We start from the raw sequence: 230686 nt of genomic DNA, 5'->3' as shown, positions 1-230686 counted from the left end.
ACCGGCAGATACGATCCATCACATTCACGGCTTCCATTGGGAACGCCCCGGCAGCCGTTTCACCGGAAAGCATAACGGCATCGGTTCCATCCAAAACAGCATTGGCTACATCAGAGCTTTCAGCACGGGTCGGACGTGGATTTGTGATCATGGAATCCAGCATCTGCGTAGCGGTGATGACAGGTTTCCCTGCAGATCTGCATTTTTCAATGATCATTTTTTGAACTACCGGAACCTGTTCGGTAGGGATCTCAATTCCGAGATCACCGCGAGCCACCATGATCCCATCGGCCTCCTCAATGATCTCATCGATCACGTCCAATGCCTCAGGTTTTTCTATTTTAGCGATGATAGCAGCCTGACTGCCTGCTGCCCTTACCCTTGAAATGATATCCCTGACATCTTTTGCAGTTCTTACGAAGGAAAGCGCAATAATATCAACATCCTGCTTTATGCCAAAAGCAAGGTCATCTATATCTTTTTCAGTCATAGAAGGCACTGAGATCTTTACATTCGGAAGGTTTACGCCCTTCCTTGATTTCAGAATACCGCCTACCACCACCTTCGCCTCAAGCGAGTCGGGTAATTGAGAAGTGACTTTAAACTCCAACAGGCCGTCATCCAATAATATGGTATTTCCTTTTTCAGCCTCCCGTATCAGGCCTTTGTAATCAATCGGGATCACATCACTGGTTCCCTCAACATCTTCAGCCGTGATCCTAACAGTAGAACCTGTTTTAAGCTCCTGTGCACCATCTTTCATCTGTCCGACACGGATCTTTGGTCCCTGAAGGTCCATCAAAACCGGCACACTGTATTTATATTTTTTAGCTGCCTTTCTTATATGTTTAATGACCTTTGCATGATCATCGTGAGTACCGTGCGAGAAGTTTACCCGGGCTACGTTCATTCCATGCAAAAGCAGGTCTTCTATCTTTTCCTGTGTATTACAGCTTGGACCTATGGTGCAGACAATTTTTGTTCGTCTCCTTGCAGAAATCATAAAGAGTGATTATTTAAGTGAGTGAGTACAATTAAATGGTTAGCTAAAGATAGGTTAAATGTGGCAATCATTGTGAATTGATTTTACAAAAGGTGAGGAGGCTTTAGTTAAATAAAAACGAACTATAATAAATAGAAAGCCCCTTTGTTTATAGTTACATTAATGCAAAAGAATTAAAATACTTGATCATGACTGATAAAAATCATCTACTCATTGCAGGCCTTTTACTTAGCGCATTCCTGATCTTATCCGCTTGTTCCAACTCGTATGTGGATGATATTGATCGTGGTGATTCTTATAAATACCGTCCCGGCTTCCCGGAACTCAGGATGGCCTCCACAGTTTATATCAACAATGACAACAAACCTATACTTAATATTACAGGTGAGTTAGTAAAAGGAAGCCTTATCTATGCCAATGAAAATGATAATTACCTTGCCCGTTTCACTGTAGAGATCACTATAAAAGAAAATTCAGATACCGGTAATATACTCATAAGAGAAAGTTTCACTGATGAGATCAGCAGTGAAACCAATGATATTGTAAACAGTCAGGCTATATATCTGTTTGAGGATGAATTTGAGGTGTCTCCCGGTGAGTTACTGGTAACGGTAAGCCTTACAGACAATCAGTCATCCAAACAAACACTAAGACAAAGTACAGTGACAGTGCCCTCCCCCGGCACCAATACTTCAGCTATAACAAATGTAAGTCTTCTTACTAAAAACTCTGATCTTGAAAATGAGGAATTCAATCAGGCTACCACTTACGATATTCCTTCAAGGATGGATTCTTTAAGGTTCAGGTTCCAGGCAATAAACAGGGATCAGGAAACCGGATTGAATGTTGAGATGCGGCTTATGAAGTTTGAATCCGATACCAGTATTGCCCGGCCTATGAACTACAGTGATTATTCTCCGGCCAGTATTCAGCGTATCGGTATCGATTACGATGAATATGACGTTGTGCAATCGTCGGTTCGTAACCTGACTCAGCCGGGCAATGTGATCATTGAATACAATTTCCATGAACTGGAAAGGGGCAACTACAGGCTTGAAGTCAGTTCCGGAGAAGGTGAAGATCAAATTTATAAAGCCATTGAATTCGGAATTAAAAGCCCGAATTATCCTTCAATTAAAACTCCGAAAGAATTAGCACGCCCGTTGGCCTACCTGATGACCGAAAAGGAGTATGAAGAGTTAATGTCGATTGAGGATCCTGCTGCCCTGAAAAATGCCATCGATCGTTTTTGGCTGTCTAACGTTCAAAATTCAAATAAAGCCCGCGAAGTGATCTCTCTTTACTACGAGCGGGTTGAAGAAGCTAACAAACAATTTTCTAATTTCAAGGAAGGCTGGAAAACGGATACCGGCATGATGTATATCCTATTCGGGCCTCCTATGTATGTAAACACCTACACCACCCAAATGGTGTGGTCGTATTCCTATAACCGTGAGGATCCGGAATCCAATTTTGTGTTTGACCGCCCAAAACTTAAAACAAAGTTTTATCCCTTCGATAATTTTATTCTTCGAAGAAATAATTTTTACTACAATGTTCAGCGCAGACAGATCCAAAGATGGTTGTCAGGCAGTATTTTAAGCAGGCCTTTTTAGTTTAGGACCTTGATAGGTACAGGATAATCCTCAGTTGTTTCCAATCTAATCAGAGATGAATCTGTTTTTTGAAGTACCAATTTGCCTGTCACAGATAACACACCCTGATTGCCAAAACGATATTTTCCTTCGTCTTGGGATAATTCCTCTCGATTAATGAATTGTAAATATCTTACCAAATAAATACCAATATTTCGAGGACTTAGCGGAGTACCGTAGGTTCTTTCAGAAGTAGAATCAACAACTATATATGTACTTGGAAGTGAATATTGTAATGAATCTCCCTCTTTCATTGTTCTAACATGTGTGAATTTGCGACCATCAATTTTTATCCAGTTACCGGCATTTACTTCTTCGACTTTAGCATAATCAAATTCTATTGAGTGACCTTCGTAAGTTTTTGAACTATTACATCCTACAATAAAAATGAGTAATAGTAACAGTGCTGAAATTGATTTATTCGACATTTTATAAAATTATTAGTTTTCAATATTACCTGTTAGCCACTTTTGGACTATAAGATATTCGTTGTTATTTAATTCGTTGTTAGACCTGTCAAGTAAATAAACTGTAAAAGGAAACTCACGGGTTGGTCTTCTTTCTTTATTAAAGAAATAATTATATCGATCTGAATACCTGTCAGTCGAATAGGACCAATGAATAAAATTAAATGTTGTTCTGCTAAACATTGGTGGGCCAAATAGGATGTAAATCATACCTTGATCTGTTTTCCAACCCTCCTTATAAGATGTAAATCTTTTATTGGCTTCTTCTACTCTTTGATAGTAGATCTCAATCGTTTTCTCTGCTTTGTCAATGTTTTGAATATTTCTCAGCCAAAAATCATCTACTGCCTTTTTTAATGAATCCATATTAGCTATACTCATGATATCCTCATATTCATCTTCGTTCATGAGGTAAACCAATGATTCAGCTAGTTGTTCAGGTGTTCTAACATAAGGAAATTCTTCGCTTTTTACGCCAAAATCAAAAGCGCGTGTCAGTTCTTCCCCATTCTCATTTTTAACTTGTATCAAATATCTATAGTTACCGATATCTGGTGTTTCAAAACCAATTTTATAAGATAGCACCTCGTCATTTAATTTAATCACTCTTCTTTGTTCTGAAAGTATTTCCTCATTATTGTATTGAATTCCATTTCTATCCAAAACTGTAACTGAAAATGAAGGAGCACCTAGTTTCTTAGCAGGATCAAGATCAGATTCAAATTTTATTAGTTTTGAATAGACAGTAATTGAATCAAATTCTACATCATTTGATATATTATTTTCAAATTCTATATAATTTTTATCAGCATTTATATTATATCCGGTAACGATAGAAAATCCATCTTCTTTTTCCATCTTTTGTTTCATCAAAGTATTAGAAAGACCTAATACTTTAGCATCAGGGTCGGGTATTATCACTCGCGAATTTATGATTTCTCTTTTCCCGGAAACCAGATCAATAATCGAGATAATTACATTGTATGTACCCGGTGATTCAATTTCAAACTCTTCGGTAAACTTAAACAAATCCTCACTTTGTCTTCTCTCATCCCTGTCAATTGTTAACTCTTTTTTTACATTTCTTGAAGCAATTATTGAGTCGGAGGTTTCACTATTTATTTCAAATTCAACAAATACTCCTACTGCTTCAGTACCAGACTCAATTGAATCATTTGCAACTGATATTAAACTCGATGGTAGAATTGATGTGGTAACCAATATCTTAATTTGATCTCCGTCAACTGTACCAAAAGATGAAACTGTAAAATTTGGTGTGCCTGATACATAGGAGATTTGCTCGTTAGAATTAATTGTATCCGGTCTGCTTGTAGAACAGGCAATATTTACCATTCCTAAAACGAAAAGAAAAATCCAAAGTTTGTTGAATATCATCATATAAGTGGTAAGTATAGCACAATACGTTAACTAAAATACATTATATAAAATTTAAATAAAAAAGGCCCGCTCTAAAGCAGGCCTTTTTCCTTAAGTTTTCAAAATGGAATTAAATGTTATTCAATTCCTCTTGTTCTGCCATCACCTGCAACTTTAGAAGTATTATTAACTCTTACATTAAAGTTAACATCTTCTCTGGTTCCAGGTACTATAATATCACTGGCATTAAATTTTGCAGCATTTGCTTTGAGCTGAGCACCAAGATCTTTCCAGCTGTTAGCTCCTGAAGCTGCTCCATCTTGTCCTGCGTTTGCCGCACCACCAAAGGTGTATGGAGTGATACCGGTAATTTCCAACTCATTTGCAGGAATTGGATAATGCAAAGGAGTACCTGCTTGCAGCATATCCCATCTTCTCATGAAATACCACTGAATACCAATTCCACCCAAGTTAGATATCTCAACAGAATACTCTCTAAGAAGTGCATACTGGAATTCTGCATCGGAATTCACTGCAGTAAGCAAATCATTTCCACCTGAAAAGCCATCAGCAGGTATGTAACCTAAAGTAACTGCTGGCAAGTCCGGTGTAATATCCGTTACCCCATTGCCGTAAGGACTGTCGTCTAAGATAAGTCCGGCTGTTACTTTGTCGCCGGCTCTTAGATGAGCTTCTGCTCTTAGATAGTCAGTTTCAGCTGCAATGTAATAAGGTATTGGGTCACCTGTGCCTCCCCAATTATTTTCTGCCCATTCCCGCAAGAAAAAGTAATTGGTAAATAGATCAGCATTACGTGCTGCACTTATAAAACCGCCATCATTTGTAAACCCATAATAATCTATTCTTGGGTCATTAGTTTGAACTTCGTTTGCGGTTACGTTTGCCGGATCGCCTGGGTGCTCAGTATAATAATTTGAATCAAGCGTCCAAATGATCTTGATGTCTGGTGGTAAATAACCTGCCGGACCACTTAATAAATAAGTGTGCCAATCAAGAAGATTATTATAGAATACGTAAGACCCAACAGCAGTCGCTGTAAAGTCTTCCATTGTTGCAGCAGCATCAGGACCACCTACAGCACGGTTCGCAAAGTAAAGTACTCCACCGGGATTGGCACTCCAGTCCAGGGCATCAGCTTCTGAAGCTGTTCTTGGCGAATTAGCTAAAATACGTGCTGCCAATGAATGTGCTATTGTATTGAACTCAGCCTGACTCCATGAATCCTGAGTAGGTATCAGGTCCCAGGTAAATCCGGGTGTTGCATCTGATATGGATACTGCATTAACAATATCAGCAATACCATTTTCAATTAAAGTTGTATAAGGCACTAACTCTAAGTTTGAAAGATCAGTATCAGGATATATGTCGTAGCCTTGATCATAGATCAATCCAAGGTAACCTTTAGATACTCCACGAAGGAAATAGGCACTGGCTAACATTTTATCTGTAATATCAGCCTCATCTACCACGATGGTTTCTCCATCCACTTCGATTAATTCGATGATGGTATTTGCGGTTTGCACACCGGCATTGAATGAACTCCAGATTCCGGAATTCACTGCCAGATCTGCAAAACCGGGAAAGTTTGGCATTTCACGTCTTGGTTCATCCGTAAATACCCACCAGCTGAAAACCATATTTGTGGTCGTCATCTGGTCAGAATATGCATTCATGTTGGAGCCCCAGAGATTGGTAATCTCAAAAAAGACATCCCCTGTAGATCCTTGTAATAGACTTACAAGGTCAGCGTCGTTTGCCAAGGCACTCTCACGATTGGGATCGTTCGTATTTTCTACTGAAAGATCTGCACAGCTACTGACAACGAAAAGTGTTGCGAGCAGTAGCACAGAGCCTTTAAAGAAGTTTATGTTTTTCATAATAATGAGTGTTTTTTAAATATTTTTAAATAGGTTATTTCATCTTTCATTAGAAACGTACCTGAATGGCACCCGTGAAAGTTCTGAAATTAGGATAAGAATACTCGTCTAAACGGAAGTTAGTAGAGTTAGTTCTTAGAGCCACCTCTGGATCAAAACCTGTATAATCAGTAAACGTTAACAGATTACGTCCGGTTACTGACAGTCTGATCTCTTCCACATAGTTTCCAACAGATCCAAGTTGTTTCTGACCCATTGTATAGGATAATGCAACTTCTCTAAGTTTCAGGAAGCTCGCATCCTCCACAAAATAAGATGAGGCATTAGCACCATTGTAGATTTCTGATGAACTGTTAGAATAGGCTACATCATAACCTGCTGCACCATGCTCTTGCTGGATCTTATGACGATTGTTAAATATTAACAACTGCTTGGTGTAGTTATACACATCTCCGCCTTGGTTCCAGTCTAACAGTAGATATAGTCCAATACCTTTATAATTAAAGGAGTTTGAAAAACCAACTGTGAAGTCCGGATTTGTATTACCAATGGCTGTAACTGATGTAGATCCATCTTCGTCAACCATATATGTGATCTGCTCATCCGGTGTGCCGTGAGTACCCGCAGGAACTACGTAACCTTCATCGTTTATCTCAAAATCATCAACTGTCAAAGTTCCATTGCCATCAGTATCAATACCATTGTTTAGAACTTCACCGTTAACTACGGTTAATTGATCCAGTGATGTCAAAGCTTTGTTACCATACATAGTTCCGTAAGGCACGCCAGCTTCAAATCGGAAAAGGTCAATTGCCCCCCCTGCAGATCTGGTGAATGGAGGGATACCACCTAAGCTTGTAACTTCCTGAGTAATTTTACTCCAGGTTAGGCTTGAACTCCAGGATAAGTTTCTGTTGTCCACTATTTGGCCTGATAACATGAATTCCAGAGCCGAACTTTCAATTTCACCTACGTTTTGCCACTGAGCAGAGAATCCTGCAGTACTTGATAATGGCACTAGTAAGTAGTCATTCTCAACATTTGTGATAGCGTAGTTTGCCTCAAAGTTGTATCTGTCAAGGAAGGTAATATTGGTACCAAACTCGAACTCGGCCACAGTTGATGGCTTGATTTCGTTGTTACCAAGAATACCCGGTGAAATACCACTCGAAGAGGCACTATAGGTCTCATACTGTGCGGAAAATGGTGGTCGCTGACCTGAAGTACCGTAAGAGGCCCTTACTTTCCATTCGTTAACACCATCTATATCGAAATCTTCAGTAATTCGGTAAGCAAGTGACCCTCTGTAATAGGTTTGCCATCTTTCTTCAGAACCAAATCCTGATGACCCGTCACGTCTAACCAAACCAGATACTATGATCTTATCTAAATAGTCAACGTCAACATTAAGGAAGAAGTTCTCCGCCCTAACTATTTGACTGTATGAACCAATATTATAGGTGTCACTATCTGTACTACCAATACTGCGAATATTAGGAACCGGATAATCACTACCTGAAAGTGAAACTTGATCAGTCTCCCGATCTTCGTAGAGATATTTAAGTGTGGTATTCAGGTTAAAGTCATCAAATTCCTGATTGTACTCAAACCATAACTCACTTATAGCGGTTGTAAACTCAGAACGAGCTCTTGAATCAAAACCATTATTCAAAGTCGGGCTTGGTGTTGGTGTTTGATACCCTTTAGGATAATAGGTTTCATTATTTCTGAATTCCTTATCCAAAGATTGGCGACCATTAATGCTAAGATTATTTGTAATAGCATAATTAATGGTCAATCCGGCAATAACTCTATCTCTTTGGAAGGCCGTAGTTCTTTGTTCAGCTACATAAAGTGGGTTCTGAAAGTTAGAACTTTGAACATCATAACCTGTTAGTCCTTCATTCTTAAATGTGCCATCTGCATTTTTTTCATTGAAATTAATGAATGGCTCAGCAGTAAGGGCGGAGTAAAAATAGTTAGAACCCTGACCCTGCTCTGGAATAGTTGGCGCTTCAACATTTATGTAAGAAGCACTTACGCTGGCATCTAACTTATCGTTAGGTGTGAAATTAGCGTTAAACCTTACAGAATTTCTTGTATAATCTTCTACAGGTTCAATAACACCACCTTGTACAAAATTATCATACGAAACGCGGTAATTATAAAGCTCACCTGAATTCGCTAAAGCAACTGAGTTGTTGCTGTATGGATTACCGGTAAAAATAGCTTCCACATTATCTCTTAATGGAACCGGATAATCATTATCAAAGCGGCGATCGGCATCATAGTTGTCATAACCGTCCCATGTAACGATATATTCACCAGTGGAATCCAATACTAAATTGTTGCTAAGATCCCATGGGTGCTTGGTTGCAGAAGGATAGTCAGACGCAATTTCAGAATAACCATATTCGCTTCTGATTGTTAATTCAGGTTCCCGAACTTTATTCGCATTTCTTTTGGTAATAACCTGAATAACACCGTTACCGGCAAGTGAACCATATAAAGAAGCTGCAGCAGCACCTTTAACGACCTCAATTGACTGAACGTCATTCATGTTAATATCACCCAAACTACCTGAAGTGATCACTCCATCAACGATTATAAGTGGAGACTGATTACCATTTATCGAAGTAGATCCACGCAAACGAATGTCAGGAGCCGAAGATGGGTCACCTGAAGCTCGTACGATTGTAACTCCGGATACCTTACCACGAAGTGCAGATGCCGGATCTGCTGCAGGTACTTCAGAAAGTTGTTGTTCACTCACCTTTCCTACAGAAAAGCCAAGTTTTGTTGTTTGTGTACCTTGTCCTACACCGGTCACAACAACGTCTTCAAGACCGAAGTAATCTGGTTCAAGGTCAAAATCTACAACTACATCCGAATTACCAACCTGAACGGTTGTTTCCGATTTCTTGTATCCAAGAAAGGATGCGGTTACAGTATATGTACCACTTGGTACGTTACTAATTGTGTATTCACCATCTACGTTTGTAGCAGCTCCACGTGATAATTCTGCAATTACAACGTTTGCTCCCGGCATAGTTTCGCCGGTAGTAGCATCTGTTACAACACCTGAGATTGAACCCTGAGCAAACAGGATCACAGGCACTAGCATAATGAATGCTGTTGAAAGTAGCTTTCTAAGCATAAGTGTCCTCAATTTTAATTTTTATTCTGATTTTAGAATTTATCTCTTAAGTCAGAGATGTTAGATGATATCGTAATGGGATAGTCTTTTTCATTACGATGCCATAGAATAACAAAATTTGTTTTAAATACAAATATTAACAATTCGATAATCTTTAATACACAATATCTTCAAAAAATAAAAGTAGTAACTCAAAATATCTTAGTTTCGATAATGAGTATTGGCTTATCTGGTTGTGTACCTTTTAATACTACTGGCTTAAAAATCAAAAAATAGATAATGCCTTCATTAAAAAAGATTTAATCGCAGTTACATCCTTTAGAAATTGAAATTAAAATTTCTTTTTGAAGTGTAATAATTCTGCATTCAGCGTATCGGTATAGATTACGATGAATATGAGGTTGTGCAATCGTCGGTTCGTAACCTGACTCAACCGGGCAATGTGATCATTGAATACAATTTCCATGAACTGGAAAGGGGCAACTACAGGCTTGAGGTAAGCTCAGGTGAAGATGAAGACCAAATATATAAGGCTATTGAATTCGGAATTAAAAGCCCGAATTATCCTTCAATTAAAACTCCGAAAGAATTAGCCCGCCCGTTGGCCTACCTGATGACCGAAAAGGAGTATGAAAAATTAATGTCGATCGAAGATCCTGAAGCACTAAAAAAAGCAATAGATCGCTTTTGGCTGTCTAACGTTCAAAATTCAAATAAAGCCCGCGAAGTGATCTCTCTTTACTACGAGCGGGTTGAGGAAGCCAACAAACAATTTTCCAATTTCAAGGAAGGCTGGAAAACGGATACCGGCATGATGTACATCCTATTCGGACCTCCTATGTATGTAAACACCTACACCAGCCAAATGGTGTGGTCGTATTCCTATAACCGCGAGGATCCGGAAACCAATTTCGTGTTTGACCGCCCAAAACTTAAAACAAAATTTTATCCCTTCGATAATTTTATTCTTCGCAGAAATAATTATTACTACAATGTTCAGCGGAGACAGATCCAAAGATGGTTGTCCGGCAGTATTTTAAGCAGGCCTTTTTAAAAAGAATCTTAATCAAAATTCAATATTTATTTGAGAAGAAATTAACTCAGATTCTTTAAATGCAATTTATAAGCCATAGGCAACTTAAACTGATCAGACTGTTAGTGCTATTATAATCTTAACATTTTGGTCACAATTCAATAAACATATCTTCTCCTTTCTTCTTTTTTAAAAAGCTCCTTATTAAGCTGTGTCCAAAAAAATTCATATAAAAAAAGCCCTTACCTAAATGAGGTAAGGGCTTTTATGTTTTACAATAACTTATAATTAGTCAAAGAATGGATTTTGTTCCATACTTGAGTTTGCATCCAACTCATTTTGTGGTATTGGTAATACAAAAATTTGATTACCATATGGGATAGGACCATTCGTAATAAAGTTGATTCCTCTTCCAGGTACATTCACGAATGGAATGTCAAGTTGATGTCTTGCTAAGTCAAATAATCTATGACCCTCAAAAGCAAGTTCCAATCTTCTTTCTGCAAGTACATCAGCAATAACCTGCGCTTGTGTTCCTACGGTATAAATTGTGGAACTTCCACGGGCAGTAGAAAGCGTATTGATCATGTCAATGGCATCTACTAAGTCGCCTGCATTACCTCTTCGCGCCAAAGCTTCAGCTTTATTGAGCCAAACTTCAGCAAAACGAATAACGCGGGTGTTATCTGAGCCTAACTCATCAACATATTTACCGTTTACACGAATAGTATCTCCTTGAACACTAAACAAGCCTAAACGGGCATCATTTGCATCATAGGCATCATAAAGATCCTGAGTTGCCTCTACATCTCCATAATTTGTGTCGCGATAAATCCTGGCAAGGTTATTATTTCCAACGTTATTAGTTGATGTAAAACCCATTTCAAAGATGGAATTAGGCCCTGAACCTGAAGCCCAAGCAGCGACCAGGTTGCCTGCTGCCACAGGTGTATAACCGGTTAATATTGCATCTGCTGCAGCAATAGCATTATCGAATTCTGCAGTAAACAAATAATACCGTGACTGAAGTGCTTTAACAGCTGTAGTATTCATGAATACAGGGCTTCCTGCATCCATAGATGCGTCCATTAAACTGGCAGCTGTTGTAAAGTCCTCACCAATTTTAGTCCATACATTACTAACCGGTTCGCGTGCCGGGAGGAGGTTGCCTTCATTGTATGTAGTAATGTAAGGAATGCCAAGTGTTCCACCGGAAAACTGTTGGCCAAAGTTCAATAACAATTGCATGTGTGCAAATGCTCTTAAAGCGTAAGCTTGACCTTTAGCGTAATCAACAGCCATTGATGGCTCAATGTCAGCGTTTATAGCAATATTAGCCGCAGCTATTGACTCGTACAAGCCATCCCATAATCCAAGAGGGTATCCACTGTCTTCAGTATAATCCCACTCTGATTGAACTACGAATCGTCCAGAGTTTTGGTTGGAAAATGCATTGTCCGACATTGTTTCGGGGCCGGCAACGATATCCCTACCATATAATCCAGTTGTATTTAATTCATTGTGAATTCCTAATACAACTGAATTTAGGTCGTCAATTGATTGGACCGCAGTTTCAGTAGGTTTGTTTTGATCTACTGACGGTTCCAAAAAGTTTTCACAACCAATATTAATTCCTGCAATAAAAAGCAGTGCAAGTGTAATTTTAAAAATCTTCTTCATTTTCATTTTTCCTAAAAGTTAACTTTAATGCCAAAAGTTACAGACTTAAGTGGAGCTGCTTGTAAACTTGTAAAACCACTAGCTTGAACTTCAGGATCATATTTTAATCTATCATCAAATACATGAGTCCATAAATTTTGTCCTACAAAGTATAACTGTGCTGATTTCAGCCCAACTTCCTGTAGGTATTTAACTGGTATGTTATAACCAATGTTGACCGTTTTAAGTCTTAAATAATCCCCATCATATAGGAATCGAGAAGAAGCACTGTTTGAGTTAAGGTTGCCTGTTCCATAGATAGGACGAGGATTTTCAGCATCGGTATTATCAGATGTCCAATAATCCGACTGTCTTCCGTACTGTCCAAATGAACCTGCGAATCGACCATCTGATCTCATGTAGAATGCCCAGTTATCATAAACTTTATTTCCGAAGGAATAGTAAAGGTTAGCAGTGGCATAGAAGTTCTTAACATCAATGCGTGTGTTTATACCACCAAATTTATCAGGTAAAGCGTTAGCTCCCTGGTAGTATCGTTCAGCTGCATTATAATCATTAGTAGTAGCAGATTCTGTTTCGTCAGTATACCAAAGTGGATCACCATTATTCGGGTCAACACCGGCCCATCCGCGAAGGTACCATGCATTTACTTCATAGCCTTCTACAGCTATATATCGAGTTCCGGTGGTAACTTCAATATCTTCTCCGTTCCCATCAACAGGCAACTTAGTAACCTCATTTTTAAGGGCACTAAAGTTTCCACCAAGATTCCATTTGAAATCTCTGGTACGTATCACATCAAAATTGGCTTCGATCTCTATACCTTTATTATAGAGTTCACCAATATTTTGTGTTTGTGAATTATGACCTGTGGTTCTTGAAAGAGGAACATTAAATAGAAGATCTTTACTGTCTTTTCTAAAGACGGTAACGCCTCCGGATACTTTCTCAAATAATTCGAATTCAACTCCGATATCCAGAGAATTTGCGGTTTCCCAGGTTAGACTCCTGTTGCCAAGATTAGAAGGCTGAATAGTTGCTATGTCATAATAGCTTCCAAAACCTACTGTGGCCTGATAGTTGTTTAAGCCCACAGAAGAGTTACCTGTTTTCCCGTATGAAGCACGGAATTTCAGAAAATCCAAGAATTCATAATCCTCCATAAACTCTTCTTCAGTCATAACATATCCTAGCCCAAGCGACCAAAAAGTTCCCCATCTCTGATCTTCAGCAAAACGGGAACTACCTTCATGTCGAAGACTAGCATCGGCGTAAAATTTACCCTGATAACCGTAGTTCACAAGTCCTGTAAACGACTGTATAGCCCAATCGGTCGTTGAAGATCCTACGAACTGAGGAGAGGCAGTAGTGTTCAGGTTATAAAGCCCTGGGGCTGCAATCCCCTCACCGTAACCTTGTAAATAAAAGTTGTAATTGCGTTGGCTTTCAGAAATCCCTTTAAATGTAAAATTATGATCGGAATTAGGAACCCAAATATAATTCAACACATTTTGCCAAACATAGTTGAAATTACGTGTGCTTATATCACTGACAGATCCTCCTTCATCATCAGAGTCTCCGTAAAAAATATTATTATAATATTTTTCTTCGGTCTCTACGTAATCCGCCGAAAATCGAGTCGTAAACATTAAATTTTCAATAATATTTACATCAATCTTCGTGTTATTTCGGATTCTGTAATTTCTTTTACGATCGATATCATTGGCCTGTATATAAACAGGATTAAAAATATTAGTATTGAGATCGTCAATATTTGCTGTACCATCTTGATTATATGCTCGATCAATAGGCAACATAAAATATTCAGCTAAAACAGGACTTCCGAAATAACCCGATCCCTCAAGAATACCATCTTGCTCTACCATAGAACCATTAAAGCTGTTTTGGATACGAACTCTTTCGTCCATTTTATGAGCTATATCAAGACTACCGCTTATTCGGTCTAAACTTGATCCAATCACTTGGCCTTCCTGTCCAAATATCCCTGCAGATGCATAGAAATTCGTAATATCGTTACCTCCACGGGCCGATATGTTATATGATTCCTGAACTGCATTATCATTTTGAACAACATCACCCCAATCAGTATTGGTTTCACCGTCCCATAAGTTTCCAAAAGCAGCACCGGCAAGTGAGTAAGCGGTTCCGAAACGATTTAGAGTTGCATCTTGAACAAGCTGATCATAAGCAAAAGCATCCATTGGCACTTCACCTTCAACAGCGCGACTGTTTACGCCTCGTTGAGCTGAAACTGAATAAGTTGTTGAACCTGAGCGGCCTGACTTGGTAGTAATTACAACTACACCATTAGTACCCCTTGCACCATACGGAGCAGTAGATGCAGCATCTTTAAGTATTGTAATAGATTCTATATCCTCTGAACTTATATTAGAAAGAATACCTAATGAACTTGTAGCTCCGGATGCAGCATTATTTCCATTAACGACGGGAACGCCATCAATTACAAATAGGGGTGCAGTACCAGCGTTAACTGAACTAAGTCCGCGAATCCGAATTTGTTGAACAGCACCAGGTGTACCTGTGGAAGAAGTAACAACAACACCTGCAGCGTTACCTTGCAAAGCCTGACTTACATCAGAAACTGGTACGCTTTCAAGATTTTCGGAAGATACCGTAGATACAGTACCTGTAAAAGCTTGTCTGTCGATGGTACCAAAACCCGTTACCACAACTTCGTCCATACCAACAAGATCGACATTAAGCTGAACGTCCAGGGTTGTTGTTCCTGAACTTATTTCTACACGATCCTTAAAACCTTCGTAACCAACATAGGAAATAAGAATAGCGTAGTTACCCACAGGTATATTTGTGAGTGTATACTCACCATCAATATTTGTTTGGGTTCCTCTTTGTATAGATTCGATATAAACAGTAGCGCCAATTAATGGCTCTCCTGTTTCTGCATCGGTGACCTCACCTGTTAGTGTGCCGGTTTGTGCAAAAGCACTGGCGGACAAGAACAAAGCAAGCATCGTAAATAGTAGCTTTTTAAACATAGTAGCTTTGATTTGATTATATGTTAAGTTATTAGTCAATTGATTGAAGAGTAAGACTTGCTCTTTACAACGAACAAGTTCTAAAATGAAGAGTTTATGATATAAAAACAACTTAAATGATAACTAAATATTAACAAGTCTAAAACCTATTGGCTTAAATATATAATGGAACCATCTATCCAAGACTGGATCTGTTTATATTGCAAACCAAAAAAGTCTGCTGATCGCTTCAACTGAAAATTATTAAAGGGAAATTTAATATTACCATATCTTGGGTCTTTAAAATAAAAACCCTGATTTTCAGTACCTGTGTCAAAATCATAAAACCAAGACATTTCTCCAAAACCTTCATCTACATAAGACGGAGGACCAAAAAGTATATATATCATACCAGGATCAGTTTTCCAACCTTCTTTGAAATTGCTAAACTGTTGATTAGCCTGTACAACTCTTTCGTAATACATCTTTATAATTTCCTTAGCTTCGGCAGAATTATTCAAATTGCTAAGCCAAAATTCGTCAACTGCTGCTTTTAATGAATCAGGATCTGAGATTGCAAGTATTTCATTATACTCCTTTTCATTTAATAAATAGTACAATGGTCTTGCCAGTTCAATAGGAGATTTTATATTGGGGTAATTTTGGCTTTTAACTGCAAAATCACGCACCTCATACATATTATTTTTCTCATTGTGTTTAACAATCACTTCAAAACGGTAATTACCACGTGGCAGTCTGGTAAAAAAATTCTCTACAGTTACACTTCCCTTATTATCTAACGTTCGTTTGGTGGACCGGATAACTTCATAATTTGTATAGTCGAGTCCTTTCCTTTCCAATGAAGAAGATCTGTGCTGACGACCACTCATAGAACGGGCGGGTTTTAGATCCGCTTTAAACCGCAAAAGCCTGGATTCTATCTCTACTGAGTTTTTGGGTTTACCATTAAAAAGCTGAAATGAAAATTTAAGTGAATCATAATCCATATTTACATCATAGCCATTAACCGCAACAAAAGGTTCGTCCTCAGCGGTTTTTTTGTAAAACCGAATTTGACTGATATTAATTTGGCTAGATAAAGGATCAGGTATTGTTATTTCTTGCTGTCTTGTAGTTTTTTTACCAGAGTGAAGATCAGTTATGGTAACTTTTACTCTATGATTACCCGGTGGAACATTGTAGGTGATTTTCAGGTATTTAGTCTTTTGGTCATAATATTTATTGTCTGAACTTTTGCCCAACAAAAATTGGTACTGATCGCTTAAGATTGGTTTATTTTCATTTGATGATATTTCAGTACGAAGTTCAACTCTACTCACTAAAGAATCTTGCTGGTTTTTATAGATCAGGCTGCTTTCCTCTATTGATAAAAATAAAAAAGCTTGCGTTTGCTGGCTCTCAGTAATATTGGATGAGACATTGAGTGTAACAAATGGCAGCCCGGGTACTATAATTTCATTAGAGCCAATATCAGCTTTACCCTTATACATTGATGAACAGGACAAACATAGAAGACCGCAAATTAAATATGTAAAAAAGCGAATTTGTTTAATTATTTTGTTTGATCTGTAACGCATGGTAAATGAAATAGCCTGAAATGCATATCGAATTATATTTTGTGTAGAATCCTACTAATCACCCATCATTTATGAATGATAGGTAATATTGATAGGTATTCGTATTAATGAAATCAAACTCATATATCTTCTTAAGATAAAATAGAAGGAATCACTGTAAGGACAGTTGAAAGTCTGTGATAGCATGATTTATTCTTCATAGACTTTAAGTGAAAATTTCACCATTCTTAAGAAATTAAGGACTCTATCTCTTAACAGACTTCTTTGAAACATCAGGCCATTTAGAAGCACTGAATTACGTTTTTAAAACTTTGATACACAGATTAAACACTACAATCAAAATATGTCACATTTGCTAGATTAAATCTAATCTATGTCAGATGTAATAGCATTATCAATATATGTCATTAATTTTACCAGATCTTTTTCCGAACGATTGTCCAAATCGTTATCTCTCATAAATTGTCTAAACTTGCGCTGATTATCTCCGTCAAATGCATTAATAATATCCTTGGATCGTAATTTTCGTAATTTTTCAATTTCACCATTGTGCTTTTGAAGAAAATATTCCAGACTGTTTATATATCTTTCGGTTTCTTTTCCGGTAAATGGATCTTTTCTATTACTTCTCATCAGGTTTGTTTCATGTAAAGCAAGCAACTTTAAGCCTGTACCTTGATCATATAAAACTTGAACCGGTGTAGGTTCCTTGAATCCAAATTCTGGATGATTGATTTTAAAACTAAAAACCTCCTGAATTTTATTTGATTCATCCAGATTTGTAGATTTTTCAAACAAAAAACCTTTTACACCAGTCGTGTTAAGTACCATTATCTTATTATCCTTAATAAACAGTACCTGATTTTTGTAAGAGTCATAATTGATTGGCAGAACTTCACTTGCTTTACCAGATTCAAATAAAATACGTCCGTTTTCAAATGACTCCTTCAAAAGAGGACTACCTATTACATCTTTCGTATTCTCTGCATAAATAGTTGTCCCGGCTTCATTGGTAATTTGAACCGTTTGATAATCTATTTCATCTGCATTTTGCGCAAGTGTTTGCTTACTGTCAATAATGGCCAGTAAAAATATTAGGAATATAGTAACATTTAATACTTTCATAACTGTGTTAGCTCTTTATACAGGTTCTTATTTTAGACACGTGTACCAATTCTAAATTCATCTTAGAAATTCAGAGATATTTAAAGTGTACACATTTCCTCAGCTTCTTAAACTAAACAAATAAAATTTTTATCTAACTTAATGTAATAAATAACCTTTCCATTATTTTTTTATTGTCTTAAATAACGTTAATAAGGTGGAACCTTTGTTTTCCCATTTAAGCTTGTACCTATTTTAATTCTCAAAAGAAAAAAGGGTATCCTTGATGATTTCCACACATTCCATCAGCTGCTCTTCAGTCATCACCAAAGGCGGGGCAAAACGAATGATGTTACCGTGCGTTGGCTTGGCAAGTAGTCCAGTGTCCTTCAGAGCCACACAAAATCTCCAGGCGGTATCACTGTCGGAGGTGTCGTTGATGATCACCGCATTCAGGAGTCCGCGACCTCTTACTTTTACGAAAAGATCATGCTCATCAACCAGCTTCTGCATTTCTGACCGGAAGATCTCCCCAAGTTTTCGTGCATTTTGAGACAGGTTCTCATCTTTTACTACTTCAAGGGCAGATATAGCTACTTTGCATGCCAACGGGTTACCACCATAGGTTGAACCGTGCTGTCCCGGTTTGATGACTTCCATAATGTGATTGTCAGCCAGTACAGCAGACACCGGGTAGGCACCCCCTGAAAGGGCTTTACCTAGAATCAAAATATCAGGTTTGGTATATGTATTTTGTTGTTCGCAATGGCCCTGACAGTCACAATTTCCGCAAACAGCGAGCAGGCTTCCGGTTCTGGCAATTCCTGTCTGAATCTCATCTGCCATAAACAGCACATTATTTTCGCGGCAGATTTCACCCATTTTTGAGATATAACCTTCATCAGGTACAACCACACCGGCCTCTCCCTGTATCGGTTCAGCCAAAACACCGGCAATATTAGGTTGGTCGAGTGCTTCCTTGAGGGCATCGAGATCATTATAGGGTATTTTGATAAAACCCGGTGTATAAGGACCAAAATTCTTTCTGGCATCCGGATCATTGGAAAAAGATATCACAGTGGTTGTGCGGCCATGGAAGTTATTTTCGAGAACGATGATCTGGGCTTCCTCCTCGGCAATACCTTTTTTCTCATAGGCCCATTTACGGCAGATCTTAATAGCTGTCTCAACTCCTTCTGCACCGGTATTCATCGGTAGAACCTTATCAAAGCCAAAATATTCGGTCACGTATTTCTCATACTCACCGAGTATATTATTATAGAAAGCTCTTGAGGTTAGACACAGTGTAGAAGCCTGATCTGTCAAAGCTTTAGTGATCTTTGGATGGCAATGGCCTTGATTAACGGCCGAGTAGGCGGACAAAAAATCATAGTATTTGTTGCCTTCAGGATCCCAGACATGCACCCCCTCGCCTCTTGATAATACTACAGGCAGCGGGTGATAATTGTGAGCACCATATTTGTCTTCCAGTTCAATTGCTTGCTTTGATGTGATCATAAAATAAGTTCTGTTAATTTTTTGCGGAAAATAGGAAAAGCATCACTGAAAGAAGAACAAAAATATTTCAAATATCCCTTGATATCGATAGGTAATTAGCCGTATATTTAAGTCTTCACATCGCGGGGTGGAGCAGCTGGTAGCTCGTCGGGCTCATAACCCGAAGGTCGTAGGTTCGAATCCTACCCCCGCCACTAGCAAAAGCCTTCTGATTAAGTTCAGAAGGCTTTTTTTATATTTGAGAGAAAACCGGGGAATTTATGTTTACCGTTTACGCTCTTTACTCGCCTTCTCATCAAAAGATCTATATTGGCTACACCTCAGATCTCGAGCAACGCCTGCTTTCCCATAATTCATTAGGTAAAAAAGGGTGGACTATAAAGTACCGCCCCTGGAAATTAGCCTATACTGAAGAACAGCAAACAAAGAAAGACGCTATGCGCAGAGAAAAACAGCTTAAATCAGCCAAAGGACGTGAGTTTATTTGGGACATTGTAAACAAAAAATTTAATTAAGCTTGACGGGCTCTTATCCGCCGGCTGGCGGACGTAGGTTCGAATCCGACTAACATCCGACCCTCGGCGGACCCGCCACTACTTAGAGCCTTCTGATCAATTTCAGAAGGCTTTTTTTATATTCAAGAGAAAACCGGGGAATTTATGTTTACCGTTTACGCTCTTTACTCGCCTTCTCATCAAAAGATCTATATTGGCTACACCTCAGATCTCGAGCAACGCCTGCTTTCCCATAATTCATTAGGTAAAAAAGGGTGGACTATAAAGTACCGCCCCTGGAAATTAGCCTATACTGAAGAACAGGATACAAAGAAAGAAGCCATTCATAGAAAAAAGCAGCTCAAATCAGCCAAAGGACGTGAGTTTATATGGGAAGTAATTACCGATAAATTTAATTAAGCTCATCGGCCTCGAATCCGCCGGCTGGCGGATATAGGTTCTTCTAGGGCGATATCATGCATTGCAATATTTTTGTTTTTAACCCAAGGCTATTCATATAGTCTTATAAGCTCTTTCTTCTGTAATTCTAAGCCGCATATGTTTTGTTGTCATTATTATCAATTTATAAATTATAATGTTGATATAAATAGCAACAAATTATATATTATGTTGTTAAATCTAACAACGCGTAGAGATAGAATGCTGTTAAAAATAGCAACAAGTGCAGTTAATAACTACGAAAAGGCATAATTATGAACTACTGGGATAAAAAGCTTATACGTAAACAGCTAAATATGAAATTGGAGAAACTAAAACCCCTCCTGAAAATGACCATGCCTACGGGTGGATGGATAAAGGCGATCCGTGAAGGACTCGGCCTTACTTTAGAAGAATTAGGTAATCGTGTTGACCTTGACCGGTCACGAGTCTATCGCATCGAACAAGCTGAAGTTAATGGCAATGTCAAACTCTCAACGTTGAAGAAAATGGCTGAAGGCTTAGGGGTTAAATTTGTCTATGGTTTTGTACCCGAACAAGACCTTGAGGAAATAGTTCGTCAACAAGCCAGAAAGATCGCTAAAAAACGATTGAGCCGTATAGATCATTCTATGAAGTTAGAACGTCAGGGAGTATCTAATGAAGAGCAGCAAGAAGCCCTTAATGATCTGACAGATAAAATCCTGGTCGAAGAACCAAAGAATTTTTGGAATCAGTAGATGTTTAATTACCCAGCAGGAGCAACACCGGTTGATGAGAATGAGAAGGAAGGTCTACTCATTCTACATATTAGCACTCGGGAAGAACTCAACGAATGGGAGCAAAGAAATATCACCGACGCTTACAGCTGGTTAGACCGAACCCGGCGAAACGATTTTCTTGATGAAGATTTCATTCGAACGCTTCATGAAAAAATATTCGGCAAGGTTTGGGATTGGGCTGGTAAATATCGCGATCCGATAAAAATATCGGTGTAGATTGGGCACAAATTCCCATGCATTTTCGGCAAATGTTAGATGATGTGCGGTATTGGATAGATAACGATACCTATCCACCTGATGAAATCGCTACTCGCTTTCATCACAGGCTGGTACAAATTCATCTGTTCCCGAATGGTAATGGTCGCCATGCACGGGTCATGACCGATATCTTGCTTGAGAAAGTGTTTGACCGTGAACCATTTAGTTGGGGGTCAGGAGATCTAATTGAAGAAGGTGATATTAGAGCCATTTACATACACGCTCTTAGATCAGCGGATGCATATGATTATCAACCCTTACTTGAATTCGTAAGGAGTTGAATTATCAGTTGTAACTATTGGACATAGAATTTGATTTTAGATTGCTGAAAATGGCCTGGTCACTCAATATCTTCAAGAGCACTATTTTAGAGCCCCAGATTAGGATACTGAATATGTCTCAAAAAAATTCCTATCCTCCCCGCTCTCACAACACACCAAAAAAACTCGTTTCTAACTTTAGTTAATTTAAACGCTATTGAGGCCTTTTGATGCTTTTGGTAGATTTATAGCAATCAATTCATCCAAAGGAGTCAGGAATGCAAGACAGTTTAAATATCAATCCGGATAACGTTCGCAAAGTTTTAGATAAGCATCTTCTCACCGATGGCTATGATATGGTTCTCGATCTTAAAAAGAGTGAGGGAGCTTACCTCCTTGATTCCAAGTCAGGAAAGAGATACCTCGATTTCTTCACCTTCTTTGCATCCAATCCTTTGGGCATGAATCACCCCAAATTGGCCGGAGATGATGATTTTGTTCAGCGTCTGGCTCAGGTTGCCATCAACAAGCCTTCGAACTCTGATATTTATACTGAAGACATGGCCCGGTTCCTGGCTACCTTCGACCGCGTGGGAATTCCAGATTACATGCCCTACTCCTTTTTTATATCCGGTGGAGCACTGGCCGTTGAAAATGCAATGAAGGTTGCTTTCGACTGGAAAGTGCAAAAGAACTTTGAGAAGGGTTACCGGCAGGAAAAAGGCCATAAGATCCTTCACTTTGAGAAAGCCTTTCATGGACGATCAGGCTATACCCTCTCCGTCACTAACACCGTTCCCAACAAAGTTAAGTACTTCCCGAAATTCGACTGGCCGCGAGTGCTCAGCCCGGCCATGACTTACCCTGCCACTAAAGAGAATATTGAAGCAACGGCAGCACAGGAGCAAATGGCCATCGCTCAGGCAGAACGCTACTTCGAGATCTATAAGGATGATATCGCCGGTATCCTGATCGAGCCGATACAGGGTGAAGGCGGTGACCGCCATTTCCGCCCGGAATTCCATCAGGCCTTGCGTGACCTGGCCGACAAGCACGAGGCTCTTCTAATGTATGATGAAGTTCAAACCGGAGTTGGAATGACCGGTAAATTCTGGGCTCATGAGCATTATGTTAAACCTGATATCCTGGCTTTTGGTAAAAAAGCTCAGGTTTGTGGTATCCTGGCTAACAAACGCGTGGATGATATTGAAACCAACTGCTTCCATGTTTCTTCCCGAATCAACTCAACCTGGGGCGGCAACCTCGTTGATATGGTACGTTTCGGACGAATTCTGGAGGTCATTGAGGAAGATAATCTGGTTGACAATGCAGCCACGGTTGGTGAGCATCTCAAATCCAAACTTGAGCACCTGGCTGAACAGCATGAATACCTTTCAAACCCAAGAGGTAAAGGCTTATTCTGCGCTATTGACCTGCCAAATACCCATGCCCGCGACCATGTGATCAAAGAGTGCGTGGCAAATGGCCTGATGATCCTCGCATGCGGACCTAATACGGTACGTTTCCGACCACCTCTGACTATCACAAAAGATCAAATTGACGAGGGTCTCGATATTCTTGAAAAAGCTTATCGCACCAAAGTGGATGAATGCCCGGTTGTTGATTAATGGTTAATTCGTTAATGGTAACTTGGTTAAATATTTTTTCTAATGAATCCCCAAATGATTTTCAAATTAACGAATAACCTTTCAACCAAGAACTAATTTAATCGGCAGTGAGGTAATCTAAAGATAAAAACTCACTTCACTTAATTAGTGATAGAAACACTAACTTAACGATGGTATTTTAACAGCCGACTCAATTTTAATACAACAGAGACACAGGCGCTTGAAAACCATCCTCAACTACCTTCCATTTTCTGAACATGAATTTAAAAATGTGATCGCCACCATGATCACATTTTTACTTTTAGGTTTATTGATCCGTGTGTATGAGGTCGTTTTGGTTTCCCAGAACTTCACCCTGCCTGAAGGATCTTTCATGATATATCTGAAAGCCCTTGTCCCCGATCTTTTCTTATTTTCATTCTGGGCGGTTGTACTGATCCTATTTTGGGCTTTACTAACTAAAGTGATTCCGAATTATGCCTCAAAGAATATCAAGGCACTCATTGTACTTTTCATCATAATCTACATTACCCTGATACAGTATTTTGGCGAGGTATTGGTACTTTTAGGTGCTGACTTCTGGGCTTATGAGTTCACTGAGATCTCTGATACAGTCAGTACCTCGGTAAGCTTTGGATTTAATGAGATCGCCCCGCTCATCTTTTTTCCACTGATGTTTATTTACGGTACAAAAAGCTTGAGAAAGCTGCAGCTCAGCGACTTTTTCCAAAACATGTTCCTGATCGTAATTGCCATTTGCGGCCTGTTAAGTTTTTTGACCTATCCATCAAAAGATGATCATGAACTTGAGTTAACCTATGCCCTGTCAGTGAATAAGGCGTCGTATTTTTTCGGTGAAACAGCAAGCCACTTACTTTCCAAGCTAACCAATGAAGAGTATACCGGGGCCGAATATCCTTTTATGAAGGAACCGGATACAGAAGATGTTCTAGGTCCTCTGTTGAATAAACCTGACAACCCGCCAAATTTTGTTTTTATAATAGTTGAAGGCCTGGGAGGGACCGTCGTGAACCCAAATGCCTCCTACGGAGGATTTACACCATTTCTTGATTCACTGTCTTCTGAAAGTCTTTACTGGACCCATTTCCTGGCAACAAGTGGGCGTTCTTTCAATGCACAGCCATCTATTTTCGGTTCCCTTCCTTATGGCAACAGCGGATTCATGGATCTTGGCTATCGCATGCCTGAACATCATTCACTCATTTCCATTCTGGATGATAGTGGATACCAGACCAGTTATTTTGGCGGATACGATACAACCTTCGATAACCTGGATCTCTTCCTGGAGCGACAAGGGATAGACCTTTTGGTCAATTCATCCCGTTTTCCGGATACCTATCAGCGAATGGATGAGATCGAAGGTGGTTTTAGCTGGGGATATTCTGATCATGATCTTTACGATTTTGCCTTCACCTTTTTAGATGATTTCAGCAACAATGAGCCACGCCTCGATATCTTCTTTTCTCTAAATTTTCATGAGCCGTTCATCATTCCAAACACTGATAGATTTGACCGCCTTTATGAGCAGCGGCTTCAACGTCTGAAACTATCTGAAGAAGACATGCAAACGTATCGTGATCACCCTGAGCTTTTTAAGGCATTACTCTATACGGACGACTCCATTCGACAGCTTATTGAAGGGTACAAACAGCGGCAAGATTTTGACAACACTATCTTCATCATAACCGGAGATCATAGAATGGTCCCCATTCCACATCGGGATCGTATTGACCGTTATTACGTTCCATTTATGATCTACTCCCCATTGCTCAAAGAAAGCAAGCAGTTCAAAGGAGTGTCTTCTCATCTTGATGTTGCACCGACTCTGACGGCTTATCTTTCAGCCAATTTTGAAAATGAAATTAATATACCTGATCAGGTCCATTGGCTCGGAAGTGAACTAAGCACCAGCGAGGAGTTTGTTTCTAATAAGAAAATTCCATTTATGAGGACAAAGAACAACATGGCCGATTATTTATCAGGAGAGTATTTTGTTTCTGACAACCGTCTGTATAAACTATTTGAAGGTATGTTGCTCGGTGAGATCAATGATCCCAATCTTAAAGATCGGATCTATCAAGAATTTGAAGCTTTCAAACGAACCAATAGGTATGTAACTACTGAAAACAAGCTTATTGAATTGAATGAAACTCAAGAACGAGAATTCCTGCAACTTAACAACGAGATACAGTTTCTAAGAGATAAAAACCTTACAGAGCTCAACAATTCAGAGTTGTTTTACATAGCACGGGATTCAGCTTTCAATTCTAATTATGAGTATGCCCAGATACTACTAAGGCATGTTTTGAGGCGGTCACCTAACTTTCATGATGCCAGGCTCCTTCATGGAAGAACCATGGCCTGGAGCGGAGATTATGATAATGCCATTTCACAGTTTAAAGAAGTCATGAAGAGAGCACCTGATTATCAGGACACTTACAGCGCCCTGAGTGATGTCTTTTATTGGCAGGGAATGCAGGAAAAAAGCCTTGAGCATGCCGAAATTGGATTGGCCATAGATAACACCTACCTACCTTTGATCTATAGAAAAGCAAGATCCTTCTACATGCTTGGCAGAAAGGACAGTGCAAAATTCTGGATAAATAAAGGGCTCAACCTCGATCCTGATAATACCAACCTGCGCGACCTGCAGGTTCAGCTTTCAGAGAATTAGAATTTATAGACTACTCCCCCATTCAGGGTGATTACATTAATAAAATTGTCAGGGTCAAAAGCAAGTTCCTGTCGGGTCAGATCCAGTGAGAGAAATGCTGAAAGGTTATATCGAAGTTCTTTGTACGCATCGATGCCAACAAACTGCGACTCTGTAAAAAATACATCACCCGAAACATCCTGAAAGCGTCGCTCTTCAGGATAAAATCCAAAACCACCGCGAAAAGTGACATAATTTTCGGGTCCGGCCAGATATTTCCGAGCAAGAAAACTAAGAGACCGTGATACCCCAACAGAATTAGGGGTAATGTACGGCCTCACTGTAAACAACCAATTTCCCTGATATTTTGAAACGGTTCCGGTAAAGATCCAGACATCACTGCTGAAGTTAAGATATCTGAATCCGGCAGAAACTTCGAAAGCGCCGGGCAGACTCTTAAACAACTCAGCACCGGATCTGAATTCAGGAAACAGTGAACTTGATGAATACCCGGCACTCACGTACCCGTACCAACCCTCTGCAATAGATGGATAAAAATCGAGTTCGGCCTGTAAGCCATCAATAGAAAACCTGCGCTGATAGTTTATTCGGCCAATAACCGACCCATAATTGGTGCGACGCGACAATTGAACGTATCCTTTGTGAATATCATCAAATACATCCTCATAAGTGTCATAGGTGTAAGCTGTGGTCAGCGTATAATCCTGACCGGAAATGTTGATACTCTTTCTTAACTGTTGAGCCTCTACATTTGATTTATCGATCTGTTCAAGCTGATTGAGGACCTGCAGAGCCTCTTTATCCTTACCTGCCGAATTCAACGATTCAGCGCGCTTCAAGAGTACATCCTTATCAACGGAATGATGTTTAACTGCCTGTTTTGAGTAATTCAGCATAGCCTCTTCATTCCCGGCCCATCGCTCATTATCAATAGCAGCGAAGAGAGCATCTTTATGATCCGGGTGGCGTTCCAGCACGTAATTCAATTCTTTACGCGCTTTGTCATAACTGCCATCCCAGGCATAGGTTCGGGCGATTAAAATTCGCACACCATGATAATCAGGAGATCGCTCCAAAATAGCGTAGGCTAATTTTCTTGCTTCCTCACGCTGACCGTCAAATGCCAATTCACGGGCTTCCTTAAAAGCCATATCTACATTTTCAACAGTTTGGCCAACGGCTGTTTGTGCTGAAAACATCAGCATGAGTATCATTATTAACTTTTTAAACAAGCTGAACGTACTGTTACTTTTTCTCTGACAATTTCTTTTTTGATGGTTCATAATATTCAACATTACCTCAGTTTTCATCAAATTCCAAGTTCTGACCTGATCATCGAATACACATCAGGAATAATTCCGTTATCGATCAGCACATGCAGGATCAGAACTATAACAATTAACGTGACGCCGTAAACGACTACCCAATATTTTAGCGAACCCAATAAATTTGAAACCGACTCTTTGATCCTTTTAAGTCCCTTGTTCACATTGGTTTTTGAAGTCAGGCCGGTTCGTGTCATAACCCCCCATCCCTTATCCCCTTTCACATAGTCGACCAAACCCTTAAATCTCCACCATGTGTGGATCTGTCGATATCCAACATTCTCCAAAAAAGCATACAGAGTTAAGTTAGCTATATTTCCCAAGGTAGGATAGCGTCTGAAAGAAAGTTCTTCACACAGTACGGAAGTCACCGAAAGTACCATCCCAAGGAAAACAGAAGCCGTCAGAAACAGCAGCACAAATGTTGAGTTGAATCCTCCCAAAAAAAGAGCGATCAGGAAATAAGCAAAACCAAACAGCTCCACCACCGGACCCAGCATTTCTATAAAGAAGAAATAAGGCATAGCCAGCATTCCCAATCTGCCATACTTCGGATTCAGCAGCATTTTTTTATGACGCATCATAGTGTCAGCAAGTCCGCGCTGCCAGCGGTTCCTCTGCCTTCCCAAAACCGACCAGCTTTCAGGCACTTCGGTCCAGCAGACCGGTTCCGGTAGAAATCGCACGCTGTACTTTTCACCTCTTTCCTTAAAATAGCGATGCAGACGTACAACCAGCTCCATATCTTCTCCCACCGTATCATCTAAATAGCCACCTACCTCAACCACTGCTTTTTTATCGAACACACCAAAAGCTCCCGAAATAATCAACAAACTGTCGAGATAATCCCAACCGACCCGCCCAAATAGGAATGACCTCAGATATTCCACGGTTTGGATCCGACCAAGATAGCTTTTCGGAAGATCCACTTTCTTTACAATATTGTCTTCTATCGTGCATCCGTTAGCGATTCTGACAATTCCACCAACGGCAACCACGTTCTCTTCTTCCATAAAAGCTTTTAGCAGTTTGAGGAGCACATCGGGTTCCAGAATTGAGTCTGCATCAATGGAACATACCAGGTCTTTTGAAGCAACGTTGATCCCTGTATTTAAAGCATCTGCTTTTCCACCATTCTCTTTATCCACTACTTTGAGTTCCGGATAGATCGCTGATCGATAGACCTTTTTGATCGGTTTGTGTTCAATAGGAAGATCTACCGGCTTATCGATCTCGTAGAGCTCAAAATAGTCGAGCAGAAGCTTTAGTGTGCTATCGGTGCTTCCATCATTTATTACCACCACTTCAAAATCAGAGAAATGCAGCTGAAGCAGGGCTTCAACGGAAGCGATAATGTTGACCTCTTCATTATAAGCGGGCGACAGAATGCTGACCGGTTTGTAGAGGTTTGAATTGAATAAACCTTTTAAATTGAATACCTGATAATAATTTTGCTGTTGCCGTATATAGAAAAATGAAATGATAACCAGCATGATGTAAGTCAAATTCACTACAAGAAAATACCCTATGAAAACCCACTCTGCAGGGTCCATAAAGTTCACGAATTGTTGCAGTATTTCTTTGATCTCAGCCATTAAGGACGTTTCCTGTCACGGTTTTCATTCATATACATCATCACGTATTTAGTGATCGACTCCATATCACCTTCTGGAACTTCGTGCACTATTTCTGTCTCTTTCACATTATTTTTAAGCAAGGCGTACACAGCAGCTTTTTTTACTTTGTTGTCGCTATGCTCCAACAAATACTTAAAATATGGCAGATCCTCTTCACTGCCATAATCACTTAACTCACTCACTGCTGCAGAAACTACTTCGGGTGATTCATGATCAAGATACTTGCGCATCACCTTTATGCTTTTGATGTTGTTGAACTCACTTTGTGCTTTTATATTGGCCACCAATATCTCCGGATGATCCCAATCTTTAGCTGGTTCTTTCAAATGTTCCAGCAAGTAGTCTACAAGGTTATAATATCCGATCTCAGTGATTCCCTTTATGAACAAAGCTCGGTTCTCAGGAGTAATATCCTGATTTTCCAATACGATTTTAAGAGCTTCTCCTTCAATTTCATTTTGATCCTCCTCATCAGAGTGAAATTTATGGAACAGCTCGATCAGAGCCATGTTAGAAATGGCATTTTTCTTAGCTACGCTGCAAAGTGCCTCAACCCGGAGGTGTACATCCTCACTTCCCATCAACGCAGTAGCAGCAGAAAACACCAGCATTTGGTTCGGTGAATTTAAGTACCCCTTCAGTTTTTTGATAACTTTAGAGTTTTCCAACTGAACATTACTGAAATAGTTGCAAGCTTTAACCCTGTCAACGTCATCTTTTGAAGTAAGTAATTTGTAGTGATGATCATATATTGGATCAAGAAATAACAGTTTTTTCAATTTATCAGCATCGTTGCCTTCTACCTGAGACAACATCTCAGTCACTATCTTTTCGAAAGCGTAATATTCAAGTTTTGCGCCTGTAAACTGCTCTTCTACTTCTTTTTCATTTCCTTCTTCCAGAAAATTGAGCACATGCGGAAGCATTTTTTTTCGATATCGATCGATCTCTGTAGCCCATTTTCGATGTCTCAGACGAATGAACACGGCACTCAGAAATAATAACAAGGTTAGTCCCAACAGGATAAGAGAAACAATAACAAGCAAATAAATGGATATATCCATGTTCGGGAAGATTTAGATAAGCATTAACTTCCCAGGACTTCCTCTATCCTAAGCATGAGTATATTTGGTTTGAAAGGTTTTTCAATATACCGTTCTGCTCCAAGTTTATGGCCCTTCATAATATCTTCTTCCCGGTTCTTGCTCGTTAGCATGATCACCTTGATATCTTTGATTTTCGGATCTTCCTTGATATTTCTGAGTACTTCAAACCCATTCATGCTCGGCAGCATAATGTCAAGTAATACCAGATCAGGCTTAAGTTCTTTTACGGCATCCAGACCTTCTTTACCATTCGCACGATGCTCTACCCGATAACCGCTTTTTTTGAGCTTATATAGTAAAAGTTCATAAATAACTTCGGTATCCTCGATAACAAGGATCAACGGGCTTTCGTCACTCACTTTAAACCTTCCTTTCTTTGTTTAGTGCCGTCTAATGATAAAAAACGAATATACGGGCAACAAATATTAAAAGTGGATACTATTTAACATGTAAATAGGTACAATTAAGTGAAGACCTGATAAAGTTAGAAGGTTAATTAAACCAGCTGATGGCTCTGAGGCTGTATCACCATTTCGTTAAGAACAGAACCGGAAGGTTGATCAACTGCGTAGAACACTGCATCAGCTACTTCTTCTGTTGTAAGCATCATCTCTTTTTTGACACGCATGCTTATTCGTTTATCATCCCAGAATGGAGTATCCACTCCACCTAGATAAAGAAGTGAGAATTTAGTTTTTCCTCTTCGCTGTTCCTCGATGAGTGCTTTTGTAAAGCCCTGAATCGCAAATTTAGAAGCGGCATAAACGGAGGCATTTTTCATAACAAACTTCCCCATGGTACCCGGAAACATGACCACTGAGGTGGGCTCATCTTCTTTCATATGTTTCATGACCGTTTGAGTTACAAGAAAAGTCCCGTATACATTTACCTCTATAACTTCTTTGGCGTCGGCCGGATCAATATCCATGAATGGTTGTATGATACCCTGTCCAAATGCGTTGATAAGAACGTCAATTTTACCAAGCTGATTCTCGACTTCAGTAGCCATTTTATCAACGGCACTGGGATCAGTCGCATCTGTTTCTATTGCAAAAGCTTCCCCACCAGAGTCATTAATTTCTTTAGCTACTTCTTCAGCCTTTGACTTATTACGGGCAGCTAGTACTACTTTTGAGCCGGCCTGACCAAATTTCTTAGCTGTTGCACTTCCGATTCCGCCGGATCCCCCGACGATCAAAACGATCTTGTCTTTCATTCTATAACGTCATTCTTGATTAATAGTCACATCAATAAATACCAGTGAAGGACATTTCGTTCCGTTAGTCCATTTATTTGTAGGTGATTTCCCAGTTCAGATCACAGCTCTTCCCGCCATCCGTTGAGGATTCCCAATCCCATTTCAGAGAATCTTGCGAGATGTCATAAAACACCATCCGCTGTGTAAATAGACTTCCGTCTTTCCTCTCTCTCTGGATTCTGGCTAAAGCCAAATTCTGTCTCTCGCTGAAGAGAGACAAGTTCTTGGTAGATCAGGCAGTGTGAACTTGATTACGCTTTTTACTGTAGCGCTATACTTCTGTGCCTTTGGAGGGACTAGAAGAACAGCTTGCTGTTTCTTACGGGTAGGAAAGTGATTGCACCGACCTCCCGTCAACAAAATTACCCCGCCATAGCCTTTGGCAACACACCCTCGTATATCTCTTCGGATTCCGAAACATCAATGGAGATCAGATCTTTGATCGAGAGTTTATTTCCTTTCACAACGCCCAATTCATAGAGTGGAACACCGGCTTCATCAAAGTGATGTTTCACTGTTTGAAGCTCAGGTGCCGGAATAGTGATAACAACCCCGGATTGGGCTTCGCTGTAAAGGACTTCATGGGTTGAACCGCCCAATGTTTCAACTGACAGTTCAGCTCCTTTTTTACCAAATATGGCCATTTCAGCCAAGGTTGTCGCAAGGCCCCCATCCGACAGATCATGAGCAGCATTAACAAGTCCCAGTTTGATCGCTATTAACAATGCTTCCTGTAGTTTAACCTCAAAATCGAGATCGATCTCGGGGGCGTCACCGGTTGTCAATCCGTGGATAGTCTTAAGGTATTCACTTCCACCCAATCCTTTTCTGTCAGCTCCGAGGTACAGCACAATATCTCCCTCATGTTTGAATGCAGGTGTGGTTCGGTGTTTTTCAACATCTTCTATAACGCCCAGCATGCCAATGATCGGGGAGGGGAAGATCGCACTCTTTGGATTTTCATTGTAGAAACTGACATTTCCACCTGTTACCGGAGTGTTCAAGGCGCGGCATGCATCGCTCATTCCCCCAAGAGCTTCCTTGAATGTCCAATACACTTCAGGTTTGTACGGATTGCCAAAATTCAGACAATTGGTGATAGCCATAGGCTTAGCCCCTGAACAGACAACATTTCGTGCCGATTCAGCTACAGCGATCTGACCTCCTTTACGAGGATTCAAATACACATACCGGCCGTTACAATCTGTTTTGGCTACCAACCCTTTTTTAGTTCCCTTAATGCGGATCACACCGGAATCTGATGCGCCAGGGCCTGTAACGGTATTGGTTCTGACCATAGTATCATATTGCTCGTGCACCCATTTCTTTGAGGCGATATTCGGTGAGCCCAATAGTTTCTTCACGATTCCGTCGTGGTCGTCTGAATGTTCAAGGGAATCTGAATCAAAATTCTGAACTTCGTCCAGGTAACTCGGCTTTTTAGTTTCTCTTACATACTGTGGAGCACCCCCACCCAGAACCAAATGCTCGGCCGGGATCTCAGCTTTGATCTCATCTTCCTTCCAATAGGTAACTTTATCACCTTCCACAACTTCACCGATAACCACACCGTGCAGATCCCATTTTTCATACACATCGATCACTTCCTGCTCTCGTCCTTTCTCGGCTACGATCAGCATGCGCTCTTGACTTTCGGAAAGCAGTAATTCATAAGCAGTCATACCATCTTCACGTGCCGGAACTTTATCAAGATCGATCTTCATCCCCTGTCCGCCTTTGGCTGTCATCTCAGAAGTGGAGCATGCAATTCCGGCTGCCCCCATATCCTGCATACCTATTACTGCACCGGTTTTAAGAACTTCCAGGCTCGCCTCAAGTAATAATTTTTCAGTGAAAGGATCACCCACCTGAACACTCGGTCGCTTGGATTCGCTTTCCTCACTGATCTCTTCTGAGGCAAAGGTCGCACCATGAATACCATCACGCCCCGTACTGGCTCCTACAATGATCACCGGGTTTCCAATTCCTTTTGAAATAGCAGAGGCCGTCTCCCCCTCCTTCACCAATCCAATACTCATTGCATTTACAAGGGGGTTTCCTTCATAACTTTCATCAAAAACCACTTCTCCGGCTATCACAGGCACACCGAATGAGTTTCCGTAATCACCGATACCTCTTACTACGCCATCCAAAAGATACCTCACCCGCGGATTTTCCATGGAACCGAATCGAAGGGAATTCAAACTTGCTACAGGTCGCGCACCCATTGTAAAAATATCACGATGGATACCGCCGACACCCGTTGCTGCCCCCTGATAGGGTTCAATTGCTGAGGGATGATTATGGCTTTCGATCTTAAAAGCACAACCGAGGCCGTCACCCAGATCAACCAGACCGGCATTCTCTTCACCGGCTGCAACTAAAAGGTTTTCGCCTTCAGAAGGAAGTTTTTTTAACTCGATGATGGAGTTCTTGTATGAGCAATGTTCACTCCACATCACAGAATAAACGCCAAGCTCTGTAAAGGTTGGAAAACGACCAAGTCGGGTTTTGATCATTTCAAATTCTTCTTCAGTAAGACCGTGTTCAATAGCGAGCCCAAGAGTAACTTCCGGGTTTGGAGTGAGATTGGCGGACATTTTTTAAACTTGTGATTTGAGATTGTCTTTTTTAGACTACTTAATATAGTCATCTGAGACGTTGAAGGTACGAACATTTAAGAAAAGCCTCTAACCGGTCTACTTAATTATAACGAACAATTTCCTGCTATTTATTGACTCAACTTAAACTCCGGTTCTTTAGCATGTTAAATAATTTCTCACCTCATAAACGGAACAGTATTTACATCGCTCTGTTAGTAGGCGTATTTTGGATGCTATCCTCATTTTCACCTATGCCTCAGATGTTTGTTCTATAGCTTCTGGAAGGGACCCTGGAATCATTAGGTATAGAAGCTGCAACCACTAAAAATGTCATTTATTTAGCAGCTGCAGGAATTCTAGCGATCTTGTTTAACATAAGCCGATCCAATATCGGAATGTTATTATTGGCTATTGGTGTCACATTTTTCATGACACCCCCATTTGCCTATTATGATAATATCATTCCTCAGGAGCCCTTTTTCATGCCGGTATTCTTATCTGGAATCTGCGTAACTTTGATTTTATACCTTTCAGGACTTCTTAAAAAGAACCAAAAAGCCGAATCCTGATTGCATTTGATTTACTTCCCAAATCGGTCATATAGTGACTCACTCAATTCTTCTCTGTGGTCCGGATGAGCGATATTCACCAATGCTTCCGCTCGCTGACCCATGTTTTTTCCATACAGGTTAGCGATACCGTATTCAGTTACCACATAATGTACGTGAGCCCTGGTTGTAACCACACCCGCTCCCTGTTTTAGATGGGGAACGATCCGACTGATACCTTTTCGTGTAACTGATGGTAGTGCGATGATAGGTTTTCCGCCCGGTGAGAGGGATGCTCCCCGAATAAAGTCCATTTGTCCGCCAACGCCTGAGTACTGATAGGTTCCGATTGAATCCGCACAGATCTGTCCGGTTAAGTCCACTTCTACAGCACTGTTAATGGCCGTAACTTTAGGGTTTCTTCGAATTACTGCGGTATCATTTATATAGGCAATATCCAGCATAGCTACTGCCGGATTATCATCTATAAAGTCATAAGTTTTTCGTGTACCCATCACAAAACCACTGACGATCTTACCCGGGTGAATTTTCTTTTTCTTACCGGTTATTACCCCATTCTCAACCAACTCGATAACTCCGTCGGAGAACATTTCAGTGTGGATCCCCAGGTTCTTATGGCCGGTCAGGCTTTTCAGTACCGCATTTGGAATGGCTCCGATACCCATTTGCAGCGTGGCACCATCATCGATCAGCTCAGCACAAAACTGACCTATACGCAGCTCGGCTTCATCAGGCTCCGGTGCCGTTTGTTCGGGAAGTGCGTCATTAACTTCTATCAGAGCGTCGATCTGTTTGATATGGATCAACCCGTCGCCATGGGTCCTTGGCATATTTGGGTTCACCTGAGCAACCACATATTTTGCTGTCTGAACCGCTGCTACCGTTGCATCAACTGAAACCCCCAAGGAACAATATCCGTGCTTATCCGGCGGGGAAACATGGATAAGAGCCACATCTAGTGGCATGATCTTATTCCGAAAGAGATTCGGTACTTCACTTAGGAATACAGGTACATAATCACCCCTTCCCTCGTTTATAGCCTTCCTAACGTTTGCCCCTACAAAAAGGGCATTCACAAAAAAGCTATCTTTATACTTAGGATCAGCATAGGGCGCCGGACCCTCTGTATGGAGATGCACAACCTCAACCTTCTTAAGTTCGTTGTGTCTGCGGGTCATAGCTTCTATTAACTGAACCGGTGTTGCAGAGACACCATGCACAAAAACCCTGTCACCTGATTTAATGATCTTTACCGCCTCATCTGCCGTTCTGTATTTGCTCATTACTCTGTTGATTGAATTATAATTTTGAACAGATGATAAACAACCATTGTGAATTTTTCTTTAAGGAGTATCAACCGATTATATGTAAACACTTGCCAAGCAAAGGATCACAAGACTGATTTCAGAAGAAAAAATATCCTTCAAATGATTGCTTCTGCAGAACATTATTCTTAAAATCTAATATCTGTATTAGAATTTAACTATCTGATTTATTTTCATCCTATGAGGCTAATATCCCAAGGCTCTCAATATGCCATATCGGCAATTATTGCGATATCAAAACAGTCCGGAGACGGAGCTGTTTCTGCTTCCAGTTTGTCCAAATCACTGAACTGCCCAACCGCCTACCTATCTCAGGTACTTGCTAAGCTAAAAGAACCGGGTATTTTAAAGTCTCAGCGTGGACTCAATGGCGGTGTTTATTTAGCTAAACCGATCGATCAAATAACGATGATGGATGTGATTTCCGCCATCGACGGTACCGAATTTTTTGATAAATGCTTTATGGGAATTGAAGGGTGTGGACATGTTGAACCCTGCCCTTTTCATGAGTTCTGGTCTGCTGAAAGAAAGAAAATTGAAAACTGGCTACGGAAAACTACATTTGCTCAGGTTGATGAAAAAATGACACAGGCCTGGTTCGATCTGCGCTTGCAATTTTCAAGCGGGGTTCCTTCATTAAGCTAATGCAGCCAACTGTTGAAACCATATCATCTGAGATCTGTTACCATTGTGGCGAGGACTGCGCTGATGAGACTATTCATTATGACGAGAAACCTTTTTGCTGTAATGGCTGCCGTTCAGCTTATCAGCTTTTAGATGAAAGTGGTCTTTGTTCTTACTACGACCTTGATGCCAATCCGGGCATAAATTTAAAGAATACCAAGCACCGCCCTCGTTTCGATTATCTTGAAGATGAAGAAGTCATCGAACGTATTTCAGAATTTCGTGATGAGAACAAACTTTCACTTAGTCTCTACATTCCCAATATACACTGCACATCCTGTGTATGGTTACTTGAAAATCTTCAGAAACTAGACCCGGGTGTGCTGCAAAGCAGCGTTAATTTTCTGAAACGGGAATTGTCTCTTCTTATTGACACTGAAGCCACTTCCCTACGTAATGTAGTTGAGCAATTAGTAACCATTGGTTACGAACCTGAAATCCGGCTTGATAAACTTGATTCTAAAAAAGATAGTTCTCATCAAAACCGCTCCCTTTGGCTGAAGATGGGTGTGGCTGGATTTGCATTCGGAAATATTATGCTCTTCAGTTTTCCGGATTACCTGGATACAACCGGAAGCGGATTGGGCGGAAATTTTCACATTTTCTTTGGTGCCTTGAATATCATACTTGCTATACCGGTATTGGTTTACAGCAGCAGTGATTATTTACGATCCGCCTTTGCCGCCATCAAACAGGGAGGTATTAACCTGGATGTTCCGATAACTATAGGTATTCTGGCCCTGTTCAGCCGTAGTGTTTACGAGATAGTTACAATGACAGGAACCGGATATATGGATTCGTTTACCGGCCTCATATTCTTCCTCTTGATCGGAAAACTGGTTCAGCAAAAAACCTTTCACCGTTTATCTTTTGACAGGGATTACCGATCCTATCTGCCAATTGCTGTAAATGTCATGGATGAACAAGGCCGGGAATACTCTCTTTCTCTTGATAAACTTGAGCCGGGCAGCAAGATTCAACTTCGTAATCAAGAACTTGCCCCCTGCGACTCAACCCTTCAAAATGACCAGGCTTATTTTGATTACAGTTTTATTACAGGGGAATCTGAACCGGTTTCAGTAAATAGAGGTGAGCGGGTTTTCGCCGGAGGACGATTGATCGGCAGTACTGCTCAATTATTGACCGAAGAACAGGTTGCCAACAGTTACCTCACTAAACTTTGGAATCATGAGGCTTTTCAGAACAACGAAAAGGAGCTGAAGCTTACTACTTTTGCTGACAAGATCAGCCCCTATTTTACCATGACCGTGTTGGGCATCGCCTTTATATCCGGATTTTACTGGCTACAAATATCAGGAATGGATGGTGCCTTGTCAGTCTTCACTGCTGTACTGATCATTGCCTGCCCGTGTGCGCTGGCACTTTCTACACCCTTTACTCTTGGTTCAGCTTTGAACGTGCTATCTTTGAACGGACTTTTTGTTAAGAACCACCTATTGATCGAGAATTTGTCAAAAGCATCCGCTGTCGTTTTTGACAAAACCGGAACACTCACAAACTCTGAGGCCTCCAATGCTCATTTTTTCGGCTCAGATCTTACACGCAAAGAAGAAATTTGGGTAAAGTCGGCCTGTAAAAACTCCATTCATCCATTGAGCCGAAAAGTAACAAACTATCTATCGACTGTCATTGCGAGGGATTCGGTGACCGAAGGGAGCAAATCCCGTGGCAATTTGCCTTCAATGACAACCGGGCTTCATCAGGGAGATCGCCTCGTCAAAATGCAATCGAATTTAGTATCAATACTTAAGACTTCTACTGATCACGAGCCTGAGATCAGAGCTTATAAAGAACAACCGGGCAAAGGTATCTTCGCGGATGTGGATGGGGCACTGATCTGCCTAGGTTCCAAAGCTTTTCTGGCTGAACAATCCGGGATTCAAGTTGAAAATATACCGGATCCAAATTTCAGCGGATCGACTGTACATCTTTCTATAAATGGTTTGTATAGGGGATACTTTGGCATAAAAGCCGGATTGAGAATTGGTATTTCTGACCTATTAAACAAACTCAAAGAACAGGTCCGCTTATTTCTCATCTCCGGAGATAATGAAGGTCAGCGTCAGGAATTTGAGAATTATTTCAGTGATAGCGGTTCTCTGCTGTTCAACCAAAAACCGGAAGAGAAATTAGAGTTTATCACATCATTACAAAATGAAGGACATTCTGTTGTCATGGTGGGCGATGGTTTGAATGATGCCGGAGCTCTTAAAAAATCAAATTTTGGGATTGCTTTGGCAGATGATGTCAGCTCTTTTGCGCCTGCATGTGACGCTATAATGGAAGCTGGTTCACTTAACAAACTTCAAAGTTTTATCGATTTTTCGAAAAGCAGCATGAAAATCATCATCGCAAGCTTTATACTTTCACTGCTTTATAACACCATTGGTTTGGGATTTGCTATCACCGGTCACTTGTCACCTTTAATAGCCGCAATTCTAATGCCACTGAGTTCTATAAGCGTAATGGTATTCACCTTTTTAACCACACGATATTTTGCTCGTAAAGGAGGACTGACAATATGGAAGTGATCTATATGCTGATCGGTTTCAGTCTGCTGGTAGCCCTGATCTTTCTAGGCCTGTTTTTCTGGGCGGTTCGGTCAGGACAATTCGATGACCAATATACCCCTTCTATGCGTGTGCTCTTTGATAAAAAATCTTCAGATAAAAAAACCAATAACCAAAAACATCGGGATGAGTAAATGTCATCATCAACGCTAGAAACCTTTCATTACGATAACGATATTGTCCGAAAATTCGGAGTTGCCTCGCTGGCGTGGGGCCTCATCGGCTTTATTGTTGGGCTAACAATTGCCCTGAAATTGATCTGGCCGGATTTTCTCGGCTTTATACCTGAACTGAGCTACGGTCGGCTTCGACCGCTTCACACCAATGCAGTGATCTTTGCCTTTGCCGGTAATGCTATCTTTTATGGTGTGTATTACTCGTTGCCACGGCTCACCAAAACTCCAATGTGGAGCCAAAAACTCAGTCAGATCCATTTTTGGGGCTGGCAGGCTATCATCGTATCTGCCGTTTTAACGCTTCCTTTTGGTTTCACCACCAGTAAAGAATACGCTGAACTTGAATGGCCAATTGATATTGCTATCACCATTATTTGGGTGATCTTTGGTATCAACATGATCATGACCATCATGAAGCGCCGCGAAAAGCATTTATATGTAGCCATCTGGTTCTACATCGCAACCTTTGTTACAGTAGCAGTGCTTCACGTAGTGAACTCGTTTGAAGTTCCTGCAACATTACTTAAGAGTTACCCAATCTACGCAGGTGTACAGGATGCCCTGGTACAATGGTGGTACGGACACAATGCGGTGGCATTTTTCCTCACTACCCCATTCCTGGGGATCATGTATTACTTTATCCCGAAAGCGGCGAACCGGCCGATCTTTTCGTACCGGTTATCTATTGTCCACTTTTGGTCCCTGATCTTTATTTACATCTGGGCCGGTCCTCACCACTTGCTTTATACAGCACTTCCGGGTTGGGCCCAGGCTTTAGGTACAGTTTTCAGTTTGATGCTTATTGCACCAAGTTGGGGAGGTATGCTTAACGGTCTGCTTACCCTCCGTGGTGCATGGGATCGTGTTCGTGAAGACCCGGTACTTAAATTCCTTGTTGTTGGAGTAACCGCATACGGTATGGTAACTTTTGAAGGCCCGATGCTTTCAATTGCTAACGTAAACGCTATCGCTCACTACTCAGATTACATTATTGGTCACGTACACAACGGTGCCCTGCTCTGGAATGGCGGTCTGACCTTTGCAATGTTATACTACATCACTCCGCGTATTTACAAGACCAAGCTTTACTCTGTGAAGCTGGCTAACATCCACTTTTGGTTTGCCACAATGGGAGCCATTTTCTACGTGATCCCCATGTACTGGGGCGGTATCACTCAAAGTCTGATGTGGAAAGAATTCACAACTGAAGGCCTTCTTCAGTATCCAAACTTCCTTGAGACTGTAACTCAGATCATGCCTATGTATGGATTGCGTGCCATTGGCGGTACTTTGTTCATCATCGGTGCATCTTTTGGTTCTTACAACCTTTGGAAAACAGCCCGTCAGGGTTCTTTTGAAGCTCAGGAGGTAGACGAGGCACAAGGCATCATCGACCCGGCTGCCGGAACTAATGAAAAATGGCATCGTCGTCTGGAAGGGCGTCCTTTACAATTCACAGCTCTTACTTTAGGTGTGATCCTTATCGGTGGTATCATCGAGTATGTGCCTACTGCACTGGTTGATTCCAACGTTCCTACCATTGCCAGTGTAAAACCATATACCCCCCTTGAGATCGAAGGAAGGGATATTTACATCGCCGAAGGCTGTAATAATTGTCACTCTCAAATGATCCGTCCCTTCCGTTCAGAGACCGAACGTTATGGCGAGTACTCCAAGGCCGGTGAGTTTGTGTACGATCACCCATTCCTGTGGGGATCCAAGCGAACAGGGCCCGATCTGCATCGCATCGGTGGAAAATATCCGGATAGCTGGCACGTGCGGCATATGTACGATCCCACATCTACCTCACCCGGGTCAATCATGCCGGCTTACCCGTGGATGTTCACTCAAAAAGCGGACCTTGAAAGTATAACAAACCGCATCTCAGCATTAAGAACTGTTGGTGTTCCATATGCTGAAGGTTACGAGGAACTGGCTATGCGCGATTATATGGCTCAGGCTGATGCCATCGTAAATGGGTTGAAGCAAAATGGATTTGGTGAGATCGAAGGAATCGAAATAACCTCCGACTCCAAGATCGTTGCTATGATCGCTTATCTGCAGCGTATGGGTATTGATATCAAGGGCAATAAAAATCCCTGGGAAAACCTGCCTTCAAATGAACGCCTGCAAGCTAACTTTAAACCTCAGGTTGAGGACTGATCGTCATGTATAAAAACGTACTCCGTGCAATGGAAGACATCGGTATCTACCCAAGTATTTCTCTGATCATATTCTTCGGATTTTTTGTAGGATTAATAATATATCTGATCGTAAAAGGGAAAAAACACTGGGAAGATGCCGCTAACCTTCCTCTTGAAGATGACGATAATATGAACACTAAAAACTCTGAACAATGAAAGTATTTGACGACGAAAAAGATCTGTTGATGGATCACGAATATGATGGAATCCGTGAACTGGATAATCATATGCCTACTTGGTGGCTGTGGCTGTTTTACTTTACAATCGCGTGGGGCGTAGGATACATGGTATATTATTATATGCTCGGCGGACCTACTCAGGAAGAATTGTATGAGCAGGAAATGGCGGCCGCGGCCGAACAATATGGCCTGGAACCTCAGGGTGAAGAGGGTGCGGCCCCTGTCCAGTTTACATGGGAGTATCTTGAGGATCAGGAACGCATCGAAGAAGGCCGTGAGATCTATATGAGCAATAATAATTTGTGCTACACATGCCATGGTGAAAACGGACAGGGTCTGGTAGGCCCCAACCTCACAGACAACCTTTGGATCCATGGATGCAGCGCTGAAGACGTAGCAAAAAGCATCATTGAGGGCTACCCTGACCGCGGTATGATCGCATACGGTAGCGGAGCACGGATGACAAATGAACAGGTTCAAAGCGTGATCAGTTACATCGCTTCCATTCAGGGAACCGAACCCGCTGACCCAAAGGCTCCGGATCCAAGAGCCACTGAATGTAGTTTGTAGTATTTGAAAAGTGGCGGGGTAAGGATCATATAACTCCGTCACTTTTTATTTAAAATTCATAATTTCATCAAGAACGAAAAGTATTTTAAAAAGAGAGTTAGAGTTTATAACAAGCAAAAGTTATAACCCTATTTTAGTATTTTCAGTATGAGGTAAATAAATGGCTAAACAACAAGATGAGCGCCGCATAGATCAACAAAGTTTCCGTGATCACCTTTCTACGGTTAATGAAGAGGGAAAGCGAAATTGGATCTATCCCAAAAAACCAAGTGGTAGATTTTATACCGCAAGAAATATTGTAGCTGTTTTACTCCTGGCTTTCTTTTTCAGTGGCCCATTTATCACCATAAATGGCAATCCTCTTCTTTTACTGAATATACTTGAGCGTAAGTTTGTGATCTTTGGTGTGACATTCTGGCCACAGGACCTGCACCTCCTCCTTTTTGGCATGCTAACCTTTATACTCTTTATTGTACTCTTTACCGCCGTGTTTGGCAGGCTTTTCTGCGGATGGGCATGTCCCCAGACCATATTTATGGAAATGGTTTTCAGGCGCATCGAATATTGGATAGAAGGAGATTCCGTAGCGCAGATCCGCCTCAATAAGCAGGATTGGAACTTTGAGAAGATACGTAAAAAGGTAAGTAAACACGCTGTTTTCTTTGGTCTTGCCTTTTTGATATCTAATATGTTTTTGGCTTATATAATCGGAAAAGACCAGTTATTCGAGATTATTACAGACCCACCATCAGAACATGCCGGTGGGTTGGCAGCCATGATCATCTTTAGTACAGTATTCTATGGAGTCTTTGCCTTTATGCGTGAACAGGTTTGTCACTTTGTGTGTCCCTATGGCCGCATGCAATCAGTGATGCTCGACAATAACTCCATCAACGTCATGTACGATTATGTTCGGGGGGAAGAACGAGCCACCGTCAGAGACCGATATCAGTTGGAAAACAGAAAAGCTACGCTTGAGGATCTTGGATTCAGCGCCGATTCTGAGTTTGGAGACTGCATTGATTGTTATCAATGTGTTAAAGTCTGCCCGATGGGAATTGATATTCGAAATGGGACACAGCTTGAGTGTGTGCACTGTACCGCTTGTATTGATGCCTGTGATTCTGTTATGGATAAGATCGATAAACCAAGAGGCCTGATCAGGTATTCATCAGAGAATGCGATCCGTGAAGGCAATCAAAAAGTACTAACGCCTCGTGTTGCCGGTTATTCCGGTATTTTGTTGGTACTTTTAACCACATTTATCACCTTACTGACTTTGCGACCCGATACCGAAACAACCATATTGCGTGAACCGGGAACTTTATATCAGGAATTGCCCGGTGATCGCTACAGTAATATTTATAATGTCAAAGTATTGAATAAGACATTTGAAGATATTCCTGTTGACATAAGGTTAGTTGCACCGGAAGGAAATATTGTTTCGTTGGGATCCGTTGATATGGTCGAATCTCAAAACTCTGCAGAAGGCCGCTTCATGGTTCAATTATCAGCTGAAGAACTGACCGGGCCCCAAACTGAACTAACCTTCGAGGTTTATTCAGGTGATGAAAAGCTGGAAACTGTAACATCCGGATTCTTAGGTCCGGCTAATATTTACAATGAATAATTTTATGAAAGAGAAATTTAACTGGGGATCCGGAATAACCATTGCCATCGTAGTTTTTGTATTGGCAACCCTTAGTACCGTAAGTTATTTAATCAGTCTTGATTTTTACCTGGTTTCAGAGAATCATTATGAGGAAGGCGTTCAGTATCAGGAAACCATTGATGGTATTCAGAGAGCTAAAAATCTTGACACGCCAGTTCTTATTTTATTTGATGAGCCGACCGTTTCCATCAAGATCATTTTTCCGCAGCCCTTAATTACGGATTCACTGTCAGGACACGTTACTTTCTACAGACCTAATGATTCCGAACAGGATCAGCGATTCAAACTTCAGCTAGATGAGGATGGAAGACAATCCATACCGGTTTCTGATCTCGAGGACGGTCGCTGGAAACTTACCCTGGAGTGGAAATCTGACTCTCTGACCTACATCGACGAAAAGAATATTTTCATCTAATAATGTTACATCTAATCGATATTCAGTGATTTCAGAAGATCATTGAAGTCATCGAATATCAAACTTGCCAGCTTATAACCCTGTTCAACAGGATTTTGTGTATACCAGGCAACTTTCCAGTTCGCTTTTGCTCCGCCAACCACATCAGAGGCAAACGAATCGCCCACGTATAAAATATCCTCCCGATTCACCCCGGCCAATTCCGTGGCATGATCAAACACTTTAGGATGGGGCTTCATCTCTCCTACTTCTTCCGAAATGACAATATTTCTAGTGGTTTCCCTCAATTTGAATTGATCAATCTTCAGTTTCTGGGTTTCAGAAAATCCATTGGTTATGATCCCAACATCAAAATTATCAGAGATCTTTTGATATGATTTCTCGGCTCCATCTAGCCATTCCCAGTGATTACGATAATAGTTCATATACACCTTCCCTGCTTCTTCATGCATCTTTTCATCTAACCCAAGATCCCGAAATGTTTCCTGAAATCTGCGCCTATGAAGTTCATGACGATCAATTTGCCCACGGCCGTATTCACCCCACAAACCTTTATTGATATGATGATAAGTGTCTAGCAGCTGAACATCTGATATTCCATTGAACATCTCGAAGTGCTTATGTACGTCCCGAAGTCCCGCCTCCTCTGCCTTTTTGTGATCAAGAAGAGTATCGTCTAAGTCAAAATAAATGAATTTAGGATTGAGTTGTGACAATGGAATAGTTTTTGATTATTGTTAACTGTATTAAAATTCAGATAAATTTATTTAACAGTTACTTAAAACAATTAATTTATCTGTTCGTATAGGGGCAACAAATAAACCACAAATTAAATACTCATGAAAGCAAAATTTTGGATCATTATCGGAGTGCTTGCACTCCTTGTTTTTTACGGAATCAGTGTTAATAATAACTTGGTAACAGCTGAGGAAAATGTAAACGCAGCTTGGGCTCAGGTTGAGAATCAATATCAGCGCAGAGCCGACCTGATACCTAATCTTGTGAATACGGTGAGAGGTGCAGCTGATTTCGAATCAGAAACCTTACAAGAAGTGATTGAGGCACGCAGCAGGGCCACATCCGTAAATATTGATGCCAACGATCTCAACAATCCACAAGCCTTCCAGCAATTTCAGGAGGCACAGGGCCAACTGAGCGGGGCTTTATCACGACTGCTGGTAACAGTAGAACGATATCCTGAACTTCAGGCCAATCAAAATTTCAGGGACTTACAAGCTCAACTGGAAGGAACAGAAAACCGGATCTCAACTGAACGCATGAGATTTAATCAGGCTGCACAGGAATTCAATACTGAAATTCGTCAGTTCCCAAAAAGTATGTTTGCTTCCATTTTAGGTTTCGAACAAAAAGAATATTTCCAAGCTGATGTAGGAGCCGAACAAGCTCCTGAAGTAGATTTCAGTAATTAAAATAATCGACAAAAAATGAAAGACATGAGATTTTAAATACTAAAGATCGGTCTTTCATCTTAGGTCAAAAATCTTACGTCTCATATAAAACGTATGGCAAAATTTCTATCACCGGAACAGGAAGAACACATTGTTGAAGCTATTCAAGAAGCAGAAGAAGCTACATCAGGTGAGATTCGTGTTCATATCGAAAAAAAATGCAAAGCAGATGACCCCATCGAACGAGCCAAGCAAGTTTTTGCTGAACTCAAGATGCATGAAACAGAATTCCGAAATGGAGTGATCGTTTATGTAGCCTGGAAAGATCACAAAGTTGCCATTTGGGGAGACAAAGGAATTCACTCTAAAGTGGGACAATCATTTTGGGACGAAGAACTGGAACTGATCCTTAAATACTTTAAAGCCGGCGATTATCAAACCGGACTTACAGAAGTAGTGCTTCAGATCGGCCAAAAATTGAAAGAGAGCTTTCCTTTTGAGCAAAAAGGTGAAGTTAATGAACTATCCAATACCATCAGCTACGACAAAAATGAAGGAGAAACGGATGCGTAAGCTCCTATACCTTATACTTTTTGCAGGAATATCCTTATCAGCGTCAGCACAGGATTTCTTACCTGAACGCCCTGTCGGGATGGTAAATGATTTTGCGGACATGCTAACTTCATCTGAAGAAGATCGGCTAGAGAAAAAGTTGAGCAACTATAGAGATTCAACTACTAATGTGATTGCCATTGCAACACTTGAGAGCCTTAGAGGATATTCAGAAGAAGAAATTGCAACTACACTGTTCAATAACTGGCGTATGTGGGAAGGTGAACGCTATAATGGCGTTTTGATCTTAGTTTCTGAGCAAGACCGGCGTATGCAGATCGAAGTTGGCTACGGTCTTGAAGGGGCCATTCCTGATGCTATGGCTAACCGTGTCTATGCCGATATTCTGGTTCCCAGTTTTAAGGCCGGTAATTTCTATAGCGGACTGGATCAGGCGACAAACGTTTTGATCGATCTGGCGGCCGGAGAATTCAAAGGATTCCCGAAAAGTCAGAAAGAATCTTCCGGAGATGGCTTTCCTATTGACGTGCTCATCATTTTTATCATTATCATCTTTATCTTACTCACACGCGGTAAAGGAGGAAAAGGTGGACGCAAGCATTCTATTGGTTCCAGCGGCATCATCTTTTATGGTGGTGGCTTTGGAGGCCGTGGTGGCGGTGGAAGTGGAGGTGGCGGTTTCGGAGGCTTTTCAGGCGGAGGCGGATTTGGTTCAGGCGGTGGCGGCGCCGGCGGTGGCTGGTAACCTTGAGATTATGAGTTTTGAATGTTGAATTTTGAACCAGTTTACCAATTCAACATTCATCTTTTACTCATTAAGAATTACCCATAGCTTGTTCGAGGTCGGCAATGATGTCTTCAACGCCTTCAATACCAACAGATATACGAACTAATCCATCAGTAATTCCCGCGGCTTTTTTGATCTCCTCATCCACAATTGAATGAGTCATAGAAGCCGGGTGCTGAATAAGGGTATCTACAGCTCCCAAACTTACTGCAAGGGTGCATAATTCCACCTTATTCATGAGTGACACACCTGCCTCAAAACCTCCCTTCAACTCAAAAGTGATCATTCCTCCAAAACCATTATTCATTATGCTTTTTGCAAGTTCATGCTGAGGATGTGATTTGAGTCCAGGATAAAACACATGCTCAACTTTTGGATGAGCTTCCAGCCATTTTGCGATCTTCATTGCATTTTCGTTATGCTGCTTCATACGAATTGGCAACGTTTTAATTCCGTTAGTTGTTAACCAAGCATCCATTGGTCCGGCTATTCCACCAAGATTTTTGCGAAATAGAAAAGTATTGGATTCCTCAAACAATTCTACTTTAGCCACCATTGCACCACCGATCAAAGTTCCATGACCTCCCAGATATTTGGTAGTCGAGTGAACCACGATATCTGCACCTAAATCAAGCGGTTGCATATGATATGGGGTTGCAAATGTGTTGTCCACCATAAGAAGTGCATTGTAAGATTCAGCAAGCTGTGAGATCGCTTTGATGTCAGAGATCCTTAGCGTTGGATTTGCAATGCTTTCCAGATAGATCAACCTGGTATCAGAATGTTCTTTAAGCAGCTTTTCAATATTCCTAACATCCGAGGTATCTGTAAAAGAAACGGTGATACCCATGCCCGGGACTTCTTCTTTTAAAAATTGTGAAGTACATCCGTATAAATCGTTTTGAGCAATAATATGCCCCCCAAATGCAAAACTTATGATACCTGTTGAGATGGCTGCCATCCCGCTCCCAAATGCCATACCCATATAACTTTCCGGATCATTCAAACTGTAAGTCTCTAAAGCACAGATAGTACGTTCAAGCTCTTCCACTGTCGGATTTCCCAGCCTGGAATAAACGTGACTCGCTCCACCCTCTTCGTGGCGAAATGCTTTTGCACCAGATTCTACATCATCAAACATATATGTGGAGGTTTGATAGATCGGTGAAGTATGGGCTCCATACTGATCCTTATTTCCTTTTCCGCCATGAATGGCTGCTGATGCAAACGTTGGTTTAACTGTTGTCTTCATGATAAACTGGGATTGGAGATTGATCTTTGATGGTATTCAGTACAATGCTGGTATGAAGCCGCTCCACATCGGGTAGAGTGGTCAGCTTGTTTCGCATCAGTTGCTCATAATCCTTAGTGTCTTTTGCTACAACATGCAGCAGAAAGTCACCGTCTCCTGTTGTATGATAACAGGCTAGGATCTCAGGAATTTCCCGTATCGCCGACGTAAATTCTTCCATCAGGTTCAATTGATGAACCTTTAGTGTTACTTTTACAAATGCAGTGAACCCCCTGCCTACTGCATCTTTATTTACTTTTGCCGAGTAGCCGTCTATAACACCTTCACGCTCAAGTCGCCTTACCCGTTCAAGAGTTGGCGTTGTAGTCAGGCCAACTCTTTTTGCCAACTCATTATTGGGGATTCTTCCCTCCTGCTGAAGGATCTGGATGATCTGTTTGTCAATCTGATCTAATTTTAGATGGGCCATAGCAGAATAATTACTTAATTATACACTATAATTGTAACCAATTATTCTACCAATATCTATATATGGAGATTATTTGCCCTATAAAATACCATTAACAGATATTAATTCTAATTTTTTACCTAATACAGGATTTTATCCTTTAATTATGAAGAGCTTACCAAAACAACTTGTAGATCCATGGCGTTTTTTCCGGTTCTACCGGTTTTGATATGTGTCCATTTGGTTGTGAAATTCATAGGAATTGTATGCCTGAAGGAAATCTTCAGGCTCCAACTTCTGCTTTCTTGCTTTCAAAGTAGTCATAGAATTAACAATTGCACCGGCAGAATCTGTTGGCCCGTCGATTCCATCCGTAGCCAGACTCATGACAGAAATTGGATGTTGCCCTTCGATAGTTAAAGCTGCCATAAGAGCTAAATGCTGATTCCTTCCTCCTTTGCCATCTCCTTTTACATTTACAGTACTTTCACCAAAATAGATCAAAGCAGCCGGTGATTTGATGTTCCCTCTTTTACCTAAAACGGAGATGGCTTCACTGCAGATCTTTTTGGATAATTTTGAGATCTCCATGTCGTACGCTTTAGGTGAGATCTCAATGTTAAAACCCGCCTTCTCAAGCCTTTCACCAACATCCATTGCCAGCAATTTAGCAGCAGAAATAACCTCAAGTTTATGCTTCCTCCATTTTTTACGTGATGGCTTGGGTGTTTCCTCTGCATCTCCGTGCATACCTTTAGAGATATGTATTCTTACAGAGTGAGGTAACCTTGGCCAAATCTTATATTTCTTAACGATGGCAAAACACTCCTTGAACGTAGTTGGATCAGGAACCGTAGGTCCGCTTCCGATCACTGAAGGATCATCTCCCGGAACGTCCGATATTATTACAGAAAGTAACTTGTGCTCAGAAAGAAGCTTACCCAACCTGCCTCCTGATGTCTCACTCAAGTGTTTTCGAACTATATTGATCTCATGAATTGAAGCTCCGGAATTCAGTAACAATTTGTAGGTTTTACTTAAATCCTCTATTTCTATCTCACCGGCAGGTATACAAAATAAGGAAGACGCTCCACCTGACAGACAAAACAGAACCTGATCAGTTTCCGGTATCTTAGATGCAAAATCCATCAGTTCGTAGGAAGCAGAAACAGAATCATCATTTGGATAGGGGTGTGAACCTGTAAACGCTTGAATATATCTTAATTTATCAGGATTTGAATCTGTGATGATCAATCCGTCTTTGATTCCGTCTCCAAAATAATCCTCCGCCTGCCGAGCCATAATCATTGAAGCTTTTCCAGCTCCCAGTAACCAGATCGGTCTATCATTATCGATCTTTGAAAAAATCTCTTTTAGTTTAAATACATCACCGCCATCACCTGAAATTGTATTTGCGAGTTCACTAAGGATCTCCGATTGCAACTTCAAATTCTCTTTCATAAAATATTTATTCCTTTCTTTTTCTCATGTAAGACAAATTTAACAGCACCGGTGCACATCAACTGCAGAAAACAACAGATCATAAAGAAGATGCCACATCACAAGGAAACCCAGAGCCTTGCCAATAAACTTGACTACAGGAGAGTTCATTTTAGTGCTTTAATTATTTGTTTCTTAACTTACTACATTCATTGTTATTATAGCATATCGTACCTAAACTATCTAATTTCAAAATCTTTCGATACTGAATGCGACAAATTAAATACTTTGTTTTCGGTTTACTGTTTTCGATTTTATCCCTTCCCCTGCTGGCGCAGGATGTAGGAATCGACTTTCAGAATATTAAAGTTGATCAACTGAGTGACTCACAAATAAGCCAATTGTACCAACGCATGCAAGATCGTGGCTTGAGTATTTCCGAGGTTGAACAGCTTGCGTTGACGCGAGGAATGGACCCTGCAGAGGTCAGCAAGCTTCGCAGAAGAATTAATGATATAAGGTCAGGTTCAGGTGATTCTGACCAAACATCAGGTGAGGAAAGTGGCAGAATCCAAATGGGGCAACCGCAAGGGCAGCTCCCTCCGGGTATACAACCGCCATATGAAAGCGTTCGTGTTGACACCATGGATATGCTCCTTGACAGACAAGTTCAGGATTCTTCTACTGTGTTTGGAGCTAACATATTTACAAATCAGTACCTAACTTTTGAACCTTCTGTAAACATCCCCACTCCTGCTAATTACGTCTTGGGGCCCGGTGATGAGATTGTCATTGATATCTGGGGAGCTTCGGAAAATACGTATCAGCTTCCTGTAAGTCCGGAAGGTGCCGTTCGTATTAGTAGTCTTGGGCCTGTTTATGTAAGTGGGTTAACTATTGAGGAAGCTCGTGCACGTTTAACAAATAAACTTTCAGAGATTTATTCCGGTTTGAAAGGGGAAGATAAGAACACTTATGTGCAGATCTCACTTGGTGATGTCAGAAGTATCAAGGTAAACCTTATTGGCGATGTGAATGTACCAGGAACATATACACTTTCATCACTTTCAACGGTATTCAATGCCCTTTACGCAGCCGGTGGTCCCAATAAAGATGGAACTTACAGATCGATCAAAGTTCTGCGAGATGGTTCTGTTCACAAAGAAATAGACCTTTACGATTTTTTAATTAGTGGCGATCTATCCTCGAACATCACCCTTCGCGATCAAGATATTATTAAAATTGACCCATACATCAATCGAATTCAAGTGAAGGGAGAATTCAAGCAGAACGGGTTATTTGAAACATTGGATGGAGAAACATTTGAGGATTTACTCAGCTACGTAAGTGGATTCAATCAGTATGCCTATACCAAGCGCGTAAAGGTTGAGAGAAATACTGACACAGAGAAACGCGTACTTGATATCGCCTATCCGGATCAAGCCAATACGGTACTGCAATCAGGCGATATTGTTACCGCTCAGCGCATACTTGACAGATATGAGAATAGGATCGAGATCGAAGGGCCTGTTTTTCGCCCAGGTGAATATCAACTTGAAAAAAACCCAACGCTGCTTACACTCATCAATAATGCCGAAGGTCTTATGGGTGACACATTCATGGAAAGGGCCATTATATATAGAACACAACCTGACTACTCCATTGAGGCAATTCCCGTAAATCTAAATAACCTTTTAGCCGATTCTGCATCGCACGATATTGAACTGATCAAAGATGATCGCATCAAAATATCCTCAATTTTTGACCTTAGAGAATTTCAGACTGTGAAGATATCGGGTTCTGTGTTAAGTCCCGGAAGCTATCCCTTTGTGGATAACAGCTCCTTAAAAGATTTGATCTTTGAAGCAGACGGATTCAAGGATGAGGCAGCCCCATATAATATTGAAATAGCACGTAGAATAGACGGTGATCGTTCTGCTACCATCCATAACGAAATTGCGGAAATTATTAGCGTAAATATTGAAAATGGCCTTACCTATTCATCTCAGTTGGAGGAAATAGAACTCAAACCTTTTGACCAGGTCTTTGTACGAAAATCTCCGTCCTACGAAACCCAGCAAACCGTCAGAATAACTGGTGAAGTATTATTTCCTGGTGAATATGCAATACCATCCCGTGATTTTAGGTTAGCAGATCTGATAGAAAAAAGCGGTGGTCTCACTGAATTTGCTTATGCTGAAGGAGCTTCATTAACAAGAGATATTGAAGATGAAGTTGATCAAAGAGAAGTTAATTTAGCTGATTCAGTTCTTGATCAAAGAGTTCAATCTCTATCAAAAGTTGGTATTCGATTGCAAGATGCTTTGGGTAACCGAAACTCAAATTATAACCTGCTATTGCAACCTGGAGATGAGCTCAAAATACCAAAACGACTTGAGACGGTTCAGGTAAGAGGAGAAGTTCTTTATCCTATCAATGTCAGATTCGAAAACTCTAAGTCTTTTAAGAGCTATATTGGTTCTGCAGGTGGATTTACTGAGCAAGCTAATACCAAAAGGGCTTATGTTGTCTATGCAAATGGAGAAGTAGACAGAACTAAAAAGTTTCTCTTCTTTAGAAACTATCCTGATATACAACCTGGGTCAACCGTTATAATCCCTCCAAAAGAAGAAACACAAAAACTAAGTACAGCAGAACGTATCACCGTTCTTTCTACCATCGTATCTCTTGCAGCTATTGTAACAAACACGATATTCCAGATACGAAGAAACTAAACATCAAAAGAAAGGGGACCCAAAACGGGTCACCTTTTTTCTATTATTCTTAATTACGATACTATTTCAGACTTTTTCCCTTCACCTGCCGGCCTGGTAGGTGTTTCATTAAGGTATTCTTCCAGTGTGAATTCATCCACCTGAATAGCATCATTTCTGGCGATCTCAGTTTTCTTAACCAATTCAGCTTCATCCTCGGTGATAACTCCTTTTTTTGCAGCTAAGTCTGCTATTTCAAGATAAGGCTCTTTAGGCAACTCTTTTGCTTTGATAGCTTTATAAAGCTTTTTAAAGACAGGCCATGCTTCTTCATTAAGCCGCATCGTATATTCATATCGGCCCAGTGCTGATTCATTATCTTTGGGCAAGAACATTCCTCTTGTAATATGATCACGATCTTCACCTCTTACTTGCATGGCTTGCGCTACTTTGTGTCCCAATTTATCTGAAGGATAAGTTCCGATTGTGTTCAAACGCCCCCAAACTCCAACTATTCGGAATAACCAGCTTAGACCAGGAACTTTGATCTCTCTCAAAATACCTTCAAAAGCCTGCTGTATCTTAAAGAAACTGTACTCCATTGCCCACTCAAAGTAAGCTCTGTCAGCTTCTCTTCTGCCTTCAGCTTCAAATCGTTTCAGCGTCGCGGATGCCAGATAAAGGTAACTGAGAATATCTGCGTAGCGACCGGCGATCTTCTCTTTCATTTTAAGGGCCCCTCCATATGAACCCAACGCAAGATCTGTAAAGAAAGCAAAAGAAGCGGATGCCCATGATAGCTTCTTAACATATTTTGAAGCCGGGCCGCTAACGGGTGAACCGGCAAGCTTTCCTCTCGTTATACTGAGTAATACAGATCTGAACATGTTTGTTATCACATGAGCAATATGCTTCCAGAAGTTATCGTCAAATTTTTTAACGTCCATATTCATTAAGGCATCGATCTCATTATAGGCGTAAGGGTGACATCTTATAGCACCTTGACCGAATATCATAAGGGTTCTCGTAAGTATATTGGCGCCCTCTACCGTAATGGCAATTGGAAGAGCTGTATACGTGCTTGCAAATATGTTACGAGGACCTCTGGAAATTCCTGCCCCTCCAACAATATCCATTGCATCGTTTGCGATCTCTCTTCCAAGTTCAGTAAAATTATATTTAGCAATAGCTGTGACAACCGCCGGCTTTTGGCCTCTGTCGAGTCCCCCGGTAGTATAGCGCCTTGCAGCTTCAAGCATATAAGTGTAGCCTCCAATTCTAGCCATAGGTTCTTCAACGCCCTCAAATTTACCAATATTGAGTCCGAATTGTTTTCGAATGGCTGCATAAGCCCCGATGGCTCTTGTCGCTACTTTGGATCCACCAGCACTTTGAGCCGGAAGTGAAATACCACGCCCTACAGCCAGTGATTCCATCAACATTCTCCAGCCATTACCGGCCCCATCTACTCCACCGATAATAGAATCAACCGGTATAACGACATCTTTTCCATCGATCGGGCAGTTATAGAATGGGATACCCAGCGGATCGTGCCTTCTGCCAAGTTCAACACCTTCAGTATCAGAAGGGATCAGCGCACACGTAATACCTCTGTTTTCTTCATCTCCGATCAGGTGATCAGGATCTTTCAGATTAAAGGCAAGGCCGATCACAGTTGATATGGCGGCAAGGGTAATATATCTCTTCTCAAAATTCATCCGGAGATAGAGATTGCCATCCTCTCCCTTAAATATAACACCTTCTGATCGCATACTTCCAGCATCAGAACCTGCATTTGCCTCAGTAAGACCAAAGCAGGGCATTTCTTCCCCGGTTGCCAAGCGTGGCAGGTAGTGATCTTTTTGCTCCTCGGTCCCATAATGTAAAAGCAGCTCTGCCGGACCTAAGGAATTTGGAACCATGACGGTTGTTGCCAGGGGGCCGCATCTTGAGGCCAATTTAGCTACAATGGCACTATGAGCGGTAGCTGAAAATTCAAGACCACCATATTTTTTAGGGACGATGAGTCCAAAAAATTTCTCTTTTCGCATAAACTCCCAAACCTCATCCGTAAATCCTTTGCGAACCATAACGTCCCAATCGGTAACCATTTCACAAAGCTGCTCAACAGGTCCATCCATATATGCCTGCTCCTCTTCGGTTAGCTCTGGATAATCTTCATCCAGAATACGTTTCATATTAGGCTTACCGGAAAAAAGCTCGCCTTCAACCCAAACATTACCGGCTTCAATAGCTGTTTGTTCAGTTTCTGAGATCTTTGGTAAAAAGTTTATGGCATCCAGCAGTTTCATGAGCGGACCACTTAACACCAATCTTCGAAGTGCTTTCACATTGAATACCACGACAAGCACTGTGTAGGTTATGAACAGCCATGCAGGGGCATTTAAACCTGCCAAGCCTGCGTATCCGGCAATGGCCCACAGCCATAACGGTGCACCCGTAAAACCCAGCACCAGGAAGATCAATACCGTTGAACTTATCGAAGCCCATAAGGGCACTTCTGTGAAAAAACCTAATAATTCAGTAATAGCATCCATTTCTTTCTCCTTTTTTAAGTGACCGCAGCACGGACCAAAAATCCCTGTATCACGTGTTCGATCGAGTCTTCAATAAATTTTTCTTTGTTTATGCGACTGTCTAAGCGGCCATTCAATACCACTGATACGATGCCGTGCAATTGAGCCCATATTGAATATGCAGCCACCAGAGGTTCGTCAACATCCATCTGACCTTTCTCTACGCTTTCTTCGATAGTTTTAACCAACAATTCATAAGCCCGTCTTGCTTTGCGGAATTTCTCCTTAGGGTATCGTGCCATTGAATTGGGTCCCACTTTATAAATGATCTCATATTTTTCAGGAAATTTTAAACCAAATTCAACATAGCCATTTATGATGGTCTTAAAACGATCGATACAGCTGCCGGATGGCAGGGCTTTGTCCTCAATGTATCGGCTAAGGTCTTCCACTGATTCTTCTATCAGAGTGTGCAACAGATGGTCCTTATTCTCGAAATAGAGATAAATACTTGTGGCCGACACTCCAGCACGTTTAGCGATCTTTCGCATGGATAATGACTTATAGCCGTCCTTAAATAGCATAGAACGACTGATATCTAATATTTGATCTCGCAGCGGATTTTCTTCGCTCATTAACTTATTTAGGTTAACAGTGTTAACTAATCTAATTTAACCAATCCAAAGCGAAAATCAAGAGTAGCTCAAAATTATATATTTAGAGATCTAATAACCTTTTGCAAGATCCTTCAAAGTTTGAACGAAAGGTATTTGATGGTCTTCCCATTTTCGATATGTATATTCTCGTAATAGGTTCTAATGGATAACTTCGGATCTTCCGGAAGATTTTTATGGACATCAGGTTCGTCTGTGATAAGCTCAAGATCCTCTTTCTGTATGATCTCTTTGGTGTATTCATAAAGCACGTCACTGTCAGTTTTAAGGTGAATGACAGAACCGGGCTTCATGACTTTTCTATATAATTTAAGAAATTTCGGGTGGGTAAGTCTTTTCCTCTTTTTCTTGAGATAGGGATCTGAAAATACGATCCATGCTTCGTCTACCTCGTTTTCTCCAAAGTAAAGATCCAGATGATCTATATAACTACGAAAGTATCTGACATTTTCAAGCCCCTTTTCCAAAGCCTCCTTGGCACCAACCCAAAGACGGTTTCCCTTTACATCAACACCTACATAATTTTTATCCGGCTCTATTTCGGCTAAACCAATAGAATACTCACCCTTGCCACAAGCCAATTCCAATACGATAGGCTGTTCCTTATCAAAAACTTCGGTATTCCATTTACCCCTTGGTGGCGGATTTTCTTTACTGAACTCAGTGTAAACTAACGTATTATTCAGCTTTGGCAACTCTTCCATCCGTTGCTCTTTGATCTTAGGCATAGGTAATTTAGAACGGTTAGATTAGAATTAGATCGATTTCTAAATTAAGGGGATAATCGTTTGATATCCCACTTATCCCCAACCTTTTCAAATTTGATGCGGTCATGAAGTCGGCTTCTCCTGCCCTGCCAAAATTCAAGGACTTGAGGCTTGATCTTGTATCCTCCCCAGGATTCCGGTTTTGGCACATCTCCTTCCGGATATTTTTCTTTAAGCTCTTGAAATCGCTTTTCAAGAAATTCTCTGTTTGGCACAACTGAACTTTGATTTGAAGCTAATGCACCGATCTGACTTTGATACGGCCGGATTCTAAAGTAATCCTCACTTTCTTCTTGAGAAAGCTTTTCAGCCGTTCCCTCTATACGAACTTGTCGTTCCAACTCCAACCATAGGAAGCATAATGCAACGTTCGGATTCTGTTCCAGTTCATCACCCTTATCACTTTGGTGGTTGGTGTAAAAAACGAACTCCCCCTCTTCTACTCCTTTTAAAAGTACAACTCTGGAATGTGGCTTATTTCCTGCATCTACTGTTGAAAGGGTCATAGCATTCGGTTCAGGAACCTCTGCCTTCATGGCTTCCATCATCCAGGATTCAAATTGCATGATGGGATCCGCACTTACTTCAGACTCATCAAGTGAATGCTTGCTATAGTCTTCTCTTAGCTTTTGAAGCTTTTCTTTGTTCATTCTTTATTAACCAAAATATTCGGGTTCATTACCCGGTTTCCATTTTATGTTACACCCTATACTTGGGATTTGCTCCTCTTCGGGTATCTTCCACCCTTTTAATACAGCTTCCAGTGCATTACGCAGATCCTTGCCTGTTATAGGTTTATCATTCTTAGGCCGGCTGTCATCAAACTGTCCACGATAGACCAATTTTTTATTTTCATCAAACACAAAGAAATCAGGAGTGCATGCTGCCTTATATTTTTTAGCGACTTCCTGCGTCTCATCGTACAGGTAAGGAAACGGATAGCCTTTTTCTGCCATTTTCTCGGGAGAATCCTGTGGATATTTTTCCACATCATTGGAACTGATGGCTATAAACCCAACTCCTTTTGAAATATATTCGTTAGCTACATTTACAAGCTCATCTTCAATATGTAATACATAAGGACAGTGGTTACAGATAAACATGATCACAAACCCTTTACTTTGATTTGTGTAAGTAAGCGATAAATCCCCTCCGTTTACACTCTCAAGATTAAAATCAGGAGCCTTAGTTCCAAGTTCCAGCATGGTTGATGGCGTAGCAGACATTGTATTACTGAATTTTGCTGTGTAATGATTATAACTTCAAAAACATCAATACCAATGCAAAGATATTGAATGATAGAGACAAAATTATATTTGATATAATTTTAGACCTTCACATTTATACTCACTAACAAGATACGGGTTATCTTAATTCGTAAATGGCAGATGGTTTAATATTTTTACCACCCATCATACCATTAATTCATGAAGTTATTTTGAAGCAAAAACCCGTCCAGAAATTTTACCGAACGGGAATTATTTTAGTGAGATATGTTAGTTTAAACTCAATACATCCGGTCCCTGTTCAAAGGTGATATCTACCGGAATATTCTGTTCTGATAATTTTTGCAAAGATGATCTAAGCCGCTCGGTTTCAACCGCATACTTTTTAACGAAATTATCTACTGCATTGTAGTCACCATCTCCCTGAAGTGTCAGGATCTTCTCTGACAAAGAAGCCACAGCTTCATCAACCCTATCAAAATTTATGCGGTAGGTTTCTGTTTCCTCATCAAAATCGAACGCTCCCATTTCCTGGAAGTAATTGAATCGAATGAGATTTGCACGGCCATGCGCACTTGATGATCCAAACCTGATAGATCGAAAAATACTGGCCAAAAATGTTACATAATCTTCTTCAGCACTCCCGTCCTCGATCATGCCTTTTTCCCGAAGGGCATCAACCATATAAAGTCCGAGTACATCTGCTTTACCCTCTTCAAGGGCAGATGCATGGTTTCGCAGAGCTTCACGCACAGTTCCACTTCCATCAACGGTATTCTTGATACCCAAACCATGAGCCACTTCATGGAACATGGTATTACCAAAAAAAGCATCAAAGCTAATATACTGCCTTTGATCTTCCGCGATCAATACCTCAGATATCGGGATAAGGATCTTATCATACTTTGCCCGCATTGAATTCTTTAGTTGCAAGCGGCGTGTCCCCTTAGCCAACTGAACTTCTTCATCATTAGGTAAATTGATGGCGATGGTCTTTGAACCTGCATTGGCATCACCGGCATAATAGATGGCATCATAGGCATTCAGATCTGAATCACTTCCCGGGGTCTCTGACTTATAGTCCTCAGGAACCGGAAGTCCTCGCTGCAGTTCCGGTAGAACAGCAGCATATTTAGAAAGCCGATCACTCCAGGCTTTGTCTTTGATAAGTACAAATGCCTCGTGAGCCGCTTTGTAACCAAAAAGCTGATCTTCATAGGTTTCAATAGGGCCGATAACCAGTTCGATGGTATTATCTTTCATATCCATCCAGGCCAGATCACTTTCTTGATATTCATCATTAAGAAGTGCTTCTGCTCTCAGTTCAAGATAATTTTTAAATCCGGCATCTTCTGCAAGTTCGGCGGCCTGTTTCAGTAACTCAGCTGCTCTTTCATGTTCTGCCGCAAAAGCCTGGAAATAAGGAATAGTTACCAGATTTCCATCACCATCCCGGCGTACCAAAGTGTAAAGATCATCTTTAGTTTCCGAATCCCATGCTTCAAACTCCGCCGTAAGCATATCATCAGGATAGAAATTAGCACCTGCCGGTTTACTTCCAACACCCGGAATAAACGGTTCATTGCCATTCAATCGATCCCATGGACCGTAATTGATCTGAGCAAATCGACGTTCTTTCTCACCAAGACCGGATAGCAATTCCTCTTTATCGCCATAAGCTTGCAGCCAAAATACTTTCTCCATTTCTTTTGCGGCTTCAATAAGCAGTGGGAGAATCTGCTTTTGATTATCCGTCAGCTCAGACAAGTCAGCCTCTAAGGTAAATTCAGTATACTGCGCAAGTCTGTCATCAATATCCATGGAGGCATCGGCTTTTTGTGTGATGCATCCCGATAATACCATTACGATTATAACTGCGATCGGGAGTGTTACTAGCTTTGTCATTTTAACGTAGATTGTAGATTAATTTTCTGAATGAATTCGCAATTCATCCTTTAGGATGTTTCTTTTTTGGAGTTCTGTAAGTATCAGTTCAGTTACGTCACTTTGAAACGGAAACTCGTATCTGATATCCAGAACGTACGCCTTAACTTTTACCTTCAGAATAAATCGCCGTTGATGCATCTCATTCTCCGTCATAATGCTGATCGGCTTTTTCATGAAAACGAATCTTGATGAAATAACCGCTTTGTACGCGATCTGTTTGACCTCTTCTACTGGGCAATCGGCCGGTAAGTAAATATTAGTGACAACCAAACAATCCAAAGCGCCGGTATTTGCGTTTGAAACCGCTGTTCGGATCAACTCACCATTAGGGATCGTGACTACAGAATCACCGGGAGTTACAATTCGAGCTGAGCGTAAACCGATCTGCAATACCTCACCATAATAATCCTGAAACTGTATCTTATCCCCGACCTGAAATGGCCGGTCCAGGATCAGCATAATCCCACCAAAGAGATTTTTAAGTACATCCTGTGAAGCCAGGCCTACTGCAATACCCACAGATGCCATAACTGTGATAATGGTTGCATATGGGGGCTGTATAATACCAGCAATGGCAATGTAGATAGCTATCGTCCAGATAAGTACACGAGCTATCGGTACCATCCGTTTGATCTTCAAGCGATACTTGGAGGTTCGCTCCGAAAAATTATCCAGGATCGCACTCAGGAATGAGGTAAAATAATAGGTCAGAATAAAAAACAGAATGATAAATAGTATTTTTCGCCACGAGATCACTTCCTGAAGCTGTGCAATGGCCTGTTCACTATCATCCGTTGCCACTGTAGTGGTGTCAGCTTCGGTAACATTTTCAATATTTTGTTGTAAAACCCTGGCAAGGGAATCGAGGCGCGTGATCTTGTCCTCTACTAAGGAGTCTACCTTCTGAGATAATGAAAGTTCGTCTTTCTGGCCCAGTTGTTTCACAGAATCTGCTATAGCTGTTGTATCCGTCTGCTGAAATGCGTGCAGAGACTCGAATGAGCCAAAGCTTATAAAAAGTATAATGAGCAAGCTAACCGAAATATGTAGTTTATTCATCTTCATAACCATCAATGTATAAAGTTAGCTTCTTTGAGCACCCTTACAACCTGCCTGTATATCAGGTGATTAAGCAGATACCCCTCTTTGCCTTCAACTAAAATTGAACTGGTCGCAAGTCTCGAAACAGTGAGCCTGCTTTCACTCAGGGGTTGATGCATAACCTTACTGAGATCTTCAGGATATAAAGAATCATGCAAAACAAATGCAGTTAAGGCAAAAAGGTCTGAGCTATTCAAATTTTCAATACGGTCTATCGAACTGAAATTAAATGGATTGATATAAAAGTGTGTGTCATCGTAGTCTTTTATAGAACGGATCCAATAGATCATGGCGGTAGAGGGATTCCCTTCAGACAACTTAGACAACTTTTCGAAGTAGGTGTTACGTAAATACTCTTGGGTCTTATCTGCATCATCCAGATTCTTTTTAAATGCTCTGCTCTTTTTGGATGATTCATCCGGAAGAAATTTCAGATCATAACCACTGGCATTATGCCTTCGAAGTATAAGATCCCGGATCTGATCTGCACTGAGATTATCAGATTCTGCCGTATGCGTAAAGTAGTTGGATATGTTAAGCACTTTATCCAGGAACAACCACGCATAGCGGGTACAACTCACCATCCACAGAACTTCTTTATTGGTCTCAGAGACTAGATATAGAAGCTCCTCAATGCCCTCAAATCCGGAAATACTTCTAACGTAACAATCCTGAATATTCTCAAGAATAACCACGACCCTTTTTTTCTTACGTTTAATAGCCTCGATCAGATCTTCCGTTTCTTTAACATCGCTGATCTTTAAAGCGGTTGCAATTTGTTCGATGATCTTGTGTTTATCAGCCACTGTGCCTTCAAACGTAACTTCTATGATATCATTCTTTTTTATGATCTCATCCTTAACCATTTTGATGAACAAACTCTTTCCGCTTCCTTTTTCACCAACTACAACAAATGAGGATGGAAAATTATTTTGCCATAACTCATAGCCTTTTTTGAAATTCTCGAACTGAGTTGGGCGCCTGATAAAAAACCGTGCATCCACTTCTTTTTGAAAATCGAAAAGGCGACGATAAATAAATGGAAGCTTAGACATCTTCTCGTCAGTCTCTGATAAAAAGGTCGCCAGATCCACCTTCGTACTTTCAAGATCCTCAGCCCTAGAAAAACCTAAAAAGTCTCTGATGGTCAACACATAGTTGCTGATTTTCTTGTGACAAAACCTATATAAGAGTTCCAATCTGTCAACAAACCGTGCCCATATTGCCTGTATCTTCGACTTCCAGTCAACTGCAGTCTCTCTGGCCTTATACTCTGCCCCTGCCAGACGAACATCACTAACATCTTGTTTATCAAGCAGTTTAGCCAATTTTGTAAAGGCTTTATTGCGCTGATCATTGAGTTTATCGGTCAATTCTTTTTTACGTTCAGAAACGCTATCAGTTAATTCATCCAGCTTATTACCGGCTCTGATCAAACCTTCTTTAGCAACTTCTACAGGATCTTCCTCATCTGATTTTTTTACCTCTTCGGAGATCTCCAGATTGGTGACAATGATCTGGTGTATCTCATTGATCTCACTCGATACCTTTGACAGGAATTCCTCAGGTTTAATTTCCTTTGGCACAAACTGATTCGTGATCTGATTATTCAATACCCGTTTTACAAGTGACCTCCACTCTACTTCTTCAAATTCAAACTTAGGTGGAAATTCAGCAAGATCAAGTTTTTCTACTAAAACAGCATTTTCAGGCAATCCGCTGGTCCATTCCTGAATAGCTGATGTAAATCGATCTAGTTTTGTACTTAATTCTGCCTCCTCTGTAGATTCACCGATCGGTTTAATAAGTTTACTTTCAATAAAATTCCGAATATCCTGCCCTTTTTCCTTCCAGCCCTTTGCACCATCCTTTTCTTTACCTGGCTTATCCTCTCGCTCTTCAAGTAACTCAACGGTACCATTCAGCATTTCGGACAATTCATTTAAAGGATCGGAAATACCCTGATCAAAAAACTCAGCTATAGTGTCTGAAAACCCATCTATCCTATTTTTAACCTCTTCGTAAAGCTTTACAAATTCATGCGAAAGAGTAAGCTTATTGGCAAGAGCGATCTTAAGCTTCCTCCAGTTATCCGACCGGCTTTCAAAATTTTGTTTTAGCTGATTTTCTTTTTTATTGGTCTGAGTTTCTGAAAATTCATCGGCACTCATTTCAACCGTTCCGACTAACGAAAATGCGTCAGTGATCACATCATGATTTTCACTTAAAATCTCTTTGAGTAACTTTTTATGATCATTTTGAATTTTCTCAACTTTTTCAATCGCCTTTTCAAAAAAGATCTCTAAGTCTTCTTCATTTGGAACTGGTATCTGATGTTCTTCAATCTTTTGTGACTGCGTACTGTCCTCTTCACCTTCTTTCTCTTCTTTCTCTTTTTCCTCCTCATTCTCTTCTTTTATCAGTCGAAAGAGATCATTTGAATGTAAGATCCTGGCTTCCACTTCCAAAAGAGCATTACACTCTACTCTTCTGAGTTCATTAACCCAGCTTTTTTCCCATTCCCCCAGATCCAGAAAATGAAACTTAACTATAGATTTAACAGGTACTTTTTGTTTCCATACCTGGAAACCATCTTTATTCCCGGTTTTAAATAGCTTTGAAAGGCCTGTAACATAACCCCGCCATGCTCTTTTAAGAAATTTGTTGGACCGGATAAGAAAAGGATCTTCTTGCTTGCCAATGAACCTTTCCTCTTCCTGAATAAGCTCTACTTCTTCCGGAATATTATCAACGATCTTATTAACAGCATTTAGCCACTCAATCTCAGACTCTTCTTCAGTCTCTTTCTGCTCTTCCTTATCTTTGTTTTTTTCGGCCTTCTCTTCCGATGGCTTTATCTTTTTAAGAAGATCATTAAAAGCTTTTTCTGACTCACCTTTCTTCAGCCTTTCTAAAGTGACTGTAAATGCTTTATTAAGTTCTTGAGCATCCTTTTCAAGCTGTGAGCTAAGATCATTCTCAATATTCTTTAGCCAATCCCCTTTAAGTTGTTCAAGTAAGGCATCTCTTGAGATATCAGGATCCATCTGTTTGGTGACCTGCTGAGTATTAATTAATGGTAATATGTGCATTCAAATATAGCTGATATTATCAAACTATGATATGGTGCTATATTGTAATGACTGAGGTATACTTTATACTTTTTTCTGAACTCTTTCAATGGTTTAAAGAATATCTTACATTATGGGTATCATCTATTTACACTATTAACATTTCAACCAAATAACCCCGGCATCAAAAATGCGCTTAAAATATACTATTCACGCGCTTGCTTTGTTGTTCATCTCGTTGATAAGCAGCGACCTCCTTGCTCAAAATATTCTTGAAAGGGTATCTAATACCGGAAGAAGTGATGATCTGGGATATGTTGTAAGATATCACTTAACAGCCCCTGTTGATTCATTTGAGATCATTCAACCCGCAAATGACCTGATACAGATGGTTTTATATGATCAAGATCTGGATACAACGGGATTGAGGCTTCCTGAAAGGAGTGAAAAACTTAAAGAAGTTCGCTTATATGATCTTGGCTATGGTTATGGTGTAGATATCTATCTGGATGAAAACGCATATTACAAGGCCAACGCTTATAATGATAAGACAGGTAGTGACATACTTGTTGCATTGACACGCTCAACCGAACAAGAAATTGATCGTTATTCCCAACAGTTTATTGCCAGGAATTGGTATGAAGAGATCATTAGTGAAGACCCTCTAGATGTTTCCACTAATGTGATAGCCTCAAATGGGTCATCTTACAACAATGTAAAGGATAAGCTCAGGTTTGATAAGATCGTTATTGACCCCGGACATGGAGGCAGAGACCCCGGGTCTATTGGATACAAAGGAGTTAAAGAAAAAGACATCACGTTGGCAGTAGGCAAAAAACTGGGTGAATACATTAAAGAGCACATGCCCGATGTTGAGGTCGTATATACCCGCGAAGATGACAGCTACCTTGGGCTTGCAGAATTGGGGCACTTTGCAAACCTTTCTGAAGCTGACCTCTATGTATCTATCCACTGTAATTCATTCCATAATCGCCATGTCAGCGGTTCCGAAGTATATTTTCTGGGACTTCATAAAAGTGACGCGGCCTTCGAGGTTATGAAACGAGAGAACAGCGTTTTTAAAGAAGAGATCAATATGGACCTATCTGAAGAAGACCTTTTGATCTACGAGCTGGCTCATAGTGGTTTTATAGCCACAAGTGAAAAGATAGCTTACATGATTGAAGATCAGTTCAAGAACCGTGCGCAGCGAAAATCAAGAGGTGTGAAGCAAGCGGGCTTCCAGGTGTTATTTGAAGCTTCCATGCCCGCTGTTTTAGTAGAACTTGGTTTCATCACCAACCCTGCTGAACAGCGTTTCCTGACCAGCGATTACGGTCAATCCATTATGGCTTCCGCAATGTTCAGAGCCATCAGAGATTATAAAGTTGAATATGAAAGCAAGCAGGCTTATAACGCCTCTTCAAACTGATAGTATAGTACATGTCTAACCCTTTAGTGATCGGAGTTGCCGGCGGAAGCGGGTCAGGAAAAACCACTGTCGTTAATTATCTTTGTGACGAATTTTCTTCCGATGATATCCTGCGAATTGAACACGACTCTTATTATCGTGAATTAAATCACCTACCCTTTGAGAAACGTGTCAAACAGAATTTTGACCATCCTGCATCTCTTGAGACTGAACTGATGATCCGGCATATAAAAGCTCTCATGGAGGGATATCCGGTTGAAGTACCTGTCTACGATTTTGAACTGCATACCCGCAAGGAAGAAACCATCACAGCAACACCTTCTGATGTCATCCTGATAGATGGTATCCTAATTTTTTCTGAGCCCAAACTTCTGGAGCTTATGGACGTAAAGATATTTGTGGATACAGATGACGACGTAAGGCTTTTGAGGCGCTTACAGCGTGATATTGAAGAAAGAGGCCGAAGTCTGGAAAGTGTATTAAGTCAATACGAAAAATTTGTTCGCCCCATGCATCTTGAATTTGTTGAGCCAAGCAAGCGCTATGCCGATATCATCATTCCCCGTGGTGGTAAAAACAAAGTAGCTCTTGAAATGGTAACGGCCTTAATTCGTGGTAAAATGGGATAATGGTGTGATCAAAGATGACTGTAACACCTTAGTTCTTTAACTTATTTTACAGGTATCTTTTTTAAGAACTGTAAAATTTTATGCTTTTAGTTCTTTTTGTGCCTTATTTACAGCATTGTAAATTCTTTTTCTTTTAACGTTCATAAGTCAACAAAATGAAGAAATTATCCTCCGTTGTTTGCCTTCCCACAATGTTCTTGTTGTTTTTTTCTTTCAACTTCCAGATTGAAACGCACGCACAAAACCCAACCGATCTCAGAGAGCAGTATCTCACACCTCCGGCTGAAATAGCTGAAGAAGTATTGGCTCCAAGATATAAGAATGTGATATTGAATGACCTTTCACCGTCGCATGAGTACTTTCTGAATACGACCCAAACAAGAACTTTGTCACCACTTTCAGCTTTTGCAAAACCATATTACAATCTAGGTGGATTACAGTTTAACCCGAGGGCTGATCGAAATCGTAATTTTACAACCAGCACAAACAGTGGTTTGGAGCTGATAACTTCCCGAAACGGGGATCGCAGCTCCATACAAACTCCGCAAGGTGCGATCATCACAAGTGCTAAGTGGTCACCGAATGGTAAAAAACTCGCTTATTTTGCCCATTTCGATAATGAAACCCACATCTACATCGCTGATACCAAAAATGGGGAATCCAGAAAACTAACCAGAAATCCTGTATTGGCAACTCTGAATACATCTTTTGAATGGTCAGGTAACGGACAATATATTTTTACCGTTTTGGTACCGGATGACAGAGGTAACAAACCTGTTGAACCCGAAACCCCCACCAGCCTTCAGGTTAAAAAGACCACTGAAAAGGAAAACCGGCTCCGCACCTACCCGGATCTTTTAAATGGAAAGTTTGAAGCTGAATTATTGAAGTATCATACCACCGGGCAGTTAGTGCGTATCGAAGCAGATAACCGTCGGGTTCAGGAAATAGGTGAGCCCTCAATGATCCGCAATATTGAACCTGATCCTGCAGGAGAGCACATAATAGTGCAGATCATGGCTGAACCATTTTCATATATTGTTCCTGTTTACAGCTTCGGTTGGACCGAAGAAATCTGGGATGCGGATGGAAATAAGCTTATCGAGCTCAGGAACAGTGAAATTCGCGAAGGGGTAAGTGATTACGAAGAGGTAGAAAACTACGGTCGCAGGGATATAAAGTGGCGTCCTGACGGTAAAGGACTTAGTATCCTCGCTAAAGAAGGGGAAGGAATGGACCCTACACGTGAGGAGAATAACTCTCAAGATACCGATGATCCTGATCAGGATCCTGAGTCTGAAAATGAGAACGACGACAAAGATAAGAAAATGGACCGTGTGATTCAGTGGTTACCGCCATTTGAAGAGAATGATATGACCACTATCTATGAAACTGATAAAGAAATGGAATCCGTTTCATACACTCAAGACAGTAACCTGATCTTTATTGAGGAATCATCAGAAACAAAAGAACATATATACGCTGTTTATCTTGACAACTCAGAAGAAACATTCTCTATAATTGACCACAAATCAGATGATTTTTATGAAGACCCGGGAAACATCATGTATAAAACAGGTTCGCTTGGTGAAAATGTAGTTCGCATTACAGCTGAAAGTGATTACGTGTTCCTGGATGGCACTCAATACTTTGAAAATTATGCTGAAAACGCTCCCCGCCCGTTTATAGATAAATTTGAAATACGAACGGGGGAAAAAGAACGCATATTCCAAAGTTCTGAAGACCACTACGAAAATGTAACTGCGGTCTTGAACAATGAAGTTTCTGAAATAGTAATTTCACGAGAATCACCTCAGATGTATCCCGAGTCCTGGTTTATCAACCTTGAAACGGGAAACGAAACCAAACTAACCTCAAACGTGGACTATAATGAAGCAGTTACACAGGCAAAACGCGAGCGTTTTAAGGTAAAACGTGCTGATGGCTTTGAATTCTGGGTTGATGTTACCCTGCCCAAGGATTGGAATGGGACTCCCCTACCGGGCATCATTTGGCACTACCCAAGTGAATTCAAGGATCAGGAAGATTACGATGAGCGTCAACGACGATATAATAAGAACGACTTCCCCGGCGTTTATCACCGTTCCATTGATATTTTGGTCAAACGTGGCTATGCCGTGATCAATGCTGACTGGCCAATTTCAGCTGAGATCGGTGATCCAAACGATGGATTTGTCTGGAGCATTGTTCAGAACAGTACTGTAGTAATTGACAGCACTGCAAAACGTGGTTATATAGATAGGCACAGAATGGCTATTGGTGGTCATAGTTACGGAGCATTTGGAACGGCAAATGCTATGATCCATACCTCTTTTTTTAAGGCAGGTATTGCCGGAGATGGGAATTACAATAGAACACTTACTCCTTTAGGCTTTCAGCGTGAACCCAGAGACCTTTGGAGAGGCCTTGAACGATATGTACAGATGACGCCGATCTTCTGGGCGGACAGACTTGATGGAGCGCTGTTAATGTATCACGGTGCTGCAGATCAAAATGTTGGAACATGGCCGGTACACTCTCACCGCATGTTTCATGCGCTTAACGGCATTGGCAAAACGGCTGCGATGTATATGTATCCACATGAAGCCCACGGACCGGCTGCCGAAGAGACACTTCTTGATCTTTGGACGAGATGGGTACAGTGGCTCGACCATTATGTTAAGGAAAACGGTGAGCACATTCCGGAAGCTGATCTTGGAGAATAAAGATCTTTAAAGATATATTTGTTTCAAACGAGGGGTGATTAACGTCATCCCTTATTTTATAAAAATCATGAAGCCGGAGTAAAAACCACCTCATATGGCCGGGTATTTTTGGATGTAATTCTTAAGTCTATGAAGATGTAATAGGGTCAAAAGAGAAATGAAGTCAACTATCGGATACTTTACTTGTTTGATTCCAATTGTCTGACCAGTCTTTCAATGCCCTCAAATACTAAAAATGGACGAACTTTGGTTTCTCTCTCAAGCATGGATTCAATTTCCAAAGCATCTCCTCCTGTAATGAAGAGATCGTATTGTCCAAATTCCTCTTCATATTTATCTAGAAATCCAATAATCCCCATTTTATAGAATCCGGCCTGTCCCCATTTCAATGAATCAATTGTACTCTTGCCGGGCCATTTTCCGGGGATCTCTAATTCAACAAAGGGTAAAGCGGGTGCTTTTTGGCTCAAGACCTCAGAAAATCCCCACAATCCCGGAATTATAACTCCACCATGAAAGACATCATCCTGATCCATGAAATCAATGGTAGTCGCCGTACCGGCATCAATAACCACAACCGATTTGTTAGTTTGATTTGTAGCTCCATAACATGACAAAAACCTATCAATCCCGAGAGTCTTTGGAGTCTCGTAATTAAGCAAGTCACGGGGAATATCTGACACAGAAACTTCCTTAATCTCCTGACGACCTAATTCCCTTTCTATTGCCTCAGATACGTCATCCCGTACACTAGCCAAAACAATTTTTCCAAAAGAATTTGGGTGTTTTTGTATCCAGTTTACTAACTCTAAGGCTGAAAATAACCGCTCATCAGATAAAACCATCCATTGAGTCCCCATTTTATAGGCACCTTTAATCGTAGAATTACCAATGTCTAGGTAAAGTGTTTTTTTTGAGGTATCCGAATCGATTTTGCTCATCTTTTTGTAGTACTTTTAAACAAACAATTTAAAATAAAATACAGTATTAATATGGAACTTAAGTCAAAAATTGCCATCGTCACAGGAGCCAGTAGCGGTATTGGTGCCGAATTTAGCAAGATGCTTGTAGAAAACGAATCTACAGTATATGGCCTTGCGCGCAGTAAAGATAAACTAAAAAAACTTAGAAATGACCTTGGTGAGAAATTCCAGCCTGTTCCAATGGATATCACTGATGCAGATGCCTTGGAAAAATGGGTGGCCAGCACCTTTGATGCCAATCACCAACCGGACGCACTTATCAACAACGCAGGTGTTATGTACTCTGCCAATGTAGACGAGACCACAATGGACCAGTGGCATTCCATGATCAATGTGAACCTGAATGGAATTTTCTATCTTACACGACTCGTTGTCCCTTTAATGAAGGAAAACGAAAATGTTTGCCATATCATCAATATTTCCTCAATTGCCGGCATCATGGGTAATCCAACTATCTCAGCATATAATGCCAGTAAGTTTGGAGTTCGAGGGTTTAGCGAAGCTCTGTTTAAAGAACTGAGATATGACGGCATTAAGGTAACCTGTGTATTTCCCGGCTCTATCGATACTGATTTGTTTGAAAAGATAGACGGTGTAGAAAATCACCCTAACATGATGAAGACAACAGATATCTCAAGTACTGTAAAATTTCTTTTGGAAACGGACGACAATTACCTGATCAATGAGATCACCATGCGTCCACTTAATCCTAAAAATCCAGATGCTGAAGAGTAATAATTATTTTGATCTTACAACCGCACCTGTAGCTATTGTATTTTTTACATTGATGATGGTTGTGTTGGGCGGTTGCTCAGGTCAGCATAAACCTGAAAAACCAAAAGACCTTATTCCTGAAGATAAGTACATCGACCTGCTTGTAGAGATGCAGCATATTCAGTCGTACAGAAACGCCGAACCTGACAGTGTAAATGCCGACTCTTTGAAGGCCACCGTTTATAACAATTACAATGTAACTGATTCACAGTTCCTTGCTTCGCATACATATTATCAGCTCCAGCCGGAGCGACATTTGGAGCAAATTGATTCAGTTTTAAACCGATTAGATAATGAGGAGCTCAGGATTCGATCTTTTATAGATTCTGTACAATCACAACAGCAAAAAGGTGATTCCGTTAAAACACCGGCCAATTCAGCTCAGTAAGAGCCATACATATCAGGTTACTTTATAGTAACCGGGTTTGGAAGAAACAGTCGTTGCCTTTTCTTCTTTGATCAGGTAACGTAAAATTTTATCCACTTTTGGTCTTTTATAACCTGTTTCGGCAGCCAATTCCGATACATTTTTTATATCATTGTTTAGCAGTTTTTGAATGTTTTGAAACTCCTCATCAGTGGGCATTAAGTGTTTGGGATCTCCGCTTTTCAGGCAATTATCACAATGCCCGCATGGTTCAGCATTCAGGTCACCGAAGTAACTTCTCAGATATACTTCTCTGCATTGAGATGTTACCACATAACCGTGTATATGCTCAAGTTTTCTAAGTATGTTATTTCTATATGATTCCACATCCTTTTTACTAACTGGTATTTTACGGGAACGTGCTTCCAATAATTTTACTCTTGTTCTCTCATTATAGTATCGATAACTCAGAATTTTGTCGTTTCGGCTTAATACGTCTAGGCCTTTGATCAATGCATTATGCCTGATATTAAGTTTATCCAAGATCAGGTCTTCATCCAGAAACACGGCATCTCTAAATGATTCCGGGCCAAATAAACGCTCTAGTTTATCCACAAATTCTGCCTTCGCATCATTTTCAGCACGGTTCTTATAGTCTTTTAAACCATCACTGCTGAAGCCAAATTGAAGTTCCAAAGCCGGTTTCATTTCCTCTTGCATACCGATCACGTCAAACTGAGCCATAAGTCTTAAAGCAGATCTCAACTTGCCATAGGAAATTTTGCCTCTCTGTGAAATTGATTTGATCTCCAAAATTTCACTTTCCTCCATGACTGATCCCACTGCCAGATTTAAGGTATCACACAGGATCTGATACACATGGTCTAATTCATCATATTTTGGATACCTTTGTTCTATACGATCCACTGCCTTTGCGTGATCAGAATCACGATACAAGAGAATTGGGAAACTTTCTTTGCCATCTCTGCCTGCACGGCCAGCCTCCTGATAATAAGCTTCAAGCGAGTATGGCATCTCTTCGTGAATCACGTACCTGCAGTTTGGTTTATCTATACCCATGCCAAAAGCATTTGTTGCCACTACCAACGGGATTTCTCCGGTGATCCATTTTTGTTGAATGACCTTCCGTTTGCCAGGATCTATTCCGGCGTGATAAGCTTCTGTTTTTATTCCAATACCTGAAAATTGCCTGGCAAGCTCTTCACAATTTCTACGGGTACCTCCATAGATCAACCCATCGCCTTTTTGGGCTGCTTTTTGGACTGTTTGTTTTAATACCTGCTTTTTCTTTGGCGCATGAGTTATCCACCACTTCAGATTTGGCCTCGAAAAACCCCGAGAAACTATTTTTGGGTCTTTAAAACCTAAGGAATCAACAATATCTTTTTGCACCTCAGGCGTTGCGGTTGCCGTCAAAGCAATCCATCTGCATGTCTCGGCTATGCTTTCAAGGGAAGCCCTGATCTCCCGGTAAGAAGGACGAAAATCGTGCCCCCATTCACTGATGCAATGTGCCTCATCAATAGCAATAAGATCTATGTTTAGCTTTGGCAGCTCCGCCTGCCAAAGCTCCGTTTTGAGTCGTTCAGGAGCACAGTATAAAAGTTTGTACATTCCATTTCGGGCATTTACAAGCCTTTGCTCTACCTCAAAAGAAGGAATAGTACTGTTGATAAATGTGGCAGTGATCCCTTTTTCTTTTAACTGCTGAACCTGATCCTGCATTAACGCCACTAAAGGCGAGATCACTAAGGTCATTCCGGTAAAAACAGTAGCCGGTGCCTGATAACATAACGACTTCCCACCCCCTGTAGGGAACAAGACCAAAGTATCAGCACCCTCAATAACAGAGCGTACGACCTCATCCTGTCCTTCCCTGAAACTCTCAAAGCCCCAGTATCGCTTTAAACTGTGTTCTGTTTTTGTAAAGAGATTTTCCAAAAGTATCTGTTTAATTACTACAACTTAAAATACAAACCACATTCGAGAGTTCTATACAATCACTTTCAATTCCTGAACATAAAAAAGCCGCATCTAAATAAATAGATGCGGCTTTCAAAAATTTGAATAGGTTCTAATTACCAGTCACTATTCTTTTGCTCATTGTCGTTAGCAGCTAAAGCTTCCTTAATACTGGGAGGCAGTATAACAGCATCAATTACATGTACTACACCGTTCGATGCATCAATATCAGCCATCACAACATTAGCGTTGTCTACCATTACCTTATCATCATTAATACTTATGGTGGCATTGCTGCCTTCAACTGTACCGGCTTTCATACCATCTTCCAGGTCTCCAGACATAACCTCTGCCGGTACCACGTGGTACGTTAATACTGCCGTCAGTTGATCTTTGTTTTCCGGTTTAAGCAACATCTCCAGAACTCCATCCGGAAGTGCTTCAAATGCAGCATTGGTTGGTGCAAATACAGTGAAAGGACCGTCTCCCTTGAGTGTTTCAACCAATCCTGCAGCCTTTACCGCAGTAACTAAAGTTGAAAGGTCATCGGTTGCAACAGCAAGATCTACTATATCGCTGTCCTGTGCTTTAATATTTGTCGAAAAGAGCAGGGTTGCAACTAAGGCAAATACTCCAGTTAGTTTACTTAGTGTTTTCATGATGTCTTTATTTAATTGATGAATAGTTGATGTTATAATGCTACTTCAACTATTTTCATTCCATATTGAAAATAAAGATCACATTTGTTTTACTAACATGGACACGATCTTATGCCCATTTTCAGTCACTTGTTCAGCTACTTGGTTGAATCCCAGCTTGTTATGAAAAGTTAAAGATGCCGGATTGGCTGGTTTTACATTCACCTCACAGGTTATAAATTTCTTATCCGTAGTCTTAAAAAGATGATCGTATAATGAAGTGCCAAGTTTTTTTCCTTTATATGGATCAGCTATTACAATGCGATCCACATAATCGAAATTTTCAAAGTGATTAACGAAGAAAGCATAATTTAAACTTGAATAATCCAAACCTGACTGTAGGACGATCATAAAACCGGCAACTTCATTATCATATTCAATCACAAGAAATGGATCAGCCTGTTTCAGAAAACGCGCCATGTCTGTAATTTGAACCTTGCTTACATGAGGTAGAGCTGCCTCATTTAACTCTAAAATCTTTGTAAGATCGCTTTTTTGGGCTGATCGTATCTTCATCACAAAACAGTTGGGATTTGTTATACTAAATGATGAGATTTGAACTCATTTAAATGAACCAAGTATAACGAACAAATGGATTGCAAAAAATCAGATTTTCAAATTAACGATTCCTTTACCTATCTGAACTGTGCGTATATGTCGCCTCTTATGAGACGAGTTGAAGACGCCGGCTATTCCGGAGTTCAAAGAAAACGTAATCCATTTCAGATCACACCTGAAGAATTTTTTGGTGAGACAGATATCCTGAGAGAAGAATATGCGAAGCTTATCAACGCTGAAGATCCTAAACGGATCGTAACTATTCCATCTGTTTCCTACGGCATGGCAAATGTCGCCAAAAACCTCCCCTTGTTAAAAGGGGATAATATCATTGTTGTGGGAGAGCAATTTCCCAGTAATGTATATCCATGGAGAAAAGTGGCTCTGGAAAATAAAGCTGAGATTGTAACGATCACCCCTCCAGAAACAAAAGAAGACCGAGGGAAAAAGTGGAATCAGCAAATTCTAGATGCCATTAATTCCAAAACCAAACTCGTGGCAGTGGCAAACGTTCATTGGGCCGATGGCACCCTATTCGATCTGAAGAAGATCAGAGAGAAAACAAATGATGTTGGGGCTTGGCTGGCAATAGATGGCACACAATCTGTCGGAGCTCTGCCATTTTATGTAAAAGTTATAAAACCTGACGCCTTGGTATGCGCCGGATATAAATGGCTGATGGGACCTTATAGTGTTGGTCTGGCATACTACGGTCCGGCTTTGGACAATGGTGACCCGATTGAGGAAAACTGGATCAATCGATACGAAAGTGAAGATTTCTCGAATCTGGTAAACTATAATGATAAATACAAGGGTGGTGCATTACGGTATGAGGTAGGAGAACACAGTAATTTCATTCTCATACCTATGATGCTGGAGGCTGTTCGCCAACTTAATGAATGGGGAGTCGAAAATGTTCAGCGATATTGCAAAGATCTGATCTCAGAAGGTATCCATAAACTCAGAGATGCTGGTTACCGGATCGAAGACAAGAATTATCGCGGATCTCACTTATTTGGAATACGTTTGAGTGAAAGTCATGATATGGAAGCCATAAAGAAGGCACTCGACAAAGAGAATATTCTTGTTTCATTCCGTGGAGATTCGATCCGAATATCACCAAATGTCTATAACAGCCAGGACGATTTTGATAAGCTAGTAGATGTATTAACAGCATAAAAAAAGGCACAATGAGGTTATTATTGTGCCTTTGGTCTTTTATATCAGTCTAAAAAAGCAGATCAGTCGCTGCTCATAACTGCTTTCATATAATCTTTTCGCATTTCTGCAATTGCAGAGATCGAAATACCAACCGGGCATACAGCTTCACACTCAGCATAATTTGAGCAATCACCGAAGCCTTCTTCTTCCATTTGCTCGACCATGGCCACAACGCGGTTAGATCGTTCTATTTCTCCCTGCGGCAGTTTATTCAGGTGAGCGATCTTAGCACCCGTGAACAACGAAGCAGAAGCATTTGGGCAGGCAGCCACACAAGCACCACAACCTATACAAGTTGCATAATCAAATGCTTGGTCAGATTTTTCTTTCTGTATCAATATTGAGTTAGCCTCAATTGCTGAGCCGGTTTTGATGGAAACATATCCGCCTGCTTCAATGATACGGTCAAAGGCAGAACGATCTACCACCAGATCCTTTATCACCGGAAATGCTGTAGCTCTAGGGGGCTCAATGGTGACGTGATCGCCATCATTATAGTTCCGCATATGTAACTGGCAAACTGCAACCCGTTCTTTGGGACCGTGTGCCTGACCGTTGATCACTAAATTACATGAACCGCAAATACCTTCGCGGCAATCATAATCAAACTCAACCGGTTCTTGTCCTTCAAGTATCAGCTCTTCGTTCAGAACATCCAACATCTCCAGAAAAGACATATGCTCGTTTACTGAATCCAGCGTATACTCTTCAAAATATCCCCTCTCATTAGGGCCATTTTGTTTCCAGTATTTTAAATGAATGGTCATTTCTTTGCTCATAATGTCTTCCTTATTTGTAACTACGTTGTTTTAGCTCAACGAATTCAAATTCGAGATTTTCTTTGTGGAGGGTTTCTTCAAGTTTGCCATTCAGGTCTTTGAATTCCCAGGCAGATACGTAAGAATATTCTTCATCATTACGTAAAGCTTCCCCTTCTTCGGTTTGATATTCTTCCCGGAGGTGACAACCTGCAGATTCTTCTCTGTCAAGGGCATCTACAGCCATCAGTTCAGCTAATTCGAAGAAATCAGCTACCCTTCCGGCAAACTCCAGGTATTTGTTGTAATTATTTTTCTCACCCGGAACTTTAACGTCTTTCCAGAATTCCTCACGCAATGCGCGGATCTCTTCGATAGCAGTTTCAAGTCCCTCTTTGTTTCGGGCAATTCCGATCTTGTCCCAAACGATCTTACCCAATGATCGGTGGAAATCAATAATAGTACGACTACCATCAATGTTTAGCAATTTATCGATCTGAGCCTGAGCAGCAGATTCCGCTTCTTTAAAGGCATCATGATCAGTTCCATATCGCTTTCCGGGCTCTTGTTTGGCCAGATAATCACCTATAGTGTAAGGCAGCACAAAGTAACCGTCAGAAAGGCCCTGCATAAGAGCACTGGCTCCAAGTCGGTTTGCACCATGATCTGAGAAGTTGGCTTCACCGGCAGCGTAAAGCCCGGGAACAGTAGTTTCAAGATTATAATCAACCCAAAGACCACCCATTGTATAATGTACTGCCGGATAGATCCTCATCGGACGCTCATATGGATTTTCGCCCGTGATGTTTTCGTACATTTCGAACAGGTTACCGTACTTCGATGAAATAGTATCCCTGCCATCTCGTTCGATAGCATCACGGAAATCAAGATAGACCGCAAGTCCGGTATCACCAACTCCAAGTCCATCATCGCATACCATTTTTGCATTTCTTGAAGCTACATCACGCGGTACAAGATTTCCAAAACTTGGATAGCGCTCTTCCAGATAATAATAACGTTCATCCTCAGGTATATCGTTAGGGTGGCGATCATCTCCTTTCTTACGTGGTACCCAAACACGACCGTCATTTCTCAAACTCTCTGACATCAATGTCAGTTTTGATTGGTAATCTCCGGATACCGGGATACATGTCGGGTGAACCTGAACGTAGCATGGATTGGCAAAAGCAGCACCACGTTTATGTGCTCTCCAAGCCGCCGTTACGTTTGAATTTTTTGCATTTGTTGACAGGTAGAATACGTTTCCATAACCACCGGTTGCCAAGACAACAGCATCGGCTTCATATCGGCATAATTCACCGGATACCAGATCTCTGGTGATGATACCGCGAGCCTGACCGTCTATCACAACTACATCCAGCATTTCATGGCGTGGATGGTATTTGATATTTCCATTTTGAACCTGACGCATCATAGATTGATAAGCACCAAGCAGCAATTGCTGCCCGGTTTGCCCACGTGCATAAAATGTACGCGATACCTGTGCACCACCAAATGATCGGTTGGCCAGGTTCCCTCCATACTCACGGGCAAATGGAACACCTTGTGCTACAGCCTGATCAATAATTTCGTTTGACACCTGAGAAAGCCGATATACGTTGGCTTCACGGGAACGGTAGTCACCGCCTTTGATGGTATCGTAGAAAAGTCTCCAGATACTATCACCATCATTCGGGTAGTTCTTGGCTGCATTGATACCGCCCTGTGCCGCAATACTATGGGCACGGCGAGCTGAATCCTGAATACAGAAACTTCTCACATTATAGCCAAGTTCAGCAAAACTGGCAGCAGCTGCACCACCGGCTAATCCGGTTCCAACTACTATGATCTCGTACTTTCTTTTATTATTAGGAGACACAAGATTGATGTCCTTGATGTGTTTGTCCCACTTTTCTTCTAACGGGCCGCCGGGTACTTTGGAATCTAATTTCATAATGATAAATCTATATTCGTAATTCTCTTTATATCCTGATGATTCAAACTGATCCGCTAACTAATATATAAAGCGGAATTGAAATGAATCCGAGCATTAATACAATTGCAAAGATGTATGCTCCAATTTGAACCTTTTTGGATGTTTCACCATGCTTCATACCAAGAGAGGTAAATGCACTCCAGGCACCGTGTGACAAATGCAGAATTGTGAGAGCCAATACTGCTATATAGCTCAATGATATCAATGGCTTATTGAATTCCTCAACCACTAATTTTTTTAGATCCCTCATTTGAGTGCCATCAATTGTGGTCATATAAGTAGGGCCAAACTTGAAATGCCAGATATGAAGGACCAAAAATATCAGTATGATTACCCCTGAGATGATCATGCTTCTGGATGCAAGCGTCTGATGGCTCGGCCCGCCTTTTGTTTTATAAGTATCATATCCCTCTGGGCGTGCTTTTTTACGCTGCCTCCAGATAGAAATACCTAAAAAGGCATGATACAGAAAGAAAAACGCTAAAGCTGCCTCTATCACATAGAGCAGAGGTCCCAAGCTTTCTAGTGTGTGGGTATAGAGATTAAATGCGTCAGACTCTTCAAAGATCGAGAGATTACCTGCAAGGTGACCAATCAGAAATAACATAAGACCAATACCTGTGATCCCCGTCATAACTTTCCGGCCTACCTGAGAATTCAGTGCTTTAGTAAGTGAAGGCATGAAATTATTACTTAGATATTTTCAATTTGTGATATACAAACAGTATTGAGCTTTCTAAGGTTTCAATAATTTTTGAAACTTTATCTCAAAGCTGAACTGCGCAGAGAAAATCGCTTTTTCCTCTTTGAATAACAAGGCAGAATAGGTCTAAATATGGGCCCGTCTTTTAGAGGTTTCCTAAATTTCCCCATTTACAATAAAAAATGTAGCCTCCCACAATTTGCTTTATAGATTTTTTAGTTCCATTTACTGAGCATTGATTCGTAATTTGGAATGACTTTAGTAAGGTTGAACGTTACCTTAGTTTCTAATCAGATTCTCCATTTTGAAAACCACAAACAAGACTTACAAATCCTCTTTTAGAGAACGCGGATCCAAATTCATTGGATACCTTTTTCCCGCCGAAACCGAAAAAGAATTTCAGGAAAAACTTGATCAGCTAAGGTCAAAATATCCGGATGCTACCCACCACTGCTGGGCGTGGCGCCTAAATCCCGCTCAACCCAAGGAATTCAGCTCCGATGACGGCGAGCCGTCCGGCACAGCCGGACTTCCTATTTTGAATCAGCTTAAATCTTTTGACGTTGTAAGCGCCGGCATTGTGGTAGTACGATATTACGGAGGCACCAAATTAGGGAGGTCAGGACTGATAGAGGCTTATGGACGCGGGGCAGAATTATGTCTGACTAAGGCAGAGCTGCTAACGATAAAACCCATACAGATGTTTGAGATCATGTATCCATACTCTGAAGAAAACATCATTCAGAAATCTATAAATGACTATAACTTGAGTGTCATTCATTCAGAATACATGGCTAAGGTTAAACTGAAAGTAGCCTGCCCTATAGAGAATTCCACAAAATTTGAGAAAAGCATTAGTGCGATGGAGCATTTAGATATACATTTTGAATCAAAGCAGGAACACTATATCAAAATCTAAGATCAGTAATTTGATAAGACTTAGATCAAAGTGAAACGAATTTCCAAGAAATGCAGCTTAATGACCAAATCCTTATTTTTTATAAAAATCTTAGATCATGAAAATATATACCAAAAAAGGCGACAGCGGTAACACCTCTCTGTTTGGCGGGCAACGCGTTTCAAAGAGTTCCAAACGCATTGACGCGTATGGCACAGTAGATGAGCTGAATTCCATCTTGGGCATGGCCACATCGTTTGGTTTATCCGATAAAGGCGATGAGTTTGTCGAAACCGTACAGCAACAATTATTTGTATTGGGTGCCGACCTTGCCACTCCTGCGTCCAAAGATGTCAGGATCACCAGGATCAGTCACAGCGAAGTGGAGTTCCTGGAAAAAGCCATTGATGAGATGGAAGAAGAACTCGAACCACTTAAGAATTTTATATTGCCCGGTGGAGCACAAGCCGGAGCAACACTTCACTTCGCGCGAACTATATGTCGCAGAGCTGAACGTATAACAGTTGAGTGTCGCCATGAAGAAGAGATCTCAGAAGTAGCGATCATGTACATTAACAGACTTTCAGACTTCCTGTTTGTTCTTGCTCGCTATGAAAATAAAGAAGCAGGGAATCAGGAAACTCCCTGGATTCCCGAGCGCAACAAATAAGAGAAATACTATTTATCCAATTCAAAACATTTAAAAACCCATCATGGCATTAATGATATCCGTCTCCGGTATTCGGGGCATTTTCGGTACAGACCTTACACCTCAAAATCTTTCAAAATTCACGGCGGCTTATGGCACCTGGCTCAATGGAGGCACTGTAGTTGTTGGGCGTGATTCCCGCGTTACGGGTCAATTGTGTGAGGATATCGTAGCAGCAACCCTGGCAAGTGTCGGTTGTGATGTGGTAAAGGTGGGCATTGTTCCCACCCCTACCGTTGCAATGGGAGTATTGAAACACAAAGCAGCAGGTGGAATTATTATATCAGCGAGTCACAATCCTGCTGAATGGAACGCTCTGAAATTACTGAATGAGAAAAGTGAATTTTTAGATGCCAGTCAGGGAAATGAGGTGATCCAGATCTCTGAATCAGGTAATTTTGCCTACCATCCTTACGACAAGATTGGAAAGATCACGGAAGATCCGGAGATATTAGACCACCACATCCGGAAGATCCTGGAACTCCCTTACATTGATAAAGATAAAATTGCTGCTAAGAATTTCTCTGTTGCAGTGGATGCCGTAAATGGTGCCGGTTCTAAAGCTATTCCGCGCATGCTGGATGCCCTGGGTGTTAAAACTGTACATAAAATTCACTGTACTCCCAACGGGATCTTCCCACACAATCCGGAACCATTACCTGAACACCTCGCAGAGATCTGTGAGTTGGTAAAAGAAAAAGAGGCTGATCTTGGAGTAGTAACTGACCCTGATGGAGATCGCCTTGCTCTGGTAGACAATACAGGTAAATTGTTTGGTGAAGAATACACTCAGGCAACTGCCTTCGACTTCATACTTTCCAAAAAAACCGGTGCCTGTGCCACTAATCTCTCTTCCTCTCGCGTTTCAGATGATGTGGCCCGTGAACATGGACAAACATGCTACCGCTCTGCTGTTGGAGAGATCAATGTGGTGAAAATGATGCAGGAACAAAATGCTGTAATTGGCGGAGAAGGCAACGGTGGTGTAATTGCTCCCGACCTTCATTATGGCCGGGATGCTCTGGTTGGTATTGCCATGGTGCTACAATTGTTAGCTGAAAATGGATTGAGGTCCTCTGAGTACCGTACAACCCTTCCTGATTATTATATGAGTAAAAATAAAATTCAACTCGATGAATTAGGCAAAGATGCTGATGAGGTGCTTGAGATGGTTGAGGATCACTTTTCAAGTCTCGAACCAAATACCATTGACGGAGTAAAGATCGATTTTGCAGAAGGCTGGGTTCACTTGCGGAAATCAAATACCGAACCCATCATTCGTATCTACTCTGAAGGACGTACGCCCGAGGCTGCAGAGGCTTTTGCAGATAAGATCATTGATCTATTGAAGTAATAGCATTTGTAGTTTATACAAAGGCATTTTCTCAAGTTACATTCGATCAAAAAGCTAAACAGAGAATAGAAATAGTCTATTTTGGAATGAGTATTTATTTCCTGTAGTAGTCTATTGGCAATTAATTATTTCAGGGAAACTAAACTGCCCCATAAAATTGTTTCAAAAAGCGTGTATTCTAGCGTATAGCTTAATTTTTAATCCATAACTCTATCTGTCTTGACAAATGAAAATGAGGGCCAATCCAAATCAGATAAGAAAAAACAGAAATCTTCCGGAAATAAATTATCCAATAATAAACGGCCTGGACATTTTTCCTGGAGCAGAGCACTCATCTACTTCCTGCTCATAGCATTACTTTACAACTGGTATATAGCTTCAGGAGATGGATTTGGGCAAACTGCAGAAATCGAATACACTAAATTCAAACAACAACTTACTCAGGGAAATGTTGAACGTATTCATGTACAGGGAGACCAGATCAATGGGGAATTTAAATCTCCTCAGATACTCAATATTTCAGGGGAAGATACGCTCCGTTCAGAGAATTTCTACACCTACATTCCCTCCTATGGAGATAATCAATTATCAGCCGCTCTCGAAGAGAATGATGTAACAGTTTCTGCTGAACCCGAATCTGAATACAACTGGTGGTACATAGCTCTTATCATTCTCCCTATATTATTTTTCATATATATCGGAGTGATGTTTTATCAGCGAATGCAATCACAGGGACAAGGTTTCTTCAACATTGGCAAGAGCAAGGCAAAGCTTCAGCAACCGGAAAAACAGGATACGACATTCGACGATGTAGCTGGCCTTGATAATGCTAAAACCGAATTAACAGAGATCATTGAATTTCTTAAAGAACCGGATCGATTTAAAGATATTGGGGCAAAATTGCCAAAAGGCTTGCTCATGGTAGGTCCTCCGGGCACAGGCAAAACGCTACTCGCACGGGCCGCAGCAGGTGAAGCGGATGTTCCCTTTTTTACCATTACGGGTTCCGATTTTATGGAGATGTTTGTAGGTGTCGGTGCCAAACGCGTGAGAGACATGTTCGATAAAGCTAAGGAGGCATCACCGAGTATAATCTTCATTGATGAATTAGACTCCATTGGCCGAAGAAGAGGTGCAGGGCTCGGAGGAGGACACGATGAACGTGAACAAACACTCAACCAATTACTTTCAGAGCTTGATGGTTTTGAGCCAAACGAAAGCGTGGTAGTAATGGCCGCCACAAATCGCCCCGATATTTTAGATAAAGCCCTCTTACGTCCAGGGCGGTTTGACAGACAGATCAAAGTAGACATGCCGAAGCAGAAGGCCCGCCTTGAGATCCTCAAAATTCACGCCCAAGATAAACCTTTACAAGATGATGTAGATTTAGAGGTTATAGCACGAAGTACTCCCGGCTTTAGCGGTGCTGATCTCGAAAATCTACTCAATGAAGCTTCCCTTTATGCCGGTCGCAATGAGAGAAAGAAGATTGCCATGGAAGATATTGATAATGCAAGAGATAAAGTCATGATGGGACTTAAACGGGAGGGCCTGCAGATCGATGATAAAGAAAGAGAAGTCTTGGCTTATCATGAGGCAGGGCATGCTTTAGTTGCAGCTATCTTACCCCATTCCGATCCAATACACAAAGTTACGATCATTCCACGTGGCAAAGCAATGGGGGCAACTCAACAACTTCCTGAAAAAGAGAAATACCTATATAATCGGGAGTATTTACTTGATCGGTTGGCTGTGATCATGGGAGGTCGGGCTGCAGAAGACCTGATCTTTGAAACGTCGACAAGTGGTGCTCAAGATGACCTGAAACAAGTAGCTAAGTTATCCCGAAAAATGGTGCTTGAATGGGGAATGAGTGAAAAATATAAACATATTTCATTTGGCAGTGCAGAAGAAGAAGTTTTCCTGGGACGCGACATGAGTCGACAACGCGAATACAGTGACTCGACAGCCCGTGACATTGATGAAGAGGTTCAAAAAATATCCAGAGAGGCATTTGAACGAGCATTCAGTACAATCAAAGAAAACCGTGATGTATTGGAAAAAGTAGCTGAACTGTTATTGGATAAGGAAGAGATTCCCGGTGAAGAAGTTGACAAACTATTGAATGAGAAAAAACAAAACACACAGGAAGAAAAACAAAAAGACGAAGAATAATTACACGATGAATTCTGACCCTCTGGAATAATTTTTTTTCATCCCATTCTCAACGGAATGAATGTTCCCACATATATCTTTATCACTGAATAAAAATTTTATCATTCAAAAACCTGACTCGATCATGCTGACTTGGAAAGACCTTAAAAACTTTGCAAAAAATGGGAATCCCGAACCTCCAAGACGAGTTGAAAAATCGAAGGAGGAGTGGAAGAAAGAACTTACCGGTGAGGAATTTGCCATCACTCGTCTTAAAGGCACTGAACGACCGGGTTCAAGTGATCTTTGCTATAAATTCGATCCCGGCATTTACTCCTGTGTGTGTTGTGGCACCCAACTGTTTGATGCCGGTGAAAAGTTCGAAAGTGGTTCCGGTTGGCCTTCTTTTACACAACCGGTAAATGAGAACGCAGTAAAGTACGAAATGGATACTTCTCATGGAATGGTTCGCATTGAGGCTTTGTGCAACGTATGTGATGCACATTTAGGGCACGTTTTTCCCGATGGGCCGCAACCAAGCGGTCTACGCTATTGCATGAATGCCATAAGCCTCGAAAAAACAGAGGATGCCTGAAATTTACCGAATGCCATTTCTTATACCCTGTTTACTTTTGTATTTTGCCGATCAATTTTTCACCAGTTTTATTTAAATGATTATATCTATGACCGGTTTCGGTCGTGGTGAAGCTACAGATGACGGCCTCACTGCTACCGTAGAAATAAAATCTCTGAATAGCAGATATCTGGACATCAGTACTCGCTTACCACAGAGATTACAGGATAAAGAACTTGAAGTGAAAGAATTGGTTCAAAAGACCATTAATCGTGGAAAGCTCAATGTAACTGTATATGTTTCTGAAGATAAATCTGCAGAGCTATCTATTGCCGTGGATAAAAATAAGGTTATAGGTTATACAAGATTACTCGAAGAAATTAGATTCGCGGCAGAAATAGAAGACCCTGTCACAATCAGAGATATAACCCAGTTCAACGATGTCTTTATCAATAAAGAGGAAGATGAAGAGGTGTTGGAAAAAAAATGGGCAGTCTCTGAACAAGCATTGAAAGAAGCTCTAAGTTCACTCATGAAAATGCGAAGACAGGAAGGTGATCAGCTCAAAAACGATCTTATCGACCGAATTGATTTTATCGACGATAATATAAAGATCATCACAAAAGAGACCAATGGGAGAGCCGAGGAAACTCGTGATAAACTGCTTGAACGTATCACAAATCTGATTGAAGAAGATAAGATCGACCCTGAAAGACTGGAAATAGAAGTTGCCATTTTGGTTGATAAAATGGATGTAACGGAAGAACTTGTTAGGTTACAATCCCATTTAAAATTTTTCAAAGAAGCTGTAGAACAACCTGAACCCGCCGGAAGGCAATTGAATTTTCTCACACAGGAGATCAACCGGGAACTGAATACCATTGGCTCAAAAGCTAACAATTCCGAGATTGCACAGTACGTAGTTAAGTGTAAAGAAGCACTGGAACAGATCCGCGAACAAGTCCAAAACGTCGAGTAATTTATAGTTATGAGTAGTGAGATTTGAGTAAATCAAATAACTCATTACTCACTACTCACTACTCACTACAATTATGAAAAAAGGAAAAGTAATCATTTTGGTGGCACCCAGTGGAACTGGTAAGTCGACCCTCGCTCGCATGCTATTTGAGGATTTTGAAAACCTGAAGTTTTCAGTATCAGCTACCACCCGACTGCCCCGCGAAGATGAGGAAAATGGAGTTCACTACCACTTTCTTTCAGATCAGGAATTTAATGAAAAGATCAGCTCGGGTGACTTTCTGGAATGGGAAGAATTCTATGGTGGGAAGAAATACGGAACATTGCTGTCAGAAGTTGATAAACAACTAAATTCGGGTTATTTTGTTTTGCTTGATATCGAAGTAAAAGGCGCCATTAACATAAAGGAAATTTACGGTGATGAGTGTTTGAGCTTATTCATCAAACCGCCTTCTATCGATATTTTAAAGCAACGCTTGACCGACCGCGGAACTGAAGATAATGAGACCCTGGCTCTGCGGCTGGAAAGAGCAAAAGAAGAACTTACATACGCTGATCGTTTTGATCAGGTAATTATAAATGATGACCTTGAAACGGCTTATCAGGAAGTAAAAAAAGCCGTTGTCAAATTCATGAATCAAAACTGATACCATCCATGGCAGTCAAAACATTAGACATTGAGAAACTAAAATTCAAAACAGGTAACAAATATGAGTTACTTGTGATCTTGTCCAAGAGAGCCCGTCAGATCGCTGCTCAGGAAAAGCTTGAACTTGACGAAAAACTGCAGTACTTCGAGGGTTTTGAAGAAGAAGACGAGTTTTCATTCAACGAAGAACAAGAAAATATTTCTAAAGCGTTTGAAAAATTACCGCATGCTACACAGCGTGCCATTACAGAAATGGAAGATGATCAGATCTACTACCGTCATCCTGATAAGGAAGACTGATCATGCTTTCCGGTAAACGCATAATTCTTGGTGTTACCGGAGGAATTGCAGCATATAAGGCTGCTTTTTTACTTAGAGAATTTCAAAAAGCGGGAGCTGAAGTCCGTGTCACCATGACACCCTCGGCCACCCGCTTTGTTGGTTTAGTGACCTTTGCTTCCCTTTCTGGACACGATGTTGCCGTAGATATCTTTCCTGATGATAACGAAGCCGGTGAATGGACCAGACATATAAACTGGGGCGAATGGGCAGATCTTTATGTGATCGCCCCATGCACGGCAAATACCATTGCCAAGATATCGAAGGGCATTTCTGATAATATGCTTACAAGTACCGTTCTTGCAGCCCGATGTCCTATACTTGTTTGTCCTACTATGGACGGTGAAATGTATGAATCTCCCGGTGTCTCCCAGAATTTAAAAACTTTGGGTAAAATGGGATACCACATTCTGGAACCTGAGATTGGCTTTCTTGCTAGTGGAATGGAAGGAAAAGGCCGACTTCCTGAGTTCACTGCGATCCTTGAAAAAGCATCAGATATTATTGGTAACATTAAAGGGCCTCTGATGGGTAAAAAAGTGATCGTCACGGCAGGCCCAACCAGGGAACACATCGACCCGGTGCGATTCATTTCAAATCCAAGTTCAGGTAAAATGGGAGTCGCAATGGCTCAAGCTGCCAAAAATATGGGGGCTGATGTCACGCTTATCCACGGGCCTCTTTCTGTTCCAAAACCTGATGACATTCATACTATAAAAATAACCAGTGCATCTGACCTTTTTGAAACTGTAAAAAATTATCATAAAGCAGATGTGATCATAATGTCTGCAGCGGTGTCTGATTTCACACCAACTCGTGTTCATGACCACAAGATCAAAAAATCAGATTCTGAAGACAGTATTCAGCTTAAAAAGACGCAAGATATACTTGCCTGGCTAGGAGAACATAAAATTGAAGGGCAGGTTCTGATCGGATTCGCTATGGAAACCGAAAACTTGATTGAGAATGCAACTAAGAAGCTTCAAAATAAAAATGCAGATTACATTATTGCTAATTCCCTGAATGAAACTGGCGCCGGATTTGAGTCTGATTCTAATTCTGTTCATCTATTAAACAAAGATTCCGATAGACAGTTTAAAGGTCCTAAAAAAGACATTGCAATCGAGATACTGAATACAATCTTTCGGTAGGTTTTTTGAGAGTTTATAGAGTTAATAGGATGATAAATTTGATTCCAACAGCAAGCCTTTCACATCATTTTGATAAAACTCAAAATATAGATTACACACCTGTCTCCTCTCAACTTTTAATCAATCATCCATTTATAGACACGATAGGTTTTCGCAATTTTGCATCCCAGTGCCTCAAGGCTGCGCCGCATGATCCAGTTCTTTTCGCTTACAAATCCGCCTTCTAATACCTTTAGATTTGGATAATGTTGCTTTGTCCATTTATAGCCCTCAACAAAGACTAAGGCCTCCAATCCCCTACCCCTGTATTTCGGATCTGTTCCAAAGGCCAATGGACGAAATTTTTCAGCTCGTTTTTTAAATCCCACCAACCTTGGCAATTGCCACCACTTCAAAGTTCCCCCCGTTTTAGCAGATATTTCATGCAGGTCAGGTACGCTGACGAGAAAAGAAGCAGGTTTTCCATCAATAAAAGCTATTGGTGAAGTCCCCGGCATCAGCACGGGCTTTAGCTTTTTGATCATTTGATGAATGGTTTCCTCCGAGATCCCTATGAACTCCTCTTCCCGCTCTTCAATAACCTGCTCATTGAATGCCCTGTTATACACAGTCCGAATTAATTCTCCATCTCGGTACAGATTTTTTTTATCAATGGGTCGTATGTCTACATTTGGCTGAGATTTCAACCGTTCGGTGATCTTGACCAGTCTTTCAGGTAACGGCTGCTCCATATTCAGATGGTACATATACAGATCATCAAATTTTTCAGCGCCTGTCACTTCGATCAGTTCTTCATAATAGTCGTGATGGTAAAGCATGCCATATACATTATGGTCATCAAACCCATCGATCAAAATGCCCCAATAAGTATCATTCTCACCAAAATTTATTGGACCTCTGAATCCTGAATTACCCTTTTCCTTATGCCAGACCTTCGCAAAATTTATCATTTCTTTAGAGATTGCGGGGTCCTTTTCAAGATCAATGAATCCTATTCCTCCTAATGGTGGATTATAGACCTTATCCTTTTCAGGATCTGTGAATACGGCAAACCTGCCAACTACACGGTCTTTTTTCTTGACCAGGAACCTTTCACACTCCCCTCCTTTTTTGAACCGTTCATTCTTTTCATTATCAAAAACTTTTTCCACTTCAAAGCGGAAGGGGGGTCTGTACCACTTGTTTCCTTTGTACAACCTGTCAGGAAAGCTATGGAATTGCTCTATCTGTTCTTTTGAATTAACTTTATGGATCTGAATTGACATATCCTTTTATGACAGAAGTTTATAGATTTTGCGTAAGTTAAATTATTGAAATTTAGATACCAATAACGGTTCATGTTTAGTAAAGAAAACGGCAAACTAATTATTACTGTCCTGCTTTTTGTTTCGTGTGTGATTAGCGGAATAATATTAGCTGCTACCCCGGAAACAACAATCTATCGATTAGAATCAACTAATCAACTCGATTCGTTAATAAGCTCTCATATTAATAATGCACAAATTCTTCCGGTACAGATTCGAACATCCACTATAAGGATAGACACAGGTTTCATTAGAAAAGAACACCGTATAAGGGTCCCAACGAGATTTTCAAAAACACTGTTTCATGTAGGTCTGCATAAAGATCTTCAAAAGTATGATGTAGATGTACCCGCTATCGTAAAATTTCCTTCACGGGATATGCATATCTACATGTATCACGAAGATACCGTCATTCGTACATTACGACTGACAACAGATCCAAAACTAGATACTCTCTTTACTCATTAAACAAAAATGCCAGACCGAAATAATTTACTTAAACGGTTCGAACTTCAAGAGTTTCCACAGCCTGAACTTATTAAAGTTAAGCACCCCGTTTTTCTATGTCACGGATATGGAGCCATTGGATCAGTTATAAAAAAAGGACCCCTAAATGATCCCTGTATGGAATTGAGGGGGCATGGAGTCGCGGCAATTGCGCCAAATATTGTTCCTTATGCGCGAATTCAGACCCGGGCAGAAAATTGGGTTCGTTTGATCAATGAGTTTTGCGCAGAGTATAAATGTGAAAAAGTGAATGTGGTTTCCCACAGCATGGGGGGACTCGATATGCGTTACGCTCTTTCCAGCCTTGGTGCAGCAGATAAAGTCGAAAGCCTGACCACCATTGCTACTCCCCACCACGGATCTGCGCTTGCTGATCTTATTTTAAATTCACCCGAACTTATTACTGATAAACTAAGCGTTATGTTTGATTGGTTTGGCGATAATATCTACCCGAAAATAAAAAGTGATGCTCTTGGCTCTCTTGAACAACTTACGGCTGAATATACTACCCAGGTTTTCAACCCTGAAAATCCTGATTTGGACGAGGTTTCTTATTATTCTTACAGTGCCGCGGTTGGTAAGGGCACTAATCATTCTGTAAATCCTGTACTTAAGTTTCAGAATAACCAAATATTTGAAAGGGAAGGGATAAATGACACCTTCGTCTCCGTAGAAAGTGCAAAATGGGCTAATCATGTTGAAACGATTCCTCTATCACATATAGCACAAATGCATCTGCAAATGAATAAAGAAAGTCAAAAAGTGTATGAAAAGTTTTGGTTTGATTTGCTAAAATGCCTTGCAGAAAATGATCACTGACTACTCGTTAAGGCTTCTTTCGTCCACGTTTTCAAGCAATCGATAAGCCGTGAGATCGTAATGTATAGGAGTTACTGAGGCCAAACCTTTATTTAAAACGTGAATATCTGAATCTTTTCCCTCATCAAGCAGTTCAAATTTACCTGTCAGCCAGTAGTAAGCTCGATCAAATGGGTCTACCCTGCTTTCGTATTCTTCTACGTAACGGCTATCAGCCTGACGCGTCCATTTGATATCTGTGAATTCACCCGCGGGTGCATTTACATTCAAGGTGATTCCCCGTGGCAACCCATTCTTGAGGACAAAACCGATCACCCGTCTCGCGGCTTCCTGACAGCCCCTTAAATTCGCATCTTCACTAAAATCAGTACAGCTAACTGCGATTGAGGGATACCCAAGAATGGTTCCCTCAGTAGCCGCACTCACAGTTCCGGAGTACATGATATTGATACCGGCATTGCTTCCATGATTGATACCACTAACCACAAGATCCGGTTTTCTATCAAGCAACTGACCGTGAGCTAGTTTTACGCAATCCGCAGGGGTGCCATTAACGGCTTCTCCATCAAACTTGCCGGCTACGGTGAATTTGCTTGACCTGAGGGGAACCTGAATTGTGATTGAATGTCCCACAGCACTTTGCTCCTTATCCGGAGCTACGATGTATACATCACCGAATTCCGAAGCTACTTCTGCGAGAGCTTTGATTCCGGGTGAAAAGATTCCATCGTCATTACATACTAAAATGAAGGGTTTTTTAGGGTCGCTCATCCGGCGTATTGTTCGTCTTTATTTGGAAAATCTTTACTTTTAACGTCTTTGATATAATTTTGAACTGCATTGGTCATGACAGAGTTCATGTCTGCATAACGCCGCAGAAATCTTGGGTTGAATTCTTTATTCAGACCCAGCATGTCATGAATGACCAAAACCTGTCCGTCACATGATGGTCCGGCACCTATACCTATTGTTGGTATCGATAATTCTTCAGTTACACGCGCGGCCAACTCAGCCGGTATCTTTTCCAATACCAATGAAAAGCAGCCCGCTTCTTCAAGTAATTTCGCGTCACGGATAAGATCGTCTGCCTCTTCCGTTTCGGTTGCCCTCACTTTGTAAGTACCAAATTTATAGATGCTTTGGGGAGTAAGTCCTAAATGCCCCATCACAGGTATGCCTGCATCTACAATACGTTTTACAGTATCTACAATGTATTGTCCGCCTTCAAGTTTTACAGCGTGCGCACCGGCTTCCTTCATCACGCGTCCTGCGCTGATCAATGCTTCTTTAGTAGTAACCTGATAACTCATGAATGGCAGGTCAGCTATCACCAAAGCCCTGTCAACTCCTCGAACCACACAGGATGTGTGATAGATCATATGATCAAGAGTCATTGGAACTGTAGTCTCATGGCCTGCCATAACGTTACTGGCAGAATCACCCACTAAAATGATCTCAATACCGGCTTGATCTATGATCTGTGCCATAGTAAAATCGTAGGCCGTAAGCATGGCTATCTTTTCCCCTTTGGCCTTCATATCAACAACGGTTTGAGTTGTTACTTTTGCAGGCTTGTCAGCAGATTTTTGGGTACTCATACTTTCTCCCGTGATACAAGAGCAGCGGAAGCTTCAAGTTCGCAGGCAACTTTACCGTCAACGGTAGCTTTGCCGGTCATGGTTACGAAGTTTCTTTTTTTACTACCTAATTCCACCTCAAGCATCAGCTGGTCTCCCGGAACCACCTGTTTCCTGAATTTACATTTACTGATCCCCGTAAACACCATTAGGGTTTCTTCGGGGTCCTCTGACTGAGACATCAACATAATTGCACCTGCCTGAGCCAAAGCCTCAACCTGCAACACCCCCGGCATAATTGGCTGACCGGGAAAGTGTCCATTAAAGAACTCCTCGTTTGCGGTTACGTTTTTATATGCCTTGATACTTTCTGCGTCGACCTCAAGCACACGATCTACCAATAAAAATGGATAGCGGTGCGGTAGTATTTTCTTTATTTGTTCTATATCCATGAAACTATATTTTTTTGTTTAGGTCAAGAATATACTATTTCTGAACCACTCCTACATAAACGTATGCAATTCCGGCCGTCAATCTTACGGCTCTCCGGCTTTCAAAAGCACCGGATTCATCCATAAGTGAAAGGAATTTATCCCCGGCCGGGAATTTGGCACTGGTTCTCGGCAGGTAAGTATAGGCTTCTCTGTTTCCACTTAGCCATCCGCCTATGGCCGGCATTATATGCTGACTGTATAATTCGTAAGGAAATTTCATAAGGCCTCTTGGCTGGCCAAATTCCAAAACCACAACACGCCCACCCGGTTTTACGACGCGGGCCATCTCTTTCAGTGCCGTTACAGGTTCATCTACGTTTCTGATCCCAAAAGCGATACTCGCTATATCAAATTTGTTCTCATCATAAGGCAGATTCATGGCATCAGCCACTTCAAAATCAATGGTCAATCCCGCTTCTTCAGCTTTTGCCGGAGCAGGTTCTATCATAGGGGCACAGAAATCAGTTCCTAATACATAGCCTGAGTCTCCTACTGTTTTTTTGAACTCGATAGCCAGATCACCGGTTCCTGTGGCACAATCCAAAACATGATCCCCTTCGTGAGCACCGCTTTCCAAAACGGCCTTTTTTCTCCATGCATGATGTACTCCAAATGACAGCACACTGTTGATCCGATCATAATCATCGGCTATATCTGCAAACATGGATCTTACTTTTTCACTCATACTTTTTTAATTCATTTATCATTAGAAAGCCAAAAACAAGAAGCTGATTAAAATGGTTCTTACAGCCTGAAAAGATAAGCAATTAATAACAGTTCGATTAGTAAAGATTGATGATGATTTAAACGAGTTCAGTTAAATGATCCGTTACATTGAGCCGAACAGCCTTAAATGAACCTGCGCTCCAGCTTAAATGATTTATAGCACCATTCTGATGTTCGATCTCATGCATATTCTTCAATCCGTGACCCAGCCATTCAGATAGGAGGATCCTAGTCAGTCTTCCATGGATCATGAAAACTATGTTCTCATTTTGTGTATCCTCTAGAACTTCTGAAACTTTTTTATTGGCGCGATTAAAAGCCTCCATTGGCGATTCACCGTTACTTGGTGCAAATTTCACATTACCGGATTTCCATTGTTCATGAACCTCCAGCACATCACCCTGTATCTCTTTAAATGATTGCCCTTCCAAAACTCCGAAGTTGATCTCATCAAGTTCAGAATATTTCTCTACCACCAGCTCTCTTTCGCTGGCTAAAGGCTGAAGTGTTTCGTGGGTTCTCCTCAAACCGCTGGCAATCATTCTGTGAATATCAAAAGGTTCAAGAGCCTTTCTGATAGCCTGCGCTTGTCTGCGACCAACCTCATTTATGGGAGCGTCTATACTTCTTCCTTGAATAATTCCTGCTTTATTGTTGTCCGTTTCGCCGTGGCGGATAAAAAATAATTGCCTCATAGGTAAATTCTGCAAATGCTTATTTTTTCTCTTTAGTTTTATGATAGTTAACAACTCGGATAAACTCTTTCTCCATTTCCTGAATCTTACCTGTCAGACATCCTTCCTTCATACCATATCTGATCAGTAGCATGTTCAATACACGATCTTGTTTGGGAACCCTTTTTTTCTCGTAAAATTTACTTCTAAGAAAGTTTAACAGCATTCTGAGTAATCCAACTTTGTACAAAAAAAATAGTCCCAAACCATACCAAACTGCACTGAGATCAACTGAAACTCCTAAACCGGCAATCACATCATCAAAAGTCATTCCGATAAGAAATATGGCTGAAATGGTGTAAATAAAACCATCTTTATTTAAAACTTTTATGATCGGTGTAGCTGTAACATTCACCAATACACTGGTATTGAAGAACCATAAAAAATAAAAGACAAGAGTAATACCCGTTGCTACCAATGGATTCACACTGGCGTAAACAAGAATAAAGTACAGCATAAGAGCCAACCCATCCGAGCTTTTGACCCAGGCATCAGCTTCTTCGATAATTTTTTCAACGGAGTATTTCTTTAACAGGCCCGGCACATATTTTTCAATTTCTTCTCTGGTGATATGATACCAGTTTCCTTCTGACGTAGTGATACCACGCGGTAATTCGAGCATCTGCCACTCATTGCGTCCTCTTTCAAAATTTTCCATGCATCAAATATACCCTTAATAATGCACTGTTTCATGCTTGAGCTATGGTAACAATCGCAATTTTTTCACATCCTGACGCCTTAAGCACAGAAGCTAATTCGAACGTTGTTGAGCCTGTGGTAAAAACGTCGTCTACTATTATGATATTCTTTCCCTTAACCATGTTTTGAGTGATCACCTTAAAGGCATTTTCAATGTTATTTCGGCGTTTTATGAGGGAGAATCCGGTTTGAGTTTTCGTATTCTTAATCCGCAGAACCGCCTTTTTAGGTATTATATTACCGCCGATTACATGAGAGATCCCTTTTGCAATATAATAAGCCTGATTATATCCCCTTATTCTTCTCTTTTTGGAATGAAGGGGAACCGGAAGCAGATAGCGTTCTTTGTGTATAAATTCTTCCAGCAATGGATTTGCCTCCATACTTTTCCCGAGCTGTCTGCCAATATCTTCACCAACCCCTGTAATTCGATGATATTTTAACTGATGAAGTAGATCTTGCAGGTACCCACCTTTATCAAAAGTCCAGAGTGCATGTTGTAAATTGATTCCCTCAGGCAAAAGAACTCCCTGTGAAGTAGCCGATCCATTAGGCACTGTTTCTTCAAATTTTGAGTGCAAACATTCCACACAAATCACGTTTTCATTCGTGGATAAACTGTGCCCGCAAACCACGCAAACTTTTGGAAACAGTACTTCCATCAACCCTTCTTTAAACCTTATAATATTCATGTTTCTTCCCTCTTTATTTAAGGCAAAAGTTTGCTTTTCCTAACACAATATATTACTTAGCTTCTCTCAGATATTGTTTAGGACTTAAATTGGAATATATGTCTCTCGGAAAAGATCTTGCCTTCATTCGCAAAAAACAAAACCTCTCTTTAGAGGATATACAAAATGAAATTAAAATTCCGCTTTTGACGCTAAAAAGTATTGAAGACGGTTCCATATTCACTGATTCTGGAGAAACCAAAACGTATATCCGAAGTTTTGTGAGAAGTTATGCCAAAGTACTTGGCATTGAGGATTCGGAGATCGTTCAGGCTTTAAATGAGCTAGAAGCGGGAACCTATTCCGGCAGCCTACTGGCAGATACCAAAAAACCGGATGAGGTATATCATGAGATCGATAATATAGATTCTGAGAAATCTGAAACAATAGATAAAGAAGAAAAAAAAGACCCTAAATCGGTCTCTGGTCCTCCGAGAACAAAGCCCTCTCCGGCAACTGATGTGCACTCTGTCAACTGGGCTGATATGGGCAAAAAGTTCTCTTCCGTTAGGCAACATTCCAATTTGTGGGTGGTCATATCTTTCCTTGTTATTTTAGTGGTCGCCCTATTGGTCACAATTTTCTATTGGGATAGTCTGTCATCAGCATTCAGCAGTGAAGAAGCTGACGAGCCTCAGGTGGAGACAGTTCAGCCCTCAGCTCCACAAGAAGATTCACAAATTCCTACAGCCGAGAATATCCCAGCTGAAGATGAAGATCCTGAGACAATGAACCGGCCACAGGATACTCCTGATGATGCTCCAGTAACCCTGGGCGATACGCTGACTGTAACAGTTTACGCTGCTTTTGATAAACTGGAACCGGTAAGAGTGACAAGTGATTTTAACTGGAAAACCAATCCGTTCTGGATGGAACAGGGTGACGCTTTCAATTTCGAATTCAGCGACAGCTTGTTGGTGGATGGGCAATATAGTCGTATGCTTTTACTTTTTAACGGACACATCATTGAAAATCCCCGTCAGTCTTATTTTGATCAGACATTCAATGCAATTCTGATCACAAGATCTGTGTTAAATCAGCCAAGATATCTTGAACCGGCACCTGCAGAGTTTCCACTAGATATTGGAGCTCCGGATAGCACTGAATACGTTATAAGATTTTAGTATCCCATTATTCATGAATAAGAGTGAAGCTAAACAACGAGTAGAGGAACTACGCGAACTACTTAACAAAGCTAATCAGGCCTATTATCAGGAAGCCCTTCCTTTTATCAGCGATAAAGAGTTTGATGAAAAACTGAATGAGCTCCAAAAACTGGAGGATGAATTTGACCTTCATGCCCCTGAATCTCCCTCCAAGCGTGTTGGTGGTGATGTCTCATCAAATTTTGAAACGGTGAAACATCCGGTTCCACTCCTTAGCCTGGATAATACCTATAACGAAGAGGATCTTAATGACTTTGACGCACGGGTTAAAAAGATCCTGGGGCATGATAATTACAATTATATGGTCGAGTTAAAATTTGATGGTGCTTCTATTCGCCTCAGATATGAAAATGGCACACTCGTTCTTGGTGCCACCCGCGGTAACGGCCAACAGGGGGATGACATCACCAATAACCTGAAGACCATTCAGGATATTCCCCTGGAGTTATCCGGAGATGCCCCCGATGTGGTTGAAGTGCGAGGTGAAGCGTATATGGAACGAGAAGCCTTTGCCAAGATGAATGAACGCCGTGAGGAGGAAGGACTCAATGTGTTTGCCAACCCAAGAAATTCAACGGCAGGCTCCCTGAAAATGCAGGATCCCAAAGCTGTTGCTCAGCGCCCAATCCGTTTTTTCGCATTTGATATGCTCTTAGACGGTGAGGATGATTCCATGACTCAATATCGTAAGGCCAAAATGTTGCAAGAGTTCGGACTACCGGTTTCCGAACATTATCGTATTTGTTACGAAATCGATGAGGTGCATTCCATCATAAAAGAATGGGATGAACTTCGTCACAAACTACCCTATGAAACTGACGGTGTGGTCATCAAGGTCAACCAGAGTCACCTACGTGATCAATTAGGTACAACATCAAAATTTCCGCGCTGGGCTATCGCTTACAAATTTGAAGCAGAACAGGCTACTACAACTGTAAATGATATTACACTGCAGGTTGGCCGTCTTGGGACTATTACTCCGGTTGCAGAACTTGCAGCTGTTGAATTGGCCGGCACTACGGTCAAACGCGCCTCTTTGCACAACGAAGACGAGATTCAGCGTAAAGACATCCGCATTGGTGATACCGTAGTGGTTGAAAAGGCCGGTGAGATCATACCACAGGTCATTAGTGTTGTTGATCCCGACAGAGAAGACAGAAATCCACCATTTATATTCCCACAAGACTGCCCAGCATGCGGTTCAGAACTGATCAAATACGAGGACGAAGTGGCCTGGCGATGTATCAATCCCACTTGTCCCCCACAAGTTCGCATTCGAATTGAACATTTTGCCTCACGTGATGCCATGGATATTGAAGGCCTTGGTGAATCTGTCGTTGACCAAATGGTATCGGCCGGTCTGATCCAAACTTTTGCCGATCTGTACGAACTGGAAAAAGATCATATCATAGAACTTGAAAGAATGGCCGAAAAGAGTGCTCAAAATCTGATCGAAGCCATAGAAAAAAGCAAAAAACAGCCCTTTGAAAGGGTTATCTACGCCTTAGGAATTCGTTTTGTGGGGAAGACGGTCGCAAAAGATCTTGCCAAAGCTTTTAAGACTATGGAAAATCTTCAATCACAAAACCAGGAAGATCTTGAAGCAGTTGATTCAATAGGACCCAGAATTGCTGAATCTGTAGTGTCCTTTTTTAAGACTGAAAAGAACCAACAGATAATTAACAGACTTAGAGATCATGGCCTTCAGTTTGAGCAGGAAGAGGAAGAACTGGTTTCCAATATCTTTAATGGAAAAAAAATTGTACTAACCGGCTCACTCCCTACTTATACCCGAAAAGAAGCTTCAGACCTGATCGAAAAACATGGTGGAAAGACCTCATCTTCCGTAAGTGGTAATACGGATTTTGTTTTAGCAGGCGAATCTGCGGGCGGTAAACTTGATAAAGCAAATAAGCTGGGAGTTCCTGTTCTTGATGAAGCTAAATTTCGAGAAATGATCGGAGAATAAATCATCCTTACTTAATTAGTAGTACCGCGTCCTTATTCATTCTGATACTCTCACTGTTCATCAATTTTGCCTATCTTCGGAAAAATCACCGATAGCCTACACCAGATGGATATAAAACCACTTGATACTGAACAAATAGGGTTAAAGACACTTGAGAAGCATTTGATCCGCTCCAAAAGCAAGGTATCCCTTAAGATCGGCTTACCTAAAGAGATCTCATATGATGAACGAAGGGTGTCGCTGACACCGGGTGGAGTTTCTGTATTGAGGGCAAATGGGCATGAAATTTTTATTGAGAACGGAGCAGGTAATGCCGCTAATTTTTCTGATCGGGAATATTCGGATGCGGGAGCTGAAATTGCCTATAGCAGCGAAGATGTGTTCAAAAAATCTGAACTCATTCTGAAAATTGCCCCTCTAATAGAAGAAGAATTTGAATACTTGCAGCCAAATCAGTCGGTTATTTCTGCATTACATATTGGCAGTCAAACTAAAAAATACCTCGAGACCTTTGCAAAGAAATCTATTACCGGAATTGGATATGAATATATTCGGGGTGAAGATAAAGAGTTCCCTATTGTTCGAATGATGCACGAAATAACCGGATCCATGGCCGTTCAAATAGCCTCACATTATCTGGAAAGCATGAGTGGTGGTCAGGGAATTATGCTGGGCGGTATATCCGGAGTGCCACCTGCTACAGTCGTTATTCTGGGAGCCGGAATAACCGGTGAATACGCAGCCCGAACAGCCTTGGGCTATGGAGCACAGGTTTTTGTTATGGATACGGACTTGACGGCTTTAAGAAGACTTGAAAATGCTTTGGACCGAAGAATAATTACAGCGGTCGCAAATCATCAATATTTGAATTCTGCACTTAAATTTGCAGACGTTATTATTGGAGCCGCCATGGCTGAGGGAGAGCGTTCCCCATGCTGGGTGACCGAAGAAATGATCGCCGGCATGAAGCCGGGCAGCGTAGTTGTTGACACAGTTATCGATCAGGGTGGGTGTGTAGCCACAAGCCGCCAAACATCGCACTCTAACCCTGTTTATTCTCAGCATGAGGTAATTCATCACTGTGTACCTAACATTCCCGCCAACGTGCCAAGAACAGCAACCTATGCACTTAACAATGTGTTGGTTCCATATATTTTATCCATTGGCGATGCAGGCGGTATAAAAGAATGTCTGTGGGAAAATGTTGCACTGAGAAATGGCACATATGCCTACAAAAATAATATTACCAAGAAATCTTTGGCCAACATGTTCGATATGCCGTACCGTGAAATCGAAATGCTTATAGCTTCCCAAATTTAACTAAATATGACTGATTGAAATCATGTCTGAGCTCAATGAATCCAATTACAAGCGTATTGCCATGATTAACTGGATTCTCGCTGTACCAATGATCGTTCTCTTTGCATGGCCGTATCATTTGTCTGCAGGACTATTAGGAATTGATACATATCTTAAATATGTGGGAGCTCTTTTGTTCTCAGCTCCTTTTATGCTTACCATTCTACATGGACATGTAACCATGGCTTTGGGAGCGGTTCATCGTCACCACTATTATAAGTGGATGACCGATGAAAAACCACTTACCTTTGGACTACTCTTTCATCCCATGTTTGTGAAAACCCGATTCAGGCTAATTCTTCTCGTTATAAGTCTGCTGATATTGCCTGTAGCATATATACTTGGGATCTGATTAAACTGAATGTTTTTGATGCAGTTTTAATTAAGTCATCAAATAGAAAAAATACGCTATAGTTGGATTCCAAAGGTCACCAAATAATCAAAAACTGGTTTTCTTCTAAAGGATGGGAAATCTTCCCTTTCCAGCATAAAGTATGGAATGCATTTCATGAAGGAAAAAATGGGCTACTAAACGCGCCAACCGGAAGTGGGAAGACATTCGCGCTTTGGATGCCAAACCTCATTAAATGGATCGATGAAAACCCTGAAAATTATCAGAGTAAATCGGAAAACGGTCTTAAGATACTCTGGATCACACCACTGCGAGCTTTAGCTAAAGATATTCAAAAAGCACTCCAGCTATCTGTCAATGATATGGGAATACCCTGGGAGATCGGCAGAAGAACCGGAGATGTGTCCCAATCCATTAAGCAAAAGCAGAATCGGAAAATGCCTGAGGTGCTGATCACCACTCCTGAAAGTGTTCACATCCTTATGGCTCAAAAGAAGTACAAACGTCATTTTAAAAACCTGGATGCTGTAATTGTCGATGAATGGCACGAACTGCTTGGTTCAAAAAGAGGTATTCAAACAGAACTTGGCCTGTCACGATTGAGAAGTCTTCGCCCTGATCTTTCTGTTTGGGGCATCTCTGCTACCATTGGTAATCTAGATGAAGCACTTGAGGTATTAGTCGGTCCTGAAACTGGATCAGACTCAGTCATCATTAAGGCTAGTATTCAAAAGAATATCGAGGCTGTTTCCATCCTTCCAGATAAAGTTGAAAATTTTCCCTGGTATGGGCATTTGGGACTGAAACTACTTCCAAAGATCCTTCCTATCATTGATAAAAGCAGATCGACGCTGATCTTCACAAATACCCGCGCCCAATCAGAGATATGGTTCCAAAATTTGCTGGAAACACGACCGGATCTCGCGGGAACTATAGCTATTCATCACGGTTCTTTAGACCGTAAAGTCAGGGATTGGGTCGAAACTTCGCTTCACGAAGGAATGCTCAAAGCTGTAGTTTGCACCTCAAGCCTTGACCTTGGAGTGGATTTCAGTCCTGTTGAAACTGTAATACAGGTAGGTAGTCCAAAAGGAGTTGCCAGGTTTATGCAGCGTGCAGGACGAAGTGGTCATCAACCCGGCTCAACCAGCAAGATATATTTTGTACCTACGCATGCCCTCGAACTGGTTGAAGCTTCTGCACTGAGATCCGCTATCAATACAGAGGAAATGGAGAGTCGGGAGCCTATACTGAAACCATATGATGTGTTAATTCAATATCTGGTAACACTGGCTGTTTCAGATGGGTTTTATCCTGATGAAACCTTTTCTGAGATCAAAAACACCTTCGCCTATCAGACACTTTCAATTAAAGAGTGGGAAGCGATCCTTCAATTTATAACAGTGGGTGGGAAATCTCTGAGTCAGTACAATGAGTACTCAAAGGTCGATATCGAAGACAATGGGCTCTATAAAGTCAACGACCGAAGAGTGTCTCGCCGGCACCGTATGAGCATCGGTACTATTGCAAGTGATGCCATGCTCAGGGTTAAATACTTGAGCGGTAAGACCCTTGGGGCTGTCGAAGAATGGTTTATAGCTCAACTCAATACCGGAGACACTTTCTGGTTTGCAGGACGAAATCTGGAACTGGTTAAGATCAATGAAATGACGGTGTATGTAAAAAGAACGAAAGGCAAATCATCCAAAGTACCGGCTTACTTAGGTGGCAGAATGTCTCTTTCTTCAAATATGACCCATATCTTAAGAAAAAAAATGCATCAGGCTGTATCCGGTGACTTTTCCGATATTGAGCTCAGAGCACTTGAGCCCCTTTTTAAAATTCAAAACGATTGGTCGATACTCCCCGATCAGGATCAGTTTCTTATAGAAAAATCATTTTCACGGGAAGGTTGTCATCTATTTTTCTTCCCTTTTGAAGGAAGATATGTACATGAGGGAATGTCCGCTCTGATCGCACACCGAATCTCAAAAATGACCCCCATCACATTTTCCATAGCCATGAATGATTATGGATTTGAGTTACTTTCAGATCAGGATATTCCAATTGAAGCGGCCCTTGAGAATAACCTTTTTTCAACCAACGATCTTGTTGAAGACATCATGGCAAGTATCAACAGTGCAGAATTGGCTAAACGCAGATTCAGAGAGATTTGCCAGGTCTCGGGATTGGTTTTCAAGGGCTTTCCCGGACAGGCTAAAACAAAAAAGCATCTGCAGATGTCAAGCAGCCTCTTTTTCGATGTTTTTACGGAATATGAACCGGATCATCTCCTCCTTCAGCAAGCCTTTGATGAAGTAATGAGTTATCAGCTGGATGAGGTCCGGCTTCGCAAAGCTCTTAAAAAGATCTCGGAACAAGAGATTATATTTAAACAAACAGAACGGTTCACACCTTACGCTTTTCCAATAATGGTAGACAGACTCAGAGAAAAACTAAGCTCTGAAAAGCTAATTGACCGAATTCGAAAAATGCAAAAACAGTTAGAAAAACATACCTGATGAACTTAGATGGCAGCCTCAAAATAACAGTAATGGAGCATAATTGGATGCTTTTACCTGAAAAAGCGCTGTTTTGGAGAGATCAAAATACGTTGGTCGTATCCGATCTGCATCTTGGTAAATCGGGGCACTTCAGAAAACACGGCATTGCGATACCACAATCTGTAAATACATCTAATATTCAGAAGTTGAATAAGCTGATTAGACAGCTTAAGCCTGCCAGGATCATTTTTCTCGGTGATCTCTTTCACAGTCAGTATAATGCCGAGTTTGAAGACTTTAAAGACTGGCGAAAAGCAAATGCAGAAATTGAGATGATTCTAACTCTCGGCAATCACGATATCATTTCACAACACGAATTTGAAAAAACCGGCTTAGAATGTGTAAACACCTATAAGGTCGGTCCTTTTACGTTTATGCACGATGAACAAGATGCTGCTGATAAAGGCAGTTTTTCGGTATCGGGTCATATTCATCCAGCAGTCAAATTAAAAACCAAGGGGCGACAAAGCATCTACACTCCCTGTTATTTTGTTGGTGAGTCAAAAATACTTCTCCCGGCTTTTGGTACATTTACAGGTACTTTTTTAGTTAAACCCTCTCAAAATGAGATGATCTATGCTATCGTAGATCAAGAGGTAATTAATATTTCCACGATCATATAGTCAATTGTCAAAATGCGTTACATTAAAAATTCAGCCGTCTTCACACTGATTATAGTCTTCGTTTTAGTGCTATTGCCCGATCTGTTACAAGCACAAAATGGCACTTTTGATGCTCAAAATTACGCGCAGAAATCATACGATCTCCAAAAAAAGGTATGATTTTACTCGGTAGCTGGGCAACATTGAATCTTATTTCAGGCTCCACGGGGTATTTTCTGAGCGAGAATGACACTAAATATTTTCATCAGATGAACGCCGGATGGAACGTTGTAAATCTGGGCATTGCAGGTTTTGCCTTATATAATCTGGGGCAATCAGACCCTTCTTTTCTTAGCTACTCAGAGACGGTAACCGAATTACAAAATCTTGACAAGATCCTGCTATTCAATGCCGGTCTTGACTTCGGATACATAGCAGCAGGTGCCTGGTTTTGGGAAAGAGGTCTTAGAAAGAATTCAGACAGACTTCAGGGCTATGGAAAATCACTCATATTGCAGGAAGGCTTTCTCTTAGTCTTTGATGCGATCTTGTATCTTATGCATTCTCCTCTCACTAAAGAGGTCATAAATAATCCCGAAAATTTTCAGATCACAGCTAACGGATTTAAAATTTACTTTTGATCACTGATTTGATTTGCGTTTAAAACAATGATGAAGACGGCTTAAGATCCTGTGTTTTTTCGTCCTTACGTTTGCATTTGATATGTCAAATTCTTCCACAGCATCGTCTGTGCTGGCATCCGGGCGATCCATGAAGTAAACTATAAACTCTCTTGACTTCTTTCTGAGCTCATCCAGGCACTCCTCCAGTATTCGTTGTCTCTCTTTATCCAGAAGGTTCTGAAACTGCTCCTCAGGCTCGTATATCTCATTGAAAGACTCCTCATCGTACTCAAACTTATGTTCTCTCTTGACATACCGAATATATTCGTGCCTGCATGACTTGATGAGATAACTGAATATGTATTTATTGTTTTTGATGTTATTCTTCCTAATCTGTTCAAATACATCCAGGAAAGCCTGCTGCACACATTCCTTTGCTGCATTCTCTTCAGCACTCATCACCACTTGCAGATAGTCCTCCAGCCTTGGTATCACCTCGGAGAGAAGTTCACTTGCTTTGGCTTCATTTCCTTTCTGAAGCGCTTCAACCAATTCTGAATAATCAACTCTTTGTTGTGCCAAACTTACCAACTAGTAATTTTAAGATTCTTACAACGTAAGCATTCATTTTGTTAGAAGATGCTCTGTAGATAAAATCTAAGAAAATGAATTCACCTCCAATAATAACTGATTTTTTTTGAATTATTAATTCATTTTAATCTTTTAGTGGCAGCTATATATATTAAAAATTAGATTAATTCTGTAACAATAAGTATAGAAGTCACTCATGTACTGGAGGAATTGAACGCTTATTTAGCAAATAATCCCTCAAATATAAATTTGTAACAATGAAGAGCAGTTATACTCCTGTACTTAACCAATAATTTACATATAACTCGAATAATCAATCCTACTACCATGAAATCACTTAAATCAACCATCGCCCTGTTATCCATCGTTGCCCTCTCATTCGGTTGCGCCTCCGTGACCGACGCTTCCCTGACCGAAGAACTGGCCAAGCAACCTGAAACCGTCACCAATGCCCCTGACAACAGCGTATTCTCCGGCGGTGCTGACGTCAAACCCATCGTAGAACGTCCTGATTAAAACTTCAGACTAATTTCAATATCTCTCTTAAACCATATCAATCCTACTACCATGAAATCACTTAAATCAACCATTGCCCTGTTATCCATCGTTGCCCTCTCATTCGGATGCGCCTCCGTGACCGACGCCTCCCTGACCGAGGAACTGGCCAAGCAGCCTGAGACCATAACCAATGCCCCTGACAACAGCGTGTTTTCCGGCGGTGCTGACGTCAAACCCATCGTAGAACGTCCTGATTAAAACTTCAGACTAATTTCAATATCTCTCTTAAACCATATCAATCCTACTACCATGAAATCACTTAAATCAACCATTGCCCTGTTATCCATCGTTGCCCTCTCATTCGGATGCGCCTCCGTGACCGACGCCTCCCTGACCGAGGAACTGGCCAAGCAGCCTGAGACCATAACCAATGCCCCTGACAACAGCGTGTTTTCCGGCGGTGCTGACGTCAAACCCATCGTAGAACGTCCTGATTAATATTCACTAATTCAGTATGTTTATAAAAAAACAAAAGGGCCAACTTTGATCATTTTATATTTGATCATTTCTTTTTTTCTGATTTCTGATTCGGTGAGCGTAAGTGAAAAAACAGCGACACAGGTAGAACATTATGTTAACGAATTACAGAATGATGATAATGAACAGTTATATATCTGGGCTTTAGGTGAGATAGCATCCATTGATTGTCAGCGCCTTCAATTAGTAAAAAAAACTGTTGGATTGTTGTCAGAGTCACATTATAAAGATCAATTTGATTCAATTTCATGTGATGATTTAAATTCTGATGCTTTCAATATTGGCAACTATATTGACGCATTTTTGCCGAAAGATTATCAACCCATTTTAAAGGAATTAGAATCTGAAATAAGTTCAGATATACTTGCCTATGATGAAAATCATCTGATTCATTTTTTATTATTAATGAATACAGAGTATTCAAATTTATACCCAAATGATTACTTAGAAGAAGCTGTCAATATCTGGTCCGAATATCTTAATAGACTAAATAAAGACGACCTTGAGTACTCTTTAGTCATATCAAACATTATTCGTGCTTCGTTTTTATTACAAAATGATAATGTTGTTGAAAAACTTTCTTTAGACTTCCTTCAAAATAATATTTTACCCAATACATACTACAAACTGAGAATATATGGCTTCATTGATTTCACGTATTACATATTTGGTCAGTATGATAAATCACTAAAGATACAAAGGGAATATTCTTTACCCCTAGCAGATTTTCTTGGATTCAATAATCAAATTAATGAAATAAAGTCAAGACAAGGTGCTTATCTCTTTTCTCTAGGTAAATATCATGAATCAATAAGAGTCTACGAAGATCTCTACAAAAACTTTGAAACTTTTGAAAAACAGTACGAACTCTTTACAAATTTAGGAATCAATTATTTAAAGATTGGTGAATCAAATAGATACCTAAACTTTCAGCTTAGAGCATTAAACCAAGACATTGAAAGTTATAAAAGTAAACTTACCATCTACCGGAATTTAATGAGCTACTATACATCAATTAAAGATGTAAGCTCGGTCATGTACTACTTTGAACTTGCTAAAGATTTAGCGAGAAAAAACGGTGATCAAACGGAAATTGCTTTTATTGATTTCTACTTAGCCTCTTTTTACTGGAATACTCTTAAAGATCACAATCAGGCATTAAAATTTATCTCCTTGGCAGAAAGTGAACTAAATAAAACCTCAGATTATGATATGTACATCGACCTGTTACTAGAAAAGGGGTACATTTTACTAAAGATCGATTCCCTAAATACAGCACATAATGTATTTGAGGAATCAAAAAATCTCTCCCTATCCAAATCGGATACTCCTAATTACATAGATGCACTGGTAAATCTGGCGGCTATAAACCTCAAAAATGGTGAACTTGATGAAGCAGAAGCAAGTCTTAAAGAGATCAGTCTTTATCCAAAAGATAACCTGGATTTTGAGCTTTTGGTTAAATATTTCACCGTTAAGGCAGACTTCCTGTCAAAAAATAATGATAACAGACAGGCTATAGAAGATATACAGCCGGTTGTCACACAGGTCATTGATCGTGCCAAGAATAACACCGATTCCCAACAAGGTTTTTGGACTATTGAGGATGAGTATCTGGATGCTTTTCAATTGGCTTTGAAATTATATCTGGAAGAAAATGAGCTCCATAATGCGCTAACCACGCTTGAACAATTCAAAACGATCAATGATGCCTCTCTTTATAACAGTCCCTTAGTGAAAGCCAGTAAACTTACTGAAGAAGATCTGGCTGAAGAAAAATTACTTTCCGATAGGCTACAAAACTTAAGAAACAAGTATTTGAATGCCTCTGGTTCTGACCGTTTCGAGATAAAAAGACAAATGGATCAGGTTTCGGCTCAAAGAGAACAGATTTTGTCTAAGGTTGAGCTCGACAAAGAAAACAGCCTTCCCTCCTTGTGGAAACTGCAGCGCTCAATAAACCCCAACGAATTGGTCCTGCATTTTACAGAAATCGGAGATAAGCTTTATGTATCTCAAGTCACAATGAACGACATAAAAATTAAGGCTTTACCTTTTGAAACCGAAATTAAGCAGCAATTTAATTCTGTAGCTGATGATCTGGCTTCAGGATTCACCAACCTCGAAGAGCTGCATGGGCTTTATAATTTCCTGAATTTAGAGATTCCCGATCATACTAAGCTTATCACAATAATACCTGATAACTATCTTTACAGGATTCCTTTAGAAGTACTTCCAACCCGTGCTCCTGATTCACCGATAAGTTATGGGAGTACACGGTATATGTTAGAAGATCACCACTTCAGGTACTTTACCTCTCTCAAAGAGTTTGATAGCAACCGACGGGCCTCAAAAAATAAGCTTGTAAACGACTTCGCTGCCTTTTCGATCTCAAATTTTGAGGATTTCGCGATCAATGATCTTCCTTCGTTGCCTTACGCAACCGTAGAAAGTAATAATATTGAAAGTGCACTAACTTCCCTGAATAGAAAGGAGGTATATAATGGAAATGAAGCCACCAAAGAAGCCTTTAAACATTCAGTTGAACATTCAAGGCTGGTCCATGTAGCTACTCACAGTGAGGTATCCGAGCAAAATCCTCTGTTTTCTACCATCTATTTAAAAAATCCTGAGGCAGATGCCGACCTTGATTCGGAGCAGGCACTGTACGCCTACGAATTATTCGATACTCCATTGAACAGTGAGTTCATTATGCTGAATTCATGCAGCTCCGGATCCGGCAACTATATTCAGGGGAGTGGTATCATGGGCATCAGCAGAGCGTTAAGGTATGCAGGAGCCAAAAGCTTAGCCCTTAATTTGTGGTCTGTTAATGACAAAATAGCATCTGAATTTGCTACCGACCTGTATTCCTATCTAAATGAAGGACACACTAAAAGTGAATCTATTCGCATGGCAAAATTGAATCAGCTTAGATCTGCCAATGCAAATCCGCATTTTTGGGGCGCTTATATGATGATCGGAAATCCATCACCTATCACCCAGAAAAAAGACGGGCTTTTATTTATCGTTTCTCTTCTCGCGCTATCTACAGTATTTTTGAGCTATACTGCTTATCAAAAAAGCAGCTTCTGAAATTTCCAAAAGCTCCTTTTCCAATATTAACTGAAAACTAATTGTTAGTTAAATACAGAGCTGTATATAAATAAATGTTACCGGCCGGCAGTCGTTAAGGCATCTACATAAGTTTTAGCTACTCGGCTGTACGCACCATTTAAAGCATAAGCGTTTTTAAAGGCTTCTTCTGCTTCTTCCAGCCTATCCATTTGAAAGTAGGAGTTACCCAGGAACCAATAGCCCTTCTCCAATGTGAGGACATCGATCTGTTTTTGAGTGATCACCATTTCAAAGCTGTCAATAGATTCCTGATATTGACCATTGTTATACTGTATAGAACCCAGACTCAAAGCAAGTTCAGCCTTAAGCTGAGAATCATCTGTTGTCTGCAATTCATTTTGAAGTATGGTAATAGCTTCATTGACCTCACCGTCTGTAGCCAGTTTAATAGCTTCTCTGATCACTTCACTTTCTACTGTTTCCGATATGCCATCTGCACTACGAACCACATCAAGACCGATCTGGTCAACAGGACCTACTGCCAGGTTACTGGTTGTCTCATAATTCATCACACCAATAACACCGGCAACAATGATAACTGCTGCAGCTGCCGCATAACGCATAACATTTGGTAAGGAATAAATTTTTGCGGAAGGCTGAGTTTGTTTATTCCTGTCTAATACAGCTTTAATATTTGCTACGCTTTTCATGTAATCCAGGTAATATTGATCCTGAACTAATTCTGCCCATAGCTCATCTGTTTCGTCTGCATTTAGCTTTCCATTTACATACAGATCAATTTTTCTCTCCAGCTCTTTATTTACTTTACTTTCGATCATTTGTTTTAATTATGATTAAGATTACTAACTGTTTTTCATTCTTACATAACGCCCCGAAACTGCTGGCGTTTTATACCTTATGAGAGCTACCCATCTCATATTTGAGACAAGAGTATTGACCTCTCCATTTGTTACACTTTTGTTTCTTTTTTTTTGAAAAAAATTTTTCCGTCTCGTTTTCTTATTATAAAGAGTGTTCAGGTAGTACTAATGTTACACACATTTTTATCTTTAATCGCCTAATTAACCTATTCTAATTACCAATTTAATGATGTACCGTAAACAATTCCTGTTGCTCCTTTCCTTTGCGTTACTTGCTTCATGTGAAAAAGACACTCAAGTTTCCGGTAATATTGATTATTTAGGGGATTCAAACCTGATCCTAAAGCAAATCCCCGTTCATTATAAATATGCTCCTATTTTTCAGGATACTTTTAACGTAAGTGAGAGCGATCATTTTGAGTATACAACAAAACTCGATTCCAGTGAGATAAGATTGCTTTTTATTGGTGATAAAGAGTATCCATTATACCTAACATCAGGAAGTGAACTTTTGTTAACTATTGAGAGATCCACTTTCCCGAAAAATGTAAAAGTTGACGGATACGAAGAAGACTGGGACGAAAAATATACTGATTACCTTACAGCTATTACTGATTTAGAAAAAAAGATTCCGGTTGAAGAGGAAAAAATCAAAACAGGCCAAGACAACGATCTCCTAAAAATTAGTGAGAAAAAATATGAGCTTGCTGAACAATACCTAAAAGGCACACCTCTGCAAGATTATTATCTAAAGGCTATTGGTGAACATCTGGTATTTAGTATTCGATCAGTTGAGTATAATCAACGGTTCTATGAAAATTTTAATCCAGATTCAGCCCGAAAAGCCATTTTCGCAGAGGCCGATTCTCTTAACTTTTTCACTATCGCATCGCTGAAAGCACAGCGAGCCGGCATCCGTGATTTTGCACATTACTATGCACGAACTTTTGGAATTTATGACAGTGTTAAGACAGTTTATGGTATGGATCTCTCAGAATATGACATTAAACGGGTAGCATATGAAGAGCTAAATGAGAAGCGCATTCAGGTTTTAGATCATATGAAAAGCCGTGACGCTCTGGCACATGCAAAAATGTATTTGATAGCAGAAAGAATCGGCGAACAACCGCTTGAAAAAGCACAACCCAGTTATGAGAGCTACCTTCAAAATTTCAGTGATTATCCTGTGTATACACAGTTTCTGAAAAACTTCTATAAAGATATCAAATCCGTATCACCGGGTGAACCTGCAATTCCCTTTTCACTACCTGATATAGATGGAAACATCCACACCATGGATGACTATCGTGGTAAATTCGTGCTTCTTGACTTTTGGGCCGGCTGGTGTCAGCCTTGCCTCGAGGAATTCCCCCATATGAAAGACATCTACGATAATTACTCACGGGATGAACTTGAGATTATTGGCATATCAAATGAAGCTGACAGTTTAGTTTGGGTACAAGATCTGCAACACCTGAATCTGCCTTGGCCTCAACTTTATGGTGGTGACGGATTTGATGAAGAAACCTTCAAGGCCTATAAAGGCGGGGGAATTCCATTCTATATTCTTGTAGATCCGGATGGAAAAATTGCCAGATACAACGATATCAGAGCCTCTTTTAATTTTACCACCGTTTTTGATTCCCTCCTAGAAGAACACAACCAAACGACTGAATGATGATCCGATCTATTATCACCATACTATTGATCTCAGGATTCTTAGCATGCCAAAAGGCCGATACAGAACCAACTCAAGAAATTATAGATACACAGCGACTCGGTCAAATGATTATGATAGGGTTTCGTGGCACCGAATTGTCAGAAGACAGTACCATTTACAAAGACCTCTCCGAGCGTAATATCTCCGGGGTTGTTTTATTTGACCGGGACGTGATCACCGGAGATCGCAGCCGAAATATAAAAGATCCCACCCAGCTCATGCAGCTCAGTAACAGCATCATTGCAGCCACACCAAATTCTCCCTTTATCGCAGTAGATCAGGAAGGCGGTTTGGTGAGCCGGCTCAAGGAAAGTAAAGGATTTCCAAAGTCAGTTTCTGCGGAATATTTAGGGAATCTTGATAATGAAGATTCCACCAGGCATTATTCCCGCCTCATGGCACAGGAATTTATGGTGGTACGAACAAATACCAATTTTGCACCGGTTGTAGATGTTAACACCAATCCCGACAATCCGGTGATCGGAAAACTGGAACGCAGTTATTCAGCTGATCCCAAAAAAGTAGCTGAACATGCCGGATATGTAATTGATGAGTTTTCCAAAGAAGGGATCCTGTCGGTGCTGAAGCATTTTCCGGGACATGGAAGCTCGACTGCTGATAGTCATTTAGGATTTACGGATGTGACCGATACCTGGGATGAAAAGGAACTCATTCCCTACAAAAAACTCTTCGCAGAAAATGAAATTCGAGCCGTAATGACTGCCCATATTTTCAACGCCAACATAGACTCTGTTTGGCCGGCCACCCTTTCTCATAAAACCATCAACGGATTGCTGCGGGACTCACTTGGGTTTGACGGTGTCGTCTTTTCTGATGACATGCAGATGGAGGCTATCCGCTCAGAATACGGACTAGAAACAGCCATTCAACAAGCTATTAACGCCGGCGTGGATGTACTGATCTTTGGTAATAACCTCCATTACGAACCGGACATCGCCAAGCGAGCAATTGGAATTATCCAACAATTATTGCGCGAAGGAAAAGTTGAGAAAGTGACCATAGAAAAATCATTGGCGCGTATCGATTCTTTGAAAATAGATGTGATCGATGAACTGTGTAGTTGTATGGATTTTTAGAATGAATAAGAACGAGGCTCTTACCAAAACCGAAACCTATGTACGTCAAAAACTGGAAGGAGAAGGCTCCGGACACGATTGGTGGCATATTCACCGCGTTCGGAATACGGCATTAAAACTGGCTGAAAAGGAACAAGCTGACCTTTTTATTGTGGAACTAGCAGCCCTCCTTCACGATATAGCGGATCATAAATTCCACGAAGGAGATGAGAAAATAGGTCCGGCCACCGCACGAAAATGGCTGGAACACCTAGATGTCAGGGAACCGGTTATTAAACACGTATGTGATATCATCGGGGACGTTTCTTTTAAGGGAGCCGAGGTGGAAACCCCAATGAAAACGGTCGAGGGTAAGGTAGTACAAGATGCTGATCGCCTTGATGCTTTGGGAGCTATTGGGATTGCCCGGGCTTTCGCTTATGGCGGATATAAGGAACGGGAGCTTTATAATCCTGAAGTCTCTCCCGAACCACACCATTCATTCGAAGAATACAAAAGCAGCATTGGCCCTACCCTTAATCATTTTTATGAAAAATTATTTCTGCTAAAGGATCGGATGAACACTGACACCGGTCGACGGTTAGCGGAAAAACGACATCATTTCATGAAAGAATATGTTAATCGATTTTTAGCAGAATGGAAAGGTAACGATTAATATCTCGCTCCAACGCAGAGCGTCAGTAGCGAGACAGTAATAATTATTGAATGTTGAATGTTCCTTACCGGATGATCACTTTCCTTTATAAGCTTCCCCTTCCAAGATCCACTCCGGTTCGTCTTCCCCTTTCAGGTAATAATCAAAATACTCTTTCATGCGGATGGCATAATCTAATTTGTTGGAGAACTTCTGAAGGTGGTGCGGTTCGTCATGGTACTGTAAGAATACCACATCCTTGTCATAGCGTCGCATGGCCAGGTATAACTCAATACTTTGCTCCCAAGGCACCGCACCATCTGCGTCACCATGCATGATCAGCATTGGTGTGTTTATCCTATCAGCATAGAATACGGGAGAGTTCTCGATATAGAGATGTGGAGCCTCGACGAGTGTTTTACCGATTCGACTTTGAGTCTTTTCATACTGAAACTGCCGGGCTAAACCGGAATCCCATCTAATACCGCTATAAGCACTTGTCATATTACTGACGGGGGCTCCTGAAACAGCTGCATCAAAGATATCAGTTTGAGTTACCATATGAGCTGTCTGATAACCGCTCCATGAATGCCCATGCAAACCAAGTTTATCTTCATCTGCAATTCCCATGTCAACAAGTTTAAGTATTCCGGGTACCAAACTTTTCGTTGCTGAAAGTCCCGGGCGACCGATCTCAAACCTGATATCCGGTAAAAACACAACGTATTCATCACTTACATACTGCGCAAAAACAGGCCTGTGGTTGGTCTTTGGTTCGTTGAAATCATGCAGCCGATCAGTAAAAAAGCGGTAATAATAGGTCATGATCGGATAGCGTTTGTTGGGATCATAATTATCCGGTTTGATCACGACTCCTTGTGTAAATACTCCATCAACACTCAGCCAGTTTATTAGTTCAGCACTGCCCCAGTTCCATTTATTCTTTAGATCCATGTGCAATTGCGTAAGCTGGTCTTTACGGCCAAATTTCCAGTTGTTCGCAACCCATATGTTAGGGAATTCATCGTATGCCTCCCGTTTGTAAAGAACGGTTGATGCATCTTCAGCTTTCTTTATAAAAGTGAACTTTTTGTCTTCCTCCAGTAATCGGTTCACGCCTGACCGATTAGCCCTGGCTGAGTAAAACCCGAAATTTTTATTCAGGTCATGATAGGAAGTCAGAAGAAGTTCTTCACTATTTTTAAAAGCTTCGTCCCTGTCCTTGTTCATATCTTCTATTCGGAAGATACGGTCTGTATCTCTACCCTCTCCTGCAGTAATATTTCTTGAGCTTCCGTTTGAGGTCTCGAATCGCCAGATATCAAACTTATCATAGATCAAAACTGCGCGATCATTTTCTATCCAACCGGCAATGCCATAACCGGGTACAGCCGATGGGTAATCATGATCCTCATTATAAAATGGGACATCCATATTTTGGGTAATATTCTTTGTTTCACCTGATTGCGTATTCACTAAAAACCAATGCTTATCCTGATAATAGGAAGCATATTTACCCTGAGGCGAAAGATTCACCCACCCTCCAAAATGTTCGAGAAACTGTGTTCTTTCTCCTGTTTTTGGCTCCACAAAAAAGTAATCCCGATAACTACCATCCCAGGTTCTCTCTCGCATATAGGGTTCGTCCGTACTTCCTATCAGGATATTAGGATTATGATCAACACTTACATCAGGCATATCATGATCTGCAAGCTGTACCCACTCACTATTTTCTAAATGATAAACCGCCGTAAAAAGATGATTTTTTCGGGAGTTCCATGTTTTCTTTTCATGGGTTTTGATCTGAGGGTCTTCCCCGTGCCAGATGTCAAGGCCACGGTCATCCACAATATCATCTACATCATAAACATCAATATCTTCCTCATCATCCTTATTTGCATCCAAAGCAGCCATCTCTGCATCCATCAATCCAAAGAAAAGACGTTTTCCATCATTCGTGAAGGTAAGTCTGTTATTTGATCTTAAAACAAACCCTTCTTTTACTTGCTCCGATTCCAATGAAATTAAGTTCCTCAGTTCATCATTCTCCTTGTTCCAAATATGTAAAGAGGCATCGGTCTCAACATACGAGGTGTCATAAGATGCTTTTGTGAACGCAAGTTTTTTAAGGTCATGATCCCACGTCAGGTTTGAATAATAAGCCATTTCCTGTGAATCAATAATCCTCTTTTGTTCTGAATCCAGATCAAAAATATACAACCCATTTTCTGAATCTGTAGTATCAACAACAGAATATGCAAGATAAGTTGATAGGCTGTCGAATGTCATCTCATCTACAAATGGGAGTTCGAATTCTTGCCCTGAAGACAGATTTCTTAATCGCAGAGTTTTACCAAGTCTCTGATTTTCTGACTTAAGATCAGCCACTTCCTTACTTTGCATATGATGAATTGCCAACCATTTTCCGCTCTCTGAAAAAGAGAAAGAACTCACACTGTCAAAAGAAAAAGTATTACCATTGTCTGTAGACAAGAGTGACAAGCCCTTCTGTGGTCCATTCTTTTCATCCTTGAGCTGTACTTTAAGTGGAACTTTACGAAAAGCTGCGACCCAATTTCCACTTTTCGTAATTTGTGGAGATGCTCCCAGGTCGATCGAATAGGTATTTCGACCGTTGGTACTTTTAACTTCAACACGACCATCCCCCCTGTCGGGCCAGACCTCGTAAGTCACCCAGTTACCATTATCTGAGAGTTGGATCGAGCCAATGTCCTCAAATTTCATCACGTCTTCGAAACTCAGCACTCCCTGAGCCGTAGTCCATGATGTAAACATCAATGTGAATAATAGTATTAACCCGGTGCGTATTTTCAGAGATTGCATATATAGATATTTTAATTTTGTGTATGGTTGTAAGAAAAAGTATTTAAACCACATATAAAACGATTAATACTTTGTTTTGAATAATTTTACCACATAAAGATTTGGTTATGAAAAACTCAGGTTACACATACGATTATTTCTTGAAAGCATTTAATGATGCAAAAGACACGGCTACTTCTCTGATTACAGAAACTGAAAATGAAATATTGAAACAGAAACCGGCTAAAGATTCCTGGTCTATGGTAGAGATCTTGAGTCATCTGATACAGGCAGGAAATGAATATTACCAACAAATTGAAAAGGCTCTTGATAAAAATGATGAAGAACTGACAAAGGGGGAGGAGCCATTTACCCCGGGTTTCTTATTCAGGTGGTTCATTGGTCAGGTTAGTCCTGAAAATCGTCGTAAACTACCCACTGTTTCCTCTTTTGAGCCCGGTAAAAGTTCTCACATGGATACTGAAAAGGAATTATCAGATTTTCTAAAACAACAGGACTCGTTCATTCATACAGTAAAGAGAGCTAAACTCGAGGGGCTTGATCTGAATAAAATTAAGGCTAGAAATCCTATCATAAAAATAATCCCCATGTCATTAACCGCTTGTTTAGGTGTAACGGAAGCTCATCAACGACGACATTTTGATCAAATGAAAGAATTGAAGGCAAAATTGCTGAAATAGAAGTTGAGATAAAATATTGACAATCTTTAGTTCAACACCGTGCCTCATAGCAAATACAATTCACCTTGCAAAATATCTTGGTTCAGTAAAAATGTATTACAGTATAACCTAATTCCTATCAAATTTACGCTTTTGTTCGGAGTACTTATCATATGGAAATAGAAATAACCCATATGGCTCATTGCCTTTCTTGCCTACATCCTGATGGTGGCGCTGATGAGCTCTTCTGATCAATTTCATAAGTTTATTATCACTTCTAAACGGCATAAACCGCTTGTGTGCAAACAAGTCATGAATAATGAAGTAAAGTATCCCGTAAACAGCTATTCCGGTGCCAACTCCAAAAGCGGGAGTACTATACGTCGTATCTGCGCCGGTTATCATCAACCAAATTGAAATGGAGGCAAAAATGAGCGAAAAAATATCATTCAATTCAAACAGGCCATGATCAGGTTTATGATGCGATTCATGAATATTCCACAACAAACCATGAAATAACCATCGGTGCACACAATAAGAGACGATCTCCATTCCTGCGAATCCGAGAATTATAAAAGCTATCAGGTATAAAAAATCCATCGTTGATCTGATTTATGTAAGTTCTTCAACCGCTTCTTTGCCAAGCTGCATACCTAAGGCGATACCCATTCCACTGAGTCCGGCTACAAGTAGCACACCATCTGAAATGCTTTTCAATATGGGACTTTTCGTAGGGGTAAAACCCATTATGCCCGACCATTCAGTGTCAATTTCCCAACCGGCAGGAAGCTTCAGTACGCTGTTTGCAAACTTTAAAAGGTGATTTTTGATCCGTTCATTCGTCCCAAACTCTGTCGTTGTTTCTACATCAATGTCATAACTTCGAGCGCCGCCCAATAAAAATCTGTTATTATCAACACCTCTGAAATAATAATAACCGGCGTCAAAATGATAGGTCCCAGTCCACTTTAGATCAAAAATTGGTTTGGTAACAAATACAAAACCTCTACCCGGTTTTATCTCAATATCCGATAAAAGCTTAGAGGTAAATGAATTGGTTGCGATCACTATGTTTTCAGAATGGAGCTCAATGCCGTTATCCAAAAGTATAGATCGACTAGCTGTATCAAGCTTTTCCACTTTAGCCTGCCACCTGAATTCAACCCCAAGCCTCATATTCTTACGATAAAGCGTTCGCATCATCTTTCCGGGATGTAGACAACCTTCATGCTTAATACCTATCGCTTTAAAACCATTATGCGTTGTTTTCTGGTAAACATTATCGACTCCTGCCGCTTCCTTCAGCCAGCGATTAAAAATTGGTAGCTGTTCAGCTGCTTTATCATAAATACCCACATCAGTAAATATTTCATACGCGCCGGGTTCTCTGTAATCAATATTGTCATCTCCCAAGGTATATCTTAAAAGCTGCAGTCCATCAAACCTCTTTCTGATCCTATCGATAATCCTCGATTCCTCTTCGATCTTCAAATCAGCCATGTGCTCTGTGGGAGAACCAAAACATGCAAAACCGGCATTCCTAGTACTTGCTCCTATCGGGAAGAATCCTCTATCCAGGACCAAAACTTTTTTGTTGGGATGTTTCTTTTTAAAAAAATAAGACACTGACTGACCGGTTAATCCTGCACCTATTACGATTAGATCATACTTCTGATCATAGAGTACTTTTTCCCAAAAAGATCGTTCCGCCTTTATCATGTTTCAAACGTATTATTCAAATATCAAACTTGCCATCAATGGAGTAGCTGTTTCAAAGAATCTGTCATCCACATTATATTTTGGATGATGCCAGGGATAAGCAGAATCAGCCTCTTCGCTGGCACTTCCCACAAAGAAGAAAGCTCCCGGAAATTCTTTCTGATAAAAGGCAAAATCCTCTCCGGCCATTACCGGTCGGCGTAACTGAATGACTTTATCTTCACTCAAAAGTTTCCCTGCTGCCTTCAGTACTACCTCCGTTTCATTCTCCGTGTTTATTACCGCAGGATACCCCCTATTGAACTGAAACTTATAATTTCCACCGGCTGCCTCAGTGATTCCTTTAGCTAGTGTTTCAAGCTTTTCGACCACTAAATTCTCCGTTATCGGAGACAAAGTTCTGGCGGTGCCCCAAAGTTTGACCTTTTCAGGTATGATGTTATGTGCTGAACCACCTTCGACCTTCCCAATAGTAACAACTACGGGTTCGGTGGGGTCTACATTACGGCTGGCAATGGTTTGAACCAAGTTGATGTATTGTGAAGCTAAAACGATCGGGTCAATAGTTTCATGAGCCCGGGCTGCGTGACCTCCTTTCCCAATGATCTCCACTTCAAATTCAGATGTAGATGCCATAAGTGGACCAACCTTCGTGGCAACTGATCCTGCAGGATGCATTGGAGAAGTATGTATGCCATAGATCGCATCAACTCCAAGTTTTTGAAAATACCCGGTTTCTGTAAGTAATTTGCCGCCACCAGGTAGTTTTTCCTCCCCAGGCTGAAAAACTAATAATACGGTGCCCTTGATCTCGTCTTTCAGATCGCTCAAAATGCGGGCTACTGTTAATAGATTTGCTGTGTGAGCGTCGTGCCCACAACAATGAGCCACACCTTCGATTTTTGAAATAAACTCCTGCTTGGCAATACCTTCTTCATAAATAGGCAGAGCATCTATATCTGCTCGTAGTGCTATTACCCGCTTTGACTCAATTCCGCCCTTTATAATACCGACACACCCCGTCTCCAAAGGCTTGTCATAAGGGATGCCAAGCTCCATTAACCTTGATTCAATGAATTCTGTTGTTTTAAATTCATTAAAGGAAAGCTCCGGATTTTGGTGCAGGTAACGACGGGTTTCTATAGTCTCCGAAAAGTATTTTTTTGCAAGTTTTGCTATACGGGAATGCATAGAATTTTAATTGGTTTCAATCTTTACAGATAATAAGAATATTATAAGAGCGAACGTAACTTTATGTGGGCTTGATCGTATTATCAACTGTTAACTAATGATCTATATATGAAAACAACATCATGGGAAATAATTTTAGCCGGTTTATTATTTATAGGAGTATCGATCTTTTTGATCGAAAGTAATTCCAACGGTCCTGGTTCCAGTAAAAATAAAGTGAATTCCGATTCTCTTGGCATCAGCTTTAATGGTGAAAATTTTCATGTATTTCAGCTAAAAAGCCTAAAAAATCTTGAGAACCTGGAGAATCTTGAAAAGTTAAAAAACCTCCAAAATTTAGAAAATTTAAAAAACCTGACAAATATTCTTCCAATGGAAATTCGTGCAGAGTTTGAAAAAGAGATAGACGAGATTATTAAAGAAATGGATCAGGAGAGTCTGGAAGTTAATTTTGATGTTGAAAGTAAAATTCTGACTGTAGATCCGGAATCTTTTAAAAACCAGCAAGGCTGGACTGCTAAAAGCCCGGGTGTTTATCACTATGCGAAATCGTTTGATTCCGCTCAAAATAACAAGACAAATCTCACGCTTCCTTTTGGTTCTGTAGAAGTTAGAGGAAATCAAAGCGGTAGAAAAAACCTGATCATAGAGGCTTCAGGCAAGCTCCCGTCCCTTAACGACCTGCGTTCCCAATTAGCTACAGAATTCAATATAGATGGGGAAAGTACCACCGTTAAGTTAATACCCAAAACCGAGAGATCTGATGATCAGAACATCCAAATACAAAGTAAATTGGAAGTGCCAAGAGACATGCAGGTAGATATTCATACCATGGCCGGGCACATAGTTTCAGAAAATATTATGGGTGTTCAGGTATACAAAACTAATGGCGGCCACATCACCTTAAATAATCTATCCGGAAATGTTGAGGCTCAAACCGGAGGGGGCCATATTGAGATAAAAGATTCTGACGGAACGATGACTCTTTTTTCAAAAGGAGGGAATATTCGGGTTCAAGAATTTGAAGGGGAACTGAATCTGCAATCAGGCGGAGGAAGCTTGCAGATCGTTGAGCATAAGGGGAGCGTTTCTGCGTCTACTAATGGTGGTAACATTGAGTTTCGTATTGCTACACTAGATGGGCCTGTAAATACCCAAACCGGAGCCGGTTCGATCACAATATGGATCAGTAAAGATGCAAACGCAGAACTCATCTTGAAAGGCAGTAATGTCGAGATCGATTCCGAATTAAAATTTAATGGCACTCTTCAAACTGGCAGTGCAACCGGAACTATTGGTACAGGTACTCACATGATAACTGCCAAGACTAATTATGGAACTGTTTCGGTGAAAGCCATCAAATAGTTACTCTCAGTTCTTTGCGATAACCGTTCATTATGAGCTATCTTTGTCGGAAATACATACTTTCTGAAATTCCCACATGAGCGAACGCATACTTACTACTAAAGACGGCTCCACAACACTCTATTCTGAGAAATTTGATCAGTACTATCATAATCCCAATGGTGCTGCTTCAGAAAGTATCTACGTATTTTTTGAGCAATCAGGCCTCTTTGAGTCACTTAACAATACTGATTCCCTGACCATATTAGAAATCGGTTTCGGAACCGGCTTAAATTTTCTTTTGCTGGCAGATCACCTCAAAAAAAATAATATTGATACGCAGGTAAAATTCTATTCTATTGAAGCCTTTCCCATCGACAAACAAACGGCTTCAAATATCAATTTTAAAGATCATATTTCGGATCCTGAAATAAAAAATTCACTTCCTGTTATCTTTGACTCATTAAAACCGGGAATGAATTTGATTAAACCATTTGATAACCTAAACATTGAATTAAACCTATTTTATGGTTTTTTCGATGATTTCATCGAAGCCGATATTTCAGCTGATTTCATTTTCCATGACGCCTTTTCTCCGGAAGTTAATGAGGAGCTTTGGACAGTCACGACTTTCGAAAAACTAGCAAAATTATCGCACAAAGAAACAATGTTGACTACCTACTGTGCGGCTTCCGGAGCCAGGGCAGCCATGTCTACTGCCGGTTGGTATCTTGCTAAAACAAGAGGGGCACTTGGTAAACGGGAAATGACGGTCGCCTCACAAGCCGAAGAAAAGCTTAGAAATTTTAAACGTTTGAACGAAAGCCGGCTTATAGAACGCTACAAAAAGGGTGATTTCGATTAGCTTTCCGTCACGAACTCTTTGATCAGTGACTTGATATCTTCAGTTCCTTCTCTTGAACTGGATGAATATGGTAGTATAGGAACTTCAATGTTCATTTCCTTCATAATGCGCCGAACTTTAGCCTTCGACTGATTGACCTTATTCCTAGAGATCTTATCGGACTTGGAAAGTACCACTGCAAAAGGCTTTTCATTCATGGCCATCCAATAAAAAAAATCTTCATCCAGTTGGCTGGGGTCGTGCCTGACATCAACTACCTGTAGAATCAGCTTGAGTGGCTCACGATCCAGAAGATAATCGCGAATACTCTTGCCCCATCTATCCCTTTCCTTCTTAGGAACCTTAGCATAACCATATCCCGGAAGATCCACAAAATAACAGACGTCACCGATCTGATAGTAATTCATCTGTTGGGTCTTCCCGGGTACATTAGATGTTCTAGCCAGATTTTTTTTATTGAGCAGTGTATTGATAAGTGAAGATTTACCCACATTAGATCTTCCTGCAAAACAAACTTCGGGTAATCCCGGTGGCGGACACTCTTCTAATTTAGTGGCACTTGTAATGAATTTAGCTTGATTATTGAACATCAGATAAGCTCGTTAGCCTCTTTTTCTACACCAAAATTAACCGGAACCGGATAATTTCCGGTGAAACATGCCGTGCAGTAACCATGCTCCGATGGATTTGCTTCTTTAACCGCGTTGACCAATCCTTCAGCAGACAAGTAGCGAAGGCTGTCAACGCCAATTTCTTTGGCCATTTTTTCAATATTACGGTCAAATTTATTGGCTATAAGCTCGTCCGGACTTGGAAAGTCCATTCCATAATAGCAAGGGCTGATAATTGGTGGAGAACTGACAAGAAAATGAACCTCCGATGGATTACATTCCCGGATCATATCAACCAGGTAACGGGAAGTGGTCCCGCGAACGATTGAATCATCCACGATAATAACTGGCCTGCCTTCAATAACTCCACGAACAGGATTAAACTTGGTTCTTACCTTTTGCTCACGGGATTTTTGGCCGGGTGAAATAAAGGTTCGCCCAACATAGTGATTACGGATCAACCCCATATCGTAACGGCAATCGTAACCCAATTTCTGACTTTCGGACGCATACCCAAGTGCGGCTGTATTACTTGAATCTGGAACTGAAAAAACAACAGGTTGTTTTCCGGATTTATCGTTCTTAACAACGTCATCCAGCGGATGTTCCGTTGCTAATTTTTTACCGAGATTCCTCCTGATCTTATCCACCATTTCCCCGAAAATCATACTGTCTGGCCTGGAAAAATAAACGTATTCAAAAATACATTGACTGGTACTTGTTCCTTTCGCAGGTGGAATAAAAAATGATTTAGGTTCACCGGTTTCGTCTGCTTCCTTATCGATAACCACCACCTCACCGGGTTTCACATCTCTTAGATACTCAGCATTGTTGATATCAAAGGCACAAGTTTCACTAGCCACACAAAATGAACCATCTACTTTACCCAAGGCAAGGGGTCGAAATCCGTTAGGATCACGCACTGCGATGAGTTTATCATCAGTAAGAATTACAAGGCAATATGCGCCCTCAATTTGACGCAATGCATCCATGATCTGATCCATTTGATCCTCATATAAACTATGTGATATCAGATGAAGAATAAGCTCGGTATCAGATGTACTTTGAAATAACACCCCCTCCTTTCTGAAACGCTCCCGAATCTGCTTAGCATTCGAGAGGTTCCCGTTATGACCAATAGCAAGATTGCCATTCCTGTAATGAACACGAAACGGCTGAATATTTGCAGGGTTTTTAGAGGAACCTGATGTGGAATACCGGTTATGCCCAATAGCATTATTACCTTTCAGGATCTTATTAAACACCTTAGACTTATTAAAGACATTGAGAACCAGCCCAAAATCTTTGTAAGCGGGCATGACCGGCCGCTCCTTCTCTTTATCATAGAAAGAAGTTACAATGCCGGCAGATTCCTGCCCCCTGTGTTGAAGGGCGTGCAGACCATAGTAAGTATGCACGGCAGCGTCAGGGTGATTATAGATACCATATATTCCACAATACTCGCGAGGTTTATCGCTCATATTCAAAGCTCCAAAAATAATGAGTGTTTATAAACAATAAGATAAGAAATGATGGGACTATTCGGGAATCGGATAAGGAACAAGTTTTCTACAGGTTATTAACAACTCACTCATGATCAGATCAAACTTTTCGGGATCTCCACAAAAAATTCAGTTCCCTCTCCCACTTTGCTTTCAAACCATATCTTCCCGTTCATTCGCTCTACAAATTCTTTGCTGAGGCTTAGCCCAAATCCGGTTCCTTTTTCATTTTGAGTACCTTCCCTGGTCCAATTCTTATTTTCAAAGACCTTGTCTTTGGCAGATTCAGGGATGCCGATACCTTCGTCTTTTACTTTAATAATTACGTGATCCGTTAGTTCTTCAGCAGAAACCGTTATTCTATCACCGGGCTCTGAGAACTTAATAGCATTGGAAATTAGATTTCGAACTACAAGTGAGAGCGCATTAAAGTCTGCTTTTACATCAGATACATTAATGGATTCGGAATTCAGATCCACCTTCTTTTTATCAGCTATAAATTTTTGCGAATAGAGAACATCCTCTGTCAAGTCAGAAATATCTATTAGTCTTAAATTAAGCTCAACACCTGACAATTGCTCCTTAGCCCACGCCAATAGGTCTTCCATTACATTTGAATTTTCTTGTAATGAAGCTTCAAGCTCGGGGACCATTTCCTTAATTTCATCCTGTGTTAAAAAGTCGTTCTTTATCAGACTTAACATACCCTGCATTGACATCAAAGGAGATCTGAGATCATGGGAAATAATGGCAAATAATTTATCCTTTGATTTATTCAGTTCTTCCAACTCCTGTTTCTGCCTCTTAAGCTGATCATACATTATCTCTTTTTCATGAGATGCTTTTTTCATCTTATATAGCAGTACTGAGATCAATATAATCACCAATAAACTTGCTATGATGAGTATCAATTGATTACGGAGCTGCCGTTCCTGATTTATTTGTTTTTCCTGCAGTAAGCTGTTGATCTCATTTTGTCTTCCCAATTCAAGAAAGTTTTCAGCATTTGCAAGTTCCCTGTCTTTTTCAACCTTATTTACACTATCAGATAATGCAGAATACTTCAGAATTTTATTATATGCATTTTCGTAGTCGTCATTCTTAGCATAGACTTCATGCAAAGCCTTAGCTACTTCTATATTTAGATTGATGTTATAAGAGCTCTCAGCAACTGATTCCGCTTTTTTCAAGTATGCAATAGCCTCCTCAAATCTCGCTTGTTCAGAGTACATGTTACCTATCACGAAATTATTATAATAAATACCTTCGTTTATAGCCTGATCTTCAGATATCTTTAACGATCGGAATAACAGATCTTCTGCTTCCTGGTAGCGTTCCATCTTGGCTAGCGTTGCCCCCCTGTTGTGCATTATGATAGGAGAGTCTGTACCCGGTCTTAATATTGAAATAATATCTTGTGCACGATCAAAATTAGTGAGTGCAACCTCATACTCACCCATATTACCAAGTGTGTTTGCCAGATTCAGATGAGCCCTGTAAATGTCAATTTGAGAGTTACGTTCTTTGGCAAGTTCAAGTGAGTTTTCCAGATAGTACTTAGATTTTTCGTACTCCTCGTTATCGCTATATGCCAAACCCAAATTATTATACGCTACAGCCAATAAAGCACTGTCTTCTACTGACCGAGCATAATCAATTGATTCAAGATAATTTTTCAGGGCCTGCTCTGTTTGCCCCATATCCCTGTAGATCACTGCAAGGTTATGAAGTATCCCTGCTCTAAGTCTGTTCGCTTCAGTTTCATGCAATCGATCCAAGTACTGCATGGCAGTATTATATTGCTCACCGGCTTTCAGAGGTTCTTCCAGTAAACTATACGTCGTACCCAATATGTTATGGAATTGAGCAACTTGTGTAGTATTGGAGAATCTTTCCAATGCATCTACAACAATATCATAAGCTTGATCCGGCAACTGTTGATCGATCAAAATATCTGCCCGATAAGTCAAAGCTTTGGCTATACCTTCATCATCATTTTTAATCAGATAAAGTTTCTCTGCATCTTGGGCCAATTGCATAGCACGGTCGTAATCCCCAACTTTTGAAGCCTCTTTACTCTTTTCTAACAATCCCTCGGCTTTTACTGAATCCTGTAGGACTGAAATAAATCCTACTTCAGCCTGAACATTTTTCGGCGAAAAAGAAAATGTAAATGCAATAATTAGAAACAGACTGATAATCTGCCTGTTAAATGAATAAATCAATTCAGCTACTCTAATGAAAATGAATTTCTTTAAACTAAAAAAAGCCCTTCAATGAATGAAGGGCTTTTAAGTAAAAATGTATAAGGAAGATCATACAAGAGTTGCATCAAGCTTGATATCAACTCCGGTCAATGCTTTGGAGACCGGGCATCCGTTTTTCGCAGCTTCTGCGATCTCCTGAAACTTATCATTATCAATATTGGGAACATTCCCTTTGGCTGTCAGCTTAATGGTAGTTATGGCTCCTTCACCACCATCTATAGTCACTTCTGCATGTGTCTCTACGGAATTTGGAGTAAATCCGGCCTTGTCCAATTCGTTGGAGAAAGCCATGGAAAAACAACCTGCATGCGCGGCTCCTATCAATTCCTCCGGATTTGAGCCTGATTTATCTTCGAAACGAGTAGCAAAGGTAAATTTTCCTTCATAGGAACCACTCTCGAGTTTCATGGTTCCTTTTCCTGATTTTAGGTCTCCTTTCCAGACGGCATCTGCTGTTTTAGTTGGCATGTATCTATTATTTAATTTTACGTTTTTGAGTTCTTACGATATAACATCGTACAGACATCTTAAATTCCTGCAAGCTTAACATATAAAAAATAAGGCTAATAATTAATATATATGCTACCCAAAACCCTAATAACTATTAATATATTGCTAATTGAGAACTTAAAAAGATGGACATGAAAAATAGGAGTATTCTCAGTACGAAACATGAACAAACTTCCTTACTGAAAACAAAAAAGGCAGCTAAGTATTACTTAACTGCCTTTTATTTGAGCGGGAAACGAGATTCGAACTCGCGACCCCAACCTTGGCAAGGTTGTGCTCTACCACTGAGCTATTCCCGCAGGGGCCGATTTTGGAGCAAAAGTATAAAATCTCAGTATAATCTCAGTACGTAAGTCATAAAATTTCCAATTTATGGCAAGTCTTATAAAATCAGGAAAGAAATACTATATCCAATTTTGTGATAGCAAAAGAAATCCCAGGCTTAAACAGATACCAACAGAAACCTCATCTAAAACAGCTGCGCGAAAGCTGTTAAGAAAACTAGAAGCTGAATATGTAACCGGCGCATATGATCCTTGGAAAACAGAAAGTAAAGAGGAGCAGCACGAATTCTCAAGTTTGAAAGAGCTAATCGATCATTATGTTGATGAAAAATCTAAAACCTTTTGGTCTGCAAATACAATCCTAACAAATGGTAAACTACTAAAGAAAATGGGACGTAAGATTGGAAGTCTTCCGATTGAAAAAGCAACTGAATACCATTTTAATAAGTTTATAAATGCGGGCGACAAAGCATATTCCACAAGAGTTGGATACCGAGCGAAGATCACAGCCTTTGTTAACTGGTGTGATGAACAAAAGTATTTCATGAGTGATCAAGTGGGCAAGCTGAAGATCTTTAAATCAAATATTGGGCAGGAAGAAAGTATCAACTACTTCACCAAAGAAGACATTGAAAAGCTTGCAAGTTATATCAGTGCTAAAGTGGCCAAGGATCTAACAACTGGCAGACAATCAAATAACAGAAATGCACTATGGTTGGTTGATTTTATACACTGGCAAAGATTATCTGGTATGAGGTTATCTGAAACTTTGAATTTACGGGTCGGTGATGTTAATACTGATACCTGGGAGATAACCATAGGTAATGCCCACTTCGTTACTAAGAGTAAAAAGAAGCAGGTACTGCCAATTGAAAGTGTAGAACCGTTGAAAGAGATTGCCCGAAGTAAACTTGCAGAATGTAGCTCAGATGAAGACCGCCTATTTGGTCATTCCTGTAGAAGACATACAAACCGGCTGTTTAACAAGTATTTGAAAAAGGCTCTTCCAAAGAAGACATACTTGAACATTCACAGCCTCCGGCATACTTGCTGTATTGAGCTGTTACGCGCCGGAGTTCCAATCTACACTGTACAACGCTGGCTAAGACATGCAGATGTGAAGACTACCCAGCGGTATGCTGATTTATTGAATATGGATATTAGTGAGCAGGTTGGTAGAGCATTGAAATAAAAAAGGCTACGCATTACTGCGCAGCCTCATTTGCTTTAAAAGAGTAGCCAAAGAATTAGAAATAAGACCCAAAGGATCTTATGCACTTCAATGGATACATCAATTGAAACCTGTTGCTTCTTCATTGTATTAACAATTTGAAGCTTGGGCCCAAGCTTATTGCTTGTGAAGTATTTTTATCGCGCCCTAGCTGGCGCTAGCATCCCAACTGATCAGGTTGGAGAAGCTAAGAGTGGAACAGATTTTCTCATTCATCATCTGCTTCCAACTTTATTCTTTACTTAGGGGTCGCCCAAGTCAGGTAACAAAGTAGATTTACAAAATCAGTTTGAGTTCCTATTCCGGCTCTCGGAGCTTCACTAACTTTGATCCACTCCAGGTCTAGTTAAGACCTTTTGTGACCTTTAGGGTATGGTCAAACCATTCTTAATATATGTTTTGCAGAAGTTTAGCGCAAAGATTGAATACGCCATAAAACAATATTATTATCTAAACCTTATTACTTAATACTCAGCATACCTTATTTACTTGTATGAACATCGCCCAAATAGAAGAGAATCTTAAAGACTTAATTGCAGACTACGACAAGGATGAGTTTATATATGATCTACTCTTAGCATACGGGCTTCCAAAAGCTTCAATAACTCGCCTTAAAAAAGGAAGCTATGATATGTCGGATAATGAGGATGATAATACAGTCTCATGGAAGAAGCGGGTGTACTACAGGGTTGAACATCAGAAAGATCTGCACACTACATTGATGGATTTGGCTGATCAGGTAAAGCATGATCAACGGTTTATTGTGGCAACAGATTTCAAGACTTTACTGGCCAGAGATGTCAAGACAAAGGAGAACCTTGACATACCCATAGAGGATCTGCCTAAAAATTACGATTTCTTTCTACCATGGGCAGGTATGGAGAAGACTGCACATCAAAATGAGAATCCGGCTGATGTAAAAGCAGCTGAGAAGATGGCTAAGCTGTTTGATGAGATAAAGAAGGATAACCCGGCTGATGATCCTGGCTTTATTCACGAGATGAATGTATTCCTTTCACGCCTTCTCTTCAGTTTCTTTGCTGAAGATACAAACATCTTTGCAGATGGGCAGTTTACCAATGGTATTGCTTCCCATACACAGGTAGATGGCAGTGACCTGGATACCTATCTGAACAAGCTATTCGCAACCCTGAATACGAAGAAGAATGATAGAAAGGGATTACCCGCCTACCTGAATGAATTTCCCTATGTAAATGGAGGGCTGTTCAAAGATGAAATTGAGTCCCCCAAATTCACTCGTAGATCCAGACAGGCAATTATTGATAGTGGGGAATTAGATTGGTCTGCTATTAACCCAGACATCTTTGGTTCCATGATGCAAGCAGTCATCACCCCTGAACATCGTGGTGGCTTAGGAATGCATTATACCTCTGTTCCTAATATCATGAAGGTCATTAAGCCTCTTTTCTTGGATGATCTGTATGAAGACTTTGATAAAGGTCATAATCAGCCCCGGAAACTCATAAAACTACTTGATCGGATATCCCAGATAAAGATCTTTGACCCTGCTTGTGGCTCCGGAAACTTTTTGATTATTGCCTATAAGGAACTTCGTCGATTGGAGATGAAGATTATTCGCAGACTGATTGAGCTTAAAAAGTTAGCAGTTGGCTTTAAAGCAAAAGAAGAGCAGCATTCTATCATACCGGAATCACAATTGGATCTGGCAGAGTCATATGAAGTAGAGTTATTCTCTCGAATACAATTGACACAGTTTTATGGTATTGAGTTGGATGATTTTGCCCACGAAATAGCTCAACTTTCTCTATGGCTGGCTGAGCACCAGATGAATGTGGAATTTTATGAAGAGTTTGGAAGGATGAATCCTACATTACCACTAAAGCAGGCAGGAAAAATAGTTCACGGTAATGCATGCAGAATTGATTGGGAACGAGTATGTCCTAAAGAAATAAATGAACAAGTCTATTTAATTGGAAACCCTCCATATCTTGGAGCGCGAAATCAAGGAGAGTCTCATAAAGCTGACATGGACATAGTTTTTCGAAATTATGAAAACTATAAAGACTTAGATTATATCTCCTGTTGGTTCTTAAAAGGCTCACAGTATATTAAAAACTCTAAATCTGCATTGGCATTTGTTTCTACTAATTCCATATCTCAGGGAGATCAAGTTTCGCTACTATGGACTAAAATATTCGAGGCTGATGTTGAAATTCAATTTGCTTATCCATCCTTTAAGTGGACTAATAATGCAAAGAAAAATGCAGGTGTTACAGTTGTAATAATTGGCCTTCTCCCCCCTGGTATTAGAAAAGATAAGTTTCTTATAAGCGATAATCATTATCATAAAGTTGAAACTATAAACGCGTACCTAGTAAATGGCCCAAAAACAATTGTAAAAAAAAGGAGAGAGCCAATCTCGAATTTTCCAGAAATGTCATTTGGTAATATGCCAAATGATGGTGGCGGATTAATTTTCTCCAAAGAAGAAAAAAATAATCTGCTAGCAAAACAACCAGAGGCAAATAATTTCATAAAAAAATATGTTGGCGCTTCTGAATTTATTCGAGGTAATGAAAGATTTTGCCTATGGATTGAGGACAGTGATTTAGATCAAATAGGTAGATTTCCAATAATACAAGACAGAATAGAAGTAACAAGAAAACATCGTGAAAATAGCAAGGACTCTGGAACTAATAAACTTGCAGAAAGGTCACATCAATTTAGAGATACAAATACACCATCTGAGAGTCAGATTATTGTACCATCAGTTTCATCAGAAAGAAGAGAGTATATACCAACGGGCTTTTTAGGAACTGAAACTATTATTTCAAATTCTGCACAAGTTATATACGACCCTGAACCTTGGATTCTTGGAGTTATTACTTCAAAAATCCATATGTGTTGGGTAAGAGCAGTAGCAGGCAGGTTAAAAACCGATTATAGGTATTCTAAACAAATAGTTTACAATACTTTTCCTTTCCCCAATATTTCTGACCAAAGAAAACAGGAAATTACTCAATGTGTTTTTAGGATATTAGATGTTAGGGAACAATATCCTAGTAAAACCCTAGCCGAGCTATACGATCCAGAAAAAATGCCCTATTCTCTTAAAGAAGCACATCAGGCAAATGATGATGTAATTGATAAATGTTATCGATATCGACCATTTGAAAGTGATGAGAAGAGGCTTGAATACCTGTTCAAACAGTATGAAGAAATGATCGAAGCCGAAAAAACTAAAGCTTAACCATTTTAATATGCCCAACATTGTTGATGTATCATACGCCCAAACCGGAGATAGTACCACCACTAATGATATGGGTATGCGCGAGATGCAGGCTCGTGCTTATGAGGCCAGAGATTCTCAGTATTTACTCCTGAAAGCCCCTCCTGCTTCCGGTAAGTCAAGAGCGCTCATGTTTCTCGGGCTGGATAAATTAAAGTATCAGGGCATCAAGAAAGTAATTGTCGCTGTACCTGAGCGCTCAATTGGGAGCTCCTTTGCTAAGACGGATCTTAAGTCCCACGGTTTCTTTGCTGACTGGGAGCCTAACGACAAATACAACTTGTGTACACCGGGCAGTGAGAAAAGCAAAGTAAAAGCCTTTCATCGGTTCATGGATTCAGATGAAGAAGTGCTGATTTGTACCCATGCAACATTGAGATATGCCTGTGAGGGACTGGATGAGAAAGTGTTTAATGACACCCTACTTGCCATAGATGAATTTCATCATGTTTCCGCTGATATAGATAACCGTTTAGGGGAGATACTTCGAGATATTATGGAGAAATCCTCTGCACATATTGTGGCAATGACAGGTTCCTATTTTCGCGGAGATGGTGTTCCGGTTCTCACCCCCAAATATGAAGCCAAATTTACAAAGGTATCCTACACTTATTATGAACAGTTGAACGGTTATACTCATCTTAAATCTTTGGGTATTGGTTACCATTTTTATCAGGGCGTTTATACCTCTGTGATTGATGAAGTTCTTGATACTGATAGAAAAACCATTCTGCATATCCCTAATGTGAATGCAGGTGAATCAACTAAGGAAAAGTACAATGAGGTAAATACCATTCTTGACTCTATAGGTGAAGTGATAAAACAAGATCCCGATACTGGGGTTATTTATTTAGAGCGTGAAGAAGATGGAAAAGTAATCAAGGTAGCTGACCTAGTTGAGGACACTCCAAAAGAACGGGATAAGATCGTAAACTATCTCAGGCAGATTGATGATGTTGATGACATAGATCTAATCATAGCACTTGGTATGGCCAAAGAAGGATTTGACTGGCCTTACTGTGAGCATGCCCTTACTGTTGGGTATAGAGGTTCATTAACAGAGATCATTCAGATTATTGGACGTGCTACCAGAGACAGTAAAAATAAAACCCATGCTCAGTTCACCAACCTTATTGCCCAACCTGATGCTGCTGATGAAGAAGTCAAGGTATCGGTTAATAATATGCTCAAGGCCATTACCGCATCTTTATTGATGGAGCAGGTACTTGCCCCTAATTGGAAGTTTAAGACTAAAAAATCGGAGGATGATAAGTCAGGCCCCGGTGAAATTAAAGTAAGGGGGTTGAAGGAACCTTCCACTCAAAGAGTGAAAGACATACTCGAAACAGATCTTAACGATCTTAAGGCTGCCATACTGCAAGATGATCAGATGATTAAAGCCATGCCTGGAAATGTAGACCCTGAAGTGATGAACAAGGTCATGATCCCAAAGATAATCCGGGTTAAATATCCGGAACTGGATGATGATGAAGTAGAAGAAGTACGCCAGCATGTAGTACTGGACTCTGCTATAAAGAATGGAGAAGTAAAAGAAACCGGGGATCAGCGTTTTATTCGGATGGCAGGAAGATTTGTAAACATTGAAGACATTCATATTGATCTCATTGATACGATCAATCCCTTCCAAAAAGCTTTTGAAGTACTATCTAAGTCTGTAACCACCAAGGTGCTTAAGGTAATTCAAGAGACGATTGAGGCAACAAGAATAACCATGACCGAGGAAGAAGTACTTATCCTGTACCCCAAGATCAAAGAGTTCATAAATACCTATAATAAAAAACCTGATCTTCACTCGAATGACCCATTAGAGAAGAGAATGGCAGAGGCGATTATTTACATTAATGATCAAAAGAGAAAGCGAAATGGCTGATAAGAAATCATACAACTCGTTGGATGATATCTTTGAGGATGAGGACTTTCACCTGATCGAGGAAAAGAAAAAACAGTCAAGTGCCCGTACAGCAGATGAACGGTTAATAGATTCATTTGAGGAGATTCAGGAGTTTGTAAAGGAACACAATAGAGAACCCAAGCCAGATACTACCAACATATCAGAGTATCAGCTCTATTCACGCTTAAAAGGGATTCGAGAAGATGGCCAGAAAGCAACTCAGCTAAAGGAACATGACGATCATAACTTGTTGCCTAATATTGAAGCTAATGAGCCAGAATCTGAAAGCTATAAGGCTCCAAAGAAACCAGAATCATTAGATGACATTCTAGAAGATGAGGATCTAGGCCTAATAAGTGGTGAAGATGAAGGGTTATTTGATTTCAAGCATGTCCCCAAAGAAGATCAAAGAGCAAGTGCTGACTTTGTAGCACGAAGAAAGCCATGCAAGAACTTTGAGAAGTATGAACCTCTCTTCAGGAAAGTTCAAAAGGAGCTATCAGAGGGTAAAAGAAAGCTTGTTGAGTTCTCTAAGGATAATCTTCGTGAGGGAGATTTTTACGTACATAATGGAATACTTCTCTATTTGGAACATGTTAATCTGGAGGAGCAAAAAGTAGATTATGATAGCGTTAAGATAAGAGAGGATGGCAGAACCAAAGTAATATTCGAAAATGGTACTGAGTCAAATATGCTCTACTGGTCTTTGTATAAAGCTCTAATCCAGAATGGTAAGGCCGTCACTAAAAACTTTGATGAAGTTAATGAAGAGTTCATCGAAAACTTCTCAAATATAACTGAGGAGGATGAAGAGGCTGGATACATTTATGTATTAAAGTCCAAGAGTTCAGATAAAAAAATTGCATCTATTGACAACCTGTATAAGATAGGATATACGGAAAACGAGATTTCTGAGCGCTTAAGAAATGCAGATAAGAAACCTACCTATCTGATGGCTGAAGTTGAGTATGTCGCAGGATGGAAGTGTTACAACATGAACACCCAGAAGTTTGAACAGTTGATTCAAAATTTCTTTGGTAACACCTGTCTGGAAGTAGACGTATTTGATGAAAAAGGTCGAAGATATACCCCAAGGGAGTGGTTTATTGCTCCTCTCAGTGCCATTGAGACAGCAGTAAAATTAATCATCTCAGGTGATGTCGTGGATTACAGGTATGACCCAAATAATAAAGCTATTGTTCAGAGATAGCCTTTGTTTAGATTTATGAATCATTATTTAATCATGAATTATTAGTTTATAGCATGAAAACCACAATTTATACATGTGCAAAATGTGAATTTGAAAATTCTGATTTCTCTACATGGGGACATCATTACTATAAAATTGATACCCACTTTATTACGATAAATAGAGACATTGCTATATGTTACTCATGCAAAAGTATTGTCAGTGCTGAAATTCTTCCATTTGAAAATGAAATAAATAATCTCGAAATAGAGAAGTCAGTCAGTAAAGCAGAACTGGAAGCTATAAAATTAGCACTATCAAGTAGAAAAACAGGTCCGCGCTGCCTTAATTGTGGTTCTCATGACTTTGAGTTTATTCCAAATTTTAAAATTAGTAAAGAACAGGTCAGATATAGATTACCTGTAAGAACCGGCCTATTCCACCGAAATTGTGGGGGAAGAATTTATGCTGATACGGATACCCCAAAATTTTTTATGGGGGATAGGTTACCAAAAAGGTACTATAATAAAGATGGTATAGAAATTAAGTCACCTATCAACTTTAAATAAAAAAATTTAGCTTTTTAATGCAGTATCCAAATATCCAAACATCAGTTGAACTTGATGTGCTAGTTGAAAAAGGCAAAACTTATAGAAAGCCCGTTAAACCAAAATTTAATTATAAAGAACCTCCCTACCCCAATCCTACATATGGAGGTATATATCATGTAGCTGTTTTTTCCTCATTGATAGCAGGAATGTTTGTACTTCTTGGAATTGCTTCTACAGTAGCAGGGAGTGAAGCACCTATTGGTGCATTAGGTCCAGCGGTGATAATTTTTTTACTATCAATATTTGTTGTAGTTGGTCAAACCAATAGTAAAAATGAAGAAATAGACAAGTACAATGATCGCTTAGACTTTTATAAGTCAAAAAATAAAGAATATGAACAAGAATTAGCTCTGTATGAAAAAAAACTAGAAAATTATTATTCGAAAATTCGTGCTAAAGATTCCTTAGGAGATAAAAAACATATTGAGAATTCTTTACTTGAGTTCTATTCGACGATAATGAAACCTAGAGAGACTAGTAGTGTGGTCAAAAAGGGAAAAATGGAGTCAGTACTTCAAAACCACTTAGAAAAATATTTTGGTAATAAAATAAAAATAGATAAGGCTTTATTTCATGACGATTTTGATAAAATTAAAACACCATACATTCCTGATATCATATATCATAATTCTGAAAGCGGACTATGTATAGATATTGAAATTGACGAAAAATATTCTGCGGATGGTCAATTAATCCATTATCAACATAACTCTCATGATGATCAAAGAGATCAATTTTTTACAAGTCAAGGTTGGATTGTTATAAGGTTTGCAGAACAACAAGTTGTAGAAAACCCGAAAGGTTGTGTTCTAGAAGTATTAGAAGTTGTAGAAAAATATGATCCTAGCTTTGTTAAAGAATACAAACATACAGAACTTCAAAATATAGCAAGCAAATTATCACCTGTGGACCAATGGAAGAAAAAATCTTCTAATAACAACTCAGTTGGATATACTAATTACGATTTTAATGACGATTTAGACGATGATTTACCTTTTTAAAGGTTGAGTTTGTCGTATGATGGAAGGAGGATTTGTGAACGCCTACCGGTAAAAATTAGAAATCTAAAAAAAAGAACAGCATGTACGATCCATTTAAAAAGGGTTCATTTGTATCAACAGAAGTCTTGATCAGGGGAGACAAGCACGAAACTGATGAGACGTTAAAACACGATTTGAATTACTTAATATCTGAAAAATGCACTTTTTTTATATCAAGTGATGAAAATATACTAAAGTTGAAAAATCATTTACACAGTAGCAGCTTCAGTAGACATAATTATAATGAAATACTTGATGATCGATTTATTCCTGTGGAAAACCTCAAAAACTATGATAGCGATGTATTCGAAAAACTATTACCGTATGAGGAACCTGGTGTTTTAATACTACCTGATTATTCAAAATTTGATTCAAATTTATGCATCAAACTCTATGAGTTAGTTTATAATCATCCGTATCCGATATACTTAAGGATACTTGAAAAGGAATCTGACTTTGCAACAACAGACAGTTTTAAATTTGCTACAGATAAGAAAAAATCTAATAAGGTTCCGGCAAAGATACCAGATGAAACTAAAGGGAAGTATTACCACAATTTTCTGACCGACCCACAAACTAAGTTTTATAAACAAATAATGTAGGATGAAAAGTAGGTTTGATAATTTGGTAAAACGATTAATTCAAGCGGTGCTTCTCTAAGATCTCCATAAATCTAAGACCTCCTATTTAATTTGTGTTACTGCAGCTCCCATTTTTGTAAGCACTTCTAGGGGCTGCTTCCCTCCAAAGACATCTAATAAGCCTTCGTGAAACTCTTCCATAACCGATTGACCATGGTTAAGATACGTTGCAAAATATTGTTGGTTTTCTTCTCTATTTGAGCCTAGGGGAATCGAAGCATGGTAAGAAACACAAGGGTCAACATGGTCAACTATAAAGGCTCCAAACACATCTCCATAATTAATTCTGGATATGTATTCTAAGACCCGGTCAATTTTATCTTCAGGTATATCGTAGGGATATATAATATTGTAGAATATATAATTATCCTCTTCATTAATTGTGATCGCATAGGTTGCCGTAAATGTTTCAATATCCCCGCAAAAATAGTAGCTATGCTGTCCAGGTCCTTGAGAAAAGTAATCGTATTTCCCGTCTGGTAATAGTGATTCTATGAAATCTTTCATGTGGAGTGGTTTAAAATGTGTACTGCCCGATATGTTGTCTGTTAATTTGATTTTTGATCGTATTAAAAGCAAGCATATCCTGTTAAAAAGCTAATAGCTTCAGCACTCTACCACTGTCAGTGCTGAAGTGCTTAAGGTTCGGATAATTTAAGCTATACGTTCACAGGTATCCTTATCTCGGCACCCCTAACAGTTTAAGGATTCGTACAAGACCAACTGACTATTATCTATTCTTAAAGGATATTCCGACCCTGTTGAAAGGCATTGTATATCTTATCACCAAGAAGTGAATATTCGTACTTTAAGTGCGCTTAAAAAACTTATCCGCTAAACCTGTTTAGGTGTCGAAAGGTGGGGGAGGCTAGGCGTGGGTTTGTTTGTTGTCCCATATTTCGCTGTCAGTTACTTTCTACCTTATTTAACAACTTATTATCCTGAGTTAGAGAGCCAAATACATATTTCTTATACTCTTTAGGAAAAGTATCTTCTTTGGTTGTTAGAATTATTTGAAAATTATCTTCTTCAATGTTTGCTACATTATCAATTTGGGCAATACATCTAATCAAATTATCTCTATCAATTCCTGCAGTTTGAGGAGTATCCACCATCAGAAACTTTGGATATTTGACATCTTCCTCACTTAATGAAAGGTATAATAGAGTCAGGTAGTAATTTAATCTTATCGGAACGCTTACGCTAGCTGCTGTATATTCTCCATCATTTAAAATAGGCATATAAGTATCCTCTTCTATTCTGGCTGTTTTACAGTCTTTCAAAGTGTTAACCATTAGTTCCTTATATTTTTCATTGAAGACCCTAACTTTTGAGGAAATATCATCTTCAGCTTTTATTTCCAATGATTTCATCTCTCTTTTTTGAGCCAGGTACTTTTCCTGCAAAGCATCCACTTTATTTTGTTGCCTATCAAGCTCAAGCTCTATTTCAATTTGATTATCTAGATCACTAAGGTTTGAACGGACTTCTAATATTTTATCGTCAATTTCATTTAAGGATTCAACATCTATAGATCCCTCAATTTCACCTATCATCTCTTGAACATCGGTGGTTATATTTACTTTTTTGTATTCTAACTCTTTTTGTTCGGCTTCTAATTTTTTAGTCTCTTCTAACAAGCTATTTAAAGCTTCGTTGACTGTCTCTACAGATTTTTTTTTAGTTTTTAATATTTGTAGATACTCTTCACTTGAATAAAAGAACTTTTCATACTCTTCTTCATCTATATCTTGACCACAAACACATTTTCCATGATCTCTATTTACACTCCTCAGACAATAAGGGCATGTATCAGGTGTAAATAAATTTAATTCTTCATGAGTGTGGATTATTTTTTGTATCTGAGTAGCTTCTCTAATCAAACTTTCTTGAAGTTGACGGTACTTGAACCCTTCAGTAGATAAGTCATTTATTTTACTCTCAATTTTATTTATAGCTAAATCTAAATCCAAGTATTCAGATTTCTTCTCTTCTACCTTTTTAAAGTTTTTTAGGTCTTTAGGCCTGTTAGCCTTTAATGCTTTCCTGCTTTTTTTGAGCCTTTCTAATTGATCAATATATTCTTCTCTTTGTTTTCTTAAATGTATAAGATTGAGACTATCACTATCTCTGGTTAGTCTTTGAACTTTTTCTTGAATCCCTTCTAATATCCTTTTTTCACTTTTAAGATCTGATTCAATTTTTTTGAATTCTGAAATACTCAAATAATATTCAGAGTATTTCTTACCAATTAACATCTGAAAAATTATTTTACGAATGAGTTCGGAATCCGTAACAAAATTTACAGATTCTGGTGTTTTATATACCTTCTTTGGATTCGGTTCTTGATCATGATAGATTAGCCTAGCTAGATCCAAAAAGTTTAGCATCCAATTTTGGTGACCTTGATATATCTCAATTAAATCAATGTCTAGGTTATTTAATAGCCAATCTGAAAAAGTAATTTTATTATTTTTACCTCTAAAAATTGGAAATACCAACACCTCACTTTCACTACTTATTATTGTAATTTCATTACTACCTATAAACCTCTTTAGTATGTAATGAGATCCATCAATTAAGATGCTCAGTTTTACATAGTTGTTAGTATCGTTCGCAATTTCGGAATGTCTTCCCTTTTCGTTTTTTTTAAATTGGCTAGGGTTCCCGCTTAGACCAAAATATATCAAGTCCATGAAAGTAGATTTTCCACTTTGGTTATCACCTTCAAGAATATTTAAACCATTGCTAAGTTCAGGTGATAAATAATGGTAATTATCTCCCCTATATTCTAATTGTTTAATAATTAAACTTGCCATGTACTTACCCCATAGTTATTAAAAACATTTACGAGTACATTTTCTAGCTTAAGCCTGGTTAGGTATTTTATTTCTGACCTTAACTTGTCAGCGTTTTCTTTTTCTAACTCAAATGCTTCTTCATTAAAAAACCATTTAAGTTTAGGACTATTTGAAAGTGTAATATCGAGAGCTGTCCTCGATTTGTTCTGCCTAAGCTTTATTAATCCATTTTTTTCCAACGAGAATAGCAGTCTATTTAAGCCTTCCAGCCTTAATAACCCATTACTATATGCCCTATTCAGCCTACTTTTATCAACCTGATTCAAATCATTTTTTCCTTCATACTTCTCTAGCAATATTGTTAGAGATTCATCAGAAACAAACTCAATTAAAAAAGACAATTTTCTTACATCTTGGAAATATCTATTCTTATCACTTATGCAGTTTAATTCTTTAAGCAATATTATAATGTTATAGGTGATGAAATAGTAATCTTCACCCTTAATAAACATTAACCGCCTTTTAACATCCTCGGTCATATTATTTGAAGTCATCATATGAAAGAAAACAACTATCAATCAATTGGTAAATTATCCCATCAATTACTGTTTCGCTTTCAAAAGAGTAATTGAAATCTTTACTCAAATCTTTAATTTTCTTGTGAGATTCATTTTTTAGATAGGTATGTAAATCACTGTAATTCTTATCTGTTAAAGAATCTGGCTTCTTCTCTTCCCTAAAATTACGTATTAAATCTAAACAATGTTCATAGACCCTATATCTCAATGACTGAAAATTTCTCATTGAATCATATTCCTCTTTCTGTAAGTGACCTGTAGTTGCTTTTCTGACGCTTGATTTTATTGTACTATCACTCACATTATTAGAGACCTCAGTTATCTTGTCCCTTAAGTTTCTTGTATCATTTAGATCTTGGGTCAACTGGTCCCAAAGTTTATATACAAAATCATCTTTTTTAGGATTATCCATACTGGATACTCTTAGAAATATATTTTCCAGTTCAGACATGTGGATTAAATTTTCTGTGGGATCTTTGCTAATATGCCTTTCATCTAATAAATCTAGTACCCGGCTCAATATGAGCTCTTCCTTACCTGAGAGTGAACTATTATAAAATGAAGAATCTTGAATTAAAGTTAATGACTCTTTTTTGAGCTCCTTTTCATCAGGTTGGCCAAATTCAAAAGTAACTTGGTTAAAAAAATTCCGCCATTCTTCTTTATTTAATTTCTCAATTACAGTTATATAACCATTTCCTTTATTCTTTTTATACTCATTTTTATAAAAGACTATAAAAAGCTTCTGCAGTTCTTTTAATGCCTCATCACTTAGAGAGCCTTTCATAAGTAATTCTAAAAATGGCTCTTTTGGCAATTTTACTTTCGCAGATTTAATTAACTCTGTCTTTTTTTCTTTGGCGATTGAACAAGTTGAATAAAAATTAAAGAAGCAGTTATTGCTAAAACTTTTGCTAATCCAGGTGTCCATAAAGCCTACTAGCGTTTTCTTTATTTCTGGGCTATTTAAAGACAAAGAGGTATTTTCATCATAGTTTTTATCCTCTTCATGATAGGTAGTCTCTTTATTTTTAATACCTTTTACTACCTTTACATCCCCTTCAGATTCAATGCCAAAGTAAAAATGAACTTTCCCCTTTTCAGTTTTAGCTAATCTAAGAAGTTTTACGAGTGCCCGTAGTTTCTGCAGTCTGGGACCATGATGTGTTACATCCCTATCTATCTGAAAATTATTCAATCTAAGAAAATCCTCTACTTATTTATGTAAGCTATGGTTTAATAAGAAGCTACACCCAAAATGTACACATTATTATTAAAGAAACGATATTTCTGCTTAATTATACTTATTGGATTTTGTATTTAAGCTTATCGTAGAGTAAGAGTAGCGTAATTGTATATTGTTACAATGTTATACCTATGATATACCTTAATAAAATAAAGCCCTGTAAATACAAGACTTACAGGGCTATAATGTACGCCCGGAAGGCCTTCGACTTCACCAATAGCTTGCGGCCGGGATCGGGCTCAAATGTTATGTCATCCATTTTTTACTATAATGTATCTTTGAAGGCTGACATATTACGTCACTTAATACGGGTATAAATACAATGGCTGCAATCACACAAAAGCCTGAGATAAGAATACGGCATATTATGGGAGGAGTACACTAGGCAGCTGAGACCGGGGAATACCCAAACTACTATTTGATCAGGTCTAGAAAATACGCCAAGTCTTAGTGGATTAAAAAGTTCCCGGCTGAGCTAAAATTTGAAGGAAAGGTCGTGTACTCAATCGAGGATGAAATGAATATACAGGATAGAGAAGGTAAACCGGTTGAAGGGGTAGAGTTTGAAATTGAGATGAGAGATTGATCTACTGTAAATCAACTATATGGTATTACTGTAAGTGCTTAAAATGGCCAAATTTTAGCCAATTTGACTAAAATCTAAGTCAGCTAGAAAAGTAGCAACTCTGGTTATGCAAGGCGCCCTGTTTGGGTGCCTTGCTTTAATTATACCTCCGCTCTGTTTCTATGCCCAATTATGGCTGTATCTATTGTATCTATTGCATCCCATATTCTATCCCAATAAGGACAATCTTCAGAATGACCTGCGTTTGAAACATCATACGCAATACCCCCAAGCATTTCTCTCAAGTGATCAAAAATAATATTTAAAGAGTCCTCCTGAGGTTGAGAAGTTATAAGGTAGGTCCTGAATTGGTAAAGCACATTCTCAATTTTGCTTAATTTAAGCTCAATTTGATCATTACTTAATGCGGGGTTAATTTTTTTATCTTTAGTTTTCTTTGTCATAAATTGAAATTTAAATACTTGTTTATATTTTATTTACCCGAATATAGCTAATTTTACTATACTAACAAAAAGTATCTGTATAAAAAACAGATAGTTAGGGGTGGTTGTCCAATTCTAAACCAATTTTTAAATGTTTGTTGTCATTTTGACCCAATCATAACCTAAAAAAGAAAGAGCAACGCCCTTTCTTCCGCTGACTCAGCTATTGGCTGCATCAGCATACTCAGATCGGTTATTCAACCGAATCATTTCTCCAGAAGAGTTTTTAGCACTCTTAGCCACTTCAGCACTGCCCTCGTTATAGGGCATGAAAACGTCAATATTTGCATATGTACGTTCTTCGGTAGGATTGTGCACTACAAGTATATTGCAATGCCTGCCCAGGAATGATTCAAGATCTATCCCTTCATGAAGTTGCTCAGGAGTAAACTTCCTCCCATTCAGCCGTTCTAAGGCTTGCCTCAGTTTTGCCTTTTCATGAAGACTACGATTGAACCGAGTCGCAAGCGTATAAGGCTTACCCTCTTCATCCGTGATCTCTGTTTGAACAACGATGCTGATCTGGTCCTTTATACCAAAAGGTGTTTCCACCTGATTCAAAGGCTCGATAGTTGCGATTTGAGCTTTGTGTAACCCTTCCGGGCAGAGTGCATATTCACTTGGATCGTGTTTTAAAATTAATGACATAGGAACCTCCTTGTCTTTAGGGTTTTTGAGTATTGTTTATAGAATTCAGGATGTTCGCGCCGGATAGCTTTGGAGTCTATCCGGGTGGAAGACTGGCTTTTCCAAGAGACTAACGTTTTTCCACCGCAAACGAGTCGCTCAGCTTTCCCGAGCTTATTCTTGAGCTTGGTTTTTAAATCTTCCTCGATCTTAATGAGGTCAGACTTACGGTCTCTTACCTCGGTAAGCTTTTGATACAGCGCATAGCCGGCTGGAGTTATTTCTTCCACCTTCTCAGGTGTGCTATCCGGATAGAGTAGCAAGCTGTCTTCTCCATTGATAGGCTCGGGCCTTCGGCCCTCGCTAGCCATATAAGTTTCCCACCAGCTTACTAGTTTAGTTGTCATGTCTTCAATTAGCTCGTAGTCAGGCTCAATGATCTGTGGCTCCAGAAACTCGCAAGTGTCGCGAAGATAGACTTGGATGAAGGCAAGTTTATATTGAGTAATACCCAAATACCATTGCACCTGCAAATAGTATTCTCTGGGTAGCTCGCCTTCTAAGGCGTTCATCCTATGAGATGTTGTTGTTTTCAGCTCGAGCACGGCTGTGCTATCCAAGCCTTTTCCAGCTAAGACTTGTCTGTCTATGTTGGCTTTCAGGAACTCGTGTTTTGGATGGGTAAAAGGCTGATTTACCCGGCGCGTTTTAAGGCCGGTTTCTTGCTCAAAATGTGCAGCTAATTGAGGCTCAAAATAATGCCCAAAATCCATGATGGGATTATCTTCGATTGGAGGTAGGACGCCTTTCTTTCGCAAATATACTTGGAGCGGCGTTGAGTACTGAGACTCGCAAAGAATGGCTGATACGTCTGATCCTCCGATGTACGTGGACCTGTTTTGAGTCCATTGTTTTGATGGTTTTAGTTCTTGTAGATTCATAATTCAGTGCTTAAGTGGTGAAGGTTTATAGAATTAAAAAAGCCCACCGGGTGATCCGGTAGGCTCTTGATCTAAGAGTAATAGAATTATTACTTATAGTTCTTTTTACGGTCTTGCTGACGCTCTACCCATTTTTTAAGTAGGTAGATGGCCAGTTCTTTCGTCAGTTCCCCTATGATTAGTATCAATCGTTCAAGCTTGCTCATGATTAGTTGAGGTAAAGCTGGCGAGTGTATTCATGCAACTTACTATGACGCTGGATGATCTTATCCACTGGAGAACTTTTAAGGGCCTCAGTTGCGCAGTTATACCCGGCCCATAGTGAATCAACCTCGAACTCTTCATGTGCAGGCTCCCAAGCCTCTCGATAAGCGGCTGTAGACTGCGTTGGAGAAAGAATTCCTTCACCTGTCAGGATGCCCAGGAACTCAAACTTCTCTTTCCGGGTCATAGGCGTTTGTTTCATACGAAGCATGTCTTCACCCAGTTGGCTAAATTGATGCTGGCTCTTGTAAATGGCCGTTACAATTTGGTCGTGCAGGTCTTCATGCATCTCAGAGCCTTGATGCTTCCGCATGACTTTTATATCGCCGGCAAACATGAGATTATCGCATACCAACACGGTGCTTCCTATTACCAGACCAGCCGAAAGAGTTTTGTTGTGTGAATTTCTAATTCCGATGGCAACTTTCAGATCTTCGGGCTGTTGATCTGAGTTTTTACGAAAGGTAAGTACACCAAACATTTTATTACCATCGCTACTGAGTGCATAAGAATCTCCATCAAACTGGAATCCTTGCAAAAGGTCTGAGGCTATGTTACGGGTGGTTATCGCAAAATCATAATGATTGAGCGGAGTATATGAACGGGTTTTTTGGGGTTCAGGTATCGTAAGCAACTGTTCAAGTGAACAGCGCTGGGAACCGCATTGTGTAAGTAGTTGAGTTGTCATGACATTAAGATTTAGTTACAGATTTTGTTCTGTATTCTTATGCCATAAAAATTGGAAAAATCTCTTTAAGTCAGGTTCAGGGGGGCTTTAGCTATCATTTTCCTTTACCAGATCTATTAATTTAGAAGCCAATAAATATATCTGTGGAAGGTTTAGGTAAACGGGTAAGCCTCCATGCGGTCAGGAGCAAGGGCTCGAAGCATGATCAAAATAACGTCGAAACAAATTTAAATTCTTTTTCTTAGAATTAATGTCAGCACATCAAGTATATATTTCGTCGGTTTTCTCATGGCTAGAATGTAAAATTTGTTACTTATTAGCTTAGGAGAATTCTCATAATACTTTGCAACAAAATAGCGACCTACCTTATTTGTGATGAGATACTCATCTCTAAATTTCCTTAGTAGGACTACTTTGGGGTGATCTTGATCTTGATATATATCTGTAGCTACATAACAAAACTTGTTTTTTCCCAGCTTATTTAGACTTGGCCTGATATACTCGTATGCCATGTATACTAAAGCTTGCTCGATTTGCTCCTTGTCTGGATTAGTAATTTTTAAAATGACTATTACCTGATCTGTGGCTGTGTCCGTAGTGGTTGTTAAAAACTTTTTAAAATCACTTCGGTAATCAATGTTATTCTTCAGTATATCGACATACTCATTTCCAACTATTGATCTTGCCAACGAAATTCGTTCATGCCGCGATCCAGAAATAGATTGTTCTGTCAAGATTATTGAAAAATAAGACAGAAGTAACTTGTATAAATTATTGAATTGTTCTTGGGAGAGCTCCATAAGCTCTGCAGTTGATAATCCAAAATTATGCTCATCAAGTTTAGGTTCTAAAATCTTGCAAAAATTTTCGGCTGCTCGTAATGATAAAACAAAAAATTTCTCATGCTCTTTACCTACTAACTTTCTGGATTTAGTAAGAAATACTTTGTGTGTATTTAAGGCTTTTCTAGCATTTGATTCCATACGTGTAATTTTGGTTCATAAAAAAATGTATAACGAGCTGCACATATTGGCGCACCGGTCTAGATTAATTCAAATCTATTTTACTATTTGACATAAAGAAAAACAAAATGGACAAATAAGAGTAAGTGGCAACCATTTGAAGAGTTGTTAGTAGGCTATATATTTAGTTTAATTATGTGTGCCTTCATTCTGGTTTATCTTCAATCAATTTAATAATACTTATTGCAGTAATTGTGCTAATGACACATGATTCTGCCATCATTAAATTAGCATTTATATCATGAGTTAATTTATTAGCTAAATCAACTGATTTTTCAGCAGTTGTAATTACAGAAACAGAATAGTCTCTCAATTCTTTATTACTGCTACCTCCTAATTCTGTTTTAATATAGGTATGTAGTCTATTCTTAAATTTTCCCTCACTCAGGTCAATTGATTTATCATGTGCTTTATGTTTTTCTAAATCAAAAACTATGTTTGATACTTTTTGAAGTAATGTTCTCGAAGTATTACCAATATTTTGATAATCTACATTTTCACTTGCGGTTCGAAGTTGATTTAACAATATATTCTGGTCAGAGTTAACTTCTTCCCAGGGGGTATTAATTGGTGTTATTCTATTATTTAGAATTTGAAACTTATTTAAGTTTGGAAAGATTTTTACATTTGTAATATAGCTATTGCTGAATTCATCGAATTTTGCAGATATCATATCCTTAAATTGATTTAATTTGCCCTGATATTTCTTGTAAATTTCTGGATCAACTATTAGTCCAAGTTTTTTAGCATTTCTGAAACTTGAACTGTAGTCCCTCTCTATATGAATTTCGGAATGAATCAAAAACTCATGAACATCATATGTTGTTTTGGTATCGAAAAGGTGTGCTAAGTACTGGTATAATTTCTCGTTTAATTTTGTGTCTTTATTCATCTATAAAAAATGGATTGAAAACTTGATTATAGTTAAGCACACACCGAGCGCAGACTATTGGTGGATAGATGGATTTATATATGAAGAGAACCAATAACCAATGGGGGAAGACTGGCTACTTGCCAAAGTCCTTTTTAACGTGCTATGTTTATTCTCGAATTACATATATCGCTCTTCCTTTCGCAGTCTTTGTTTCACTTGCATCCCCATAGAAAACACCTCCAGAGTAAAACCCAACTACGTCACCAGATTTACTTTCAGTATTAGTAATGAGTACACCATTAGCTCCAATCTTTGCCGCTTGTTTTTTCAACTCTTTGATCGCTCGATCTGTAGCGGCTTGAGAAGAGATTTCGACATCACTTGAAGCCTCTACAATACCAATTGTCTCGTATTCCATTGGTGGCTCGAGATAAAGTTTTACGTCATCTGGATTGATGGCTGGCCTCACTGTTCCCGTCACAATAGACGATCCAGTTGCACAACTGATCAATGTAAGTAAGCATACAAATAGTACTGAAGTTCTAAAAGCATCTATTATTCTACTTTCCATAATCATCCGTTTTGGTGCATAAGTTATGATTTAATAAACGGCTATAATTTTTAAACAAGCAACTCTGGAACTATCGGCACGTCCGCGTCCCCAGTTAATGCGCAGGTTATAGGGCTTTGAAACTGGTATTTATTTAACAGTAAATTTCTTCCATTTTCTATCAGAAAAATCTAGTTCTGAGATCCAAGCATATTCTCCTGGCGCAAGATCTACGGTAAAATAAGCAGTTTCACCTTTAGGTCTCTCATGTGTCCCACCGAGAAATTTTACAGGTGCTGGTGACACAAGTCCATCCTTTTCAAAGACATCCATCCACTTTGCTACCGTATCTAGTTCCGTATCTCCATTTAATTGCACTAAGTGTATATCATTACCAATATATCCCTCAGGATGTTCTTTAAAATCAATAGCAAAAGTATAATTGCCTTTTTCTAGGCTATCTTCAGCAATTATATTGTTATTATTGAGAACAATCGTTTCATCAGCATCAGGTGCTTCAGATGAAGTGTCGTTATCTGTGACCTCAAGCAATTTCATCATGCCGAGCACATTATGTTGAACACCATTTGGGGCACGAATATAGCATTCGATAACATACCGACCCGGTTCCAAGTAAGTCGTTGCCTCTGTTGTATGCCCCATTGATACGAAACCCGGCCCACCATTATAATTTACTTCGCTATTAGGTTTTCCAAAAGCCGTAGAAAGAGAGTCATATATGTCTTCTTTAGTGATAAGATCTTTATCATACTGATTGTGAAGCCCTTGAATAAAACGTCCACCTTCTCGAATAGCATCTATACTAATTCCTTCTGACAAGGGATTAATGAGCATGAAATGTTCTTCATTACCCTCGTTAACCATTCGAAAACGAGTCCAACCAGCTGGAATCTTTTCCGGAGACTCAAAAGCATATTCTTTAGCCACAATTTCAACAATATTCGGTCCATTTTTATCTGTATTGTTACTACATCCTGACAATAACAGTATAAATATAGAAAGTGATATTATTATGTTTCTCATTTTCTTGATGATTAAAATTTGGTCCAATATTAGCATCTAAATACTTAAACAAGCTCATGATATGCAAATAAATGATTTAAATTGTGAGCTAAGCCATATAACGGCCCTGCGCATACGGGCGCGGGGATTAAAATTAAGGTAGTTATTATGAAAGAATCTGTGTTTTTAATAGCCTAGAGTGGTTCACTCCAGCTGTTTACTTTGCCATCCATAAAAGTTACTGAACCTCCATTCGTATATCTCCAAATTGATATTGATCCACCTTCGATATGCTGTGGCGGCCCCAACAACTCTTCAACTTTATCTTGTGACATGCCCTCTCTTAGCTGTCGCCAATTTTCGCGGTTCTGGGTTCTATTCTCGTTGTTCTGAACTGCATCCTTGTTTGAAAGGCTTTCTTCAATTTTAGTTACTCTTTTTTCCAGATCGGGATCAGGGTCATTGAAGAAAATAAGAACCATAGCAACCAGAATGACAGCAATCAGACTATTGAAAGACGAGGTTTGAAGTAATTTAGTTATTTGCATGACTTCCCCTATATATGGTTGTGTATCCCTAGACTATATCAGAATTAACTAATTAATTTTGTTGACCACAAGCTAAGTTAGCTTTTGCTGTATAACTGCATCAGCATTTTCTCAGTTTCCCAATATCCAATCCAATCACTGGAGCCGGTAATCTCACTTAGCAGCTCCCAAGACTCTTCCCAGGGTAGATCTCCCCGGACTAAATGGTGGATGCCTTTTGTAAGTCTGAGTTCTTCTTCTGTCATTAGAAACTGATTTCTATTTCAATACTCCTTCCATGGAAATAAAATGAAGAGGCGGAATGCAGCAAACAGCATGGGTAGCTGATGTTTATGCTTTTATAAACCGACCTCTTCGTTTTCATTATCCTTCCAAGGGATACCTTCACTAGTTAGAGCGATTTCGGAGCAAATCCTTACAAAGTTTTTTTTATGATCTAAAATGTCGCTTTTAAGATAAGGGTCAAAGTTGTGTTTCCGGGTCTGGCTTATCGGCTCTAGAGGTGCGTCAATGAACTCAGTCATTTAAATTGCCTTCTTTTTAGGTGATTACAATAATCTTTTTATCTAGTTTACCTAATAGCATGTTATTTGATACAAGTCTCGGTGTTTACATGTACACTAGTATCCTACCTAAAACAACAATTTAAATAGTATATTTTAAATTTAACCGAAACAAAACCTGATTAGTGAATAATTATACAATAAATGTTCCAGCGAGATTGACCGGAAAAAAAATCAGTGACTTATTTGAGTTATCCACTGCATTTTTAAAAGTGATAGAACAATATGACCGTGTAACATTTGACATATCTAAATGCAATTTCATCAATCCTGCAGGGACTGTATTATTGAGTGCTTTTAGGGATATTTATAAAGAGAGAAATCCTACTATTGAAACCTATATCCGATATAAAAAAAGTAGTCGAGTAACAAAAATTTTACAATCATGGGGCCTATATACCCTTGAGGAATTGTTTCATGACTCTTATGTAAAATCCATATCGAATTACGCTGTTCCTTTAGAGCGTTGCAGTTGTACTGATGAATGTTTACAAGTTCATAATAAAATAATGGACCATGTTAAGGATAGGACAGAATGCACAAAAAATACATTTGCTTCACTGGATTACATATTAAATGAAATTTGGGATAATGCAGGCACTCATGGGTATAAATGTTATTACACTGAAGAGTATCCTAAACCAATATATTTTCAGTCATTCTCATACAAAAGTGGTGTTGAAATTGCTATACTAGATTTGGGTCAGGGCATAGCAAATAGCCTTAAAAGCAAAGAAAAGTACCGTAACTTCTCAACTGATCAGATACTTAAAAAAGCTCTTGAAGAAAAGGTAACTGGTCATCCTAACAGTAGTCCAGGTTACGGTTTATATAGTTCTTCGGAGCTTATCAAATCAAACAGTGGTGAGTTGCATATTTGGAGTTCAGGTAGAAGTGTTAATGTAACAAATAGTTCCACAAGGACAGGTATAGGTGGATTTGATAATGGTACACTAGTTTACTTGAAGATTAAAGCCCAAATTGATACTAAGTTTGAAGAAATAATGAACGGAAGAAATGTGGAAAATTATCTTGAAGATCACCAAATTACATTATGAAAATTAAATTATCTGAATATGGAAAGACTTTAGGTCCAAGAGTACTTGGGGTAAAGATTAAAAATGAATTATTAGGGAAAATTGAAAATGTAACAGAAATTCAATTCGATCTAACTGAAGTAAAAAGTTTGTCTACAGGGTTTTGTAAAGAGTTATTTGGTGAGCTTTATATAGAAATGGGTGAAGATTTTAAATCAAAAGTGAAATTTAAGTTAGATGGAGCTGAAAATAACGAGAGACTATTAAAAATTATAAATAGAGGTATATCAAGTTCAATTCAAAACCGAGATAGTAAATAATTAGGTATAAGAATAATGAAGCCTTAACAGCCTCATAAACCTCAACAAACCCTTATACCATGCCACAAATCACAGAAGTTACATTAGCTTATAAATCAACCGTGCCGATCGAAAGCCTACCAACCATTACAAGCCCGGAAGAAGCTGCTGCTTATCTAAGATCAATCTGGAATGATGATCATCTTGAATTAAAAGAAGAATTCTTAATCGTTATTCTGGACAACATGAAGCACGTGTTAGGTCATAGTTTAATATCCTCTGGGGGATCGACCGCCACGATCGTAGATACAGCACAAATATTCCAGGTTGCTCTGCTTGGGAAGGCAAATTCTATAATTCTTGCTCATAATCACCCTAGTGGTAATAAAAAAGCATCAACAGCTGACGTGCAGCTTACAAAACGTACAGTAGAGGCTGGTAAGCTCCTCGGTATCCCGGTTGACGATCATATTATTCTCATTAGGTCCGGATATACATCCCTCCGAAATGAAGGTTTAATGTGATAGGAGGGCTTCGGCTCTCTTTTTTAGGTTAATAGTTATTAAAGACTGACACTTTGCCCTACTTTACTGACAGGCAGCGGGTATTTATGTCAAAAACTTAATGTGATTCAAAATGGCACATATATTGGTTTAAATAAGCCATTTAACCTTAAATTTTTAGACATTATAATATGGACAACAAAGATTTTGAAGTTTTTTTGCGAGGTGCAAAGCATAATGAAGATGAGACATTAATAGCTGACATAAAGAATTATGGAAGTGATGGCATGACCTTCTTTGTTACAACTACAGGTAAATATGAATACATCAGAACACATTGGAATAACTGGGATGTAGAGAATGTGATTAGTAGTAGTAACGTAATGCCTATTGAGCGCTTCACCGGGCACCCTGATTTAATAAATGGGGTGATACCTTTTGAGGAACCGGCTATAATATCATTTTATGATTATTGTGAGTTTACTCCTGAACAGCTAAGAAAGTCTTACTTCTTAGTTAAGAACCACCCAGATACAATATCTGTGAAGGTACTTGAGGATAATTTAGAGCCTCTAACCAAATTACAGTTCCGAGTTGGAAAAAACTATAAAACCAAAAATAATGGTGTTTCTGAAGCATTTATAGAAAACCTTTCGCCAGATGCAGCTGTACCGTATTGTAATTTTATAACAGAGCCAAAAGGCGACATTTGTAAAGTAGAATAGGGGCATTTTATTGAGTTTATAGTCAAGATACAATGTGAGACTTTTTACTTGTTTAAATGCTTACAGCTTCGGCACTTCAGCACTGTTTTAAAGATAAAAAAAGGGGCTAAAAGCCCCCTTTATATGATTATTTATCTTCCTCTTCCTCTTCCTCTACCTTAACAAACCATATTAAGGTATTTCCATCAGTGTTTCGACTATTCATTAACCATCCTTTATACTCGCAGTATTTCTCAAGATAAGTCTTAAAAGTGCGGATTTGACTATCTAATAGTGCTTTACTGTCAATCATACGGAAGGACGGGAAATATTCACCTTTACTGTTTTTTGGCTTAACGGAACCCTCATCATAAGTTACTTTTGTTTCGGATAACCCTCTAAACAACCGGCGTTGGTCATACTCGACATTTAATTCAAGATATTCCTCAGCCCACTCAAAGAAAGATTGAGTTGTTTCAGTTATGATTTGCCTCAATCCATAGTTGACGAGTACCTGATTTAACCCATTTTTTAGGTATTCTTGGAGACATCTGATCATAAAGGAGTCAAACTTATACCACTCCTGTTCATCCCAATCATCAAAGAGCAGGTGACCAAAGTGCTCGAGTGGTGTAAACCTTGAGTTAAACGTTGATGCAAACTCAAGGATAAATTGTCGTCTTCTAAAACTATCTCCTTTGCCTAGTATAGGATCATTAGATGTAAGAATGATTTTTGGAGATCTGTCAAATGGTATAGTAGTCCGATTTTCGTGTTTACGCTCTACAGGCAATTCTCCTGTAATCACCGTGAATAAACCTGTGAAGTCAAAGTTTTCACGAACATCATCAATCAAAATAATCCGATATTTTTCCTGATAATCCATAAATGCAAAACGGTGACCAGAATCAAACTGTTTGCCGGGAATTGTATGTATCGGCCTGATATGTTCTAAAGATTTCGCAAAAATGGTTTTACCTGTTCCACCGTTTGAAGTGTTGTTTTCTCCAATTTTCTCATCGGTCAGTATTACAGCCTTTACTACAGCCTTATTTTTAAATCTGTGGAGCATGTAACCGATGCATTGCATAGCGCTTCTCTTTCGTTTTGCATCATTTCCAGTAGCCATTTCGATAAATTCTTCATATTCACCACGAGAATTTGTAACGTTTTTTGGTGCCGATCGTGGAATTAACTCTGAATGCCATGTCGAGCCTTTTAGTTCTGTATACTTAAAGTATTCAACACCATTCTGGGTTACTTTGATGTAAACATCTTTATAGAATAAGAGACTGAATTCTTTACCATCTTTGGATAGGTTTAAGTGCTCTTTGTTCTTCGCAGAGTGCAAAAGGTTTGAGGCATTCATTGTAATTAGCCTGCTAACAACTTCATTTTTAAGATCCTCGGATAAAACCTCGCGTGGAATGGCGTCAAGATATTCTCTAACGTGATCTCTTATTTGGTGTTCTGAGACCTCATAAATGAATGTGCCATCATCCCGGTAGGAAACATAATCTGTTCCTGTATAGCGCTTGAATAGACCTTCTCTTTCAAGAAATTCCAGGAGTCTTGCGTTATTTATTTTACCTTTACTATTCCAAAACCTGTCTTTTGAATTGATAACAGGTTGTTCTTTAACCTCACATGCCTTAACTAGGTCAAGTGATAGCTTTCGTTTGTCTCTATATAAATCTGCAAGATCTTTATGCTTCCCATTAGAAATATCATGGATATTTAGATACTTCACATCGCAATGATCACGGGTTATCGATTTGATGTTTTTCGCTAAACCTTTAGCAATGTCATGAGCTTTATCTGTGTCACAGTCCAAGATTGTAATAACTGTTTCATGAACACCTCTGAGCTCTTTTATAATTGACTGCTGACTAACGGTGAGTTTAGAGCTTTCAGCACCGCAAAGCCCAATAACAGCATATTTATCGCCCAATTCCTGATCAACCAGCATAGCTTCTCTTGGTGATTTAGCAATAATAAGGGTTTCTTTAGCCTCGTGGTTCTGTATGCCAAAAAATGATTCCGTGGGTTTACTTCCATCAAGTTGTCGTATGTGCTTTTCACCATTTACACGGTTGTAGCGCTGACCACCCGTTGGGTAGGGCATTACTAACTCAAGATCGCCGTAGTCAGAGGTCAATTTGCAATTGAATATCTCTAGCGTTGAAGGCTTTAAGCCATCGTGATCGAGGATTTGCTCAATTAGTTCTGAGTCTTCGTATTCACTGATTTCTATATAACTTGGCTCTTCAAAGCTTCCCTTTCGATTCGCTATCTCGCTTAATGGTATATCTGGAATCCTGTCTATTGGATCTTTGAATGAATCGTCAATCTCAAATGAAGAGCCTGAATATTCGTTTACATTGGATGTTTTTCTATTCAAGAGATCATCCAGCCATTTCTTCACCTCAATGTTGTCTTGAAACCCTTTGACCTCCTTGATCAGGTCTATGATGGAGCCGTGCTCATTAGTAGCATGGTCTTTCCATGAGCCGGTTTCTACATTTATACCAAAAGAAGGGGTTTTATCGTCTCTTAAGGGTGATTTTACGGTAACCCAACCTTCAGTAGCATTGGCATTGATGTTTAGGTTTTTAAGAATAAATGAAATATCAGCTCTATTTAGCTTTCTAAAATAATTTTTTGTAATGGACATAAATTTAATATTATCTAGTATTTGTTGTTAAATTTAACATAAATAAAGCCGGGCGCTAATTGAATAGCAAGAATATTAAAGAAATCTAATAAACGAATACTTAGGGGTATAATGTAAGAAGAGCCTGGATGTTAGCTATTTCGGAGAGTGTGGGAAGAGTCAGCGAATAAAATAGTGTGTATTTTCTGAATTTGTAAGGTAAATTCAAAATAAGTAGATCCTCGGCCACTTAAACACTGGAAATTGAATACGAAGTGTGCCAAATTTGAGTACAAATAAGCCCAAAACCTTAGTGATTACTATCGTATTACTATTGGGAATTTGAAAAGATGAGCGTTGGATAGTTAGGTAAAATCTCAGTATAATCTCAGTACGAGAACGTAAAATCTCATTAGAAAACATGAACAGGCTTCCTTACTGAAAACAAAAAAAGCCCTCTGAAGTTAATCAGAGAGCTTTTGTCTTGAGCGGGAAACGAGATTCGAACTCGCGACCCCAACCTTGGCAAGGTTGTGCTCTACCACTGAGCTATTCCCGCATGTGTCAATAAATTTCATTTCTTAAAGGGCCACAAATATAAGGGCTATTTTCGATACTATTCAACTCTTTTTTTGAAATATCTTTTCATTCTTTTTGCATCACATTCAGATCAAACAAATATCTTAAAAACACAGAATAATAATCCTGCCATCCTGATCAAATAGAGATCTCTTTTACAGAGCCGAGCAGCCTTCCTAAAAATTTATTTCCGTAAACTTTCTGTATATGTCCCATATCAGCTATGATTACCAACAATTCCTTACTTCGGGAAAAAGCCACGTTCAATAGCCTTGGAACTGAAAGTCCATTCTTTTTCTCATCAAATGGCCGAACCGAATAATGTCTTAGGCCCCCATTTTGCCATTCGCCACTCATAACCGTATCAAATATGATCACTGGTTTTTCCCGGCCCTGAAATGTGTGGATCGTTCCAACTTCAATATCCCGATAACCTTTTTCCCACAGATGATTTCTGACCTTATACACACTATTCCTGAATGGAACAATGATACCAATATTTTCCGAAGCATGGTTTTTTGTGAGTCGCTTCACACTTTCTTCAATAAGACGCATGTGAACTTCGTTGATCGGCTTAAATCCCTTCTCTTCAGACTCCTGCTCCAAAACCGGATTGTATTTAGCTGTATCAATAAGTGCCACTGATGCTGAATCCCCGTTATCAAGATTCCGGCCATCTGCAGGCTGTCCAGATTTTAATCGTCCCTCGTAAAATACAGAGCTGATCACTCCCGCAAGATCATCTTTCATCCGGTATTGGACATCGAAAAATGAAGTGAAATTCGGGTTGAAGTCGTGCCAATTGAAAAGATCTTCTGTTGATTTCGATTTAGATACATAGGTGAAAATATCCTGTTCCAGAAATTCCCTCGATTTTCTATGATCCGTTATAGCGATCGGCGGAAGCTGCATCGGATCTCCGGCTACGATAAGATGTTTCTTACTCTTTCCTGCCATTAATAACATGTACGGAATACCTGCCATGGAACCCTCGTCAACCACAACCGCATCATAACTGATGTTATAGAACAATTCGGAGGTACACACTTTTGCAAGCGTTGTTGCCACCAACTGTTTTTTCTTCAGTTCGTATCTTTCATTTAGATTCAGCAGTCGATCGATCTCAATCTCCACAGCTTCCTTTCCACCGTATTCATCCATTTTATTTGCAGAAAGCTGACATTCAAGATCAAGTTTTTCAGGTACCTCTTCTCCGTTCCTCATCATATCATCTACGGTCTCCTGAAGTTTTTCATAGTTACTCAGGAGATTGGAAAGCTGAACTGCATCTGCTTTTCGCCCATCAAGCTTCGTTTTTACCTGATGCTCAAAAAGTATGTCATCTAGGCGAGCATCATCCAGAGCGGCTTCACCATATCGTGTGGTGTTTTGCAGATTGAATCCGGGTTTGATCTCAGATAATGCATCCAGTACACTCAGTAGTCCTACATCCACTGCACGGTTGGTATTTGATACAAACAAAACCCGCTTATCTTGATTCAACAAATTAGCCACGATGTAGCCAAGCGTTGCCGTTTTTCCTGTACCAGGAGGTCCCCATACATAAAGAATATTATTTTTGAGAGATTTTTCGATCGCATCCTTTTGTGCTTCATTTCTCAGATCATCGACTTGGATTTGAACTGACTCGGATTCCTTCTTGAAATAGTCAGAAGGTTCGAGTAGAGCCTTAAGCTGTGGCACTTCCTCTGCCTTGTCCTGAAGTTTAAACAAGTGCTCTTCCATTTTTTTGAGCACAAAATCATTTTCCCACTCGAGGAAAGTTTCATTGATCTTACTTCCAACATTTTCGGAAAATTCGAGGCGGACTTTTTTGTCCTTGAATTCTACTACATTAACCTTGTATTCCTTTGAGTCCACTTTGGCTCTAACTTCCTCAGCAAAACGAAGTCCGCGGTTTTGCGACTCGAATGTATAAATATACTCTCCCGAAATTTTTTCCAGTTCACCGCCAAAGAGTACATCAGTTGATGGAGTCTCTCTTACCGCTAAAATTTCTTTTTCAATGGCATCTATTGCCTGCTGAATAACTTTTTTGATCAAAGTAATACTGAGTGTTAAATGTTGAATGTGAAATGAGCCTCCCATTTCACATTCAACATTATTAATTTAAAATTTACTGATCCCATAATTCTGCACGGATCATTTCGGAGCTTTTTTCTGAGAGAAGGTAATCAAGTCTTAGCCGGTTTTTCTGTGGGACCTTTTGCTCCACCAATCTTGCACTATCCGAAGTATATAATATCAGGTCAGACTCCCGAACAAACAAAGGCAATGATTTTCCGTAGATCGTACCAGCCACAAAGGATCCCTCAAAATGAACCGAACGCTTTAATTCGTCAATGATCTTGGGAATGGTTTCTTCTGAACCGGTTACTAGCCCAATGGTATCAATTGCAGCTCTATCCACCATCGACAATAAAATATCCGGATCGTAATCATAAACGATCGGCAGCACCAAAAGACTTTCTCTCAAACTTTGGAAATGGCTCATCAAATGAATAGGTACAAATAGTGCGTCATATTTTGCCGCTTTTTCATAGTCACTTACGCTGATCACCTCACTTTTCACTCCTACCTGTTTTTTGATGGCATCCGAAAGCATACGCCCTAACTCGTGATTTTCACCCACACTTGCAGAAGTTTGAATACGATCAGGCCATTCCATAAAGCTAAGCTGTTCCTGAAATAACAATTCGATCTCAGATTCATCCAAGCCATAACCAACCAATTCCTCTACCAGAGCCTGAACTTTTTCTCCTCCGACTTCAAGTCGGGCTGACTTATCCAGCAGCGTATTCTGGTTTTTCACGGTGAAGCCCCGACCCTGTTCTCCCAAGATCAATCCTTCGTCTTCCAGAATATGATAAGCTTTTCTCACTGTATGAAAACTAGCTTCGAGCTGTTGACCCAACTCCCTGGTGGATGGTAAAACCTCTCCCACCTGAAACTGCTTGGTGGCGATCATCAACCGAATCCGGTCTGCGATATGTTTTGCGGAAGTTTTCACCTATTATCCGGAATAATCCTTAATGATCTCTGTGTATGTTTTCACTGTCTTGTCCAATCCCCAAAATAACGATTTACTTATCAATGCATGACCGATACTTACTTCATTGAGAACCGGAATAGTTTCCAAAAGATCAGGGAGATTATCCAGGTTTAATCCGTGACCTGCATTTACTTTCATTCCCAGATCATTCGCCAGGTTTGCTGCTTTTCGCAATCTCGTTAATTCGTGTTGTTTTTTGGAAGCTTCAGCATTGGCAAAAGTTCCGGTATGCAATTCAATGGCATCTGTACCTAACTGATGCGCCAGCTCTATATCTCGTAGATTTGGATCGAGGAATAAGCTGATCTCAATATCTGTTTTCCGAATTTTTGGAAAGACCCTTTTCTCATAATCCTCATAAACAGCTTCCATATCCAGACCGCCCTCTGTAGTCAATTCCTCTCTGCCTTCAGGAACAAGTGTACATAAATGAGGATCGACTTCCACACAAATATCGATCATCTCTTCGCTTGCCGCCATCTCAAAATCGAGTTTACCGCGCACATGCTCTTTCAATCTATATACATCTTCATCCCGAATGTGCCTGCGATCTCCCCGAAGATGAAATACGATTCCTGCAGCACCTGCCTCTTCACATATTCTGGCAGCTTCGATCGGATCAGGATAGCCTTCTCCCCTCGCATTTCTCAATGTTGCAACATGATCAATATTAACGAGTAGTTTCATTTATGTGTCAGTCTTTATTTATTTTTGAATATATCATCAAAAGTAAGCATATCCGTTTATATTTACAGATAATGAAACAATACGGTTTTAAGATCATATCACTTTTTTTTCTGACTTCACTCCTGATCCCCTTAACAGGATGTGGTACGGTTAAGCGGGGTTCTTTCCAGCCGACTCACTCTGCAGATTACACACCCGAAGATTCGGCAACAACAGCATATGAACCAATGATCAGTGTAAGTTCTGAAGCATCATCAATGATCCGTGAACGACAGGAAATTCTTAAACTGGCCTATAGTGACTGGAAAGGCATCCCATACATTTTGGGCGGCACCGGTTATAGTGGCATCGATTGTTCGGCTTTTATACAGGTAGTATTTGAAGATTACTTTTCTGTGATCCTGCCGCGCACCACTTTGGACCAAATGCAGTTTGGTAAACCGGTGGGGAAACGGAGGGTAACCCCCGGAGATATGGTTTTCTTTAAAACAGGAAGGCGAACATATCATGTTGGTATCATGGTGAACTCCATTGAATTCCTACACGCTTCAACATCTGAAGGCGTCACCATATCTAAACTTACCCATCCCTATTGGGAGTCCTCATTTTTAGCTTTCCGAAAAGTGCTAAAAGAAAATTCTATCGATTCCTGAAGATCTGATTCATCATTTTTTCGTACTGCGGACTCAGTTTAACATCACGACGCTTCATCATCGCCTTCATGGCTTCAATAGCTTTCTCGAACTCGTACTCACCGTATTCAGCAGAGCCAACCCAAGAAAATGATGGTATGTATTTAGGTGGGAATCCGCTTATGAATATATTCGAACTCACACCACAGATCGTTCCGGTATTCAGCATCGAGTTTATTGCCGTTTTGGAATGGTCTGCCATAACTGTTCCTAAAAATTGTTGTCCGGTTTCAACATCTTTTCGGTTCTCCCACTCAGGCAACCTAACCGTACTGTAGTTGTTTTTGAGATTTGAGGTATTGGTATCAGCTCCGAGATTCACCCACTGCCCGAATATTGAGTTTCCTGCAAAACCATCGTGGGCTTTATTGGAATAGGAATGAAAGATACAGTTTGATACTTCACCGCCCACTTTGCAAACCGGGCCAATAGTTGTTCCTCCTGATAATTTGCCACCCGTTTTGACAGTTGCCCCGGCACCAATCACTACCGGTCCTTTTATGATACAGCCGGCCTCAATATGGGCATTTTTCATAATGACTACCGGTCCCTCTGTTGCCAGAATATGACATCCGGGTTCTATAGAAACATTTTTACCTATGTAGGTATTTTCAGGGTCATGAATTCCAGGATATTCCACTTCATCTGACACTTGTGTAGAATGTAATCCTGTAAGTGGTAAGTCTTTTGATATTTCAAAGGAGTTGAGTGACAGTAAATCCCATATATGCTCCAAATGTATCGCCTCTGAAAGCTCCTGAACCTTTAATCCCTCTGCAGTAAATTCATTTTGCTTGTACATATTCAAAGACTCGGCTGCTGAAACTAAAGCTGCAGCAGTCACCCCTTTTGATACTAATTGTCGTCCCAATTCAAGTTCATAAATCTGCCCTGTAAGATTATCTGAAGGCAGGAAACGGGAATTGATCCATAGAACCGGTTTATCAGAGTCGATCTCATTTCGGCTGAAAACACCCGAAAGGCTATTTCGAAGTGTCCGGCCGTATCGGTTCAATCCCAGTGAAAGTAACCATTTTTGCCTGATCGTATAAATCCCAACTCTAAGATCATCCACGGGACGTGTTAGTGTAAGGGGATGAAAATTATTTGTTTTTACATCTTCAAAAAAACAGATCTGAATATCTAACTGTGTAGACATAATTTCAAAAAATCGTAATCGTTATTCAATTTAATACCCCTTATATTTACGCATTATCGCAAACAAATAAAATTATTTAAGAAGTATACCATATGTGCGGAATAGTCGGGTACGTTGGCGACAAACAAGCCAGTAAAGTTATTATAGATGGCCTCAAGAGACTTGAATACAGAGGATACGATTCAGCAGGTATAGCCATATTAAACGGTTCACTGAATATCACCAAAGGAAAAGGGAAAGTTTCTAACCTTGAAAAGTTAGTCGGAGACACTGAAAAGGGTACTATAGGTATAGGCCATACCCGTTGGGCAACTCATGGCGAACCGAACGATATCAACTCTCACCCCCATACTATCCAAAGTGGAAAACTAGCCCTTGTCCACAATGGGATAATTGAGAACTACAATACGCTAAAGAAAAAGTTAAAAGAAGAAGGTTATAGTTTTTACTCTGACACTGATACGGAAGTGCTGGCTAAATTGATCGAAAGCTTCCTGAAAAAAGACTCAGGTTCTCTCAAAAAGGCTGTTCAATTTGCCTTACATCAGGTTCATGGCACTTACGGAATTGCCGTGGTTCACTCCGACTTCCAGGAACAGATCGTTGTTGCAAGAAAAGGATCACCCCTGTTGCTAGGTGTGGGTGATGGTGAAATGTTGATCGCATCAGATGCATCAGCTGTTGCTGCTTATACTGATAAAGTGGTTTACCTTGATGATGGTGAACTGGCTGTAATAACCAAAGACAACTTCATAGTTGAAACAGCTGACAATGTTGAACTCACTAAAGAGATTCACGAGCTAGCCCTAAGCCTTGAGGAAATTGAAAAAGGCGGTTATGATCATTTCATGCTGAAAGAGATCTTTGAGCAGCCACGTGCTTTGGCTGACTGTCTTCGTGGACGAATTGATAAAGAAAATGGCACCATTACCCTAGGTGGTATTGAAGACGTAATGGATAAGCTTGTAAATGCTAAACGATTGATTATTGCTGCATGTGGAACAAGCTGGCATTCCGGTTTAGTCGGCGAATATCTTTTTGAATACCTGGCTAAAGTTCCTGTGGAAGTGGAATACGCTTCAGAGTTCCGTTATAAAGAACCACTGGTGGGCCCGGGCGATGTGATGATTGTAATATCTCAAAGTGGGGAAACTGCTGATACTTTGGCTGCGCTGAGAGAAGCAAAAGAAAGGGGAGCCACAGTGATTGGAGTTGTAAACGTGGTAGGTTCAACCATTGCTCGTGAAACAGAGGCCGGAGTTTACATCCATGCCGGACCTGAGATCGGTGTTGCATCAACCAAGGCTTTTACAGGGCAAGTTACTGTACTCATCATGATGGCGATCAAGCTAGGCTTGGCCAAAGGAACTCTGAAAAATTCCGAGGCAAAAAAGCTCATTCAAGAGCTCGCTAAGGTTCCAGCTAAAGTTCAGGAGATACTTGATGACACTGACGAGATAAAAAATATATCCAATCTATTTTCATACGCACCAAACTTTCTTTACCTCGGTAGATCCTATAGTTTTCCTGTCGCCTTGGAAGGCGCACTTAAGCTTAAGGAAATCTCCTACATCCACGCCGAAGGATACCCCGCTGCCGAAATGAAGCATGGGCCTATCGCATTGATCGATGAAATGATGCCGGTAGTTGTAATTGCCGCTACTCAGCATACCAACGATAAGATGATCAGCAATATTGAGGAAGTTAAAGCACGAAAAGGCCGTATCATTGCTATCACCACTCCTGATAACGATGAGGTAGTAGATCTCGCTGAGTTCAAAACAATAGTTCCTGAAACCATGGATGTTCTGACTCCACTGTTGACTGTGATCCCTCTACAGCTTCTCTCGTATTATGTTGCTGTAAACAGAGGAGCAAATGTGGACCAACCTAGAAACCTGGCCAAAAGTGTGACCGTGGAATAATTCACATTTGCTGTGAATTATTTTACAGCTCAGACTACTTTAAAAGTAAATTTCCTATTCTGAGACAGTGTATCAAAGAAAACTTTATTAAGATTTCTTAATAAAGTTTTGTGGATAACTTGACTTTTATGTGGATAATTCGTTGTATCCATTTCACTATAAAATAATTGCACCCACATAGTAATGAGAAACTGGAAGGCCATAATCTTTAAAGTAGTGGTTCTGGTACTGGTAAGTATCGTCATCTTTACCGGCTGAACCTGACTTACGTATTAATATTCTGATCATCTGAAGAGAACAGATTAACTGTATCCAATTTTCAGATTTCTATAGCTACATCCTTTTATTCTGCTTATCTTTTCTGCCTTTCTTAATCCATAATATTTTATTAATGGGAAAAATCGACCTAAGTTATCTTGAGAACATGAGTGGTGGGGACAATGCAATAATTATTGAAATGATCGAATTATTTATTAATCAAACTCCTCAGCATCTTCAAAATCTAATGAAGGCAAATGAAAATAAAGAGTGGAATAACGTTGCGTCCGAAGCCCATAAAGTAAAGCCTACTATGCTGTATGTAGGTTTATCAGACCTGAATTTAGTTTGCAAAAAAATTGAAGATAATGCTAAAGGTAATCAGGATGTTGAAATAAGCAACAATTTGATCGATCAGCTTGTAAGTGGGTATAAAGAAATAACTGGCGACCTTGAAACCAAAATTGAAGAACTAAAATAAGACCATTTGAATATGGTCAATATCATCTACCGGATAAATTTTACCCTCTTCCTTAAATCCAAGTTCATTATAGTAGTTGATCAATGCAGCCTGAGCTTCAATTCGTATCTTACCCGCTTTGCAATGTTCAATGCCTTTTTTGATGAGCTTTTCACCAAGTCCGGTTCCACGGTAAGATGGAGCAACCACTATCCTACCCAAGCTTGCTTCTTCATACTTAATACCGGGTTCAAAAATTCTTAAATAGCCTGCAAGAATACCTCCTTCGTAGATCAAAAGGTGACCAGCTTTTTCATCGTACCCATCAATGTCTTCGTAAAAACACTGTTGCTCTATTATAAAAACCTGCTGACGCAACCTGAATAGGTCTTCCAGCTCATTTTTCAAAAGATCGCTGTATGATTTGTATACTGTTTTCATGAGTTACTGAAACAAATTTAGACAACTTTCCGTAAAGAAAAGCGAATTTTTAATTAATAGGAAATGTCATGATCTGGGCTTGGTTATTAAATAGTATATCTGTTTACGCTACTGCCTCACTGCTTGAAGGTGTAGAAATAAAAAACTTCTGGAGTGCTGTGTTTGTAGCCGCATTGCTTGCGATTGTCAACGTCTTCATAAAACCAATACTCATCATACTCAGCCTTCCCATTACCATACTAACCTTTGGTTTGTTTGTGTGGGTGATCAATGCTTTTCTGATCATGTTGGTTGATCAAATGGTACGGGGATTTAAGGTAAAAAGCTTTGGCTGGGCTCTCCTATTTGGATTTGTGATGTCTGTGATCAGTTGGGTTTTATTTCAAATATTTGGTTAAACCATCAAGATTTACCTATCAAAGCAATAAAAAAGGCTGCCTTGAATTAGCAGCCTTAGTTTTTTCTCATAAATCATCAACCAAATCAGATGTTGTCACAAACAGCTTGAGTAAAGGTCGAAGTCGTTCCTTCTCCTCCTATATCAGGAGTGCAGTATACTTTCTTTTCTACAAGAGTTTTATAGATCGCTTTTCGAATATTTTCTGCCACGGATTTTTGATCGATATGTTCCAACATCATCAATGATGAAAATAAAAGAGCTAGAGGGTTGGCTATATTTTTGCCTACAATGTCAGGAGCTGAACCGTGCACAGCCTCAAACATAGCTGCATCATCACCAATGTTTGCTGCTCCTGTAACACCCAAGCCACCAACCAATCCCGATGCCAGATCTGACAGGATATCACCGAACAGATTCGTAGTTACCACCACATCAAACTGACGTGGTCGCATTACCATTTGCATAGCCATGTTATCGACTATCAGATCTTCAAATTCAATTTCAGGATAATCCTCTGCAACTTTACGCCCGACTTCAAGAAACAAACCAGTAGTCAATTTCAGGATATTTGCCTTATGAACAAGAGTCACTTTTTTGCGTTCATGCTGCTTTGCATATTCAAAAGCAGCCCTTATGATCTTATGGCTTGCCTCTTCAGTAACCACAGCAATTGCTTCAGAGTGTCGTTTATTTTCACCCTCTTCGATCCATTTTTCTTTACCGATATAAAGACCTTGAGTGTTCTCCCTAAAGAGTACCATATCAACGTCTCTAAAAGGAGAATCAATACTTGGGAGAGTATGAGCCGGACGAATGTTACTGTAGAGATTAAACTGCTGACGTAATGCTACATTAATAGACCTGAATCCTGACCCAACCGGTGTTGTAAGTGGACCTTTTAGGGCAATTCGATGCTCTTCAATTGACTCTATAGTTTCATCAGGCAGTGGAGTTCCTAGTTCGTCCTGTGCACTAAGGCCGGCTTTCGCATCTACCCAATTGATTTCTGCCCCCGCTTTTTCAAGGATAGTGGTTACCGAGTTTGTAATTTCTGGTCCGATCCCATCTCCTGGAATCAATACAACATTTTTCATTTATTCTTTTTTTTCTTCAAAATTTCAGTCTTAAATATATCAAATTTAATATCCAAATGTGATGACATCACGGATTGCGAGCCATTCTTTTTAAACTTTTAAAGTTATGTTTTCGGGAGAATTTATTTTCCGCAGGAATGAAATTTTAGCCAAATAAATTATTCTTTAAAAAGCCTATGAAACGATCTATAATCTGGTTCCGAAATGATCTGCGAATCCATGACAATGAAGCGCTGATAAAAGCTTCACAAGCCAAAGAAATACTCCCACTCTATTGTTTTGATCCGCGACATTTTGAAAAAACCTCTTTTGGGTTTCCAAAAACGTCTTCTCACCGTGTAGAATTTCTGCATCAATCGGTGAAAAACCTAAAAAATAATTTACGGGAACTAAAAGCTGATCTGATAATCAAGCAGGGAAAACCGGAAGAGATCATACCCCGGCTTGTGACTCAGTTCGATATAGATCTTGTATTCACATCCAAAGAGATCACCAAAGAGGAAAGCGATATTGAAGAAGCCTTGAAAGAGAAACTAGGCAATAAACTTACTTTTGTCTGGCAGAGCACCCTATTCCATATTAACGACATACCGTTTACAAAGGGTCAAATTCCGGGAGTTTTTACTCAATACCGAAAGAAAACTGAGAAAGAATCAGAAGTTAGAAACGAACTGTCGACTCCAGATACTCTAAACCTTGTCCCTTCTGAATCCTCTGAGATGCCCTCACTAAATGCACTTCTGAACCAAGAGATCGATCCAAATAAAGATGAACGAAGTGTTCTGAAATTTGTAGGTGGAGAAGACGCCGCTTTAGGACGTTTACAGAAATATATCTGGGAGGGCGATCATCTAAAAAACTACAAATTCACTCGCAATGGGCTGTTGGGAGCTGACTATTCCTCTAAATTCTCTCCGTGGCTGGCCAACGGTTGCCTTTCTCCGCGCAAAGTATATTGGGAAGTCAAAAAATATGAAGACCAACGAAAGAAGAATATATCTACCTACTGGCTAATATTTGAGCTGATATGGAGGGATTACTTCAGATTTTCAGCATGGAAACATGGAGATAAGATATTCTGGCCATCAGGAATACAGGGAAAATCCAGAGAATGGGACTCAGATAAAACGAAATTCAAAAAATGGGCTGAAGGTAACACAGGAATTCCTTTTATTGATGCTAATATGAGGGAATTAAATAAGACCGGGTATATAAGTAATCGGGGCAGACAAAATGTTGCAAGTTTTTTAGCTCAAAATTTGAATATTGACTGGAGAATGGGAGCTGAATATTTTGAGTCATTGCTGCTGGATTATGATCCCTGCAGTAATTATGGCAATTGGGCGTATAATACAACCGTCGGTCATGACCCAAGGAATCGGTACTTTAACATTGTGAACCAAGCGCAAAAATATGATGCTGAAGGTGATTATGTTCGTACCTGGATTCCTGAATTAAAGGATGTACCCAAGGATTTTATTCACGAACCCCATAAAATGAGTAGCGAACAACAAACTCTATTCAATGTTGAAATCGGTAAGACCTATCCCAAACCTATGATAGACCTGGAAAAAAGCTATGAAGAAATCAGAGCAAGAAATTAGAAACCGTATTCTAACTTTCACTAAAAAAAGAGGTTCTAAAAAATCAGTGTGTCCCTCTGAAGTCACAAGAGATCTTTTTTCGGATGTTTGGAGAGATCACCTGGATGAGGTGAAAGATGTGGCCGGTAAAATGCAGAATGAAAATATGATCCGTATCACCCAGAATGGTAAGGACATTACCATCGATAAGGCTAAAGGTCCAGTTCGTTTATCACTTCATGATAGTGATGAGTAATAAATCTTATAGAAAACCACATCTACCGGAAAAGATTTGCCTTGTTTGTAAACGTTCGTTCAAATGGCGCAAAAAATGGGAGAAAGATTGGGAAAATGTTAAATACTGCAGTGAACGGTGCCGCAGGAATAAATGATCAGATTCGGTTCCATATAAATTCGGGTACACATTTGGCGAACCAGGCAATCAGCCTCCAGCGTTTGGTTACATAAAAAATATTCTTCTTACTGTCTATTCCCTTTATCATTTGTGATGCCGCCTTTTCGACATCAGCCACCCAAAACATTCCTTTGGCTTTTTCTGTCATTTCAGTGAGAATATAGCCTGCTCGAACTTCTGTCAAAGTGATATCAGCATCCACTCTTCTGGCTTTTTGCCGAAATCCTACCAAATAATTTGAAAGAAAATGCTTTGAAGCTGTATAAGCAGCAGCCCTGTGATGAGCTAGAAGTGCTGCCATTGAAGACATACCCACAACTTGACCGCCTCCGTTCTTCTTGAAATAATCAAAGGCAAAATGGCATCCGTGTGCAAATGCGAGTGCGTTTACTTCGATAAGCTTAGATTCTGCCCTCCACGGTGGCAGCATCTGAATTCTGCCCATACCTGCATTTAGGATCATCATATCCAATCCGCCCATTTCCTCAATGAGCTCTTTATACATACGTTCAGCTTTATCGTGCTCAGTCACATCAAGCGTTCTGATAAATGCCAATTCACCTATCTCACTTTTCAACTCTTTAAGCCGCTCAGTTCGCCTGCCTAACAAACCTACTTTATTACCCTTTGAAGCATACTGCAGGGCAAGCTCTCTGCCAATACCTGAAGTTGCCCCTGTAATTATGATCTTTTTCATGGCTTGTTGAAATAAAAAAGGGCTTCATCATTGAAGCCCAGAAATCATTTACTTGATCGGTTGCAATGCAGGGACCTTGAATTTTGCATATTCAAAGGCTCCAAACATAACCCCGGAATAAACCAGGTCACCTGCAATGGTATAATGAAAAAATGGGATCCCCGCAGTATAGCTCATCATTAAACCTTCTATCGTCTGTGGATACATTGGATTACCTAACCATGCTCCAAAATTGGTTATCAGAAAGAAGATAATAGATGCGGCAAGACTTCCTCCAATAATTGTTTTCATATTTACTTTCTTCATGATCAAGAAACCTGCCAGCACGATCAAAGCAATTGAGCCGTACATCCAGTAAAAACCAGGTGTAAATAATGTAAAGCCTCCGTAGAATCCCGAGTACAGTAAATTGTTTACTAATAGGTCGCTCACAAAGAAAGCGAGTAAGGGCAACAGAATCGCAAGCTTCTTATTGGTAAAATAAGCAGCTCCAAATATAGCCATGGCCCCCATCGGTGCAAAGTTATACGGGTGAGGGAACACACGTGAGAGTGCTGCAATTAAGATAAATCCGGATAAAACTAGTATGCGTTTCTTATTCATTGATCTGTTTAGACTTGATGTGAATCCCTAAAATAAAAAAAGCATCGCCTCAAATGAAACGATGCTTTGATAAATTCCGAAATAACCGATTTATTTATCGGCGTTCAGCTCTAAATTCAGCTCAACCGTTACATCATCGCCTATCACAGCGTCTGAAGCCCAGTCACCTGTACCTACAGTGTAATCCGTTCTGTCTACTACTGTAGATGCTTTGATACCGGCTACTAGTTTGCCTTCTTGCATCGGGTTATCCATCACTCCAAGCAGTGTAAATGGCAGTGCTACGTCTTTACTTACGTCCTTGATTGTCAACGTACCGTTAGCAACAAACTCATTATCACCGGTTTTTTCAATATTATCACTTTTAAAGGTGATATGTGGCCATTTTTCAGCATTAAAGAAATCAGCAGTTTTTAAATGTCCATCTCTTCTTTCATTCTCAGTGTCAATACTATTAACCATGATCTTAACATCGATCATGCTTTCTTCCAGATTTTCCGGATCAAAGTTTACAGTTGCCTCATAATCTTTGAATTCTCCGTTAACCGGCGTAAAGAAGTGAGTTACATTAAAGTTAATTGCGCTGTGAGCTTTATCAATAGTCCAGCTGGTGGCTGCAAATTTTACCATTGCAAGTGATGAAACGGCAAATACAGTTAGTGCGAATAATGTTGTTATTTTATTAAGTGTCTTCATTTTTGTTATTTAGTTTAGATTTTTCTTGATCAGATGTTGGCCAAACATTTAGTATCAAGCTATCATTTCATTTAATATTAAATTAATTATTTGGCTCTATGCTGCTTAGAGGTCCTAACAAATTCATTTCTTACATATTTCATGTTTCATCATGTAAAATCATGATCATAAAAGAACATTTTCCCAATAATTCAGTTTGCATTAGTATAGAAAAGCACGTTAGTTAATTCTACCAAATCATTTATTTAATTAAACAACAACATGAAAACTTTTTTGAAATACAGTACCACATTAATTCTCGGAGCTATATTTGTTTCGGCAACAGCTTTTGCTCAACAACAAATGACTCCTCCTCAACCTGAACCGTTAGGTCCTGATGAAGTTACGGATGAGCAATTGGTTATGCTTTCCGAAATAACTAAAGCAGGCGAGGGAATTCAGCAAGAGGCACAACAAAAAATGCAAGCTACCATCGAAGAAACAAGTATGGAGTATTCTCGTTTTGAGGAGATCATGATGTCTCAGCAAAACCCACAGATGGCTGGACAACTCGATCTTTCTGAAGAAGAACAGCAAACTATTCAACAGGTTCAGCCTCAATTGATGCAGATCAATCAGGAAGCCCAGCAGCAATATATGCAGGCTATACAAGAAGCCGGAATGGACCTTCAAACTTTTCAACAAGTAGCTCAGGCAATTCAGGCACATCCTGAAGTTGCAGAACGTTTTGAAGCTATCAATGGTCAAGAAGATGAAGGTGACGGAAACTGATCTTTTCCTCTTTATTTAAAAGACTTTAACCCGATGACCTCCATCGGGTTTTTTTATGTCTATACTTTTTTGCTTATCCATTTTGAGTCTTTAAGGCAAAATCTCCATGGCAGCTTAGCATCTTCCCCGGCATAATCCACGCCTATTCGTGTCCCTGAAATAATCTGATTTTCTACGATCTCAATATTTCTGTCTTCGATCCAGATCTCATTACTTTGCAGATCTTTCTTGTCATGTCTCGTGTTTATTCCCAAAGCCTGTGAAAGTTTACCTGGTCCGTTGCTAACAGTTGCCTCTACTTTATTTTTATTTCTTCTCTCCAGCATTTCATCAATCCCGGATATCGGTTTTATTGCTCTTACTAGGATAGCATCTGCCAACCCCTCAGAATTTGTCACCACATTAAAAAGGTGATGAATACCATAGCAAAGGTAAACATATGCTTTTCCCGGCGGTCCGTAGAGAGTTTCCGTTCTCGAGGTTCTGACATCCGGGAAAGCATGGCAGGCACGATCAGTACGCCCGTTGTACGCCTCCGTTTCCACGATCATTCCGGCAGTTTGGATACCATTGATATTAGTACACAGAAATTTTCCGATCAGCTCACGACTGATCTGAACAACCTCATCACGTTCATAAAAAGTTCGTGGCAGCTTCTTGGACATTATGAAATTGCAGTATATGGGTTTTCTTCAATGGATGGTTTATTCAGCATATATACATCTTTATACGCTCTGCCGGCAATAGCACTGATCACAAAAAGCAACGCTGTATAGAAGGTCCAAATCGATAAAATAATAAGCACTGCGTATCCCTGATAAAAGTACCGATAAGTCGAAAAAGCATATTCCAGATACATACTAACACCGTACTTTGCTACTTCAAACAAGATGGTGTAGGTCAGTGCGGCAATAAGAGCTACCTTTGGTTTGATCTTCCGCTCACTCACAAACCTGAAGATCACATACATAAGAAGGAAAGCCAACGCAATTGGCAAAAAGATGTTTAGAAAATCGTAGATCCAGGGCAATTCAATAGTAATTTCAGTAAATGGAACGTTTATCCTGCTCAGGTTAAATAGTGAGATGGTGGAAACTGCAAGACTGAATACCAAAAACAAAACACCGATCAGGCTAAAACCAAAGAAATTATAGATGACATCCATGATCGGATGCTTTCTCTCTTTAATGTCGAAAGTATCGAATAGTACGTGTTTCAGGCTATGCAGCAACCCCTGAGTAAAGAAGAGTAATACTACAATACCAACAATTCCAAATATCTGACGAGCCCCTACCAATGGTTCGATCAAGGTCTCAACTGTTATTGCCCCTCTAAAAACATCCTCACTTTGGGTCTCATAGGTAAAGCTCGGGAAAAACTCCCTTCCATATCTTACGATCTCGTTAAACGCTTCTTCTGCAGATAACACATACCCGATAATAGAGATCAGAATCAAGACAAACGGGACGGCACAAATAAACAGATTAAATGTGATAGCTGAGGCATTAAAAAAAATATCCTTTTTGGCAGCCAGCTTTAATACCCGCTTTCCAAATTCCTTTTGTTTTCGCAAATCCTTCCATTAATTAATTAACAGTTAAAATTCGCAGGATAGCCAATCAATTACAAGCTACATTTATACCTTAGTTTTTCAGTCAATTCATTGGTAAGTTCCGTGTTCAATAATCAGCAATCTATCAGCCCTAAAGACCTATTTTGAGTGCATGTGTGCTAAGAAAAAGCAAACGCCGCTTATGCGGCAATATTTTCAGATCAAGGACGAACATCCGGGAACCATACTGCTCTTCCGGGTTGGTGACTTCTATGAAACCTTTTCCGACGACGCCCAACTGATCAGCAAGGAACTTGGAATTACACTTACCAAAAGAAATAACGGTGGTGATCAAACCCCCCTTGCCGGCTTTCCATACCATGCCCTCGATAATTACCTCCCTAAATTGGTTAAGAAAGGATATAAGGTAGCCGTTTGTGAACAAACCGAAGATCCGGAACAGGCTAAAAAAGCCGGGCGAAAAATTGTGACCCGCGAAGTGACTGAGATCACAACACCGGGTGTAACACTCTCTGAAAAATTACTGGATCACAAGCGAAATAATTATATCGCATCCCTACATTGGGATGGTTCGACTGTAGGCGTCTCGTTTTCAGATATCTCCACGGGGGAATTTGCACTTAGTCACATTCGAGAAGAAAATCTTGATAACCTTCTGGCAGCTATTCAGCCCTCAGAGATCCTTGTTCAGCAAAAAAAGAAAAACAAGCTGGTCAACTCTCTGAACCATCATAACATTACTTACATTGAGGATTGGGTGTACGATGGAAATTATGGATACGACCTGCTTACCAAACATTTTGAAACCCATTCACTGAAAGGCTTTGGGGTTGAAGAACTCGAGACCGCCCATGTCGCGGCCGGTGCTCTGATGCATTATATGCAGGAAACACAAAAAGCTTATTTAAGACACCTGCGCCGATTATATGCTTATGAAAGCAATGAATTCATGAGCCTGGACGCAGCTACCAAACGAAACTTAGAACTGACTGCAAGCATTCAGGAAGGTGGAACTGAGGGTACGCTGATCTCTATACTTGATGACACTTGTACAGCCATGGGCGGGCGACTACTTAGGCGATGGATCATGCGTCCGCTTAAACGGCTCAAACCTATACAACAGCGACTCGACGCTGTTGAAACGTTGTATGAGAATAACGAGATCAGAAATACTCTGAGAGACGAATTGGTGCAGATCGGTGATATGGAACGTCTTATCTCCCGTATCTGTGTGGGTCGCACCAATGCCCGTGACATCGTTCAGCTTAAATTATCTCTTGCTCAGATACCAAGACTTAAAAGTCAGGTCGCCTCTGTTGTTGATCCACAGTTAGAAATTATATCAGGACGACTGAAGCTATTGATAGAGGTTCAGGAAAGGATCAATACCGCACTTAAGGATGATCCGCCAGCAAGTGTACGCGATGGAGGCATGATCGAAGATGAGTTCAATGAAGAGCTCGATGAACTGCGTGATATCGCCAAAAATGGTAAGAAGTATATCGCTCAGATCAAGGATGAGTTGGCTAAAAAGCACAATATTTCATCGCTTAAGATCGGCTATAACAAAGTGTTCGGTTACTACATTGAGGTTACCAACACCCACAAAGACAAGGTTCCTGAGACCTTTATTCGAAAGCAGACACTGGTAAATTCCGAGCGGTACATCACTCCTGAATTAAAGGAAGTTGAGGAAAAAGTTCTTTCAGCTGAGGAACGCAGTAAAACTCTGGAATATGAGCTTTTCGAAGAGATAAGACTTTATGTCGCTGACTTTGCCGATGAAATTCAGCAAGTCTCCCAAGCTGTGGCTGAATTGGATTGCCTGCAAGGTTTCGCAGAGGTGGCATTCAGAAACAATTATGCCAAACCGGAAGTGGGTGATCATGAGGAGGTCGACATCAAAAAAGGCCGCCATCCCGTGGTTGAAAAATCACTGCCCATGGGTGAACCATTCATCCCTAATGACATCAAGCTTGATACTGAGAATGAACAAATACTGATCATTACCGGACCAAATATGGCCGGTAAAAGTATCATCTTGCGTCAGACAGGACTGATCGTTTTGCTTGCACAGGTTGGAAGTTTTGTACCGGCACAGTCTGCAAACATCGGCCTGGTCGATAAGATCTTTACACGTGTAGGCGCATCCGATAACCTGGCAGCCGGTGAAAGTACGTTTTTGGTGGAGATGAATGAGGCTGCAAACATTCTGAATAACGCTACACCTAGATCGCTCATCCTTTTGGACGAAGTAGGCCGTGGCACCTCAACTTTTGATGGATTAAGTATTGCATGGTCGCTGGCAGAGTATTTACATAATCATGCCCCTGTTGCTGCCAAAACACTCTTTGCGACTCATTATCATGAGCTAAATGAACTGGAGCAAATGTATGACAGGATCAGGAATTACAATGTTCAGGTAAAAGAGCATAATGGCAAAGTGGTGTTTCTCCGAAAACTTATTCAGGGCGGTGCTGATCACAGTTATGGAATTCAGGTTGCCGACATGGCCGGTTTGCCCCAGGTAGTGATCGAGCGCGCCAAGGAGATCCTCAAGAACCTGGAAAGTCATAGTCTGGATATCACAAACAAGAACGGAGCGATCGAAAAAGAGGCCTCTTCCAAAAAAGAAGCTTCCAAGAATTTATCTGAAAAAGTTGAAAAGCAGTCTGAAACATCACAAATGTCGATGTTTCAAACGCACGTGGATCCCAGAATTGAAACTGTATTGAATAAACTGGAAGCCACCGATCCAAACCGCATGACCCCTATTGAAGCGCTGATGATGATCACAGAGCTTAAGAAATTAGTGGATTAATGTAGTGTCAATGTGCGAGATTGTTAATGTGTTACGGTTTTCTATTTAAACGCCGTAACACGTTAGCACTGTAACACCCTCGCACCTGAACACCAGAATTTAAAAACTCAAAGTTAGGTATGCCTGAAACCAAACCACACAAATCCGGATACGTCGCCATCATCGGGAAACCCAATGCGGGAAAGTCAACCTTGATGAATTACATATTGGGGGCCAAGATCTCTATCACCACACATAAGGCACAAACCACACGGCATCAGATCGTGGGTATCTATTCTGATGATGATACACAGATCGTTTTTCTGGATACGCCCGGAGTGATCTCTCCAAAGTACGAGCTTCAAAAAGCCATGATGAAGACTGTGGAACGTGCTCGTTCTGATGCAGACGTTATTCTTTTTATCCATGACCCTATGGATAAACACCCGGCCGATGATGTGATCGAACTCATCAGGTCCATCAACAAGCCTGTATATCTTGTAGTGAATAAAATGGACGTAGCCGATCAGGAAAAAGCAGAGCGTTCGGTCGCTGACATTCAAGACAAAATGAAGATCCGTTCTGTGCACTATGTATCAGCTACGGCAGGAACAGGTGTTGAAGAACTAATGGAAGAAATTCGTGCCGGGTTGCTACCGGGACCTCCCTTCTACCCCAAAGAAGACCTCAGCGAACATCCCGTTCGGTTCTTCGTTTCTGAACTGATCCGTGAGCAGATATTTCTGCAATTTCATCAGGAGATACCTTATTCCTGTACGGTAGAAGTAGTTTCCTATGATGCTGAACCTGATATTGACCGTATTCACGCTGATATCATCGTGAATCATAAATCCCAAAAAGGCATGCTGATCGGGAAAGGCGGTTCAGCCATAAAGGACCTGGGAATTGAAGCCCGGAAATCAATAGAAGAATTTATTGGCAAACAGGTCTATCTGGAGCTCCACGTAAAAGTCCGGGAGAAATGGAGAGAGAAAGAAGGCTGGGTTCGAAACCTGGGATATGGAAAGTAGCGAAATGGAATACTGATGACACAGATCGTGCGGACTTTAATTGATAAGAGCTGATATTTTTCTGTTTTAAAACATCCTAAACTCAATTCAAAACAGTTCCAGTAATATCCCGAAAAAATTATTTGCACCATCCAAAATCTCCCCGTAGTTTTACACAATGAAATTATTTCAACAAAATATCACTTTCCCTAATGCAACCATGTGTTGTATGTGTATGTGCAAGGCGCAGACATAAGGGCTATGGTATAAACAAAAGATTTCGGACAAAGCCCTTTTGAAAATAACTCAAAGGGTTTTTTTAGTGACTATAATTTCTAACGTTCTTTAAACATACTGTTGCATTCTCATTACGAAAGGTGGAGGGATCAGGTCCTGTGAAGCCTTGGCAACCGTTTCCCGCATATAAATTTTTATGTGCAGGAGAAAAGGTGCCACATCCTGTCTGTTACATAAAAATTTATGTAGTAGAAAAGATGAGTTCGATAAGACCCGGTTTTTGTAAGAAAAGCCTCTTTCGGATTCATCTCTGAAAGAGGCTTTTTGTTTGTTCAAATGGAGCCTCGCAGAGGAGGATCATCAGTTTTGAAGATTCAAAACAAACAAATAACACTTACTCAAACAACGCATTATCATGAGCAACGAAAAAGAAACACGAGACTACAAGTTTGAAACCCTTCAGCTTCATGCCGGACAGGAACCTGATTCTGCTACAGGGTCCCGAGCCGTGCCCATCTATCAAACCACCTCATATAACTTTGACGACACGGAACATGCTGCCAATCTCTTCGCCCTGAGGGAATTCGGAAACATCTACACGAGGATCATGAATCCAACAACAGATGTCTTCGAAAAACGATTGGCTGCCCTGGAAGGCGGTACGGCAGCGGTGGCAACAGCATCTGGTCAGGCTGCCCAATTTCTAGCCATTACGAATCTGGCCAATGCCGGCGACAACATTGTATCCACTCAATTCCTCTACGGCGGTACCTACAATCAGTTTAAGAATTCCCTTCCACGACTTGGTATCGACGTTTACTTCGCAAAAGAAGAAACCGTTGAAGCTTATGCCAAACACATTAATGAAAAAACCAAGGCGATCTATGTAGAATCGATCGGCAATCCACGTGGAAACATTGCTGATTTCGAAGGCCTCTCAGCTCTCGCCAATGAACACGGTATCCCTCTTGTTGTTGATAACACCTTTGGCGCCGGTGGAGCATTGGTCCAGCCCCTCAAACATGGAGCCAATATAGTTACGGCTTCTGCAACCAAGTGGATCGGCGGTCATGGTACCTCAATCGGCGGGGTGATCGTTGACGGGGGTAACTTTAATTGGGGGAATGGAAAATTTCCAGGATTAAGTGAGCCCTCTCCTTCCTATCACGGGTTGAACTTCTGGGAAGTGTTCGGAGAAGACGGCCCCTTTGGAAACATTGCGTTCGCAATACGGGCACGGGTTGAAGGCCTTCGCGATTTTGGTCCCTCACAATCCCCCTTCAACAGTTTCTTGCTGCTTCAGGGATTGGAAACACTATCGCTGCGTGTGGAACGCCATAACGAGAATGCCCTAAATCTTGCACACTGGCTAAAAGATCAGGATGCTGTTGAATGGATAAACTACACAGGGCTGCCTGACCATGATTACCATGAGCGGGCCAAAAAATATCTAAGAAATAACCAGTTTGGTTCTGTTTTCACTTTTGGCGTAAAAGGCGGATACGATACTGCCCGGGAGTTTATAGAGAATACAGAACTTTCCAGTCATGTAGCCAATATCGGGGATGCCAAAACACTTGTGATCCATCCGGCCTCTACCACTCATCAGCAGCTTAATGAGGCTGAACAAACAGCCAGTGGAGTGAAAGGTGACCTAATCCGGGTATCGGTTGGGATCGAACATATCGATGACATTATCGAGGACTTTGAAAAAGCATTCGCCAAACTTAAAGTGCCGGCATAAAACAAAACCATGTACTTCATTGTGGGCATGGTGGAAATACATGCCTGCTTTTTATCAAAACTATGCAAATATGAACGAAGGAATAACCATCACTAATCTTAAGAAAAGCTGGACCACAGAATCGGGCTACACCTTTGATGAAGTTGACATTGCCTGGAAAAGCTGGGGGAAGCTTAACGAGAACAAAGATAATGTGATCCTGATCTGTCATGCCTTAACCGGACACGCAGCTGCCGATGAATGGTTCAGTGGATTGTTTGACGAAGCAGGTATTCTTGATCCTGACCACCAATTCATCCTGTGTGTGAACTCACCGGGAAGCTGCTACGGATCAACAGGACCAACTTCAATCAATCCAAAAACGGACAAAGTCTGGCAGGGTGATTTCCCGGCTATCACAATCCGCGACATAGTCACATTCCATCAACTATTACTTGATGAATGGGATATTCAGGGCATAGAACTTGTTTTAGGTGGTTCAATGGGGGGAATGACGGCTCTTGAGTTTGCTATTATGGATGACAGAGTTCAATCGGCCGCCTTATTTGTGATGGGAAAAGCTCACTCTCCATGGGCCATAGGTATCAGCGAGGCACAGCGACTTGCCATTCAGGCTGACCAAAACTGGGAAAATGGATTTTATAACCCTGAAGAACCACCACTCAAAGGCTTGGCAGCCGCACGAGCTATGGCGATGATCACCTATCGCACTGCAAAAAATTACGAGGAAAAATTCTCCCGTAAGATTCACCCCGATAAGCACATTTTTCAGGTAGAATCCTATCTGCATTATCAGGGAAAGAAACTGGGAGATCGTTTCGATGCAAATACATACATCACACTATCCAAAGCAATGGATACTCACGATGTATCTAGGGGCCGGGGCAGTCATAAAGAGGTGCTTGGGAATCTGAAAAAACCTGTACTAATTGTCGGGTTTGACAGTGACCGGCTCTACCCTATTCATGAACAACGGGAACTGGCTGATCTGATTCCAAACAGCACCCTTGCAGAACTCAGTTCACCTTTTGGGCATGATGCCTTCCTGATCGAGTTCGATCAGCTTAACGCACAACTCAAACCATTTTATCACTCACTCAAAACTTCACATTCATCATGACACTTGCACTTAAAAAAATGAATCCGGAAACCAAACCAGAAAAGAAAAAGCTTTTCGTTTTTCTGGCAGGTATAGGAGCCGTAGGCGGAACCCTTCTTGAGCAGATCAGAGAATTGGATCACCCTCATTTTGAACTTGAGATCATTGGATTTTGCAACAGTCGATACACCTGTTGGGATCCTGTTGCTGAGCAGCTTGAAGATCCCACTGCTCTTTGCTGCGGAGCAAAAACGGACTGGAACTTTATTCCGGACATATTAAAGGAAAGGCCTGAAAATGATCTGATCTTTGTGGATGCTACCGGAAGTGAGAAAGCTGCAAAGGTTTATACTGACCTCTTGCACCATGGTGTGCATATAGCCACTCCAAGTAAATTAGCTAATACTTTTGAGCAGCCCTATTATGATGAACTCAACCGGGTATCTTCAAACGGAAAATCATTTTATCGATTTGAGACTGCAGTTGGTGCCGGTTTGCCTGTTGTGAGTACCATCAAAACCTTGCTAAACAGTGGTGATGATATTAATCGAATATCCGGAGTGCTTTCAGGAACCATGACCTTCTTATTTAATCAGCTTGAGGCCGGTGTTCCATTCAGTCAGGCAGTTCAAAACGCAAAAATAAATGGCTACTCAGAACCCGATCCACGGGATGACCTTTCCGGGGAGGACGTTGCACGAAAGTTTTTGATACTAGCACGAGTTAGTGGCCTTAATTTCGAGCGTGACCAGATACAGGTCGATACTTTGGTTCCTGAAAATCTAGCTTCACTCACAACTGAAAAATTTCTGCAAGAGCTTCCCGATTATGATTCACACTGGAAAAGCAGAAATGCTCAGGCTATGGTCAACAATCGCAAATTGCGTTATGTCGGTGAATTCACCCCTAAAGGAATTTCGGTGGGCGTAAAAGAAGTGAAAACAGAGTCTCCGTTGTCGAATTTAAAAGGCACGGATAACCTGATACAAATCTACACCAAAAGATATGCAGATTCTCCCATTGTGATCCAAGGTCCAGGTGCCGGCAAAGAGGTTACCGCTGCAGGTGTTTTGGGGGATATTATTGATATAGGCGGGTTAGTTTAGGCATAATTTAAAATGAAAAATTCAAAATTTTAAATTCATTCTTGATTATGGTATTTGTCATTTGCCCATTTAGATGGATTATTTCGAATGTATTCTGATATTTGGTTATAGTCTTTTCTACCCCTGACAATGTGATCGTGATACTTCGGTTGCCATTTGAAATCGGGCTTAATTTTACGGGCATTTTTGGTAACCCCAATTTTAAAACCACGAATAATAGATGCTAAATTTCTGGATTGGGGACCAAATTTATTCAACGATTTTCGTTTACCAGGCCGTAGAGCCGCAAGATTTTGCGTCTCTACGGCCTGGTTGATATCGGTGTTTCTTCTACCATCATCAACCTTATCAATTATTATAATACCATGTACGTGGTTTGGCATGATCACAAATTCGCCCAATTTAACAAATGGGAAATGTTCCGGAATATTTAACCAACAGGTTTCGGCAATCAAACCAATATTTGATAAATCCATTTTGGCATTTTGGTTTGAACCGTTTGTTGCACCCGGATTTGAACGTAAAGACTTAAGGTTTTGCGTCTCTATGTTATTGTCACTGTCAACATTATCAGGTAAATTTCTAACCACCTCACCAAAATAACATTTCCTGTTGTGGGTGCAGATCGTGACAAAATAGACGCCATTCCATCCATAATCCCAGGATTTTAACCGAACAGTCTCTGACCTGTATTTTCTGAACCCCTTATTTTGCATATCTCTTTTTTTGAAACGACCTTCTTTTAAAATAACAGAAAAGATCTTATGCGCAATTTTACCCGACTTTTTTCAATCGTTTTAATTTCACTCCTGATCTCTCAAACCGCTAATTCTCAGGAACGTCAGCGGGCTCGAGACCTTGGTATCAATCCGGGAATATTGACGCCGGGTCCATTGAATGCCATAACAGATGTTGAGGGTGTTATGGTTGGTCACCGGACTATTATTGAAGATGATAATATTCGAACCGGAGTAACCATGGTCTTACCTCATGATGGAGACCTGTTCACATCTCGTGTGCCGGCAGCCGGGTATGTTGGGAATGGCTTTGGAAAGGCATTGGGTTTCACACAGGTTGAGGAACTGGGGGAACTCGAAACACCAATCGGATTGACCAACACACTTAGCATTCACACGGTAGCCAATGGAATCACGGATTATATGCTTCAGCAACCCGGAAATGAAAATGTCCGATCTGTAAATCCTGTAGTAGGTGAAACCAATGACGGCTGGCTAAATGACATCAGGGGTAGAAACATAAACAATCAGCATGTGTTCGATGCCATTGAAGATGCAAAAGGCGGACCTGTGGAAGAAGGCAGCGTGGGTGCCGGAACCGGAACCTCAGCACTTGGATACAAAGGTGGAATGGGAACATCTTCTCGCACCCTGCCTGAAAAATTCGGAGGTTATACTGTAGGTGTTTTGGTTCAGTCAAATTTTGGTGGAGTCCTTACTATTGATGGGGCACCTGTAGGTGAAGAACTTGAAAATCACTACATGGCGAGTGATGTTCCCTATGACGTGGATGGCTCAGTCATGATCATTGTGGCCACCGATGCTCCCCTTCTATCCCGCAATTTAAAACGATTGGCAAAACGTGCACTTTTGGGTATTTCCAGAGTAGGTGGTTCTGCCAGTAACGGAAGCGGTGATTATGTGATCGCTTTTTCAACAAGTGAGGACGTCAGAGTCAATACAGGAACATCCGGTTCAACCCAAAATTACACCGAGTTAAACAACTCTGCTACAACCCCATTATTCCTTGCTGCCGTTGAAGCTACAGAGGAAGCTATTCTCAATTCTTTGTTCATGGCCACCACTGTAACCGGTGATCGCGGACATACCCAAAAAGCACTGCCTGTCGAGGATGTTCTCCAAATCATGAAGAAGTACAAATTACTTCAAAATTAAGCAGTAAAAACGCATAGAATTTGATCAAAATTTTAGCACAAGTTTAACTTTATCCGTGAAACTGTATGTGTGAATCAAAAATTCTACCACTCTCTCCCACTATTCATTCTCACCTGCCAAGTAACCCGACTTCAGCCTTAAAATCAGCCTTCTTTATATAGAGAAAGGCTCTTTATTCTTTCCTCAAATTAATTTTCGCCCTCTGTTTTATCAATTTTAAACCTATTTAAAAGAATTATAGAAAAGGTCTTGACACATTGTGGCTCTTTAGGGTACATTGTGGGGTGAAGTGGGAGATAGTGGGGACTTATCTCTGTACAGTTATATAGCAATCTAAAACACGCGGGATATCGTGCCAAGTTTCAAAGGACAATACGAGCATAGTATAGATGCCAAGGGCCGAGTAGCCTTTCCTGCAAAGTTACGCAAATCTCTCAATCCTGCTGCACAAGAACGCTTCACCGTGGTACGTGGACAAGAACCCTGTCTTTATTTATATCCCGAAGACGAATGGGAAAATGTCGAAGCTAAACTATCCCGCATCAATAACTTCACAAAAAAGGGTCGTTTAGCTAAAAGAAACTTTCTGCGATATGCTGAGGATGTTTCCTTAGACAAACAAAATCGCGTTGCCCTACCTTCTGATCTGATGGAATATGCAGCCATTAATGGCAAAGCCGTATTTCTGGGAATGGGCGAATATATAGAGGTATGGGATCCTGAGAAACTGGAAGAAATTGATTCAGCTTTGGATGATGATGCCTTTGAAGAAATTTTTGAACAAGTAATGGGAAATGAACCGGAAAGTGATGGTGTATGATATGACCTCATATATAGAACATATTCCGGTCCTGCTTCATGAATCAGTAGAGGCACTTGTCACTGACACTGATGGCATATATATAGACGGCACCTTAGGCGGTGGCGGTCATGCAAAAGAAATACTCAACAAGCTTGGTGAAAACGGACGGCTATACGGCATCGACCAGGACGATGAAGCTCTTGAAGCTGCATCAAAAAATATTGGCGACGACCACCGTTTTATCCCCATAAAAGGCAATTTTGGCTATCTGACAACTATCCTACCTCCCCATACCCACAGTCAGATAGCCGGAATCCTTTTAGATCTAGGCGTTTCCACTCACCAGATAAAAGAACCCGAACGTGGCTTCAGCTTTCAGAAAGACGGTCCACTTGATATGCGTATGGGCAACCTATCCGGAGTTTCTGCTTATCAGGTGGTCAATGAATACGATTATGAAAAGCTGCGCGATATCATTTTCCATTACGGTGAAGAAAAGCAAAGCAGAAAGATTGCACGAGCAATAATTGAAGCCCGCCCCATTGAGACGACCGGAGAATTACAAAAGGTAGTTTCTTCTGTAGTAAACAAAAGATATGAAGTAAAATCACTGGCTCGGGTGTTTCAGGGAATACGGATTGAAGTTAACCGTGAACTGGAGATGCTTGAAAATGTATTGGAGCAATCTCTTGAGGTTTTAAAACCCGGCGGACGCATTGTGGCGATCTCCTATCACTCACTGGAAGACCGTATTGTAAAACGTTTCTTTAAAGCAGGTAATTTTAAAGGGAAGGTTGAAAAAGATTTCTATGGTAATCCCATATCTCCCATCAAACCTGTAAATAATGAGATTATCACTCCATCCAAAAAAGAAATTGAACAAAATTCAGCATCCCGGAGTGCTAAACTCAGGGTAGCAGAAAAGGTTGAGAGGTAAGCATTATGATGGTACAATCACCACTTAAGAAACATGATGTGAGGCCAAACCTGCGTAAGGTAGAAAGGCCTTCAGGTAATGGAAAATCGGGACCAACGCCAAGTAATAAACGATCCGGTTACAACAAGGTTAAAAGTAAAGTCAGTATCCCAAAATTAAAACCCTGGAAGATCATTCTGGGTAGTATCGTCATTGGTGTTATAGGTTTTGCTTACCTGACCCATGTTTTTGCCACTCAAAGGCTACTCGAGGAAGTTCAGTTTTTGGAAGCAGAGTATAACCGATCACGAGCTCAATTTGATGAGCTTAAATTACAATATGATCGCATGGTTGGCCCTGCAGATATCTACGAAAAGGCCGAAGCTCAGGGATTTATCAATGGCGGGCCGGCAAATAAAGTCATTGTCATAAAGGAGTAGGGATACAATGGACGAGCGCACCGCCATACTGAGCCGAATGTTTATCATTTTAGGGTTTGTTCTCCTTATACCCTGTGCTTTGGGCTTTCAGCTTATTCGCGTCAATTATTTAGAGGGAGAAGAGTTGCGTGCTCTTTGGAGCAAACAGGCCATTGATCAGATCCCCATTCCCGCTCAGCGAGGAAATATCTACGATGTGAACGGAACACTACTTGCCACAAATGCCGTGGATTACCGGCTCGCTTATGACCCCAAAGTACCTTTTGATGGAGGAATTGGCGTACCAAAGAAACTTGAAAACATTCTGATAAACAAACTAGCCTCCTTAACGGGCAAAAGTTCCGCTCACTATAGAAATAAGATCAATAGTGCTCCACCGCAGTCACGATATATTGTTCTTGAAGACAACCTATCGGTCATTATAAAGGATGAGATAAAGTCTCTAGACATTAAAGGTGTGATCCTGGAAGAGAATTATCGAAGAAAATATACATTTGGGCCCCTTGCTTCTCACATACTAGGTTTTGTAAACCATGAAACTAACGGGCGTATTGGCTTGGAAGCTTTCTACAATGAGGAATTGAAGGGTGAAGACGGCCTTCGGCAGGTTCGCCGTGATCCTTTCAACCGAATCTTTGAATATGTGGGTGCTCCCAAGAAATTACCGAAAGACGGTTATTCACTCCACACAACTATTGACGCCTATATTCAGGCTATTCTGGAAGATGAGCTGAAGGCCGGTGTTAAAAAGCACCTGGCAAACTACGGTACCGGAATTATTATTGACCCTAAAACCGGTGCCATCAAGGCCATGGCGAATTATCCAACCTATGACCCAAACTATCCGGCCAGTTCTGATGACGAGAACCGCCGTAATTTTGCCATCAGTGATATGATCGAACCGGGTTCAACCTTTAAGCTGGTCACCGCTGTTGCAGCCGTTGAACAAGGTGTTGTTGATTTTAATGAAATTTTTGAAACACCGGAAAATGGTGAAATCATCATTCACGACCTCATATTAAGGGATCACGACCCGTTAGGTGATCTGACCTTTGAGGAAGTCATCCAAAAGTCTTCTAATGTCGCGACCGCCGAAATCGCTATGCGCATGAAGCCAGAAGTATTTTATCAATATGCCAGGAATATGGGTTTTGGAACAGAAACCAATATCGACCTGATCGGTGAAGTTCAAGGCAGTCTGGCAAAACCCTATGATTGGAGTTTAGTTACCCTGCCGTGGATGTCGCATGGTTATGAGATCCAGACCACCCCTCTTCAGATTGCTCAGGCTTATGCAGCTTTCGCTAACAATGGCATGATGATGAGACCTTATCTGGTAGAAAGAATTGAAGATAAAAACGGCAAGGCTGTTATGGATCATAAACCTACCGAAATTAGAAGAATTGCTAAGAGATCAACTCTAGAAAAACTCATGCCAATATTTGAAAGTGTGGTTGCAGACTCAGGAACCGGAGATCTTGCTCAAGTTGATGGACTCAGAATTGCCGGCAAAACCGGAACTGCCAAAAAAGTGGTAAATGGCCGATACACAAATAACTACCGGGGTTCGTTTGTAGGCTTTTTCCCGGCCGATGACCCTCAATATGTGGCTTTTATCCTTTTAGATGAGCCAAGAACCAGTGGATACGGCGGATTTACAGCTGCACCAATTTTTAAGAATATAGCTCTTCGCATTGCCGGTTTGGATAACAACATACAGCGAACCATGAATAAAGGTGAACAAGAAAATCCTCTTGCAGTACGCGCACCTTATTTAAAGGGACTATCTAACAACGAGGCTAAAGTTCTTCTGAAGGAACTGAATATCCAATACGAATTTAAAGGTAAAACCGGATATGTGACTGAGCAATTGCCGGAAGCAGGAACAGAGCTTAATGCCGGTGATAAGATCTCCCTCACATTGTCAGAAACATTTACTGAAGCTGAAAGTGAGACTATAAAAGAAGGCTTTTCCGAGATACCGGATCTTAGAGGTATGAACATGAGAAAAGCTACGAATCTTCTTGCCGACCTGGGCTTAAAAACTGAAATCATCGGTTCAGGAACCATATTTGCACAATATCCGCGAACAGGTGAATGGCTCAGAAAAGGATATACCGTAACTATACGCGGAAAAGCAAAATCACTCGAAACATTAACTGAAGTAAGCAAAAGATAGTTGACCTTAAAACGACTCATAGAAATTTGTGACCCACTGCATGTAACCAATGCCAACTATGGTATTGAGTTAGGACCACTTGTGCTGGATTCACGGGATGCTAAAGACAATTCCGTCTTTGTTGCCGTAAGAGGTACAAGGGTCGATGGGCACATGTTCATTGAAGATGCTATTGAGCGAGGCGCAACGGTTGTGATCTGTGAAGATTCATTTTATACAAATGAAGATGTTTGTGTGATAGAAGTAGAAAACACCAAAAAATTAACCGGAGTAATTGCCCAGGAATTTGCTGGCAATCCGGCCGAGAAGCTGCAGGTAATCGGTATAACCGGTACCAATGGTAAAACAACAACTGCGACTTTGGTTTATCAGGTGCTTAGGCACTGTAACAGAAATGCCTCCTTGCTCGGTACAGTCAGTAAACGAATATTAGATGACGAGTTTGATAGTAAACTGACGACTTCAGATCCTATAGAGCTTGCAAACGACATGCTGAAAATGGTTGAAGCAGGGTCTGAATACCTAGTTATGGAAGTCTCATCTCATGCACTTGATCAATATCGGGTTGCCGGAGTAGCCTTCAAAGTTGCTGCTTTCACGAATTTGAGTCACGATCACTTAGACTATCACGAAACACTTAATGAATATGCTAAGGCCAAACGCAGGCTCTTCGATACGCTGAGTGAGGAATCTTATGCTGTAGTAAACGCGGATGACAAATATGGAGCTTACATGCTCGACAGATGTAAAGCCGAAAAGATCGAACTGAGTTTCAATAACGATAAGGCTTACATACTTGAAAATACTGCCAATGGTATTTCGATCATCATTGATGGCGAGAAAATTGAAAGTCCACTGGTAGGCAAATTTAACGCCTACAATCTTGGTGAAGTTTATTATATATGCAAAGCTTTGGGTCTTGATCCTAAAGAGATCGTCAAGGCCCTGTCAAAAGCTAAAGGTGCACCCGGAAGAATGGAAACCGTTAGCGGTTCCGGAGATCAAAACCCACTCGTTATTGTGGATTATGCTCATACACCTGATGCATTACAAAATGTTCTATCCACGCTTTCTGCTGTTAAAGACGCTTCACAAAACCTTACAGTAGTATTTGGCGCCGGTGGCGACAGAGATTCTTCCAAACGTCCAGAGATGGCCAAGATATCCGAACTATTTGCCGATAAGGTGTTCGTTACAAGTGATAATCCAAGAACTGAAAATCCGGATGTGATCATTGCGGATATTATCGCAGGATTTGAAAAACTTGATAAGGTTTCAAGCGTGACTAACCGCAAAGATGCCATTAAAAGAGCCATTCAGGAAGCCGAAAGTAACGAGATCATTCTCATTGCAGGAAAAGGACACGAGGATTATCAAGAAATAAACGGTGAACGCCATCATTTTGATGATCGAGAGATAGCAGCTGAACTTCTAAAACTTAAAGTTGAGGGAGGCGGATAATGCTGTACGAACTATTTACATGGCTTGATAGTACTTATGACGTTCCCGGAACCGGTGCTATTGCCTTTATCTCAACCCGGACTGCCCTGGCAGCTATCACTTCATTGCTTATTAGTCTTTTCATAGGTAAAAAGATCATTAGCTGGCTGAGTAAACTTCAGCTTAAAGAAGTCATACGTGACGATATCGGGCTTGACCATCACCTGGCCAAAGGGTCAACGCCCACTATGGGTGGAGTTATCATTATTCTTGCTATTGTGATACCAACCATTCTTTGGGCACGACTAGACAGTATTTACAGCTGGCTGATCGTTTTTGTGACTTTGACATTGGGCGGTGTAGGATTCATTGATGATTACATCAAAGTGGTCAAAAAAGATAAAAGTGGTCTGGCAGGATGGTTCAAGATCGCCGGACAGGTTTTTGTAGGACTGATCGTCGGTGCCACCCTCTATTTCCACCCGGATTTTGAGTCATTCAATTCACTAACCACGGTTCCATTCCTGAAAAACGTTAACATTGATTACGCCTTTTTCGGTGATACCATTGGGTGGATCATTTATCTAACGGTGGCTGTATTTATAATTGCCGCAGTAAGCAATGCTACGAATCTAACTGACGGACTTGACGGACTCGCTGCCGGAACCTCTGCTATCTGCGGTATTGTATTTGCTATTTTTGCCTATGTATCCGGTCGCGTTGATTTCTCCGGTTTTCTAGACATCATGTATTTACCGGGTGCCGGTGAGCTAACTATTTTTACTGCATCATTGATCGGAGCCTGCATTGGGTTCCTGTGGTATAATACCAACCCAGCCTCTGTTTTTATGGGGGATACCGGATCTCTGGCACTTGGTGGGGCATTCGGGGCACTAGGTTTGATGCTTCACAAAGAATTATTGCTGCCATTCATATGCGGGATCTTCTTTTTTGAAACACTTTCTGTGATCATTCAAACCACCTATTTCAAATATACGAAACGAAAATACGGTGAAGGTAAGAGGGTCTTTTTGATGACGCCGATCCACCATCATTATGAAAAAAAAGGATGGCCGGAGCAAAAGATCGTAGTTCGTTTTTGGATCATCACCATTTTATTGGGAATTCTAAGTCTGTTAACCCTCAAGATCCGATGAGAGACGTTAAGAACAAACATATCATCGTGATCGGTGCCGCAAAAAGCGGTATTGCTGTGGCTCTTCTTTTGAAGAGGAAAGCTGCGGATGTCTTTGTATCAGACTATGGTTTGATCAACAAGGAGTTCAAGTCAAAACTTCAATCAGCCGAAATTCCCTTTGAAGAGAATGGACACACTGAAAAAGCCAAACAGGCTGACTTTGCAGTCGTCAGTCCAGGAGTACCGACTGAATCCCCTATCGTCCAGCACTATCTTAACAGTGATAAAGACGTCTATTCTGAGATTGAAGTAGCAAGCTGGTTCACTGATGCCAGAATTGTGGCTGTGACCGGAAGCAATGGAAAGACTACGGTGGCTAACTGGCTAGATCATTTATGGAATTTAGCCAAGCGAGATCATCATTTATCCGGTAATATTGGAATAGCATTTTCTGATGTTGCTGAGTCTGCATCGGGCGATCAATTGTTGGAGGTCAGCAGTTTTCAGCTGGATCACATATCCACTTTCAAACCGGATGTAAGCCTGATCCTAAACATCACTCCTGATCACCTAAACCGCTATAACAACGACCTTGATGCCTACGCAGCCTCAAAGTTCAGGATCACCGAAAATCAGACGGAAAACGACCGGTTCATCTTTAACTATGATGACGCGATCATTCAAAAACATGTTGAAACCCTAAAGAAAAAACAAGCCACGCCTGAATTATGGGCTTTTTCATATAAGAATGAGGTACCTGAAGGAGCCTTTGTTCGCAACGATCATATCATCTTCAAATTTAATAATAAAGAAGAGTCACTTATGCCAGTAGAAGAAATCGGACTAAGAGGTCAACATAACCTCAGTAATGGTCTAGCTACCGCACTCGCTGCACGAGCAGCTGAGATCAAAAACGACGCTATCAGAGAAAGCCTTCGCTCATTCACCGGTGTTGAGCACAGACTTGAGCTGGCTCGAAAAGTGGATGGTGTTAAATACATCAATGATAGCAAAGCTACCAACGTAAATGCCGTCTGGTTTGCCCTGGATAGCTTTCATGTTCCCCTGACTTTGATCTTAGGTGGTCGCGACAAAGGCAATGATTATTCTGAACTGGTTCCACAGATCAAGGAGAAAGTCCACACTATTATTGCCATAGGTGAATCAAAAGATCGAATTGAAGAACAACTTGGAAAAGTAGTCCCGAATTTTGTGCGGGTTGAAACCATGGGTGGAGCAGTCAGAGCAGCCAATAAAGGCGCTAAAAAAGGTGAAGTGGTATTACTGAGCCCGGCATGTGCTTCATTCGACATGTTTGACAGTTACGAACATCGCGGAAAGATCTTTAAAGAAGAAGTAAACAAACTGTAAAACAGAATATTGATATACACATCACCACATAGCAACATTTCCAATATCATAGGCACTAATGCTGAGGATATTGATACGCCAAAACAAGGCAGCGATCGCTACCTTCTTATGGCCGTGGTCATACTGATGACCTTCGGAATGCTGGCGGTGTATTCTTCCATTGCTTTCTTTGCAGAGACCAAATCAACCACTGCTGGACAACTGATCCTGAGTCATATAGTTAAATTGGGCATCGCCTTTTTTGTACTGCTGATATTTTCCAAGATCAATTATCATACTATTGCCAAGTTCAGCCGAATTGGAATGGTTATCAGCTTATTCCTTCTGGTAGCTGTAATCGCCTTCGGTACTGAACAATTTGGAGCCAAACGATGGCTGAATCTGGGTGGATTCTCTTTCCAGCCCTCTATGGTAGCTTCAGTAGCTCTGCTTATCCATATATCTGTACTCCTGAATGAGAAACAAGAATACATCAAAGATTTTCAAAAAGCCTTTTTACCGATCCTCTTTTGGATCGTTCTAACCTGTGGGCTTATCGGTTTGGAAGATTTCAGCAGTGCAGCCATACTGATGACTATCTGTTTACTTGTGATGTTTGTTGGCCGAATCAGCGTGATACAGATCGGCACCCTTGTTGCAGTTGGCATACTGGGGGGAATTCTACTGTTAAGTCAATCAACCAATCGCCAGGATCGTATTGAACAATACATCACTCAAATCAAAGATATTCCAAGTGAAAAGATCCTACAGGGAAGTGGATATCAGGCTCAGCAGGCGCATATTGCCATTGCCAAAGGCGAACTCCTAGGTGTTGGTATCGGTAAAAGTTCACAGCGCGACTTCCTGCCCGCTCCTTATAATGATTTCATATTTGCCATTATTGCTGAAGAATATGGCTTATTCGGAGCAATGTCCCTAATACTCCTATTCACACTTATCTTAATACGGGGTGTTGTATTCATTGCACGAAACGCCGAAGACCATCTTGGGTCCCTGCTGGCTGTTGCCTGCACCATGATGATCGTACTCTATGGTTTTGTAAATGCAGGAGTTGCCAGCGGCATTCTGCCTGTAACAGGTTTACCCATGCCATTTGTGAGTTACGGTGGTACCAGTATGGTATTTGCCGGAATAATGGTTGGAATTTTATTGAATATCTCGAAACATGACCGAGACCGGAGGACCCTGTACTATGGATAAGATTAGGATTTTATTAGCTGCAGGAGGAACCGGTGGTCATGTGTACCCGGCCATTGCAATTGCAGATGCATTAAAGGAAGAAGATCCAGATACTGAGATCCTGTTTGTTGGAACCAGAGATCATATGGAGTGGAAAGCAGTGCCAAATGCAGGTTATGATATTCGAAATGTATGGATCAGCGGATTTCACCGACGATTTACGATCAAGAACCTGGTATTCCCTTTAAAACTTGTCGTCAGCTTGTTCCAAAGTTTACGAATACTTTCAGCATACAAACCTCAGGTGGTTGTTTCCTGTGGCGGATATGTAGCCGGACCTATTGGGTGGGTAGCCGGTAAAATGGGAATACCGTTAGTGATCCAGGAACAGAATAGTTTTCCTGGTGTCACGAACCGTTTATTGGCAAAATTTGCCTCAAAGATATTTACAGCGTTCAGGGAAGCAGACAAGTTTTTACCTGCTGATAAAACCTATGTGAGCGGTAACCCAACCCGAGCTTCATTAAATGATGCTGACAGAGATGCGGCATTAAGATCATTCGGTTTTGACGAAAAAAAACCGGTTCTATTGGTGATGGGTGGCAGCGGTGGCGCAAAAACGATCAACGATGCCATGAAAGCAAACATTGAATCTCTGCATGATGAAATTGGATTACAGATCATCTGGCAATGCGGATCAAGATATTACGATACTCTTTCAACTGATGTGGATACTGAAAATTTAAAAAATTTACGACTGACAGCATACCTCGATAACATGACCGAAGCCTATGCCGCCGCAGATCTTGTGATCAGCAGAGCCGGAGCCAGTTCCTGTTCTGAACTTATGCTGACCGGTAAACCGAGTATTCTTATACCCTCTCCTAATGTTGCAGGAGATCACCAAACCCAGAATGCCAAAGCCATGGCAGATGCAGGTGCATCACTACTATTGGAGGACCACAAAATGAAAGAAACCGTAACAGAACTGGTAGAACAATTGATCCGTGATCAACAAAACTTAATGCGTATGAATCAGGCTGCACTAAATCTGGCAAAACCGGATGCGGCAAAATTGATCGCCAAGGAAATTTTAGAAATAGCAACTGAAAAACTATAATCATAGTGGAAAAACGAATCGAAACACAACCTGTATTTGGCAAAACCAAACATATCCACATGGTGGGTATTGGCGGCATTGGCATGAGTGGCATCGCTGAGATCTTGCTGCAGCGGGGTTACAAAGTTACCGGTTCGGATGGTGCTGTCACAGAAACTACGGAAAGATTAAAAGAACTTGGTGCCACAGTTCACAAAGGACATAAAGCGCAATACATTGAAGGCGCTGACGTCGTGGTTTACACCAGTGCGGTGAAAGCTGATGAAAATGTTGAGACCATTGCTGCCATGGAAAAAAGGATCCCAACCATCAAGCGAGCAGAGATGCTTGCCGAACTGATGAAGATGAAATATGGGATCGGAGTGGCAGGAACTCACGGTAAAACAACCACCACAACAATGATCGGCCACGTAACACAGGATGGCAATTATGATCCAACTATCATTGTAGGTGGAAAAGTACACAGTTTTGATAAAACCAATGCCGTAGTCGGAAAAGGTGATCTGATAGTAGTAGAGGCCGACGAATTTGACCGAACTTTTCTCCGGCTCAATCCTTCACTTGCCATCATTACGAATATTGAAGCTGAACACCTCGATATCTACAATGATCTGGATGATGTAAAACAGGCTTTCATCGATTATGCCAATAAAGTACCCTTCTACGGTGCGGTTATCGTTTGTCTGGATGATCCAAATGTGCGCAGTATTCTGCCACAACTTGAAAAACGTGTGATCACTTATGGATTGAATCCACAGGCACAACTACGGGCGGTTGATATTCGTACTGATGCATTTACAAGCACCTTAGCCGTGTTGTGGGAAGGCGAGAAACTTGGAGTCGTGACACTGAAAGCTCCCGGTGAGCACAACGTTTTAAATGCATTGGCAGCTATTGCCACCGGTTTGGAATTGAATATTGATTTCAAACTTATAAAGAAAGGCATAGAACATTTTGAAGGGGTTTTTAGAAGGTTCCAATTGAAATACGATAATGGATGCATGGTGATCGATGACTATGCTCATCACCCTACTGAGGTGCAGGCTAGCTTACAGGCAGCCCACCAGGGCTGGCCAGACAGACGTGTTGTAGCTGTCTTTCAGCCACACCTGTACTCCAGAACACAGGAATTGTATAAGGAATTCGGGCTTTCATTCTTTGATGCCGAGATGCTCATAGTAACAGATGTATATCCATCCCGGGAGAAACCTATCGAAGGTGTGACCGGTAAATTAATATCTGACACAGCCGAGCGATACGGGCATAAAAATGTGACTTACGTGAAGAATAAAGAGGACATCACAAAGACTCTTAAAGAAGTCGCTCGTGAAGGTGACATCATTATCACGATGGGTGCCGGAGACATTTACAGATTCGGTGAAGATTTTATCGAAGCATTGGAATCAGGATCATTCAAACCAAAAGCAAAATAGTTGAGTAATAAGGAATCAAATAAAACCCTTTTACCATGGATTACCGGAATTATGATGGTGATCGCCGTAGCAGTGCTTGCAGCTGTGTATTGGAACCGGAATGTGACGGTGCAGGAGCTGGAAATCAATAAACTGACTTTCACTGAAATCGAGGAGATTGAAGCTGCCGCTGCTGTTCCATTCGGTATACAGCCCGATAGTCTCGATATTCAAGCAGTTGCCGACCGAGTGGAAAAACTAAACTACGTTCGATCCGTCAGTCCATATATTGAACCAAACGGTGACCTCAGGCTGACGATCGCGGAGCGTGAGCCCATTGCTATGCTGATCGACGGTGCAAACAGATCATACGTAGATGCTGAGGGAATTATTCTTCCGATTTTGGAAGCCAAAACACCTGATGTTCCGCTTCTCTATGGATACGCAGTGAATACGAATGATACCTTAAAAGATGAGGCTTTTTTACAGGTTAGGGATTTTTTAATGAAGGCCAAGATCGATGGATTTGGATGGACGACCATCAGTGAAGTGGTCTATGATCACACAGACGGTGTTGTGGCTTTAAGCCAGGAAAACGGAGTGAAGCTGATATTCGGTCGCAATGATTTTGAATTGAAACTTGAAAACTGGAAGGCATTTTACAAGCTGGTAATTCGAACCAAAGGAATACAATCGATGCAACAAGTTGATCTGCGATTCTCAAATCAGGTGGTAACCCGTGAAATATAGTTTTAAAAACTTTTTGTTTACTGAAAAACGAAGAATACTCAAACCAAAACCGGTTCCGTCGATTTCAAAGACGCATGCCAACATTGAAATGGAAGATGAGGCTTTGCATTTAATCGAGGCCTTATTGAGATCACCCCACCCAGCTGAGAATGATGAAATTTCAGAATTTTATTCAGAAGTAAGACAGCAAAACGAACAGGGAGTTGAATCAGCATCAGAGTGGTTCGACAGAATTACATCCAGCAATAAATAAAGAACATTAGCAATCAACAAATACAGCGGATCATCATGGAAGAACAAGAAAACATAATGGTAGGTCTCGATATAGGGACCACAAAAATTTGCGCAATCGTAGCATCTATTGATGAACAGGAACGGATCAACATACTTGGCGTTGGTAAAGCCCAAAGCGATGGCCTGAACCGTGGCGTGGTCGTTAACATAGACAAAACCGTGAATGCGATTAAGGATGCCATTGCACAGGCCGAACTAGCCTCAGGCATTCAGGTTCAATCCGTAAATGTTGGTATTGCCGGAGACCACATCAGAAGTATGCGAAGTAAGGGTGTGATCACCATTAATAATAAAGACAATGAGATCACAACTAAGGATGTGGAACGCCTGTTAGAAGATTGTCAGCGTATCATGCTCCCAACCGATCAACAAATCCTGCATGTGATCCCGCAGGAATTCGTAGTTGACGGTCAGGACGGCATCAGTGACCCCGTTGGAATGAGCGGAATGCGCATGGAAGCTGAGGTCCATATCATCACCGGTCTGGTTTCCGCTGCAAAGAATATGTATCGCTGTGTAGAAAGAGCCGGCTATCAGGTAGCTGATCTGATCCTCGAACCGCTGGCCTCCTCCTATTCTGTATTGGATGAAGAGGAAAAAGAAGCCGGTGTCGTTCTAGTTGATATTGGTGGTGGAACAACTGACCTCGCCATTTTCCAGGACAATACTATCCGTCACACCGCTGTTGTGGCTATAGCCGGACAGAAAGTTACCGATGACATTCGCCTTGGACTCAGCGTACTTGATGATCAGGCAGAAACTTTAAAACGAAAGCATGGTGAATGCTATGCCGATCTGATCGAAGAGGATGAGGTAATCACAGTTCCGGGAATTGCCGGTCGCCCTCCAAAGGAGATCACCAAAAGTATACTTGCCAAGATCATTCAGGCCCGTATGGAAGAGATTCTTGAGATCGTTGGCATTGAGATCAAACGAAGCGGTTACGCTGATGCAATGAGCGCCGGTGTGGTTATTACAGGTGGCGGTTCACTGATCAAAAATATCTGCCCGCTTGCAAACGAAATTTTAGGCCTGGATGCCAAAGTTGGTATACCACTAGGTATAACAGGCGGACTTAAAGAAGAGGTAAACAGTCCGATCTATGCTACCGGTGTAGGTCTGGTTATGCACGCTCTAAGATCGGGAACAGCCAACAATCAGGCTATGATACCCGATTCGACCAAAGGAACCAACGTAGAACAGGTGATGCAGAAGATCACCGAACGTATGAAGAGTTGGTTCAAAGAGCTTTAGAAGTACAAATAAGCAATCAATAATACAAAGGAATGAAACCGTCTGACGAATGTTACAAGCTATTTTGCTTGAATCATCCATCATACCGACTAAGAGCGGTCAGATGGATACCTATTCTTTCGTATGACGGATGGAATTCCAAACGCAATCATCTACAACAATAACAATCCAGTAAAAAATAACAACTCAAAAGGAGTTAACATCATGGCTAACAATACACGTTTCTTTTTCGACGAGCAGAGCCAGGAAAACGCCAAGATCAAGGTGATCGGCGTCGGCGGCGGTGGCGGTAACGCCATTAACAATATGATAAACATGGGGCTTGAAAGTGTGGAGTACATCGCCCTTAATACAGATGCTCAGGCTCTTAAAAACAGCATGGCAGATATTAAGATCCAGGTAGGCTCAGCCCTGACCAATGGACTTGGTGCGGGTGCCAGACCTGAAATAGGTCGCGAGGCAGTTGAGGAAAACCGTCACGAGATCGAGGAATCCATAGAAAATGCCGATATGGTCTTTGTTACTGCCGGCATGGGCGGTGGAACCGGAACCGGAGGAGCTCCTGTGGTAGCTGGTATTGCCAAACGCAGAGGTATTTTAACTGTGGGTATCATTACCACCCCATTCGAATGTGAAGGGAAGGTTCGCAAGAAATATGCCCTTGAAGGTATAACCGAGCTGAAGAAAAACTGTGATACGGTTATCGTGATCCCCAACGAGCGACTTCTTGATATCGCGGATGAAAATACATCCCTGATGGAAGCATTCGCTATGGCAAATGAAGTACTTTATAATGCAACCCGTGGTATCAGCGACCTTATCCTCATGCCGGGCCTTATTAACCTTGACTTTGCTGATGTTCGCACAACCATGAGCGATGGTGGAGCCGCCATAATGGGATCAGCTACAGCTGAAGGTCCTGATAGAGCTGAGAAAGCTGCGCGTGCTGCTATCAACTCACCTCTGTTAGACGGTGTAAGTATCCGAGGGGCCCGCAATGTATTGGTTAATATTTCAGCCGGTGCAAATCTGGGTATGCGTGAGACTACAACAGCCACCAATATCATCCATGATGAAGCCGGTGAAAATGCTGAGATCATTCTCGGTACCGTACTTGATGAGAATTTCGGGGATGAGATCAGAGTAACCGTTATTTCAACAGGATTTGAGCTTTCAGAGGATCGTTCAACAGCGAAAGTCGCTAACAATTCCAAAGACAGCATGCTAAATAAAGCAGCTCAAAATGCACAAACTAATATTCAAAAGCGTTCAGAAGAATCGGATGTTCCTAAGCGGTTCCAAAGAGGAACCGGTGATTATTACAAAGGTGAAAATAACCTGAAGAAACTGGACACTCCCTCTTACCTTCGACGCGATATTAACGTTCGACGTCAGGAAGAGGAAAATGCAGAGACGCCTGAACAGGATGAAAAACAAAACTCTGACGCTCAGGATAACATAGCACCATTTCAGAGCAGAACTGAACGCATTCGAAAGGATGACACCGACCAACCCGCTTTCCTTCGAAAAATAATGGATTGATTGAGTTGATGATTATACCGGTTCAATGACGGTACCACGGGTGTGGTATCCCTGAGAATCATCTTTTTACTGGATATAGCTTAATTCAAGCTATAGATTGCTAACAACAGGAAAGGCTCCTTGATAGGGAGCCTTTTCTTTTTATTACTGATTTTTGGGTCATCTTTTCCATATTATAACTTTCGCACCTCACAAAATAGACCAGATCAGTCGGATAGCCATGGCAATTGCAAGAACTCCAAACCCCCATTGTAACCACTTTCGGTTGATCTTATGGTTCAGGTAAGCCCCCCCAAATCCACCAACCAATCCACCGATAGAAAGTGGCAAAGCCGCTCCAAAGTCCACATACCCAACATTGAACTCCGTAATACCTGAGACTGCACCCGTTTCAAAGGCAAGCTGAAGCCAGCCCGTGGTAACCATGATGATCATCCCCAGGTGCGATACACTCACAGCCTTACGAAAGGGTTGTTTATAGAACAAATTCATGATCGGCACCATTACACCGCCGCCGCCCACACCGGCCAATGAGGCAACAAAACCACCAATCCCGCCAGTCACAAAGGATCTGCCCACCGTCATATCCACATAGGTTCTGTCAAATTCATTAGAAGTGTCTTTCCCTCTACTAAACATCATCCAGGATACATAAATAAGCATCAATGAAAAAAAGATCACGAACTCAGTTTCTTTGTAATAAGGTGAGGTCAAAACTTGTTTACCTGCAAATATTCCGATCGCTCCCATTAAACCTAACAACAGTCCCTCTTTCAAGAACACATTCTTTTGGATGTACTGCCTCACCAGACTCCCGGAAGCCGCAATGAATGTACAGAACAAAGCTGATGCTATGGTCCAAATTACAGGATCTTCTACGCCGGCTCCGCTAAACAGAAAAAATAAAACCGGTGTGAATATGATCCCACCACCAATACCAAGCAGGCCGGCTAAAACACCGGCTCCCAAACCTATGATGAGTAAAATAATGATCTCACCCAAGGTTGATCTCCCCTGTTAGATACGTCACCGCATGACCAAGTATTTCAACCCTGTCGCCCTTCATGCGGCAGGTCAGGTCTCCACCTCTTTTAGAGATCTGACGAGCGTTAAGTTCTTTTTTGCCCAGTTTTTTACTCCAAAACGGTGCACTTTTGGTATGTGCCGACCCCGTAACCGGATCTTCATCCACCCCCGATTGCGGAGCAAAAAATCTTGATACAAAATCAACTTCGTCACCTTTAGCTGTCACTATCACACCCCGAGCCGGAATTTCTTTCAGCATTTTCATGTCAGGTTTAACGGCGGCCACTTCACTTTCAGAATCCACTATGATCATGTAATCATCGGTCTTATAAACATCTGAGGTCTTCTTCAATCCAAGTGATTTGAAAAGAACTTCCGGAGGCTTAACTCTCGGCATTTCAACAGCCGGAAAATTCATCCGGAGCATTCCTCCTTCCCGGCCAACCGTTAAGATCCCGCTTTTGCTTTTAAAAACTATCTCTTCACCCTCAAATCCAAGCTCCTCAAACAGTACATGCGCAGTAGCCAATGTGGCATGGCCGCAGAGATCTACTTCTGTTGTTGGAGTAAACCATCTCAGCCGGTAACTATCTCCTTCTTTAACAAAAAAAGCTGTCTCGGAAAGATTATTCTCAGCTGCGATTTTCTGCATTTGTTCATCTCTCAGCCACTCACTTAAAGGAACAATAGCCGCCGGATTTCCCGCAAATAACGTGTCAGTAAACGCGTCAACCTGATATATGGAAAGCTTCATGAACTTGGTCTTTCTTTTAATGTTGTATCAATTATTTAAAGTACAGTCATTTTTTTAAGATGTAAAAACTATGTTTTGTAAATCTTTATGACTTCAAACAAGATTTTCACCTCCTGTCTTTGTTCAATTAGATTGGAATTTTCGGTTTATGGATGTGTATCTTTGCGGCGATCCAGACCTATTCATCAAATAAAAACCTATGAGAATTCTAATTATCGTTGGTCTGCTCTACTTTTCAACGGCCTCTACTTTTGGTCAGATCAAAGCAGAGCTGGACTCTATTGACGTTACCGCGTCACGGATTACCACTACCATCTCAGAAAGCGGAAAGAATGTGTCCGTCATTACCCAGACCGATATTCAGGAAATGCCTGTCCAATCAGTTGATGACCTGCTTCGAAGCCTCCCGGGAGTAAATATAAATGGCCGTGCAGGCTTCGGTGTGCAAGCTGATGTGGGCGTTCGCGGAAGCACCTTTTCTCAGGTCATGTTCCTTCTTGACAACACTCCGCTTAACGATCCGCTGACCGCTCATTTCAATACAAATATTCCTGTAGCTTTGTCCGAGATCGCACAAATTGAATTGATCCGTGGACCAGCAAGTACTTCTTATGGAGCCGATGCCGTTGGTGGTGTCATTCACATCAAAACAAAGACTTATATGAGAAAGGAGATCGAAGCTGCCGAAAAGCTTCAAACCCGTACCAATTTCGATATCTCTGCTGGTGAAAATGCACTGCGCATTATTGATGCCTCTGCATGGATCGCTAAAAAGAATATTCGGTTCAGCACTTCCTTTCGTAGTGCAGATTCAGACGGAGAGCAATTTCGTAATCCGGGATTTGATAAGGGAGTCTCATCCAATGAAAACTATAATTCATATTTCGATATGATGAACCTGTCGGCTGCCTTGTCTATCAATTTTGCAGATAATTGGAACTGGTACGTACGCTCAGGCCTCGAAAATCGTGATTTCAACGCCCGCTATTTTTATACTCGCAGCATTTATGACGAATCAGTTGAAAGTATTGACAGTCGCTGGGCTCTTTCAACCTTGACCTTTGATAAAGGTAACCATCGTTCTGAGGTAAATGCATCGTACCGCCAAGTTGAGGATGTCTTCGATTTCAACACTGCCATAGCTTCAGCTAATGTTCATGAAACTGATCTTGTTTTTTTGAATGCCTCTCATCAATATGAGCTTGATAATGATCAGCTATCATCCATTTCGGGATCGCTGAATTTTATGCGGTTAATGTTAGGCGGGCAGGTATTGAACAAACAGATCGTAAGTACCGACCGTGGTGATCATAAAAATAACTCTTGGGGATTGTATGGTATCCATACCATGAAATATGATTTTGGACTGAGTGTCACTTCCAGCCTTCGGCTGCAGTCCAATCCGGTCAGTGACCTCTCTTTTCTGCCACAGGTCAGTGCGGCATATGATGCCGGACCGGTTGTTGTAAGAACCTCCATAGGACGTGCAATCAGAGAGGGGGATTTCACAGAACGGTATATCTCATCAGAAATTCCGAATCTTACACCGGGTCGTAATATCGGAAACCCCGATCTTCTGCCTGAAGAATCAACCACTTTTGATGTTGGCCTTGATATCACCCCGACCAACAACCTACTGATCTCTCCCACCTTCTTCTACAGATCCTCTAGTAACCTGATCGATTATACATTGACAAACTCATCTGCCATTACTAACGCAGATAACCTCGTAGCCGGTGAGAATTACTTCTATGCCTCCAATATCTCAGAAAGTGATGTGATGGGACTGGAATTTATTTCCGCGCTTTCCAGCAAACTGACTTCCAAGAGCAACCTAAGAACAGAAGCAGGCTACACCTACATTAAAACGGAAAGTGATGGTAATAGCATATCCCGGTATATTGCCAATCATCCATCCCATCAGTTGAGTTTGAAATTGGCCTTAAATACGGGTGATATCTCCATTCAGACCCTTTCAAAATACAACGTAAGGTCTGAACAATCGGAGGCACTGATCAACGCTGAGGTCCCTGAAGAATATTTTGTAACCGATCTGAAAGTAGCCTATAAACCACTTGGCGGACGAGTTCAGCTTTATACCCAGGTTATTAATCTGACTGACACACAGTATCAGGAGATCCTTGGCGCCCCGCTTCCCGGCCGTTGGATCTTGGGTGGCATTAAGTACAGTTTGTGATAACCCGGATCTAAATATTCCAGCCAATAATGTAGAGACACAGGATTAAGACTCGTTTCCAGGCTACAGCTTGGGAACGAGTGCTGGTACCTTTTGACTCGTTCCCAAGCTCCGGCTTGGGAACGCAAGAGGAGAAGCTCCTGCTTCAAACTCAGATCATTTCAACCACCGAAAACCGTAACTGGTATCAATCCTTCTTTACCCATATAATTCCTTGCAAATGAATATCTCCAATGAGCCGGATCATCTACATATCCTCTTTTAACCGGATTGAAATGAACATATTCCAGTTTTTGTGCCAATATTTCATATGTAAATAATTGCTTTGGATGAAAACCCTCCTGCCAAACCTGATATTTACTTTCAGTTTTGTGTTCCAGCTTAGCTCTCTGCAACGACCGTAAAGTTCTGACACTGTTATTTTCATTCAGGGAGGCAATGACCTGGTGAGCCGTAAAGGCCTTAAAGTTTTTGACATGTTTTGCTAATTCCTCGCCTTTTGCAATTAAGTGCATGTGATTTTCCATTACTACATATGCATTTAATTCAACCTCTCGTTTTGTTTGTAAGAAAATTAACGCGTCCAAAATAAATTGGACTATTATTGGATTTTTGAACAATGGTATACCATCTACTATACTGCTTGTTAGGAAGTATGGATAGTGTTCTTTGTGTATTTTGTACCTGCTTCTTCCCATGATTTTTTCTTAGTAAGAGCGATTTCTTTTATACTCCTTACATTAGAATTTGAAGCAGGAGCTTCAGAATAGCGTTACCAAGCCGGAGCTTGGTAACGAGTAAGGGACACAAAATTTTGTATCCCTTACTAATAACCAGACAGGTGCTTCTCCAGCTTGGGAACGAGTGCTGCTACCTTTATCTTTAAGAATTAGCATATTCAGTTCAAAATTCATTAATGAAAATCTACCCCGATTCACTTTTAGATAAACTTGGCTTCGAGCAAATTCGCATTGCAGCATTGGAACTCACCCAGTCTGTCCGTTCTGAAGAACTCCTCGAAACCCTGCGTCCTACATCCGATCCCAAGCGCGTTGAATTATTAACTGGTCAAACGGCCGAAATGCTAGAGGTCATAGCAGACCCCGATCCATTCCCATTGGGTGAGGTACCCGAGATCAGGGACTATCTATCAGCCTCTAAAGCAGAAGGAAGTCTGATCCCTCTCCCCGCTTTTGTTGATATCCTTAAGATCTGCTCTGTCACCCGAAGAGTTAAGAATTTTTTAAGACAAAGGGATAAAGATCACCCGGAACTTGCCAAGGTTTCGAAAGGACTTATTCCTATGAAGGATCTTGAGAAAAGTATTAAGGAAAAGGTTACGGACCATGGAGAACTCAGGGATGATGCAAGTACAGAGCTTCAGTCTATCCGGAGAAAACTTAATAAACGAAAAAGTGATCTCCGCGGCACCATAAACCGGGCTATGGCCAAGGCATCCAAAGATGGCATGGCTTCTGATGAGGGTGCCACAATTCGCAATGGTCGAATGGTAATTCCTGTACAGGCTGAATTCAAGCGAAAGGTACAGGGATTCGTTCACGATGTTTCATCAAGTGGTCAAACAGTGTACATAGAACCGGTGGAAGCGCTGAATATGAACAACGAGATCCGTCAGTTTGAGGCTGAAGAACAACGGGAAATAGAACGAATTCTACGGGAGTTGACAAATCACGTTCGTGATAACAGGAAATACATTGATCAAAATACCCTCTTTCTTGCTAAAATAGATGTGATAGCTGCCAAGGCCAAGCTTACCAAAAAGCTGGAGGCACAGATACCTATCCTTGCCAAAAAAAATTATTTGAGTGTTAAAGAAGCATATAACCCGATCTTACGGCTCAAAAATCTCAACATCCGAAAAGAGGAAGACCGCGAGGTCATCATCCCTTTATTTTTGAAGATGGAAGAGGATGAGCGCTGCCTGATGATAACCGGTCCCAATGCCGGAGGTAAATCTGTGGCCATGAAGACGGTTGGATTACTTTCTCTGATGATGCAATCCGGCTTTGGCGTTCCGGCCGACCCAACTTCTGAACTGCCTATCTTTACAGGTGTCTTCGTGGATATGGGAGACGATCAGTCTATTGAGGACGATCTGAGTACCTTTTCATCCCGACTTCAATGGATGCGGGAGACCATAAAGAAATTTGAGGCCGGAAGCCTGGTCCTGATCGATGAAGCTGCGGCAGGTACCGATCCCGAAGAAGGAGGTGCTCTTTTTCAGTCCTTTATAGAAAGAATGTTGGAACAGGATTGCAAGGTTATTGTGACCACGCACCATGGATCACTGAAAGTATTTGCACACGAGCACCCGATGGCTGTAAACGGATCCATGGAGTTCGATCAGGCAACGCTCTCCCCCACTTATCGGTTCAAGAAAGGGATACCTGGAAGCAGTTACGCCTTTGAAATTGCTCAGCGCATGAAGCTTGATGATAATGTATTGAAACGCGCCGGGGTATTGCTGGGTGAGGCCAAGAATAGGATGGAATCGCTTATTACTGAACTGGAAACGAAGTCGCAACAGGCCGCAGAGCTAAAAGATAAATACACCTCACTTCAGGCTAAGGCAGAATCGGAACGGAAAAAATTCGAAAATAAGATACAGGCTATTGAGAAGGACAAAGAGAAGATCCGCGAGAAGGCCCTCAAGGAAGCCAAGTCGATCATGGATTCAGCCAATCAGCGCGTCGAGCAAGCTGTACAGCGTATAGTAGAGCAGAATAAGGCGGATAAGGATGAGATCAAGGAGATCCGTAAGGAAGTAGATGAGGAGAAGAAATCCATTGACCGCTCACTACAGGAAATTGAAGAGAATAAAGAAGAGCGTGAACAGGTTACGGATGACCCGCCCAAAGAGGGAGACCATGTACGTTTCAAGGATGGACATACTAGCGGAGAATTAGTGGAGGTCAATGGTAAAAACGCTGTTGTTCAGGCCGGTGGACTAAGACTTAAGACCAAGTACAAAAACCTTGTGAAGGTTGAACAGCCAAAAACGAAAAAGAAATCCAAAGCCCGTTCATCTGTCATAGTAGGAGATAGTGATCTTGCCAAAGGTCTTGTAAAACCATCCATAGAAGTTCGTGGAATGAGAACCGAAGATGCCCTGCATGAGGTTACCCAGTACATTGATCGCGCAGTGTTTCGCAATATGAATCAGGTAGAGATCATCCACGGTAAAGGTGATGGTATCTTACGGAGTCAGATTCAATCATACCTTAACACCCGTAAAGATGTGAAAAGAGTGGAAACGGCACCAATTGAGAGAGGTGGCGCCGGGGTTACGATCGTAGAGTTGAAATAGAATCAAAGGTTTTGATCACTGATTTGGGGATTATAATGGTTTTAACCTAAGTAATTGAAGATTTCGAATGTTGAATTCACTACTCACCCCACACGCTCTGTGCTGGAGCGGATGCCAATGTTTCTTTTATTCTCTGCTTAATACTTATCGCTTGGAACCGGAGTTTTCTACAGCATTCCAAACTAGACGTTCCGAACGAGAAAGAATCTATAGAATAAAAATGGGCTGAAGCTCTAACTCCAACCCACCTAATACGTCTTACGTCTTAATCTAACGTCTCATATCTATCTACTACTCACTCTCAGCCCAGGCTTCTGCATCTTCCACAACTTCAGCGAATTCAATGGATTCCCCATTTTTACTCATAGTTGCTTCAAAATGTACCGGACCTTCCTCATCTCGACTAATCAGCAGTGAGGCCAGTTTGTTGGTGATGTTTTGCTGTATCACCCGCTTCAGCGGTCTGGCTCCATATACCGGATCATATCCACGAACAGCCAGCCAATCTTTGACGTTTTCAGGCACTTCCAACTTAACTTTGTTCTTGGCAAGCATCTCGTGAACACGGCGAAGCTGAATATCCACAATAGACCGAATATGCTCTTGTCCCAGCGGATGGAACACGATCGTGTCATCTACACGGTTCAGGAACTCAGGTCGTATGGTCTGCTTCAGCTGTTCGATCAACTTATTCTGAAGTTCCTCATACTTTTCATCAGTCATATTCCCACCGGATTTCTCGATCTCATTGGAGATGAGATGTGAACCGATATTGGAGGTCATAATGATTATGGTATTTTTGAAATCCACCGTCACACCTTTATTGTCGGTTAGACGGCCTTCATCCAATACCTGCAGAAGTATATTGAATACATCCGGATGAGCTTTCTCGATCTCATCCAACAGGATAACTGAGTATGGATGCCGCCGTGCTGCTTCAGTAAGCTGACCGCCTTCATCATATCCCACATAGCCCGGAGGAGCACCAACCAAACGACTGACACTATGTTTCTCCATGTACTCACTCATATCAATTCTGATCATAGCCTGCTCATCATTGAACAGGAAATCAGCAAGCGAACGAGCCAGTTCGGTCTTACCGACACCGGTTGAACCGAGGAAAAAGAAGGAGCCAATGGGCTTCTGCTCATCCTGCAATCCCGCTCTTGACCTTCTTACAGCGTCGGAAACAGCTTCAATAGCATTATCCTGACCTATGACTCGTTTGTGAAGTACATCCTCCAGGTGAAGCAACTTCTTGCGCTCGCTCTGAAGCATCTTGCGTACCGGAATTCCGGTCCACCGTGCTACGATATCAGCGATGTCCTCAGCATCCACTTCTTCTTTAAGAAGTGACTGATCTTCCTGCATCTCATCCAGCTTGGTTTGGGCCGCTTTCAGCTCATCCTCCAGCTTGGCGATAGTACCATATCTCAGTTCAGCTACTTTTTCATAATTACCCTGCCGCTCAGCTTTATCTGCTTCGTTTCGGGCATTATCGATAGCCTCTTTAGTATCACGTACTTTTTGAATGAGTTCTCGTTCCTGCTCCCATTGAACACGCATGGTTTTGCGCTGTTCTCCCAGGTCAGCCAATTCCTTTTCGATGCCTTTCATCTTAGACTGATCTTTCTCACGCTTCAGAGCCTCACGTTCGATCTCAAGCTGACGGATCTGTCGTTCTATGGCATCCAGCTCTTCAGGCAGGGAATCGATCTGCAAGCGAAGGCGTGATGCAGCTTCATCAATCAGATCAATCGCTTTATCAGGAAGGAACCTATCGGCGATGTAACGGTGTGAAAGTTCCGCAGCGGCCACTACGGCAGAATCGGTAATGCGAACACCGTGGTGAACTTCATAGCGCTCCTGTAATCCTCTTAGGATAGAGACTGTATCTTCCACACTTGGCTCGCCGATCAGTACCGTTTGTAACCGTCGTTCAAGTGCTTTGTCTTTTTCAATATATTTGCGGTACTCATCCAATGTAGTGGCGCCAATAGCATGCAACTCGCCCCTAGCCAATGCAGGCTTTAGGATATTGGCTGCATCCATGGCTCCTTCAGTGGCTCCGGCTCCAACCAGTGTATGGATCTCATCAATAAAGAGGATAACTTCACCGTCAGAATCATTAACATCTTTGACTACCGCCTTGAGGCGTTCTTCAAACTCACCTCGGAATTTGGTTCCGGCCACTAACGAACCCATATCAAGTGCCACAATGCGCTTCGATTTAAGTCCCTCTGGTACATCTCCACGTACTATACGCAGTGCCATACCTTCTGCTATGGCCGTTTTACCGACTCCCGGTTCACCGATAAGAACAGGGTTGTTCTTGGTCCGCCGGCTGAGGATCTGCATCACTCGCCTTATCTCCTGATCGCGCCCAATAACGGGATCGAGTTTATTCTTTTCGGCCAGTTCATTCAGATCGCGGCCATACTTCTTCAGTGCACCGTATCTGCTTTCTGCATTAGGATCGTCCACAGTCTGATTGCCGCGAACATCCTGAAGTACTTTTAGAATATTTTCTTTGGTTACATTTTGATCGTTCAGTAAGCTGGCGATCTCTCCTTTGATACTTGCCATTCCTATCAGCACATGCTCTGAGCTGATGTATTCATCCCCAAGCTTCGTTCCCTCCTTTTGGGCTATATCAAACAACTCATTACTTTTATTTGAAAGGTATTGCCCTGAAACTGAAGCCCCTTGTACTTTAGGCAGGCGTTCCAAAATAGAATCCACCACATTTTTAATCGCAGATGGATTGGCCCCAAGTTTACCCAGGATTGTATTTACAATGCTGTCCTGATCGCTCAGAAAAGCCTTCATGATGTGGGCAGGTTCAACAGCCTGATTGTTCCCGCTTTGTGCGAGTTCCAATGCTTTCTGAACTGCTTCCTGCGCTTTTAGCGTAAATTTGTTCAAATTCATATTAAAATCTCCTTTTTTATTTGTTTCGATATTAATATGACCAAAATCGTGCCTATGGCAAGATATTGACATAATTTCAGTACCTGCTCTTAAAGTTGCTTTTTGACTTATGAAGGAAGGAGATTCGTCTAATTATTTAAAAAGATCTAACCTGTTGGCTGGCATAGAATTGAACATACAAGGCATAAAAAAACCCTGAGCTGTATCAGAACTCAGGGTTTGGGTTTTTCGGGGTACAAAATCTTAAAAAATTTCTTCGCCGCCAAGATAAAAATATTAAAAGAAAGATGCCGTGTAATTATTCGTAAATGATCTGATGTTCAATAGAGTTTACCAATCATTCAAATAGAAACCATGATCCGTATCAGGGACCATGGTTTTGGTTTTCGGGGTACAAAATCTTTTATATCTCAAAAGCAACAAACTGCTCTATATCGTTCCTTAGAACTGTAAGCAGCAGTACTTCGTCTCCTGTTTCTATAGCAGCTTCAACTTCTTCATAGAATTCAGGAGAACTTGTAACAACATTACGTTTGACGCGTGTGATCACATCTCCCCTGCGAAGCCCTCTGTCATAAGCTGCACTTCCTTCACTGATGTTTCTCACAACTACGCCTTCTGTATCAGAATCCAGCTGTAACTGCTCTCTAATAGAATCGTCTAAACCGGTCACAGTGAAACCCAGACGTTCTTCCATGCTTTCCATTTGTACAGGATCCGTGGTTGCCACCTCGTTGGTTGGTCGTTCCCCTAGTGTAACAGTCAATTCCATTTCTTCTTTATTCCGGATAATTCCAAGATCAATCTTCTCTCCGGGTTTCTTAGATGCGATCTCCGTTCTAAAGGCATCCCAGTTTCTTACCTGCTCTCCATTCAGTGACACGATAACATCTTGTTGCTCTAAGCCGGCTTTGTCCGCTGGTCCTCCATTTTCAACACGTCCTACAATAACACCCCGGACGTTATCAAGTCCTAAAGCACGGGCCATAGTTTGATCTACTTCGCCGCCGATAAACATCCCAAGGTAACCGCGACTTACTTCACCATCTTCGATCAGGTCTTCCATGATTCTTTTGGCAAGATTGGCCGGTATGGCAAATCCAATACCTTCGTTACCACCGGAACGGGAAGCAATAGCTGAGTTAATTCCAACCAGATTTCCGTTCACATCTATCAAAGCCCCACCAGAATTTCCGGGATTAATAGCTGCATCGGTTTGAATATAATCTCCGTAAGCAGTCAGATTATTTAATGAACGGCCACGGGCACTTACTATTCCAAATGATACAGTATGCGCCAGGTCTTCACTAAGCGGACTTCCAATCGCAAGGACAAGTGATCCTACATTTAAATTATCACTGTTACCCATAACTATAGCCGGCAAATTGTCTACATCTACCTTTAAGACAGCAATATCAGTCTGCGGATCTGTTCCAACCAATTCAGCGTCCATCTCATTTCCGTTGAACATTCTGATCTTGATCTCATCCGTATTAGCGATCACGTGATTGTTGGTCAGTATATATCCTTCCTCCGACACGATCACACCGGAGCCAAGTCCTCGTTGAGTTCTTTCGCGGGTTTCTCCCTGACCTCTCGGATTACCAAAAAACTGAGAGAACGGATTCCTTACCTGAACTTCCTGAGTTCTTTTTGTGGTGATGGTAACTACAGATGGATTAGTCCTTTCAGCTATATCAACGATCGCATCGTTGAAATCCTGAAGGGTGTTTACAGATCTATTTTCAGCTGATTCTATCTTGTCATTCTCAGCAGTTGGGAACGATACAGAATTGGAATCGGTGGCAAGATTGAATCCAAGTAGAACTAAAATGGCTGCCGCCACTCCAAATATATTCTTTACAGTCGTATTCATGATTTGTAATTAAAAAGTTATTCTGTTTTGATTTACGGTATTACAACGCATGAAAGCTTTAAAATTGTGTATGCCTTCAAACCCATTGCAACTATTACTAAAAAACCGGAGCTCTTTTCACAGAACTCCGGTCCTCTTAACCAATTCAGATCAAGCTTATGATATCTTGATCTGCTTCTTAACCTTTTCTTCGCTCTTATTAATGTTGATGTTCAAGACACCATTTTCGTATTTCGCATCAATACTTTCTTCATCGATGCTGTCGGGCAGTTGGAAAGAACGGCTAAATGAACCGTAACTTGATTCTACCCTGTGATAATTTTTAGCTGTCTCTTCATTCTCAAACTTACGTTCACCACTTATTGTTAAACGTCCGTTCTCGAGGTCTATGTTGATATCCTCTTTCTTCATGCCAGGAAGTGAGACTTCTACCTGAAAATCATTCTCAGATTCAGATATATCTACCGTTGGCATAAAACTGTCTTTGCGATAGTTCAATGAATCATTAAAAAATTCATCTAAAACATCGCTGAAATTTCTTGAGTGAACATCAAGATTTGGTCGTGAATATTTGATAAGTGCCATGATTGCCTCTCTTTTTAGTTTGTTGTTCACTTAATTGAATGCAAGGCATATGCCAACAACAGGAAAAGAGATTTTAAACTGACAGACGGACAATATGGGTATGATGAAATTTCATGCCCGCCAATATTTTGGGATAAGATGTCATACCAATGACTTCTGGTATGACAGTAACATGTCAGTTTTGGCAGATATTTGACTTAACGGGGGGTAAGAACCTATCAACCGCGACTGTTCTTCCACTCACGCGCTACGAGGAATGCCATTTCAAGGCTCTGCTCATAATTAAGGCGCGGGTCACAGAAGGTCTCATAGTTTCTGTTCAGCTCATTTTCCTCAAGGCCATTAGCTCCACCTACACATTCCGTGACGTTATCACCGGTAAGTTCGAGATGGACACCCCCCAGGTAACTTCCCTCAGAACGGTGAATAGCAAAAGCTGAACGAAGCTCACTTATTATATCATCAAAGTTTCTGGTTTTGATTCCACCATCGGTGCTGAAGGTATTACCATGCATAGGGTCAGAACTCCAAACAACCGGAAAGCCCTCCCTGCGAACAGCTTGAATCAAACCCGGCAGTTCTTTCTCAATGGTATCTTTACCAAATCGGGTGATCATCACGATCTTTCCCTTTTCATGAGTTGGGTTTAGAGTTTCGATCAATTTCAGCGTCTCATCGATCTCAAAAGGTGGGCCGATCTTAATACCTACAGGGTTATTGATCCCTTTAAAATATTCCACATGTGCGCCATCCAATTCACGGGTTCTGTTTCCGATCCATACCATGTGGGCACTCAAGTTGAAATGTCCGGGTTTTCTTGGAACCGGTCGGGTTTGAGCTGAATCGTAATACAGATTCAGAGCTTCATGGGACGTATAGAAATCCACTTTTTGCAGTGTTGTAAATGTGTCAGGTGCAATAGCTTCCACAAACTTAACTGCTTTGGTAATGGAAGACACCATATCCTCGTATTCAGCGTAGTATTCGTTATTACGCATGAAATCAAGCTCCCATTGCTCCGGATGATGGAGATCGGCGAAACCCTCATCAGACAGGGCCCGTAGAAAATTCAGCGTCAGGCCGGCCTTGTGGTATCCTTCAATGAGTCTCTGAGGATCCGGCATTCTGATCCCTGACTCGGATTCAAAGCCATTGATAAGATCCCCACGATAATTGTGGATCTCCTCACCATTCACCGTTTCAAAATCATTGGAACGCGGTTTGGCATATTGACCGGCAATGCGCCCAACTCTCAGAACCGGGATTCCCATTTCGTGGATAAGAATGAAGCTCATCTGAAGCAACACCTTAACCATATTTACGATCTTAGGAGCTTTGGTGGCATCAAAACTTTCGGCACAGTCCCCGCCCTGAAGCAAAAACCCGTTACCATCTGAAATTTGAGCAAGTTTGTTTTTTAATGCATCGATCTCCCACGAGGTTACCAATGGCGGAAGGTCTTTCAGCCTTTCGTAACTTTGCTCAAGCTCTCTCTGATCCGGATAGTCCGGCAACTGCTTTACAGGTTTGTCTTTCCAAGAGGTTGGAGACCAATTTTTGGGTATTACTTCTGGCATAAATCTTATAATTTTTTAATTGGTTCTAAAACTATCGGTTTTTACTGCTTAATGCTCAATTTTCTTATACCTTAAAGAATTCAAACTTATATTCGAGGGAATTAGACTAAACACGCTATGTTAGAGACAAAGCCACGCATACTGGTTGTTGATGATCATCCTGCACTTGTAACACTTACGAGGCATAAATTAATTCAAAAAGGATACGAAGTACTGACCGCACAAAACGGTGAAGATGCTTTAGAACTGGCAAGAACTGAATATCCGGATCTCATTCTCAGTGATGTTGAAATGCCCGTCATGGATGGATTCGAACTTTGTGAACGCATCAAAAAAGATTCCCGGCTTAATAAGATCCCGCTGATCCTTGTTACATCTATGGTAACCACTGATTACATCATGCGTGGTATAGAGGCGGGGGCAGACAATTATCTTACCAAACCGTATGATGATGAAACGCTTTACTCCAAGATCGAAGAACTTCTTCAAAACCCACCGCCACCGATCAGTGAGGTTAGCACAGTTGAAGTGAATATTGAAGGCAAGACCTATAATGTACTTGCCGATTACTCCCACCTGGTGAACCTGCTTATCTCAACCTATAAAAATACACTGGCCCAAAATAATCAACTCAGTGAGATGCAAAGCGGACTGAATGCTGCAAACAAAGAACTTGAGATCACTAAGCAGGAACACGAAGAACTGATCCATAACATCTTCCCTGAGAAGATCGCTGAAAACCTGCTGGCGTATGGAACTGTTAATCCGGAACGTTATGAGGATTCCACCATAATGTTCACAGATTTTGCAGGTTTTACTAAAGTGGTGCCTGATCTTTCAGCAGAACAGCTGATCGAAAGCCTCTCTTTCTATTTCGACAAGTTCGATGATTTCACGGCTCAGCATAATATGATCAAGATCAAGACCATTGGCGACAGCTATATGGCTGCCGGTGGTTTACCCGACCGCAATGCCACACATCCGGTCGATGCCATCCTAACTGCCCTTAAGATCGTGGACTTTGTTCGTAATTTCGGAGAGAAGAATCTCTCCGAAACGCCTTATTTACCTATCAGAATTGGCATTCACACAGGAAAAGCTGTGGTTGGTGTGATCGGAAAAAAGCGATTTGCCTACGACATGTGGGGAGAGACAGTTAATCTGGCTGCCCGTCTGGAACAACACTCCGGCCAAAACCAGATCAATATTTCTGAAACCACCTACCAACGTGTTAAGGACTTCTTTGAATGTGAACCAAGAGGTGAGATCGAAACTAAATACACCGGTAAAGTTCCTATGTATTTTGTGAAACGTATCAAACCGGACTTTTCCGAGGATGATGAGGGTATGTTTCCTAATCGTCTTTTTGTAAGAGAATACAACAGTATTTCACGGCAGCATCAACAACAAAACAATGGGTAACAGGCTGACCTAAAATCAATTTGTTTTACTTAAAAAATCAACCGTGGCTGTATGCAATAATTAGATTTCCATCTGCACGGGAATGCCCCTAAAAACCAATAACTATCCTCTTAACCTATTTTCTACTCTCGAACTGAGGTTAATGCCATATATTATATGTGATCCGGACTTTTCTTTAAAGGAATGAAGGTATTCGGTCAGCTGTTTTTGTATTTTGTGTAGTTCTGAATTTCAAAAATAACTATTCCATTGCAGCATAATATTGTAGTACGCGGAGCACGCGAACATAATCTCAAAAACATAGACATTGATATTCCCCGCGACCAACTGGTTGTGATAACCGGACTCTCAGGGTCGGGGAAATCCTCCCTCGCCTTTGATACCATCTATGCAGAAGGCCAGCGCCGGTTTCTTGAATCCCTTTCAGCCTATGCACGGCAGTTTTTAGGGATGATGGAGCGACCTGCCGTGGATTTCATTGACGGTCTTTCACCTGTTATTTCCATTGACCAAAAGACCACTAACCGAAATCCACGGTCTACGGTAGGTACGGTCACTGAGATCTATGATTTTTTACGTCTTCTATACGCACGTGTTGGGATTCCTTATTCTTATAAGACCGGCAACAAAATGGAAAAGCAGTCAGCTGATCAGGTTGTTGCAAACGTCATGGATATGCCCGAAGGAACAAAAGCTTACTGCCTCGCTCCTGTTGTTCGCGGCCGTAAAGGGCACTACCGGGAGCTATTTGAGCAAATGATCAAACAAGGATTTGTAAGTGCACGCATAGACGGTGAATTCCACGATCTTGAAAAGGATATGAAAGCGGACCGCTACAAAACTCACAATATTGAGATCGTGGTGGATAGATTTGTCATTTCTCAGAAAAGCGAAAAACGGATTGCTGACAGTATCAGACTTGCACTTGAAATGGCTGATGGCAATGTGATCCTGGCCATTAAAGAGGGAGATGAATTTACTGACAAACTGTATTCTCAGAATCTCTTCGACCCGGAAAGTGGCCTGGCATACGAAGACCCTGCTCCAAATCTCTTTTCATTCAACTCACCCTATGGGTACTGCAAAACCTGTGAAGGCCTGGGATATACTTATGATGTAAGCTGGGAGCTTTTGGTTCCAAATGAAGAGCAAAGTATGGCTGAAGGTGGGATCCGCTTTCTAGGGCATCCACGCGATATATTTGTATTCAAGCAGCTCAAAGCTATTTTAAAAACTTTCGACCTGGATTTTGAAACCCCGATCAAGGACTATCCGGAAGAACTTAAGGATCTATTACTAAATGGAAGCGGAGATAAGAAGTTTTCAGTCAGTTACGATTTCAAGGACAACTCAGTGACTTACAAACATAAGTTTGAAGGCTTGAGAAGCACCATCACTGATCAATATCACAACAGTAAGTCCAATAAGCAGCGGGATAAAGCAAAGGCTTTCATGGATAAGGTCACCTGCCCCGCATGTGAAGGAGGCCGACTTAACAAAGAAGCCCTTTCGTATAAAATAGACGGTTATAATATCCACGAACTGGTTCAGAAAGATATTCAGGGACTGCGGGATACTCTTTATGAAATAAGTCTTACAGAACGACAGCAGATCATAGGTAATCAGGTTTTGAAAGAGATCCGCGACAGACTCGATTTTCTACTTAATGTTGGCCTGACCTACTTAAGCCTAGACCGCGAGGCTCAAACTTTGAGTGGTGGTGAGGCGCAGCGAATTCGATTGGCCACGCAGATCGGTACACAACTCGTGGGAGTTCTATACATTTTGGATGAACCGAGTATCGGTCTCCATCAGCGAGACAATATCAAGCTCATCCGGTCACTTGAAACTCTAAGAGATCTCGGTAATTCAGTTATTGTTGTTGAACATGACCGCGAAACCATTGAGCACGCTGATTTTGTGGTTGATCTCGGACCGGGTGCCGGTGTGAACGGTGGGCATATTGTCACATCCGGAACCCCTGATGAATTAGACCCTGATTCTGATACAGCCAAATTCCTCAAAGACGAAGAAGTCATTGCCATTCCCGAACAAAGGCGTGAGGGAAATGAGAAAATGATCAAGGTCGTAAATGCACGGGGACATAATCTGCAAAATCAGGACCTGGAAGTTCCACTAGGTAAGTTTATCAGCGTGACCGGAGTAAGCGGTAGCGGCAAGAGTTCTATTATCAATCAAACGCTGGTTCCTATCCTGTCAAACTATTTTTATAAATCAAAGACAGTCCCACTTCCATACGATTCTATTGAAGGCATGGATAATGTAGATAAAATCATTTCAATCGACCAAAGTCCGATTGGAAGAACACCCCGCTCAAATCCTGGAACCTACACCAAAGTGTTCGACCACATCCGTCGCTTGTTTGCGGAACTGCCGGAATCCAAGATCCGTGGATACGATCAGGGACGATTTTCATTTAACGTAAAAGGCGGACGTTGCGAAGAGTGCAACGGTGACGGTGTTCGTAAGATCGAGATGAATTTCTTACCCGATGTCTATGTAACCTGCGAAACCTGTAACGGCAAGCGCTATAACCGCGAAACACTGGAGATCTATTATAAAGGCAAGAATATCTCGGATGTGCTAAAAATGCCGATTAGCGAGGCAGCCGAATTCTTTGACGCGCAGCCCGCTATCAGCCGAATTTTAGGTACGATGGTGGATGTCGGACTTGGGTATCTGACGCTCGGTCAATCCTCTACCACTCTCTCCGGAGGTGAAGCACAACGCATTAAACTCGCCCGGGAACTCTCAAAGGTTGGAACCGGAGATACCTTATACGTGATGGATGAACCTACAACGGGCCTTCATTTTCAGGATGTGCGCATGCTGGTTGATGTGATCCAGCGCCTGGTCAATAAAGGTAATACTGTCATGGTGATCGAGCACAACCTTGATCTCATCAAAGCGGCAGACTGGATTATAGATATGGGGCCTGAAGGTGGCCGGGGTGGTGGAGAGATCATAGCCACAGGTACACCCGAAGACGTTTCAGAAATTGAGACCTCGCACACCGGCCGTTTCCTCAAAGAAGAGTTTGATAGGCTGCTTCAGGTAACAGGCTGAGTATTTTTCTGATTTCCTGTTCATAATGGATACATAGTTGTTTATATTTTGGGTCTGAATGAAATTCTTCCGGAAACATATCATCCAATCATATGGTGCAGCGCTGCTATTGGCAGGGATAATAGTCTATTTCCTGAAACCTGCCGGAGTAACCGAAACACACGATGCCTTTGCACTGTGGCTGCAGTCAAACCTGAAAAATAACAGCAACTCCGGAGTTGTTGATCAGATAAGGGGACTTTCATCCTCACAAGAAGGTTTTGATACGGTTGTTCGTCAGGCTTCTGCCCTTGTGAAAGCTCATGCCGAAGATTTTGAATTACCGCTCAGTAATGATTCCAAGGATGAAAATGAAGTTTATCAGCTTCTGATACAGGAGTGGAATTCCTATCAAAACTCCTCATCCGGAATGGCGAAGGCGGTGTTTGTAAAACAAGCTCAACCCCATTCCCTCATACCGGCTGACGGTTTTTCTCCAAACGGTAAAACCTTACCTTCTCGCCTTATAAGCGAACAAACTGACGGGGCTTCCGAGAACTTTCCGGAGCGTAAGCCCTTATTCAGCTACCATCTTTCTCCGTTTATGAGTGGTACCGCGATCAACGCCCCCTAGACTGTTCAAGCTTTTCTCTCACTTTTACAAAATAGGATCATGAGATGTGATCTTATTGCTATTTTTGATCTGTTTTATGACAGGTCCGATCATTTTTCAATACGTCTAACTCAAACAAATTACTTAATTAATCATATTACCATGCAAGGAAACGGATTTAAAATTGGTACGATAGTGGCTTTTTTGGCCCTTACCATCTATTACCTGTACCCAACGGTACAATACCAACTTGAACAAAGTTACATTGAAGATCTCAGTCCTTCTGAAGCAGCTCAATACACTGAAGAGAACGAAGAAAAACTCGAACGCTTGCGTTCAAATGTTTTATCTCTGGGGCTTGACCTCCAGGGCGGAATGCACGTAACGCTTGAAGTAGGTGTTCCCCAGCTGATCAGAGAGCTGGCCGGTGAAAATGCCGATCAACTTTTGAATGACGTGATCGATGTTGCACAGCAGCGTTCTCTTGAAAACAACAGCGATTTCATTGATGAAATGGTTGCTGAATTCGAATCAAGAGATCCGGATGCCCGTCTGAGTCGTTACTACAGAAACGACGCCATGGACATTACCCGTCGTTCTACCAACGAAGAGATCGCAACGTTCCTGAAAACTCAGCGACAGTCTGCATTGGATCGTGCTATTGAGATCATCAGAACTCGTGTTGACCGATACGGTGTGACCGAGCCTTCTATCATTAAGCAGGGTCAAAATCGTATTGTGGTTGAGCTTCCCGGTGTTGAGGACAAGGAACGTGTACGTAATCTATTGAAGGGAACCGCACGACTCGAATTCCGACTCGCAGCCGACGCTGAAGAATTTCGTTCATTTGTCAATCAAACCTATGAATATTATGATTCATTTGAACAGGTAACTGATACCTCAGATAGCGTAGCTAATAACCAATTCAATCCACTGGATGAAGTATTGGTACCGGCTCAAAGCCCGTATCTATTCGGTTATGCCACTCCCGATGATACATCCCGCGTTATGGATCTTATCAGGAATGAGGAAGTTCAGCGCATGATGCCTCGTAACACCACTGTTATGTGGAGTGCAAATCCACTGCCGGGACAAGCAGGTGAAGAACTTTATCAATTAATCGGTGTAAGGTCTCAGGTTGAACTGACCGGTGATGTTATTGAAGCCGCCAGTGTTCAATTCGATCCCGCAACTAATGTTCCTGAAGTATCTATGAGTATGAACAGTGAGGGTGCCCGCAAATGGGGCCGAATTACCGGTGCTAACATCGGCAAGCCGGTTGCTATTGTATTGGATGGATTTGTTTTCTCTTATCCGAATGTTCAGACCAAGATCTCCAATGGTCGTTCATCTATCACCGGACTTGACGGAATCGGAGAAGCAGAGGATCTGGTTAATATTTTGCTATCCGGTGCCCTACCTGCGCCGCTGGAAATTTTAGAAGAGCGTACTGTTGGTGCAACCCTAGGTGCTGAATCCATTCAAGCCGGTTTGAATTCCATCCTTGTTGGATTGGGTATCGTAGCCATTTTCATGATCGTGTATTACAGAACCGGTGGTGGTATTGCTGATTTGGCCCTGTTACTCAATATCATATTTATTCTCGGTATTCTGGCTGCTTTCAATGCCACGCTAACTCTGCCGGGTATTGCAGGTATTGTACTGACCATTGGTATGGCGGTAGATGCCAACGTGCTGATCTTTGACCGTATTCGTGAAGAACAGCGCACCGGAAAAACCATCAAAGCATCCATCGAAGCAGGTTATTCAAACGCAATGAGTGCCATTGTAGATGCCAACGTAACCACCTTTTTCGTAGCAATCATCCTGTTCAGCTTTGGAGTGGGACCTATTAAAGGTTTCGCCGTTACGCTGATGGCAGGAATTGTAGCTTCTCTCTTCAGTGCCATTGTGATCACCCGCGTTGTGGTTGACTATCTGACACGAACCAGGAAGAGCGCAGTAAGCTTCGGTTAAGCATAAAAAAGAAATTTAAAACGACTAAAAGAAAAATATTATGAGATGGTTTGAAACACCAAGTATTGATTTTATTTCAAAGCATAAGATAGCATATATCCTGTCTGCCGTGCTTTTCATCGCCTCTTTAGGGGCTATTTTAACTAAAGGGCTCCAATACGGGATTGACTTCCGCGGAGGTAAGGAATTCGTTCTCGATTTTGAGGACCCCATCAGCGTGGTAGAACTGCGTTCAAATTTGTCTGAACCGCTGGGAAGTACCCCTGAGCTTAAGCTATTTGGTTCAGAAAGTGAGATACTTATCAGAACTGATAATGAACGGGATATAGCTGAGGTTCAGCAGATCATCAGTTCAACAATTAAAGAATTACACCCTGACAACCCCTTCAGCGTCTTAAGAACAGATGTGATCAGTCCACGTTTTGCAGAAGACTTGAAATGGGGTGCATTGCAAGCCGTGATCTATGCCATTGTGATCATCTTCATCTATATCCTGATCCGTTTCCGAAACTGGACCTTTTCGGCCGGGGCGGTTGCGGCACTTGTCCACGATGTGGTGATCGTTTTAGGTGTATTCACGATCTTAGGTGATTGGGTGCCTTTCAGCTTGCAGATCGATCAGGCATTGATAGCTGCATTCCTGACCATTGTGGGTTACTCCCTTAATGATACCGTGGTTGTATTTGACCGTATCAGAGAGAATTCCAACGTCCACAAGGGAATGGATTTCATGCCTATGGTAAACAAGAGTCTGAATGATACCCTTAGCCGTACTGTAATAACTTCCATTACCACCTTGTTTGTGGTACTCGTGCTGTTTATTTTCGGCGGAGAGGTGTTAAAAGGATTCTCTTTTGCACTGTTAATTGGTATCGTATTGGGTACATACAGTTCTCTGTTTGTAGCCAGTTCTTTAGTAGTTGAACTAGAACAACGCACAAAAAAATCTTAAAATTTTAAACAACAGGTAATTCTATGAGCTTTAATACATCAGAACGCTACAACAGCGTTGTTATCGAATTTAAGGGAAACGTTATGGGTGGCCCTGATGCGGTTAGTCTTAACGAAAAACTGCACGAACTCATCGACGCCGGTAAGACTAATGTTGTAGTTGATCTTGGTAAAGTTAAATTCATGAATTCTTCCGGTCTCGGAATGCTTATCGGTGGTCTTACAACCATGCGTAAAGCCGGTGGTGATCTTCGGATCGCAAATGCTACCGACAAGATCGAAAGCCTGTTGGTTGTCACAAAATTGATCACGGTCTTCAAACACTACAAGTCAGTGGAAGAAGCCGCCGAATCTTTTGACGATTAATATTTGATATAATTGTTTAACTGATAAGGGGTGTTTTGCACCCCTTTTTTATTGATTTACTTATGAGTACAAGAGTAGTTATTGGTGCCCAATGGGGTGATGAAGGCAAAGGAAAGATCGTGGACCTTTTAAGTGCTGAAGCCGACTTTGTGGTTCGCTTTCAGGGAGGAGCTAACGCAGGCCACACTCTCAAATTTGACGACAAAAAAGTGGTCCTTCACCTTATTCCATCGGGAATATTTAACGGTGACGCTGATTGTGTGATCGGAAATGGTGTGGTCATTGACCCGGTTGCCCTGGTAGAAGAGATCAAGGGCGTTAAGGAGATGGGATTCAGCCTGGAAGGACGTTTTTTCATCAGTCAGACTGCGCATGTTATCCTTCCCTATCATAAATTATTGGATCAGCTAAAGGAAAAACGCCGCGGTGGCGATGCCATCGGAACAACCGGCCGGGGAATTGGTCCGGCTTACGTAAGCAAAGTATCCAGAATTGGGATCCGGATGATCGATCTTTTGGATCGTGAAAGTCTGCGTACGAAGATCGACCAGAACCTGAAGGACATCAACTTTGCACTGGAGAATCTTTATGAGGAACCACAGCTCAGCACCGATGACCTGATGGCGGAACTCGACAATGCTATTCAAACGCTCGAACCATTTATCTGCAACACAACTAACCTTCTTCATGAAGGCATTCGGGATGACCGTTCTATCCTTCTGGAAGGGGCACAGGGAACGATGTTAGACGTAGACCATGGAACCTATCCGTACGTTACATCCTCCTCACCAACTTCAGGCGGTGCTTGCATCGGCTCCGGCATTCCTCCAACAGCCCTCGATAAAGTGATGGGCATCACCAAAGCTTATTGCACCCGTGTTGGAAACGGTCCATTCCCTACCGAATTACTCGGTGAAACCGGTGATGAACTTCGTAAAAAGGGAGCTGAATTCGGTGCTACAACCGGTCGCCCCCGTCGCTGTGGGTGGTTAGATCTTGTTGCTCTTAAATATGTTGTTCAGATCAACGGAATGAATGAGCTCACGCTTACAAAAATGGATGTGATGGATGGTTTCGAAGAGATAAAGGTATGTACCTCCTACAAGATCAATGGAAAAGAGACCAAGGTATTTCCACTATCACTTGATGAAGTCGAAAAAATAGAGCCTGTTTACACTACACTCCCGGGCTGGAAGAATTCTATCGAAGGTGTTACCGACTGGAATAAATTGCCATCAACGGCACAATCTTACATCAGATTCGTAGAGGATTATCTTAATGTTAAATTCACCATTATCTCCACAGGCCCTAAGAGAAACGAAACAATTAGACTCTAAATCGATCACGGTTTAAAAAATCTGATACCTGAAACTTAAAAAGCTCACGGACTCAATTGCAGACTGTGAGCTTTTTTTATTAATCACCGGCATAGGTCAAAAGCTCTTCATAGGCTTCTTCAGATCGTTCGAGCAGATCTTCCAAGTGTTCCGGAATCGGATCTGCTGAAGCTTTATATGCCCTGAATCCGGTTGACCGGTGTACGTTATGATACCAGTGCTTCGCCCACACTCCGTCTTCCTTACGAGGACCGGCTGGCCATTTCAGCATAGCTTCATCAAATGGAATTCCCAATGTACCACAAAGCTCCCTTAATCGTGATTGCGGATACTGCAGGATGTCTTTTGAATCAACGATCACAGGTTTTTTTCCTATAGATTTCAGGTATTTCACCAACTCAAGATGCTTTTCATAACCCACATCCTGCATGGTTGGATTCTTGACCTGTTTCGAGTATGATAGTAGCATTTCCTTAGGTGGTCTGGTGAGTATCACATTAATAGTCTTTTCCAGGAAGTCCCAGTCCAGATTCACCAGATGATGTGTCATATTCTTAAAGAATGCGATCGGTGTATCATAATCACCCAGAATAACATCATCAATAACCTTCTGGCCATCACTCTCCTGACTTTCTATCACTTCCTCAGCGCCGGGGTGGTAGTTTTTGGCATCAGTGTTAACCAGGTAATGTGCGTATAAAGGCTCATCAACTACTGTAGTATCTTCACGTTGAGCAAAAGAATACATTAATGCGGTAGAGATATTACGTGGACCGCTCCACAAACAAATTCTTTTTGTCTTTAGCATGTATTTTATCTTTACTTTTTGATTGTGACCTGAAGCAAAACAGCTTCAGATTTAAATTATTCTGACTCTTTAAGCAAATTGACTGCCCGTAGCTTCCTCAATTTCCTGTTCATACAATTGCTGAAGTTTGGAAACCATCTTTCCGGGAACCAATCTTGTGATCAACCGGCCATCAATTTTTGTAACAGGTGTTAACCCTCCAAAGCTTCCGGTTACAAATGCCTCATCAGCTCCATACACTTCAAACAGTGAAAAATTCTTTTCCTTGCAAACAATGCCGGCTTTGTGGCAGACTTCGATCACTTTACCACGGGTGATACCATTCATACAGTACTGACCTGTAGATGTCCACACTTCATTTCCCTTAACCAAAAAGAAATTCGTGGCGTTACAAGTCGAAACAAAACCATTCACATCTAGCATTAACGCTTCATCCGCTCCGGCCTCTATAGCCTGAATAAGTGCCTGTACCTCATGTTGCTTACTGTGACAGTTCAAACGAGGATCCAGGTAATCAGGTGATCCTCTACGAATCGTGCTCGTAAACAAGGTCACCCCTTTATTACTGCTTTCAGGATCCGCTTTCTTGTGCTCAGCAATGATCACCAAGTTTGGTCCGGTTATGGTAAGCCGGGGATCCTGTGATGGCGTTTTTTTAATACCTCTTGTAAACATGAGACGAACATGAACTCCATGTTCCATATTGTTGGCCTCGAGGGTTTCCCATATGGCCTTTCTTATTTGATCTCGATCCATCTTTAGATCCATACCAATGGTCTTGGCTCCCTGATATAATCGATCTAGATGCTCTTCCAGAAAAACGAGAACACCGTTATGAAGCCTGAATCCTTCCCACACTCCATCACCAACCAGATAGCCACTGTCGAAAACTGAGACCTTAGCTTCCAAACGAGGTTTTAACTCGCCATTTATGTAAATGAGGACTTCTTCATTCCTCGGATCATCTACTGCGTTATGGGTGCCGTGTGCCATTTAATTTTTAGAATGAACATACATAAAACAGAAGAATAACTCACCTATTCTCATTTATAAGTAAGCAACTGTAATAATTACACATGCAAAGAAAGGCATTGAAAAATTCTGTTCGGGACTTCTCAATTGTTCTTATGTAAAAAAAGATCTCTCCAGCCGTGCTGAAGAGATCTTTTGATTTGTGTGATAAACACACCCCGAAAAACCGGAAGGTTAACAAGATGAACAAACCCGGGTTACCGATTTTGTTCAACCCTAAAGTATTACTAATCAACTTTAAAACCATCTCAGAAGGCACTCATTAAATGAACCGGTTCTGAACCGGATACCTTTTTGCCATTAAAGCTATATAAGCTAGCCCTACAAAGCGGACTATTTGTGGACCTTACTCTTCAAAGACCAATGCGTTCGGGTTAGCACCCAATTCCTTGAGATATTTCATCATCGATTTGTTGAATTCCTCCGGCCCGCAAACATAGAATGGCTGATCGAAATCGTCGATCTGTGATTTAAGAAACTCCTTGTCAATAAATCCGTCCAAAAAGATATGATCATCGGTAGGCTCATCAGTGATCACACTCACAAACTGATCACCCAACATAGCCTCAAATTCTGCATTCAAGATCACATCTTTATCTGTAGAATTTGAAAAGATCAATTTGTTGTCACCCAACTCTCTCTTTTTATTCTTATCTCTGAGGATAGCGATAAAAGGTGTTACTCCGGCACCTCCGGCTAAAAATACGCCTTCACCTTTATATTGAATGGTTCCCCACGGGTCTCCGATAATGAAAGAATCTCCTACTTTCAGCCTTCCAATTTCTTCGGTTACCCCATTGTGGTCAGGATAAATTTTTATAGTGAACTGCAGAAATTCGTCATCATTAAGGGAAGTAAAAGTAAAAGGACGTTTTTTATCCCTCCATCCTTTCTTATCAACAGCTACTTCGGTGGCTTGTCCCGGTTCAAATTCATAACCCTCTGGCTTTTCCAAAGTAAACTGCTTTACATCGTGTGTTACGTCTTCAATGTTTATAATTCTCTGTGTATAAGCCATAATTCTTTAATTCTTTTGGTATTCATAAATAGATACAATTATGACTTCTAAAACATTCAGTTCGCGTTCTTAGAATCGTGGTATAAAAGTCTTCATATTATTGTAGGCTTTCTGCTGCACTTTCTTCTGAAGAAAAGAAGACCATCCCAAAATAAGCCCGAAAAATCCTAATGCCTGCCAACTCCATATCCAGAAGTCAAAGGAGTCAATGTGTTCAATGATCAACCCATTCTTAAATTTAAAACGGGCATCAATTTTGTTTACAACCATCCTATTCGTTTGAGTAAATAAATACTTAGCTTTTATCTGTGCTTTCCCTTCCTCTTCATTGGCCTGAACCTGATCATAATGAAACTCAAATTCCTTTGCCTTTTTGCAGAGCATGGTCCACATACCTGTAATTTCCTTTTTAGACCTCAGGTCAAAAACCGGATCTTTAAATATTGCTTCTGGATGGTAGCACCGTATCATATCTTCATGATCCACTCTTTGTAAAGCTGAGTATAATTTTCGAATTACCTCTTCATTTTTATTCATGTTTAAAATACCTCAGCTTACTTGAAACTAATCCTGTAATTACCACAACCAAAGATCCCAATAAAGTATAAAGTGGCCAGGCAATAGCCAATCCATTTCCCGGTAACATGTTTTGAACCGGACCCTGAACCATAAATAACAATGCTATCAGTCCCGTAAAAAAACCAATCATGGCATCTTTTTTGTCAGGTTTTTCAAAAAGCATTCCCAGTAGAAATGCACCCAATAATCCTCCATAAGTATAGGAGGCAATACCCAGACCCAATTCTACAATTGCAGGCCTTTCGCCTCCCTGTAATTGGAGGAAAGCAAAGAATATCGCAGAAACAGACAATATCATCCCCCAACCGAGAGTGATCTTTCTGGATATCGCCAAGTCTTCAGTGTCGGTATTACCTTTCCCGAAATAAGGTTTGTATAGATCATAGGTAGTTGAGGATGCCAGTGAGTTCAAAGAGGAACTGAGACTGCTCATAGCAGCTGCAAAAAGAGCCGCTACTATCAGTCCGGAAATTCCAACTGGTAGCTGTTCAACAATAAATTTGGCAAATATTTCATCCGTGGTAGCCAAACCAAGCGTATTAGCCGAGACTCCTTCATAGAACATAAACAACAATAATCCGATCCCAAGGAACAATCCAAACTGTAGCATGACCACTATCCCACTCCATATCATGGCTTTTTGTCCGGATCTTAAACTTCCGGTTGCCAGCACTCTCTGCACCAGCAAATGATCGGTTCCATGGGAAGCTAAAGAGAATACAGCTCCTCCAATAATAGCGGTGATCAGTGTATATGGCTGTTTAATGAACTCTTCAAAACTAAGATCAAACCCGAGATTAATGACCTGTAGTTTCTGATCGGGAAGTGAAAAATTTTCAGGCAAATTATTCCAGAGCACAAATATGGCAATGACTGCGCCTCCTATATACACAATCATTTGCACGAAATCCATCCAAACTACCGCTTTGATTCCGCCGAAGAAGGTATAGATCAATGTGATTCCAGTTATTACAGCAATGGAAATGATGTATAGCTGAAGATCATCCATGCCGGTAAAGGCACCGCCTAATCGAAGTATAATAGCCAGAGGAATAGCCGTGGCAAATAATCGAACCCCATCCGCCAACAGACGTGTGATCATGAATGTGGTGCTTGCCGCATTTCTCATACCGGCCCCAAAACGGCGTTCCAAAAATGTGTATGCAGTCAGAAGCTCACCTTCAAAATATTTTGGCAGAAAGAAGAGTGCTACACCAACCCGGCCTACCACATATCCAACTGTGATCTGTAAAAAGGTCAAATTACCCGCATAAGCAACGGCAGGTATACTGATAAAAGTAAGCGTACTTGTTTCAGTTGCAACGATAGAAAATAGGACGGCCCACCATGGCATGCCTTCCCCACCAAGAAAATAATCTTTATTTGAGGTTTGCTTACCGGAAGTTCTTAACCCAAGAAAAGCCACGCCTACCAGATAAACAATGATAACGATGTAATCAATGAACGAAAATGCCATACTTAGTACAGGTATCCTACTTGTTCAGTACGCATTCCATCAGGATCCGTAACTACTGAATCAAAGCCTTTTCGGATACTGTAACCGCCATAGGCTCCGTCCGTGTTCAATGCAATGTAAGCAACCTGAACACCCTCCTTATTTTTGGGATCTCTTTCAATGATCCGCTCAACGGCGATCTTGCAGGCTTCATTGGGCGAGTGCCCTGCCCGCATCATTTCTACCACCAAATGGCTACCGGCTGTCTTGATAACTTCCTCTCCCAACCCGGTTGCCACGGCTCCTCCAATCATTGGGTCGATGAAGAGTCCTGAGCCGATGATCGGCGAATCTCCCACCCTTCCATGCATCTTCCAGGCCGCACCGCTCGTGGTACAGGCCCCTGAAATCCTTCCCTGGCTGTCTAAAGCCAGCATTCCTATGGTATCGTGATTTTCAATGTTGATAGTGGGTGGTGAATAATTCCCACTTTCCAGCCATTTTTCCCACGCTGCTTTAGATTCAGGTGTTAGCAGATCCTGTTCTTTAAATCCCTGCGATAGGGCAAACTGCTTTGCACCTGGTCCGACCAACATGGCGTGCGGACTATCTGTCATGATCTTTCGGGCAACAGAAACCGGGTGCATGATATTTTCAAGGCAGGCCACTGAACCGCAATTACCGGTCTCATCCATCACGCAGGCATCCAGGGTCACTCTTCCATCACGATCGGGTCTTCCGCCATATCCAACAGTGCTGTTATCGGGATTGGCTTCTTCAACTTTTACACCTTCTTCTACTGCATCCAAAGCATAACCACCTTTGGTTAAAACTGACCATGCGGATTTGTTTGCATTTACAGCCGTCCTCCATGTTGAGATCACCACCGGCTTTTTACCGGAGTATATTTTGGGTGAAGTGAAACCGGTAAATCCAAGTGGCAGCAAGCCTGCAATCGAGGTTTTCAGAAACTGTTTACGATCGAACATGAGTAATTCCTTTATTTAGTTCAGCAGCAGGTAGATAAGTTATTCAGCGATCAGATTCACATCTCTTTCAGGAATTTCACAAAATTTTCAACAGCTTTACCCCGATGGGATATCTTGTTTTTGGTTAAGCCGTCCAACTCTGCAAAAGTCTTTTCGTATCCTTCAGGAAGAAAGACAGGGTCATAACCAAAGCCTTCACTTCCTCTTTGTTCTCCAATGATCTTTCCTGTGCAAATACCCTCAAATGTAAACTCTCTCTCCTTATCAACGAGTGCTACAATGGTCCTGAACCTTGCATTTCGGTCTTCCTTTCCTTCAAGTTTATCCATTAGTTTGAGTATATTGTCCTCGTAAGTTGCAGACGGCCCGGCATATCTGGCAGAATATACACCCGGGTCACCGTTCAGAGCTTCCACTTCCAACCCTGTATCATCGGATAGCGCCGGAAGGCCCGTTTCAGCAGAGACATACCTTGCTTTTTTAAGTGCGTTACCTTTAAGTGTTGGCCGATCTTCGACAACTTCTTCCAAATCAGGGAAGTCCTGAGTTGACAGCACCTCGATACCTAGTGGACTGAGCATCTGCTGCATCTCCACGATCTTATGCTTATTTCTTGAAGCGATTACCAGTTTATCCATTTTCATCCTTCTTTTCTTGGGAAGAATTTGTAATACATATTGATTCCGCTGCCGAGTGTAAGAAGTGCGTTTAAGGCTGTAAAAACAGGATCACTTATTAAAATAGAATAGATAGTTAGCAATAAACTGGATGTAAAGTACATGATCACGAAGGCGAGGTTGATCTGAGTACTGCCTCTTCTAACCGTATCTATAGTTTGTGGTATCCAGGCAGCAACCAATATTCCAAAACCTGCCCAGCCCATTAATTCAATTCCTGTCATTCTTCTTTTATTTTAATTCGTGAAGTATTTCCTGTGCTTCATGCCATTTCAGTCTTGGCCCGTATTGGGATACGATCTTAGAACCGGCCAGACTGGCGAGTTTTCCAGAATTAGCAAAACCAAGATCATTTGTGATACCGTAAAGGAAAGCTCCGGCATACATATCTCCTGCTCCGTTTGTATCAACTGCTTTCACATCATATGGTTCGATATCGATGAAGGTATCTCCATCATAGATCATAGCCCCATTCTTTCCTTGGGTGATAACAAACCGTTTGGCCTCCTGCTTTAATGCTTCACGAGCTCCCAAGAGGTCCTCTTTCCCGGTAAATGTTTTAGCTTCCTGTTCATTGCAGAACAATAGATCAACTGAGGCGCCGATAACATCGCGGAACCGCGATTTAAAAGCATGAGCAATGGATGGGTCAGACAAGGTGATAGCTGTTTTAATACCATTCTCTTCGGCCACTCGTTTGGTGTATTTCATAGCCTCAAGGCCATGCTCTGAAGCAACCAGGTATCCCTCTAAGTATACATATTCTGAATCTTTGATTGCCCGATCATCCACTTCATTGACAGAAAGACCTGATGATATTCCCAGAAAGGTATTCATGGTTCTGTCAGCATCTTCTGTGATCATGACCAGACATTTACCTGTAATGCCTTCTTCTCTATCCTGCCGGTCGAAGTTTGTTGGAATTCCTGCATCTTCCATATCCTTCAAATAAAAATCACCAAACTCATCTTCCGCTACTTTACAGGAGTAAAAAGACTTGCCTCCAAACTGATTGACAGCGATCATCGTATTGGCCGCTGAACCGCCGGATTTTTTAATCGTGTCATTATGATCAATAGCTTTGATGAGTCTGTGTTGAGTATCTTCATCAACCAGGGTCATCAGTCCCTTCTGAACTTTGTGTTCTTTTAAAAACTTTGGTGTCACCTTAAATTCAAGATCTACCAAAGCATTTCCAATTCCGTACACATTGTACTTTTTCTTCATATATAATTTATCAGTATTTCCGGATGGGTTCGTAAATTTTTAAGACTGTAAAAATACGTACATGATGTCAGCTTTAAAAACCTGTAGCTAATAAAAAAAGCCTTCCCGAATTACCGGGAAAGCTTTTTAAGTAAATATACTTGATCGACTTATCAGTTAACTATAATTGGGTCAGGAGTTCCGTCAGGGTCTCCATTAACATTTCCATCTGTCCCGGCATTACCCAGAAGTAAAACACCGGCAGCATGTGGAGCAGCCATTGAAGTACCACTAATGGTGTTATAGCCACCGTCTTTCCAAGTTGAATTAACACTCACACCGGGTGCCGCATAATCAACCGGAGGGTTTCCATAATTGGAAAAACTAGCCCAATCATCATTACTGTCCATTGCAGAAATGGTAACAATATAACTTCCATTTACCCTTGCAGGTGAAGAGTTATTTGCATCTTCGCTGCTATTTCCTGCAGCCAATGAAAACCAAATACCATTTGAAGAAGCAGTTAGTACAGCATCATCCAATGCATCGGAAGTTGGACCACCAAGGCTCATATTAGCTACATCACCGGCTGAAGCATTAGCACCCACATGGTCAACGCCGGCAATTACACCGGAATAAGACCCACTTCCGCGACTGTCCAGAACTTTAACCGGAATAACAGTAGCACCGGCTGCAACACCGATCACACCTTCAGTATTATCAAGGGCAGCAATAGTACCGGCAACATGAGTTCCGTGTCCGTTTCCATCATCTAAGCTTTTGCCATCACGACCGGAAGTGAACGCATTATAACCTCTTGAGGCATCAACATTCAGATCAGGATGATCAAGATCGATCCCTGAATCAATAACCCAGGCTACGTTACTGCCTGTATAGGTTGTACCTCCATTAACTCGAGTAATACCATATGGCGTGACTTGAGAAGAGCTTCCTCCACCATCATTGGGATCATCACATGGCCCGCCGTTAGGTGTACCACATGGAGGAGCAAACGTATAAATTCTATCTTCTTCAATGTAATCAACGTTGTCGCTATTTTTTAGTTTATCAAGTTGAGCATCACTTAACTGAGCTGTAAAACCGGCGATCACATTATTGTACTTATGAACGATCTTTTCAGGTGCGATCTTCGCTTCTGCTACGA

At 40.9% G+C, this 230686-nt stretch carries 198 protein-coding genes, 3 tRNA genes, 1 pseudogene and 1 riboswitch (2 of these 203 only partly in view); of the genes and pseudogenes, 102 read left to right on the top strand and 100 right to left on the bottom strand.

The features are described from left to right. Nucleotides 1-1003 carry the 5' portion of a pyruvate kinase gene (pyk, locus tag ACKGJO_RS01535; protein WP_411321638.1) on the bottom strand. It extends 431 nt beyond the left edge of the window, so the window shows 1003 of its 1434 coding nt (coding positions 1-1003); it begins with the start codon at nucleotides 1001-1003; its stop codon lies beyond the left edge, outside the window. A gap of 188 nt (nucleotides 1004-1191) precedes the next feature. Between pyk and ACKGJO_RS01530 the strand changes: the two genes are divergently transcribed. Further along, nucleotides 1192-2619, top strand: a complete 1428-nt coding sequence (locus ACKGJO_RS01530) for a GWxTD domain-containing protein (RefSeq protein WP_411321637.1) — start codon at nucleotides 1192-1194, stop codon at nucleotides 2617-2619. Here ACKGJO_RS01530 and ACKGJO_RS01525 read toward each other — a convergent pair. From ACKGJO_RS01525 to ACKGJO_RS01510, 4 genes are all read right to left on the bottom strand, one after another. Beyond that, nucleotides 2616-3086: a hypothetical protein gene (locus ACKGJO_RS01525; RefSeq protein ID WP_411321636.1), complete on the bottom strand. Its 471-nt coding sequence runs from the start codon at nucleotides 3084-3086 to the stop codon at nucleotides 2616-2618. The two genes, ACKGJO_RS01530 and ACKGJO_RS01525, sit on opposite strands and share 4 nt — an antisense overlap. Nucleotides 3087-3098: 12 nt before the next feature. After that, nucleotides 3099-4523, bottom strand: coding sequence for a GWxTD domain-containing protein (locus tag ACKGJO_RS01520; protein ID WP_411321635.1), 1425 nt, complete (start codon nucleotides 4521-4523; stop codon nucleotides 3099-3101). A gap of 116 nt (nucleotides 4524-4639) precedes the next feature. Further along, nucleotides 4640-6400 carry a RagB/SusD family nutrient uptake outer membrane protein gene (locus ACKGJO_RS01515; protein WP_411321634.1) on the bottom strand — a complete coding sequence of 587 codons (1761 nt, stop codon included), beginning with the start codon at nucleotides 6398-6400 and terminating at the stop codon, nucleotides 4640-4642. 49 nt (nucleotides 6401-6449) lie between these two features. Then, nucleotides 6450-9557 carry a SusC/RagA family TonB-linked outer membrane protein gene (locus ACKGJO_RS01510; protein ID WP_411321633.1) on the bottom strand — a complete coding sequence of 1036 codons (3108 nt, stop codon included), beginning with the start codon at nucleotides 9555-9557 and terminating at the stop codon, nucleotides 6450-6452. A gap of 403 nt (nucleotides 9558-9960) precedes the next feature. On the opposite strand from ACKGJO_RS01510, the gene ACKGJO_RS01505 reads away from it, so the two are divergent. Next, nucleotides 9961-10611: a GWxTD domain-containing protein gene (locus ACKGJO_RS01505; protein WP_411321632.1), complete on the top strand. Its 651-nt coding sequence runs from the start codon at nucleotides 9961-9963 to the stop codon at nucleotides 10609-10611. Nucleotides 10612-10878: 267 nt separating this feature from the next. On the opposite strand, the gene ACKGJO_RS01500 is transcribed toward ACKGJO_RS01505, so the two are convergent. From ACKGJO_RS01500 to rocD, 5 genes are all read right to left on the bottom strand, one after another. After that, nucleotides 10879-12270, bottom strand: coding sequence for a RagB/SusD family nutrient uptake outer membrane protein (locus ACKGJO_RS01500; protein ID WP_411321631.1), 1392 nt, complete (start codon nucleotides 12268-12270; stop codon nucleotides 10879-10881). 11 nt (nucleotides 12271-12281) lie between these two features. Then, nucleotides 12282-15308 carry a SusC/RagA family TonB-linked outer membrane protein gene (locus tag ACKGJO_RS01495; RefSeq protein WP_411321630.1) on the bottom strand — a complete coding sequence of 1009 codons (3027 nt, stop codon included), beginning with the start codon at nucleotides 15306-15308 and terminating at the stop codon, nucleotides 12282-12284. A gap of 146 nt (nucleotides 15309-15454) precedes the next feature. Beyond that, nucleotides 15455-16798, bottom strand: coding sequence for a GWxTD domain-containing protein (locus ACKGJO_RS01490; protein ID WP_411321629.1), 1344 nt, complete (start codon nucleotides 16796-16798; stop codon nucleotides 15455-15457). 453 nt (nucleotides 16799-17251) lie between these two features. Next, nucleotides 17252-18010, bottom strand: coding sequence for a hypothetical protein (locus ACKGJO_RS01485; RefSeq protein ID WP_411321628.1), 759 nt, complete (start codon nucleotides 18008-18010; stop codon nucleotides 17252-17254). Between the two features lie 234 nt (nucleotides 18011-18244). Continuing rightward, on the bottom strand, nucleotides 18245-19507 hold the full coding sequence (rocD, locus tag ACKGJO_RS01480; protein ID WP_411321627.1) for an ornithine--oxo-acid transaminase: 1263 nt from the start codon (nucleotides 19505-19507) through the stop codon (nucleotides 18245-18247). Nucleotides 19508-19628: 121 nt separating this feature from the next. On the opposite strand from rocD, the gene ACKGJO_RS01475 reads away from it, so the two are divergent. The 7 genes and pseudogenes from ACKGJO_RS01475 to ACKGJO_RS01445 all read left to right on the top strand — a co-directional run bounded on the left by ACKGJO_RS01475 (nucleotide 19629) and on the right by ACKGJO_RS01445 (nucleotide 26062). Next, nucleotides 19629-19701: transfer RNA gene (locus ACKGJO_RS01475), tRNA-Met, on the top strand. 66 nt (nucleotides 19702-19767) lie between these two features. Beyond that, nucleotides 19768-20022 carry a GIY-YIG nuclease family protein gene (locus ACKGJO_RS01470; RefSeq protein WP_411321626.1) on the top strand — a complete coding sequence of 85 codons (255 nt, stop codon included), beginning with the start codon at nucleotides 19768-19770 and terminating at the stop codon, nucleotides 20020-20022. Between the two features lie 144 nt (nucleotides 20023-20166). Beyond that, complete coding sequence (locus tag ACKGJO_RS01465; RefSeq protein ID WP_411321625.1) at nucleotides 20167-20421, top strand: GIY-YIG nuclease family protein; 255 nt, start codon at nucleotides 20167-20169, stop codon at nucleotides 20419-20421. Nucleotides 20422-20714: 293 nt separating this feature from the next. Continuing rightward, nucleotides 20715-21179, top strand: coding sequence for a mobile mystery protein A (locus ACKGJO_RS01460; RefSeq protein ID WP_411321624.1), 465 nt, complete (start codon nucleotides 20715-20717; stop codon nucleotides 21177-21179). After that, a pseudogene (locus ACKGJO_RS01455) lies at nucleotides 21180-21760 on the top strand (mobile mystery protein B). 257 nt (nucleotides 21761-22017) lie between these two features. Beyond that, entirely contained in the window at nucleotides 22018-23367 is a 1350-nt protein-coding gene (gene lat / locus ACKGJO_RS01450) for an L-lysine 6-transaminase (RefSeq protein ID WP_411321623.1), read from the top strand. Nucleotides 23368-23587: 220 nt separating this feature from the next. Beyond that, on the top strand, nucleotides 23588-26062 hold the full coding sequence (locus ACKGJO_RS01445; RefSeq protein WP_411321622.1) for a sulfatase-like hydrolase/transferase: 2475 nt from the start codon (nucleotides 23588-23590) through the stop codon (nucleotides 26060-26062). Here ACKGJO_RS01445 and ACKGJO_RS01440 read toward each other — a convergent pair. From ACKGJO_RS01440 to ACKGJO_RS01410, 7 genes are all read right to left on the bottom strand, one after another. After that, the gene (locus ACKGJO_RS01440) at nucleotides 26059-27261 is read right to left on the bottom strand and encodes a YaiO family outer membrane beta-barrel protein (RefSeq protein ID WP_411321621.1); all 1203 of its coding nucleotides are present in this window, start codon (nucleotides 27259-27261) and stop codon (nucleotides 26059-26061) included. The genes ACKGJO_RS01445 and ACKGJO_RS01440 overlap by 4 nt on opposite strands. A gap of 110 nt (nucleotides 27262-27371) precedes the next feature. Continuing rightward, a complete protein-coding gene (locus tag ACKGJO_RS01435) occupies nucleotides 27372-28982 on the bottom strand; it encodes a glycosyltransferase family 2 protein (RefSeq protein WP_411321620.1) in 1611 nt (536 codons plus the stop codon). Next, nucleotides 28982-30088, bottom strand: coding sequence for a HEAT repeat domain-containing protein (locus tag ACKGJO_RS01430; protein WP_411321619.1), 1107 nt, complete (start codon nucleotides 30086-30088; stop codon nucleotides 28982-28984). Before ACKGJO_RS01430 ends, ACKGJO_RS01435 begins: the two co-directional genes overlap by 1 nt. Nucleotides 30089-30111: 23 nt before the next feature. Continuing rightward, nucleotides 30112-30489 (bottom strand): response regulator, encoded by a 378-nt coding sequence (locus tag ACKGJO_RS01425; RefSeq protein WP_411321618.1) that lies wholly within the window; start codon nucleotides 30487-30489, stop codon nucleotides 30112-30114. A gap of 137 nt (nucleotides 30490-30626) precedes the next feature. Continuing rightward, nucleotides 30627-31346 carry an SDR family oxidoreductase gene (locus ACKGJO_RS01420; protein WP_411321617.1) on the bottom strand — a complete coding sequence of 240 codons (720 nt, stop codon included), beginning with the start codon at nucleotides 31344-31346 and terminating at the stop codon, nucleotides 30627-30629. A 404-nt stretch (nucleotides 31347-31750) separates the two neighbouring features. After that, on the bottom strand, nucleotides 31751-33988 hold the full coding sequence (gene purL / locus ACKGJO_RS01415; RefSeq protein ID WP_411321616.1) for a phosphoribosylformylglycinamidine synthase subunit PurL: 2238 nt from the start codon (nucleotides 33986-33988) through the stop codon (nucleotides 31751-31753). 583 nt (nucleotides 33989-34571) lie between these two features. Further along, on the bottom strand, nucleotides 34572-35843 hold the full coding sequence (locus ACKGJO_RS01410; RefSeq protein WP_411321615.1) for an acetyl-CoA hydrolase/transferase family protein: 1272 nt from the start codon (nucleotides 35841-35843) through the stop codon (nucleotides 34572-34574). Nucleotides 35844-36065: 222 nt separating this feature from the next. Here ACKGJO_RS01410 and ACKGJO_RS01405 point away from each other — a divergent pair, with 222 nt between their 5' ends. From ACKGJO_RS01405 to ACKGJO_RS01370, 8 genes are all read left to right on the top strand, one after another. After that, a complete protein-coding gene (locus ACKGJO_RS01405; protein WP_411321614.1) occupies nucleotides 36066-36530 on the top strand; it encodes an RrF2 family transcriptional regulator in 465 nt (154 codons plus the stop codon). Next, nucleotides 36530-39121 carry a heavy metal translocating P-type ATPase gene (locus tag ACKGJO_RS01400; protein WP_411321613.1) on the top strand — a complete coding sequence of 864 codons (2592 nt, stop codon included), beginning with the start codon at nucleotides 36530-36532 and terminating at the stop codon, nucleotides 39119-39121. Before ACKGJO_RS01405 ends, ACKGJO_RS01400 begins: the two co-directional genes overlap by 1 nt. Further along, nucleotides 39112-39294, top strand: a complete 183-nt coding sequence (gene ccoS, locus ACKGJO_RS01395) for a cbb3-type cytochrome oxidase assembly protein CcoS (protein WP_411321612.1) — start codon at nucleotides 39112-39114, stop codon at nucleotides 39292-39294. Before ACKGJO_RS01400 ends, ccoS begins: the two co-directional genes overlap by 10 nt. Continuing rightward, entirely contained in the window at nucleotides 39295-41499 is a 2205-nt protein-coding gene (gene ccoN, locus ACKGJO_RS01390; protein WP_411321611.1) for a cytochrome-c oxidase, cbb3-type subunit I, read from the top strand. A gap of 5 nt (nucleotides 41500-41504) precedes the next feature. Continuing rightward, a complete protein-coding gene (locus ACKGJO_RS01385; RefSeq protein ID WP_411321610.1) occupies nucleotides 41505-41696 on the top strand; it encodes a cbb3-type cytochrome oxidase subunit 3 in 192 nt (63 codons plus the stop codon). After that, nucleotides 41693-42289 carry a cbb3-type cytochrome c oxidase N-terminal domain-containing protein gene (locus ACKGJO_RS01380; protein ID WP_411321609.1) on the top strand — a complete coding sequence of 199 codons (597 nt, stop codon included), beginning with the start codon at nucleotides 41693-41695 and terminating at the stop codon, nucleotides 42287-42289. Before ACKGJO_RS01385 ends, ACKGJO_RS01380 begins: the two co-directional genes overlap by 4 nt. A 160-nt stretch (nucleotides 42290-42449) precedes the next feature. Then, nucleotides 42450-43919, top strand: a complete 1470-nt coding sequence (ccoG, locus tag ACKGJO_RS01375; protein ID WP_411321608.1) for a cytochrome c oxidase accessory protein CcoG — start codon at nucleotides 42450-42452, stop codon at nucleotides 43917-43919. Between the two features lie 4 nt (nucleotides 43920-43923). Next, nucleotides 43924-44376: a FixH family protein gene (locus ACKGJO_RS01370; RefSeq protein ID WP_411321607.1), complete on the top strand. Its 453-nt coding sequence runs from the start codon at nucleotides 43924-43926 to the stop codon at nucleotides 44374-44376. Between the two features lie 11 nt (nucleotides 44377-44387). On the opposite strand, the gene ACKGJO_RS01365 is transcribed toward ACKGJO_RS01370, so the two are convergent. Further along, nucleotides 44388-45092: an HAD family hydrolase gene (locus ACKGJO_RS01365; protein ID WP_411321606.1), complete on the bottom strand. Its 705-nt coding sequence runs from the start codon at nucleotides 45090-45092 to the stop codon at nucleotides 44388-44390. Between the two features lie 123 nt (nucleotides 45093-45215). On the opposite strand from ACKGJO_RS01365, the gene ACKGJO_RS01360 reads away from it, so the two are divergent. The 3 genes from ACKGJO_RS01360 (at nucleotide 45216) to ACKGJO_RS01350 (ending at nucleotide 47103) form a co-directional block, all read left to right on the top strand. Next, nucleotides 45216-45806, top strand: a complete 591-nt coding sequence (locus ACKGJO_RS01360) for a LemA family protein (RefSeq protein WP_411321605.1) — start codon at nucleotides 45216-45218, stop codon at nucleotides 45804-45806. Between the two features lie 93 nt (nucleotides 45807-45899). Further along, nucleotides 45900-46358: a TPM domain-containing protein gene (locus tag ACKGJO_RS01355; RefSeq protein WP_411321604.1), complete on the top strand. Its 459-nt coding sequence runs from the start codon at nucleotides 45900-45902 to the stop codon at nucleotides 46356-46358. After that, nucleotides 46351-47103: a TPM domain-containing protein gene (locus ACKGJO_RS01350; RefSeq protein WP_411321603.1), complete on the top strand. Its 753-nt coding sequence runs from the start codon at nucleotides 46351-46353 to the stop codon at nucleotides 47101-47103. The genes ACKGJO_RS01355 and ACKGJO_RS01350 overlap by 8 nt, the downstream gene beginning before the upstream one ends. 70 nt (nucleotides 47104-47173) lie before the next feature. Here ACKGJO_RS01350 and ACKGJO_RS01345 read toward each other — a convergent pair whose 3' ends face one another. From ACKGJO_RS01345 to ACKGJO_RS01335, 3 genes are all read right to left on the bottom strand, one after another. Then, a complete protein-coding gene (locus ACKGJO_RS01345; protein WP_411321602.1) occupies nucleotides 47174-48397 on the bottom strand; it encodes a trans-sulfuration enzyme family protein in 1224 nt (407 codons plus the stop codon). Next, a complete protein-coding gene (locus ACKGJO_RS01340; RefSeq protein ID WP_411321601.1) occupies nucleotides 48381-48866 on the bottom strand; it encodes an Lrp/AsnC family transcriptional regulator in 486 nt (161 codons plus the stop codon). The genes ACKGJO_RS01345 and ACKGJO_RS01340 overlap by 17 nt, the downstream gene beginning before the upstream one ends. Before the next feature lie 195 nt (nucleotides 48867-49061). After that, nucleotides 49062-50306: a glycerate kinase type-2 family protein gene (locus tag ACKGJO_RS01335; RefSeq protein ID WP_411321600.1), complete on the bottom strand. Its 1245-nt coding sequence runs from the start codon at nucleotides 50304-50306 to the stop codon at nucleotides 49062-49064. 248 nt (nucleotides 50307-50554) lie between these two features. On the opposite strand from ACKGJO_RS01335, the gene ACKGJO_RS01330 reads away from it, so the two are divergent. After that, nucleotides 50555-53020, top strand: coding sequence for a polysaccharide biosynthesis/export family protein (locus tag ACKGJO_RS01330; protein WP_411321599.1), 2466 nt, complete (start codon nucleotides 50555-50557; stop codon nucleotides 53018-53020). 53 nt (nucleotides 53021-53073) lie between these two features. On the opposite strand, the gene ACKGJO_RS01325 is transcribed toward ACKGJO_RS01330, so the two are convergent. The 8 genes from ACKGJO_RS01325 to ACKGJO_RS01290 form a co-directional block, all read right to left on the bottom strand. Next, nucleotides 53074-55557, bottom strand: a complete 2484-nt coding sequence (locus ACKGJO_RS01325; protein WP_411321597.1) for an acyl-CoA dehydrogenase — start codon at nucleotides 55555-55557, stop codon at nucleotides 53074-53076. A gap of 14 nt (nucleotides 55558-55571) precedes the next feature. Continuing rightward, complete coding sequence (locus tag ACKGJO_RS01320; protein ID WP_411321596.1) at nucleotides 55572-56171, bottom strand: TetR/AcrR family transcriptional regulator; 600 nt, start codon at nucleotides 56169-56171, stop codon at nucleotides 55572-55574. A gap of 113 nt (nucleotides 56172-56284) precedes the next feature. Continuing rightward, nucleotides 56285-56938, bottom strand: a complete 654-nt coding sequence (trmB, locus tag ACKGJO_RS01315) for a tRNA (guanosine(46)-N7)-methyltransferase TrmB (RefSeq protein WP_411321595.1) — start codon at nucleotides 56936-56938, stop codon at nucleotides 56285-56287. Nucleotides 56939-56982: 44 nt separating this feature from the next. Next, complete coding sequence (gene pdxH, locus ACKGJO_RS01310) at nucleotides 56983-57627, bottom strand: pyridoxamine 5'-phosphate oxidase (RefSeq protein WP_411321594.1); 645 nt, start codon at nucleotides 57625-57627, stop codon at nucleotides 56983-56985. A gap of 6 nt (nucleotides 57628-57633) precedes the next feature. Next, on the bottom strand, nucleotides 57634-58203 hold the full coding sequence (locus ACKGJO_RS01305; RefSeq protein ID WP_411321593.1) for a thioredoxin family protein: 570 nt from the start codon (nucleotides 58201-58203) through the stop codon (nucleotides 57634-57636). Between the two features lie 270 nt (nucleotides 58204-58473). Beyond that, entirely contained in the window at nucleotides 58474-60108 is a 1635-nt protein-coding gene (locus tag ACKGJO_RS01300; RefSeq protein ID WP_411321592.1) for a dipeptidyl-peptidase 3 family protein, read from the bottom strand. A gap of 18 nt (nucleotides 60109-60126) precedes the next feature. Beyond that, entirely contained in the window at nucleotides 60127-61209 is a 1083-nt protein-coding gene (locus ACKGJO_RS01295; RefSeq protein WP_411321591.1) for a mechanosensitive ion channel family protein, read from the bottom strand. Nucleotides 61210-61220: 11 nt separating this feature from the next. After that, nucleotides 61221-64343, bottom strand: coding sequence for an AAA family ATPase (locus ACKGJO_RS01290; RefSeq protein ID WP_411321590.1), 3123 nt, complete (start codon nucleotides 64341-64343; stop codon nucleotides 61221-61223). 169 nt (nucleotides 64344-64512) lie between these two features. Here ACKGJO_RS01290 and ACKGJO_RS01285 point away from each other — a divergent pair, with 169 nt between their 5' ends. The 3 genes from ACKGJO_RS01285 (at nucleotide 64513) to ACKGJO_RS01275 (ending at nucleotide 69109) form a co-directional block, all read left to right on the top strand. Beyond that, nucleotides 64513-65754 (top strand): N-acetylmuramoyl-L-alanine amidase family protein, encoded by a 1242-nt coding sequence (locus tag ACKGJO_RS01285; RefSeq protein ID WP_411321589.1) that lies wholly within the window; start codon nucleotides 64513-64515, stop codon nucleotides 65752-65754. An 11-nt stretch (nucleotides 65755-65765) separates the two neighbouring features. Continuing rightward, nucleotides 65766-66383 (top strand): uridine kinase, encoded by a 618-nt coding sequence (udk, locus tag ACKGJO_RS01280; RefSeq protein ID WP_411321588.1) that lies wholly within the window; start codon nucleotides 65766-65768, stop codon nucleotides 66381-66383. Nucleotides 66384-66538: 155 nt separating this feature from the next. Then, nucleotides 66539-69109: a S9 family peptidase gene (locus ACKGJO_RS01275; protein ID WP_411321587.1), complete on the top strand. Its 2571-nt coding sequence runs from the start codon at nucleotides 66539-66541 to the stop codon at nucleotides 69107-69109. 179 nt (nucleotides 69110-69288) lie between these two features. Here the strand turns inward: ACKGJO_RS01275 and ACKGJO_RS01270 are convergent, their stop codons facing one another. Then, nucleotides 69289-70050, bottom strand: coding sequence for a type III pantothenate kinase (locus ACKGJO_RS01270; RefSeq protein WP_411321586.1), 762 nt, complete (start codon nucleotides 70048-70050; stop codon nucleotides 69289-69291). 51 nt (nucleotides 70051-70101) lie between these two features. Here ACKGJO_RS01270 and ACKGJO_RS01265 point away from each other — a divergent pair, with 51 nt between their 5' ends. Both ACKGJO_RS01265 and ACKGJO_RS01260 read left to right on the top strand, forming a co-directional pair. Further along, nucleotides 70102-70827, top strand: a complete 726-nt coding sequence (locus tag ACKGJO_RS01265; protein ID WP_411321585.1) for an SDR family oxidoreductase — start codon at nucleotides 70102-70104, stop codon at nucleotides 70825-70827. Further along, nucleotides 70814-71254: a DUF4296 domain-containing protein gene (locus ACKGJO_RS01260; RefSeq protein ID WP_411321584.1), complete on the top strand. Its 441-nt coding sequence runs from the start codon at nucleotides 70814-70816 to the stop codon at nucleotides 71252-71254. Before ACKGJO_RS01265 ends, ACKGJO_RS01260 begins: the two co-directional genes overlap by 14 nt. Before the next feature lie 12 nt (nucleotides 71255-71266). On the opposite strand, the gene ACKGJO_RS01255 is transcribed toward ACKGJO_RS01260, so the two are convergent. From ACKGJO_RS01255 to ACKGJO_RS01245, 3 genes are all read right to left on the bottom strand, one after another. Next, nucleotides 71267-73195, bottom strand: coding sequence for a RecQ family ATP-dependent DNA helicase (locus ACKGJO_RS01255; RefSeq protein WP_411321583.1), 1929 nt, complete (start codon nucleotides 73193-73195; stop codon nucleotides 71267-71269). A 137-nt stretch (nucleotides 73196-73332) separates the two neighbouring features. Continuing rightward, the gene (locus ACKGJO_RS01250) at nucleotides 73333-73875 is read right to left on the bottom strand and encodes a fasciclin domain-containing protein (protein ID WP_411321582.1); all 543 of its coding nucleotides are present in this window, start codon (nucleotides 73873-73875) and stop codon (nucleotides 73333-73335) included. A 78-nt stretch (nucleotides 73876-73953) separates the two neighbouring features. Beyond that, nucleotides 73954-74430 (bottom strand): GNAT family N-acetyltransferase, encoded by a 477-nt coding sequence (locus ACKGJO_RS01245; RefSeq protein ID WP_411321581.1) that lies wholly within the window; start codon nucleotides 74428-74430, stop codon nucleotides 73954-73956. A gap of 150 nt (nucleotides 74431-74580) precedes the next feature. Between ACKGJO_RS01245 and ACKGJO_RS01240 the strand changes: the two genes are divergently transcribed. Next, nucleotides 74581-75651, top strand: a complete 1071-nt coding sequence (locus tag ACKGJO_RS01240; protein WP_411321580.1) for an aminotransferase class V-fold PLP-dependent enzyme — start codon at nucleotides 74581-74583, stop codon at nucleotides 75649-75651. A gap of 62 nt (nucleotides 75652-75713) precedes the next feature. Here ACKGJO_RS01240 and ACKGJO_RS01235 read toward each other — a convergent pair whose 3' ends face one another. From ACKGJO_RS01235 to ACKGJO_RS01225, 3 genes are read right to left on the bottom strand one after another with little or no spacing between them, the layout of a single operon-like run. Continuing rightward, entirely contained in the window at nucleotides 75714-76472 is a 759-nt protein-coding gene (locus tag ACKGJO_RS01235; protein ID WP_411321579.1) for a succinate dehydrogenase/fumarate reductase iron-sulfur subunit, read from the bottom strand. A gap of 10 nt (nucleotides 76473-76482) precedes the next feature. Next, the gene (locus ACKGJO_RS01230) at nucleotides 76483-78405 is read right to left on the bottom strand and encodes a fumarate reductase/succinate dehydrogenase flavoprotein subunit (protein WP_411321578.1); all 1923 of its coding nucleotides are present in this window, start codon (nucleotides 78403-78405) and stop codon (nucleotides 76483-76485) included. Between the two features lie 43 nt (nucleotides 78406-78448). Beyond that, a complete protein-coding gene (locus ACKGJO_RS01225) occupies nucleotides 78449-79129 on the bottom strand; it encodes a succinate dehydrogenase cytochrome b subunit (protein ID WP_411321577.1) in 681 nt (226 codons plus the stop codon). A gap of 325 nt (nucleotides 79130-79454) precedes the next feature. On the opposite strand from ACKGJO_RS01225, the gene ACKGJO_RS01220 reads away from it, so the two are divergent. The 9 genes from ACKGJO_RS01220 to coaBC all read left to right on the top strand — a co-directional run bounded on the left by ACKGJO_RS01220 (nucleotide 79455) and on the right by coaBC (nucleotide 87956). Continuing rightward, nucleotides 79455-80069, top strand: a complete 615-nt coding sequence (locus tag ACKGJO_RS01220) for an IMPACT family protein (RefSeq protein WP_411321576.1) — start codon at nucleotides 79455-79457, stop codon at nucleotides 80067-80069. A gap of 97 nt (nucleotides 80070-80166) precedes the next feature. Next, complete coding sequence (locus ACKGJO_RS01215) at nucleotides 80167-80718, top strand: cob(I)yrinic acid a,c-diamide adenosyltransferase (protein WP_411321575.1); 552 nt, start codon at nucleotides 80167-80169, stop codon at nucleotides 80716-80718. Between the two features lie 43 nt (nucleotides 80719-80761). Beyond that, entirely contained in the window at nucleotides 80762-82111 is a 1350-nt protein-coding gene (glmM, locus tag ACKGJO_RS01210; RefSeq protein ID WP_411321574.1) for a phosphoglucosamine mutase, read from the top strand. A gap of 333 nt (nucleotides 82112-82444) precedes the next feature. After that, nucleotides 82445-84286 carry an ATP-dependent zinc metalloprotease FtsH gene (gene ftsH / locus ACKGJO_RS01205; protein ID WP_411323261.1) on the top strand — a complete coding sequence of 614 codons (1842 nt, stop codon included), beginning with the start codon at nucleotides 82445-82447 and terminating at the stop codon, nucleotides 84284-84286. Between the two features lie 124 nt (nucleotides 84287-84410). After that, on the top strand, nucleotides 84411-84860 hold the full coding sequence (msrB, locus tag ACKGJO_RS01200; RefSeq protein WP_411323260.1) for a peptide-methionine (R)-S-oxide reductase MsrB: 450 nt from the start codon (nucleotides 84411-84413) through the stop codon (nucleotides 84858-84860). A gap of 88 nt (nucleotides 84861-84948) precedes the next feature. Further along, on the top strand, nucleotides 84949-85818 hold the full coding sequence (locus tag ACKGJO_RS01195; protein WP_411321573.1) for a YicC/YloC family endoribonuclease: 870 nt from the start codon (nucleotides 84949-84951) through the stop codon (nucleotides 85816-85818). Nucleotides 85819-85891: 73 nt separating this feature from the next. Beyond that, on the top strand, nucleotides 85892-86464 hold the full coding sequence (gene gmk / locus ACKGJO_RS01190) for a guanylate kinase (RefSeq protein WP_411321572.1): 573 nt from the start codon (nucleotides 85892-85894) through the stop codon (nucleotides 86462-86464). 8 nt (nucleotides 86465-86472) lie between these two features. After that, nucleotides 86473-86766 (top strand): DNA-directed RNA polymerase subunit omega, encoded by a 294-nt coding sequence (locus tag ACKGJO_RS01185; protein ID WP_411321571.1) that lies wholly within the window; start codon nucleotides 86473-86475, stop codon nucleotides 86764-86766. 2 nt (nucleotides 86767-86768) lie between these two features. Then, nucleotides 86769-87956: a bifunctional phosphopantothenoylcysteine decarboxylase/phosphopantothenate--cysteine ligase CoaBC gene (coaBC, locus tag ACKGJO_RS01180; protein ID WP_411321570.1), complete on the top strand. Its 1188-nt coding sequence runs from the start codon at nucleotides 86769-86771 to the stop codon at nucleotides 87954-87956. Between the two features lie 116 nt (nucleotides 87957-88072). Here coaBC and ACKGJO_RS01175 read toward each other — a convergent pair whose 3' ends face one another. After that, entirely contained in the window at nucleotides 88073-89221 is a 1149-nt protein-coding gene (locus ACKGJO_RS01175) for a hypothetical protein (protein WP_411321569.1), read from the bottom strand. A 513-nt stretch (nucleotides 89222-89734) separates the two neighbouring features. On the opposite strand from ACKGJO_RS01175, the gene ACKGJO_RS01170 reads away from it, so the two are divergent. Continuing rightward, entirely contained in the window at nucleotides 89735-90586 is an 852-nt protein-coding gene (locus tag ACKGJO_RS01170) for a lipase family alpha/beta hydrolase (protein ID WP_411321568.1), read from the top strand. Here ACKGJO_RS01170 and surE read toward each other — a convergent pair whose 3' ends face one another. The 7 genes from surE to ACKGJO_RS01135 all read right to left on the bottom strand — a co-directional run bounded on the left by surE (nucleotide 90587) and on the right by ACKGJO_RS01135 (nucleotide 95508). Next, complete coding sequence (gene surE / locus ACKGJO_RS01165; protein ID WP_411321567.1) at nucleotides 90587-91357, bottom strand: 5'/3'-nucleotidase SurE; 771 nt, start codon at nucleotides 91355-91357, stop codon at nucleotides 90587-90589. After that, on the bottom strand, nucleotides 91354-92184 hold the full coding sequence (gene panB / locus ACKGJO_RS01160; protein ID WP_411321566.1) for a 3-methyl-2-oxobutanoate hydroxymethyltransferase: 831 nt from the start codon (nucleotides 92182-92184) through the stop codon (nucleotides 91354-91356). Before panB ends, surE begins: the two co-directional genes overlap by 4 nt. Further along, entirely contained in the window at nucleotides 92181-92615 is a 435-nt protein-coding gene (fabZ, locus tag ACKGJO_RS01155) for a 3-hydroxyacyl-ACP dehydratase FabZ (protein WP_411321565.1), read from the bottom strand. The genes panB and fabZ overlap by 4 nt, the downstream gene beginning before the upstream one ends. A gap of 34 nt (nucleotides 92616-92649) precedes the next feature. Continuing rightward, on the bottom strand, nucleotides 92650-93342 hold the full coding sequence (gene ubiE / locus ACKGJO_RS01150; protein WP_411321564.1) for a bifunctional demethylmenaquinone methyltransferase/2-methoxy-6-polyprenyl-1,4-benzoquinol methylase UbiE: 693 nt from the start codon (nucleotides 93340-93342) through the stop codon (nucleotides 92650-92652). Nucleotides 93343-93460: 118 nt separating this feature from the next. Further along, nucleotides 93461-94078, bottom strand: a complete 618-nt coding sequence (locus tag ACKGJO_RS01145) for a histidine phosphatase family protein (protein ID WP_411321563.1) — start codon at nucleotides 94076-94078, stop codon at nucleotides 93461-93463. Nucleotides 94079-94097: 19 nt separating this feature from the next. Continuing rightward, nucleotides 94098-94775, bottom strand: a complete 678-nt coding sequence (locus ACKGJO_RS01140) for a hypothetical protein (RefSeq protein WP_411321562.1) — start codon at nucleotides 94773-94775, stop codon at nucleotides 94098-94100. A 31-nt stretch (nucleotides 94776-94806) separates the two neighbouring features. Next, nucleotides 94807-95508 carry a ComF family protein gene (locus ACKGJO_RS01135; RefSeq protein ID WP_411321561.1) on the bottom strand — a complete coding sequence of 234 codons (702 nt, stop codon included), beginning with the start codon at nucleotides 95506-95508 and terminating at the stop codon, nucleotides 94807-94809. A gap of 98 nt (nucleotides 95509-95606) precedes the next feature. Here ACKGJO_RS01135 and ACKGJO_RS01130 point away from each other — a divergent pair, with 98 nt between their 5' ends. The 7 genes from ACKGJO_RS01130 (at nucleotide 95607) to ACKGJO_RS01100 (ending at nucleotide 104200) form a co-directional block, all read left to right on the top strand. Then, nucleotides 95607-96671 carry a helix-turn-helix domain-containing protein gene (locus ACKGJO_RS01130; protein ID WP_411321560.1) on the top strand — a complete coding sequence of 355 codons (1065 nt, stop codon included), beginning with the start codon at nucleotides 95607-95609 and terminating at the stop codon, nucleotides 96669-96671. Nucleotides 96672-96684: 13 nt separating this feature from the next. After that, nucleotides 96685-98682, top strand: coding sequence for an NAD-dependent DNA ligase LigA (gene ligA / locus ACKGJO_RS01125; protein ID WP_411321559.1), 1998 nt, complete (start codon nucleotides 96685-96687; stop codon nucleotides 98680-98682). A 105-nt stretch (nucleotides 98683-98787) separates the two neighbouring features. Next, complete coding sequence (locus tag ACKGJO_RS01120) at nucleotides 98788-100002, top strand: alanine dehydrogenase (protein WP_411321558.1); 1215 nt, start codon at nucleotides 98788-98790, stop codon at nucleotides 100000-100002. A gap of 22 nt (nucleotides 100003-100024) precedes the next feature. Beyond that, nucleotides 100025-100393, top strand: coding sequence for a hypothetical protein (locus tag ACKGJO_RS01115; protein WP_411321557.1), 369 nt, complete (start codon nucleotides 100025-100027; stop codon nucleotides 100391-100393). 62 nt (nucleotides 100394-100455) lie between these two features. Further along, nucleotides 100456-102915: a ligase-associated DNA damage response DEXH box helicase gene (locus tag ACKGJO_RS01110; protein WP_411321556.1), complete on the top strand. Its 2460-nt coding sequence runs from the start codon at nucleotides 100456-100458 to the stop codon at nucleotides 102913-102915. Next, complete coding sequence (pdeM, locus tag ACKGJO_RS01105; RefSeq protein ID WP_411321555.1) at nucleotides 102915-103580, top strand: ligase-associated DNA damage response endonuclease PdeM; 666 nt, start codon at nucleotides 102915-102917, stop codon at nucleotides 103578-103580. Before ACKGJO_RS01110 ends, pdeM begins: the two co-directional genes overlap by 1 nt. 155 nt (nucleotides 103581-103735) lie before the next feature. Beyond that, on the top strand, nucleotides 103736-104200 hold the full coding sequence (locus tag ACKGJO_RS01100) for a DUF6992 family protein (RefSeq protein ID WP_411321554.1): 465 nt from the start codon (nucleotides 103736-103738) through the stop codon (nucleotides 104198-104200). On the opposite strand, the gene ACKGJO_RS01095 is transcribed toward ACKGJO_RS01100, so the two are convergent. Continuing rightward, nucleotides 104201-104764: an RNA polymerase sigma factor gene (locus tag ACKGJO_RS01095; RefSeq protein WP_411321553.1), complete on the bottom strand. Its 564-nt coding sequence runs from the start codon at nucleotides 104762-104764 to the stop codon at nucleotides 104201-104203. Nucleotides 104765-105166: 402 nt separating this feature from the next. Between ACKGJO_RS01095 and ACKGJO_RS01090 the strand changes: the two genes are divergently transcribed. From ACKGJO_RS01090 to ACKGJO_RS01075, 4 genes are all read left to right on the top strand, one after another. Next, nucleotides 105167-105289 (top strand): hypothetical protein, encoded by a 123-nt coding sequence (locus ACKGJO_RS01090; RefSeq protein WP_411321552.1) that lies wholly within the window; start codon nucleotides 105167-105169, stop codon nucleotides 105287-105289. 117 nt (nucleotides 105290-105406) lie between these two features. Further along, nucleotides 105407-105529, top strand: coding sequence for a hypothetical protein (locus tag ACKGJO_RS01085; protein ID WP_411321551.1), 123 nt, complete (start codon nucleotides 105407-105409; stop codon nucleotides 105527-105529). A gap of 117 nt (nucleotides 105530-105646) precedes the next feature. Continuing rightward, on the top strand, nucleotides 105647-105769 hold the full coding sequence (locus ACKGJO_RS01080; RefSeq protein ID WP_411321551.1) for a hypothetical protein: 123 nt from the start codon (nucleotides 105647-105649) through the stop codon (nucleotides 105767-105769). Nucleotides 105770-105814: 45 nt separating this feature from the next. Further along, nucleotides 105815-108904 carry a CHAT domain-containing protein gene (locus tag ACKGJO_RS01075; RefSeq protein WP_411321550.1) on the top strand — a complete coding sequence of 1030 codons (3090 nt, stop codon included), beginning with the start codon at nucleotides 105815-105817 and terminating at the stop codon, nucleotides 108902-108904. Nucleotides 108905-108981: 77 nt separating this feature from the next. On the opposite strand, the gene ACKGJO_RS01070 is transcribed toward ACKGJO_RS01075, so the two are convergent. Further along, nucleotides 108982-109725 (bottom strand): hypothetical protein, encoded by a 744-nt coding sequence (locus ACKGJO_RS01070; protein ID WP_411321549.1) that lies wholly within the window; start codon nucleotides 109723-109725, stop codon nucleotides 108982-108984. A gap of 268 nt (nucleotides 109726-109993) precedes the next feature. Between ACKGJO_RS01070 and ACKGJO_RS01065 the strand changes: the two genes are divergently transcribed. From ACKGJO_RS01065 to ACKGJO_RS01055, 3 genes are read left to right on the top strand one after another with little or no spacing between them, the layout of a single operon-like run. Next, complete coding sequence (locus ACKGJO_RS01065; protein WP_411321548.1) at nucleotides 109994-111445, top strand: TlpA family protein disulfide reductase; 1452 nt, start codon at nucleotides 109994-109996, stop codon at nucleotides 111443-111445. Next, a complete protein-coding gene (locus ACKGJO_RS01060; protein WP_411321547.1) occupies nucleotides 111445-112584 on the top strand; it encodes a glycoside hydrolase family 3 protein in 1140 nt (379 codons plus the stop codon). Before ACKGJO_RS01065 ends, ACKGJO_RS01060 begins: the two co-directional genes overlap by 1 nt. Before the next feature lies 1 nt (nucleotide 112585). Further along, entirely contained in the window at nucleotides 112586-113239 is a 654-nt protein-coding gene (locus tag ACKGJO_RS01055; RefSeq protein WP_411321546.1) for an HD domain-containing protein, read from the top strand. Nucleotides 113240-113314: 75 nt separating this feature from the next. Here ACKGJO_RS01055 and ACKGJO_RS01050 read toward each other — a convergent pair whose 3' ends face one another. Beyond that, complete coding sequence (locus ACKGJO_RS01050; RefSeq protein ID WP_411321545.1) at nucleotides 113315-116062, bottom strand: alpha/beta hydrolase family protein; 2748 nt, start codon at nucleotides 116060-116062, stop codon at nucleotides 113315-113317. Between the two features lie 107 nt (nucleotides 116063-116169). Between ACKGJO_RS01050 and ACKGJO_RS01045 the strand changes: the two genes are divergently transcribed. After that, entirely contained in the window at nucleotides 116170-116742 is a 573-nt protein-coding gene (locus ACKGJO_RS01045) for a DinB family protein (RefSeq protein WP_411321544.1), read from the top strand. Nucleotides 116743-116850: 108 nt separating this feature from the next. Here ACKGJO_RS01045 and ACKGJO_RS01040 read toward each other — a convergent pair whose 3' ends face one another. From ACKGJO_RS01040 to ACKGJO_RS01030, 3 genes are read right to left on the bottom strand one after another with little or no spacing between them, the layout of a single operon-like run. Continuing rightward, nucleotides 116851-117321: a sterol desaturase family protein gene (locus ACKGJO_RS01040; protein ID WP_411321543.1), complete on the bottom strand. Its 471-nt coding sequence runs from the start codon at nucleotides 117319-117321 to the stop codon at nucleotides 116851-116853. Nucleotides 117322-117333: 12 nt separating this feature from the next. Then, nucleotides 117334-118440 (bottom strand): NAD(P)/FAD-dependent oxidoreductase, encoded by a 1107-nt coding sequence (locus ACKGJO_RS01035; RefSeq protein WP_411321542.1) that lies wholly within the window; start codon nucleotides 118438-118440, stop codon nucleotides 117334-117336. A gap of 12 nt (nucleotides 118441-118452) precedes the next feature. Further along, complete coding sequence (locus tag ACKGJO_RS01030) at nucleotides 118453-119631, bottom strand: M20 metallopeptidase family protein (protein ID WP_411321541.1); 1179 nt, start codon at nucleotides 119629-119631, stop codon at nucleotides 118453-118455. Between the two features lie 108 nt (nucleotides 119632-119739). Between ACKGJO_RS01030 and ACKGJO_RS01025 the strand changes: the two genes are divergently transcribed. Continuing rightward, nucleotides 119740-120996 carry a DUF4097 family beta strand repeat-containing protein gene (locus ACKGJO_RS01025; protein WP_411321540.1) on the top strand — a complete coding sequence of 419 codons (1257 nt, stop codon included), beginning with the start codon at nucleotides 119740-119742 and terminating at the stop codon, nucleotides 120994-120996. Between the two features lie 76 nt (nucleotides 120997-121072). Beyond that, nucleotides 121073-121840 (top strand): tRNA (5-methylaminomethyl-2-thiouridine)(34)-methyltransferase MnmD, encoded by a 768-nt coding sequence (gene mnmD, locus ACKGJO_RS01020; RefSeq protein ID WP_411321539.1) that lies wholly within the window; start codon nucleotides 121073-121075, stop codon nucleotides 121838-121840. On the opposite strand, the gene yihA is transcribed toward mnmD, so the two are convergent. The 5 genes from yihA to ACKGJO_RS00995 all read right to left on the bottom strand — a co-directional run bounded on the left by yihA (nucleotide 121837) and on the right by ACKGJO_RS00995 (nucleotide 127029). Then, a complete protein-coding gene (yihA, locus tag ACKGJO_RS01015; RefSeq protein WP_411321538.1) occupies nucleotides 121837-122430 on the bottom strand; it encodes a ribosome biogenesis GTP-binding protein YihA/YsxC in 594 nt (197 codons plus the stop codon). The two genes, mnmD and yihA, sit on opposite strands and share 4 nt — an antisense overlap. After that, on the bottom strand, nucleotides 122430-123932 hold the full coding sequence (gene purF, locus ACKGJO_RS01010; protein ID WP_411321537.1) for an amidophosphoribosyltransferase: 1503 nt from the start codon (nucleotides 123930-123932) through the stop codon (nucleotides 122430-122432). Before purF ends, yihA begins: the two co-directional genes overlap by 1 nt. A gap of 116 nt (nucleotides 123933-124048) precedes the next feature. Then, nucleotides 124049-126178, bottom strand: coding sequence for an ATP-binding protein (locus ACKGJO_RS01005; protein WP_411321536.1), 2130 nt, complete (start codon nucleotides 126176-126178; stop codon nucleotides 124049-124051). 90 nt (nucleotides 126179-126268) lie between these two features. Then, on the bottom strand, nucleotides 126269-126688 hold the full coding sequence (locus ACKGJO_RS01000; RefSeq protein ID WP_411321535.1) for an OsmC family protein: 420 nt from the start codon (nucleotides 126686-126688) through the stop codon (nucleotides 126269-126271). 269 nt (nucleotides 126689-126957) lie between these two features. After that, nucleotides 126958-127029 (bottom strand) — tRNA-Gly (locus ACKGJO_RS00995). Between the two features lie 73 nt (nucleotides 127030-127102). Between ACKGJO_RS00995 and ACKGJO_RS00990 the strand changes: the two genes are divergently transcribed. The 7 genes from ACKGJO_RS00990 (at nucleotide 127103) to ACKGJO_RS00960 (ending at nucleotide 136870) form a co-directional block, all read left to right on the top strand. Further along, the gene (locus ACKGJO_RS00990; RefSeq protein WP_411321534.1) at nucleotides 127103-128206 is read left to right on the top strand and encodes a tyrosine-type recombinase/integrase; all 1104 of its coding nucleotides are present in this window, start codon (nucleotides 127103-127105) and stop codon (nucleotides 128204-128206) included. Nucleotides 128207-128738: 532 nt separating this feature from the next. After that, entirely contained in the window at nucleotides 128739-131477 is a 2739-nt protein-coding gene (locus ACKGJO_RS00985; protein WP_411321533.1) for a DNA methyltransferase, read from the top strand. 10 nt (nucleotides 131478-131487) lie between these two features. Beyond that, a complete protein-coding gene (locus tag ACKGJO_RS00980; RefSeq protein WP_411321532.1) occupies nucleotides 131488-133407 on the top strand; it encodes a DEAD/DEAH box helicase in 1920 nt (639 codons plus the stop codon). Beyond that, nucleotides 133400-134638, top strand: a complete 1239-nt coding sequence (locus ACKGJO_RS00975) for a GIY-YIG nuclease family protein (RefSeq protein ID WP_411321531.1) — start codon at nucleotides 133400-133402, stop codon at nucleotides 134636-134638. The genes ACKGJO_RS00980 and ACKGJO_RS00975 overlap by 8 nt, the downstream gene beginning before the upstream one ends. A 53-nt stretch (nucleotides 134639-134691) precedes the next feature. After that, complete coding sequence (locus tag ACKGJO_RS00970) at nucleotides 134692-135186, top strand: hypothetical protein (protein ID WP_411321530.1); 495 nt, start codon at nucleotides 134692-134694, stop codon at nucleotides 135184-135186. A 17-nt stretch (nucleotides 135187-135203) separates the two neighbouring features. Beyond that, a complete protein-coding gene (locus ACKGJO_RS00965) occupies nucleotides 135204-136229 on the top strand; it encodes a DUF559 domain-containing protein (RefSeq protein ID WP_411321529.1) in 1026 nt (341 codons plus the stop codon). An 80-nt stretch (nucleotides 136230-136309) separates the two neighbouring features. Beyond that, nucleotides 136310-136870, top strand: a complete 561-nt coding sequence (locus ACKGJO_RS00960) for a hypothetical protein (RefSeq protein ID WP_411321528.1) — start codon at nucleotides 136310-136312, stop codon at nucleotides 136868-136870. Nucleotides 136871-136951: 81 nt separating this feature from the next. Here ACKGJO_RS00960 and ACKGJO_RS00955 read toward each other — a convergent pair whose 3' ends face one another. From ACKGJO_RS00955 to ACKGJO_RS00890, 14 genes are all read right to left on the bottom strand, one after another. Beyond that, a complete protein-coding gene (locus ACKGJO_RS00955; protein ID WP_411321527.1) occupies nucleotides 136952-137416 on the bottom strand; it encodes a YbjN domain-containing protein in 465 nt (154 codons plus the stop codon). Between the two features lie 398 nt (nucleotides 137417-137814). After that, complete coding sequence (locus ACKGJO_RS00950; RefSeq protein WP_411321526.1) at nucleotides 137815-139728, bottom strand: hypothetical protein; 1914 nt, start codon at nucleotides 139726-139728, stop codon at nucleotides 137815-137817. Next, the gene (locus ACKGJO_RS00945; protein WP_411321525.1) at nucleotides 139716-140249 is read right to left on the bottom strand and encodes a hypothetical protein; all 534 of its coding nucleotides are present in this window, start codon (nucleotides 140247-140249) and stop codon (nucleotides 139716-139718) included. The genes ACKGJO_RS00950 and ACKGJO_RS00945 overlap by 13 nt, the downstream gene beginning before the upstream one ends. 1 nt (nucleotide 140250) lies before the next feature. Next, on the bottom strand, nucleotides 140251-141486 hold the full coding sequence (locus ACKGJO_RS00940) for a hypothetical protein (protein WP_411321524.1): 1236 nt from the start codon (nucleotides 141484-141486) through the stop codon (nucleotides 140251-140253). A 774-nt stretch (nucleotides 141487-142260) separates the two neighbouring features. Next, a complete protein-coding gene (locus ACKGJO_RS00935; RefSeq protein WP_411321523.1) occupies nucleotides 142261-142563 on the bottom strand; it encodes a hypothetical protein in 303 nt (100 codons plus the stop codon). 198 nt (nucleotides 142564-142761) lie between these two features. After that, on the bottom strand, nucleotides 142762-143250 hold the full coding sequence (locus ACKGJO_RS00930) for a phage replication initiation protein, NGO0469 family (RefSeq protein ID WP_411321522.1): 489 nt from the start codon (nucleotides 143248-143250) through the stop codon (nucleotides 142762-142764). Then, entirely contained in the window at nucleotides 143241-144170 is a 930-nt protein-coding gene (locus ACKGJO_RS00925) for a YqaJ viral recombinase family nuclease (protein WP_411321521.1), read from the bottom strand. The genes ACKGJO_RS00930 and ACKGJO_RS00925 overlap by 10 nt, the downstream gene beginning before the upstream one ends. 208 nt (nucleotides 144171-144378) lie before the next feature. Continuing rightward, nucleotides 144379-145122 (bottom strand): DUF932 domain-containing protein, encoded by a 744-nt coding sequence (locus ACKGJO_RS00920; RefSeq protein WP_411321520.1) that lies wholly within the window; start codon nucleotides 145120-145122, stop codon nucleotides 144379-144381. 227 nt (nucleotides 145123-145349) lie between these two features. Continuing rightward, complete coding sequence (locus tag ACKGJO_RS00915) at nucleotides 145350-146105, bottom strand: CFI-box-CTERM domain-containing protein (RefSeq protein ID WP_411321519.1); 756 nt, start codon at nucleotides 146103-146105, stop codon at nucleotides 145350-145352. Between the two features lie 184 nt (nucleotides 146106-146289). Then, nucleotides 146290-147036 carry a hypothetical protein gene (locus tag ACKGJO_RS00910; protein ID WP_411321518.1) on the bottom strand — a complete coding sequence of 249 codons (747 nt, stop codon included), beginning with the start codon at nucleotides 147034-147036 and terminating at the stop codon, nucleotides 146290-146292. A gap of 148 nt (nucleotides 147037-147184) precedes the next feature. After that, nucleotides 147185-147589, bottom strand: coding sequence for a hypothetical protein (locus ACKGJO_RS00905; RefSeq protein ID WP_411321517.1), 405 nt, complete (start codon nucleotides 147587-147589; stop codon nucleotides 147185-147187). 129 nt (nucleotides 147590-147718) lie between these two features. Continuing rightward, entirely contained in the window at nucleotides 147719-148612 is an 894-nt protein-coding gene (locus ACKGJO_RS00900; protein ID WP_411321516.1) for a hypothetical protein, read from the bottom strand. Nucleotides 148613-148785: 173 nt separating this feature from the next. Further along, on the bottom strand, nucleotides 148786-149139 hold the full coding sequence (locus ACKGJO_RS00895; RefSeq protein WP_411321515.1) for a hypothetical protein: 354 nt from the start codon (nucleotides 149137-149139) through the stop codon (nucleotides 148786-148788). 77 nt (nucleotides 149140-149216) lie between these two features. Beyond that, the gene (locus ACKGJO_RS00890; protein WP_411321514.1) at nucleotides 149217-149384 is read right to left on the bottom strand and encodes a hypothetical protein; all 168 of its coding nucleotides are present in this window, start codon (nucleotides 149382-149384) and stop codon (nucleotides 149217-149219) included. 443 nt (nucleotides 149385-149827) lie between these two features. Between ACKGJO_RS00890 and ACKGJO_RS00885 the strand changes: the two genes are divergently transcribed. The 4 genes from ACKGJO_RS00885 (at nucleotide 149828) to ACKGJO_RS00870 (ending at nucleotide 152266) form a co-directional block, all read left to right on the top strand. Next, a complete protein-coding gene (locus ACKGJO_RS00885) occupies nucleotides 149828-150760 on the top strand; it encodes a hypothetical protein (RefSeq protein ID WP_411321513.1) in 933 nt (310 codons plus the stop codon). Continuing rightward, complete coding sequence (locus tag ACKGJO_RS00880; protein WP_411321512.1) at nucleotides 150757-151059, top strand: STAS-like domain-containing protein; 303 nt, start codon at nucleotides 150757-150759, stop codon at nucleotides 151057-151059. The genes ACKGJO_RS00885 and ACKGJO_RS00880 overlap by 4 nt, the downstream gene beginning before the upstream one ends. A 59-nt stretch (nucleotides 151060-151118) precedes the next feature. After that, nucleotides 151119-151562, top strand: coding sequence for a JAB domain-containing protein (locus ACKGJO_RS00875; RefSeq protein ID WP_411321511.1), 444 nt, complete (start codon nucleotides 151119-151121; stop codon nucleotides 151560-151562). Nucleotides 151563-151732: 170 nt separating this feature from the next. Then, nucleotides 151733-152266, top strand: a complete 534-nt coding sequence (locus ACKGJO_RS00870; RefSeq protein ID WP_411321510.1) for a hypothetical protein — start codon at nucleotides 151733-151735, stop codon at nucleotides 152264-152266. A 127-nt stretch (nucleotides 152267-152393) separates the two neighbouring features. On the opposite strand, the gene ACKGJO_RS00865 is transcribed toward ACKGJO_RS00870, so the two are convergent. The 5 genes from ACKGJO_RS00865 to ACKGJO_RS00845 all read right to left on the bottom strand — a co-directional run bounded on the left by ACKGJO_RS00865 (nucleotide 152394) and on the right by ACKGJO_RS00845 (nucleotide 159237). Beyond that, nucleotides 152394-154919: a primase-helicase family protein gene (locus ACKGJO_RS00865; RefSeq protein ID WP_411321509.1), complete on the bottom strand. Its 2526-nt coding sequence runs from the start codon at nucleotides 154917-154919 to the stop codon at nucleotides 152394-152396. 466 nt (nucleotides 154920-155385) lie between these two features. Then, nucleotides 155386-155457 (bottom strand) — tRNA-Gly (locus ACKGJO_RS00860). A 158-nt stretch (nucleotides 155458-155615) separates the two neighbouring features. Then, entirely contained in the window at nucleotides 155616-157541 is a 1926-nt protein-coding gene (locus ACKGJO_RS00855) for a DEAD/DEAH box helicase (RefSeq protein WP_411321508.1), read from the bottom strand. 73 nt (nucleotides 157542-157614) lie between these two features. After that, the gene (locus ACKGJO_RS00850) at nucleotides 157615-158508 is read right to left on the bottom strand and encodes a GntR family transcriptional regulator (RefSeq protein ID WP_411321507.1); all 894 of its coding nucleotides are present in this window, start codon (nucleotides 158506-158508) and stop codon (nucleotides 157615-157617) included. Nucleotides 158509-158511: 3 nt separating this feature from the next. Continuing rightward, a complete protein-coding gene (locus tag ACKGJO_RS00845; RefSeq protein WP_411321506.1) occupies nucleotides 158512-159237 on the bottom strand; it encodes a pyridoxine 5'-phosphate synthase in 726 nt (241 codons plus the stop codon). A gap of 71 nt (nucleotides 159238-159308) precedes the next feature. Between ACKGJO_RS00845 and ACKGJO_RS00840 the strand changes: the two genes are divergently transcribed. Then, nucleotides 159309-159890 carry an NlpC/P60 family protein gene (locus ACKGJO_RS00840; RefSeq protein WP_411321505.1) on the top strand — a complete coding sequence of 194 codons (582 nt, stop codon included), beginning with the start codon at nucleotides 159309-159311 and terminating at the stop codon, nucleotides 159888-159890. On the opposite strand, the gene ACKGJO_RS00835 is transcribed toward ACKGJO_RS00840, so the two are convergent. Then, nucleotides 159877-161088 (bottom strand): putative sugar nucleotidyl transferase, encoded by a 1212-nt coding sequence (locus tag ACKGJO_RS00835; protein ID WP_411321504.1) that lies wholly within the window; start codon nucleotides 161086-161088, stop codon nucleotides 159877-159879. The genes ACKGJO_RS00840 and ACKGJO_RS00835 overlap by 14 nt on opposite strands. 92 nt (nucleotides 161089-161180) lie before the next feature. On the opposite strand from ACKGJO_RS00835, the gene glmS reads away from it, so the two are divergent. Next, a complete protein-coding gene (glmS, locus tag ACKGJO_RS00830) occupies nucleotides 161181-163013 on the top strand; it encodes a glutamine--fructose-6-phosphate transaminase (isomerizing) (RefSeq protein ID WP_411321503.1) in 1833 nt (610 codons plus the stop codon). A gap of 391 nt (nucleotides 163014-163404) precedes the next feature. Then, nucleotides 163405-163752 carry an Hpt domain-containing protein gene (locus tag ACKGJO_RS00825; RefSeq protein WP_411321502.1) on the top strand — a complete coding sequence of 116 codons (348 nt, stop codon included), beginning with the start codon at nucleotides 163405-163407 and terminating at the stop codon, nucleotides 163750-163752. On the opposite strand, the gene ACKGJO_RS00820 is transcribed toward ACKGJO_RS00825, so the two are convergent. Next, complete coding sequence (locus ACKGJO_RS00820) at nucleotides 163744-164172, bottom strand: GNAT family N-acetyltransferase (protein WP_411321501.1); 429 nt, start codon at nucleotides 164170-164172, stop codon at nucleotides 163744-163746. The two genes, ACKGJO_RS00825 and ACKGJO_RS00820, sit on opposite strands and share 9 nt — an antisense overlap. Nucleotides 164173-164240: 68 nt before the next feature. On the opposite strand from ACKGJO_RS00820, the gene ACKGJO_RS00815 reads away from it, so the two are divergent. Continuing rightward, the gene (locus ACKGJO_RS00815; RefSeq protein WP_411321500.1) at nucleotides 164241-164570 is read left to right on the top strand and encodes a phage holin family protein; all 330 of its coding nucleotides are present in this window, start codon (nucleotides 164241-164243) and stop codon (nucleotides 164568-164570) included. Nucleotides 164571-164655: 85 nt separating this feature from the next. On the opposite strand, the gene ACKGJO_RS00810 is transcribed toward ACKGJO_RS00815, so the two are convergent. Next, nucleotides 164656-165666: an isocitrate/isopropylmalate dehydrogenase family protein gene (locus ACKGJO_RS00810; RefSeq protein WP_411321499.1), complete on the bottom strand. Its 1011-nt coding sequence runs from the start codon at nucleotides 165664-165666 to the stop codon at nucleotides 164656-164658. 176 nt (nucleotides 165667-165842) lie between these two features. On the opposite strand from ACKGJO_RS00810, the gene ACKGJO_RS00805 reads away from it, so the two are divergent. The 3 genes from ACKGJO_RS00805 to ACKGJO_RS00795 are packed head-to-tail and all read left to right on the top strand — an operon-like array spanning nucleotide 165843 to nucleotide 167641. After that, nucleotides 165843-167270: a DASH family cryptochrome gene (locus tag ACKGJO_RS00805; RefSeq protein ID WP_411321498.1), complete on the top strand. Its 1428-nt coding sequence runs from the start codon at nucleotides 165843-165845 to the stop codon at nucleotides 167268-167270. Further along, on the top strand, nucleotides 167245-167505 hold the full coding sequence (locus ACKGJO_RS00800; RefSeq protein ID WP_411321497.1) for a DUF3253 domain-containing protein: 261 nt from the start codon (nucleotides 167245-167247) through the stop codon (nucleotides 167503-167505). Before ACKGJO_RS00805 ends, ACKGJO_RS00800 begins: the two co-directional genes overlap by 26 nt. Further along, a complete protein-coding gene (locus ACKGJO_RS00795; protein WP_411321496.1) occupies nucleotides 167498-167641 on the top strand; it encodes a DUF2256 domain-containing protein in 144 nt (47 codons plus the stop codon). The genes ACKGJO_RS00800 and ACKGJO_RS00795 overlap by 8 nt, the downstream gene beginning before the upstream one ends. Here ACKGJO_RS00795 and ACKGJO_RS00790 read toward each other — a convergent pair whose 3' ends face one another. The 3 genes from ACKGJO_RS00790 to ACKGJO_RS00780 form a co-directional block, all read right to left on the bottom strand. After that, entirely contained in the window at nucleotides 167642-168361 is a 720-nt protein-coding gene (locus tag ACKGJO_RS00790; RefSeq protein WP_411321495.1) for an SDR family NAD(P)-dependent oxidoreductase, read from the bottom strand. Between the two features lie 48 nt (nucleotides 168362-168409). Beyond that, nucleotides 168410-168964 carry a DUF6580 family putative transport protein gene (locus ACKGJO_RS00785; protein WP_411321494.1) on the bottom strand — a complete coding sequence of 185 codons (555 nt, stop codon included), beginning with the start codon at nucleotides 168962-168964 and terminating at the stop codon, nucleotides 168410-168412. 90 nt (nucleotides 168965-169054) lie between these two features. Further along, entirely contained in the window at nucleotides 169055-169660 is a 606-nt protein-coding gene (locus ACKGJO_RS00780; RefSeq protein ID WP_411321493.1) for a YceI family protein, read from the bottom strand. A 261-nt stretch (nucleotides 169661-169921) separates the two neighbouring features. Between ACKGJO_RS00780 and ACKGJO_RS00775 the strand changes: the two genes are divergently transcribed. Continuing rightward, complete coding sequence (locus tag ACKGJO_RS00775; protein WP_411321492.1) at nucleotides 169922-170431, top strand: DUF4168 domain-containing protein; 510 nt, start codon at nucleotides 169922-169924, stop codon at nucleotides 170429-170431. Between the two features lie 59 nt (nucleotides 170432-170490). Here the strand turns inward: ACKGJO_RS00775 and ACKGJO_RS00770 are convergent, their stop codons facing one another. Next, complete coding sequence (locus ACKGJO_RS00770; protein WP_411321491.1) at nucleotides 170491-171096, bottom strand: DNA-3-methyladenine glycosylase; 606 nt, start codon at nucleotides 171094-171096, stop codon at nucleotides 170491-170493. Next, nucleotides 171096-172004, bottom strand: coding sequence for a YihY/virulence factor BrkB family protein (locus ACKGJO_RS00765; RefSeq protein WP_411321490.1), 909 nt, complete (start codon nucleotides 172002-172004; stop codon nucleotides 171096-171098). Before ACKGJO_RS00765 ends, ACKGJO_RS00770 begins: the two co-directional genes overlap by 1 nt. A gap of 181 nt (nucleotides 172005-172185) precedes the next feature. Between ACKGJO_RS00765 and mutS the strand changes: the two genes are divergently transcribed. From mutS to ACKGJO_RS00740, 5 genes are all read left to right on the top strand, one after another. Continuing rightward, entirely contained in the window at nucleotides 172186-174825 is a 2640-nt protein-coding gene (mutS, locus tag ACKGJO_RS00760) for a DNA mismatch repair protein MutS (protein WP_411321489.1), read from the top strand. A 119-nt stretch (nucleotides 174826-174944) separates the two neighbouring features. Further along, the gene (gene era, locus ACKGJO_RS00755) at nucleotides 174945-175835 is read left to right on the top strand and encodes a GTPase Era (RefSeq protein WP_411321488.1); all 891 of its coding nucleotides are present in this window, start codon (nucleotides 174945-174947) and stop codon (nucleotides 175833-175835) included. A 341-nt stretch (nucleotides 175836-176176) separates the two neighbouring features. After that, nucleotides 176177-176315, top strand: a riboswitch (SAM riboswitch). Between the two features lie 151 nt (nucleotides 176316-176466). Beyond that, nucleotides 176467-177795, top strand: a complete 1329-nt coding sequence (locus ACKGJO_RS00750) for an O-acetylhomoserine aminocarboxypropyltransferase/cysteine synthase family protein (protein WP_411321487.1) — start codon at nucleotides 176467-176469, stop codon at nucleotides 177793-177795. Nucleotides 177796-177865: 70 nt separating this feature from the next. Beyond that, nucleotides 177866-178915: a homoserine O-acetyltransferase MetX gene (gene metX, locus ACKGJO_RS00745; protein WP_411321486.1), complete on the top strand. Its 1050-nt coding sequence runs from the start codon at nucleotides 177866-177868 to the stop codon at nucleotides 178913-178915. After that, entirely contained in the window at nucleotides 178912-180000 is a 1089-nt protein-coding gene (locus tag ACKGJO_RS00740) for a homoserine dehydrogenase family protein (RefSeq protein WP_411321485.1), read from the top strand. The genes metX and ACKGJO_RS00740 overlap by 4 nt, the downstream gene beginning before the upstream one ends. A gap of 35 nt (nucleotides 180001-180035) precedes the next feature. Here the strand turns inward: ACKGJO_RS00740 and ACKGJO_RS00735 are convergent, their stop codons facing one another. Beyond that, complete coding sequence (locus ACKGJO_RS00735; protein ID WP_411321484.1) at nucleotides 180036-180716, bottom strand: transposase; 681 nt, start codon at nucleotides 180714-180716, stop codon at nucleotides 180036-180038. Nucleotides 180717-180764: 48 nt separating this feature from the next. On the opposite strand from ACKGJO_RS00735, the gene ACKGJO_RS00730 reads away from it, so the two are divergent. The 15 genes from ACKGJO_RS00730 (at nucleotide 180765) to ftsZ (ending at nucleotide 197750) form a co-directional block, all read left to right on the top strand. Further along, entirely contained in the window at nucleotides 180765-181913 is a 1149-nt protein-coding gene (locus ACKGJO_RS00730) for a DmpA family aminopeptidase (RefSeq protein WP_411321483.1), read from the top strand. Between the two features lie 352 nt (nucleotides 181914-182265). After that, a complete protein-coding gene (gene mraZ / locus ACKGJO_RS00725) occupies nucleotides 182266-182733 on the top strand; it encodes a division/cell wall cluster transcriptional repressor MraZ (protein ID WP_411321482.1) in 468 nt (155 codons plus the stop codon). Next, nucleotides 182708-183652 (top strand): 16S rRNA (cytosine(1402)-N(4))-methyltransferase RsmH, encoded by a 945-nt coding sequence (rsmH, locus tag ACKGJO_RS00720; protein WP_411321481.1) that lies wholly within the window; start codon nucleotides 182708-182710, stop codon nucleotides 183650-183652. Before mraZ ends, rsmH begins: the two co-directional genes overlap by 26 nt. Nucleotides 183653-183657: 5 nt before the next feature. Next, the gene (locus ACKGJO_RS00715) at nucleotides 183658-184071 is read left to right on the top strand and encodes a hypothetical protein (RefSeq protein ID WP_411321480.1); all 414 of its coding nucleotides are present in this window, start codon (nucleotides 183658-183660) and stop codon (nucleotides 184069-184071) included. A 7-nt stretch (nucleotides 184072-184078) separates the two neighbouring features. Beyond that, nucleotides 184079-186250 carry a penicillin-binding transpeptidase domain-containing protein gene (locus ACKGJO_RS00710; protein ID WP_411321479.1) on the top strand — a complete coding sequence of 724 codons (2172 nt, stop codon included), beginning with the start codon at nucleotides 184079-184081 and terminating at the stop codon, nucleotides 186248-186250. Further along, the gene (locus ACKGJO_RS00705) at nucleotides 186251-187711 is read left to right on the top strand and encodes a UDP-N-acetylmuramoyl-L-alanyl-D-glutamate--2,6-diaminopimelate ligase (RefSeq protein WP_411321478.1); all 1461 of its coding nucleotides are present in this window, start codon (nucleotides 186251-186253) and stop codon (nucleotides 187709-187711) included. It abuts the gene before it with no gap. Next, complete coding sequence (mraY, locus tag ACKGJO_RS00700; RefSeq protein ID WP_411321477.1) at nucleotides 187711-188847, top strand: phospho-N-acetylmuramoyl-pentapeptide-transferase; 1137 nt, start codon at nucleotides 187711-187713, stop codon at nucleotides 188845-188847. Before ACKGJO_RS00705 ends, mraY begins: the two co-directional genes overlap by 1 nt. Next, a complete protein-coding gene (gene murD, locus ACKGJO_RS00695) occupies nucleotides 188760-190199 on the top strand; it encodes a UDP-N-acetylmuramoyl-L-alanine--D-glutamate ligase (protein WP_411321476.1) in 1440 nt (479 codons plus the stop codon). The genes mraY and murD overlap by 88 nt, the downstream gene beginning before the upstream one ends. A 9-nt stretch (nucleotides 190200-190208) precedes the next feature. Further along, nucleotides 190209-191399, top strand: coding sequence for an FtsW/RodA/SpoVE family cell cycle protein (locus ACKGJO_RS00690; RefSeq protein WP_411321475.1), 1191 nt, complete (start codon nucleotides 190209-190211; stop codon nucleotides 191397-191399). Continuing rightward, complete coding sequence (gene murG / locus ACKGJO_RS00685; RefSeq protein WP_411321474.1) at nucleotides 191392-192498, top strand: undecaprenyldiphospho-muramoylpentapeptide beta-N-acetylglucosaminyltransferase; 1107 nt, start codon at nucleotides 191392-191394, stop codon at nucleotides 192496-192498. Before ACKGJO_RS00690 ends, murG begins: the two co-directional genes overlap by 8 nt. Nucleotides 192499-192557: 59 nt before the next feature. Then, nucleotides 192558-193931, top strand: coding sequence for a UDP-N-acetylmuramate--L-alanine ligase (gene murC / locus ACKGJO_RS00680; RefSeq protein ID WP_411323259.1), 1374 nt, complete (start codon nucleotides 192558-192560; stop codon nucleotides 193929-193931). Beyond that, a complete protein-coding gene (locus ACKGJO_RS00675) occupies nucleotides 193932-194660 on the top strand; it encodes a cell division protein FtsQ/DivIB (RefSeq protein WP_411321473.1) in 729 nt (242 codons plus the stop codon). A gap of 13 nt (nucleotides 194661-194673) precedes the next feature. Beyond that, nucleotides 194674-194913 (top strand): hypothetical protein, encoded by a 240-nt coding sequence (locus ACKGJO_RS00670; RefSeq protein WP_411321472.1) that lies wholly within the window; start codon nucleotides 194674-194676, stop codon nucleotides 194911-194913. 35 nt (nucleotides 194914-194948) lie between these two features. Next, complete coding sequence (ftsA, locus tag ACKGJO_RS00665; RefSeq protein WP_411321471.1) at nucleotides 194949-196208, top strand: cell division protein FtsA; 1260 nt, start codon at nucleotides 194949-194951, stop codon at nucleotides 196206-196208. A gap of 204 nt (nucleotides 196209-196412) precedes the next feature. Continuing rightward, nucleotides 196413-197750, top strand: a complete 1338-nt coding sequence (gene ftsZ / locus ACKGJO_RS00660) for a cell division protein FtsZ (RefSeq protein WP_411321470.1) — start codon at nucleotides 196413-196415, stop codon at nucleotides 197748-197750. Nucleotides 197751-197939: 189 nt separating this feature from the next. On the opposite strand, the gene ACKGJO_RS00655 is transcribed toward ftsZ, so the two are convergent. Together ACKGJO_RS00655 and ACKGJO_RS00650 are read right to left on the bottom strand one after the other, a co-directional pair. Beyond that, nucleotides 197940-198752: a sulfite exporter TauE/SafE family protein gene (locus ACKGJO_RS00655; protein ID WP_411321469.1), complete on the bottom strand. Its 813-nt coding sequence runs from the start codon at nucleotides 198750-198752 to the stop codon at nucleotides 197940-197942. After that, nucleotides 198745-199530 (bottom strand): PhzF family phenazine biosynthesis protein, encoded by a 786-nt coding sequence (locus tag ACKGJO_RS00650; protein WP_411321468.1) that lies wholly within the window; start codon nucleotides 199528-199530, stop codon nucleotides 198745-198747. Before ACKGJO_RS00650 ends, ACKGJO_RS00655 begins: the two co-directional genes overlap by 8 nt. Before the next feature lie 199 nt (nucleotides 199531-199729). On the opposite strand from ACKGJO_RS00650, the gene ACKGJO_RS00645 reads away from it, so the two are divergent. Next, entirely contained in the window at nucleotides 199730-201727 is a 1998-nt protein-coding gene (locus ACKGJO_RS00645) for a TonB-dependent receptor plug domain-containing protein (protein WP_411321467.1), read from the top strand. 161 nt (nucleotides 201728-201888) lie between these two features. Here ACKGJO_RS00645 and ACKGJO_RS00640 read toward each other — a convergent pair whose 3' ends face one another. Further along, nucleotides 201889-202425 (bottom strand): REP-associated tyrosine transposase, encoded by a 537-nt coding sequence (locus tag ACKGJO_RS00640; protein ID WP_411321466.1) that lies wholly within the window; start codon nucleotides 202423-202425, stop codon nucleotides 201889-201891. Between the two features lie 218 nt (nucleotides 202426-202643). On the opposite strand from ACKGJO_RS00640, the gene ACKGJO_RS00635 reads away from it, so the two are divergent. Beyond that, nucleotides 202644-205055: an endonuclease MutS2 gene (locus tag ACKGJO_RS00635; protein WP_411321465.1), complete on the top strand. Its 2412-nt coding sequence runs from the start codon at nucleotides 202644-202646 to the stop codon at nucleotides 205053-205055. 291 nt (nucleotides 205056-205346) lie between these two features. Here ACKGJO_RS00635 and clpB read toward each other — a convergent pair whose 3' ends face one another. The 4 genes from clpB to ACKGJO_RS00615 form a co-directional block, all read right to left on the bottom strand. After that, nucleotides 205347-207986: an ATP-dependent chaperone ClpB gene (clpB, locus tag ACKGJO_RS00630; RefSeq protein WP_411321464.1), complete on the bottom strand. Its 2640-nt coding sequence runs from the start codon at nucleotides 207984-207986 to the stop codon at nucleotides 205347-205349. 403 nt (nucleotides 207987-208389) lie between these two features. Further along, nucleotides 208390-209862 (bottom strand): Do family serine endopeptidase, encoded by a 1473-nt coding sequence (locus ACKGJO_RS00625; protein WP_411321463.1) that lies wholly within the window; start codon nucleotides 209860-209862, stop codon nucleotides 208390-208392. A 156-nt stretch (nucleotides 209863-210018) separates the two neighbouring features. Beyond that, entirely contained in the window at nucleotides 210019-210447 is a 429-nt protein-coding gene (locus ACKGJO_RS00620; protein ID WP_411321462.1) for an Hsp20/alpha crystallin family protein, read from the bottom strand. A gap of 218 nt (nucleotides 210448-210665) precedes the next feature. Next, complete coding sequence (locus tag ACKGJO_RS00615; RefSeq protein ID WP_411321461.1) at nucleotides 210666-212024, bottom strand: class II 3-deoxy-7-phosphoheptulonate synthase; 1359 nt, start codon at nucleotides 212022-212024, stop codon at nucleotides 210666-210668. Nucleotides 212025-212141: 117 nt separating this feature from the next. Here ACKGJO_RS00615 and ACKGJO_RS00610 point away from each other — a divergent pair, with 117 nt between their 5' ends. The 7 genes from ACKGJO_RS00610 (at nucleotide 212142) to ACKGJO_RS00580 (ending at nucleotide 221756) form a co-directional block, all read left to right on the top strand. Beyond that, on the top strand, nucleotides 212142-213446 hold the full coding sequence (locus ACKGJO_RS00610; RefSeq protein WP_411321460.1) for an adenylate/guanylate cyclase domain-containing protein: 1305 nt from the start codon (nucleotides 212142-212144) through the stop codon (nucleotides 213444-213446). Between the two features lie 249 nt (nucleotides 213447-213695). Then, complete coding sequence (gene uvrA / locus ACKGJO_RS00605) at nucleotides 213696-216533, top strand: excinuclease ABC subunit UvrA (protein ID WP_411321459.1); 2838 nt, start codon at nucleotides 213696-213698, stop codon at nucleotides 216531-216533. 58 nt (nucleotides 216534-216591) lie between these two features. Next, nucleotides 216592-217146, top strand: a complete 555-nt coding sequence (locus ACKGJO_RS00600) for a hypothetical protein (RefSeq protein WP_411321458.1) — start codon at nucleotides 216592-216594, stop codon at nucleotides 217144-217146. Between the two features lie 141 nt (nucleotides 217147-217287). After that, on the top strand, nucleotides 217288-219102 hold the full coding sequence (secD, locus tag ACKGJO_RS00595; protein ID WP_411321457.1) for a protein translocase subunit SecD: 1815 nt from the start codon (nucleotides 217288-217290) through the stop codon (nucleotides 219100-219102). Between the two features lie 40 nt (nucleotides 219103-219142). Continuing rightward, nucleotides 219143-220054, top strand: a complete 912-nt coding sequence (secF, locus tag ACKGJO_RS00590; protein WP_411321456.1) for a protein translocase subunit SecF — start codon at nucleotides 219143-219145, stop codon at nucleotides 220052-220054. A gap of 23 nt (nucleotides 220055-220077) precedes the next feature. Further along, nucleotides 220078-220419, top strand: a complete 342-nt coding sequence (locus tag ACKGJO_RS00585; RefSeq protein ID WP_103665393.1) for an STAS domain-containing protein — start codon at nucleotides 220078-220080, stop codon at nucleotides 220417-220419. Nucleotides 220420-220481: 62 nt separating this feature from the next. Next, nucleotides 220482-221756: an adenylosuccinate synthase gene (locus ACKGJO_RS00580; RefSeq protein WP_411321455.1), complete on the top strand. Its 1275-nt coding sequence runs from the start codon at nucleotides 220482-220484 to the stop codon at nucleotides 221754-221756. Nucleotides 221757-221835: 79 nt separating this feature from the next. Here the strand turns inward: ACKGJO_RS00580 and ACKGJO_RS00575 are convergent, their stop codons facing one another. The 10 genes from ACKGJO_RS00575 to ACKGJO_RS00530 all read right to left on the bottom strand — a co-directional run. Beyond that, a complete protein-coding gene (locus tag ACKGJO_RS00575) occupies nucleotides 221836-222564 on the bottom strand; it encodes a sulfotransferase-like domain-containing protein (protein WP_411321454.1) in 729 nt (242 codons plus the stop codon). Nucleotides 222565-222633: 69 nt separating this feature from the next. Further along, nucleotides 222634-223557 (bottom strand): aminotransferase class IV, encoded by a 924-nt coding sequence (locus ACKGJO_RS00570; protein ID WP_411321453.1) that lies wholly within the window; start codon nucleotides 223555-223557, stop codon nucleotides 222634-222636. Nucleotides 223558-223942: 385 nt separating this feature from the next. After that, on the bottom strand, nucleotides 223943-224614 hold the full coding sequence (locus tag ACKGJO_RS00565) for an FAD-binding oxidoreductase (RefSeq protein ID WP_411321452.1): 672 nt from the start codon (nucleotides 224612-224614) through the stop codon (nucleotides 223943-223945). 69 nt (nucleotides 224615-224683) lie between these two features. Beyond that, a complete protein-coding gene (locus ACKGJO_RS00560; protein ID WP_411321451.1) occupies nucleotides 224684-225151 on the bottom strand; it encodes a nuclear transport factor 2 family protein in 468 nt (155 codons plus the stop codon). After that, nucleotides 225144-226670: a sodium:solute symporter gene (locus tag ACKGJO_RS00555; RefSeq protein ID WP_411321450.1), complete on the bottom strand. Its 1527-nt coding sequence runs from the start codon at nucleotides 226668-226670 to the stop codon at nucleotides 225144-225146. The genes ACKGJO_RS00560 and ACKGJO_RS00555 overlap by 8 nt, the downstream gene beginning before the upstream one ends. Nucleotides 226671-226672: 2 nt before the next feature. Beyond that, entirely contained in the window at nucleotides 226673-227638 is a 966-nt protein-coding gene (locus tag ACKGJO_RS00550; protein WP_411321449.1) for a N(4)-(beta-N-acetylglucosaminyl)-L-asparaginase, read from the bottom strand. 56 nt (nucleotides 227639-227694) lie between these two features. Continuing rightward, nucleotides 227695-228282 (bottom strand): RdgB/HAM1 family non-canonical purine NTP pyrophosphatase, encoded by a 588-nt coding sequence (rdgB, locus tag ACKGJO_RS00545; RefSeq protein WP_411321448.1) that lies wholly within the window; start codon nucleotides 228280-228282, stop codon nucleotides 227695-227697. Next, complete coding sequence (locus tag ACKGJO_RS00540) at nucleotides 228279-228539, bottom strand: PQ-loop repeat-containing protein (RefSeq protein ID WP_411321447.1); 261 nt, start codon at nucleotides 228537-228539, stop codon at nucleotides 228279-228281. Before ACKGJO_RS00540 ends, rdgB begins: the two co-directional genes overlap by 4 nt. 7 nt (nucleotides 228540-228546) lie before the next feature. Beyond that, complete coding sequence (locus ACKGJO_RS00535; RefSeq protein WP_411321446.1) at nucleotides 228547-229542, bottom strand: adenosine kinase; 996 nt, start codon at nucleotides 229540-229542, stop codon at nucleotides 228547-228549. 152 nt (nucleotides 229543-229694) lie between these two features. Next, on the bottom strand, nucleotides 229695-230686 hold the 3' portion of the coding sequence (locus tag ACKGJO_RS00530; RefSeq protein ID WP_411321445.1) for a S8 family peptidase. The gene runs 214 nt beyond the window's last position; only the last 992 of its 1206 coding nucleotides appear in the window; its start codon lies beyond the right edge, outside the window; the stop codon is at nucleotides 229695-229697.

Source organism: Gracilimonas qinghaiensis (assembly GCF_046602855.1).
Classification (GTDB): Bacteria; Bacteroidota; Rhodothermia; order Balneolales; family Balneolaceae; genus Gracilimonas.
Note: the sequence above shows the minus strand (reverse complement) of the source record. Positions and strands in the feature narration are given on the sequence as shown.

Bases quoted from the DNA above. Each gene is read 5' to 3' on its own strand.
- ACKGJO_RS01120 (WP_411321558.1), top strand. From the start codon at position 98,788: ATGGATATAAAACCACTTGATACTGAACAAATAGGGTTAAAGACACTT.
- ACKGJO_RS01410 (WP_411321615.1), bottom strand. From the start codon at position 35,843: ATGAGCAAATACAGAACGGCAGATGAGGCGGTAAAGATCATTAAATCA.
- ACKGJO_RS01360 (WP_411321605.1), top strand. From the start codon at position 45,216: ATGAAAGCAAAATTTTGGATCATTATCGGAGTGCTTGCACTCCTTGTT.
- ACKGJO_RS01320 (WP_411321596.1), bottom strand. From the start codon at position 56,171: ATGAGCGAAGAAAATCCGCTGCGAGATCAAATATTAGATATCAGTCGT.
- metX (WP_411321486.1), top strand. From the start codon at position 177,866: ATGAACGAAGGAATAACCATCACTAATCTTAAGAAAAGCTGGACCACA.
- ACKGJO_RS00735 (WP_411321484.1), bottom strand. From the start codon at position 180,716: ATGCAAAATAAGGGGTTCAGAAAATACAGGTCAGAGACTGTTCGGTTA.
- ACKGJO_RS00635 (WP_411321465.1), top strand. From the start codon at position 202,644: ATGAAAATCTACCCCGATTCACTTTTAGATAAACTTGGCTTCGAGCAA.
- ACKGJO_RS00715 (WP_411321480.1), top strand. From the start codon at position 183,658: ATGATGGTACAATCACCACTTAAGAAACATGATGTGAGGCCAAACCTG.
- ACKGJO_RS00975 (WP_411321531.1), top strand. From the start codon at position 133,400: ATGGCTGATAAGAAATCATACAACTCGTTGGATGATATCTTTGAGGAT.
- ACKGJO_RS01035 (WP_411321542.1), bottom strand. From the start codon at position 118,440: ATGATAAAGGCGGAACGATCTTTTTGGGAAAAAGTACTCTATGATCAG.
- ACKGJO_RS01420 (WP_411321617.1), bottom strand. From the start codon at position 31,346: ATGAAAGACAAGATCGTTTTGATCGTCGGGGGATCCGGCGGAATCGGA.
- ACKGJO_RS01030 (WP_411321541.1), bottom strand. From the start codon at position 119,631: ATGCATTCCCGTATAGCAAAACTTGCAAAAAAATACTTTTCGGAGACT.
- ACKGJO_RS00880 (WP_411321512.1), top strand. From the start codon at position 150,757: ATGAAAATTAAATTATCTGAATATGGAAAGACTTTAGGTCCAAGAGTA.
- ACKGJO_RS00770 (WP_411321491.1), bottom strand. From the start codon at position 171,096: ATGTCCAAGAAGCTGCCACGAACTTTTTATGAACGTGATGAGGTTGTT.
- ACKGJO_RS00710 (WP_411321479.1), top strand. From the start codon at position 184,079: ATGGACGAGCGCACCGCCATACTGAGCCGAATGTTTATCATTTTAGGG.
- ACKGJO_RS00810 (WP_411321499.1), bottom strand. From the start codon at position 165,666: ATGAAAAATGTTGTATTGATTCCAGGAGATGGGATCGGACCAGAAATT.
- rsmH (WP_411321481.1), top strand. From the start codon at position 182,708: ATGAACCGGAAAGTGATGGTGTATGATATGACCTCATATATAGAACAT.
- ACKGJO_RS00750 (WP_411321487.1), top strand. From the start codon at position 176,467: ATGAGCAACGAAAAAGAAACACGAGACTACAAGTTTGAAACCCTTCAG.
- ACKGJO_RS01185 (WP_411321571.1), top strand. From the start codon at position 86,473: ATGGCAGTCAAAACATTAGACATTGAGAAACTAAAATTCAAAACAGGT.
- ACKGJO_RS01380 (WP_411321609.1), top strand. From the start codon at position 41,693: ATGAAAGTATTTGACGACGAAAAAGATCTGTTGATGGATCACGAATAT.
- udk (WP_411321588.1), top strand. From the start codon at position 65,766: ATGTCTAACCCTTTAGTGATCGGAGTTGCCGGCGGAAGCGGGTCAGGA.
- ACKGJO_RS00740 (WP_411321485.1), top strand. From the start codon at position 178,912: ATGACACTTGCACTTAAAAAAATGAATCCGGAAACCAAACCAGAAAAG.
- ACKGJO_RS00550 (WP_411321449.1), bottom strand. From the start codon at position 227,638: ATGTTCGATCGTAAACAGTTTCTGAAAACCTCGATTGCAGGCTTGCTG.
- ACKGJO_RS01040 (WP_411321543.1), bottom strand. From the start codon at position 117,321: ATGGATTTTTTATACCTGATAGCTTTTATAATTCTCGGATTCGCAGGA.
- ACKGJO_RS00640 (WP_411321466.1), bottom strand. From the start codon at position 202,425: ATGGGAAGAAGCAGGTACAAAATACACAAAGAACACTATCCATACTTC.
- ACKGJO_RS01370 (WP_411321607.1), top strand. From the start codon at position 43,924: ATGAAAGAGAAATTTAACTGGGGATCCGGAATAACCATTGCCATCGTA.
- ACKGJO_RS01065 (WP_411321548.1), top strand. From the start codon at position 109,994: ATGATGTACCGTAAACAATTCCTGTTGCTCCTTTCCTTTGCGTTACTT.
- ACKGJO_RS00785 (WP_411321494.1), bottom strand. From the start codon at position 168,964: ATGAATAAGAAACGCATACTAGTTTTATCCGGATTTATCTTAATTGCA.
- ACKGJO_RS00895 (WP_411321515.1), bottom strand. From the start codon at position 149,139: ATGCAAATAACTAAATTACTTCAAACCTCGTCTTTCAATAGTCTGATT.
- clpB (WP_411321464.1), bottom strand. From the start codon at position 207,986: ATGAATTTGAACAAATTTACGCTAAAAGCGCAGGAAGCAGTTCAGAAA.
- ACKGJO_RS00845 (WP_411321506.1), bottom strand. From the start codon at position 159,237: ATGAAACTACTCGTTAATATTGATCATGTTGCAACATTGAGAAATGCG.
- ACKGJO_RS01240 (WP_411321580.1), top strand. From the start codon at position 74,581: ATGAGACGAGTTGAAGACGCCGGCTATTCCGGAGTTCAAAGAAAACGT.
- ccoN (WP_411321611.1), top strand. From the start codon at position 39,295: ATGTCATCATCAACGCTAGAAACCTTTCATTACGATAACGATATTGTC.
- ACKGJO_RS01115 (WP_411321557.1), top strand. From the start codon at position 100,025: ATGTCTGAGCTCAATGAATCCAATTACAAGCGTATTGCCATGATTAAC.
- ACKGJO_RS00875 (WP_411321511.1), top strand. From the start codon at position 151,119: ATGCCACAAATCACAGAAGTTACATTAGCTTATAAATCAACCGTGCCG.
- ACKGJO_RS00970 (WP_411321530.1), top strand. From the start codon at position 134,692: ATGAAAACCACAATTTATACATGTGCAAAATGTGAATTTGAAAATTCT.
- murC (WP_411323259.1), top strand. From the start codon at position 192,558: ATGGTGGGTATTGGCGGCATTGGCATGAGTGGCATCGCTGAGATCTTG.
- ACKGJO_RS01530 (WP_411321637.1), top strand. From the start codon at position 1,192: ATGACTGATAAAAATCATCTACTCATTGCAGGCCTTTTACTTAGCGCA.
- msrB (WP_411323260.1), top strand. From the start codon at position 84,411: ATGCTGACTTGGAAAGACCTTAAAAACTTTGCAAAAAATGGGAATCCC.
- purF (WP_411321537.1), bottom strand. From the start codon at position 123,932: ATGAGCGATAAACCTCGCGAGTATTGTGGAATATATGGTATCTATAAT.
- ACKGJO_RS00820 (WP_411321501.1), bottom strand. From the start codon at position 164,172: ATGAAAACAGTATACAAATCATACAGCGATCTTTTGAAAAATGAGCTG.
- ACKGJO_RS01225 (WP_411321577.1), bottom strand. From the start codon at position 79,129: ATGCCTTCACTTACTAAAGCACTGAATTCTCAGGTAGGCCGGAAAGTT.
- ACKGJO_RS01470 (WP_411321626.1), top strand. From the start codon at position 19,768: ATGTTTACCGTTTACGCTCTTTACTCGCCTTCTCATCAAAAGATCTAT.
- ACKGJO_RS00865 (WP_411321509.1), bottom strand. From the start codon at position 154,919: ATGTCCATTACAAAAAATTATTTTAGAAAGCTAAATAGAGCTGATATT.
- ACKGJO_RS01045 (WP_411321544.1), top strand. From the start codon at position 116,170: ATGAAAAACTCAGGTTACACATACGATTATTTCTTGAAAGCATTTAAT.
- ACKGJO_RS00580 (WP_411321455.1), top strand. From the start codon at position 220,482: ATGAGTACAAGAGTAGTTATTGGTGCCCAATGGGGTGATGAAGGCAAA.
- ACKGJO_RS01345 (WP_411321602.1), bottom strand. From the start codon at position 48,397: ATGAAGACAACAGTTAAACCAACGTTTGCATCAGCAGCCATTCATGGC.
- purL (WP_411321616.1), bottom strand. From the start codon at position 33,988: ATGTCCGCCAATCTCACTCCAAACCCGGAAGTTACTCTTGGGCTCGCT.
- ACKGJO_RS01485 (WP_411321628.1), bottom strand. From the start codon at position 18,010: ATGAAAGTATTAAATGTTACTATATTCCTAATATTTTTACTGGCCATT.
- pdeM (WP_411321555.1), top strand. From the start codon at position 102,915: ATGAACTTAGATGGCAGCCTCAAAATAACAGTAATGGAGCATAATTGG.
- ftsZ (WP_411321470.1), top strand. From the start codon at position 196,413: ATGGCTAACAATACACGTTTCTTTTTCGACGAGCAGAGCCAGGAAAAC.
- pdxH (WP_411321594.1), bottom strand. From the start codon at position 57,627: ATGAACAAAGAAAAGCTTCAAAAGCTAAGAGAAGACTATAGCAAGCAT.
- ftsA (WP_411321471.1), top strand. From the start codon at position 194,949: ATGGAAGAACAAGAAAACATAATGGTAGGTCTCGATATAGGGACCACA.
- ACKGJO_RS00555 (WP_411321450.1), bottom strand. From the start codon at position 226,670: ATGGCATTTTCGTTCATTGATTACATCGTTATCATTGTTTATCTGGTA.
- ACKGJO_RS01525 (WP_411321636.1), bottom strand. From the start codon at position 3,086: ATGTCGAATAAATCAATTTCAGCACTGTTACTATTACTCATTTTTATT.
- ACKGJO_RS00620 (WP_411321462.1), bottom strand. From the start codon at position 210,447: ATGGCACTTATCAAATATTCACGACCAAATCTTGATGTTCACTCAAGA.
- ACKGJO_RS00540 (WP_411321447.1), bottom strand. From the start codon at position 228,539: ATGACAGGAATTGAATTAATGGGCTGGGCAGGTTTTGGAATATTGGTT.
- ACKGJO_RS01135 (WP_411321561.1), bottom strand. From the start codon at position 95,508: ATGAATATTATAAGGTTTAAAGAAGGGTTGATGGAAGTACTGTTTCCA.
- ACKGJO_RS01070 (WP_411321549.1), bottom strand. From the start codon at position 109,725: ATGATCGAAAGTAAAGTAAATAAAGAGCTGGAGAGAAAAATTGATCTG.
- ACKGJO_RS01235 (WP_411321579.1), bottom strand. From the start codon at position 76,472: ATGAGCAAAGAAATGACCATTCATTTAAAATACTGGAAACAAAATGGC.
- ACKGJO_RS00560 (WP_411321451.1), bottom strand. From the start codon at position 225,151: ATGAATAAAAATGAAGAGGTAATTCGAAAATTATACTCAGCTTTACAA.
- rocD (WP_411321627.1), bottom strand. From the start codon at position 19,507: ATGATCACATCAAAGCAAGCAATTGAACTGGAAGACAAATATGGTGCT.
- ccoS (WP_411321612.1), top strand. From the start codon at position 39,112: ATGGAAGTGATCTATATGCTGATCGGTTTCAGTCTGCTGGTAGCCCTG.
- ACKGJO_RS01130 (WP_411321560.1), top strand. From the start codon at position 95,607: ATGTCTCTCGGAAAAGATCTTGCCTTCATTCGCAAAAAACAAAACCTC.
- ACKGJO_RS00800 (WP_411321497.1), top strand. From the start codon at position 167,245: ATGAAGAAATCAGAGCAAGAAATTAGAAACCGTATTCTAACTTTCACT.
- ACKGJO_RS00795 (WP_411321496.1), top strand. From the start codon at position 167,498: ATGAGTAATAAATCTTATAGAAAACCACATCTACCGGAAAAGATTTGC.
- secF (WP_411321456.1), top strand. From the start codon at position 219,143: ATGAGATGGTTTGAAACACCAAGTATTGATTTTATTTCAAAGCATAAG.
- ACKGJO_RS01350 (WP_411321603.1), top strand. From the start codon at position 46,351: ATGCGTAAGCTCCTATACCTTATACTTTTTGCAGGAATATCCTTATCA.
- ACKGJO_RS01025 (WP_411321540.1), top strand. From the start codon at position 119,740: ATGAAAACAACATCATGGGAAATAATTTTAGCCGGTTTATTATTTATA.
- ACKGJO_RS01270 (WP_411321586.1), bottom strand. From the start codon at position 70,050: ATGAGCAAAATCGATTCGGATACCTCAAAAAAAACACTTTACCTAGAC.
- ACKGJO_RS01520 (WP_411321635.1), bottom strand. From the start codon at position 4,523: ATGATGATATTCAACAAACTTTGGATTTTTCTTTTCGTTTTAGGAATG.
- ACKGJO_RS01495 (WP_411321630.1), bottom strand. From the start codon at position 15,308: ATGTTTAAAAAGCTACTATTTACGATGCTTGCTTTGTTCTTGTCCGCC.
- ACKGJO_RS00965 (WP_411321529.1), top strand. From the start codon at position 135,204: ATGCAGTATCCAAATATCCAAACATCAGTTGAACTTGATGTGCTAGTT.
- ACKGJO_RS00925 (WP_411321521.1), bottom strand. From the start codon at position 144,170: ATGAATCTACAAGAACTAAAACCATCAAAACAATGGACTCAAAACAGG.
- ACKGJO_RS01215 (WP_411321575.1), top strand. From the start codon at position 80,167: ATGAAAATATATACCAAAAAAGGCGACAGCGGTAACACCTCTCTGTTT.
- murD (WP_411321476.1), top strand. From the start codon at position 188,760: ATGGCCGGAGCAAAAGATCGTAGTTCGTTTTTGGATCATCACCATTTT.
- ACKGJO_RS01245 (WP_411321581.1), bottom strand. From the start codon at position 74,430: ATGAAGATACGATCAGCCCAAAAAAGCGATCTTACAAAGATTTTAGAG.
- ACKGJO_RS01145 (WP_411321563.1), bottom strand. From the start codon at position 94,078: ATGAGGCAATTATTTTTTATCCGCCACGGCGAAACGGACAACAATAAA.
- glmM (WP_411321574.1), top strand. From the start codon at position 80,762: ATGGCATTAATGATATCCGTCTCCGGTATTCGGGGCATTTTCGGTACA.
- ACKGJO_RS01175 (WP_411321569.1), bottom strand. From the start codon at position 89,221: ATGTCAATTCAGATCCATAAAGTTAATTCAAAAGAACAGATAGAGCAA.
- ACKGJO_RS00650 (WP_411321468.1), bottom strand. From the start codon at position 199,530: ATGAAGCTTTCCATATATCAGGTTGACGCGTTTACTGACACGTTATTT.
- ACKGJO_RS00955 (WP_411321527.1), bottom strand. From the start codon at position 137,416: ATGAAAGATTTCATAGAATCACTATTACCAGACGGGAAATACGATTAC.
- ACKGJO_RS00920 (WP_411321520.1), bottom strand. From the start codon at position 145,122: ATGACAACTCAACTACTTACACAATGCGGTTCCCAGCGCTGTTCACTT.
- ACKGJO_RS00985 (WP_411321533.1), top strand. From the start codon at position 128,739: ATGAACATCGCCCAAATAGAAGAGAATCTTAAAGACTTAATTGCAGAC.
- ACKGJO_RS01285 (WP_411321589.1), top strand. From the start codon at position 64,513: ATGCGCTTAAAATATACTATTCACGCGCTTGCTTTGTTGTTCATCTCG.
- ccoG (WP_411321608.1), top strand. From the start codon at position 42,450: ATGGCTAAACAACAAGATGAGCGCCGCATAGATCAACAAAGTTTCCGT.
- ACKGJO_RS00615 (WP_411321461.1), bottom strand. From the start codon at position 212,024: ATGCCAGAAGTAATACCCAAAAATTGGTCTCCAACCTCTTGGAAAGAC.
- ACKGJO_RS01265 (WP_411321585.1), top strand. From the start codon at position 70,102: ATGGAACTTAAGTCAAAAATTGCCATCGTCACAGGAGCCAGTAGCGGT.
- ACKGJO_RS00840 (WP_411321505.1), top strand. From the start codon at position 159,309: ATGAAACAATACGGTTTTAAGATCATATCACTTTTTTTTCTGACTTCA.
- ACKGJO_RS00945 (WP_411321525.1), bottom strand. From the start codon at position 140,249: ATGACCGAGGATGTTAAAAGGCGGTTAATGTTTATTAAGGGTGAAGAT.
- ubiE (WP_411321564.1), bottom strand. From the start codon at position 93,342: ATGAGTGAAAAAGTAAGATCCATGTTTGCAGATATAGCCGATGATTAT.
- ACKGJO_RS01440 (WP_411321621.1), bottom strand. From the start codon at position 27,261: ATGTTTTCAGCACAAACAGCCGTTGGCCAAACTGTTGAAAATGTAGAT.
- ACKGJO_RS00570 (WP_411321453.1), bottom strand. From the start codon at position 223,557: ATGGCACACGGCACCCATAACGCAGTAGATGATCCGAGGAATGAAGAA.
- ACKGJO_RS01300 (WP_411321592.1), bottom strand. From the start codon at position 60,108: ATGACAAAGCTAGTAACACTCCCGATCGCAGTTATAATCGTAATGGTA.
- ACKGJO_RS00960 (WP_411321528.1), top strand. From the start codon at position 136,310: ATGTACGATCCATTTAAAAAGGGTTCATTTGTATCAACAGAAGTCTTG.
- gmk (WP_411321572.1), top strand. From the start codon at position 85,892: ATGAAAAAAGGAAAAGTAATCATTTTGGTGGCACCCAGTGGAACTGGT.
- ACKGJO_RS00905 (WP_411321517.1), bottom strand. From the start codon at position 147,589: ATGGAAAGTAGAATAATAGATGCTTTTAGAACTTCAGTACTATTTGTA.
- ACKGJO_RS01400 (WP_411321613.1), top strand. From the start codon at position 36,530: ATGCAGCCAACTGTTGAAACCATATCATCTGAGATCTGTTACCATTGT.
- ACKGJO_RS01260 (WP_411321584.1), top strand. From the start codon at position 70,814: ATGCTGAAGAGTAATAATTATTTTGATCTTACAACCGCACCTGTAGCT.
- ACKGJO_RS00915 (WP_411321519.1), bottom strand. From the start codon at position 146,105: ATGGAATCAAATGCTAGAAAAGCCTTAAATACACACAAAGTATTTCTT.
- mutS (WP_411321489.1), top strand. From the start codon at position 172,186: ATGCGGCAATATTTTCAGATCAAGGACGAACATCCGGGAACCATACTG.
- ACKGJO_RS01355 (WP_411321604.1), top strand. From the start codon at position 45,900: ATGGCAAAATTTCTATCACCGGAACAGGAAGAACACATTGTTGAAGCT.
- ACKGJO_RS01330 (WP_411321599.1), top strand. From the start codon at position 50,555: ATGCGACAAATTAAATACTTTGTTTTCGGTTTACTGTTTTCGATTTTA.
- ACKGJO_RS01305 (WP_411321593.1), bottom strand. From the start codon at position 58,203: ATGTCTGCTACGCCATCAACCATGCTGGAACTTGGAACTAAGGCTCCT.
- ACKGJO_RS01405 (WP_411321614.1), top strand. From the start codon at position 36,066: ATGAGGCTAATATCCCAAGGCTCTCAATATGCCATATCGGCAATTATT.
- ACKGJO_RS01465 (WP_411321625.1), top strand. From the start codon at position 20,167: ATGTTTACCGTTTACGCTCTTTACTCGCCTTCTCATCAAAAGATCTAT.
- ACKGJO_RS00730 (WP_411321483.1), top strand. From the start codon at position 180,765: ATGCGCAATTTTACCCGACTTTTTTCAATCGTTTTAATTTCACTCCTG.
- yihA (WP_411321538.1), bottom strand. From the start codon at position 122,430: ATGTTCAATAATCAAGCTAAATTCATTACAAGTGCCACTAAATTAGAA.
- ACKGJO_RS01500 (WP_411321631.1), bottom strand. From the start codon at position 12,270: ATGAAGAAGATTTTTAAAATTACACTTGCACTGCTTTTTATTGCAGGA.
- ACKGJO_RS00930 (WP_411321522.1), bottom strand. From the start codon at position 143,250: ATGTCATTAATTTTAAAACACGATCCAAGTGAATATGCACTCTGCCCG.
- ACKGJO_RS01170 (WP_411321568.1), top strand. From the start codon at position 89,735: ATGCCAGACCGAAATAATTTACTTAAACGGTTCGAACTTCAAGAGTTT.
- ACKGJO_RS01050 (WP_411321545.1), bottom strand. From the start codon at position 116,062: ATGCAATCTCTGAAAATACGCACCGGGTTAATACTATTATTCACATTG.
- secD (WP_411321457.1), top strand. From the start codon at position 217,288: ATGCAAGGAAACGGATTTAAAATTGGTACGATAGTGGCTTTTTTGGCC.
- murG (WP_411321474.1), top strand. From the start codon at position 191,392: ATGGATAAGATTAGGATTTTATTAGCTGCAGGAGGAACCGGTGGTCAT.
- ACKGJO_RS01385 (WP_411321610.1), top strand. From the start codon at position 41,505: ATGTATAAAAACGTACTCCGTGCAATGGAAGACATCGGTATCTACCCA.
- coaBC (WP_411321570.1), top strand. From the start codon at position 86,769: ATGCTTTCCGGTAAACGCATAATTCTTGGTGTTACCGGAGGAATTGCA.
- ACKGJO_RS01000 (WP_411321535.1), bottom strand. From the start codon at position 126,688: ATGCCAACTAAAACAGCAGATGCCGTCTGGAAAGGAGACCTAAAATCA.
- mraY (WP_411321477.1), top strand. From the start codon at position 187,711: ATGCTGTACGAACTATTTACATGGCTTGATAGTACTTATGACGTTCCC.
- ACKGJO_RS00825 (WP_411321502.1), top strand. From the start codon at position 163,405: ATGGGAAAAATCGACCTAAGTTATCTTGAGAACATGAGTGGTGGGGAC.
- ACKGJO_RS01140 (WP_411321562.1), bottom strand. From the start codon at position 94,775: ATGGAAAATTTTGAAAGAGGACGCAATGAGTGGCAGATGCTCGAATTA.
- ACKGJO_RS01250 (WP_411321582.1), bottom strand. From the start codon at position 73,875: ATGAAAACACTAAGTAAACTAACTGGAGTATTTGCCTTAGTTGCAACC.
- trmB (WP_411321595.1), bottom strand. From the start codon at position 56,938: ATGCCTAAGATCAAAGAGCAACGGATGGAAGAGTTGCCAAAGCTGAAT.
- ACKGJO_RS01460 (WP_411321624.1), top strand. From the start codon at position 20,715: ATGAACTACTGGGATAAAAAGCTTATACGTAAACAGCTAAATATGAAA.
- ACKGJO_RS01430 (WP_411321619.1), bottom strand. From the start codon at position 30,088: ATGGATATATCCATTTATTTGCTTGTTATTGTTTCTCTTATCCTGTTG.
- ACKGJO_RS01325 (WP_411321597.1), bottom strand. From the start codon at position 55,557: ATGGATGCTATTACTGAATTATTAGGTTTTTTCACAGAAGTGCCCTTA.
- ACKGJO_RS01275 (WP_411321587.1), top strand. From the start codon at position 66,539: ATGAAGAAATTATCCTCCGTTGTTTGCCTTCCCACAATGTTCTTGTTG.
- ACKGJO_RS01100 (WP_411321554.1), top strand. From the start codon at position 103,736: ATGATTTTACTCGGTAGCTGGGCAACATTGAATCTTATTTCAGGCTCC.
- ACKGJO_RS00625 (WP_411321463.1), bottom strand. From the start codon at position 209,862: ATGAATACGACTGTAAAGAATATATTTGGAGTGGCGGCAGCCATTTTA.
- ACKGJO_RS00575 (WP_411321454.1), bottom strand. From the start codon at position 222,564: ATGCTAAAGACAAAAAGAATTTGTTTGTGGAGCGGTCCACGTAATATC.
- ACKGJO_RS00900 (WP_411321516.1), bottom strand. From the start codon at position 148,612: ATGAGAAACATAATAATATCACTTTCTATATTTATACTGTTATTGTCA.
- ACKGJO_RS00980 (WP_411321532.1), top strand. From the start codon at position 131,488: ATGCCCAACATTGTTGATGTATCATACGCCCAAACCGGAGATAGTACC.
- ACKGJO_RS01290 (WP_411321590.1), bottom strand. From the start codon at position 64,343: ATGCACATATTACCATTAATTAATACTCAGCAGGTCACCAAACAGATG.
- mnmD (WP_411321539.1), top strand. From the start codon at position 121,073: ATGAGCGAACGCATACTTACTACTAAAGACGGCTCCACAACACTCTAT.
- ACKGJO_RS00815 (WP_411321500.1), top strand. From the start codon at position 164,241: ATGATCTGGGCTTGGTTATTAAATAGTATATCTGTTTACGCTACTGCC.
- panB (WP_411321566.1), bottom strand. From the start codon at position 92,184: ATGAGTACCCAAAAATCTGCTGACAAGCCTGCAAAAGTAACAACTCAA.
- ACKGJO_RS01195 (WP_411321573.1), top strand. From the start codon at position 84,949: ATGACCGGTTTCGGTCGTGGTGAAGCTACAGATGACGGCCTCACTGCT.
- ACKGJO_RS01490 (WP_411321629.1), bottom strand. From the start codon at position 16,798: ATGTATAAGGGTAAAGCTGATATTGGCTCTAATGAAATTATAGTACCC.
- ACKGJO_RS00585 (WP_103665393.1), top strand. From the start codon at position 220,078: ATGAGCTTTAATACATCAGAACGCTACAACAGCGTTGTTATCGAATTT.
- ACKGJO_RS00645 (WP_411321467.1), top strand. From the start codon at position 199,730: ATGAGAATTCTAATTATCGTTGGTCTGCTCTACTTTTCAACGGCCTCT.
- ACKGJO_RS00890 (WP_411321514.1), bottom strand. From the start codon at position 149,384: ATGACAGAAGAAGAACTCAGACTTACAAAAGGCATCCACCATTTAGTC.
- glmS (WP_411321503.1), top strand. From the start codon at position 161,181: ATGTGCGGAATAGTCGGGTACGTTGGCGACAAACAAGCCAGTAAAGTT.
- ACKGJO_RS00775 (WP_411321492.1), top strand. From the start codon at position 169,922: ATGAAAACTTTTTTGAAATACAGTACCACATTAATTCTCGGAGCTATA.
- fabZ (WP_411321565.1), bottom strand. From the start codon at position 92,615: ATGGATATAGAACAAATAAAGAAAATACTACCGCACCGCTATCCATTT.
- ACKGJO_RS01055 (WP_411321546.1), top strand. From the start codon at position 112,586: ATGAATAAGAACGAGGCTCTTACCAAAACCGAAACCTATGTACGTCAA.
- ACKGJO_RS01335 (WP_411321600.1), bottom strand. From the start codon at position 50,306: ATGAAAGAGAATTTGAAGTTGCAATCGGAGATCCTTAGTGAACTCGCA.
- ACKGJO_RS00910 (WP_411321518.1), bottom strand. From the start codon at position 147,036: ATGAATAAAGACACAAAATTAAACGAGAAATTATACCAGTACTTAGCA.
- ACKGJO_RS00600 (WP_411321458.1), top strand. From the start codon at position 216,592: ATGAAATTCTTCCGGAAACATATCATCCAATCATATGGTGCAGCGCTG.
- ACKGJO_RS00870 (WP_411321510.1), top strand. From the start codon at position 151,733: ATGGACAACAAAGATTTTGAAGTTTTTTTGCGAGGTGCAAAGCATAAT.
- ACKGJO_RS01340 (WP_411321601.1), bottom strand. From the start codon at position 48,866: ATGGCCCATCTAAAATTAGATCAGATTGACAAACAGATCATCCAGATC.
- ACKGJO_RS00780 (WP_411321493.1), bottom strand. From the start codon at position 169,660: ATGAAGACACTTAATAAAATAACAACATTATTCGCACTAACTGTATTT.
- rdgB (WP_411321448.1), bottom strand. From the start codon at position 228,282: ATGAAAATGGATAAACTGGTAATCGCTTCAAGAAATAAGCATAAGATC.
- ACKGJO_RS00610 (WP_411321460.1), top strand. From the start codon at position 212,142: ATGTTAGAGACAAAGCCACGCATACTGGTTGTTGATGATCATCCTGCA.
- ACKGJO_RS00805 (WP_411321498.1), top strand. From the start codon at position 165,843: ATGAAACGATCTATAATCTGGTTCCGAAATGATCTGCGAATCCATGAC.
- ACKGJO_RS00565 (WP_411321452.1), bottom strand. From the start codon at position 224,614: ATGGCTTATACACAGAGAATTATAAACATTGAAGACGTAACACACGAT.
- lat (WP_411321623.1), top strand. From the start codon at position 22,018: ATGCAAGACAGTTTAAATATCAATCCGGATAACGTTCGCAAAGTTTTA.
- ACKGJO_RS00990 (WP_411321534.1), top strand. From the start codon at position 127,103: ATGGCAAGTCTTATAAAATCAGGAAAGAAATACTATATCCAATTTTGT.
- ACKGJO_RS00790 (WP_411321495.1), bottom strand. From the start codon at position 168,361: ATGAAAAAGATCATAATTACAGGGGCAACTTCAGGTATTGGCAGAGAG.
- ACKGJO_RS01510 (WP_411321633.1), bottom strand. From the start codon at position 9,557: ATGCTTAGAAAGCTACTTTCAACAGCATTCATTATGCTAGTGCCTGTG.
- ligA (WP_411321559.1), top strand. From the start codon at position 96,685: ATGAATAAGAGTGAAGCTAAACAACGAGTAGAGGAACTACGCGAACTA.
- ACKGJO_RS00535 (WP_411321446.1), bottom strand. From the start codon at position 229,542: ATGAAGAAAAAGTACAATGTGTACGGAATTGGAAATGCTTTGGTAGAT.
- ACKGJO_RS01515 (WP_411321634.1), bottom strand. From the start codon at position 6,400: ATGAAAAACATAAACTTCTTTAAAGGCTCTGTGCTACTGCTCGCAACA.
- ACKGJO_RS00835 (WP_411321504.1), bottom strand. From the start codon at position 161,088: ATGTCTACACAGTTAGATATTCAGATCTGTTTTTTTGAAGATGTAAAA.
- ACKGJO_RS01435 (WP_411321620.1), bottom strand. From the start codon at position 28,982: ATGGCTGAGATCAAAGAAATACTGCAACAATTCGTGAACTTTATGGAC.
- ACKGJO_RS00935 (WP_411321523.1), bottom strand. From the start codon at position 142,563: ATGACAAAGAAAACTAAAGATAAAAAAATTAACCCCGCATTAAGTAAT.
- ACKGJO_RS01060 (WP_411321547.1), top strand. From the start codon at position 111,445: ATGATCCGATCTATTATCACCATACTATTGATCTCAGGATTCTTAGCA.
- ACKGJO_RS01295 (WP_411321591.1), bottom strand. From the start codon at position 61,209: ATGAATAAACTACATATTTCGGTTAGCTTGCTCATTATACTTTTTATA.
- ACKGJO_RS00950 (WP_411321526.1), bottom strand. From the start codon at position 139,728: ATGGCAAGTTTAATTATTAAACAATTAGAATATAGGGGAGATAATTAC.
- ACKGJO_RS01230 (WP_411321578.1), bottom strand. From the start codon at position 78,405: ATGAAATTAGATTCCAAAGTACCCGGCGGCCCGTTAGAAGAAAAGTGG.
- era (WP_411321488.1), top strand. From the start codon at position 174,945: ATGCCTGAAACCAAACCACACAAATCCGGATACGTCGCCATCATCGGG.
- surE (WP_411321567.1), bottom strand. From the start codon at position 91,357: ATGAGCGACCCTAAAAAACCCTTCATTTTAGTATGTAATGACGATGGA.